Source organism: Ectothiorhodospira sp. BSL-9 (genome assembly GCF_001632845.1).
GTDB lineage: Bacteria > Pseudomonadota > Gammaproteobacteria > Ectothiorhodospirales > Ectothiorhodospiraceae > Ectothiorhodospira.
Map to the genome: position 1 here is coordinate 505,535 of NZ_CP011994.1, position 225,239 is coordinate 730,773.

At 63.3% G+C, this 225,239-nt stretch carries 222 protein-coding genes and 7 pseudogenes (2 of these 229 running past the window's edge); 113 read left to right on the forward strand and 116 right to left on the reverse strand.

The window, feature by feature from the left end:
• A protein-coding gene (gene rimO / locus ECTOBSL9_RS02535; protein WP_082830027.1) for a 30S ribosomal protein S12 methylthiotransferase RimO crosses the window boundary here: on the reverse strand, positions 1-766 show its 5' portion. The gene continues 533 nt to the left of window position 1, outside the view; the window shows 766 of its 1,299 coding nt (coding positions 1-766); its start codon is at positions 764-766; the stop codon falls past the left edge of the window.
• A gap of 475 nt (positions 767-1,241) precedes the next feature.
• On the opposite strand from rimO, the gene rpmE reads away from it, so the two are divergent.
• Positions 1,242-1,445, forward strand: coding sequence for a 50S ribosomal protein L31 (gene rpmE, locus ECTOBSL9_RS02540; RefSeq protein ID WP_025282842.1), 204 nt, complete (start codon positions 1,242-1,244; stop codon positions 1,443-1,445).
• Positions 1,446-1,462: 17 nt separating this feature from the next.
• On the forward strand, positions 1,463-2,263 hold the full coding sequence (locus tag ECTOBSL9_RS02545) for a thermonuclease family protein (protein ID WP_063465964.1): 801 nt from the start codon (positions 1,463-1,465) through the stop codon (positions 2,261-2,263).
• 132 nt (positions 2,264-2,395) lie between these two features.
• Here ECTOBSL9_RS02545 and ECTOBSL9_RS02550 read toward each other — a convergent pair whose 3' ends face one another.
• Together ECTOBSL9_RS02550 and ECTOBSL9_RS02555 are read right to left on the reverse strand one after the other, a co-directional pair.
• Positions 2,396-3,376 (reverse strand): malate dehydrogenase, encoded by a 981-nt coding sequence (locus ECTOBSL9_RS02550; protein WP_063463742.1) that lies wholly within the window; start codon positions 3,374-3,376, stop codon positions 2,396-2,398.
• Positions 3,377-3,553: 177 nt separating this feature from the next.
• The gene (locus ECTOBSL9_RS02555) at positions 3,554-3,808 is read right to left on the reverse strand and encodes a DUF6489 family protein (protein WP_025282845.1); all 255 of its coding nucleotides are present in this window, start codon (positions 3,806-3,808) and stop codon (positions 3,554-3,556) included.
• Between the two features lie 170 nt (positions 3,809-3,978).
• Between ECTOBSL9_RS02555 and ECTOBSL9_RS02560 the strand changes: the two genes are divergently transcribed.
• The 6 genes from ECTOBSL9_RS02560 (at position 3,979) to ECTOBSL9_RS02585 (ending at position 10,369) form a co-directional block, all read left to right on the forward strand.
• The gene (locus tag ECTOBSL9_RS02560) at positions 3,979-4,857 is read left to right on the forward strand and encodes a 5'-3' exonuclease H3TH domain-containing protein (protein WP_063463743.1); all 879 of its coding nucleotides are present in this window, start codon (positions 3,979-3,981) and stop codon (positions 4,855-4,857) included.
• 57 nt (positions 4,858-4,914) lie between these two features.
• Positions 4,915-5,601: a DUF1007 family protein gene (locus ECTOBSL9_RS02565; protein WP_063463744.1), complete on the forward strand. Its 687-nt coding sequence runs from the start codon at positions 4,915-4,917 to the stop codon at positions 5,599-5,601.
• On the forward strand, positions 5,589-6,695 hold the full coding sequence (locus ECTOBSL9_RS02570; protein WP_063463745.1) for a nickel/cobalt transporter: 1,107 nt from the start codon (positions 5,589-5,591) through the stop codon (positions 6,693-6,695). The genes ECTOBSL9_RS02565 and ECTOBSL9_RS02570 overlap by 13 nt, the downstream gene beginning before the upstream one ends.
• Before the next feature lie 2 nt (positions 6,696-6,697).
• Positions 6,698-7,279 (forward strand): rRNA large subunit pseudouridine synthase E, encoded by a 582-nt coding sequence (locus ECTOBSL9_RS02575; protein ID WP_063463746.1) that lies wholly within the window; start codon positions 6,698-6,700, stop codon positions 7,277-7,279.
• A 154-nt stretch (positions 7,280-7,433) separates the two neighbouring features.
• Positions 7,434-9,476, forward strand: a complete 2,043-nt coding sequence (locus tag ECTOBSL9_RS02580; protein WP_063463747.1) for a transglycosylase SLT domain-containing protein — start codon at positions 7,434-7,436, stop codon at positions 9,474-9,476.
• 8 nt (positions 9,477-9,484) lie between these two features.
• Complete coding sequence (locus tag ECTOBSL9_RS02585) at positions 9,485-10,369, forward strand: fructosamine kinase family protein (protein ID WP_063463748.1); 885 nt, start codon at positions 9,485-9,487, stop codon at positions 10,367-10,369.
• Here the strand turns inward: ECTOBSL9_RS02585 and rsmD are convergent.
• From rsmD to ECTOBSL9_RS02600, 3 genes are all read right to left on the reverse strand, one after another.
• A complete protein-coding gene (rsmD, locus tag ECTOBSL9_RS02590) occupies positions 10,359-10,934 on the reverse strand; it encodes a 16S rRNA (guanine(966)-N(2))-methyltransferase RsmD (protein ID WP_240481035.1) in 576 nt (191 codons plus the stop codon). The two genes, ECTOBSL9_RS02585 and rsmD, sit on opposite strands and share 11 nt — an antisense overlap.
• A complete protein-coding gene (locus tag ECTOBSL9_RS02595) occupies positions 10,931-12,226 on the reverse strand; it encodes a pitrilysin family protein (protein WP_063465966.1) in 1,296 nt (431 codons plus the stop codon). Before ECTOBSL9_RS02595 ends, rsmD begins: the two co-directional genes overlap by 4 nt.
• Before the next feature lie 95 nt (positions 12,227-12,321).
• The gene (locus ECTOBSL9_RS02600; RefSeq protein WP_063463749.1) at positions 12,322-13,698 is read right to left on the reverse strand and encodes a pitrilysin family protein; all 1,377 of its coding nucleotides are present in this window, start codon (positions 13,696-13,698) and stop codon (positions 12,322-12,324) included.
• A gap of 367 nt (positions 13,699-14,065) precedes the next feature.
• On the opposite strand from ECTOBSL9_RS02600, the gene ftsY reads away from it, so the two are divergent.
• The 4 genes from ftsY to rpoH all read left to right on the forward strand — a co-directional run bounded on the left by ftsY (position 14,066) and on the right by rpoH (position 18,018).
• Positions 14,066-15,337, forward strand: coding sequence for a signal recognition particle-docking protein FtsY (gene ftsY / locus ECTOBSL9_RS02610; RefSeq protein ID WP_082829693.1), 1,272 nt, complete (start codon positions 14,066-14,068; stop codon positions 15,335-15,337).
• Between the two features lie 27 nt (positions 15,338-15,364).
• Entirely contained in the window at positions 15,365-16,039 is a 675-nt protein-coding gene (gene ftsE, locus ECTOBSL9_RS02615) for a cell division ATP-binding protein FtsE (RefSeq protein ID WP_063463751.1), read from the forward strand.
• Positions 16,036-16,995: a permease-like cell division protein FtsX gene (ftsX, locus tag ECTOBSL9_RS02620; RefSeq protein WP_063463752.1), complete on the forward strand. Its 960-nt coding sequence runs from the start codon at positions 16,036-16,038 to the stop codon at positions 16,993-16,995. The genes ftsE and ftsX overlap by 4 nt, the downstream gene beginning before the upstream one ends.
• A gap of 165 nt (positions 16,996-17,160) precedes the next feature.
• Complete coding sequence (rpoH, locus tag ECTOBSL9_RS02625) at positions 17,161-18,018, forward strand: RNA polymerase sigma factor RpoH (RefSeq protein WP_063463753.1); 858 nt, start codon at positions 17,161-17,163, stop codon at positions 18,016-18,018.
• Positions 18,019-18,121: 103 nt separating this feature from the next.
• Here the strand turns inward: rpoH and ECTOBSL9_RS16800 are convergent, their stop codons facing one another.
• The 11 genes from ECTOBSL9_RS16800 to bioH all read right to left on the reverse strand — a co-directional run bounded on the left by ECTOBSL9_RS16800 (position 18,122) and on the right by bioH (position 28,445).
• Complete coding sequence (locus tag ECTOBSL9_RS16800) at positions 18,122-18,277, reverse strand: hypothetical protein (protein ID WP_156500019.1); 156 nt, start codon at positions 18,275-18,277, stop codon at positions 18,122-18,124.
• The gene (gene ccoS, locus ECTOBSL9_RS16805; RefSeq protein ID WP_063463754.1) at positions 18,277-18,474 is read right to left on the reverse strand and encodes a cbb3-type cytochrome oxidase assembly protein CcoS; all 198 of its coding nucleotides are present in this window, start codon (positions 18,472-18,474) and stop codon (positions 18,277-18,279) included. The genes ECTOBSL9_RS16800 and ccoS overlap by 1 nt, the downstream gene beginning before the upstream one ends.
• Complete coding sequence (locus tag ECTOBSL9_RS02635; RefSeq protein WP_063463755.1) at positions 18,471-20,966, reverse strand: heavy metal translocating P-type ATPase; 2,496 nt, start codon at positions 20,964-20,966, stop codon at positions 18,471-18,473. Before ECTOBSL9_RS02635 ends, ccoS begins: the two co-directional genes overlap by 4 nt.
• A complete protein-coding gene (locus ECTOBSL9_RS02640; RefSeq protein WP_063463756.1) occupies positions 20,963-21,787 on the reverse strand; it encodes a FixH family protein in 825 nt (274 codons plus the stop codon). The genes ECTOBSL9_RS02635 and ECTOBSL9_RS02640 overlap by 4 nt, the downstream gene beginning before the upstream one ends.
• A gap of 28 nt (positions 21,788-21,815) precedes the next feature.
• Complete coding sequence (gene ccoG / locus ECTOBSL9_RS02645) at positions 21,816-23,210, reverse strand: cytochrome c oxidase accessory protein CcoG (RefSeq protein WP_063463757.1); 1,395 nt, start codon at positions 23,208-23,210, stop codon at positions 21,816-21,818.
• A 5-nt stretch (positions 23,211-23,215) separates the two neighbouring features.
• Complete coding sequence (gene ccoP / locus ECTOBSL9_RS02650; protein WP_063463758.1) at positions 23,216-24,151, reverse strand: cytochrome-c oxidase, cbb3-type subunit III; 936 nt, start codon at positions 24,149-24,151, stop codon at positions 23,216-23,218.
• Positions 24,148-24,354: a cbb3-type cytochrome c oxidase subunit 3 gene (locus ECTOBSL9_RS02655; protein WP_063463759.1), complete on the reverse strand. Its 207-nt coding sequence runs from the start codon at positions 24,352-24,354 to the stop codon at positions 24,148-24,150. The genes ccoP and ECTOBSL9_RS02655 overlap by 4 nt, the downstream gene beginning before the upstream one ends.
• 12 nt (positions 24,355-24,366) lie before the next feature.
• Entirely contained in the window at positions 24,367-25,101 is a 735-nt protein-coding gene (gene ccoO, locus ECTOBSL9_RS02660; RefSeq protein WP_063465967.1) for a cytochrome-c oxidase, cbb3-type subunit II, read from the reverse strand.
• Between the two features lie 26 nt (positions 25,102-25,127).
• Positions 25,128-26,621, reverse strand: coding sequence for a cytochrome-c oxidase, cbb3-type subunit I (gene ccoN / locus ECTOBSL9_RS02665; protein WP_063463760.1), 1,494 nt, complete (start codon positions 26,619-26,621; stop codon positions 25,128-25,130).
• A 227-nt stretch (positions 26,622-26,848) separates the two neighbouring features.
• Positions 26,849-27,709, reverse strand: a complete 861-nt coding sequence (gene bioC / locus ECTOBSL9_RS02670) for a malonyl-ACP O-methyltransferase BioC (RefSeq protein ID WP_063463761.1) — start codon at positions 27,707-27,709, stop codon at positions 26,849-26,851.
• Positions 27,702-28,445, reverse strand: a complete 744-nt coding sequence (bioH, locus tag ECTOBSL9_RS02675) for a pimeloyl-ACP methyl ester esterase BioH (RefSeq protein ID WP_063465968.1) — start codon at positions 28,443-28,445, stop codon at positions 27,702-27,704. The genes bioC and bioH overlap by 8 nt, the downstream gene beginning before the upstream one ends.
• Positions 28,446-28,602: 157 nt before the next feature.
• Between bioH and plsY the strand changes: the two genes are divergently transcribed.
• Positions 28,603-29,193 (forward strand): glycerol-3-phosphate 1-O-acyltransferase PlsY, encoded by a 591-nt coding sequence (gene plsY, locus ECTOBSL9_RS02680; protein ID WP_063463762.1) that lies wholly within the window; start codon positions 28,603-28,605, stop codon positions 29,191-29,193.
• A gap of 60 nt (positions 29,194-29,253) precedes the next feature.
• Here the strand turns inward: plsY and tsaD are convergent, their stop codons facing one another.
• Positions 29,254-30,297, reverse strand: a complete 1,044-nt coding sequence (tsaD, locus tag ECTOBSL9_RS02685) for a tRNA (adenosine(37)-N6)-threonylcarbamoyltransferase complex transferase subunit TsaD (RefSeq protein WP_063463763.1) — start codon at positions 30,295-30,297, stop codon at positions 29,254-29,256.
• Positions 30,298-30,418: 121 nt separating this feature from the next.
• Between tsaD and rpsU the strand changes: the two genes are divergently transcribed.
• The 3 genes from rpsU (at position 30,419) to hemE (ending at position 32,508) form a co-directional block, all read left to right on the forward strand.
• Entirely contained in the window at positions 30,419-30,634 is a 216-nt protein-coding gene (gene rpsU, locus ECTOBSL9_RS02690; protein ID WP_025282869.1) for a 30S ribosomal protein S21, read from the forward strand.
• Positions 30,635-30,797: 163 nt separating this feature from the next.
• A complete protein-coding gene (locus ECTOBSL9_RS02695; RefSeq protein WP_063463764.1) occupies positions 30,798-31,253 on the forward strand; it encodes a GatB/YqeY domain-containing protein in 456 nt (151 codons plus the stop codon).
• A gap of 190 nt (positions 31,254-31,443) precedes the next feature.
• Positions 31,444-32,508: a uroporphyrinogen decarboxylase gene (gene hemE, locus ECTOBSL9_RS02700; protein WP_063463765.1), complete on the forward strand. Its 1,065-nt coding sequence runs from the start codon at positions 31,444-31,446 to the stop codon at positions 32,506-32,508.
• 77 nt (positions 32,509-32,585) lie between these two features.
• On the opposite strand, the gene ECTOBSL9_RS02705 is transcribed toward hemE, so the two are convergent.
• Positions 32,586-33,182, reverse strand: a complete 597-nt coding sequence (locus ECTOBSL9_RS02705; RefSeq protein WP_063463766.1) for a hypothetical protein — start codon at positions 33,180-33,182, stop codon at positions 32,586-32,588.
• A 94-nt stretch (positions 33,183-33,276) separates the two neighbouring features.
• Positions 33,277-35,721: a penicillin-binding protein 1A gene (locus ECTOBSL9_RS02710; RefSeq protein WP_063463767.1), complete on the reverse strand. Its 2,445-nt coding sequence runs from the start codon at positions 35,719-35,721 to the stop codon at positions 33,277-33,279.
• A gap of 186 nt (positions 35,722-35,907) precedes the next feature.
• Here ECTOBSL9_RS02710 and ECTOBSL9_RS02715 point away from each other — a divergent pair, with 186 nt between their 5' ends.
• The 6 genes and pseudogenes from ECTOBSL9_RS02715 to ECTOBSL9_RS02740 all read left to right on the forward strand — a co-directional run bounded on the left by ECTOBSL9_RS02715 (position 35,908) and on the right by ECTOBSL9_RS02740 (position 42,954).
• Positions 35,908-36,969 (forward strand): pilus assembly protein PilM, encoded by a 1,062-nt coding sequence (locus tag ECTOBSL9_RS02715; RefSeq protein ID WP_063463768.1) that lies wholly within the window; start codon positions 35,908-35,910, stop codon positions 36,967-36,969.
• On the forward strand, positions 36,969-37,541 hold the full coding sequence (locus ECTOBSL9_RS02720) for a PilN domain-containing protein (protein ID WP_063463769.1): 573 nt from the start codon (positions 36,969-36,971) through the stop codon (positions 37,539-37,541). The genes ECTOBSL9_RS02715 and ECTOBSL9_RS02720 overlap by 1 nt, the downstream gene beginning before the upstream one ends.
• Entirely contained in the window at positions 37,538-38,149 is a 612-nt protein-coding gene (locus ECTOBSL9_RS02725) for a type 4a pilus biogenesis protein PilO (protein ID WP_063463770.1), read from the forward strand. Before ECTOBSL9_RS02720 ends, ECTOBSL9_RS02725 begins: the two co-directional genes overlap by 4 nt.
• An 85-nt stretch (positions 38,150-38,234) precedes the next feature.
• A pseudogene (locus tag ECTOBSL9_RS02730) lies at positions 38,235-38,707 on the forward strand (pilus assembly protein PilP).
• A gap of 19 nt (positions 38,708-38,726) precedes the next feature.
• Positions 38,727-40,850, forward strand: coding sequence for a type IV pilus secretin PilQ (gene pilQ, locus ECTOBSL9_RS02735; protein WP_063463771.1), 2,124 nt, complete (start codon positions 38,727-38,729; stop codon positions 40,848-40,850).
• A gap of 88 nt (positions 40,851-40,938) precedes the next feature.
• On the forward strand, positions 40,939-42,954 hold the full coding sequence (locus tag ECTOBSL9_RS02740; protein WP_156500020.1) for a hypothetical protein: 2,016 nt from the start codon (positions 40,939-40,941) through the stop codon (positions 42,952-42,954).
• Positions 42,955-43,220: 266 nt separating this feature from the next.
• On the opposite strand, the gene ECTOBSL9_RS16810 is transcribed toward ECTOBSL9_RS02740, so the two are convergent.
• The 11 genes from ECTOBSL9_RS16810 to pilV (ECTOBSL9_RS02790) form a co-directional block, all read right to left on the reverse strand.
• The gene (locus tag ECTOBSL9_RS16810; protein WP_156500021.1) at positions 43,221-43,529 is read right to left on the reverse strand and encodes a hypothetical protein; all 309 of its coding nucleotides are present in this window, start codon (positions 43,527-43,529) and stop codon (positions 43,221-43,223) included.
• 33 nt (positions 43,530-43,562) lie between these two features.
• Entirely contained in the window at positions 43,563-43,946 is a 384-nt protein-coding gene (locus ECTOBSL9_RS02745) for a type IV pilin protein (RefSeq protein WP_063463773.1), read from the reverse strand.
• A 71-nt stretch (positions 43,947-44,017) separates the two neighbouring features.
• Positions 44,018-47,581, reverse strand: a complete 3,564-nt coding sequence (locus tag ECTOBSL9_RS02750; RefSeq protein ID WP_063463774.1) for a pilus assembly protein — start codon at positions 47,579-47,581, stop codon at positions 44,018-44,020.
• Between the two features lie 67 nt (positions 47,582-47,648).
• A complete protein-coding gene (locus ECTOBSL9_RS02755; RefSeq protein WP_063463775.1) occupies positions 47,649-48,143 on the reverse strand; it encodes a PilX N-terminal domain-containing pilus assembly protein in 495 nt (164 codons plus the stop codon).
• 10 nt (positions 48,144-48,153) lie between these two features.
• A complete protein-coding gene (locus ECTOBSL9_RS02760) occupies positions 48,154-49,212 on the reverse strand; it encodes a PilW family protein (RefSeq protein ID WP_082829696.1) in 1,059 nt (352 codons plus the stop codon).
• 27 nt (positions 49,213-49,239) lie between these two features.
• Complete coding sequence (pilV, locus tag ECTOBSL9_RS02765) at positions 49,240-49,635, reverse strand: type IV pilus modification protein PilV (protein WP_063463777.1); 396 nt, start codon at positions 49,633-49,635, stop codon at positions 49,240-49,242.
• The gene (locus ECTOBSL9_RS02770; protein WP_063463778.1) at positions 49,635-50,117 is read right to left on the reverse strand and encodes a GspH/FimT family pseudopilin; all 483 of its coding nucleotides are present in this window, start codon (positions 50,115-50,117) and stop codon (positions 49,635-49,637) included. The genes pilV (ECTOBSL9_RS02765) and ECTOBSL9_RS02770 overlap by 1 nt, the downstream gene beginning before the upstream one ends.
• A 292-nt stretch (positions 50,118-50,409) precedes the next feature.
• Positions 50,410-50,874, reverse strand: coding sequence for a tetratricopeptide repeat protein (locus tag ECTOBSL9_RS02775; protein ID WP_063463779.1), 465 nt, complete (start codon positions 50,872-50,874; stop codon positions 50,410-50,412).
• A 4-nt stretch (positions 50,875-50,878) separates the two neighbouring features.
• Positions 50,879-52,090 (reverse strand): PilX N-terminal domain-containing pilus assembly protein, encoded by a 1,212-nt coding sequence (locus ECTOBSL9_RS02780; protein WP_063463780.1) that lies wholly within the window; start codon positions 52,088-52,090, stop codon positions 50,879-50,881.
• A 38-nt stretch (positions 52,091-52,128) separates the two neighbouring features.
• Positions 52,129-52,692 carry a PilW family protein gene (locus ECTOBSL9_RS02785; protein ID WP_063463781.1) on the reverse strand — a complete coding sequence of 188 codons (564 nt, stop codon included), beginning with the start codon at positions 52,690-52,692 and terminating at the stop codon, positions 52,129-52,131.
• Positions 52,692-53,183, reverse strand: coding sequence for a type IV pilus modification protein PilV (gene pilV / locus ECTOBSL9_RS02790; protein WP_063463782.1), 492 nt, complete (start codon positions 53,181-53,183; stop codon positions 52,692-52,694). Before pilV (ECTOBSL9_RS02790) ends, ECTOBSL9_RS02785 begins: the two co-directional genes overlap by 1 nt.
• 470 nt (positions 53,184-53,653) lie before the next feature.
• On the opposite strand from pilV (ECTOBSL9_RS02790), the gene ECTOBSL9_RS16335 reads away from it, so the two are divergent.
• On the forward strand, positions 53,654-54,070 hold the full coding sequence (locus ECTOBSL9_RS16335) for a pilin (protein ID WP_082829697.1): 417 nt from the start codon (positions 53,654-53,656) through the stop codon (positions 54,068-54,070).
• Between the two features lie 358 nt (positions 54,071-54,428).
• On the opposite strand, the gene ECTOBSL9_RS02795 is transcribed toward ECTOBSL9_RS16335, so the two are convergent.
• The gene (locus ECTOBSL9_RS02795; RefSeq protein WP_063463783.1) at positions 54,429-55,139 is read right to left on the reverse strand and encodes a hypothetical protein; all 711 of its coding nucleotides are present in this window, start codon (positions 55,137-55,139) and stop codon (positions 54,429-54,431) included.
• A gap of 298 nt (positions 55,140-55,437) precedes the next feature.
• Positions 55,438-56,391, reverse strand: a complete 954-nt coding sequence (locus tag ECTOBSL9_RS02800; RefSeq protein WP_063463784.1) for a transposase — start codon at positions 56,389-56,391, stop codon at positions 55,438-55,440.
• Positions 56,392-56,530: 139 nt separating this feature from the next.
• On the opposite strand from ECTOBSL9_RS02800, the gene ECTOBSL9_RS17375 reads away from it, so the two are divergent.
• Positions 56,531-57,121: a BrnT family toxin gene (locus ECTOBSL9_RS17375; protein ID WP_240481037.1), complete on the forward strand. Its 591-nt coding sequence runs from the start codon at positions 56,531-56,533 to the stop codon at positions 57,119-57,121.
• 83 nt (positions 57,122-57,204) lie between these two features.
• Complete coding sequence (locus ECTOBSL9_RS02810; RefSeq protein ID WP_063463785.1) at positions 57,205-57,504, forward strand: hypothetical protein; 300 nt, start codon at positions 57,205-57,207, stop codon at positions 57,502-57,504.
• 954 nt (positions 57,505-58,458) lie between these two features.
• On the opposite strand, the gene ECTOBSL9_RS02815 is transcribed toward ECTOBSL9_RS02810, so the two are convergent.
• The gene (locus ECTOBSL9_RS02815) at positions 58,459-59,412 is read right to left on the reverse strand and encodes a transposase (RefSeq protein WP_063463786.1); all 954 of its coding nucleotides are present in this window, start codon (positions 59,410-59,412) and stop codon (positions 58,459-58,461) included.
• 139 nt (positions 59,413-59,551) lie between these two features.
• On the opposite strand from ECTOBSL9_RS02815, the gene ECTOBSL9_RS02820 reads away from it, so the two are divergent.
• Positions 59,552-59,833, forward strand: coding sequence for a BrnT family toxin (locus ECTOBSL9_RS02820; protein ID WP_063463787.1), 282 nt, complete (start codon positions 59,552-59,554; stop codon positions 59,831-59,833).
• A complete protein-coding gene (locus ECTOBSL9_RS02825) occupies positions 59,808-60,143 on the forward strand; it encodes a DNA-binding transcriptional regulator (protein ID WP_063463788.1) in 336 nt (111 codons plus the stop codon). Before ECTOBSL9_RS02820 ends, ECTOBSL9_RS02825 begins: the two co-directional genes overlap by 26 nt.
• A 194-nt stretch (positions 60,144-60,337) precedes the next feature.
• Here the strand turns inward: ECTOBSL9_RS02825 and ECTOBSL9_RS02830 are convergent, their stop codons facing one another.
• On the reverse strand, positions 60,338-61,297 hold the full coding sequence (locus ECTOBSL9_RS02830; protein WP_063463789.1) for an Rpn family recombination-promoting nuclease/putative transposase: 960 nt from the start codon (positions 61,295-61,297) through the stop codon (positions 60,338-60,340).
• Between the two features lie 776 nt (positions 61,298-62,073).
• On the opposite strand from ECTOBSL9_RS02830, the gene ECTOBSL9_RS17385 reads away from it, so the two are divergent.
• The 4 genes from ECTOBSL9_RS17385 to ECTOBSL9_RS02855 all read left to right on the forward strand — a co-directional run bounded on the left by ECTOBSL9_RS17385 (position 62,074) and on the right by ECTOBSL9_RS02855 (position 64,416).
• Entirely contained in the window at positions 62,074-62,664 is a 591-nt protein-coding gene (locus tag ECTOBSL9_RS17385; RefSeq protein WP_240481037.1) for a BrnT family toxin, read from the forward strand.
• A gap of 83 nt (positions 62,665-62,747) precedes the next feature.
• Entirely contained in the window at positions 62,748-63,047 is a 300-nt protein-coding gene (locus tag ECTOBSL9_RS02845; protein ID WP_063463785.1) for a hypothetical protein, read from the forward strand.
• A 317-nt stretch (positions 63,048-63,364) separates the two neighbouring features.
• Complete coding sequence (locus tag ECTOBSL9_RS02850) at positions 63,365-63,562, forward strand: hypothetical protein (RefSeq protein WP_063463791.1); 198 nt, start codon at positions 63,365-63,367, stop codon at positions 63,560-63,562.
• Positions 63,559-64,416, forward strand: coding sequence for an Rpn family recombination-promoting nuclease/putative transposase (locus tag ECTOBSL9_RS02855; RefSeq protein ID WP_082829698.1), 858 nt, complete (start codon positions 63,559-63,561; stop codon positions 64,414-64,416). The genes ECTOBSL9_RS02850 and ECTOBSL9_RS02855 overlap by 4 nt, the downstream gene beginning before the upstream one ends.
• A 294-nt stretch (positions 64,417-64,710) precedes the next feature.
• On the opposite strand, the gene ECTOBSL9_RS02860 is transcribed toward ECTOBSL9_RS02855, so the two are convergent.
• The 4 genes from ECTOBSL9_RS02860 to ECTOBSL9_RS17790 all read right to left on the reverse strand — a co-directional run bounded on the left by ECTOBSL9_RS02860 (position 64,711) and on the right by ECTOBSL9_RS17790 (position 66,753).
• On the reverse strand, positions 64,711-65,664 hold the full coding sequence (locus tag ECTOBSL9_RS02860) for a transposase (protein ID WP_063463792.1): 954 nt from the start codon (positions 65,662-65,664) through the stop codon (positions 64,711-64,713).
• Between the two features lie 46 nt (positions 65,665-65,710).
• Complete coding sequence (locus ECTOBSL9_RS02865; protein ID WP_063463793.1) at positions 65,711-66,100, reverse strand: type II toxin-antitoxin system VapC family toxin; 390 nt, start codon at positions 66,098-66,100, stop codon at positions 65,711-65,713.
• The gene (locus tag ECTOBSL9_RS02870; protein ID WP_063463794.1) at positions 66,100-66,339 is read right to left on the reverse strand and encodes a hypothetical protein; all 240 of its coding nucleotides are present in this window, start codon (positions 66,337-66,339) and stop codon (positions 66,100-66,102) included. The genes ECTOBSL9_RS02865 and ECTOBSL9_RS02870 overlap by 1 nt, the downstream gene beginning before the upstream one ends.
• Positions 66,340-66,471: 132 nt before the next feature.
• Positions 66,472-66,753: a hypothetical protein gene (locus tag ECTOBSL9_RS17790; RefSeq protein ID WP_063463795.1), complete on the reverse strand. Its 282-nt coding sequence runs from the start codon at positions 66,751-66,753 to the stop codon at positions 66,472-66,474.
• Between the two features lie 691 nt (positions 66,754-67,444).
• On the opposite strand from ECTOBSL9_RS17790, the gene ECTOBSL9_RS02880 reads away from it, so the two are divergent.
• The 8 genes from ECTOBSL9_RS02880 to ECTOBSL9_RS02915 all read left to right on the forward strand — a co-directional run bounded on the left by ECTOBSL9_RS02880 (position 67,445) and on the right by ECTOBSL9_RS02915 (position 72,488).
• Positions 67,445-67,702 (forward strand): type II toxin-antitoxin system HicA family toxin, encoded by a 258-nt coding sequence (locus tag ECTOBSL9_RS02880; protein WP_063463796.1) that lies wholly within the window; start codon positions 67,445-67,447, stop codon positions 67,700-67,702.
• Positions 67,699-68,052, forward strand: a complete 354-nt coding sequence (locus ECTOBSL9_RS02885; protein WP_063463797.1) for a type II toxin-antitoxin system HicB family antitoxin — start codon at positions 67,699-67,701, stop codon at positions 68,050-68,052. The genes ECTOBSL9_RS02880 and ECTOBSL9_RS02885 overlap by 4 nt, the downstream gene beginning before the upstream one ends.
• A 120-nt stretch (positions 68,053-68,172) precedes the next feature.
• Positions 68,173-68,796, forward strand: a complete 624-nt coding sequence (locus ECTOBSL9_RS02890) for an IS607 family transposase (protein ID WP_063465969.1) — start codon at positions 68,173-68,175, stop codon at positions 68,794-68,796.
• The gene (locus ECTOBSL9_RS02895) at positions 68,793-69,986 is read left to right on the forward strand and encodes an RNA-guided endonuclease TnpB family protein (RefSeq protein ID WP_063463798.1); all 1,194 of its coding nucleotides are present in this window, start codon (positions 68,793-68,795) and stop codon (positions 69,984-69,986) included. The genes ECTOBSL9_RS02890 and ECTOBSL9_RS02895 overlap by 4 nt, the downstream gene beginning before the upstream one ends.
• Positions 69,987-70,445: 459 nt before the next feature.
• Entirely contained in the window at positions 70,446-70,745 is a 300-nt protein-coding gene (locus ECTOBSL9_RS02900; protein ID WP_063463799.1) for a BrnT family toxin, read from the forward strand.
• Positions 70,711-71,046, forward strand: coding sequence for a BrnA antitoxin family protein (locus ECTOBSL9_RS02905; protein WP_082829699.1), 336 nt, complete (start codon positions 70,711-70,713; stop codon positions 71,044-71,046). Before ECTOBSL9_RS02900 ends, ECTOBSL9_RS02905 begins: the two co-directional genes overlap by 35 nt.
• Positions 71,047-71,403: 357 nt before the next feature.
• A complete protein-coding gene (locus tag ECTOBSL9_RS02910) occupies positions 71,404-71,601 on the forward strand; it encodes a hypothetical protein (protein ID WP_063463791.1) in 198 nt (65 codons plus the stop codon).
• On the forward strand, positions 71,598-72,488 hold the full coding sequence (locus tag ECTOBSL9_RS02915) for an Rpn family recombination-promoting nuclease/putative transposase (protein WP_063463801.1): 891 nt from the start codon (positions 71,598-71,600) through the stop codon (positions 72,486-72,488). The genes ECTOBSL9_RS02910 and ECTOBSL9_RS02915 overlap by 4 nt, the downstream gene beginning before the upstream one ends.
• A 159-nt stretch (positions 72,489-72,647) precedes the next feature.
• Here ECTOBSL9_RS02915 and ECTOBSL9_RS17395 read toward each other — a convergent pair.
• Positions 72,648-73,022: pseudogene (locus ECTOBSL9_RS17395) on the reverse strand (hypothetical protein); the annotation flags it as partial.
• A 162-nt stretch (positions 73,023-73,184) separates the two neighbouring features.
• Here ECTOBSL9_RS17395 and ECTOBSL9_RS02925 point away from each other — a divergent pair.
• From ECTOBSL9_RS02925 to ECTOBSL9_RS02940, 4 genes are all read left to right on the forward strand, one after another.
• Positions 73,185-73,475 carry a type II toxin-antitoxin system Phd/YefM family antitoxin gene (locus tag ECTOBSL9_RS02925; RefSeq protein WP_063463803.1) on the forward strand — a complete coding sequence of 97 codons (291 nt, stop codon included), beginning with the start codon at positions 73,185-73,187 and terminating at the stop codon, positions 73,473-73,475.
• Between the two features lie 3 nt (positions 73,476-73,478).
• Entirely contained in the window at positions 73,479-73,766 is a 288-nt protein-coding gene (locus ECTOBSL9_RS02930) for a type II toxin-antitoxin system RelE/ParE family toxin (RefSeq protein WP_063463804.1), read from the forward strand.
• Between the two features lie 137 nt (positions 73,767-73,903).
• Entirely contained in the window at positions 73,904-75,127 is a 1,224-nt protein-coding gene (locus tag ECTOBSL9_RS02935) for a diguanylate cyclase (RefSeq protein ID WP_063463805.1), read from the forward strand.
• A gap of 131 nt (positions 75,128-75,258) precedes the next feature.
• Positions 75,259-75,777, forward strand: a complete 519-nt coding sequence (locus tag ECTOBSL9_RS02940; protein WP_063463806.1) for a TIGR02281 family clan AA aspartic protease — start codon at positions 75,259-75,261, stop codon at positions 75,775-75,777.
• 50 nt (positions 75,778-75,827) lie between these two features.
• Here the strand turns inward: ECTOBSL9_RS02940 and ECTOBSL9_RS02945 are convergent, their stop codons facing one another.
• A complete protein-coding gene (locus tag ECTOBSL9_RS02945; protein ID WP_082829700.1) occupies positions 75,828-77,138 on the reverse strand; it encodes a PilX N-terminal domain-containing pilus assembly protein in 1,311 nt (436 codons plus the stop codon).
• Between the two features lie 186 nt (positions 77,139-77,324).
• Here ECTOBSL9_RS02945 and rph point away from each other — a divergent pair, with 186 nt between their 5' ends.
• From rph to ECTOBSL9_RS02965, 4 genes are read left to right on the forward strand one after another with little or no spacing between them, the layout of a single operon-like run.
• Positions 77,325-78,041: a ribonuclease PH gene (gene rph, locus ECTOBSL9_RS02950; RefSeq protein WP_063463808.1), complete on the forward strand. Its 717-nt coding sequence runs from the start codon at positions 77,325-77,327 to the stop codon at positions 78,039-78,041.
• Positions 78,042-78,073: 32 nt separating this feature from the next.
• Positions 78,074-78,664, forward strand: a complete 591-nt coding sequence (gene rdgB / locus ECTOBSL9_RS02955; protein ID WP_063463809.1) for an RdgB/HAM1 family non-canonical purine NTP pyrophosphatase — start codon at positions 78,074-78,076, stop codon at positions 78,662-78,664.
• Between the two features lie 25 nt (positions 78,665-78,689).
• Positions 78,690-79,856 (forward strand): radical SAM family heme chaperone HemW, encoded by a 1,167-nt coding sequence (gene hemW, locus ECTOBSL9_RS02960; RefSeq protein ID WP_063463810.1) that lies wholly within the window; start codon positions 78,690-78,692, stop codon positions 79,854-79,856.
• Entirely contained in the window at positions 79,853-80,047 is a 195-nt protein-coding gene (locus tag ECTOBSL9_RS02965) for a CPXCG motif-containing cysteine-rich protein (protein WP_063463811.1), read from the forward strand. The genes hemW and ECTOBSL9_RS02965 overlap by 4 nt, the downstream gene beginning before the upstream one ends.
• A gap of 3 nt (positions 80,048-80,050) precedes the next feature.
• Here the strand turns inward: ECTOBSL9_RS02965 and ECTOBSL9_RS02970 are convergent, their stop codons facing one another.
• From ECTOBSL9_RS02970 to ECTOBSL9_RS17795, 8 genes and pseudogenes are all read right to left on the reverse strand, one after another.
• On the reverse strand, positions 80,051-81,622 hold the full coding sequence (locus ECTOBSL9_RS02970) for a DUF116 domain-containing protein (protein WP_063463812.1): 1,572 nt from the start codon (positions 81,620-81,622) through the stop codon (positions 80,051-80,053).
• Complete coding sequence (locus ECTOBSL9_RS02975; RefSeq protein ID WP_063463813.1) at positions 81,619-82,512, reverse strand: U32 family peptidase; 894 nt, start codon at positions 82,510-82,512, stop codon at positions 81,619-81,621. Before ECTOBSL9_RS02975 ends, ECTOBSL9_RS02970 begins: the two co-directional genes overlap by 4 nt.
• Positions 82,509-83,525 (reverse strand): peptidase U32 family protein, encoded by a 1,017-nt coding sequence (locus ECTOBSL9_RS02980; protein ID WP_063463814.1) that lies wholly within the window; start codon positions 83,523-83,525, stop codon positions 82,509-82,511. Before ECTOBSL9_RS02980 ends, ECTOBSL9_RS02975 begins: the two co-directional genes overlap by 4 nt.
• Positions 83,525-84,481, reverse strand: coding sequence for a TIGR01212 family radical SAM protein (locus ECTOBSL9_RS02985; protein WP_063463815.1), 957 nt, complete (start codon positions 84,479-84,481; stop codon positions 83,525-83,527). Before ECTOBSL9_RS02985 ends, ECTOBSL9_RS02980 begins: the two co-directional genes overlap by 1 nt.
• Positions 84,482-84,484: 3 nt before the next feature.
• Positions 84,485-85,114, reverse strand: coding sequence for a TatD family nuclease-associated radical SAM protein (locus ECTOBSL9_RS02990; RefSeq protein ID WP_063463816.1), 630 nt, complete (start codon positions 85,112-85,114; stop codon positions 84,485-84,487).
• A 166-nt stretch (positions 85,115-85,280) separates the two neighbouring features.
• Positions 85,281-85,847 (reverse strand): dCTP deaminase, encoded by a 567-nt coding sequence (dcd, locus tag ECTOBSL9_RS02995; RefSeq protein ID WP_063463817.1) that lies wholly within the window; start codon positions 85,845-85,847, stop codon positions 85,281-85,283.
• 3 nt (positions 85,848-85,850) lie between these two features.
• Positions 85,851-86,701, reverse strand: a pseudogene (gene apbC, locus ECTOBSL9_RS03000) (iron-sulfur cluster carrier protein ApbC); the annotation flags it as partial.
• A gap of 69 nt (positions 86,702-86,770) precedes the next feature.
• Positions 86,771-86,947: pseudogene (locus tag ECTOBSL9_RS17795) on the reverse strand (iron-sulfur cluster assembly protein); the annotation flags it as partial.
• 134 nt (positions 86,948-87,081) lie between these two features.
• Between ECTOBSL9_RS17795 and metG the strand changes: the two are divergent.
• Positions 87,082-89,109 carry a methionine--tRNA ligase gene (gene metG, locus ECTOBSL9_RS03005; RefSeq protein WP_063463818.1) on the forward strand — a complete coding sequence of 676 codons (2,028 nt, stop codon included), beginning with the start codon at positions 87,082-87,084 and terminating at the stop codon, positions 89,107-89,109.
• Between the two features lie 17 nt (positions 89,110-89,126).
• Here the strand turns inward: metG and ECTOBSL9_RS03010 are convergent, their stop codons facing one another.
• Positions 89,127-89,339: a hypothetical protein gene (locus ECTOBSL9_RS03010; RefSeq protein ID WP_063463819.1), complete on the reverse strand. Its 213-nt coding sequence runs from the start codon at positions 89,337-89,339 to the stop codon at positions 89,127-89,129.
• A gap of 177 nt (positions 89,340-89,516) precedes the next feature.
• Between ECTOBSL9_RS03010 and cysB the strand changes: the two genes are divergently transcribed.
• The 12 genes from cysB to ECTOBSL9_RS03070 all read left to right on the forward strand — a co-directional run bounded on the left by cysB (position 89,517) and on the right by ECTOBSL9_RS03070 (position 101,554).
• Positions 89,517-90,491, forward strand: coding sequence for an HTH-type transcriptional regulator CysB (cysB, locus tag ECTOBSL9_RS03015; protein WP_063463820.1), 975 nt, complete (start codon positions 89,517-89,519; stop codon positions 90,489-90,491).
• 106 nt (positions 90,492-90,597) lie between these two features.
• The gene (locus ECTOBSL9_RS03020; RefSeq protein WP_063463821.1) at positions 90,598-91,587 is read left to right on the forward strand and encodes a LysR substrate-binding domain-containing protein; all 990 of its coding nucleotides are present in this window, start codon (positions 90,598-90,600) and stop codon (positions 91,585-91,587) included.
• A 71-nt stretch (positions 91,588-91,658) separates the two neighbouring features.
• A complete protein-coding gene (locus ECTOBSL9_RS03025) occupies positions 91,659-92,285 on the forward strand; it encodes a methylthioribulose 1-phosphate dehydratase (RefSeq protein WP_063463822.1) in 627 nt (208 codons plus the stop codon).
• Positions 92,282-93,004 carry an acireductone synthase gene (gene mtnC / locus ECTOBSL9_RS03030; RefSeq protein WP_063463823.1) on the forward strand — a complete coding sequence of 241 codons (723 nt, stop codon included), beginning with the start codon at positions 92,282-92,284 and terminating at the stop codon, positions 93,002-93,004. The genes ECTOBSL9_RS03025 and mtnC overlap by 4 nt, the downstream gene beginning before the upstream one ends.
• Before the next feature lie 24 nt (positions 93,005-93,028).
• Positions 93,029-93,607 carry an electron transport complex subunit RsxA gene (rsxA, locus tag ECTOBSL9_RS03035; protein ID WP_025282454.1) on the forward strand — a complete coding sequence of 193 codons (579 nt, stop codon included), beginning with the start codon at positions 93,029-93,031 and terminating at the stop codon, positions 93,605-93,607.
• Positions 93,608-93,644: 37 nt separating this feature from the next.
• Entirely contained in the window at positions 93,645-94,226 is a 582-nt protein-coding gene (gene rsxB, locus ECTOBSL9_RS03040) for an electron transport complex subunit RsxB (protein WP_063463824.1), read from the forward strand.
• Positions 94,227-94,265: 39 nt separating this feature from the next.
• The gene (gene rsxC, locus ECTOBSL9_RS03045) at positions 94,266-95,900 is read left to right on the forward strand and encodes an electron transport complex subunit RsxC (protein ID WP_063463825.1); all 1,635 of its coding nucleotides are present in this window, start codon (positions 94,266-94,268) and stop codon (positions 95,898-95,900) included.
• A gap of 85 nt (positions 95,901-95,985) precedes the next feature.
• Complete coding sequence (gene rsxD / locus ECTOBSL9_RS03050; RefSeq protein WP_063463826.1) at positions 95,986-97,032, forward strand: electron transport complex subunit RsxD; 1,047 nt, start codon at positions 95,986-95,988, stop codon at positions 97,030-97,032.
• 4 nt (positions 97,033-97,036) lie between these two features.
• A complete protein-coding gene (gene rsxG / locus ECTOBSL9_RS03055; protein ID WP_082829701.1) occupies positions 97,037-97,771 on the forward strand; it encodes an electron transport complex subunit RsxG in 735 nt (244 codons plus the stop codon).
• Positions 97,764-98,456, forward strand: a complete 693-nt coding sequence (locus tag ECTOBSL9_RS03060) for an electron transport complex subunit E (RefSeq protein ID WP_063463827.1) — start codon at positions 97,764-97,766, stop codon at positions 98,454-98,456. Before rsxG ends, ECTOBSL9_RS03060 begins: the two co-directional genes overlap by 8 nt.
• A gap of 25 nt (positions 98,457-98,481) precedes the next feature.
• Positions 98,482-99,114, forward strand: a complete 633-nt coding sequence (nth, locus tag ECTOBSL9_RS03065) for an endonuclease III (RefSeq protein WP_063463828.1) — start codon at positions 98,482-98,484, stop codon at positions 99,112-99,114.
• A gap of 145 nt (positions 99,115-99,259) precedes the next feature.
• On the forward strand, positions 99,260-101,554 hold the full coding sequence (locus ECTOBSL9_RS03070; RefSeq protein ID WP_082829702.1) for a bifunctional diguanylate cyclase/phosphodiesterase: 2,295 nt from the start codon (positions 99,260-99,262) through the stop codon (positions 101,552-101,554).
• Positions 101,555-101,560: 6 nt separating this feature from the next.
• Here the strand turns inward: ECTOBSL9_RS03070 and ECTOBSL9_RS03075 are convergent, their stop codons facing one another.
• Entirely contained in the window at positions 101,561-102,286 is a 726-nt protein-coding gene (locus ECTOBSL9_RS03075; protein WP_063463830.1) for a flagellar brake protein, read from the reverse strand.
• 196 nt (positions 102,287-102,482) lie between these two features.
• Between ECTOBSL9_RS03075 and ECTOBSL9_RS03080 the strand changes: the two genes are divergently transcribed.
• Positions 102,483-105,239 (forward strand): EAL domain-containing protein, encoded by a 2,757-nt coding sequence (locus ECTOBSL9_RS03080; protein ID WP_063463831.1) that lies wholly within the window; start codon positions 102,483-102,485, stop codon positions 105,237-105,239.
• On the opposite strand, the gene ECTOBSL9_RS03085 is transcribed toward ECTOBSL9_RS03080, so the two are convergent.
• Positions 105,211-106,944 (reverse strand): SulP family inorganic anion transporter, encoded by a 1,734-nt coding sequence (locus ECTOBSL9_RS03085; RefSeq protein WP_063463832.1) that lies wholly within the window; start codon positions 106,942-106,944, stop codon positions 105,211-105,213. The genes ECTOBSL9_RS03080 and ECTOBSL9_RS03085 overlap by 29 nt on opposite strands.
• Positions 106,945-107,178: 234 nt before the next feature.
• Between ECTOBSL9_RS03085 and ECTOBSL9_RS03090 the strand changes: the two genes are divergently transcribed.
• From ECTOBSL9_RS03090 to ECTOBSL9_RS03150, 13 genes are all read left to right on the forward strand, one after another.
• Entirely contained in the window at positions 107,179-108,591 is a 1,413-nt protein-coding gene (locus ECTOBSL9_RS03090) for a form I ribulose bisphosphate carboxylase large subunit (RefSeq protein ID WP_063463833.1), read from the forward strand.
• A 51-nt stretch (positions 108,592-108,642) separates the two neighbouring features.
• Positions 108,643-108,987, forward strand: coding sequence for a ribulose bisphosphate carboxylase small subunit (locus ECTOBSL9_RS03095; protein ID WP_025282466.1), 345 nt, complete (start codon positions 108,643-108,645; stop codon positions 108,985-108,987).
• A 29-nt stretch (positions 108,988-109,016) separates the two neighbouring features.
• Positions 109,017-111,317, forward strand: coding sequence for a CsoS2 family carboxysome shell protein (locus tag ECTOBSL9_RS03100; RefSeq protein ID WP_063463834.1), 2,301 nt, complete (start codon positions 109,017-109,019; stop codon positions 111,315-111,317).
• Between the two features lie 35 nt (positions 111,318-111,352).
• Positions 111,353-113,005: a carboxysome shell carbonic anhydrase gene (locus ECTOBSL9_RS03105; protein ID WP_082829704.1), complete on the forward strand. Its 1,653-nt coding sequence runs from the start codon at positions 111,353-111,355 to the stop codon at positions 113,003-113,005.
• Positions 113,005-113,274, forward strand: coding sequence for a carboxysome peptide A (locus ECTOBSL9_RS03110; protein ID WP_063463835.1), 270 nt, complete (start codon positions 113,005-113,007; stop codon positions 113,272-113,274). Before ECTOBSL9_RS03105 ends, ECTOBSL9_RS03110 begins: the two co-directional genes overlap by 1 nt.
• A 10-nt stretch (positions 113,275-113,284) precedes the next feature.
• The gene (locus tag ECTOBSL9_RS03115) at positions 113,285-113,536 is read left to right on the forward strand and encodes a carboxysome peptide B (protein ID WP_063463836.1); all 252 of its coding nucleotides are present in this window, start codon (positions 113,285-113,287) and stop codon (positions 113,534-113,536) included.
• Between the two features lie 152 nt (positions 113,537-113,688).
• Positions 113,689-113,991: a BMC domain-containing protein gene (locus tag ECTOBSL9_RS03120; RefSeq protein WP_063463837.1), complete on the forward strand. Its 303-nt coding sequence runs from the start codon at positions 113,689-113,691 to the stop codon at positions 113,989-113,991.
• Positions 113,992-114,046: 55 nt separating this feature from the next.
• A complete protein-coding gene (locus ECTOBSL9_RS03125; RefSeq protein ID WP_063463838.1) occupies positions 114,047-114,523 on the forward strand; it encodes a bacterioferritin in 477 nt (158 codons plus the stop codon).
• 15 nt (positions 114,524-114,538) lie between these two features.
• Positions 114,539-114,802, forward strand: coding sequence for a 4a-hydroxytetrahydrobiopterin dehydratase (locus ECTOBSL9_RS03130; protein ID WP_063463839.1), 264 nt, complete (start codon positions 114,539-114,541; stop codon positions 114,800-114,802).
• Between the two features lie 310 nt (positions 114,803-115,112).
• Complete coding sequence (locus ECTOBSL9_RS03135; RefSeq protein WP_082829705.1) at positions 115,113-116,186, forward strand: LysR family transcriptional regulator; 1,074 nt, start codon at positions 115,113-115,115, stop codon at positions 116,184-116,186.
• A gap of 161 nt (positions 116,187-116,347) precedes the next feature.
• Positions 116,348-117,355: a carboxysome shell carbonic anhydrase domain-containg protein gene (locus tag ECTOBSL9_RS03140; RefSeq protein ID WP_063463840.1), complete on the forward strand. Its 1,008-nt coding sequence runs from the start codon at positions 116,348-116,350 to the stop codon at positions 117,353-117,355.
• Between the two features lie 189 nt (positions 117,356-117,544).
• Complete coding sequence (locus tag ECTOBSL9_RS03145) at positions 117,545-118,684, forward strand: glycosyltransferase family 1 protein (RefSeq protein ID WP_063465973.1); 1,140 nt, start codon at positions 117,545-117,547, stop codon at positions 118,682-118,684.
• 10 nt (positions 118,685-118,694) lie between these two features.
• Positions 118,695-119,213: a phosphatase PAP2 family protein gene (locus ECTOBSL9_RS03150; RefSeq protein ID WP_063465972.1), complete on the forward strand. Its 519-nt coding sequence runs from the start codon at positions 118,695-118,697 to the stop codon at positions 119,211-119,213.
• Positions 119,214-119,226: 13 nt separating this feature from the next.
• On the opposite strand, the gene ECTOBSL9_RS03155 is transcribed toward ECTOBSL9_RS03150, so the two are convergent.
• Positions 119,227-121,179, reverse strand: a complete 1,953-nt coding sequence (locus tag ECTOBSL9_RS03155) for a pyruvate kinase (RefSeq protein ID WP_082829706.1) — start codon at positions 121,177-121,179, stop codon at positions 119,227-119,229.
• 214 nt (positions 121,180-121,393) lie between these two features.
• On the opposite strand from ECTOBSL9_RS03155, the gene ECTOBSL9_RS03160 reads away from it, so the two are divergent.
• Positions 121,394-121,822, forward strand: coding sequence for a hypothetical protein (locus ECTOBSL9_RS03160; protein ID WP_063463842.1), 429 nt, complete (start codon positions 121,394-121,396; stop codon positions 121,820-121,822).
• Here the strand turns inward: ECTOBSL9_RS03160 and ECTOBSL9_RS03165 are convergent.
• Both ECTOBSL9_RS03165 and ECTOBSL9_RS03170 read right to left on the reverse strand, forming a co-directional pair.
• Positions 121,800-122,171 carry a type II toxin-antitoxin system HigA family antitoxin gene (locus tag ECTOBSL9_RS03165; protein ID WP_063463843.1) on the reverse strand — a complete coding sequence of 124 codons (372 nt, stop codon included), beginning with the start codon at positions 122,169-122,171 and terminating at the stop codon, positions 121,800-121,802. The two genes, ECTOBSL9_RS03160 and ECTOBSL9_RS03165, sit on opposite strands and share 23 nt — an antisense overlap.
• A gap of 3 nt (positions 122,172-122,174) precedes the next feature.
• Positions 122,175-122,519 (reverse strand): type II toxin-antitoxin system HigB family toxin, encoded by a 345-nt coding sequence (locus tag ECTOBSL9_RS03170; RefSeq protein WP_240481038.1) that lies wholly within the window; start codon positions 122,517-122,519, stop codon positions 122,175-122,177.
• Positions 122,520-122,670: 151 nt separating this feature from the next.
• Here ECTOBSL9_RS03170 and ECTOBSL9_RS03175 point away from each other — a divergent pair, with 151 nt between their 5' ends.
• Together ECTOBSL9_RS03175 and ECTOBSL9_RS03180 are read left to right on the forward strand one after the other, a co-directional pair.
• Positions 122,671-123,765: a porin gene (locus tag ECTOBSL9_RS03175; protein WP_063463845.1), complete on the forward strand. Its 1,095-nt coding sequence runs from the start codon at positions 122,671-122,673 to the stop codon at positions 123,763-123,765.
• Positions 123,766-124,118: 353 nt separating this feature from the next.
• Positions 124,119-124,964, forward strand: coding sequence for a UDP-2,3-diacylglucosamine diphosphatase (locus tag ECTOBSL9_RS03180; RefSeq protein ID WP_063463846.1), 846 nt, complete (start codon positions 124,119-124,121; stop codon positions 124,962-124,964).
• On the opposite strand, the gene ECTOBSL9_RS03185 is transcribed toward ECTOBSL9_RS03180, so the two are convergent.
• The 10 genes from ECTOBSL9_RS03185 to ECTOBSL9_RS03230 all read right to left on the reverse strand — a co-directional run bounded on the left by ECTOBSL9_RS03185 (position 124,937) and on the right by ECTOBSL9_RS03230 (position 135,216).
• Complete coding sequence (locus tag ECTOBSL9_RS03185) at positions 124,937-125,284, reverse strand: nucleotidyltransferase domain-containing protein (RefSeq protein WP_063465974.1); 348 nt, start codon at positions 125,282-125,284, stop codon at positions 124,937-124,939. The two genes, ECTOBSL9_RS03180 and ECTOBSL9_RS03185, sit on opposite strands and share 28 nt — an antisense overlap.
• A 174-nt stretch (positions 125,285-125,458) precedes the next feature.
• Entirely contained in the window at positions 125,459-126,196 is a 738-nt protein-coding gene (gene phoU, locus ECTOBSL9_RS03190) for a phosphate signaling complex protein PhoU (RefSeq protein ID WP_063463847.1), read from the reverse strand.
• A 53-nt stretch (positions 126,197-126,249) separates the two neighbouring features.
• On the reverse strand, positions 126,250-127,113 hold the full coding sequence (gene pstB / locus ECTOBSL9_RS03195) for a phosphate ABC transporter ATP-binding protein PstB (RefSeq protein ID WP_063463848.1): 864 nt from the start codon (positions 127,111-127,113) through the stop codon (positions 126,250-126,252).
• Between the two features lie 38 nt (positions 127,114-127,151).
• Positions 127,152-128,831 carry a phosphate ABC transporter permease PstA gene (gene pstA, locus ECTOBSL9_RS03200; protein ID WP_063463849.1) on the reverse strand — a complete coding sequence of 560 codons (1,680 nt, stop codon included), beginning with the start codon at positions 128,829-128,831 and terminating at the stop codon, positions 127,152-127,154.
• A 17-nt stretch (positions 128,832-128,848) separates the two neighbouring features.
• Positions 128,849-131,149, reverse strand: a complete 2,301-nt coding sequence (locus ECTOBSL9_RS03205; protein ID WP_082829707.1) for an ABC transporter permease subunit — start codon at positions 131,147-131,149, stop codon at positions 128,849-128,851.
• Between the two features lie 196 nt (positions 131,150-131,345).
• Complete coding sequence (locus ECTOBSL9_RS03210; protein ID WP_063463850.1) at positions 131,346-132,323, reverse strand: PstS family phosphate ABC transporter substrate-binding protein; 978 nt, start codon at positions 132,321-132,323, stop codon at positions 131,346-131,348.
• A 141-nt stretch (positions 132,324-132,464) separates the two neighbouring features.
• Positions 132,465-132,812, reverse strand: a complete 348-nt coding sequence (locus ECTOBSL9_RS03215) for an alpha/beta hydrolase (protein ID WP_063463851.1) — start codon at positions 132,810-132,812, stop codon at positions 132,465-132,467.
• Positions 132,813-132,997: 185 nt separating this feature from the next.
• On the reverse strand, positions 132,998-133,378 hold the full coding sequence (locus ECTOBSL9_RS03220; protein ID WP_063463852.1) for a type II toxin-antitoxin system VapC family toxin: 381 nt from the start codon (positions 133,376-133,378) through the stop codon (positions 132,998-133,000).
• Positions 133,375-133,581 (reverse strand): AbrB/MazE/SpoVT family DNA-binding domain-containing protein, encoded by a 207-nt coding sequence (locus ECTOBSL9_RS03225; protein WP_063463853.1) that lies wholly within the window; start codon positions 133,579-133,581, stop codon positions 133,375-133,377. The genes ECTOBSL9_RS03220 and ECTOBSL9_RS03225 overlap by 4 nt, the downstream gene beginning before the upstream one ends.
• A gap of 285 nt (positions 133,582-133,866) precedes the next feature.
• A complete protein-coding gene (locus ECTOBSL9_RS03230; protein ID WP_063463854.1) occupies positions 133,867-135,216 on the reverse strand; it encodes a YhjD/YihY/BrkB family envelope integrity protein in 1,350 nt (449 codons plus the stop codon).
• Positions 135,217-135,356: 140 nt separating this feature from the next.
• On the opposite strand from ECTOBSL9_RS03230, the gene ECTOBSL9_RS03235 reads away from it, so the two are divergent.
• On the forward strand, positions 135,357-135,857 hold the full coding sequence (locus ECTOBSL9_RS03235) for a peroxiredoxin (RefSeq protein ID WP_063463855.1): 501 nt from the start codon (positions 135,357-135,359) through the stop codon (positions 135,855-135,857).
• Between the two features lie 242 nt (positions 135,858-136,099).
• Here ECTOBSL9_RS03235 and ECTOBSL9_RS03240 read toward each other — a convergent pair whose 3' ends face one another.
• The 11 genes and pseudogenes from ECTOBSL9_RS03240 to ECTOBSL9_RS03295 form a co-directional block, all read right to left on the reverse strand.
• Positions 136,100-137,815: a complex I subunit 5 family protein gene (locus ECTOBSL9_RS03240; RefSeq protein WP_063463856.1), complete on the reverse strand. Its 1,716-nt coding sequence runs from the start codon at positions 137,813-137,815 to the stop codon at positions 136,100-136,102.
• Positions 137,812-139,335 carry a complex I subunit 5 family protein gene (locus tag ECTOBSL9_RS03245; RefSeq protein ID WP_063465976.1) on the reverse strand — a complete coding sequence of 508 codons (1,524 nt, stop codon included), beginning with the start codon at positions 139,333-139,335 and terminating at the stop codon, positions 137,812-137,814. Before ECTOBSL9_RS03245 ends, ECTOBSL9_RS03240 begins: the two co-directional genes overlap by 4 nt.
• Before the next feature lie 19 nt (positions 139,336-139,354).
• Positions 139,355-140,812, reverse strand: a complete 1,458-nt coding sequence (locus tag ECTOBSL9_RS03250; protein ID WP_063463857.1) for a complex I subunit 5 family protein — start codon at positions 140,810-140,812, stop codon at positions 139,355-139,357.
• A 1-nt stretch (position 140,813) separates the two neighbouring features.
• Entirely contained in the window at positions 140,814-141,131 is a 318-nt protein-coding gene (locus ECTOBSL9_RS03255; protein ID WP_063463858.1) for an NADH-quinone oxidoreductase subunit K, read from the reverse strand.
• Positions 141,121-142,079, reverse strand: a pseudogene (gene mbhE / locus ECTOBSL9_RS03260) (hydrogen gas-evolving membrane-bound hydrogenase subunit E). The gene ECTOBSL9_RS03255 and the pseudogene mbhE overlap by 11 nt, the downstream one beginning before the upstream one ends.
• Positions 142,076-142,405 (reverse strand): monovalent cation/H(+) antiporter subunit G, encoded by a 330-nt coding sequence (gene mnhG, locus ECTOBSL9_RS03270; protein WP_371259013.1) that lies wholly within the window; start codon positions 142,403-142,405, stop codon positions 142,076-142,078. The pseudogene mbhE and the gene mnhG overlap by 4 nt, the downstream one beginning before the upstream one ends.
• Positions 142,406-142,419: 14 nt before the next feature.
• Positions 142,420-142,695: a monovalent cation/H+ antiporter complex subunit F gene (locus ECTOBSL9_RS03275; protein WP_063463861.1), complete on the reverse strand. Its 276-nt coding sequence runs from the start codon at positions 142,693-142,695 to the stop codon at positions 142,420-142,422.
• Complete coding sequence (locus ECTOBSL9_RS03280) at positions 142,692-143,204, reverse strand: Na+/H+ antiporter subunit E (RefSeq protein WP_063463862.1); 513 nt, start codon at positions 143,202-143,204, stop codon at positions 142,692-142,694. Before ECTOBSL9_RS03280 ends, ECTOBSL9_RS03275 begins: the two co-directional genes overlap by 4 nt.
• A complete protein-coding gene (locus ECTOBSL9_RS03285; RefSeq protein ID WP_063463863.1) occupies positions 143,176-143,805 on the reverse strand; it encodes a YdbL family protein in 630 nt (209 codons plus the stop codon). Before ECTOBSL9_RS03285 ends, ECTOBSL9_RS03280 begins: the two co-directional genes overlap by 29 nt.
• A 61-nt stretch (positions 143,806-143,866) precedes the next feature.
• The gene (gene yegQ, locus ECTOBSL9_RS03290; RefSeq protein WP_063463864.1) at positions 143,867-145,195 is read right to left on the reverse strand and encodes a tRNA 5-hydroxyuridine modification protein YegQ; all 1,329 of its coding nucleotides are present in this window, start codon (positions 145,193-145,195) and stop codon (positions 143,867-143,869) included.
• Between the two features lie 26 nt (positions 145,196-145,221).
• Positions 145,222-147,297: a hypothetical protein gene (locus tag ECTOBSL9_RS03295; RefSeq protein ID WP_082829709.1), complete on the reverse strand. Its 2,076-nt coding sequence runs from the start codon at positions 147,295-147,297 to the stop codon at positions 145,222-145,224.
• A gap of 453 nt (positions 147,298-147,750) precedes the next feature.
• Between ECTOBSL9_RS03295 and mtgA the strand changes: the two genes are divergently transcribed.
• The gene (gene mtgA, locus ECTOBSL9_RS17225; RefSeq protein WP_063463865.1) at positions 147,751-149,127 is read left to right on the forward strand and encodes a monofunctional biosynthetic peptidoglycan transglycosylase; all 1,377 of its coding nucleotides are present in this window, start codon (positions 147,751-147,753) and stop codon (positions 149,125-149,127) included.
• Between the two features lie 29 nt (positions 149,128-149,156).
• Here mtgA and ECTOBSL9_RS03305 read toward each other — a convergent pair whose 3' ends face one another.
• Complete coding sequence (locus ECTOBSL9_RS03305; RefSeq protein ID WP_156500167.1) at positions 149,157-150,149, reverse strand: phospholipase A; 993 nt, start codon at positions 150,147-150,149, stop codon at positions 149,157-149,159.
• Between the two features lie 494 nt (positions 150,150-150,643).
• Positions 150,644-151,600 (reverse strand): choline ABC transporter substrate-binding protein, encoded by a 957-nt coding sequence (choX, locus tag ECTOBSL9_RS03310; protein ID WP_082830029.1) that lies wholly within the window; start codon positions 151,598-151,600, stop codon positions 150,644-150,646.
• A gap of 119 nt (positions 151,601-151,719) precedes the next feature.
• Here choX and betI point away from each other — a divergent pair, with 119 nt between their 5' ends.
• The 3 genes from betI (at position 151,720) to betA (ending at position 155,573) form a co-directional block, all read left to right on the forward strand.
• Entirely contained in the window at positions 151,720-152,310 is a 591-nt protein-coding gene (gene betI / locus ECTOBSL9_RS03315) for a transcriptional regulator BetI (RefSeq protein WP_063463866.1), read from the forward strand.
• A 25-nt stretch (positions 152,311-152,335) separates the two neighbouring features.
• Positions 152,336-153,814, forward strand: a complete 1,479-nt coding sequence (betB, locus tag ECTOBSL9_RS03320) for a betaine-aldehyde dehydrogenase (protein WP_063463867.1) — start codon at positions 152,336-152,338, stop codon at positions 153,812-153,814.
• Positions 153,815-153,878: 64 nt separating this feature from the next.
• The gene (gene betA, locus ECTOBSL9_RS03325; RefSeq protein WP_063463868.1) at positions 153,879-155,573 is read left to right on the forward strand and encodes a choline dehydrogenase; all 1,695 of its coding nucleotides are present in this window, start codon (positions 153,879-153,881) and stop codon (positions 155,571-155,573) included.
• 37 nt (positions 155,574-155,610) lie between these two features.
• Here betA and fba read toward each other — a convergent pair whose 3' ends face one another.
• From fba to tkt, 5 genes are all read right to left on the reverse strand, one after another.
• Positions 155,611-156,675 carry a class II fructose-bisphosphate aldolase gene (gene fba, locus ECTOBSL9_RS03330; RefSeq protein WP_063463869.1) on the reverse strand — a complete coding sequence of 355 codons (1,065 nt, stop codon included), beginning with the start codon at positions 156,673-156,675 and terminating at the stop codon, positions 155,611-155,613.
• 112 nt (positions 156,676-156,787) lie between these two features.
• Positions 156,788-158,230 (reverse strand): pyruvate kinase, encoded by a 1,443-nt coding sequence (gene pyk / locus ECTOBSL9_RS03335; RefSeq protein ID WP_063463870.1) that lies wholly within the window; start codon positions 158,228-158,230, stop codon positions 156,788-156,790.
• Between the two features lie 153 nt (positions 158,231-158,383).
• A complete protein-coding gene (locus ECTOBSL9_RS03340; protein ID WP_063463871.1) occupies positions 158,384-159,562 on the reverse strand; it encodes a phosphoglycerate kinase in 1,179 nt (392 codons plus the stop codon).
• Positions 159,563-159,759: 197 nt separating this feature from the next.
• Complete coding sequence (gene gap, locus ECTOBSL9_RS03345; protein ID WP_063463872.1) at positions 159,760-160,755, reverse strand: type I glyceraldehyde-3-phosphate dehydrogenase; 996 nt, start codon at positions 160,753-160,755, stop codon at positions 159,760-159,762.
• Positions 160,756-160,832: 77 nt separating this feature from the next.
• Entirely contained in the window at positions 160,833-162,827 is a 1,995-nt protein-coding gene (gene tkt, locus ECTOBSL9_RS03350) for a transketolase (RefSeq protein ID WP_063463873.1), read from the reverse strand.
• 453 nt (positions 162,828-163,280) lie between these two features.
• On the opposite strand from tkt, the gene ECTOBSL9_RS03355 reads away from it, so the two are divergent.
• The 4 genes from ECTOBSL9_RS03355 to ECTOBSL9_RS03370 all read left to right on the forward strand — a co-directional run bounded on the left by ECTOBSL9_RS03355 (position 163,281) and on the right by ECTOBSL9_RS03370 (position 166,176).
• Complete coding sequence (locus ECTOBSL9_RS03355) at positions 163,281-163,763, forward strand: alpha/beta fold hydrolase (RefSeq protein ID WP_371258996.1); 483 nt, start codon at positions 163,281-163,283, stop codon at positions 163,761-163,763.
• Positions 163,760-164,344, forward strand: coding sequence for a class I SAM-dependent methyltransferase (locus tag ECTOBSL9_RS03360; RefSeq protein WP_063463874.1), 585 nt, complete (start codon positions 163,760-163,762; stop codon positions 164,342-164,344). Before ECTOBSL9_RS03355 ends, ECTOBSL9_RS03360 begins: the two co-directional genes overlap by 4 nt.
• Positions 164,345-164,464: 120 nt before the next feature.
• The gene (locus tag ECTOBSL9_RS03365) at positions 164,465-165,751 is read left to right on the forward strand and encodes an Nramp family divalent metal transporter (RefSeq protein WP_063463875.1); all 1,287 of its coding nucleotides are present in this window, start codon (positions 164,465-164,467) and stop codon (positions 165,749-165,751) included.
• Between the two features lie 59 nt (positions 165,752-165,810).
• On the forward strand, positions 165,811-166,176 hold the full coding sequence (locus ECTOBSL9_RS03370) for an acyl-CoA thioesterase (protein WP_063463876.1): 366 nt from the start codon (positions 165,811-165,813) through the stop codon (positions 166,174-166,176).
• 46 nt (positions 166,177-166,222) lie between these two features.
• Here the strand turns inward: ECTOBSL9_RS03370 and ECTOBSL9_RS03375 are convergent, their stop codons facing one another.
• From ECTOBSL9_RS03375 to ECTOBSL9_RS03390, 4 genes are all read right to left on the reverse strand, one after another.
• Positions 166,223-167,149: a recombination-associated protein RdgC gene (locus ECTOBSL9_RS03375; protein WP_063463877.1), complete on the reverse strand. Its 927-nt coding sequence runs from the start codon at positions 167,147-167,149 to the stop codon at positions 166,223-166,225.
• A 64-nt stretch (positions 167,150-167,213) separates the two neighbouring features.
• A complete protein-coding gene (locus ECTOBSL9_RS03380) occupies positions 167,214-167,930 on the reverse strand; it encodes a GAF domain-containing protein (RefSeq protein WP_063463878.1) in 717 nt (238 codons plus the stop codon).
• 9 nt (positions 167,931-167,939) lie between these two features.
• Positions 167,940-168,638 (reverse strand): sensor histidine kinase KdpD, encoded by a 699-nt coding sequence (locus ECTOBSL9_RS03385; RefSeq protein ID WP_156500026.1) that lies wholly within the window; start codon positions 168,636-168,638, stop codon positions 167,940-167,942.
• A gap of 57 nt (positions 168,639-168,695) precedes the next feature.
• Entirely contained in the window at positions 168,696-169,913 is a 1,218-nt protein-coding gene (locus ECTOBSL9_RS03390) for a response regulator (RefSeq protein WP_063463879.1), read from the reverse strand.
• 148 nt (positions 169,914-170,061) lie between these two features.
• Between ECTOBSL9_RS03390 and ECTOBSL9_RS03395 the strand changes: the two genes are divergently transcribed.
• The gene (locus ECTOBSL9_RS03395) at positions 170,062-170,538 is read left to right on the forward strand and encodes a NapC/NirT family cytochrome c (RefSeq protein ID WP_063463880.1); all 477 of its coding nucleotides are present in this window, start codon (positions 170,062-170,064) and stop codon (positions 170,536-170,538) included.
• A gap of 19 nt (positions 170,539-170,557) precedes the next feature.
• Here ECTOBSL9_RS03395 and ccmD read toward each other — a convergent pair whose 3' ends face one another.
• Genes ccmD through ECTOBSL9_RS03420 form a run of 5 tightly spaced genes read right to left on the reverse strand, consistent with a single transcriptional unit; the run spans position 170,558 to position 173,771 of the window.
• Complete coding sequence (gene ccmD / locus ECTOBSL9_RS03400) at positions 170,558-170,725, reverse strand: heme exporter protein CcmD (protein ID WP_063463881.1); 168 nt, start codon at positions 170,723-170,725, stop codon at positions 170,558-170,560.
• Positions 170,722-171,471, reverse strand: a complete 750-nt coding sequence (ccmC, locus tag ECTOBSL9_RS03405) for a heme ABC transporter permease CcmC (protein WP_063463882.1) — start codon at positions 171,469-171,471, stop codon at positions 170,722-170,724. Before ccmC ends, ccmD begins: the two co-directional genes overlap by 4 nt.
• A gap of 13 nt (positions 171,472-171,484) precedes the next feature.
• The gene (ccmB, locus tag ECTOBSL9_RS03410) at positions 171,485-172,162 is read right to left on the reverse strand and encodes a heme exporter protein CcmB (RefSeq protein ID WP_063463883.1); all 678 of its coding nucleotides are present in this window, start codon (positions 172,160-172,162) and stop codon (positions 171,485-171,487) included.
• The gene (ccmA, locus tag ECTOBSL9_RS03415) at positions 172,159-172,848 is read right to left on the reverse strand and encodes a cytochrome c biogenesis heme-transporting ATPase CcmA (protein WP_082830030.1); all 690 of its coding nucleotides are present in this window, start codon (positions 172,846-172,848) and stop codon (positions 172,159-172,161) included. Before ccmA ends, ccmB begins: the two co-directional genes overlap by 4 nt.
• Positions 172,845-173,771 carry a chemotaxis protein gene (locus ECTOBSL9_RS03420; RefSeq protein ID WP_063463884.1) on the reverse strand — a complete coding sequence of 309 codons (927 nt, stop codon included), beginning with the start codon at positions 173,769-173,771 and terminating at the stop codon, positions 172,845-172,847. Before ECTOBSL9_RS03420 ends, ccmA begins: the two co-directional genes overlap by 4 nt.
• A 348-nt stretch (positions 173,772-174,119) precedes the next feature.
• On the opposite strand from ECTOBSL9_RS03420, the gene ccmE reads away from it, so the two are divergent.
• The 6 genes from ccmE (at position 174,120) to ECTOBSL9_RS03450 (ending at position 180,214) form a co-directional block, all read left to right on the forward strand.
• Entirely contained in the window at positions 174,120-174,575 is a 456-nt protein-coding gene (ccmE, locus tag ECTOBSL9_RS03425) for a cytochrome c maturation protein CcmE (protein ID WP_063463885.1), read from the forward strand.
• Positions 174,576-174,577: 2 nt separating this feature from the next.
• Complete coding sequence (locus tag ECTOBSL9_RS03430) at positions 174,578-176,611, forward strand: heme lyase CcmF/NrfE family subunit (protein ID WP_063463886.1); 2,034 nt, start codon at positions 174,578-174,580, stop codon at positions 176,609-176,611.
• Entirely contained in the window at positions 176,608-177,147 is a 540-nt protein-coding gene (locus ECTOBSL9_RS03435) for a DsbE family thiol:disulfide interchange protein (RefSeq protein ID WP_063463887.1), read from the forward strand. Before ECTOBSL9_RS03430 ends, ECTOBSL9_RS03435 begins: the two co-directional genes overlap by 4 nt.
• Positions 177,144-177,620, forward strand: coding sequence for a cytochrome c-type biogenesis protein (locus ECTOBSL9_RS03440; RefSeq protein ID WP_063463888.1), 477 nt, complete (start codon positions 177,144-177,146; stop codon positions 177,618-177,620). The genes ECTOBSL9_RS03435 and ECTOBSL9_RS03440 overlap by 4 nt, the downstream gene beginning before the upstream one ends.
• Complete coding sequence (gene ccmI / locus ECTOBSL9_RS03445; protein ID WP_063463889.1) at positions 177,617-178,906, forward strand: c-type cytochrome biogenesis protein CcmI; 1,290 nt, start codon at positions 177,617-177,619, stop codon at positions 178,904-178,906. Before ECTOBSL9_RS03440 ends, ccmI begins: the two co-directional genes overlap by 4 nt.
• A gap of 93 nt (positions 178,907-178,999) precedes the next feature.
• Positions 179,000-180,214 (forward strand): Coenzyme F420 hydrogenase/dehydrogenase, beta subunit C-terminal domain, encoded by a 1,215-nt coding sequence (locus tag ECTOBSL9_RS03450; protein ID WP_063463890.1) that lies wholly within the window; start codon positions 179,000-179,002, stop codon positions 180,212-180,214.
• Positions 180,215-180,217: 3 nt separating this feature from the next.
• On the opposite strand, the gene ECTOBSL9_RS03455 is transcribed toward ECTOBSL9_RS03450, so the two are convergent.
• A complete protein-coding gene (locus ECTOBSL9_RS03455; protein WP_063463891.1) occupies positions 180,218-181,132 on the reverse strand; it encodes a patatin-like phospholipase family protein in 915 nt (304 codons plus the stop codon).
• A 103-nt stretch (positions 181,133-181,235) separates the two neighbouring features.
• On the opposite strand from ECTOBSL9_RS03455, the gene ECTOBSL9_RS03460 reads away from it, so the two are divergent.
• The 8 genes from ECTOBSL9_RS03460 (at position 181,236) to ECTOBSL9_RS03495 (ending at position 195,789) form a co-directional block, all read left to right on the forward strand.
• Positions 181,236-184,628: a mechanosensitive ion channel domain-containing protein gene (locus tag ECTOBSL9_RS03460; RefSeq protein ID WP_063463892.1), complete on the forward strand. Its 3,393-nt coding sequence runs from the start codon at positions 181,236-181,238 to the stop codon at positions 184,626-184,628.
• Positions 184,629-184,863: 235 nt separating this feature from the next.
• Positions 184,864-189,537 (forward strand): glutamate synthase large subunit, encoded by a 4,674-nt coding sequence (gltB, locus tag ECTOBSL9_RS03465; RefSeq protein WP_063463893.1) that lies wholly within the window; start codon positions 184,864-184,866, stop codon positions 189,535-189,537.
• Complete coding sequence (locus ECTOBSL9_RS03470; protein ID WP_063463894.1) at positions 189,530-190,996, forward strand: glutamate synthase subunit beta; 1,467 nt, start codon at positions 189,530-189,532, stop codon at positions 190,994-190,996. Before gltB ends, ECTOBSL9_RS03470 begins: the two co-directional genes overlap by 8 nt.
• Before the next feature lie 146 nt (positions 190,997-191,142).
• Entirely contained in the window at positions 191,143-191,634 is a 492-nt protein-coding gene (locus tag ECTOBSL9_RS03475; RefSeq protein ID WP_063463895.1) for a glutathione peroxidase, read from the forward strand.
• A 5-nt stretch (positions 191,635-191,639) separates the two neighbouring features.
• Positions 191,640-192,506 carry an SDR family NAD(P)-dependent oxidoreductase gene (locus ECTOBSL9_RS03480; RefSeq protein WP_063463896.1) on the forward strand — a complete coding sequence of 289 codons (867 nt, stop codon included), beginning with the start codon at positions 191,640-191,642 and terminating at the stop codon, positions 192,504-192,506.
• A 225-nt stretch (positions 192,507-192,731) separates the two neighbouring features.
• Positions 192,732-193,850 (forward strand): TRAP transporter substrate-binding protein, encoded by a 1,119-nt coding sequence (locus ECTOBSL9_RS03485; RefSeq protein WP_063463897.1) that lies wholly within the window; start codon positions 192,732-192,734, stop codon positions 193,848-193,850.
• 66 nt (positions 193,851-193,916) lie between these two features.
• A complete protein-coding gene (locus ECTOBSL9_RS03490) occupies positions 193,917-194,474 on the forward strand; it encodes a TRAP transporter small permease subunit (protein ID WP_063463898.1) in 558 nt (185 codons plus the stop codon).
• Positions 194,464-195,789 carry a TRAP transporter large permease subunit gene (locus ECTOBSL9_RS03495; RefSeq protein ID WP_063463899.1) on the forward strand — a complete coding sequence of 442 codons (1,326 nt, stop codon included), beginning with the start codon at positions 194,464-194,466 and terminating at the stop codon, positions 195,787-195,789. Before ECTOBSL9_RS03490 ends, ECTOBSL9_RS03495 begins: the two co-directional genes overlap by 11 nt.
• A gap of 47 nt (positions 195,790-195,836) precedes the next feature.
• Here the strand turns inward: ECTOBSL9_RS03495 and ECTOBSL9_RS03500 are convergent, their stop codons facing one another.
• The 3 genes from ECTOBSL9_RS03500 to ECTOBSL9_RS03505 are packed head-to-tail and all read right to left on the reverse strand — an operon-like array spanning position 195,837 to position 197,060.
• On the reverse strand, positions 195,837-196,046 hold the full coding sequence (locus ECTOBSL9_RS03500; RefSeq protein ID WP_063463900.1) for a type II toxin-antitoxin system HicB family antitoxin: 210 nt from the start codon (positions 196,044-196,046) through the stop codon (positions 195,837-195,839).
• An 8-nt stretch (positions 196,047-196,054) separates the two neighbouring features.
• On the reverse strand, positions 196,055-196,240 hold the full coding sequence (locus tag ECTOBSL9_RS16360; RefSeq protein ID WP_082829711.1) for a type II toxin-antitoxin system HicA family toxin: 186 nt from the start codon (positions 196,238-196,240) through the stop codon (positions 196,055-196,057).
• 43 nt (positions 196,241-196,283) lie between these two features.
• The gene (locus ECTOBSL9_RS03505) at positions 196,284-197,060 is read right to left on the reverse strand and encodes a sulfite exporter TauE/SafE family protein (RefSeq protein ID WP_205631989.1); all 777 of its coding nucleotides are present in this window, start codon (positions 197,058-197,060) and stop codon (positions 196,284-196,286) included.
• Between the two features lie 356 nt (positions 197,061-197,416).
• On the opposite strand from ECTOBSL9_RS03505, the gene ECTOBSL9_RS03510 reads away from it, so the two are divergent.
• The 4 genes and pseudogenes from ECTOBSL9_RS03510 to ECTOBSL9_RS16365 all read left to right on the forward strand — a co-directional run bounded on the left by ECTOBSL9_RS03510 (position 197,417) and on the right by ECTOBSL9_RS16365 (position 200,748).
• A complete protein-coding gene (locus ECTOBSL9_RS03510) occupies positions 197,417-198,670 on the forward strand; it encodes an IS256 family transposase (protein ID WP_063465985.1) in 1,254 nt (417 codons plus the stop codon).
• Between the two features lie 155 nt (positions 198,671-198,825).
• Positions 198,826-200,267, forward strand: a protein-coding gene (locus tag ECTOBSL9_RS03520) for an IS3 family transposase (protein WP_371259014.1) whose coding sequence is annotated in 2 segments (ribosomal slippage) — positions 198,826-199,174 and positions 199,174-200,267 — 1,443 coding nt in all. Because the reading frame shifts where the segments join, the coding sequence is not laid out codon by codon here.
• 36 nt (positions 200,268-200,303) lie between these two features.
• Positions 200,304-200,497, forward strand: a pseudogene (locus ECTOBSL9_RS03525) (type II toxin-antitoxin system Phd/YefM family antitoxin); the annotation flags it as partial.
• Positions 200,494-200,748, forward strand: a pseudogene (locus ECTOBSL9_RS16365) (Txe/YoeB family addiction module toxin). The pseudogenes ECTOBSL9_RS03525 and ECTOBSL9_RS16365, both read left to right, overlap by 4 nt.
• 66 nt (positions 200,749-200,814) lie before the next feature.
• Here the strand turns inward: ECTOBSL9_RS16365 and ECTOBSL9_RS16370 are convergent.
• From ECTOBSL9_RS16370 to ECTOBSL9_RS03585, 15 genes are all read right to left on the reverse strand, one after another.
• Positions 200,815-201,114, reverse strand: coding sequence for a type II toxin-antitoxin system RelE/ParE family toxin (locus ECTOBSL9_RS16370; protein WP_082829712.1), 300 nt, complete (start codon positions 201,112-201,114; stop codon positions 200,815-200,817).
• Positions 201,111-201,350, reverse strand: a complete 240-nt coding sequence (locus tag ECTOBSL9_RS16375) for an addiction module protein (protein ID WP_082829713.1) — start codon at positions 201,348-201,350, stop codon at positions 201,111-201,113. Before ECTOBSL9_RS16375 ends, ECTOBSL9_RS16370 begins: the two co-directional genes overlap by 4 nt.
• 776 nt (positions 201,351-202,126) lie before the next feature.
• Positions 202,127-202,816 (reverse strand): endonuclease/exonuclease/phosphatase family protein, encoded by a 690-nt coding sequence (locus ECTOBSL9_RS03530; RefSeq protein ID WP_240481040.1) that lies wholly within the window; start codon positions 202,814-202,816, stop codon positions 202,127-202,129.
• 88 nt (positions 202,817-202,904) lie between these two features.
• A complete protein-coding gene (gene brnA / locus ECTOBSL9_RS03535) occupies positions 202,905-203,162 on the reverse strand; it encodes a type II toxin-antitoxin system BrnA family antitoxin (protein WP_063463902.1) in 258 nt (85 codons plus the stop codon).
• A complete protein-coding gene (locus ECTOBSL9_RS16380; RefSeq protein ID WP_371258997.1) occupies positions 203,152-203,247 on the reverse strand; it encodes a hypothetical protein in 96 nt (31 codons plus the stop codon). Before ECTOBSL9_RS16380 ends, brnA begins: the two co-directional genes overlap by 11 nt.
• Before the next feature lie 76 nt (positions 203,248-203,323).
• Positions 203,324-204,882 (reverse strand): IS3 family transposase gene (locus tag ECTOBSL9_RS03540; RefSeq protein ID WP_240481041.1). Its coding sequence is split into 2 segments (ribosomal slippage): positions 203,324-204,417 and positions 204,417-204,882, totalling 1,560 coding nucleotides; the frame shifts between segments, so codons are not numbered across the junction.
• 119 nt (positions 204,883-205,001) lie between these two features.
• Positions 205,002-206,261: a group II intron reverse transcriptase/maturase gene (gene ltrA, locus ECTOBSL9_RS03550; protein ID WP_063463905.1), complete on the reverse strand. Its 1,260-nt coding sequence runs from the start codon at positions 206,259-206,261 to the stop codon at positions 205,002-205,004.
• Positions 206,262-206,828: 567 nt separating this feature from the next.
• Positions 206,829-206,981 carry a BrnT family toxin gene (locus tag ECTOBSL9_RS03555; RefSeq protein WP_082829716.1) on the reverse strand — a complete coding sequence of 51 codons (153 nt, stop codon included), beginning with the start codon at positions 206,979-206,981 and terminating at the stop codon, positions 206,829-206,831.
• 349 nt (positions 206,982-207,330) lie between these two features.
• A complete protein-coding gene (locus ECTOBSL9_RS03560) occupies positions 207,331-208,017 on the reverse strand; it encodes a hypothetical protein (protein ID WP_156500028.1) in 687 nt (228 codons plus the stop codon).
• A gap of 87 nt (positions 208,018-208,104) precedes the next feature.
• Positions 208,105-208,551, reverse strand: coding sequence for a hypothetical protein (locus ECTOBSL9_RS16830; RefSeq protein ID WP_156500029.1), 447 nt, complete (start codon positions 208,549-208,551; stop codon positions 208,105-208,107).
• Between the two features lie 551 nt (positions 208,552-209,102).
• Positions 209,103-209,330, reverse strand: a complete 228-nt coding sequence (locus ECTOBSL9_RS03565) for a hypothetical protein (RefSeq protein ID WP_063463907.1) — start codon at positions 209,328-209,330, stop codon at positions 209,103-209,105.
• A gap of 16 nt (positions 209,331-209,346) precedes the next feature.
• On the reverse strand, positions 209,347-210,192 hold the full coding sequence (locus tag ECTOBSL9_RS03570; protein WP_063463908.1) for an ExeA family protein: 846 nt from the start codon (positions 210,190-210,192) through the stop codon (positions 209,347-209,349).
• Complete coding sequence (locus tag ECTOBSL9_RS03575) at positions 210,189-211,634, reverse strand: DDE-type integrase/transposase/recombinase (RefSeq protein ID WP_063463909.1); 1,446 nt, start codon at positions 211,632-211,634, stop codon at positions 210,189-210,191. Before ECTOBSL9_RS03575 ends, ECTOBSL9_RS03570 begins: the two co-directional genes overlap by 4 nt.
• Positions 211,635-211,732: 98 nt before the next feature.
• A complete protein-coding gene (locus ECTOBSL9_RS17235) occupies positions 211,733-212,275 on the reverse strand; it encodes a hypothetical protein (RefSeq protein WP_205632059.1) in 543 nt (180 codons plus the stop codon).
• Positions 212,276-212,409: 134 nt separating this feature from the next.
• Entirely contained in the window at positions 212,410-213,084 is a 675-nt protein-coding gene (locus tag ECTOBSL9_RS03585; RefSeq protein WP_063463911.1) for a reverse transcriptase domain-containing protein, read from the reverse strand.
• A gap of 599 nt (positions 213,085-213,683) precedes the next feature.
• Between ECTOBSL9_RS03585 and ECTOBSL9_RS17240 the strand changes: the two genes are divergently transcribed.
• From ECTOBSL9_RS17240 to ECTOBSL9_RS03605, 4 genes are all read left to right on the forward strand, one after another.
• The gene (locus ECTOBSL9_RS17240) at positions 213,684-214,226 is read left to right on the forward strand and encodes a hypothetical protein (protein ID WP_205632059.1); all 543 of its coding nucleotides are present in this window, start codon (positions 213,684-213,686) and stop codon (positions 214,224-214,226) included.
• A gap of 98 nt (positions 214,227-214,324) precedes the next feature.
• Positions 214,325-215,770: a DDE-type integrase/transposase/recombinase gene (locus tag ECTOBSL9_RS03595; protein ID WP_063463909.1), complete on the forward strand. Its 1,446-nt coding sequence runs from the start codon at positions 214,325-214,327 to the stop codon at positions 215,768-215,770.
• On the forward strand, positions 215,767-216,612 hold the full coding sequence (locus tag ECTOBSL9_RS03600; RefSeq protein ID WP_063463908.1) for an ExeA family protein: 846 nt from the start codon (positions 215,767-215,769) through the stop codon (positions 216,610-216,612). The genes ECTOBSL9_RS03595 and ECTOBSL9_RS03600 overlap by 4 nt, the downstream gene beginning before the upstream one ends.
• 16 nt (positions 216,613-216,628) lie before the next feature.
• On the forward strand, positions 216,629-216,856 hold the full coding sequence (locus ECTOBSL9_RS03605; RefSeq protein WP_063463907.1) for a hypothetical protein: 228 nt from the start codon (positions 216,629-216,631) through the stop codon (positions 216,854-216,856).
• 718 nt (positions 216,857-217,574) lie between these two features.
• Here ECTOBSL9_RS03605 and ECTOBSL9_RS03610 read toward each other — a convergent pair.
• The 3 genes from ECTOBSL9_RS03610 to ECTOBSL9_RS03620 all read right to left on the reverse strand — a co-directional run bounded on the left by ECTOBSL9_RS03610 (position 217,575) and on the right by ECTOBSL9_RS03620 (position 219,825).
• Positions 217,575-218,165: a hypothetical protein gene (locus ECTOBSL9_RS03610; RefSeq protein WP_063465988.1), complete on the reverse strand. Its 591-nt coding sequence runs from the start codon at positions 218,163-218,165 to the stop codon at positions 217,575-217,577.
• 126 nt (positions 218,166-218,291) lie between these two features.
• Entirely contained in the window at positions 218,292-218,996 is a 705-nt protein-coding gene (locus ECTOBSL9_RS16845; protein WP_156500030.1) for a hypothetical protein, read from the reverse strand.
• A 496-nt stretch (positions 218,997-219,492) separates the two neighbouring features.
• Positions 219,493-219,825: a transposase gene (locus ECTOBSL9_RS03620; protein ID WP_168161526.1), complete on the reverse strand. Its 333-nt coding sequence runs from the start codon at positions 219,823-219,825 to the stop codon at positions 219,493-219,495.
• A gap of 222 nt (positions 219,826-220,047) precedes the next feature.
• On the opposite strand from ECTOBSL9_RS03620, the gene ECTOBSL9_RS03625 reads away from it, so the two are divergent.
• Positions 220,048-220,287: an addiction module protein gene (locus tag ECTOBSL9_RS03625; protein WP_063463914.1), complete on the forward strand. Its 240-nt coding sequence runs from the start codon at positions 220,048-220,050 to the stop codon at positions 220,285-220,287.
• 341 nt (positions 220,288-220,628) lie between these two features.
• Here the strand turns inward: ECTOBSL9_RS03625 and ECTOBSL9_RS03630 are convergent, their stop codons facing one another.
• A complete protein-coding gene (locus tag ECTOBSL9_RS03630; RefSeq protein ID WP_063463915.1) occupies positions 220,629-221,537 on the reverse strand; it encodes an alpha/beta hydrolase in 909 nt (302 codons plus the stop codon).
• Positions 221,538-221,614: 77 nt separating this feature from the next.
• Here ECTOBSL9_RS03630 and ECTOBSL9_RS17135 point away from each other — a divergent pair, with 77 nt between their 5' ends.
• The 3 genes from ECTOBSL9_RS17135 to ECTOBSL9_RS03640 all read left to right on the forward strand — a co-directional run bounded on the left by ECTOBSL9_RS17135 (position 221,615) and on the right by ECTOBSL9_RS03640 (position 223,159).
• On the forward strand, positions 221,615-221,758 hold the full coding sequence (locus tag ECTOBSL9_RS17135; protein WP_168161527.1) for a hypothetical protein: 144 nt from the start codon (positions 221,615-221,617) through the stop codon (positions 221,756-221,758).
• Positions 221,759-222,102: 344 nt separating this feature from the next.
• The gene (locus tag ECTOBSL9_RS03635; protein ID WP_063463916.1) at positions 222,103-222,741 is read left to right on the forward strand and encodes a thiol:disulfide interchange protein DsbA/DsbL; all 639 of its coding nucleotides are present in this window, start codon (positions 222,103-222,105) and stop codon (positions 222,739-222,741) included.
• A 115-nt stretch (positions 222,742-222,856) separates the two neighbouring features.
• Positions 222,857-223,159 (forward strand): hypothetical protein, encoded by a 303-nt coding sequence (locus ECTOBSL9_RS03640; protein ID WP_063463917.1) that lies wholly within the window; start codon positions 222,857-222,859, stop codon positions 223,157-223,159.
• Positions 223,160-223,180: 21 nt separating this feature from the next.
• On the opposite strand, the gene spoT is transcribed toward ECTOBSL9_RS03640, so the two are convergent.
• On the reverse strand, positions 223,181-225,239 hold the 3' portion of the coding sequence (spoT, locus tag ECTOBSL9_RS03645) for a bifunctional GTP diphosphokinase/guanosine-3',5'-bis pyrophosphate 3'-pyrophosphohydrolase (RefSeq protein WP_063463918.1). It continues 131 nt past the right edge of the window; only the last 2,059 of its 2,190 coding nucleotides appear in the window; its start codon lies beyond the right edge, outside the window; the stop codon is at positions 223,181-223,183.

Here is a 225,239-nt window from a genome sequence, read left to right on the forward strand (position 1 = left end):
GCTGCAGGGGCACATCCAGATAGGGCAGGATGCGACCCTCGGCCATCAGCGGGATCAGATCATCCACGTGGGGATAGGGATACACATAGTGCAGGCGTACCCACACCCCCAGGCTGCCCAGAGCCTCGGCCAGGTTCTGCACATGGGTACGCAACGGCTTGCCGCCCCAGAAGCCCGTACGGTATTTCACATCCACCCCATAGGCACTGGTGTCCTGGGAGATGACCAGCAACTCGCGCACACCGGCCTCCACCAAGCGCTCGGCCTCGGCCATCACCTCGCCCACGGGACGACTCACCAGATCGCCGCGAAAATGCGGAATCACGCAGAAACTGCAGCGGTGGTTGCAGCCTTCGGAGATCTTCAGATAGGCGTAGTGGCGCGGAGTCAGACGCACGCCCTGCGGCGGCACCAGGCTCTGATAGGGGTCGTGCGGCGCCGGCAGGTGCTCGTGCACCGCCCCCATCACCGCCTCGAAGGCATGGGGCCCGGAGACCGCCAGCACCCCCGGGTGTGCAGCGCGCACCTTGTCCGCATCCGCCCCCAGGCAGCCGGTGACGATCACCCGCCCATTCTCCACCATGGCCTCGCCAATGGCCTCCAGAGACTCGGTCACCGCCGCATCAATGAAGCCGCAGGTGTTCACCACCACCAGGTCGGCGTCCTGATACGTGCCGGTGATGCCATAGCCCTCCGCCCGCAATCGGGTGAGGATGTGCTCGGAGTCCGACAGCGCCTTGGGGCAGCCCAGGCTGACGAAACCCACCTGGGGCACCACCTCCTGCGGGCCGCTCAAGAGGCACTCCGCGTGCGGATGTCCGCCGGAAAGCGCGGGTATTTATGCACACCGGGGATCATGGGCACCGCGGTGCATACACGCTTATCTCCCAGACCGCAACAGGTCGTGTTGAACAAATTTAACTCCAATAAAAACAGGTGGTTAAAAACATGTACAAAAAATGACCGATTTGACTCGAGCCTTGTTGGCACGCGCCCTGGAGGCACTTTACCCCAATTCATCCACATAGTTATCCACAGCTTTTGTGGAAAAGCGGAGAAAATGAAGTGCCAGGGAGGATTTAGCGGCAAAGGCTCAAGCCCCGTTTGGAAAAAAACGGGTAAACTCAAGTAACAGATCTTCCGGGCTCATCGAGTGGCCTGGACCGGGCCTTGCTACCCGAAGCGGGGTCCAGTATATTACTCGTCTTTTTTCAGCGCTACAGGCTTTCGAGGGTGCTTGCATGAAGCCGGAAATCCATCCTGATTACCATGAAGTGAACGTGACCTGCAGTTGCGGGAATGCGTTCCAGACCCGCTCGACTCACAAAGGCGACGCCCTGAACGTGGAAGTCTGCTCTGCATGCCATCCGTTCTACACCGGCAAGCAGAAGATTCTCGACACGGCCGGGCAGGTGGACAAGTTCCGCCGCCGCTACGGTATGTAATGCCGGGGGCACGCCCCATGGCAAGAAAGTTCGAATGGGGCACAAGGGCGCCGTGGGTCGGCGCCCTTGTTGCGTTGTGCCTGGGCACAGCCCAGGCGGCCGACCTGCCCGACAGCTGTGGTGGACCGCAGGGTCGCACCAGCCAGGGGCAGGTGGACCACGTCTTTGACGGCGACACCGTACGCCTGACCGATGGCACCCGGGTGCGCCTTATCGGCCTGGACACGCCCGAGATCTTCTGGCGCGAGCGGACCGCCGAGCCTTACGGCCACGAGGCCCGGGATGCTCTTGAGGCGTTACTGAGGGAGCACGATAACCAGGTGCTCCTGGTGCACGATGCGGAACGCAAGGACCGCTATCAACGCACCCTGGCCCACCTGTTCACACCCGACGGCCAGCCCATCACCGCCCTGTTGCTGCGCCAGGGCCTGGCCACGGCCCTGACCATCCCCCCCAACGACTGGCATGTGGACTGCTACCGGGACACCGAGGCGCTCGCCCGCGCCGAGGCCCTGAAGATCTGGTCGCTGGAACATCTGGAGGCCTTCGAGGCAGAGGAACTGCCCCGCGATGCCGAGGGGTTCCGGATCGTCACGGGGGAAGTGGTGCGCATCGGGCAAAGCCAGCGCGCCCACTGGATCAATCTTGAAGGCAATGTCGCCTTTCGCATCGACCGGGAAGACATGCAGTACTTCCCCGACCTGGATATAGACGCCCTGCGCGGCGAACAAGTGGAAGGCCGCGGCTTCGTCTACACCCATCGGGGCCAGCCCCGAATCCGCATCCGCCACCCGGCGGATCTGCGCATCATCGACTAACCAAAAAGGGGACAGACACCTTTTCCGTGCGCGCCGCTGGCGCGCGGAAAAGGTGTCTGTCCCCTTTTTGGTCCCGGCTCCCACGAAAGTGCTTTTCCATGGGAGCCGGCCTGCCGGCGAACGGCTTGCCTATCAGGGCAGCAGGTGCGCCACGCCGTCACGCTCCTCGCGCAACTCCTGCTCCGTGACCTGCATGCGCTCGCGACTGAAATCATCGATCTCCAGCCCCTGCACGATGCTGTAGTCCCCGCCCTTGCAGGTGACCGGGAAGGAGTAGATCAGACCCTTCTCGATACCATAGCTGCCATCGGAAGGCACAGCCATGCTCACCCAGTCACCGTCCGGCGTACCCATCACCCAGTCGCGGATGTGATCCACGGCGGAGCTGCCGGCAGAGGCTGCACTGGAAGCACCACGGGCCTTGATGATGGCGGCGCCACGCTGCTGCACGGTGGGAATGAAGTCCGACTCGTACCAGTCCCGCGGCACCAGACCAGAGGCGGCATCGCCCTTCACCATGGCCTGACTGATATCCGGATACTGGGTGGCAGAGTGGTTACCCCAGATGATCATTTTCTTGATGTCCGTGGTGGAAGCACCGGTCTTGCCCGCCAGCTGCGCCAGGGCACGGTTGTGATCCAGACGGGTCATGGCAGTGAAATTGCGCGGGTTCAGGTCCGGGGCATTGCGCTGGGCGATCAGGGAATTGGTATTGGCGGGGTTACCCACCACCAGCACCTTCACGTCACGACTGGCCACAGCGTTCAGCGCCTTGCCCTGCTCGGAGAAGATGGCCGCATTGGCCTCCAGCAGGTCCTTGCGCTCCATCCCCGGGCCACGTGGGCGAGCACCCACCAGCAGGGCCACGTCTGCCTTGTCAAAGGCCACTTCCGGCTTGTCGGAGGTGGTGATCCCCGCCACCAGCGGGAACGCGCAGTCTTCCAGTTCCATGACCACACCGCGCAGCGCGTCCATGGCCGGAGTGATTTCCAGCAACTGCAGGATCACCGGCTGGTCCTTGCCCAGCATGTCGCCCGAGGCGATGCGGAACAGCAGGCTGTAGGAGATCTGGCCAGCAGCGCCGGTAACGGCGACGCGCATGGGGTTCTTCATGAAGCTACCTCCAGTAAGGTCTTTAATCCAGTAAGGTCATTAACATGGTGTCAATGCTCGGTTCCGGGCGCCGCACCCAGGGTCCAGCGGCTCGGAAACGGACAAAGGATACACCTCCACCCCTTGGTTTTCCGCATGACCCACGATCGTGGGTCATGCCCGGCCCATCGATGGGGCCTATTTTTTGTTGTCGTCCTTGCTGCCACTCTGGGTAAAGGCCTGCCAGAACAGCTTCTGCATGGCATCCATGTTAGCCACGCCGCTCTGCATCAGCGGCTGCATCATGGCCAGGGACTCATAACCCTGCTGCCCCTCACGCATGCGCTTGGCCACGTCCTCCATCATTTCCTTCTGAAGAGGGGCCACATCGGGCAGGCCTAGAAAGGCTCGGATTTCTTCGGGGGTGGCATCCACCTCCACATTGATCTTCATGGGAACTCCTTCGCCTGTCAGTTGTTGCAATGCTGTGACCGGGGAGGACAAAAGTAAAGCCACAGTGTGCCTTACCCCACCCCATGAACACACGTTACCAAAACCAGCCCGACCGCGCAGGTGTGCCGTCGGGATGGCCCTGCTGCATCGCGGCAGGTAGACTGCCACCGGTGAACACACCCACCTACCTGATTGACTCCAGCATCTTCGTCTTTCGCGCCTGGTTCGCCCTGCCCGAGACCATCACCTGCCGCGATGGCCACCCGGCCAACGCCGCCCACGGCTTCGTGCGCTTCGTGCACACCCTGCTGCAAAGCGAACGACCGGCCCGCATCGCCTTTGCATTCGATGAAAGCCGGGGCACCTCCTATCGCCATGCCCTCTACCCCGCCTACAAGGCCAACCGCCCACCGGCCCCCGAAGAACTCAAGCGCCAGTTCGGCTGGTGCCGGGAATTCGTGAGCGCCCTGGGCCTGGCCCACCTCTCCAGCCCCACCTTCGAAGCCGATGACCTCATTGGCACACTGGCCGCAAGGGAACGCCAGGAAGGTCGCGCGGTCGTACTGGTCACCGGCGACAAGGACCTCTCCCAGCTCGTCCATGAGGGCGACCTGTGGTGGGACCCGCACCGCAGTCAGCGGCTCGATCCCCGGGGCATTGAAAAGCGCCTGGGAGTGCGCCCCGACCAGGTGGCGGACCAACTGGCCCTGGCCGGAGACAAGGTGGACAACATCCCGGGCATCCCCGGCGTGGGCATGGCCACGGCGGCCCGCCTGCTGCGCCGCACCGACACCCTGGAGGCCCTGCTGGAGGACATCCCGGCCATTGCCCACATGCCCATCCGGGGCGCCAAACGCCTCATGGGCCTGGTGGACACCCACCGCGACACGGTGCGACTGGCCCGTCAGCTCACGGGCATCCACTGCGAGGCCGGTCTGCCGGCAGGCCTGGACCTGGGGCGCGGGCGTCCGGATGGGGCTCGACTGGGGGATCTGATGGACCAACTGGCCCTGCCTCCGTCCCGGCGATTTGACTGGGACAGGATCTAGACAGGCGCCCCTCGAGTTTTGGCAGAATACAGAGCCTCGTCGTCACGCGTGGAGACCATGGACCTACACACCCATACCGCCAGCACCGGACAATGCACACGCCCCCTTCGCCGGGCAGTGGTGCTCGCCCTGCTGCTCACCCTGCTCTGGGCGGCCCCGGCCCACAGCCACCCCCATGCCTGGATCGACCTGCAGGTCAGCGCCGTCTTCAATGAGGATGGCCACATCACCCAGCTGCGCCAGGCCTGGCTCATGGACCCCTTCTACAGCACCTTCCTGCTGGACGACATGGCCCAGGACGCCAGCGGCGACACCCAGGAAGAACAGCTGGACAGCATCGCCCGGCAGATCATCAAGAACCTGAGCGATTATCATTACTTCACCGAGATCCACCATGGCGACACCGCCATCCAGGACGCCAGGGCGGAAGATCCCCGACTGGTTCAGAAACAGCGTCGCCTGGAACTGAGCTTCACGCTCCGCTTCGAGCAACCGCTGGACCCCGCCGATGCCCCCCTGAAGTATGCGGTGTTCGACCCCACCTACTTCATCGAGATCCTGCATGCCGAGAGTGGCGGCATCCACCTGGAGGGCGGCTCCGAGCGCTGCGACATGGACCTGCGCGTCCCCCGCCCCGACCCCGCCATGGTGGCCCGGGCCGCCATGCTGGACTACGACCAGCAGGGCGACCCCAACATGGGTAAACATTTTGCTGAACGGGTGACCATCGAATGTTCCCGCTGATCATCCTCCTCATCGCCACCCTGCTCATCCCCGGACCTGCCACAGCCTCCCCACTCACCGGCGGCGCCCCGGCCCAGGAAAGCCAGCAGAGCCAGGAAACCCCGGCAGAGGCCACCCAGGCCGACAGCCTCCTGGACCGCTTCGTTGCCTGGACCATCACCCAGCAACGAGCCCTGCATCGCCAGCTGGCCGACGGCATGGAGACCCTGCAGGAAGCCCCCACTGCGGCCAATGCCGGCGCGCTGATCCTCATCAGCTTTCTCTACGGCATCTTTCACGCCGCCGGCCCCGGGCATGGCAAGGCGGTGATCACCACCTATCTGCTCACCCACCGACAGCACCTGCGACGCGCACTCACGCTGTCCTTCGCCGCCGCCCTGATGCAGGGGCTTACCGCGGTGATCGCCGTGGCCACCGTCCTGTTCATCGTCGGGCGCACAGCGCGGGATGCCATGGGCCAGGCACCGGCGCTGGAACAGGCCAGTTTCGCCCTGGTGGCCCTGCTGGGGGCCTGGCTCATGTTGCGGGCAGTCCGGCAGTTGATCCGCATCGCCCGGGAGCGACGCCGTCACCCCGTGCCCACACTTTCCCCCGCAGTAGGCGCCGCGCCGGTGTTCACGGCGGCGCCGTCTCAGCAGGGGGCGCCCGCCCCCCTCGCACCGTCCATGAACGGCCATGCAGCCCATCACGAACACGGCGCCCATTGCGGCTGCGCCCATCACGTGGACCCGGGCCAGGCTGCCCGCGCCGACAGCGTCTGGGCCATGGTGGCCACAGTGGCGGCCGTGGGTATCCGTCCCTGTACCGGGGCCATCCTGGTCCTGGTCGTGGCCCATATCATGGGCCTGTGGACCGCCGGCATCGCCGCCGTGATGGCCATGTCCGTGGGCACGGCCATTACCGTGTCCATCCTGGCCATCATGGCCGTGCAGGCCCGTACCCTGGCCACGCGACTCTCCGGCGGCCTGGGCATCAAAACGCAACTCGCCGCCCACGGTGTGGGCCTGCTGGGCGGGATGCTCATCCTGGGCATGGGACTGATCCTGTTCCTGGGCAGCTTCACCACCCGCGTGCCACACCCCATGGGACTCTAGCCATGACCCGCTCCCGCAACCCCAGGGACTCGGGCAAGGAGCCGGCGCGTGTCATCCTGTTCAACAAGCCCTTCGACGTGCTCACCCAGTTCACCGACAAGGAGGGCCGCAAGACCCTGGCCGACTTCATCCCCGTGCCCGGGGTGTATGCCGCTGGCCGCCTGGATCGGGACAGCGAGGGTCTGGTGGTGCTCACCGACAACGGCCAGCTTCAGGCGCGCATCAGCCACCCGGATCACGCCATGAGCAAGACCTACTGGGCCCAGGTGGAGGGCATCCCGGACGAGACCGCCCTGCGGGCCCTGTGCGACGGGGTAGAGTTGCGTGACGGCCTCACCCAACCCGCCCGCGCCCGGCTGATGGACGAACCCGCCAGTCTCTGGCCCCGTGACCCACCCATCCGCGAGCGCCGTCACATCCCCACCGCCTGGGTGGAACTCACCCTCTCGGAGGGCCGCAACCGCCAGGTGCGACGCATGACCGCCGCCGTCGGTCACCCCACCCTGCGACTGATCCGTTACCGTGTGGGGTCATGGACGCTGGATGGCCTGGAGCCGGGGGCATGGTATGCCCTGTACCTTTGATCCGGCATCACCCGTGGTATCGCAGGCATCCCAAGACACCGCCATTCGCGGCCAAGGGCCGCTTCCACAGTGATCTCTGTTGCAGGAACTTGCATCACGGTCTTAAAGTCAGTCATTGAAGTGAACCGGGCACCTACCCGGGAGGGATTTATTGATGTCATCGATCCGACTGGCCGGCCTGCTTATTCCGGTCCTGCTCTTGCTGCCGGGAATGGCAACGGCCCTCACCTCCGGGACCACCGCCGAGCGCGCCGCCTTCGAGCGCGCCGAATCGGCCCTGAACCGCGGCGACCGCCAGGCCTTCCAGAGTGGCGTCAAGGCTCTCCAGGATTACCCCCTGCTGCCCTACCTGCTGCATGCTGATCTGAACAAACGTTTCTCGCAGCTTCGCCCCGACGAAGTGGAACAGTTCCTGGAGCGCTGGGGCGACACCCCTCCGGGGCGCCGTCTGCAGATCCGCTGGCTCACGCAACTGGCCCGGGATGAAGACTGGACAACCTATCGGGAACACTACCGTGAGGGGCTGGGCACCACCCTCACCTGCCACCATCACACGGCCCTGCTCAGGACAGGGCAGCGCCAACGCGCCCTGGAAGGCGTGGAAGACCTCTGGCTGGTGGGGCGATCACAGCCCGACGCCTGCGACCCCATCTTCAACGCCTGGCGCGACGCCGACCGCCTCACCCCTGAACTTGCCTGGGGCCGCTTCAGCCTGGCCATGGAAGCCGGCCAGCCCGGTCTGGCCCGGTATCTGCGCCGCTATATGCCGGAAGAAGACCGCACCTGGGCCAACCGCTGGATCTCCCTGCACGAGGACCCCAAACGCATCAGGGACATTGAGTGGCGGGCCGACACCCATCCCCGCGCCAGCGAAATCATCACCCACGCCTTCAATCGTCTGACCCGCCGTGATCCTCGAGAAGCGCTGGAAGTCTGGGAAAGCTCGGATTCCGACTGGGGACTGAGCCGCCAGGACGCCCTGGACACCCAGCGCTTCATCGCCCTGCGGCTGGCCGTGCGGGAACGTCAGGATGCCCTGCCCCATCTGGCTTCCCTTTCCCATGCCGTGTTTGACGACACACTCCGGCAATGGCAGGCCCGCGCCGCCCTGGCGGGTCAGGACTGGGAGACCGTGGCCCGGACCATCACCCACATGTCGCCCGAGAGCCGGGACGAGGACGTATGGCGCTACTGGCATGCCCGTGCGCTGGAACAGATGGGCGACGACAGGAGTGCCCGCGCCCTGTACACGCAGGTGGCCGAGAGCCGCAACTTCTATGGCTTTCTCGCCGCCGACCGCATCAATGCCCCGTATCGCATCGGCCACCGCCCGCTGGACGTGGAATCCGGTCGTCTGCAGGACATCGCCCGGAACGACACCCTGCGTCGCGCCATGGAACTGCGCGCCCTGGGGCGCCATATCGACGCTCGCCGGGAGTGGTTCCACCTGCAGAACCAACTGGAAGGCGACGACCTGGCCGCCGCCGCCATCCTGGCCCGGGGCGAGGGCTGGCACGACCGGGCCATCTTTGCCGCGGCCCGGGCCCAGCGCTTTGACGACATCGACCTGCGCTTCCCCCTGGTGCACACCCGGCTGATCACCGAAAAGGCCTCGGAGCAGGGCATCAACCCCGCCTGGGCCATGGCCGTGGCCCGCCAGGAAAGCGCCTTCATGGAAGATGCCCGCTCCCACGCCGGGGCCCTGGGCCTGATGCAGATCATGCCCGCCACCGGTCGCTCCATGGCCCCCAATGTGGGCCTGAGCATCGACCACAGCCTGCAACTACTGGATCCCGGCATCAACGTGAGCATTGGCACCTACTACCTCAAGCGCAATCTTGAAGGGTTTGGTGGTCACCCCATGCTCTCCACCGCCGCCTACAACGCGGGTGCCGGCCGGGTGCGCAGCTGGTTGCCCGAAGAAGCCCTGCCCGCCGATGTGTGGGCCGAACTGATCCCCTTCCATGAGACCCGCGACTATGTGCGCCGGGTACTGGCCTATCAGGTGATCTACGAGGTGCGCATGGGCCTCAACCCCACCACACTGAGCAGCCTGCTGCCCCCGGTGACCCCCCGCTCGCAATTGAGTGAGTCCCAGATCCTGCACCAGACCCGCTGGTCCGGTAGCGACAACCTGAGCCAGCCGCTCACGGAGATCTGTGATGCGCCGGGGTACACCGAAAACCCCTGTTTGTGAGGATACAAATGACCCTCTGGCAGAACCTATCCAACCAGATCACTCAAGCCAGCGGCGAGAGCTTCACCCTCAAGAACTACCGCGGGGCCGGCGGCGGCTGCATCAACGAGGCGGCCGTGCTGGAAGGCAAGGACGGGCGCAGCTTCTTCGTCAAGCTCAACCGCCCGGAACTGGAGGACATGTTCGCCGCCGAGGCCGAAGGCCTGCACGCCCTGGGAGAACCCGGAGAGATCCGCGTCCCCACGCCCGTGTGCCATGGCATCACTGACGGACGCAGCTATCTCATCATGGAACACATCCCCCTGGGCGGGCCGCGCAACTCCCAGGCCTTCGGGGAGCAACTGGCCCGGTTGCACCAGCATATCCAGCCCCGCCATGGATGGCACCGGGACAACACCATCGGCAGCACCCCGCAGATCAACACCTGGAGCGACGACTGGGTGCATTTCTGGCGTGAGCACCGCCTGGGCTATCAGTTGGGCCGTGCGCGCGACCAGGGCGCCGGTCGGACCCTGCTGGAAGCCGTGGAACAGTTGATGGCATCCCTGCCGGCCTTCTTCACGGACTATCGGCCACAAGCCTCGGTGCTGCACGGTGACCTGTGGGGCGGCAATCACGACTCGGACGCCCAGGGGAACCCGGTGATCTTCGATCCCGCGGTGTACTACGGGGACCGGGAGACGGACGTGGCCATGACGGAGTTATTCGGCGGTTGCGACCGGGATTTCTACGCAGCCTATGACGCCACGTGGCAACGGGACGCGGGCTATGGGGTGAGGAAGGATCTGTACAACCTGTACCACCTGCTGAACCACTTCAATCTGTTCGGTGGGGGCTATGCGGGTCAGTCGGAGCGCTTGGCACGGCGGCTACTGGCGGAGGTTAAGGGATAAGAACCAACACCCCCCTGACCTCCCCTGCCCGGGTCTCCCGCAGCACCTCCCAGCCAACGGGCAACACCAACTCCGACACATCCGACTCGTGCTCCAGATACACCCGCGCACCCGGGCGCAATAGCCCAGGGCGCTCCAGGGCCTCGATGGACTCCACCAACAGCCCCGTGCGATAGGGAGGATCCAGAAACACCAGATCAAACCCCTCATCGCACTGCCTGAGATACCCCAGCCCATCCCGCGCCTGCACCTGGATCTGCTCCGCGCCCAGGGTAGCCACCTGCTCACGCAGATGGGCCGCCAGCCGGGCATCCCGCTCCACCATCACCACCCGGGCGGCCCCTCGCGAGGCCGCCTCAAAGCCCAGGGCCCCTGAGCCGGCAAACAGATCCAGGCAACGGGCCCCGGGCAATATCGGTTGCAGCCAGTTGAACAGGGTCTCGCGCACCCGGTCCGGCGTGGGCCTCAGACCGGGGGCATGGGGCACCGGCAGGCGGCGGCTGCGCCACTGCCCGCCGATGATCCGCAGCCGCCCGGGGGCCCCCCGGCGCGGCGCACCCCTCAACCCTCGCCTCCAACAATCACCGTGACCAGGCGCTCCGGGTCCACCCGACGGGCAAAGGCCTCGTTCACCTGCTCGGGCGTCAGGGCCTCCACCTCATCGGTGAACGTGTCCAGAAAATCCAGGGGCAGACCATAGAACCCCATCATGGCCACATGATCCAGGATGCCGGAGTTACTGGCCGTACGGAGCGGGAACCCGCCCACGATATTGCGCACGCTGGCGTTCAGCTCATCCTCATCCAGGCCCTCGGCCACGAAGTCTTCCAGGGTGTCGCGTATCACGCCAATGGCCTCGTCCGCCTGGTCCACCTGGGTCTGCACACCCATGATGAAGGGCCCTGCCTGGGACATGGGCGAGAAGTGGCTGAACACGCTATAGGCCAGGCCCCGCTGGGTGCGCACCTCATCCACAAGGCGCGAGGTGAACCCGCTGCCACCCAGACGGTGGTTGCCCACATAGAGCGGGAAATAGTCCGCATCCCCCCGGGCCATCCCGGGTTGCCCCATGAACACATGCACCTGTTCGGAGGGGAAGGACACCCGCACCGTCTCGGCGGACTCCAGGGGCTCCACCTCCGGCAGGGCCGGGGCCGGTTCACCCTCGGGCAGGGCCGCGGCTACCCGCTCGGCCACCGCCTCGGCCTGTTCCCGATCCAGCCCCCCCACCAGGGCCAGCACGCCATTGCGGGCCACGTAGTAGCGCTCATGGAAGGCCTTCAGGTCATCCGTGGTCACGGACTCAAGCCCTTCCTGGGTGCCGATGGGCATGCCTGCATAGGGATGATCGCCGTACACCGTCTCGAAGAAGGTGCGCCGGGCAATCGCCCCCGGGTTCTGCTCCTGAGCCTGCAGGGCCACCAGGGCCTGACGCCGGGCCCGGTCCAGCCCGCGCTGCTCGAAACGGGGCTGACTCACGGTGGTCACGAAGGTCTCCACCGCCGTCTCCATCCAGTCTGCCTCGGTCAGGGTGCGCAGCGAGGCCGTGGCCATGTCCCGCTGCGAGTCGCTGCTGAACTGGGCACCCACGCCCTCGAAACGCTCAGCGATGGCATCCGCATCCCAGTCCGCAGCCCCATCGGAAAGCAGGCTGTTAGTGAGCCGCGCCAGGCCGGGTTGATCTCCATCCCGCGCACTTCCCCCATGGAACACCAGGCGCATATCCACCATGGGCAGGGCCGGCGCGGGCACGAAATACACCTTCAACCCGTTGTCGGTCTCCCAGTGCTGGATGTCACTCTCACCCGCCACGGCCCCCGCCGGGAGCCCAAGCACCAGTGCCAAGGCCACCACCATGCCTTTCCACTCGTGGGAGCGGCCCTCGGCCGCGAATGTCGAAGCCACAATCGATTCCCCCTTCACCATCAACAATCCAGTCATCATCTTCCACCTCACCGCAGATGCCCTTCGAAGTAGCCCGGCGGATCATCCGGATCGATGGGCTGTGGGTCCAGCCAGGCCACGGTGCGTTGATCCGGGTCGAAATAGCGCTGCGCCACCTCCTGTACCTGCTCGGCCGTGACCGCCCTCACCCGCTCGGCGAAACGCTCACCCTCCTCCCAGGACAACCCCACGCTCTCCAGCATGCCCAGTTGCATGGCCTGACCCTGGATGGAATCCCGGCGGTACACATCCCTTGCCACCACCTGGGCCTTCACCCGCTCCAGTTCCGACTCGCTGATGGGTTCGTCCTTGAGTCGCTCCAGGGCCTCGATCAGGGCCTGCTCCACCTCGTCCCGATCCGCATCGGCAGAGGGCGTGGCACGCACGGTGAACAGGTTGTCCAGACGCGAGAACGGCGTGTAGCTCACCCCGGCAGAGGCCACCAGTTCCCGCTCCCGCTCCAGTTCCCTGGGAATGCGGGCACTCTCGCCGCCATCCAGCACGCCGGCGGCCACCAGCAGGGCATAGGGCTCCCAGGACTCTTCAGCCGTGAGCAGTACCGGCACCTTGTAACCCATGAGCAACTGCGGCACCCGGGCCGGGGCCTTCACGGTAATGCGCCGCTCACCCAACTGGCGGGTCTCGGTGCGGGATTTCACCTGGGGCAGGTCCCGGGCGGGGATGTCGCCGAAACGGGCCTTGGCCATCTCGTGCACCCGGTCGGGTTCCACATCCCCCACCACCACGAGGATGGCGTTATTGGGGGCATACCAACGGTCATACCAGTCGCGCAGGTCGGCCACGGTGTATTCGTCGATATCCACCATCCAGCCGATCACTGGAATGCCATAGGGGCTGTTGAGCCAGGCGGTGGCATTGAAGTGCTCCCGGGTCAGGGCATTGGGGTTGTCCTCGGTGCGCAGCCGGCGCTCCTCGCGCACCACCCGCATCTCCTGGATGAACTCATCCTCGGGCAGGGCCAGGTTCTGCATCCGGTCCGCCTCCAGTTCCAGGGCCCGGTCCAGGTGGTCGGCCGCAAGTTGCTGAAAGTAGGCGGTGTAGTCGCGACTGGTGAAGGCATTCTCGCGCCCCCCCAGTTCGGCGATGATGCGGGAGAACTCCCCGGCGGGGTAGTCCTCGGTGCCCTTGAACATCATGTGCTCCAGGGCGTGGGAGATCCCGGTGATGCCTCCATGTTCATGACTCGAACCCACCCGATACCAGACCATGGATGACACCACGGGCGCCCGGGTGTCGGGGCGCACCAGCACCTTCATGCCGTTGTCCAGCTCATATTCAAAGACGTCGCTCCCTGACTCGGCCAGCGCGGGGCCATTGCCGAACAGGAGCAGTGCAAAGCAAAGCAGCAGGGCCTTCTGTTTCATTTCGGCAGACGTTCCTCAGTGGTAGGATGTGGCAACTCGATCACCATAGACCTTCTCAACCCATGTTCGGTTTCCGAAAAAAGAAAAAGCCCGCAGAGCCCACCCAGGCTCCGAAGCCTTCCGAGGCCCCCAAGCCTTCCGAGGCAGGCGAGAGCTTCGAGGCCCTGGAGATCATCGAGGCCCCCGAGAGTATCAGGTCTCCCAGACGGGACAAGGCCGGTCCGGGAGCTAAGGATGCGCCCAGGCCGGAGCCGGAGTCCGCGAAGGCCGCCAAGCCCGAGGCCCAGCCACCCCAGCCCACAAAGGCTGCGGAAACCAGGCCGTCGACCGCGAAGGCCGAAGCCCCATCGTCCTCTGGTGCCTCTCCATTCGCGGCCAAGGGCCGCTCCCACACGTCCCCACCCGACACCCCCCGGGAGCAACTCCCGCCCGCGAAGCCGGAACCCAACAAGGCCGCCGCACCCCAGTCCCAGCCCGCCAAGCCCCCCGAAGCGCCGCGGGAGCAGCCCCCGGCCACGAAGCCGGAGCCCAGCAAGGCCGCCACAGCCCAGGCCCAGCCCGCCCCCCCCCCGAAGCACGGCGGGAGCAGCCCCCGGCCGCGAAGCCGGAACTCAACAAGACTGCCTCCCCCCAGGCCCAGCCTCCTCAGCCCTCAAAGACCGAGGAAGCCAAGCCCGCCACCGGGGAAGAAGTCCCCACCAGCAAGTCCGGCCTCTTCTCTCGCCTGCGCAAGGGGCTGTCCAAGACATCCTCCACCCTCACCGAGGGCATGGCCGGACTGGTCATGGGCAAGAAGGCCATCGACGATGAACTACTGGAGGAACTGGAAACCCGCCTGCTGATGGCCGACGTGGGCATCGAGGCCACCGAAGAGATCCTGGACAACCTCACCACCCGGGTGGCCCGCAAGGAACTCAAAGATGCCGAGGCCCTGGTCAAGGCCCTTGAAGCCGCCATGGTGGACGTGCTCGAGCCGGTACAGGCGCCCCTGAAGATCGACCGTGACCACAAGCCCTACGTCATCCTGGTGCTGGGCATCAACGGCTCCGGCAAGACCACCACCATCGGCAAGCTTACCCACCGCCTGCGGTCCCAGGGCCTGTCGGTGATGCTGGCCGCTGGCGACACCTTCCGTGCCGCCGCCGTGGAACAGCTGCAGACCTGGGGCGAACGCAATCAGGCCCCGGTGATCTCCCAGGGCAAGGGCGCCGACTCCGCCTCGGTGATCTACGATGGCGTGCAGGCCGCCAAGGCCCGCGGCATGGACGTGCTCATCGCCGACACCGCCGGTCGGCTGCACACCCAGACCAATCTCATGGACGAACTCAAGAAGGTCAAACGGGTCATCCAGCGCCTGGAACCGGAAGCCCCCCACGAGATCCTGCTGGTGGTGGACGGCGGCACCGGCCAGAACGCCCTCAACCAGGCCCAGGACTTCGACCTGGCCATGGGTGTGACCGGCATTGCCGTCACCAAGCTGGACGGCACCGCCAAGGGCGGCATCCTGTTTGCCATGGCCCAGAAGGTGGGCATCCCGGTGCGCTTCATCGGCGTGGGGGAAAGCATCGAGGATCTGCGCGAGTTCGACGCCAAGGACTTTGCCCGGGCATTGCTGTCGGATGGCGCTCAGAAGGAGTGACGGCGCCCCCGGCGCCACCCCCAATCCATGATCCACCTGAAGAACGTCACCAAGCGTTATCCCACCGGCCATGAGGCCCTGTCCCGCATCAATCTCAAGCTGGACAAGGGCGCCATGGCCTTTCTCACCGGCCACTCCGGAGCCGGCAAGAGCACCCTGCTCAAGCTGATCGCCCTGATCGAGCGGCCCACCCGCGGCCGGCTCATCGTCAACGATCAGGACCTGGCCGACCTCGCTCCCCGGCAGGTGCCGTACTTCCGTCGCCAGATCGGCATCATTTTCCAGGATCACCACCTGCTGCACGATCGCAGCGTCTTCGACAACGTGGCCCTGCCGCTGGTGATCCAGGGCTACCGACAGCACGAGATCGCCCGCCGCGCCCGGGCCGCCCTGGACCGGGTTGGCCTGCTGCACAAGGAAGGCGCCGCGCCCATCACCCTCTCCAGCGGAGAGCAGCAGCGGGTGGGCATCGCCCGGGCCGTGGTGCATAAACCGGCCATCCTGCTGGCCGACGAACCCACCGGCAATCTGGACCCGGACCTGTCCCGGGAGATCATGGAGCTGTTCATCCGCTTCAACCAGGTGGGCACCACGGTGATGATCGCCAGCCACGACCTGGAACTCATCTCCAGCCTGGGCAAGCCCATGGTGAGACTGCATGAGGGGCGTTTGCAGCTGCAGCGCCAGCCGGAGCCCGCATGAGGTCGCGCCGTCGTCTCAGCCGGCCCACCATGCATGCCCGCTTCCAGGCCTACGGCATCAATCATCTGCGGGCCTTGGTGTTCAGCCTGGGCAAGCTCTACCGGGCCCCGTTCTCCAGCCTGCTCACCCTGATGGTGATCGCCATTGCGCTCACCCTGCCCAGCATCCTGTATCTCATCCTGGCCAACCTGCAGCAGGTCACCCCCCAGTGGGATCGCAGCGCGCAGATCTCCGTGTTCCTGGAGTCATCCGTGGCGGATGAGGACGTCCCGGCCCTGGCCACCCGTCTGGCCCAGCGATCCGACGTGGCCGCCACCGAAGGCATCACCCGCGATCAGGCCCTGGAGGAATTCCGCGCCCACTCCGGTTTTGGCGACGCCGTGGATGCCCTGGGGGAGAATCCGCTGCCGGCCGTCATCCTGATCACTCCGGCCCTGGACACCCAATCCCCGGCCAATCTGGAAGCCCTGGTGGCATCCCTGAACGAACTGGCCGAGGTGGACAGCGCCAGCCTGGACATGCAGTGGGTGCAGCGCCTGTACGCCATCATGGAAACCCTGGAACGCACCACCCTCATCCTGGCCCTGCTGCTGGGCCTGGGGGTGATCCTGGTGGTGGGCAACACCATCCGTCTGGACATCCAGAGCCGTCGCGAGGAGATCGAGGTAGCCAAACTGGTGGGCGCCACCGACGCCTTCATCCGCCGCCCGTTCCTGTACGGCGGCCTCTGGCTGGGCCTGGGCGGCGCCCTCACCGCCCTGCTCATCGTTGCCATCACCCGCCTCCTCCTCACCCCCCCGGTCCAGGACCTGGCCGCCCTCTACGGCGGTCAGTTCGGCATCCGCGGCCTCACCGCCCCCGACACCCTCACCCTCCTCGCCACCGGCGCCATCCTCGGCCTGGCCGGCTCCTGGGTCACCGTAGGCCGCCACCTCCGCGACATCGAGCCCTCCTGAAGGGACACAAAAAAGGGGACGGACACCTTTTCTGTGCGCGCCACTGGCGCGCGGAAAAGGTGTCCGTCCCCTTTTTTGCGTCAGGAACTCCACTCCCCCTTAGCACTCCAACGAGCAGACTGCTAAAATCACGACATTCCAGCAGGAATGGGGAGGACGCCAACGATGAACACCGCGCTAGTCGCCACAAAAGACAATCTGGCCGTACCGGTCGGCAACCTGGAAAGCTACATTCAGGCGGTCGGCCAGTTGCACGTTCTGGAGGCCGATGACGAGAAGGCCCTGGCCCGTCGCCTGCGCGACCACCAGGACCTGGAGGCTGCGCGTACCCTTGTGATGCACAACCTTCGGTTCGTGGTGCATATCGCGCGGGGCTATTCCGGTTACGGATTGGGCCTGGGCGATCTGATTCAGGAGGGCAACATCGGCCTCATGAAGGCGGTGAAGCGCTTTGATCCGGAGATGAACGTGCGCCTGATCTCCTTCGCCGTGCACTGGATCCGGGCCGAGATCCATGAATTCGTGCTGCGCAACTGGCGCATCGTCAAGGTGGCCACCACCAAGGCGCAGCGCAAGTTGTTCTTCAACCTGCGCAGCGCCAAGCAGCGCCTGGGCTGGTTCAATCAGAGTGAAGTGGAAACCGTGGCCCGGGACCTGGGCGTCACCCCCCGCGAGGTCATGGAGATGGAATCGCGCATGGCCGGCCAGGACATGAGCTTCGACCCGGAACCCCGGGACGAAGACACCCCCTACCTGCCCCCTTCGGAGTCCCTGACCGACCAGACCGACGATCCGGCCCAGGCTTTGGAACGCAGCGACTGGGACAGCTACCACCACACCCGCCTGCAGCAGGCCATGGAGGCCCTGGACGACCGCAGCCGCCAGATCCTGGCCCGCCGCTGGCTGGCCGAAGACAAGGCCACCCTGCACGAACTGGCCGCCGAATACAGCGTATCCGCCGAACGCATCCGGCAGCTGGAAAACAACGCCATCGGCAAGCTACGCAAGGCGATGGCCGCGTAAAGGCACAAAAAGGGGAGCAAAAAGGGGACAGACACCTTTTCCAGGCGCGCCATCGGCGCGCGGAAAAGGTGTCTGTCCCCTTTTTGCTGTCCCCTTTTTGCTCCTATCCCAGCAGGATCACCGAGAAAAAGCTGAGCCAGGCCAGGATGACCAGGGCTACCACAAAGGTCATGGCGCCGTTCTCGAAACTGAACATGGGGTGCCGGAGCACCGGTAGTCGGCGAACCGCCGCGATCCACTCATTCAACCTGTCGATCATCACCTGTCCTCCTCGTGCTGTTCTCGCGATGCCGGATCCCGACGCGGGATCCTGGGATCATCGTCATCCATGAGGATCCGGTGGGCCGGACCCTCCATGTCGTCGTACTGCCCGGCGCGCACCGTCCACAGGAAGGCTGCCAGGATCACTGCCATGAAGATGATCCCCAAGGGGATCAGCAGATACAGAATGTTCATGTGCCGTCACTCCCGCCCGTCAGGCCCTGGTCACGCAACCGCAGGGCATTCACCACCACCAGCAGCGAACTCAGGGACATCCCCAGCGCCGCAATCCAGGGGGTGATCAGCCCCACCGCTGCCACGGGCAATGCAATGGAATTGTAGCCAATGGCCCAGCCGATGTTCTGGCGGATCACCCTGCTCGTCTCCCGGGCCTTGTCCAGGCCCGCCGGCAGGACCGCCAGCTGATCCCGGTAGAGGATCATGTCGGCACTGGCCTGTGCCAGCTGCGTGCCCCCGGCCATAGCCACCGATACCGTGGCCCGGGAGAGCACCGGCGCGTCATTGACCCCGTCACCCACCATGGCCACACGGGCACCCTCCGCCTCCAGGGCCTCCAGCGCTTCCAGCTTGTCGGCGGGCGTGAGCCCCCCCCGAGCATCGTCGATACCCAGTTCCCGGGCCAGACGTCTCACGGTAACCGGGTCATCACCCGAGAAGACATGCAGATTCAGGCCGCGTTCCTTCAGGGCCTGCACGGTGAACAAGGCATCCGGGCGCAGCCGGTCCTCCAGGGTGAACAGGGCCAGGGGGCCGGACTCGTCACCCAGGGCGATGACGGTGCCGTGGTGGGCGTGTTGGCGGGCCATGTCAAGAAGGTGGCCCCCTGCCTCGCCGCTGACCAGTTCGGCCACAAAGCGGGGACTGCCAAGGCGGACCCGTCTGCCATGGACCCAGCCCTCCACACCCAGACCCGGGAACGTCCGGGGCCCATCATCCTCCGGTGCCTCCCCCTTCGCGGCCAGGGGCCGCTCCCACGCACGTTCGCCTTCCGCCGCTTCCACCAACGCCCGCGCCACCGGATGTCCCGACCCCACCTCCAGCGCCGCCGCCATTTGCACACAACCGCTGCGATCCAACGACCCCAGCACCTCCACATCCCGAACACTCAGCCGCCCCTCGGTCAGGGTGCCCGTCTTGTCGAACACCATGTCGGTCACACTGGCCAGCCCCTCCAGGGCCTCACCCCGGGCCGTCAGCAACCCCCGACCAGTCAACGCCCCTGTCGCCGCCGTGATCGCTGCCGGCGTGGCCAGGGCCAGGGCGCAGGGGCAGCTCACCACCAGCATGGCCACCATCACCCAGAAGGCCCGGGCCGGGTCGATCCACCACCACCACACCAGGCCCACCAGGGCCGTCAGCACCAGCACCGTCCCCACGAACCAGCCCGTGCCCCGCTCGGCCATCACCGCCAGGCGGGGCTTCTGGGTCTGGGCGCGGTCCAGCAGGCGCTGGATGGCCGAGAGCACCGTGTCGGCGCCCACCTGCTCCACCCGCATCACCAGTGGGCTTTCCACATTCACCGTGCCCCCGGTCAACCCATCACCCCTGCCCCGCGCCCGGGGCAGGCTCTCCCCCGTCAGCAGGGATTCATCCACGCTGGAACGCCCGGACTCCACCACCCCATCGGCGGGCACCGGCTCCCCGGGGCGTATGCGCACCCGATCCCCCGGAGAGAGCTCCGTCACCGGCACCTGCTCCTCGCCCGTGTCGGTCAGGCGCGTGGCCACCGCCGGCAACAACCGCCCCAGGGCCTCCGTGGCCTGACCGGCCCGCTGGCGCGCCGCCATCTCCAGGTAACGCCCGGTGAGCAGGAAGAAGACAAACATGGTCACCGACTCGAAATACACATGCTCATGGCTGCCGGTGACCGTGGCCCACACACTGGCCAGATAGGTGGAACCGATGGCCAGGGCCACCGGCACATCCATCCCCAAGCGACGCTGGCGCACATCCCGCCAGGCCGAGGTGAAGAAGCCGGCGCCGGCATACACCACCACCGGCGTGGCAATGAACAGGGCCACCCAGCGCAGGAAGTGCATCATGTCTTCCTGACCCGCCGCGCCATGCCCCAGCCACAGGGCCACGGCGATCATCATCACCTGCATCATGCCCAGCCCCGCCACCGCCAGGCGCCTCAGGGCCCGGTCCCGCTCCCGCTTGAACGAGGCCTCCTGACGCCCCGGGTCAAAGGGATGGGCCCGGTAACCGATCTCATGGACGGCCTGAAGGATTCGGCTAAGCTGAACCCGGCTGGTGTCCCAGCGCACCCGCGCCCGATGCGTGGAATAGTTCACCGAGAAGTCCAGCACCCCGGGCAGGGCCTTCACGTGGCGCTCGCTCAACCACACACAGGCGGCACAGGTAATGCCCTCCAGCATCAGCGAGGCTTCGCGCACATCTCCCTCGGCCACATGCACAAAGCTGCGCTGCACCTGCTCGGTGTCGTAAAGATCCAGACCGGCCAGGGGCGCCAGCGGGTCCGGCGGGCCGTCGGGGGTCTCGGTGCGATGCCGGTAATAATCCTCCAGACCGGCCTCGACGATGGCCCCGGCCACCGCCAGGCAACCCGGACAACAAAAGGCCCGCTCCTCCCCCAGCACCACCCGACGAAATGCGCTGCCCCGGGGGACCGGCAGGCCGCAGTGGTAACAAGCTTCCCGGGTCACCCTTCCCTCACGGAAGTGACGCCCCGCTGCTCATGCAGCTCCTCACCACGGTACACCTGCAGGAGTAGATCCCAGCGACCCGGGGCCGGGAAGCGCAACTGCGTCTGATACAGGCCCGGCCCCACCTCATGCATCTCGAACACCTGATCCATGCGCTCATCGGATGGCCGCATGAACTCCCCCACGATCTGCGCCCGGCGCACCGGCTCACCCTCCCGGTCGGTCACCTTCACCTGGAAGGTGCTGGCCTCATCCAGCCGGGGTGCCTCCAGCCAACCCTGACGCACCTGCCAGCCCCGCTCGGCCTGCACCTTGGCCTGCTGCATGTATTCCTGAGCCAGGGCCTGGTTCTTGTGGGAGATATGGGCAGCGGTCCCCGGGAAGAAGGAGGTCACGTGCTCAGCGCCGCTGCGCGGCTCCGGCAGGATGCGCCCCACCAGGTTACTGGGCATCCCCTGGTGGGCCACGGTCACCAGGATGCCGTTGACCGTGGCGATGACCAGGAAAAAGCCGATGATGGTCGCCGGCGCCCAGTGCACCTGCAGTCGCCCCACCTTCTCACCCCGACCCGCCTGGCCCTCGATCTGGTTCATGATGATGCCCAGGCCGTAGGGGGTGATCACATAGAAGGCCAGATGGATGGCAAACACATCCGCCCCGGGCCAGAAGACCACCGAGATGGGGATGAACACCAGCATGGTGAACACCAGCACCGTCAGGGATGTCTGGTAGGCCCGCAGTCGGGTAAAGCGGTAGAGCACGAAGAACAGGATGATCCCGGCGAGTACGCCCAGGCCAAGAGTGAGAACGAGTGGATCCATGATGGCGTTTACCTGCAGAAAAGTTGTTTCATCTCAAAATGAACTGCGACTCCACCCGCACCACATCCATCCCCTCCGGCTCCACCGGCACCAGCTCGAACGCAACCCCCTGCTGGCGTGGCGCTCCTGCCGGCACGTCGTAACGCACCCTGGCCAGCAACGTGGTGCGCTGCTCCGGCATCAGGCTGAGCTGATCGATGCGGCCCGTATCCAGCTCCGCCCCGTCCAGCCCGGTGAGCCTCAACTCCAGCACCACCGGATGCTGGGCCTTGTTGTGCACCCGAATCTCATAACTGTTCTGGATGGAGCCATCCGATAGCTGCACGAACAGCGGCTGGCGCACCTGGCTCACCGAGGCATCCAGCGGCGTCTGATGCGCGATGCCCCACACCAGCAACACCGTGATCAATACCAGCGGCGCTGCATATCCGAGGGTCTTGGGCTTGAAGTACCGGGTGCGCCGCCCCTCAAGGGCATTCTCCGAGGTATAGCGCACCAGCCCCCGGGGCCATTTCATACCATCCATCACCGTGTCGCAGGCATCCACGCACAGGGCACAGTGGATGCACTGGTACTGCAGCCCGTCACGGATATCGATGCCCACCGGGCACACCTGCACGCAATAGCCACAATCGATGCAGTCACCCACCCCCTTGACCTCACGCTCATCGCGCGTGCGCAGGCCCCGCACCGGCCTGGACCGACCCTGAGCCCCCTCCCCCCGGTCGGCATCGTAGGACACGATCAGGGTGTCCTTATCAAACATCACACTCTGAAAGCGGGCATACGGGCACATGTAAGTGCACACCTGCTCGCGCAGCAGGCCGGCCAGCAGGTAGGTGGTGACGGTGAGAAACCCAGTGGTGGCATAGGCCGCAAACGCCGCCTGCCCGGTGAAGAAGGCCACCACCAGGTCCGGGGCATTGGCCCAGTACAAGGTAAAGGTGAGCCCGGTGGCAAAGGCCACCAACAGCCACAGCCCATGGGTGGCCCCCTTGAGCGCCGTGGCCCGGGGGCCGCCCTGTTCGGCCAGTCGCATGCGCGCCGCCCGATCCCCCTGCAGCCAGCGCTCGATGAGCATGAACACGTCGGTCCACAGGGTCTGAAAGCAGAAATAGCCGCAGAACACCCGTCCCGCGATGCCCGTCACCATGAACAGCAGCAAGGCCAGGATGATCAGCAGTGCCGCCAGCCAGAAGATGTCCTGGGGGTGCACCAGCAGGTCAAAGAGGTAGAAACGGCGTCCGGGAATATCGAACAGCACCGCCTGGTTGGCCGCGTGCTCACGCTCCCAGCGCAGCCAGGGGAGCAGGAAGTACACCCCGTAGGCCAGGGCGAGCACGCCCCATTTCAGGTTGCGGAAACGCCCCTTGACGGCCCGGGGGTAGATGGGAATACGGGCCTGGTACTGACTATCGGGCATGCGCGCTACTGACCACCCCCGAACTGGTGCACATAGGTGGCCAGCACCTTGATCTCGGCATCGGAGAGACGATCACCAAAGGCCGGCATCTCCTGGCGCACCCCCTCGTAAACCAACTGACTGATCAGGGCACGGCGGGCCGCATCATCCTCGGCGCCACGCACATCAATGTTCTGCCAGATATCGTTGGTCAGATCCGGCGCGCCCTGGGAGCGCAAGCCGGTGCCATCGGGCCGATGGCAGGCGTGGCAGCCCCCCTCGTGGCCCTGGTAGATCTCCCCGCCCCGGGCGATCTTCTCGGCATCCCCCTCATACCCCGCCAGACTCAGCACATAGGCCGCCACAGCGTCCCGCTGCTGCTCATCCAGCGTGTCCCGGTAATCGGGCATGAACCCCAGTCGCCCGTGGGAAATCGTCTGGGCAATGGTTTCCACATCCCCGCCCCAGTGCCAGTTATCGTCGGCCAGGTTGGGATACACACCCATGAGCCCCGCCCCGCCGGTCTGATGGCAGGCGGCGCAAAAGTCACCGAACATCCCCCGGCCATAGGAGTTCACGAAGGCCAGCTTGTTGGTATCGCCGAGCACCTCGTCCAGGGTGCTATCGTCAATCACCTGCAAGAACTCACGCTGGCGCACCGCAGAATCACTGGTCTGCATGTCCCGCACCAGCAGGGCACGGCTGTTCCAGTGGGTGCTTCGCTCCTCGCCGTCCACCTCAAAGGTGATCGTGCTCAATCCCTTGGTAAAGGTGTCGGCCACCGGCCAGGCCGGATACAGCAGCCAGTAGATCAGGGAGAACACCACCGTGGCGTAAAAGCCCCACAGCCACCAGCGGGGCAACGGGTTGTCGTACTCGCGCAGGTCGTCGTCCCAGGTGTGGCCGGTGGTCGGCACGCCCTGGCCGGGGCGGTCTTCAGGTTTTTGTCCGGATTCGCTCATGGCCGGTCCTTCCTGTCCTGGTCGGGTTCTTGAGGCGTGTCCTCATCGTCAAGGGGAATGTAACGATAGGATTCAAGACGCTCCGAACGACTGCGACTGGAAAACAGATAGATGAGGATGCCCACGAAGGTGCTGAAGAACAGCAACAGCGCCACAATCTTGCTGTTGCCCAGGTCCGTGATCCAAAGCCAGAGATCCGCCACGTCAACACCCCATCATCGAAATTCGACGAAGTAACCCTCGTCGTACTGACTGAAATCCACCAACGTGCCCAGCATCTGCAGATAGGCCACCATGGCATCCATCTCCGTGATCCGCGACGGATCGCCATCATAGTTGCCCCGGCGCGCCTGGGCCTCCAGGTTCTCCCGGGCATCATCAATGTGCAGCATGCGCGCGGTCTGTTCGCCAAAGCGCTCCACGTTGGCCTCGAATTCCTCCTCATTGATGGAATACGGCACGCCCACGCGCCTCAGGGCCCGCATGCGCTGCTCGATGTCGTCGTAGGCCAGGTCCCGACGGGCCAGCCAGGGATAACCCGGCATGATGGACTCGGGCACCACCGATTTCGGGTCGATCAGGTGGCGCACATGCCACTCGTTGGAATACTTGCCGCCCACCCGGGCCAGGTCCGGCCCCGTACGCTTGGAACCCCACTGGAAGGGATGGTCATACATGGACTCCGCCGCCAGGGAATAGTGCCCATAACGCAGCATTTCGTCCCGGAAGGGCCGCACCATCTGGGAATGGCAGTTGTAGCACCCCTCGCGCACATAGATATCCCGCCCCCGCTGCTCCAGCGGCGTGTAGGGGCGCACCCCGTCCACCTCCTCCACCGTGTCGTCGATGTAAAACAGGGGGACGATTTCCACCAGGCCGCCGATACTGATCACGATCAGGGTGAGGATGACCAGCAGGCCTGCATTGGTCTCGATGGTTTCGTGCTTCATCTTCATGGCTGCTTATGGCTCCCTGATCAGGCTCGGGCAGTGGCTGCAGCGCCACCCGCAGTCCGTGACTCCGCTGCCTTCAACGCGCGATGCGCGGGCATGACGGTCTTGTAGATGTTGAAGGCCATCAGCAACATCCCGGCCAGGAACAAGCCACCGCCCATGGCACGCACCACATAGGGCTGATGCAGGAACACCACCGTCTCGATAAAGGTGTAGGACAGGTTGCCGAACTCATCAAAGGCCCGCAGCATCAGGCCCTGACCGATACCCGCCACCCACATGGCGACGATGTAGAGCACGATGCCGATGGTGGCCAGGAAGAAGTGCACATACACCAGGCGAATGCTGTAGAGCTTGGTGTCCCACAGGCGCGGGATCAGGTGATACAGGGAGCCGAAGGTGATCATGGCCACCCAGCCCAGGGCCCCGGAATGCACATGCCCCACCGTCCAGTCTGTGTAATGGGACAGGGCATTCACGCTCTTGAGGGACATCATCGGCCCCTCGAAGGTGGCCATGCCATAAAAGGACAGGGAGGTGATCATGAACAGCATGATCGGGTCGGTGCGCAGCTTGTCCCACGCCCCCGAGAGGGTCATCACCCCGTTGATCATGCCGCCCCAGGAGGGCAGCAGCAACAGGATGGAGAAGGTGGCCGACAGGGTGGTCACCCAGTCCGGCAGGGCCGTCCAGTGCAGATGGTGCGCCCCCACCCACATGTACAGGAACACCAGCGCCCAGAAGTGCACGATGGACAGCCGGTAGGAATAGATGGGCCGACCCGCCTGCTTGGGCACGAAGTAATACATCATCCCCAGGAAGGCCGCAGTGAGGAAGAAGCCCACGGCGTTATGGCCGTACCACCACTGGGTCATGGCGTCCTGCACCCCCGAGAACAGGGAGTAGGACTCCAGGCTGAACAGGCTCACCGGCACTGCCAGGTTATTGAAGATATGCAGGATGGCCGTGGCCAGGATGAAGGCCATGAAGAACCAGTTGGCCACATAGATATGCGGCTGGGTGCGGCGCAGCAGGGTCATCAGGTAGACCAGGAAATAGGCCACCCAGACCACGGTGATGAGGATGTCGATCTGCCAGGTGAACTCGGCGTATTCCCGCCCCTGGGTGAAGCCCGCCATGTAGGTGATCGCCCCCAGGAACACCGCCGCATTCCATCCCCAGAAGGTGAACTCCGCCAATCGGGTACCGAACAGTCGCGTCTGGCAGGTGCGTTGCACCACGTAATACGAGGTGGCAAACAGGGCGTTGCCGCCAAAACCGAAGATCACCAGGGTGGTATGCACCGGCCGGAAGCGCCCGAAACTGATCTGGGCGATATCGAAGTTCAGGAACGGGAACGCCAGCTGCGCGGCGATATACACCCCCACGCCCATCCCCAGCACGCCCCAGACCAGCGACATGATGGCGAACTTCTTGACGATGGCGTAGTTGTACTGCTCGGAGGGGGCAACCGGCGCGCTTGGCCGTGCTGCATCTGCGGTGCTCGACTGGGCCATGATCTGGTCTCTTATGAATTCCCTTGGAAAAGGTATAGACCTTTCCGTGGAAAATTGCGACCGCTCAAGGCCGCCGGCAAAACCTGACTTTAATCCAAGGAATTAATGAAAGCGAACAAGCGGAATTGATGGGGGTAAAAGCTGAGGTGATGCACAAAAAAGGGGACAGACACCTTTTCCGGGCGCGCCGTTGGCGCGCGGAAAAGGTGTCTGTCCCCTTTTTTGCCTCACCCCGCCCGAATCGGAATCATCCCCTCCGGCAATCCGCTCGGCGCTGGCGCATCCGGCACCCAGGCATGGCCGTACACCACCTCATAACTGGCCGGCAACAGCCCCTCCTGCCGGTATTCCTCATAGGCCTTCTCCAGCGCCCGCAACCGGCCCGGCGAGGTCAGCCCCCGCCCTCGCCCCGACAACGCATTGGTCGCCCCGATCGCCTTCAGATCCCGCATCAAGCCCCGCACATCCGGATACGTCACCGTCATCCGCTCCACATCCATCACCGGATCGGCAAAACCCGCCCGCACCAGGGCATCGCCAATATCGTGCATGTCCATGAAGGCATTCACGTGAGCGCGACCATCCACCGCCTCCCAGGCCCGACGCAGCTCCACCAGCGTGTCCGGCCCCAACGTGGTGAACATCAACAGCCCCTGGGGCGAGAGCACGCGCCGACACTCCGCCAGGGCCCGATCCAGATCATTGCACCACTGCACCGTCAGGCTGGAGAAGATCAGGTCAAAACTGGCATCCGCGAAGGGCAGGGATTCCACATCGGCACACACCAGCCCCGGCCTGCGCCACCAGCCGGCCCCCTTGGCCGTGAGTCGCAACATGGCCGGCGACAGATCCAGGGCCACCACCCGACTGCCCTTGTACAACCGCCGCAACCCGTGCGCCCCCTGTCCGGTCCCCGCCCCGGCATCCAGCACCCGCAACGGATTCAGCTTCACCCACTGCAAACGCTCCAGCAGCCGCGAACACACTTCCCGCTGCAGCACCGCCGCCTCGTCATACGAGGCCGCCGCCTGGTCGAAGGTGGCACGCACCCGCCGTTTGTCCAGGCGATAGGGTGAGGCATCAGTCATGCAAAAGGCTCCGCAGGGTCTCTTCAAAGGCTTGGGGCCGGGACAGGAACGGCGCATGTCCGGCCCGCTCGATCACGGGGGTCTTCATTCCGGGCCGCAGGGCCCGCAGCTGCTCACCCACGCCCGAGGGCACCAGGGTGTCATATTCGCCCAGGATGGCATGCACCGGGCAGTCCAGGGCCGCCAGCTCGTCGCGCAGATCGCACCGACGCAGCCACTCCAGTCCCTCGTGAAGCGCCTGCTCCGCTGGCGGGCTGTCCAGCAACCGGGCGCGCAGACCCCGCAGGGCGTCCTGGGCATTATCCAGCCCATGAAACTGCAGGGCCAGAAAGCGGTTCAACGTGGAGCGGTAGTTGGCCGCCAGCCCCTGGGCAAAGGCATCCAGCACTGGCGCCCGCATGGCATGGGGCCAACCCTCACCCTGCACAAACCGGGGCGTGCCGGCCACCAGAATGACCTTTCCCACCCGGTCGGGATGACGCGTCGCCGCGCGAATGGCCACCAGGGCGCCCAGGGACCAGCCGATCAAGGTGAGAGCGCCGGAATCGTGGGAATCCGTCAACGGGGCTGTCGTGGCCACCACCCGATCGGCCACATCATCCAGCTCTCCAAGACATCCCTCCCCGGCCAATCGCCCATGCCCGGGCAGGTCCACCGCCAGCACCTGAGCATCGCCCTCCAGCGCCGGCACCAGATCATCCCACACCCCGGCGTTAAGCCCCCAGCCATGGATCAGCGTAAAAAGGGGACAGACACCTTTTCCAGGCGCGCCATCGGCGCGCGGAAAAGGTGTCTGTCCCCTTTTTCCTTTTAGAACTCCCGCCTGCATCGGTTATGATCCCCCCACATCCAGATCGCCCACCGGATCCCGGCCGCAAGGATACCGTTTCATCATGATCATCCAGATTATCCTGATCATCGCCGCCTACCTGATCGGCTCATTATCAACTGCCATCATCACCTGCAAGCTCCTGGGCCTGCCCGACCCCCGCACCCAGGGCTCGGGCAACCCCGGCGCCACCAACGTGCTGCGCTCCGGCGGCAAAAAGGCCGCCATCATCACCCTGACGGGCGATCTGCTCAAGGGCTTGATACCGGTACTGATCGCCCAGGCATTCGGCCTATCCGGTCTGGCGCTGGCCCTTGTGGCCCTGGCCGCCTTCCTGGGGCACCTGTTCCCGGCCTACCACGGCTTCAAGGGCGGCAAGGGTGTGGCCACCGGCCTGGGCGTGCTGCTGGGCCTGCACTGGGCCGTAGGCGTCGCAGCCCTGGTCACCTGGCTGCTCGCCGCCGGCATCAGCCGCATCTCCTCCATGGGCGCCCTGGTAGCCGCCACCCTCACCCCCATCTGGATCGCCATCATCCTGGGAGACTTCTGGCTCACCATGACCGGCTGCATCATGATGATCCTGCTGTACTGGCGTCACTGGAGCAACATCCAGCGCATCCTGGCAGGGACGGAGCCAAAAATCGGGCAGAAGTAGCGTAAAAAGGCCGCCGTAAAAAGGGGACAGACACCTTTTTACGGCGGCGGGCACTCTCCTTCAACGCAGCTCCTCGATCGACCATCTCGCCCGGGCCTCGATCTCCGGCCCGGCGGACTCCCCCGCGGCCAGCCGCAAGGCACCCGCCAGGGCGATCATGGCGCCGTTATCGGTGCAGAACTCGATGCGCGGATAAAACACCGCTCCGCCTTCCGCCTCGGCCATCGAAGCCAACGCCGCCCGCAACCGCCGGTTGGCGCCCACGCCGCCGGCCACCACCAGACGACGCACCCCCGTCTCCCGCAGCGCGCGCCGACACTTGATCATCAGCGTATCCACCACCGCATCCTCGAAGGCACGGGACACATCCGCCGCCAGGGCATCGTCCGGCGGTGTATCCCGGAACGTGGTCAAGGCATGCGTCTTCAACCCGGAGAAACTGAAATCCAGCCCCGGCCGATCCGTCATGGGTCGCGGGAACCGGAACCGACCCGGATCCCCCTGCTGCGCCAGTCGCGCCAGCGCCGGGCCGCCGGGATAGCCCAGACCCAGCAGCTTGGCCGTCTTGTCGAAGGCCTCGCCGGCGGCATCGTCCAGGCTCTCCCCCAGGATGCGATACCGCCCCACCCCCTGCACATCCACCAGCATCGTATGGCCGCCGGACACCAGCAGCGCCACGAACGGAAACTCAGGCGCCGGATCCTCCAGCAGCGGCGCCAGCAGATGCCCCTCCATATGATGCACCCCCACCGCCGGCACGCCCCAGGCCCAGGCCAGACTGCGCCCCACCGACGCCCCCACCAGCAACGCCCCCAACAACCCCGGCCCAGCGGTGTAGGCCACCCCGTCCACCTGGGACGCGCTCACCCCCGCCTCGTCCATCACCTGACGCAGCAACGGCAGCACCCGCCGCACGTGATCCCGCGATGCCAGCTCCGGCACCACGCCGCCATACTCGGCATGCATGGCCACCTGACTGTGCAGCGCATGGGCCAAAAGCCCCCGACGGGTATGGAACAAGGCCACCCCGGTTTCGTCGCAGGAGGTCTCGATGCCCAGCACGCAAAGATCCCGGGCGGGGGCGGATTCGGTGGATAAAATCATTTTATTGTTAAGGGCTTTGGATTTTGACGGGAAGGCCACTATAATGCTGGATTCTCCGCCGGAGGTGGAGAGGCTTTGCCCTGAACCCGATACTGGAACCGAACAACGGTAATGTGACCCTATGCCTCATGTACGAGTAAAAGAGAACGAACCCTTTGAGGTGGCCCTGCGCCGCTTCAAGCGTACCTGCGAAAAAGCCGGCGTGCTCACGGAAGTCCGTCGCCGCGAGTTTTACGAAAAACCGACCGAAGTGCGCAAGCGCAAGGCTGCTGCCGCGGTCAAGCGTCAGATGAAGCGTCTGTCCAAGGAAATCGGTCGTCGCGAACGCCTGTACTAAGGCCATCCGCACAGATTCCAGCCCCGCGCCCGCCTCCCGTTGGCGCGGGGTGCCATGACCTGGTCAATGCATCCCTCAGTAGGGCCTCGCCCCTGACCTATTCCCGGTCGTGCGGTCGCCAGCCGGCGAACAGGTCCAGCGCCGGCCCAGGTAACCGACACCCATGACCCAAGCCGCCCCCCTCAAGACCCGCCTCACCGAAGACACCAAGGCCGCCATGCGCAGCGGCGACAAGCCCCGTCTGGGCACCTTGCGACTCATCCAGGCCGCCATCAAGCAACTGGAAGTGGACACCCGCGCGGAACTGGACGACGCCCAGATCCTGGCCGCCCTGGACAAGATGGTGAAGCAGCGCCGCGAATCCATCAGCCAGTACCAGAACGCCAACCGGGAAGACCTGGCCGCAAAGGAACAGGCCGAACTGGACATCATCCAGACCTACCTGCCTCAGCAACTCTCCGAAGACGAGATCCGCGACCACATCGAAGCCGCCATCGCCGACACCGGCGCCGAGTCCCCACGGGACATGGGCAAGGTGATGGGCGTGCTCAAGCCCAAGCTGCAAGGGCGCGCCGACATGGGGGCCGTGAGTGGACTGGTGAAGGCCAGGCTTTCCTGAGCCCGAGTAAAAGGGGACAGACACCTTTTATGAGCGCGCCGTTGGCGCGCGGAAAAGGTGTCTGTCCCCTTTTACCGCTTTTACCGCCCTACCGCCCTTGACCCACGTCGTCATTCAGTCCCGCATCCATATACTCATGCGGCCAACCCTTCGTATAATCGGAGGTTTAACCCCACTGCATTGAGAACTCATGAGCCAACTGAAAAACGACCGCTTCCTCCGGGCCCTGATGCGCCAGCCGGTGGACACCACCCCCATCTGGATCATGCGCCAGGCGGGCCGCTACCTGCCGGAATACCGCGAAACCCGCGCCCGCGCCGGTAGCTTCATGGACCTGTGCCAAAACCCGGAGCTGGCCTGCGAAGTGACCATGCAGCCGCTGGATCGCTTCCCGCTGGATGCCGCCATCCTGTTCTCCGACATCCTCACCATCCCCGACGCCATGGGCCTGGGCCTGTACTTCGCCGAAGGCGAAGGCCCGCGCTTCGAGCGGCCGGTGCAGGACGCCAAGGCCATCCGCGCCCTGGGCGTGCCCGACCCGGAAGACAAGCTGCGCTATGTGATGGACGCCGTGCGCCTGATCCGCAAGGAACTGGACGGCCGCGTGCCGCTCATCGGCTTCTCCGGCAGCCCCTGGACCCTGGCCACCTACATGGTGGAAGGCAGCTCCTCCAAGGACTTCGCCCTCCTCAAGGGCATGCTGTTCGACGACCCGGACACCCTGCACCACCTGCTGGGCGTGCTGGCCGATACCGTCATTGAATACCTGAACGCCCAGATCGCCGCTGGCGCCCAGGCCGTGATGGTCTTCGACACCTGGGGCGGCGCCCTCAGCCCCGAGAACTACCGCAAGTTCTCCCTGCAGTACATGCAGCGCATCGTCAACGGCCTCACCCGTGAAGCCGACGGCCGCCGCGTGCCCGTGGTGCTGTTCACCAAGGGCGGTGCTCAATGGCTGGAAGACATGGCCGACACCGGCTGCGACGCCCTGGGCCTGGACTGGACAGTGGAAATCAGCGAAGCCCGCCAGCGCGTCGGCGACCGCGTGGCCCTGCAGGGCAACATGGACCCGTCCGTGCTGTACGCCTCCCCCGACAAGGTTCGGGAAGAAACCAAGAAGATCCTGGCTGGTTTCGGCAAGGGCAGTGGCCACGTGTTCAACCTGGGCCACGGCATCCATCCCAAGATCAACCCCGAGCACGTTGCCGCCATGGTGGAAACGGTGCATGAGGAAGGTCGGAAGTACCACGACTAAATAATTATCGTGGCGGGGACGGATTTTTGGCTTAATGGGGACGGATTTTAATCCGTCCCCATTAAGCCGCGTCCTCATCAGGCTTCACCCAACAACCGCTCCACCTCCCTCACCCCAGCCCGCCGCATGGGGCGCCCATCCACCGGGCTCGGTGGCGGCTGACGAATGCCGTCCACGGGGAACACCACCGCATCCACATCCACCCCCTCGGCACCAAACTCGATGCACGGGTAGAACACATGCCCCTGCGCACCCCGCAGCCGACGCTCGTCACTTCGCCAGGTGACCCCTCTATCCTGTAGATAAAAGATCACCTCCTCCACGCTGTCGGCAAACACATGCAGCGTGAGTTCGTCGCGCCCGTTCACAATCCCCGCCAGCACCGGCCCCACCAGGCGCGGATTGAAAGGCTCCAGCAACTGCATGGCCTGCACGGCCATCCGCCGCAGGTGCGTGAGCCGCTGCCGGGACTCATCATCCTCAAACAACCGCTGACGCTCGAACACCGCCTCCTCGATCTCGGTGTTACGGGGCAGATTGCGGGTTTGCCCGGCGCCCAGACGGTCGGCCGCCTTGCGCTTGGCCAGACGGTAATCCACCACGCCCTCATCCAGGATGATGCGCGCAGCCTCTTCGGCGATCATCTGCCGTACACGGATATCGTTGATGGACATCGTCGGGCCTCCTGGAGTCCGGAAAAGGGGACAGACACCTTTTCCGCCAAAGGCGAAAAAGGTGTCTGTCCCCTTTTCCGGTCCCCTTTTCCGCTCAAAAAATCTGATCCGGCGTCATATCATCCCGCCTTGGCGTGGAGCCCGAACGCTCCTCCACCCCAAGATGAGGCAACTGATCCTGGGTGAAGGTTTCAAAGATCGCCCGCTGCGTGCGATGGTCAACCCGCTTCCCGGTGTCCGCATCAATACGCACCGTGACCATGCCCCGAGGCTCCTCCGGCAACCGCTCCGGGCGCCCCTCCAGGGCCTTGCCCATGAAATCCACCCACACCGGCAGGGCCGCAGAAGCCCCCGTCTCCCGACGCCCCAGGGAGGAATAGTCATCAAACCCCACCCACACCGACGTGACCAGATCGCCGTTGAAGCCACTGAACCAGGCATCCCGCAGATCATTCGTCGTGCCCGTCTTGCCCGCCAGATCATCCCGACCCAGGGCCGTGGCCCGGCGACCCGTGCCGCTGGTGATCACATCCTGCAGCATGCTCACCATCTGATAGGCATTGGTGGCCGACAGCGTACGCTCGGCCGGCACGAACTCGGGCGTTCCGGAGGCCGACCCATCCAGGGCCGCCCCCTCCACCGCCACCAGATCCCCATCCGGATGCGCCGGCACCTGGCAAGGCGGCGGGCACACCCGGCGCGGCACCGTGCGGAACACCACCTCACCATAGGGATCCTCGATACGATCCAGGAACCACGGGTCCACCCGATACCCGCCATTGGCAAACACCGCAAAGCCCCGGGTCAGCTCCAGCGGCGTCACCGAACCACTGCCCAGGGCCAGGGATAACCCCGACGGATGCCGCGAGCGCTCAAACCCGAAATGCCCCAGGAAATCCAGCGTAGGCTCCACCCCCACCTCGTCCAGCAACCGGACGGACACCAGGTTACGGGAGTGGGCCAGGGCCTCCCGCAAGCGCGTGGGGCCATAGAACCGCCCTGAGTAATTCCGTGGGCGCCAGTCCCCATCCAGGGAAATGTCAGCCACCACCACCGGCGCATCATTAAACACCGAGGCCGGCGAATGCCCATGGGCCAGACCCGCCGAATAGATGAACGGCTTGAAGGCCGACCCCGGCTGACGCTCGGCCCGCACCGCCCGATTGAAGTTGCTGCGGAAAAAGTCGTAACCACCCACCAGGGCACGCACCGCCCCATCTTCCGGGTCCAGGGCCACAATGGCCCCCTCCACCGCCGGCACCTGGGCCAGCGACCAGCCCTCGCCGCCTTCGCCCCGCATCACCCGGATCACATGCCCCGGGCTCACCACCTGCGACACCCGCTGCGGCGCATTGCCCACCCGCGAGGCATCGATATAGGGCCGCGCCCACTCCATGGCCGCCAGGTTCAGCTCGATCTCCTCACCCTGCCCCATGTACACCGTGGCGCTGTCGCTGCTCACCTGGGTGACCAAACCAGCCCAGAGCCCACCCCCGGCACGAGGATAGCCGGCCAGCAGGCGGTCCCGGGCAGCCTCATCCGGGTAGTCATCCAGATCCACCTCGGCCTCAGGCCCCCGATAACCATGGCGCCGATCATAGGTCAGCAAGCCCATCCGCAGCGCCCGGATGGCCTCCTCCTGCATGTCCCGATCCAGGGTGGTGTACACCCGATAACCGTCCTCATAGGCCGACTCCCCGTACCGGGCCACCATCTCCATGCGCACCATCTCGGCCACGTGCCCCGCGCTCACCTCCACCACCGCCGAATGCAACCGGGCAGTGATGGGCGCCTCCCGGGCCACCTGGAAGTCCTCGGTGGAGATATAGCCCAGATCATGCATGCGCCCCAGCACATAATTGCGCCGAGCCATGGCACGACGCGGATTGGTCACGGGATTGGCCGCCGAAGGCGCCTGGGGCAGGCCCGCGATCATGGCGATCTGCGGCAGCGTGAGCTCATCCAGCGTCTTGCCGTAATAGATCTGCGCGGCAGCGCCCACACCATAAGCCCGCTGCCCCATGAAGATCTTGTTCAGATAAAGCTCCAGGATCTCATCCTTGGAAAGCTCCCGCTCGATGCGCATGGCCACGAAGATCTCCGTGATCTTGCGCGTGTAAGTCTTGTCCCTATCAAGGAAAAAGTTGCGCGCCACCTGCATGGTGATGGTGCTGCCACCCTGGGTTTTCTCCCGGGTGGAGATCAGGTTCACGGCAGCCCGGGTCAGGCCGACCACATCCACCCCCGGGTGCTCCTCAAAGCGCTCATCCTCAGCGGCCAGAAAGGCCAGACGCATGAGCTCCGGCACCTCATCCACCGCCACCGGCTCGCGGCGCTGCTCGCCGTACTCGGCCATCAGCTCGCCATCACGGGTGAACACCCGCAGCGGCACCTGCAACTGCACATCCCGCAGGCTATCCACCTCCGGCATCTGGGGTGCCACATAAAGATACGCCCCCGCCACCACGAACACGCCCAGGGTGAGCGCAGCCAGGGCAGCGGAGAGAAAAACGCGCAGGGATACAAGGAAAAATTTCATGAAAAAGGTCCGTCATTGGCATCGGACGGCAGGTCATCCGCCTAAAACCACCGCCCCTCGGGCACTTACCGAAGGGGGTCGCGTTTTGCAGAAGACTACGGTAGTAATTACCGGGAGTTGGGACTAGTATTTATGAAAAAATATAAGCTATCCAACCCTCGAGCCGCAATGAGATAAGGGGTTACCGTGTTAGGACTCGGCCGCAAAACCCCCGCGCTGATAGGCATCGACATCAGCTCCACCTCCGTGAAACTGGTGGAACTGGCGGGCTCGCCCGGCAAGCTCCGGGTGGAAGCCTACGCCGTGGAACCACTCCCCGGCAGCGCGGTGGTGGAAAAGAACATACAGGAAGTGGAAGCCGTAGGCGAAGCCATCCGCAAGGCCTACAAGCGAACCGGCAGCAAGACGCGCCTTTGCGCGCTGGCCGTGCCGTCATCCGCCGTGATCACCAAAACCATCAACATGCCGGCCAACCTCAAGCCGGATGAGATGGAAGGCCAGATCCAGATCGAGGCCGACCAGTACATCCCCTACGCCCTGGAAGAAGTGAACCTGGATTTCGAGGTCATCGGCCCCACCCCCAAGAACCCCGAAACCGTCGAGGTGCTGCTCTCCGCCTCCCGCAGCGAAAACGTGGACATGCGTGTCACTGCCGCCGAGATCGGTGGCCTCACCCCCAAGGTGATGGACGTGGAAGCCTACGCCATCGAGCACAGCTACCCGCTGGTCACCGAGCAGATCCCCGACCTGGACACCGAACTCCCCGTGGCCGTGGTGGATGTGGGCGCCACCATGACATCCATCAACATCTTCCTCAATGACAGGCTCATCTACACCCGTGAGCAGTCCTTCGGCGGCAAGCAACTCACCGAAGAGATCATGCGCCGCTACGGCCTCTCCTACGAAGAGGCCGGCCAGGCCAAGAAGGAAGGCGGCCTGCCCGACAACTACGTACCCGAGGTCCTGGAACCCTTCAAGGAAACCATGGCCCAGCAGGTGAACCGCTTCCTGCAGTTCTTCTTCGCCGCCAGCCCCCATGATCGGGTCTCGCACATCCTGCTGGCCGGTGGCTGTGCCGCCATCCCCGGGGTGGACGAAGTCATCGAAGGCCGGGTGAACACCCCCACCAGCATTGCCAACCCCTTCGGACGCATGGCGCTGCACACCCGCATCAACCCGCAACGCCTGGGCAACGACGCCCCCGCCCTCATGATCGCCGCCGGGCTCGCCTTGAGGAGCTTCGACTGATGTCCCACATCAACCTACTCCCCTGGCGCGAGCAACGGCGCAGCGAGCAGCAAAAGGAATTCACCGTCATCGCCGCCCTGGTGGCCCTGGGTTGCCTGATCATCGTCTTTGTCACCCACGTGGCCATCAACGGTCAGATCCAGGCCCAGGAACAGCGCAACAACTTCCTGCAAAACGAGATTCGCATCCTGGACCGACAGATCCGCGAGATTCAGGAACTGGAATCCACCCGTCAGGCCCTGGTGGACCGCATGGAAATCATCCAGGAACTCCAGGCCAGCCGCCCCCTGGCCGTGCGCCTGTTCGACGAACTGGTGAACACCCTGCCCCAGGGCATTTACCTCACCGGCATCACCCAGCGCGACATGGCCCTGGAAATCACCGGCCGGGCCGAATCCAACGCCCGGGTATCCGCCTTCATGCGCAACCTGGAAGGCTCCCCCTGGTTCAACGACCCCGTGCTCCAGGTCATCGAAACCCGTGAACAGAACGGTGTACGCCTGAGCGACTTCCGCCTCACCGTGAGCCAGCGCGACCCCGGCCCGGACAATGACGAGGAGGCCTCGCAATGAAACTGGGCAGCCTGGATCTCAAGGACCTCAACGAACTCAACAATGTCGACCTGAAAACCGTAGGCACCGCGCCCCTGGCGGTGCGCGTATTCCTGCTGGTGATCGTGGCCGCCGCCATCCTGGGCCTGGGCTACTGGTTCGACACCAAAAACCAGCTGGAGCGACTGGAACGCGTCCAGGCGCAGGAGAGCCAGCTGCGACAACAGTTCGAGACCCGCCAGCGCCGCGCCGCCCTGCTGGACGATTACCGGGCGCAGCTGGAGGAGATGCAACGCAGCTTCGGCACCATGCTGCGGCAGCTGCCCAGCCGCACCGAGATCCCCAACCTCCTGGTGGACGTCTCCCAGACCGGCCTCTCCGCCGGCCTGGAGATCGACCTGTTCCGTCCCGAGAACGAACGCCGCCGTGGCTTTTACGCCGAGAAACCCATCCGGCTGCGCATGAAGGGCGATTATGAACAGGTGGCCGAGTTCACCAGCGGCGTCGCGGCCCTGCCCCGGATCGTGACCATCCACGACATCACGCTGCGCCCGGATGGAGACACCTCACGGCTGACCATGGAAGCCACCGCCAAGACCTACCGGTACCTGGATGATGTCGATAACTGATCCCGCACACCGCACGCCCGACCACCCCCGGGCCAGGCGCCTTCGCCCGGGCTGGCTGCTTGCTGCCCTGGCAACCGCCCTGTTGATGGCCGGCTGCGGCGGCGACATCTCCGACCTGGAACGCTACGTGGAGCGCACCAAACAGCGCCCCGGCGGCGAGATCGAACCCATCCCGGAAATCCCCCCCAGGAAACCTTCATCTACCCGGGCCACGAGCGTGATCCCTTCGACCGCTCCGTGATCGCCGTCCGGGTAACCGAGGACGTGGGCCCGGAAAGCGATGTCACCATCGACCCCGACCGCCCCCCGGAATTCCTGGAACAGTACCCCCTGGACAGCCTGCGCATGGTGGGCACCATGGAGCAGGACAACGTGCAATGGGCCCTGATCCGCACCCCGGAACGCAACATCCAGCGCGTGCGTGAAGGCAACTACATGGGCCAGAATCACGGACGCATCGACCAGATCACGGACACGCGCATCGCAATCACCGAGATCGTGCCCGACGGCTTCGGCGGCTACCAGGAGCGGGAAAGCTCCGTCGCGCTCACAGAATAAGGTAACGAGGACACACCCCATGACACTGGCGACCCAGCGACGCTCCATGCCCCGGATATCCGGCGCCGGGACTCTCCACCGGCGCATCACGGCCTTCCTGGCCCTGTGCCTGCTCATCCTGTGGGGGCACGCGGCCGCCGCCAGCCCCGACCGCGCGCTGGAGGAGATCATCTACAACGCCCTGCCCGGCGACCGCCTGCAGGTGATCATGCGCTTCTCCGAACCGCCGCCGGCCCCCGAGAGCTTCACCATCGACAACCCGGCCCGTCTGGCCCTGGACTTCCCCAACACCCGCTCCGCCCTGCCGGAACGCCGCCAGGAGATCAACGTGGGCCTCACCCAGTCGGTGAACACCGTCGAGGCCCGGGACCGCACCCGCGTGGTCTTCAACCTGGTACGCATGATGGGTTACGACACCCGGGTGGACGGCAACAACCTGGTGGTCACCCTCACCCCCGCCGCTACCCAGGCCGCCGCCCCCTCCCAACCCAGGCCGCTCAGCGCCGAACAGCGCCGCGCCGCGCCCCCCAGTGACCGGGAAATCGCCAACGTGGACTTCCGCCGCGGCCCCGAAGGTGAAGGCCGGGTGATCATCCGCCTTACCGACCCCCGCACCCCTGTGGATGTACGTCAGCGCGATGGCCGTATCGAACTGAGTTTCGCCCGCACCGCCCTGCCCGAGGAACTGGAACGCCGCCTGGACGTGACCGACTTCGCCACCCCGGTGCAAACCATCGACGCCGTGGGCGAGAGCGACCGGGTACGCATCACCGTGGCTGCCCATGGTGAATACGACGCCATGTCCTACCAGACCGACAGCGAGTTCACCCTGGAGGTCAAACCCCTCTCCCGCGAAGAGCGCGAAGCCCTGGAGCGGGAGCGCTTCCAGTACACCGGTGAGCGCCTGTCGCTGAACTTCCAGGACATCGAAGTGCGCTCCGTGCTGCAGCTCATTGCCGACTTCACCGACCTGAACGTGGTAGTGAGCGACACCGTGGGCGGCAACATCACCCTGCGCCTGCGCAACGTGCCCTGGGACCAGGCCCTGGACATCATCCTGCAAACCCGCGGCCTGGACATGCGCGAGAGCGGTAATGTGCTGTATGTGGCCCCGGCAGACGAGATCGCCGCCCGCGAACGCCAGCAGATGGAAGCCCAGCGCCAAACCGCCGAACTGGCACCGCTACGGGCCGAGTTCATCCAGGTGAACTACGCACGGGCTGAGGATGTGGCCAACATCATCCGCAGTGATGGGATCAGCTTCCTCTCCGAGCGGGGCAGCCTCAAGGTGGACTCACGCACCAACACCCTGCTGGTACAGGACACCGCCGCCAAGTTGCAGGAGATCCGCGGCCTGATCACCAGCCTCGATGTGCCCGTGCAGCAGGTACTGATCGAAACCCGCATCGTGGTCGCCACGGATGACTTCGCCCGGGACCTGGGCGTGCGCTTCGGTGTAACCGGTCGTGACACGACAGGGCGCACCCAAACAGGTGTGAGCGGCAACCTCTCCGGTGCTGCCGATGCCCGCGCAGGCACCATCCCCACCCTCACCGACCGCCTGAACGTCAACCTCCCCATCACTTCTACCGGGGCTGGCAGCATCGGCGTGTCGATCCTGCGGCCCGACGTGCTGCTCGACCTGGAACTCACCGCCCTGCAGGTGGAAGGCCGGGGTGAAATCATCTCGACCCCGCGCGTGATCACCGCCAACGGCCAGACCGCCATCATCAAGCAGGGCGAGAGCATCCCCTACCAGGAGGCCACCGCATCCGGCGCCACCAGCGTGCAGTTTGTGGACGCCGTGCTCTCCACGGAAGTCACCCCACAGATCACGCCCAACGGCAACATCATCCTGAACATCAAGGTGAACCGCGACAACCCAGGCGCCCGAGAGGTGCTCGGCACGCCCTCCATCGAGACCCGCGAAGTGGAAACCCAGGTGTTCGTGCGCAATGGCGAAACCGTGGTGCTCGGCGGCATCTACGAGATCAGCACCCTGGAGCAGCTCATCAAGACCCCGTTCCTGGGCGACCTGCCCATCATCGGGGCCCTGTTCAGACAACGCTCCCACACGGAAACCAAGGCGGAACTGCTGGTGTTTGTGACGCCGAAGATTGTGGAAGAGGCGGTGATGAACTGATGCAATTCGACACGGCAATTCCCCGGTCACTGATCGAACAGTATTTGCAAAGGCATAAGACATCCCCCTTTTGGAAGGGATACATCAAATGAAACGACTTTCATTATTCCAGGCAACGTGTTCAGCCGCTTTGCTTGCGTCCTTACTGACCATCGCCGGATGCGGCGGTGATGACAATGGCTTCACCTCCAATGGCGACACGACCGACCCGGGCGATGACCCGGTAGCCGTGGCAGAGGCCCACAGCATCCAGGCATTCGCCGACAAGATCGAAGTCAATGCCGATGGCTCGGATGTGGCCAACATTGAGGTTCTCGTTAAGGACAGGGGTAATAGAGGCCTCGGTGGCGTACCCGTCACCCTGAGTGTCGAGCCGGACGGCTCCGATGGGTCTGATGGCTACAACCTGATTGTGGATGGATCCGAAACCAACCAGTCGGGGGAACTGACGGCCCGACTGGGTAGCGGTCAGACCATTCGCGCAGGTAACGCCATCGTGACCGCCACTGTGGATGGGCGCGACCTCAGCAGCACATTGGGCTTCACGTTCGTGGGCCCTACCATTGAAACCAACCCCACGAGCGTCTCCATCAACCAGGACGAGACGGAGACCATTGTGGTCACCGCCCTCTCCGGTACTAACCCGGCCAATAACCAGCCCATCTGCATTGAGGCCCCTGATTTCGTTGAAGTGATCGAAAACAATCAGATCACCAGCAGACCCGGTTGTCCTACATCGGTAACCACCGACGGCGATGGAAAGGCCGAATTCACTATTCGGATCTCCGAACCCGGCGAGGGTCTGATCCGTCTTTCCGGGCTGGGCCTAACCCGCGATATCCCGGTGGAAGGCGTATTTTCCGGGATCCGTTTCCTGGAACCCGATTCAGACACCCTGGTGAGGCTCGGGGAGTCAGTGACTGCGCGCGTGGAGACACCGGACTTTAGCGGCAACGTCTTGCTGGCTACCACGTCGGGCAGGTTTGCCAACGGGCAATCCACCACCACCCTGACGGCAGGCCAGGCAGAAAATGGCGTTGTACTCAGCGAATTTCAGACAGGCCGGGTTACCCTGTCCGCCACCAAGGCCGGCAGCAACGAGCGTGATACCACCAGCTTCCTTGTGTTTGATGATTCTGCTCTGGACGCCGAGAAAACGAACATCTCCCTGCAAGCCACTCCCGCAACCCTGAGCGTCGGTGACGACAATCACGCCACACTCACTGCCACCCTGACCCGCGAAGGCTCTGGCGATGGCAACAACCTCCCCATTCCTAATGAGCTCGTGAGCTTCACCATCGTGGGTGACAGCTTGGGGGCTTCCCTCTCAGCACCGGCCTCCTTCACCGGAGAGGAAGGCACCACCAGCACACGATTCGTCGCCGGTGGAACTCCGTCGTCGGCAGGTGGCGTTTCCGTGAGGGCGTGCATTGCCTCCATCAACTTGTGCGATGAGGCTCAAGTGACGATCACGGACAAACCGGGCTCCATCAGCATCGGTCTGGCCAACGTGATTGGTACCACCAATGATGATACGGCGTATCAACTTCCGATCTCTGTCATCGCTACCGATGTGAATGGCGGGGCGCTGAGCAACGTCACCATCTCTCTGCGGGTGTGGCCAGTGCGCTATCGTACGGGGTTCCGGAGTATTGATGGCGGTCTGATTCCCGTTGACGTTATCCCAAATGAAGACGTCAACCGAAACGTGACCCGCGACCTGGGAGACCGGTGGTCGAACCCCCCTCGGAACAACATCGAAAACGGCTTGGCGCCGATTCGGCAAAAATGTGAACCATCCACTGGTAGTGAGCCCGGCGATACAATCCAGAACTCCACTGAAGCCTTCAACGCAGGCTGCAAGTTGCTCCCGGAGTCCACTGCCGCCGGATCGGTTCCCGCAACGGTCACCACGGATGAAAACGGCCTCGCGACCTTCAACCTAACCTATCTGAAAGATCGTGCGAACGTCATCGAAGCGGAAATCATCGCGACGGCCCAGGTCCAAAGTACCGAGATCCAGAGCTCTCGCACCTTCTTCCTACCTAGAGAAGAAGAGGATGACAACCTGCCTCACTCCCCATATAACGTGTATTTCGAATAAGGCAAGAGTGTTTGGGTGACCAACACGTGAGGGTGAACCGAGGTTCCCCCTCACGTGAATGGTCGAGGGCAAGCCTCGATGTAGAGATGAGTTAGCGGAAAAGGTGCAGTAAGACGGGAGCGCCGAGCAAGCGTGGTGGTCAGTGAATATTCCACTCAATACACACGCGCGTCGGTGATGGGAAAAGCTAAGGTGGGATTAGTGGCGAGACAGCTAACAGGGCTGGGCAACACGGGCGGGGCCAATGGCGAGTAAAAACCCCGGCCTCACGATCCATTCTCACGAGGCACTATGCTGTACACCTCTTCCCCCACAAACTGCAGCGTGACTTGGCTTCCAACCAGTCCGGCCGTCTCTCCCCTATCACTGCTGGGAGTGAGCACACTTTCCATCGTGACGTAGCGCCGCCCATCCACAATCACGTAATGATGACGCGCGTCCCAGGCATCCAGCGTGCCGGAAATCTCGCGTTCTATCGGAACTGCGGCACCACTTGGCAAGCTCCATAAGGTGGCCAAAACTGCCGACACGATCCCTACCCGAATTCTGCTGCTAAAGGCTGTTGCAACTCTCATGGTCTTACTCGCGAATAGGTGAGTCAGGACCCGCTACCAACATGCATCACCGGAAGGGGTTCGCTCACCTTGATGATTGATCGTCAGCGTGCTGCAACTACCTGATGTCACACGCCCTTTTTGGCCCGTCGCCGTCAACGTATAAGTGCTTGCATCGGCGTTAATGGCCAGTGTGTAGAAACCCTCGGGTGACTCACCCGGAAGGTTGGGACAGCCGTCATAGCTCAATTGAGCGGTATAGCATCGCTCCATTTGTTGCGCCAGCATGAGCAGGGCAGACTTGCCGTCGGATACCTGCGCGCGTTCCACATAGCGTGTATAGGCTGGATAAGCAATGCTGGCAAGAATACCGATAATCACCACCACGATCATTACCTCGATCAGGGTGAACCCTTTTGCGTCTCTAACTTTTTGCATCGAATGCTGTTCCTATTGGTTTCTGCCATAACCTTCGCCAGGACCAAGGGCTTCCCTGCCTCTTGCCGGACTCAACGAAGTTGCTGCCAGGATTGCCGGCCTGGCAGATCGTCTGCGGGTCCTCTTAACGGTTTTTCTTCCGGATCACCGGAATAAACCAACTCCGTAGCTCCGTCGAGTATCGTGGTGGTTGTTTCACCCGTACTGAATTCCACACCACTGGGCATCCAGTCGTGCCCCTCAAACAGGTCCTCACCATCCTCGTCAACGAATACGGGGTCGAGATAACGCCCCCCAGAAAATAGGTCAATATCCATCAGGAATCCTCTCCGACCCGTGCCGCAGGGGTCATCGTCAGGAATCATGGTGGTGAAGCGTATGCGGGTTTGCTGCACCGTGCGAGGGAAGGTAGGCCCACTGATGACGCGCTCTCCTGTCACCATGTTCAGGTCGATGTACCAACCCCGGTGGTTATTGGCCAGCGTATAGTCAGAGAGCTTGCGAAGCGTGTAGGACTGCCCATCCAAAGTGTAGCCACCCTGTTCTTCGATAACCTGCTGCCTCAACTGGCTCCGACCAGAGACGTTGGATCCGGAATCAACGATGCCATAAAGCGTTTGCACCTGATTCCCGATGCTACCGCCATCTTCTTGGCGAAAGTAGCTGCCGGTTCCGAAGGCAACGATCAAATCGTCCCCATTTTCGGCAACAGCAATAGCAGGTGCCGATGTGATGGGTTGAGGGGTATTGCCACTATCCCTTGCTGTGAACAGTTTTCCGACAGACCACTTGCTAGAGTCGTCGTCGGAAATATCGAACCGCCACAGGTTGCCCAGTAGATCCCCGGCATACACATAGGACGCATTGACGTCCTGATCAGGCCAGTCAGTCCATCGCGGTGCGGCAAGCCCATTAGGACTGCCGCTACTGCCCTCACCGGTATCCATCTTCGCAATCAGGCTGCCATCGGCCAGGTCCACCACGAATAGCACGGCCTTATGACCGCTGCTATTGTAGCCATTGCCAAAAATCGCCGCCCAAGTGCCATCAGCAAGCCTGGTCACTTGTGGTTTACCGACATTGAAACCCAGATCATCATCGCTAAACTCCCAAAGCACCTTACCCGCGCCAAAGCTGCTGGGGTCCGTCACATCCAGCGCGAAGACCGTGCGACCACCAGCACCCATGGTGCCAACCAGCACCGAGCGCCATTGCCCCCCGATCTGTGCTTCTTCGATAACGGGTGTGCCGTCCACGAAATACCGATGACTGTAATCCGGATCCATCAGGCGCGATAAGGGTGCGAATGCGTTGCCGGGTTCCGGGTTGAGCAACTCTCCGGGGATGAAGGCGAAAACCTCTTCGCCGTCGTCGGCATTGAACGCATGCAGCATGCCGTCGTTGGCCCCCAGATAGATGATGCGATCTCGATCGCGATAGGACGGCGCGCCCAACAGTCTGGCAAACCCTTCATACCGCTCGCCCACAAACTGTGGATTGGAGTTAACTATATCCCCTAGCAGACGCGCACTCCCGGAGGCAGACCGACTCCTGAACGAGTCGTGGGCATCATCCTCTCCACGCAACCAGGCCACACGCTCGGAGCCCAGGCCATCTACACCCACGGGAGATCGGTTGAGGGCTGCTTGCTGGGTAGACGTGAGATTGGCGAAGCTGAAGCCAAACGCCGAGCCGGCGCCGTTCGTGGTCACGATATTCCGCGTTGCCGGACGACCGGGGGCACGAAGTTGCTCCTCTGCATCCCAGAATGGGATGCTGGCCGGTGTGCCATCCTCCTGAATATACCGTGCCTCCAGGCTGCCGGACCAATCACCTGACCGGAAACCGGTGTTGTACAGCAGCGTATCTTCCTGTAGCACTGCAGAGCTCGCCGCCGCCGAGGTGGCAGACTCCTCCACACGACCTACGATATCCTCCAGCACCTGGGCCAGTTCCTCGGCAAAGTCTTCCGCGTTATCCACGCTGAAGAAACCCCCGCGACTATTGACGGCGGCATGGAGCAGGTCGTCAATCCGTGGACCACAGGCCGAGGCATTGGGGCTATCACCGCAATTGAGATAGTTCCACTGAGGATCGGGCCAGTTGATTGGTTGAGGTGCTGGTTGAGTACCGTCGGGATTGTTGTACTTGTATTCTTGATACTGTCTGAGAGCCGCAAAGGCGTGTTCCGGGTCAATGGTACCCTGAACACCCAGCCCCACACCGTAGGTCACCATATGTTGCCAGAACGCCTCGTTACGGACCGACGTGGGCACCCGGTTTTCAAGGTCAGGTCTTAAATCGCGCTTCCAGTAATACATGGCCACATCGGCCAGGTTGTGGGAATGGTTATCCTGAAACGGGTCTTCAGGGTTGTAGGTATAGTCGGCTCCGTCGGGATTGGTGTTGGTGGTGTTGCCCGATGTGCTGCCATCGGTATTGGCGCGTCGCGCCGAACCGGCAGCCCCATACCCCAAACTGGCATGGTTACCAGTGGTATACCCATCGGTCATCAGGATGGTGAAGCTCTGCCGGCATGCCAAGTCAGCACCGCCCTGTGCACCCGGCGTGCTGCTCCATGGACCGCGGCTGTCAGTGCGCGAAAAGTATTCCCCAGCCCCCTCCAGCGCCCTGCGAAGCGGCGTGCCTTCGGTGGGGATGGCGCGATGATACAGTTCGTGGAAGAAATCATCCTTTTGGCTACCGGTGAAGTTTCGAACACCCCGGATCACGGTACGCCCAGCCACCCCATCCAGATTGGAAGTAGAGGTACGGTTGTGGTTGATGGACCCGTAGCCAACACGCATGCCCCCATCAAATTCGCTGAAGGCCCGGCCGATACCGGCACGGGAAGCAAAAATGCGATTGCGATGGTAGGTGTACCAGTTGGCAAAGTTCTGGATTTCCTCCTCGTAGGTGCAGGTACCCGCTGCGCAGTCCGAACGATCTTCCCGCCCCTCTCCGGTGAACGGGGCGTTGTCCGGGCGTATTTCAGTACGCTGGTAGCTGCTTTCCAGTTCGGGGTTTGTATCATCGACCAAGTAGTAGTAAGTCGCGGGGAAAAAAGTAACCGTTTCATTGGTTATGGTTCCATTGTCATTCCACCACCGGCCGGTCCAACTGTTGTCGACGGTCAGATTGCGTGTGCCGTATCCATCGAACAAGGGTCGGTTGGGTGCTGCTTCACGAGGTGCAGCAGCCATTTCCGAACCATCTGCATTCACCCAGGGCCTGTAGGTGACGGCAGGGTTGTAATACATGGGATTGATCTGATGGGAACGCGCTTGGGCAGCCAGATTACCCGTGAATCGTACTGTGCGCGGCGTGTTGTGATAGTCACCGCCACCATGCAGGTTGTTGATCCTCGGAAACACCCATTTCATCAATGAATTGATGCCTCCATTGAAAAATTTATAGGTAAACTCATCCGGTATCGTCTCCCACATCATCGAACCGGAGTCGTCGATGACGAAGAGGATATTGGGTTCCACGCTGGTGGTGACGAATAGCGGACTGTTGGCAATATTGACGCTGGCCATCACTGGTGTGGCGGAGAAAATCACCAGACTGAAGCCCAGCCATGCGGCCAATAGCCTGTGTCTCAGCGTGCGATATGACGGGTCCGGGAGTTTCATGACAGACTCCTTACGAAATCACGGGCATTGTTGGCTGGGTGACGCCCCCAGATGCGAAATACCGGGCTCATGGTCGACAGGGGAGCGCGCAGTGGCTTTGCAGCACAACCACAGCCGCCGCCGTTCCACCTTGGCCACGGCTGATGATGGGGTAAATGCCGCGAACCCCGGCACTTGGGTCCGCCGGATTGACCCGCACCAGTCGTGGAGCGGAGACGTGGAACACGGGATTTTCGGAAAGATCATCAGACAGCACCGCATTGCCTGTGGACGGGGGGCTTTCACCATCCCAATCGGCCGGGTTGGTCAGTGTTGCCGTGACATCCGCCGAGAGCACATTATTGCCATCATCCAGCCAGGCCTCACCCTCCCGGAGGGCAGCTTCCGCAGCTTCGAAGGCCAGGTAGCCATCACGCAGGTTGCCAGCCATGCGCTCCTGCATGGTCGTGCTTTGCATGGCAGTGACGCCGATCATGGTAACGAGCAGCAGAAAGACCAGCGCGATGATCAGGGCGCTGCCGGTCTGGGCGTTGGCCATGCCCTGACGGGGCGGGTATGTCATGACGAGTACCTCATGGCAGGCGGTTTCGTATGCCGACGGTAGTGGTGAACACCTGGTAGAAGCGTCTGTCACCTGGGGTGACATTGTTGCCATTGAAGGCAACCGTCATCGGCGCGTCGACCATGAAATCCCGGTTGCTTTGCAGTAGCAGACTCACTCGGATGGCCAGCACCCGTTGCCAGTTGGTGACCTGATTGGCCGTCTGGAATACGTTGATTTCACGGTTTCCGTTTGTGTCCACGCCATAAGTGATCTGCATGTCACGGACGCCTTCCACCAGCTCTTCAGTCTGAACCTGATCCAGCCCCTCGTGATGGCTCACCCTCATCAGTGCCGGTGCCCCTGTGGAACCCGTGCCGATGTAATAGAGGTGACTGCGTAGCAGGAAGATTTCCATGTCATCTTGATAAGAATCGCTGAAATGGTTTTGCCCCGGGTTCTTATTTCCAGGGTTGCCTGCAGCGCCTCTGGTTAGCGTGCTTGCATTCAAGTTCGCACGGTTCTGGAATATATCGCAGTTCGAGGCATTGGTAACAAAGACAATGGCGCCTTGAGGGACGGTACTGGATTGAGTCAGGTTGATGGTGTTGGCATGAGCTGGGGTATTTCCACTTGCTGTCACCCCGGAAATCCGTGCTGCATGTTTAATCAGAAGAACATCGGTGCCTGCTTGGTAGTCTGCCGGTGCCGGACCTGCAGTGTTGTTCCAGCCATTGATAGCGTTCTCCAGATCGAACAGCAAGTAATCGGCATCGTTGGGCTCAAGGTCCAGCAAATTGTTTACCTGCTGACGGCATCCACCGCGAAAGCCTGCCTGGCGTAGATCCCAAGTCAGTTGATCGATGGCAAATCTCCCATTTTCCTGTACTCGCGATGCCGCCTCATTGAGGCGGTAGGTCTGGCTGGAACCTGTGAAGATATGAATCATGCCCGCGGTCAGAATCAGGCTCAGGGTGATGGCCACCATCATTTCCACCAGCGTGAGGCCGCGCTGGTGGAAACATTGGGTAAGGTGAGCAGACGCTGGCTGATTCCTTCTCCGCTGAGATGACTGCTGAGCGTCTTGCATAGTTGATTTCACCGCAAGTTGATGGGGTTAGAATCGGGCGGTAAAGCTGAAACCCATGAGATCATCGCCGCACTCCGCCGGGACATTGGGGGCATTGGCCTCAAGCCTGCGCTCTTCCCAACAGATAACGACGGTGACAGTTCCATTGTTCAGGTTCACCGTGGGCTGGGCGTCGGCCGGGACGGGAAGCGCCTCGTTGACACGCTGGACCCAGTCATTCAAATCGGTCGCGTCAACTCCGCCGCGTGCCCGCACCGTATCGGACATTTCATAAGCAAGATGTGTGGCCTGGCTGCGTAAGTAGGCATTTTGATTGAGCTGGACGGACACCGCCTGTATCCCTGCCACCCCCAGCAGGCCAATGGAGATCACCAATATGGCGATCAACACCTCAATCAATGAAACACCGGTTTGATACTTCATCAGCAATCTCCCTGAGTGACGCTGACACGACCGGTATTGATGATTTCGAGCGTGCGACTACGGCCCGTGGTGCCGGCGGCACAGCCCGAGGGTTTGATGATTAGGGTCACCGTGCCAGCCGGCGATTCCTTGACACCCCGACCATTAAAGACGATCGGCTGACCACCTGAGACACCGACTGCCATATTCGACATGCCAGGATAAGCCCTCAGCCGATCATCACCATCACAGGCATTGCCCAGATGAACACACCAGCCGCTGGCGAAATCATCGCCAGTGGAGGCTGCGACGGTGACCGGCACTCCACGCCTGATGGCTTCGCTGCGTGCCAGATTGAAGGCTGACACCAGCTCATTGGTTTGTGTGACCACCCGGTTAGTCTGAATGAGGTTCATGAAACCGGGCACGGCAATGGTGGCCAGTATGGCCGCCACCGCTAGGGTGATCATCAATTCGACGAGTGTGAATCCGCGAGTCTTCATTCCTGGAGTCTAGACCTATGGATTGACCTGCGTCTTGTGTGACTGGATTAACGGGAGGTTTGGTGGAATAGTCGGTGAGGAGTGATAGGCCCCATATGGACCCGTAGGACACCCAAATTGAGGCGCAGCAAGCCGGGAGGCTCTCAGTGCCCGCTTTACCCTGCTCGGGCACAATCGAACAAGCCGGGACATCCCCCCCGAACCGCATGGAATCGCCTACTCAAGAAAGGCCATGCCCTCCAACCAACCCACCCTCATCCACCGTGAAAATGGGGACAGACACCTTTTCCCACTAACCCACTTCCCCCCCCAACACCTCCACCTGCCGCCGCGATATCACATGCCCCCGGGCCGCGGCCCGGGTGATCCATGACAGCCCCAGGGTTTCATCCACCTCCACACCCTCGCCCGCCACATGGCAACGCCCCAGCCAGTGCATGGCGTCCGGGTCTTCCCGGGTGGCGGCCTGTTCCAGCCAGTGGATGGCCCGTTCCGGCTGACCCGCCTGCAGGAGCATTAAACCCAACTCGCCTTGCGCCATGGGGTCGCCATTGTCCGCCCGGCGGATGAGGTCCATGTCCTCTTCATTCAGTGGGATACCGATATCATCCAGCAGACCTTCCAGGGGGACCTGGGTGCGGCCCAGGGGTTCGTCCTTGTTCTTCTTGGCGATGGCCCCTGCGGCGATGCGGCGCCACAGGGTGCGTCGGCTCAGGCCGGTGAGGAAGATGGCGGTTTTCAGGGTGACCAGGTGCATGGTGTCAGGTGTCCGTGTTCACGACCTCTTTCCAGGTTACCACCCTGGGGGCGGCCAGCGGACTGCCCCACAGGCCGTGTTCGCGCAGGTTTTCCAGGGCCTCGGAGCTGTACTTGAGGCTGAAGTTGCCGCCCAGGTCGGCATCCACGGCATCTTCATTACCGGTGAGGGAGATGATGGAGCCGAACACATTGGCCGTGCCCGACCCCGAGGACAGCCGCGCGCCATCGCGCAGGATGATCAGCCCCTCGAAGGTCATGGTGCCGTTGGCGGGGAATATCTCAATGTCACCGGAGACGATGAGCACACCGGCCCCGTGGGTGTTGCCGCTCAACCGGATGCTACCGGTGCCGGTCACATGGTTGACAGTTGGTGCACTGCGGCTCCCCAGAAACTGGGAGACGTCCACGGTGTTGCCGGTGTTCACGTCGATCTGGCCCGTATCCGACCGGGAGACGAGTGTATCGGCGTAGGCTTGCCAGTCTGATACGGTCACGCCGGCTTCTGAGGCGTTCTGGTCGGTTTGACGCACGGGCGGGTCGCCCTGGATCTGGTCGGGGCGGTTGTTGCCATCCTGGTTGCCGGTGCCTATCGCGTCTGAACCATCGTTGCCGATCAGGTAGATGCCGGCCTTGTCGCCATCCCGGTTGTCCACCATTTCACCATTGCAACCTGATCCGGAGCAGGAGGCGCTGCTGGGGAGCCGCCAGTCGCGGCCGTCGTAGTAAACCGTTTTTGATGCGTTGGAGCCGGTGCGTGTCTGGCAGCTGGGCCCGTAGCAGGTGTAGGCCGACTCCGGTGAAGGCCCGCCCAGCCCGCGATCCAGCGTGGCTTCCAGAACCCGTTCGGTCCCCGTGGCCGCCACCCAGCCACGCACCCGGACGGTGGCCGTGCCGCCGATATAGGTGAGGGATTCCAGTTGCCAGGCCACTTGCTGATCATTCCCCAGGTAGCGTTGCTGGGTGCCGATCGCTTCCAGGCTCTCGTTGCGCTGCCCCCAGTGGGCGAAAGTGGGATCGCGCAGATCCTGAATCACCTGGCTCAGACCGGTTTCAGCGGCCATGAAGGCCTCGGTGGTCTGCTTCTGGTTGCCGGCGATGCGTTCCTGGATGAAGCTGCCGTTCATGCCCACCACACCGATCAGGGTGGCCATGGACAGGATGATCAGGCTCACGATGAGGACGGTGCCGCGTTGGGTGTTCTTTGGGGCGTTCATGGAAGGCTCCTGGCCGCCGCTTCCGTGCGGCTGACCGGTTATGGGTTCGGCAGATTACTGAGGATGGGGCCGCGCAGGGCCACGTGGAATGTGAGGGAGTGGTGGCGCGGCGGGCCGCCTTCGCTGGCTTGGCTGGTGAAGGTGAGGGTGATTTTTGCGCCGATGGGGTTGGTGCCCGATGGAAGCGGGTCTGGTTGTGGATCAAATCGCAAGACCGAACCCGGCCTCATGCCTTGAACCAGGATCGGGTCCGTGTCGTCACCCGCCGGCCCACACCGCAGCGAATCGCCGTCCACGTGGTAGATCACTTCGCTGCCTGACCCGCTCACGCCGCAAACCGCGGCGTCGCGATGCCGGATTACGCTGATACCCTCGGGGCTGGTGGTCTCGGCGATGGCGTCGGCTCCGCGGATGTCCCTCACCATGAAATCAACGGCAAAGCCGATGTTGTCCTGCAATGCGCTGAAGCGCTGGGTTTCCCGGTAGGCGACCTGGTTGCCCAGGAATACATGGATCACCCCGGCGGTGAGGATCAGGCCGATGACCAGGGCCACCATGAGTTCGACGAGGGAGAGGCCTTTTTGTTGTTTGGCGTGTTTCATCAGGAATTCCCGTTCGTAATGTTCACGGGCAAGCGCACACGGTAGTCAAATCGGGTCTCATCCTCCTGGTTTTGACCCTGTTCCTGGAAACGCCCTTCTGCCCAGCGGACGCTGATCACGCACACATTGTCGTTTTCGCAGGTGATGTTGGCGTCGCTCATCCCGGGGAGAGACACGGCATGGTTGCCGTCCTCGTCCGTGCCGGCCTGATGCATCCAGTCGTCTCGCCAGTCATCCCTGACCGACTCCACATCGGCCTCGGTGAGTGCTCCGCCCTCCTCTGCCAGTTTGATCCACAGCCGCTCCCCCGCATCCGTGGCGATCACGCTGGCCACGGTGCGCTGATAGGCGGAGTGAGAGCTCTGCATCCCCAGCAACTGCAACCCGGCCAGCCCCAGCAGGCCTACAGACAGGACGAGCAGGGCAACCAGGGCCTCGATGAGGGAGAAGCCGGATTGGGGTGGTCGGGTTGTGTGGGGTGTGTCGGTCATGGCGTAGGCGTCCTCTCATTACTATGACCGATGATACGCCTCGGCATTACCAGTGGGCCGCCGGGTGGTGGGATTTGGGGGATGGATCACAGGGAGCAGTCATGTGTGCCAGGGGCGTGCTGGACGGGGGGAGCCTGGCGCTGCAACTCATCGGTAAAAGCCTACCGCTCACATTCACCTGGGCTCCCCTCTCCCGCGAGCGGGAGAGGGGCTGGGGGTGAGGGTGCGGCTTGGTGGGGGCGTTGGCACGGGGTTGGTCGGCTTCCTGGGCTGGTGGCATGGGTTTATCAGTGCCACCCCTTTGCTCAGCCTGTGCCAGTGGAGCCTGCTGGATCACGAAACACCCGCTCATCCCGGATAAGGAACCGCTTATGGGTTGGCCCGGGATCTGCAATATCTCTGGTGCGTAAGGCCGAAGTAGCTGGCCTTGGACCGATGGAATGACTTTTTTATAGACGAGGTGTTTCGTGATGCAGAGACAACAAGGTTTTACTTTGATTGAACTGATGATCGTGGTGGCGATTATTGGGATTTTGGCGGCGATTGCGCTGCCGGCTTATCAAAACTATACGGTTCGCGCTCAAGTCTCCGAGATCATTCTTGCGGCTTCCGCAGGACGAACTGATATTTCCGAATATGTATCAGTGGAAGGCGAACTTCCACCGGCCACCTACACAGTGGAAACACAGCAATCGACAAAGGTGGCAAGCTCAACATGGGATGGTACTGATGTAATTGTTACCGCGGCTACTGGCATACATGACGACGTAGACGGGGAAACAATTAACTTGCGTCCTAACGTAACGGGCAATACTGCGAACTGGACCTGTGGTGGCTCAATCCCCGCTAGATTCCGTCCAGCGAGCTGTAGAGACTTCGATATCTAGAAACGGCGGGTAAGGACAGGCACTTTTCTTGACCTGACTCTTGCCTAGACGGAAACACCCTGACCCCGGCCTCGTGCCGGGGTTTCTTTTTGGGACGATGGGGACGATGAGCTTTTAGGAGCAAGGAGCAAGGGAGAGCAAGGAGCAAGGGACAGGCACTTCTGACCATCCCAGTCAGCCTTTCGCCCCCTACCGCTTATGTTCAACGCCCACCCGCCCCATTGACCGTCATTTCCTCGCCTGGGAATCGCCCTCCGGCCTCGGGCTCCCCCGACATCTTCCTCAAAGCACGAACGGCACCCACAAGCCAGCCTCGGCACAGCACCGCAGCCTGTTAGAAACCGTTCAGCAAAGCCCCTCAGGCCGCTGATCGTCGTCGCTGCTGACGATACACGGCCTCAAACCGGGTGCTCTGGTCCAGCCAGTGGTCGGGGTTGATGCCCAGACGCTGCAAAATGGGCGGCTGCGTGCTGGCAATGGCGCCCTTTTTCCTTGGGTCGATGGCCCGCCCGGTGTAGTCCACCAGGGCCAGGTAATCCTCGAAGGCGAACGGAATGCCGGTCTGCTCCGCCTGCACGCACGCGCCCTCGAAATGCAGCAGCGGTTTCACCTTGCCGTCGAACCGCAGCAGGGCGTCCAGCTGCATCTGCTCGCGCACGGCCCTAGCCAGGTTGAACCGGGGCGTAATCCGTTCCCGGATGCTGGTGTGCTCCGAGTCCTCCGGAGTGGCCGCCATCCCGGCGCGCACCGGGTTGAGATCCACATAGGCCATGCAACTGAGCAGCGCCGCCTCGGTGCGCAGCGCCTGGGACTTGAAGCGCGCTTCCCAGAAATGCCCGGTGCAGCCATCCTCCCGGTTGGCCTGGCGGGCAATGGGCTCATTCAGGCACTTCATGAACCAGCTCAGGTCCGCCAGCCGCCGCCGGTAGCACTGGGAAAATTCCGCCACCTGGGCCAGCTCAAAGCTTTCCTGTGGGTCTCCGGCCAGATACCGCTGGACCGGCAGCGGCCCCTTGAACAGGCAGCTCCAGCGCCGCAGCACCTCGTCATCGGACCTGTTCGGAGGCAAGGGACAGGCACTCCCGACTCCCGATCTGAAGTGGTCCAATTGTAGCGGACACCCCGTTAAGCCTCGTCGTGAAGCAAGGCGTGAAGCAAGGGACAGGCACTCCCGACCATCCCGCTCAGCTTTTCGCCCCATACCGCTTATGTTCAACGCCCACCTGCCCCGTTGACCGCCATTTCCCCGCCTGGGAATCGCCCTCCGGCCTCGGGCTCCCCCGACATCTTCCTCAAAGCACGAACGGCACCCACAAGCCAGCCTCGGCACAGCACCGCAGCCTGTTAGAAACCGTTCAGCAAGCCCCTCAGGCCGCTGATCGTCGTCGCTGCTGACGATACACTGCCTCAAACCGGGTGCTCTGGTTCACCCACTGATCCGGGGTGATGCCCAGTCGCTCCAGGATGGGCGGCTGCGTGCTGGCAATGGCGCTCTTCTTCCTCGGATCGATGACCCGCCCGGTGTAGTCCACCAGGGCCAGGTAATCCTCGAAGGCGAACGGAATGCCGGTCTGCTCCTCCTGCACGCACGCGCCCTCAAAATGCAGCAGCGGTTTCACCTTGCCATCGAACCGCAGCAGGGCGTCCAGCTGCATCTGCTCGCGCACGGCCTGCCCCAGGTTGAACCGGGGCATGATCCGTTCCCGGATGCTGGTGTGCTGCGATTCCTCCGGGGTGGACGCCATGCCGGCCCGCACCGGATTGAGATCAACATAGGCCATGCAACTGAGCAGCGCCGCCTCGGTGCGCAGCGCCTGGGACTTGAATCGCGCCTCCCAGAAATGCCCGGTGCAGCCATCCTCCCGGTTGGCCTGGCGGGCAATGGGCTCATTCAGGCACTTCATGAACCAGCTCAGGTCCGCCAGCCGCCGCCGGTAGCACTGGGCAAATTCCGCCACCTGGGCCAGCTCAAAGCTTTCCTGCGGCGCTCCGGCCAGGTACCGCTGGACCAGCAGGGGCCCCTTGAACAGGCAGCTCCAGCGCCGCAGCACCTCGTCATCGGACCACCGCTCGGCGTGCGTCGGCTCCAGCTTGACCACCAGGTGATAATGATTGGACATGACCGCGTAGGCGGCGATGTCCACGGCGAACAGGGAGGCCAGCAGCCGGATACGGTCCTCGATCCATTGCCGGCGGTGTTCATAGCTCTTGCCAGTGGCGTGATCCTGGCCACACAGGAAGGTGCGCCGCACACAGCGCGAGACGACGTGGTAGTGAGGGGTGTCGGTGACCGATATCTGCTGGCAACGGGGGCGTGGCATGTGTCCCTCCTGGACGATGGTTCACCGGCCAGATCCATGGGCCGTGGAACAACAGCCTACCGCGAGGTAAGAGGCCAGGCCAAGGCCGGGAACCGCCATTGCGTTTGCCGGAGGTAGGCCAATGAACTACTCTTGACCCATGGATTTCGAATGGGATGAGGTCAAAAGCGAAGCATGCTTTTCCGGGCGGGGCTTTGATTTTGCCTACGTCGCCAGAGCCTTCTACGACCCAGACCGCGTAATTCAGGAGGATGCCCGCCATAGTTATGGTGAAGAGCGTTATCAACTGTTGGGCAAGATCGAACAGCGCGTGTTCGTGGTGATCTACACGCCCAGGCGTGGGCCATCCGCATCATCTCGGCACGCAAAGCCAACCAACGTGAGGTTAATCGCTATGAAAACAGTGCGCGTGAGGATTGATCCGGCAGTCCCGGAATCACTGACCTCCGGACGTATTGACACTGCCCGGGTGGATGCCACCACCGAAGCCGATATTGCCAGGCAAGCGGCCGCTGATGAAGCAGCTGCCATGCAGGACGCGGCCAAGTTCGTACGCCGCGTTCGCAAACGTCTAGGTTTGAGCCAGGCCGAGTTCTCAAAAAAAATTGACGTACCCTTGGAGAGCATTCGCAACTGGGAGCAAGGCAAACGCTGCCCCACGGGCGCTGCCAAATCGCTGCTCAAGGTGCTGGATAAAGCCCCTGAAGCAGCGCTCGCCGCACTGCACTGACGATGCGCAGCCACGCAGACACGCAGACAAGGCGGACAGACAGACAAGGGAGGCAAGGGACAGGCACTCCTGACCATCCCGCCATGGCCAAGCCCCATCTCGTGGAGGCACTCACCATGTCGCTGGCTCAGGAATGGATGGATCGGGGAGAAGCCAAGGGAATCCAAAAATGCATTCAGAAGGGAATCCAGAAGGGCGTCCATCAGGGCGAGGCCCAGATGCTCGTGTGGCTGCTGGAACAAAAGTTTGGTCAGCAGGCACTCAAGGCCTATCGGCAGTCCATCGAAACGGCAGACGCACACCAGATCAAGACCTGGTCTGCCCGACTGCTCAGCGTCGACAGCATTGAGGACGTCTTCAAGGACGATTTCCCCGTGCAGTGAGAGACTGGGTGTAAAGAAGACAGTGAACCAGCCTGCCCCCGTGGGAGCTGGCCTTGCCGGCGATGCGCTGCGCCAGCAGTGCCCGGGCCAGGCCATGTGCCCGCCGCCTTCGCGGGCGAGGCCCGCTCCCACAAGGTACTGGTCAACGAACCAGGCGGGTGCCGCGCCAAAGGGATGTGGGGCATCCACTGAGCCAGCAATACCCTGCCCCGACCGATCTGAATCCATCTCCCACCAGCCAAACAACCGCCCGTTGACGCCTCGACGGTCTTGTATTAATTTACTGAACGGGGAGAAGGGACAGGCACTCCTGACCATCCCGCTCACCCTTTCGCCCCCTACCGCTTACGCTGCCACAGGGAGGCAAGGGACAGGCACTCCTAGGGCAAGTAAGGGACAGGCACTCCTGACCATCCCAGTCAGCCTTTCGCCCCATACCGCTTATGTTCAACGCCCACCCGCCCCATTGACCGCCATTTCCTCGCCTGGGAATTAAAGGCGAGGCAAGGGACAGGCACTCCTGACCATCCCGCTCACCCTTTGGAGCTCGAAGTAAGAGACAGGCACTCCTGACCATTCCACTCAGCCTTTCGCCCCCTACCGCTTATGTTCAACGCCCACCCGCCTCGTTGACCGCCATTTCCTCGCCTGGGAATCGCCCTCCGGCCTCGGGCTCCCCCCGAGGCAAGGGACAGGCACTCCTGACCATCCCGCTCACCCTTTCGCCCCCTACCGCTGAAGTAAGAGACAGGCACTCCTGACCATTCCACTCAGCCTTTCGCCCCCTACCGCTTATGTTCAACGCCCACCCGCCTCGTTGACCGCCATTTCCTCGCCTGGGAATCGCCCTCCGGCCTCGGGCTCCCCCGAAATTCCCCTCAAAGCATGAACGGCGCCCACAAGCCAGCCTCGGCACAGCACCGCAGCCTGGTAGAAACCGTTCAGCAAAGCCCCTCAGGCCGCTGATCGTCGTCGCTGCTGACGATACACTGCCTCAAACCGGGTGCTCTGGTTCATCCACTGATCCGGGGTGATGCCCAGTCGCTGCAGGATGGGCGGCTGCGTGCTGGCAATGGCGCCCTTTTTCCTTGGGCCGATGGCCCGCCCGGTGTAGTCCACCAGGGCCAGGTAATCCTCGAAGGCGAACGGAATGCCGGGCTGCTCCGCCTGCACGCACGCGCCCTCAAAATGCAGCAGCGGTTTCACCTTGCCATCGAACCGCAGCAGGGCGTCCAGCTGCATCTGCTCGCGCACGGCCTGAGCCAGATTGAACCGGGGCGTAATCCGTTCCCGGATGCTGGTGTGCTCCGAGTCCTCCGGAGTGGCCGCCATCCCGGCCCGCACCGGGTTGAGATCCACATAGGCCATGCAACTGAGCAGCGCCGCCTCGGTACGCAGCGCCTGGGATTTGAATCGCGCCTCCCAGAAATGCCCGGTGCAGCCATCCTCCCGGTTGGCCTGGCGGGCAATGGGCTCATTCAGGCACTTCATGAACCAGCTCAGGTCCGCCAGCCGCCGCCGGTAGCACTGGGCAAATTCCGTCACTTGGGCCAGCTCAAAGCTTTCCTGTGGGGCCCCGGTCAGATACCTCTGGACCAGTAGTGGCCCCTTGAAAAGGCAGCTCCAGCGCCGCAGCACCTCGTCATCGGACCAGCGTTCAGCTTGGGTCGGCTCCAGTTTGACCACCAGGTGATAATGATTGGACATGACCGCGTAGGCGGCGATGTCCACGGCGAACAGGGAGGCCAGCAGCCGGATCCGATCTTCGATCCATTGCCGGCGGTGTTCATAGCTCTTGCCAGTGGCGTGATCCTGGCCACACAGGAAGGTGCGCCGCACACAGCGCGAGACGACGTGGTAGTCAGGGGTGTCGGTCACCGATATCTGCTGGCAACGGGGGCGTGGCATGTGTCCCTCCTGGACGATGGTTCACCGGCCAGATCCATGGGCCGTGGAACAACAGCCTACCGCGAGGTAAGAGGCCAGGCCAAGGCCGGGAACCGCCATTGCGCTTGCCGGAGGTAGGCCAATGAACTACTCTTGACCCATGGATTTCGAATGGGATGAGGTCAAAAGCGAAGCATGCTTTTCCGGGCGGGGCTTTGATTTTGCCTATGTCGCCAGAGCCTTCTACGACCCAGACCGCGTAATTCAGGAGGATGCCCGCCATAGTTATGGTGAAGAGCGTTATCAACTGTTGGGCAAGATCGAACAGCGCGTGTTCGTGGTGATCTACACGCCCAGGCGTGGCGCCATCCGCATCATCTCGGCACGCAAAGCCAACCAACGTGAGGTTAATCGCTATGAAAACAGTGCGCGTGAGGATTGATCCGGCAGTCCCGGAATCACTGACCTCCGGACGTATTGACACTGCCCGGGTGGATGCCACCACCGAAGCCGATATTGCCAGGCAAGCGGCCGCTGATGAAGCAGCTGCCATGCAGGACGCGGCCAAGTTCGTACGCCGCGTTCGCAAACGTCTAGGTTTGAGCCAGGCCGAGTTCTCAAAAAAAATTGACGTACCCTTGGAGAGCATTCGCAACTGGGAGCAAGGCAAACGCTGCCCCACGGGCGCTGCCAAATCGCTGCTCAAGGTGCTGGATAAAGCCCCTGAAGCAGCGCTCGCCGCACTGCACTGACGATGCGCAGCCACGCAGACACGCAGACAAGGCGGACAGACAGACAAGGGAGGCAAGGGACAGGCACTCCTGACCATCCCGCCATGGCCAAGCCCCATCTCGTGGAGGCACTCACCATGTCGCTGGCTCAGGAATGGATGGATTGCCCAGCGGGTGCACCATCTCGCCACGCCGGACGAAGAGGCCCCTTTCCGTCAATGCGACGGGTTGTTTTGCAGCGCCCTCACCTCGGCCAGGGGCAGGCCCGTTGTCTGAGCGATCTGCTCATCGGTGAGTATCCCGAGCTTGAGCAGGTTGATGGCTGTTTCACGGGCATTCTCCTGCCGACCCTCCTGCCGCCCCTCCTGCCGCCCCTCCTGCCGACCCTTCTGTCGCTCCTTCTCAGCCCATGTCTCAAGATTCTCCGCAAGCATCGCCTTGTCCTCCACCAAACTGTTGATCCGGTCCAGCTCCACCTCGGCCTCCAGGCGCTTGAGGTGACGCTTCAGCCAGCGGGTGATCACCTCATCCAGGCGCGCCTTCTCGGGATGCGCCTGGATACTCGCCACCAGGCGGTCCACCGCTACCTGCAGGGCCTGCAGATCCTTCGAGGCATTCTCCACACTGAAAACCCCGCTCAGGGGCGTATCACGCTGGGCCAACTCTTCATCGGTGAACCGGGATTCATTCACCAGATAATAGCGCAGGTGCGGCTGGTAGACGCGTAGAAACCCCGGCGGTTCCGGCTTGATCATCCGGTAGATGTCCTCCCGGGCTGTCCATCGCTTGGAGCCGTTGTAGAGCACCACCGGGAAGATCGGCGGCATGCCCTTCCTGGCCGTCGTCACCTGGGTCTTGATCAGGTGGTCGTAGAAGCACGCCACATAGTGCAGCATCCTGATCGGCAGGCGGTGGTCCACCGTGGACTGGAACTCCAGCAGCAGGTACACGAACACGCGCTGCCTGACGCCGTCCCAGGTCACCTCCACCGACCAGACCTTGTCCTCGAACTTTTCCTTGAACAGCGGGGTGACATAGTTCCCGCTGTGGTCCGTGAGGGTGGAGAAATCCATCATCGACGACACCTCCGGCGGCGCAAAGCCCTCCATGAGCTGCCGAACCAGCTCCGGGTAGCTGAACAGCTCCTTGTAGCCGGTGTCGTGGTGGTTGCCCATGGCGCCTCCTGGTGAGAGTTGGCCCGTAGTTTGACACATGATCCCAGAGCCGAACGCCGAAAGGACACCCACATTCACTGAGATCCACATAGGCCATGCAACTGAGCAGCGCCGCCTCGGTGCGCAGCGCCTGGGATTTGAAGCGGGCCTCCCAGAAGTGCCCGGTACAGCCATCCTCCCGGTTGGCCTGTCGAGCGATGGGCTCGTTCAGGCACTTCATGAACCAGCTCAGGTCCGCCAGCCGCCGCCGGTAGCACTGGGCAAATTCCGCCACTTGGGCCAGCTCAAAGCTTTCCTGCGGCGCTCCGGCCAGGTACCGCTGGACCAGCAGGGGCCCCTTGAACAGGCAGCTCCAGCGCCGCAGCACCTCGTCATCGGACCACCGCTCGGCGTGCGTCGGCTCCAGCTTGACCACCAGGTGATAATGATTGGACATGACTGCGTAGGCGGCGATGTCCACGGCGAACAGGGAGGCCAGCAGCCGGATACGGTCCTCGATCCATTGCCGGCGGTGTTCAAAGCTCTTGCCGGTGGCATGATCCTGGCCACACAGGAAGGTACGCCGCACACAGCGCGAGACGACGTGGTAGTAAGGGGTGTCGGTCACCGATATCTGCTGGCAACGGGGGCGTGGCATGTGTCCCTCCTGGACGATGGTTCACCGGCCAGATCCATGGGCCGTGGAACAACAGCCTACCGCGAGGTAAGAGGCCAGGCCAAGGCCGGGAACCGCCATTGCGTTTGCCGGAGGTAGGCCAATGAACTACTCTTGACCCATGGATTTCGAATGGGATGAGGTCAAAAGCGAAGCATGCTTTTCCGGGCGGGGCTTTGATTTTGCCTACGTCGCCAGAGCCTTCTACGACCCAGACCGCGTAATTCAGGAGGATGCCCGCCATAGTTATGGTGAAGAGCGTTATCAACTGTTGGGCAAGATCGAACAGCGCGTGTTCGTGGTGATCTACACGCCCAGGCGTGGGCCATCCGCATCATCTCGGCACGCAAAGCCAACCAACGTGAGGTTAATCGCTATGAAAACAGTGCGCGTGAGGATTGATCCGGCAGTCCCGGAATCACTGACCTCCGGACGTATTGACACTGCCCGGGTGGATGCCACCACCGAAGCCGATATTGCCAGGCAAGCGGCCGCTGATGAAGCAGCTGCCATGCAGGACGCGGCCAAGTTCGTACGCCGCGTTCGCAAACGTCTAGGTTTGAGCCAGGCCGAGTTCTCAAAAAAAATTGACGTACCCTTGGAGAGCATTCGCAACTGGGAGCAAGGCAAACGCTGCCCCACGGGCGCTGCCAAATCGCTGCTCAAGGTGCTGGATAAAGCCCCTGAAGCAGCGCTCGCCGCACTGCACTGACGATGCGCAGCCACGCAGACACGCAGACAAGGCGGACAGACAGACAAGGGAGGCAAGGGACAGGCACTCCTGACCATCCCGCCATGGCCAAGCCCCATCTCGTGGAGGCACTCACCATGTCGCTGGCTCAGGAATGGATGGATCGGGGAGAAGCCAAGGGAATCCAAAAATGCATTCAGAAGGGAATCCAGAAGGGCGTCCATCAGGGCGAGGCCCAGATGCTCGTGTGGCTGCTGGAACAAAAGTTTGGTCAGCAGGCACTCAAGGCCTATCGGCAGTCCATCGAAACGGCAGACGCACACCAGATCAAGACCTGGTCTGCCCGACTGCTCAGCGTCGACAGCATTGAGGACGTCTTCAAGGACGATTTCCCCGTGCAGTGAGAGACTGGGTGTAAAGAAGACAGTGAACCAGCCTGCCCCCGTGGGAGCTGGCCTTGCCGGCGATGCGCTGCGCCAGCAGTGCCCGGGCCAGGCCATGTGCCCGCCGCCTTCGCGGGCGAGGCCCGCTCCCACAAGGCACTGGTCAACGAACCAGGCGGGTGCCGCGCCAAAGGGATGTGGGGCATCCACTGAGCCAGCAACACCCTGCCCCGACCGATCTGAATCCATCTCCCACCAGCCAAACAACCGCCCGTTGACGCCTCGACGGTCTTGTATTAATTTACAGCTTCCCGCGACCCGACAGGACGGGCACCCCCATGACCCTGCCCCGCTCGACCCTCGTCTGCCTGGACGAGACGCCCTGGTTCCACGTGATCTCGCGCTGGGTACGTCGCGCCCTTCTCTGCGCTCAGGATCACTTCACCGGCAACCGCGACGCGCATCGTCGCGGCAGGATTGAGGACTGCATCCTGGAACGGGCCTCGGTGTTTGCCATTGAGGGAAAGGCCACATGAGCCAGTTGCTCGACCCCACGAATGATTATGTCTTCAAGCGCCTGTTGACCACCGCCCCGGATCTGCTGGTGGCCCTGATCAATGATCTGCGCCCCGACCTGCCAAACATCACTTCTGCAGAGGTACTCAACCCCAGCATCGAACCCAGTGAACTCACCGGCAAGTACATCATCCTTGATGTGCTGGCCCGCGATGGGCAAGGCCACTGCTACAATGTGGAGATACAGGTGCGCCGCTATGGGGCCTGGCACAAGCGGGGATTGTTCTATCTGGCTCGCACACTGGGCAACCAACTGGGCGCGGGCGAGGACTATGAGCAATTGCGCGCCTCGGTGGGCTTGCATCTGCTGGACTTCGATCTATTCACCCACACGGAGGCAGAGCGCCGGCAGGCCGTGTGGCGCTTTGAGATGCGCGATGAAACCCAGCCCGAGGTCACGCTGGGGAACATCCTGCAGATGAACCTGATCGAACTGAAAAAGGCCGACATCCTGTGCCTGCCGCCCGGGCCGTTGTCGGACTGGATCACCTTCTTCAAGCACTGGCGAGAGGAATTGACCATGGCCAAGATCGCCCACGAGCCGGTCCAGCAGGCGGTGAGCCGCCTCAAGGAATTGAGCGCTGACGAGGAAGCCCGCCGCCTGGCCTTCGTGCGCGAGCGCGCCCTGAGGGACGAGGTGTCGCTGCTGAATGATGCCAAGCGGGAAGGGCGTGAAGAAGGGCGTGAGGAAGGGCGCGAGGAAGGGCGTCATGAGGGCTTTGAAGGATTGCTGCGCGCCCAACTGGTGTTCAATTCGGTGAACTTCCCGGTTGGGTGGATGAGCGCTTATCAACGGCATCCGATGAACAATTGAATTCCTGGGGCACCCGGCTGCTGACGGCCAACAGCCTGAACGAGCTATTCGGGTAGCACAGGAAAGGGACAGGCACTCCCGACCCTCCCGACCACTCCTGACCATTCCACTCAGCCTTTCGCCCCCTACCGCTTATGTTCAACGCCCACCTGCCCCGTTGACCGCCATTTCCTCGCCTGGGAATCGCCCTCCGGCCTCGGGTTGTCCCGACATCGTCCTCAAAGCATGAACGGCACCCACAAGCCAGCCTCGGCACAGCACCGCAGCCTGGTGGAAACCGTCCAGCAAAGCCCCTCAGGCCGCTGATCGTCGTCGCTGCTGACGATACACTGCCTCAAACCGGGTGCTCTGGTTCATCCACTGATCCGGGGTGATGCCCAGTCGCTGCAGGATGGGCGGCTGCGTGCTGGCAATGGCGCCCTTTTTCCTTGGGTCGATGGCCCGCCCGGTGTAGTCCACCAGGGCCAGGTAATCCTCGAAGGCGAACGGAATGCCGGTCTGCTCCGCCTGCACGCACGCGCCCTCGAAATGCAGCAGCGGTTTCACCTTGCCGTCGAACCGCAGCAGGGCGTCCAGCTGCATCTGCTCGCGCACGGCCCTAGCCAGGTTGAACCGGGGCGTAATCCGTTCCCGGATGCTGGTGTGCTCCGAGTCCTCCGGAGTGGCCGCCATCCCGGCGCGCACCGGGTTGAGATCCACATAGGCCATGCAACTGAGCAGCGCCGCCTCGGTGCGCAGCGCCTGGGACTTGAAGCGCGCTTCCCAGAAATGCCCGGTGCAGCCATCCTCCCGGTTGGCCTGGCGGGCAATGGGCTCGTTCAGGCACTTCATGAACCAGCTCAGGTCCGCCAGCCGCCGCCGGTAGCACTGGGCAAATTCCGCCACCTGGGCCAGCTCAAAGCTTTCCTGTGGGTCTCCGGCCAGATACCGCTGGACCAGCAGCGGCCCCTTGAACAGGCAGCTCCAGCGCCGCAGCACCTCGTCATCAGTCCACCGCTCGGCGTGCGTCGGCTCCAGCTTGACCACCAGATGATAATGGTTGGACATGACCGCGTAGGCGGCGATGTCCACGGCGAACAGGGAGGCCAGCAGCCGGATACGGTCCTCGATCCATTGCCGGCGGTGTTCATAGCTCTTGCCGGTGGAGTGATCCTGCCCACACAGGAAGGTACGCCGCACACAGCGCGAGACGACGTGGTAGTAAGGAGTGTCGGTGACCGATATCTGCTGGCAACGGGGGCGTGGCATGTGTCCCTCCTGGACGGTTTTTTCCCGGTCGAATCATGGCCAATGCTCAACGCACCAATAGTCCTTCCAATTCCTGATAACACTTAAACTTCGAATCAGCAGACAACAGATGCGCCTGATGCACCAAAGCAGTCGCGATGATGATGCGATCCTGCGGATCGCTATGATGTTCGGGCAGGGTGACGGCACGCTCCGCAATCGCTGGTGTAATGGGCAATAGCCCAATCTCAGAGGCGTCGAGGGCTTGCTCAAACCACTGCTCTAGCGGCAAACCCAGGTTAATTCGGTTATGCTCGACCAACCAGGCCACTTCGAAAAGGCTGATAGCGCTAACGCCTATACTCGTGTCTGTTTCGATCGCATCACGCCACACCGGGTTTAGCCGCTGATCATTTGCCATCCACCAGAGCCAGACGTGCGTATCCAGCACTTGCATCAATTTAAATTCCAGCTGGAATCCGGCACGGTGTCGATGACGTCACCCTTGAAAATGATAGGAGGCACCTTGGCCGGGCGCCGCCGGGGCGATGAGGTTTGAGCCTTCCCTGCCTGAACATTCTCGGGTGGATCCTCCATCAATACGATCACCTTCACGTGGCGATTTTTCAGCTTCTCAAACTGCGGAATACGGATGAACTCGCTTTTGATATCCGTCTCGAACTCTACCGCGTACATATGGCACCTCCAGCAAGCAAGGGATAACCAACCCCCACGAGGATAGCACGACCACCTGCCCCGGGACCGCGTATGCAACCAGGCGAAAACAGCAGAATGGGCGACTGCGCGTTGGCAATGGCACCCTTCTTCCTAGGGTCGATGGCCCGCCCGGTGTAGTCCACCAGGGCCAGGTAATCCTCGAAGGCGAACTGAATGCCGGTCTGCTCGGCCTGCACGCAGCCCCCCCTCAAAATGCAGCAGCGGTTTCACCTTGCCGTCGAACCGCAGCAGGGCATCCATCTGCATCTGCTCGCGCACGGCCTGAGCCAGGTTGAACCGGGGCGTGATCCGTCCCTGGATGCTGGTGTGCTGCGATTCCTCCGGGGTGGCCGCCATCCCGGCCCGCACCGGGTTGAGATCCACATAGGCCATGCAACTGAGCAGCGCCGCAGCACCTCGTCATCAGTCCACCGCTCGGCGTGCGTCGGCTCCAGTTTGATCACCAGGTGGTAATGGTTGGACATGACCGCGTAGGCGGCGATGTCCACGGCGAACAGGGATGCCAGCAGCCGGATCCGATCTTCGATCCATTGCCGGCGGTGTTCATAGCTCTTGCCAGTGGCATGATCCTGTCCACACAGGAAGGTACGCCGCACACAGCGCGAGACGACGTGGTAGTAAGGGGTGTCGGTCACCGATATCTGCTGGCAACGGGGAGGCAAGGGACAGGCACTTTTGACCATTTCGGTCGGTTGTTCGCCCCCTACCGATGATGTCAACGACCACCCTCCCCCATTTCCCGGTCTTGAACCGCTCGCTGTCAGCACCCGATTTCCCCCGATCTCTTCCCCGACACCTGAACGGCGCCCAGGGGCCATCCTCGGCACATCACCGCAGCATGGGGAGTCGTTCGGGGAAGCCCGTCAGGCCGCTGATCGTCGTCGCTGATGCCGGCAAACGGTCTCAAACCGAGTGCTCTGAACCAGCCATTGCTCCGGGTTGAGTCCCAGCCGCTGCAGGATCGGAGGCAGTGTGCTGGCAATGGCACCCTTCTTTTTCGGATCAATGGCCCGCCCGGTGTAGTCCATTGCCGAGTGATATCACTCCAAGCTATCATGGCAGGATGAAAACCAAGCACCGCAAGACCCTGGCGGCTGTCTACCGCCATCCCACAGCCAGCGGGATCGTGTTTGCGGAGATTGAGGCGCTTGTGGTTGCCCTAGGCGGCGAGGTGCGCGAAGGCGATGGGTCACGCGTTGCCTTCGAGTTGGGCGACGGCGGCCGCCTCTACCTGCACCGACCGCACCCCGGCAAGGAGGCAAAAAAATATCAGGTCGAGGACGTGCGCGCCTGGCTGGACGAGAGAGGAATCAAGCCATGACCAATGTGCTCAAGTATCAGGGCTACACCGCCCGCATCGAGTTCGACGCCGAGGACGAGGTGTTCGTCGGCCATGTGCTCGGGATCGCCGACCGGATCAGCTTCCACGGCGAGAGTGTCGCCGAGCTGACCGATGCCTTCCATGTGGCCGTCGATCACTACCTGGAGGATTGCCGCGCTGCCGGTCGCGAACCGCTCAAGCCGGCATCCGGCCGTGTGCTGCTGCGCATTCCACCCGAAGTGCATGCTGCGGCCAGCATCGCCGCACAGGCATCCGGCAAAAGCCTGAACCAGTGGGCCGCCGATGCCATCGCCCGCGCCGCCGAGACCGGATCACACCCAAGCCACTGATGCGCACCGAATGACAGAGCTGGCTCGAGAAACAGGGCTTTCCTAAGGGTAGTAAGTGGGTAGTAAGGGGCTTGAGCAGTTCACTTGAAACCTTCTCATAGCTTATCTATGCTTTCCAATATGAAAAGATTGGTAAGCATCGGCGAGGCCGCCAAGGCGCTGGGCGTGTCCATTACGACCCTGCGCCGCTGGGAAGCATCGGGGAGGTTGGTGCCTGAGCACACAGCGGGCGGCCATCGCCGTTACGACCTGGCGAAACTCCGGCCCGAGATGTTCCGGGCCGAGGAAGATGCAGGGCGGCGCACCGTGGCCTATGCTCGCGTGTCCAGCCATGATCAGAAGGAGGATCTGGAGCGGCAGAAACAGGTGCTGGAACTTTACTGCGCTCAGCAGGGATGGACGTTCGAGTTGATTTCCGACCTTGGTTCAGGGATGAACTATCACAAGAAAGGTTTGAAGCGACTGCTTGATGCCATCATCGATGGGGAAGTCGGGCGACTGGTGATCACCCATAAGGATCGGCTTTTGCGCTTCGGGGCCGAGTTGGTCTTTGCCATCTGCGAAGCCCGGGAGGTCGAGGTGGTGATTCTCAACCAGGGTGAAGATGCGACCTTTGAAGAGGACCTGGCGAAGGATGTGCTGGAGATCATCACCGTGTTCAGCGCCCGACTCTACGGCAGCCGCTCGCGCAAGAACCAGAGGCTGCTGGACGGCGTGAAGAAGGCCGTGGAGGACGCGACATGATCCGTGCCCACAGGATTGCGCTTGCGCCCAACAACAGGCAGGCGACCTATTTTGCCCGCGCGGCAGGCACGGCACGTTTTGCCTACAACTGGGCGTTGGCCGAATGGCAGTGCCAGTACGCGGCCTGGAAGCAGGACAGCAGTCTGCCCAAACCCTCGCAGGCGGCGCTTCGTCGCCAGTTGAACGCTGTCAAGCGCGAGCAGTTTCCATGGATGCTGGAGGTCACCAAAACGGCACCGCAGATGGCGATCATCCAATTGGGTGAAGCCTTCAAGCACTTCTTTGCCGGTCGGGCCAGGTATCCGAAGTTCCGCAAAAAAGGCGTTCATGACCGATTCACACTCACCAACGACCAGTTCCGCGTCGAAGGCTCCCGCATCCGCATCCCCAACCTTGGCTGGGTGCGGATGCGGGAGTCGTTGCGCTTTACCGGCAAAATCATGTCCGCGACGATCTCCCGCGTCGCCGACCGCTGGTTTGTCAGCATCACCGTAGACACCGAAGACCCACCCAGGCGACCGGCTGAAAACCAAGGCTCGGTCGGGGTGGATCTGGGGGTCTTGGCACTGGCCACGCTCTCGACGGGAGACACCATGACGGGCCCCAAGGCGCATACCGCCGTGCTCAAGCGACTCCGTCGGCTATCACGCAGCCTGTCGCGCAAGCAAAAAGGCTCCAGCAACCGGAACAAGGCCAAGGCGAAACTGGCACGGCTGCATACCCGCATTGCCAACATTCGCCAAGATGCCTTGCACAAACTCACGTCGGATCTGACCCGGCGGTTTCATACCATCGGCATCGAGGATCTGAATGTGCGCGGCATGATGGCGAACCGGCATCTGGCCCGATCCATTGCCGACATGAGCTTTCATGAGTTCCGGCGGCAACTGGCGTACAAGGCAGATCAGCGGGGTGGGCAGGTGGTGGTGGCCGACCGCTGGTTCCCCAGCAGCAAAATGTGTTCGGTTTGTGGATCGGTGCAGAAGGTCATGCCACTATCCACGCGGCAGTGGATTTGCCCGGACTGTGGCGTACACCACAACCGGGATGTGAATGCGGCAAGAAATCTTGCCCATTACGCCGTGAGTTCCACGGTGTCAGCCTGTGGAGAGGAAGGCGCTGGCTCAGGTCGCAAGACCGGAGTGAAACCGGCCTCTGTGAAGCAGGAAATCAGCACTGAACCTGTTTAGATGCTTATGAGCAGGTTTGGGTAGGTATGATGGAACGGTAGTAAGGGACAGGCAGTCTTGACCCTTGACCATCCCGGTCTAGAGAGACAAGGGACAGGCACTCCCGACCATCCGCGCTGGGAGAGGCAAGGGACAGGCACTCCTGACCATCCCGCCATGGCCAAGCCCCATCTCGTGGAGGCACTCACCATGTCGCTGGCTCAGGAATGGATGGATTGCCCAGCGGGTGCACCATCTCGCCACGCCGGACGAAGAGGCCCCTTTCCGTCAATGCGACGGGTTGTTTTGCAGCACCCTCACCTCGGCCAGGGGCAGGCCCGTTGTCTGAGCGATCGGCAGGAATGAGGGACAGGCACTCTTGAGTGGGCACTCTTGAGTGAGTGTAGAGGGCCTTGAGCTGAGCCTCCAGACCCGTTGCCTCAAGTTGCCTTGCGTAATTAACGCATCTACAATAATTTCATAAGTACGCGTTACTGCTGGGACGAAACCAAACGGCAGGCCAACCTTGAAAAGCACGGCCTTGACTTTGTCGATGCCGATTTGGTGTTGGCAAGCGAATATCGGCTGGATGTGCCCAGTGAGCGCAATGACGAGCAACGAGTGCAGTCTTTTGCCTACGTGTTTGAGGTGCTCACCGTGTTGACGGTGGTGTATCTGCCCGGAGTGGATGGCTTTCGTGTCATCAGCTTTCGCCGGGCCAATCGTTCGGAAAGAGGTGTCTACCATGAGTGGCTTGAAAACAACGACGCTGACGCTTGAGCAAATGCGTAGCCACCGGGCACAGGGCGAATCCAAGACCGACTGGGCGCGGTTGAAATGCGAGGTTGAGGCAGGTGTAGAACCTACCGATGACGAGGATTCACCCGATGCAACCCAGAAACTGCGTGAGGTGGTGGAAAAGCGCCAAGTGGGCAGGCCGGCAGGAAGTGGCACCAAGGAACAGGTGTCGATCCGCTTCGACCGGGACGTTCTGCGTGCCTTTCGCTCCGCTGGGCCTGGGTGGCAGACCCGAATGAACGAGGCGCTGAAGGATTGGCTCAAGACCCACTCCCCGCGCTGACACGAGTGAGGGCGGGACAGGCAGTGCGCCGCTTCTTCCTCGGATCAATGGCCCGCCCGAAACCGAGCCAAAGCCCCCCCGTGGGAGCTGGCCTTGCCGGCGATGCGCTGCGCCAGCAGTGCCCGGGCCAGGCCATGTGCCCGCCGCCTTCGCGGGCGAGGCCCGCTCCCACAAGGTACTGGTCAACGAACCAGGCGGGTGCCGCGCCAAAGGGATGTGGGGCATCCACTGAGCCAGCAATACCCTGCCCCGACCGATCTGAATCCATCTCCCACCAGCCAAACAACCGCCCGTTGACGCCTCGACGGTCTTGTATTAATTTACAGCTTCCCGCGACCCGACAGGACGGGCACCCCCATGACCCTGCCCCGCTCGACCCTCGTCTGCCTGGACGAGACGCCCTGGTTCCACGTGATCTCGCGCTGGGTACGTCGCGCCCTTCTCTGCGCTCAGGATCACTTCACCGGCAACCGCGACGCGCATCGTCGCGGCAGGATTGAGGACTGCATCCTGGAACGGGCCTCGGTGTTTGCCATTGAGGGAAAGGCCACATGAGCCAGTTGCTCGACCCCACGAATGATTATGTCTTCAAGCGCCTGTTGACCACCGCCCCGGATCTGCTGGTGGCCCTGATCAATGATCTGCGCCCCGACCTGCCAAACATCACTTCTGCAGAGGTACTCAACCCCAGCATCGAACCCAGTGAACTCACCGGCAAGTACATCATCCTTGATGTGCTGGCCCGCGATGGGCAAGGCCACTGCTACAATGTGGAGATACAGGTGCGCCGCTATGGGGCCTGGCACAAGCGGGGATTGTTCTATCTGGCTCGCACACTGGGCAACCAACTGGGCGCGGGCGAGGACTATGAGCAATTGCGCGCCTCGGTGGGCTTGCATCTGCTGGACTTCGATCTATTCACCCACACGGAGGCAGAGCGCCGGCAGGCCGTGTGGCGCTTTGAGATGCGCGATGAAACCCAGCCCGAGGTCACGCTGGGGAACATCCTGCAGATGAACCTGATCGAACTGAAAAAGGCCGACATCCTGTGCCTGCCGCCCGGGCCGTTGTCGGACTGGATCACCTTCTTCAAGCACTGGCGAGAGGAATTGACCATGGCCAAGATCGCCCACGAGCCGGTCCAGCAGGCGGTGAGCCGCCTCAAGGAATTGAGCGCTGACGAGGAAGCCCGCCGCCTGGCCTTCGTGCGCGAGCGCGCCCTGAGGGACGAGGTGTCGCTGCTGAATGATGCCAAGCGGGAAGGGCGTGAGGAAGGGCGTCATGAGGGCTTTGAAGGATTGCTGCGCGCCCAACTGGTGTTCAAGTTCGGTGAACTTCCCGGTTGGGTGGATGAGCGCTTATCAACGGCATCCGATGAACAATTGAATTCCTGGGGCACCCGGCTGCTGACGGCCAACAGCCTGAACGAGCTATTCGGGTAGCAGGCCATCGCACCGCCTAAATCGCCATCCAGCTTCGATTTTTCTGGCCAGGTCGTAGTGGACACAAATTAAGCAGCAACTGCTGAGCGAGGCTGCTGCCCCCCCTCCTCGCTTTGTCACCCCCCGTGGGAGCTGGCCTTGCCGGCGATGCGCTGCGCCAGCAGCGCCGAGGCCAAGCCACGTGCCCACCGCTTTCGCGGGCGGGGCCAAGTACCGCTGGACCAGCATCGGCCCCTTGAACAGGCAGCTCCAGCGCCGCAGCACCTCGTCATCGGACCAGCGACCGGCTTGGGTCGGCTCCAGCTTGACCACCAGGTGATAATGATTGGACATGACTGCGTAGGCGGCGATGTCCACGGCGAACAGGGAGGCCGGCAGCCGGATACGGTCCTCGATCCATTGCCGGCGGTGTTCAAAGCTCTTGCCAGTGGCATGATCCTGGCCACACAGGAAGGTGCGCCGCACACAGCGCGAGACGACGTGGTAGTACGGGGTGTCAGTGACCGATATCTGCTGGCAACGGGGGCGTGGCATGTGTCCCTCCTGGACGGTTTTTTCCCGGTCGAATCCTTGCTGATTCTAACGCACCAACAGCCCCGCCTCCTTCACCACCACACGTGGCGATGCACCAATATCATACGTATAATAAAACGTACTATATTACACCCCCCCCCCCCCCCCCCACGGAGGATCGTTATGGCATCCCTATTGGATCGTCCTGAAGATGCAGTCTCTGCGACATCCATGGCACGAGGTTTCAGCGCTCATCTCAAGGAAGTATCGGCCCGACAGACCGACAGGCTTGTCATCTTCAAGGATAATCAGCCCGTTGCGGTAATGATGAATGTGCAGGCGTATCAAGACCTTGTCGATGAACTGGAAGATCTGCGCATTGAGGCGGTGGCACGGGATCGGTTAACCACTTATCAGGTCGACCAAGCCGTCTCCCATGAAGATATGCGCTCCCTTTTCGAGCAAGGCGACTGACCCGTGACATGGAAGGTGATCTACCATCCGGGCGTCCGGCAAGACCTGGAGCGATTGGGTTCTGCTGCTGCCAAACGGGTTCTTGATGTCATTGAGGAGCGCATTCGTGATGGCGAACCCGAAAAGCTGGGAAGGCTGCTGCGTGGTGCCTTGGCCGATTGCCGACGAATCCGAACGGGTAATACCCGGATCGTGTACAGGGTGGATGGAGACGCCATACAGGTGCTGATCATTGCTGTGGGTGCGAGACGTGACAAGGAGGTCTACAAGCTCGCCGACCAGCGTGCCTGAACAATGGCCGGCATCCGGCACAAGGGACAGGCACTCTTGACCATCCGCATCATCTCGGCACGCCAAGGGACAGACACCTTTTACAAAGAAATGGGGACAGACACCTTTTGCCACTCCAGTCACATCTGAAAACCCTTATGTTTATCCTGCTCCCGCCCGTGATACTGGCTTTGGGCATGGGGGCAGCCATCCAGGGAAACTGGCTGCCGGAACTCCCCCAGGGGCTGGTGGAGGCACTGCCGTGGCTGATGGGCGGGCTGGCAGGGGTGCTGGCTTTTCTCTACGGCCGCACGCGCACGCTCATCTGCGTGGCTCTGGTGTTGATGGTCTATCTGGGCATCATGCTCCATATCCGGCCCATGGCCCTAGCGCCCGGTGCGGATCCACTGCCTGAACTGGGCTATGCGCTCATGACAATGCTGATCCCGATGGTGTTCATGGCCAATGCCTTCTGGTCCGAACGCTATCACCTGATGATGGATCTGCTGCTTCGCCTGGCCGCCTTCGGGGGGCTGGCGGGAATAGCCATCTTCCTCGCCATGAATGATCCGGACAGGATGGCTGACCTGCTGCTGACCATCTACCTGCCCGCGCTGCACTGGGATGCTTACGGCATGCCCCAGCTGTCGTTTTGGAGTCTGGTGCTGTGCCTGGGCATCATGGGGTTCTTCCTGATACGTCGGCCCAGCCCCCAATGGGCCGGGCAGTGGATCACCCTGGCGGGTATCGGCTGGATGCTGCCGCAACTGTTCCATGCCTACGCGGTGCACGTGTTCACCGCCACCCTGCTGCTGATCCTGGCCATCGCCGTGATTCATGAATCCTTCCAGATGGCTTTTCGGGATGATCTGACTGGCCTGCCCGGTCGTCGCGCGCTCAACGAACGACTGCAGCGCCTGGGACGTCGCTATACCATCGCCATGACCGACGTGGATCATTTCAAGAAATTCAACGACACCCACGGGCATGACCTGGGCGACCAGGTGCTGCGGGTGGTGGCAGCCCAACTCCGCAAGGTCAGCGGTGGAGGGCGCGCCTACCGCTACGGTGGCGAAGAGTTCACCATCGTCTTTCCCGGCAAGACGGTGGAACAGTGTGTTCCCCATCTGGAAGATGTCAGGGAGGCCATTGAGGCCTACGAGATCGCCGTTCGCGACGAATCATCCCGCCCGGGTAGCAAGCGGGAGGGCCGGGCAAGGCGTGGCCAAGGCAAGGCGAAAAAGGTGTCGGTCACCATCAGCATGGGCGTGGCTGAACGCAGCCAGGCGCATCCTGATCCAGAAACCGTCATCAAGGCGGCCGATCAGGCGCTGTATGCCGCCAAACAAGCCGGACGCAATCAGGTATGTGCGGCGGAGTAACATGCAAAAAGGGGACAGACACCTTTTAGTCCCAGCAGCGTAAAAAGGTGTCTGTCCCCTTTCTGATGGGAACATACAGGGACTGATCGGGCTCCAATGTTCATGTGTAGGATTAAACCTACGAGGCTCTGATGAACCAGGCACCCCCCGGCCGCAGGGCCGGATTGATCATGTTGATCCTGTTCTGGGTGCTGGCCCTGGGGACGGGTACGTGGGTGTATCAGGGGGTGCTGGATGGGCAGCGCAATCCCAACACGCATCTGGTGCACAGCCTCGGCGATGGGGATGGCAGCATTACGCTGGAGCGCAACCGGGCGGGGCATTTTGTGGCCACCGGCCGGATCAACGGGGAGCCCGTGGATTTCCTTCTGGATACCGGTGCCACTTATGTGGCCGTGCCTGCCCATCTGGCGGAGCGGCTTGGTCTGCCCCGGGAGCATCGGGCCACGTTCAACACGGCCAATGGGCGTGTTCAGGGGCATCTCACCACGCTGGATGATGTGAGACTGGGAGATCTCTCGGCCCGTGGCGTGCGCGGCGCCATCACGCCGGGGCTGGAGGGGGATTTTGCCTTGCTGGGGATGAGCTATCTGGGGCGCTTTGATATCCAGATCCGTGGTTCGACGATGGTGTTGCAGCCGCCTCAATAAAATGGGGACAGACACCTTTTCCGCGAGCGGAAAAGGTGTCTGTCCCCATTTTATAACTCCCGCCAGGCGGTGATCTGTGGATGCTCGAAGGCGGCGTCCCACAGCCCGCGTTCGCGCAGATTGTCCAGGGCTTCGGGGCTGTAGCGGATGTTGATGTTGCCTGAGAGGTCGTCGAATAAGTTGCCATCGCCACCGGCCAGGGAAATCACCGAGCCGAAGATGTTCACTGAGGCCTTGTCCGCATTCAAGTGCGCGCCTTCGAGCAGGATCACCAGACCCTCGAAGGTAATCGACATACCCTCGCCTGGGTGGAGTGTGACCTGATCGGAGATCACCAGGATGCCCGCCCCATGCACATCCCCGCTCACACCGACGCTGCCCCCGCCTTCCACATGGTGGATACGCGGAGAGTCGCGTTTGCCGATGAAGTCTTGAACGTACACAGAACCGACCGAATTACCGCTTTGGTCTGCGAGCGGCTGGCCATTGATCAACGGCCCCCCATCAGCATCAAGCTGTACATGCTTTCGCTCTGGATGCGTGACGAGTTGCTCCACGTAATCCTTCCAGTCGCTTGCGCTTGTGCCGGAAGGGTTGCCGCCCCCCGTGCTGACCCCCTCACTCACCATGATGGGAGCGGGTTCGCCATGGATCCGCTCCAACATGGTTTCGACTGAACGCGGCCCTTCCGCAGTGCTGCCCGCGTCTCCCAGCACCAGGTAGAGCCCTGCAAGAGAAGGCGCCTCGGCTAACGCCTCTGGCAAGTTTTCGGGGGGATTGTCGGGGCATGTGCCCGAGGTGCAGACATAGCCATCATCACTGCTTGGCAGCGGCCAGACCCGGCCGTCAAAGAGCAAGTCGAAGCTGTCGCTCTGGACATCGACATCGTCGTCCAAAGCACACGCAGCACCAAAACAATGATAGGCCCCTTCAGGATGAGGCCCTCCAAGGCCGGCATTCAGGGTGATCTGAAGGGTGCGCTGAGCGGCGGTGTTACCCACACCACCCACTACCTTCACGGTCATTGCGCTGCCATGGGTTTCGGGAGTCTCGGCGATCCACCACTGGGCCGGATGCTCGCCAGAGACATCATGAGGACCCATGCCGTCAAGATCTTCAATCAATACGTCGGGATCCAGCCGGTTCGAGTCTTCGTAACCGAGCCTGGCCTGGGCGAGGACCCTGGCCACCCCCGTCTCAGCCGCCATGAACGCATCGGTGCCCTGCTTCTGATTACCGGCGATGCGCTCCTGAAGGTGGGCTGAGGTCATCCCGCTCACGCCGATCAGCGTGGCCAGCGACAGCATCACCAATGAAACAATCAGGACCGCTCCCTGCTCCTTGACGGGTCTGTAGTGCATGAGGACCTCCTATCCCTGTATCGACGATGTATCTTCTGATTAAAGCGCCAATCCGGCCGACAAACAGCGCATTGGTTCAAATTTTCCGCAATCGGCACGACCCTCTGGGAAACACCCAGGCGGCGCCCCAACGTAAACTCATCAAGAGCGGTATACTCTCCCCCCATTTTCCAGAAGGAGCACCCTATGCGACCCAGCGGCCGCGCCCCGGATCAGTTGCGACCCATCCGTTTCACCCGGGGATTCACCTCCCATGCAGAAGGCTCGGTGCTGGTGGAGTATGGCAATACCCGGGTGATCTGCACCGCCTCGGTGAGCGATCGGGTGCCGCCCTTCCTCAAGGGCAAGGGGCGTGGCTGGGTAACGGCGGAATACGGGATGCTGCCCCGGGCCACCCATGATCGGGTGCCCCGCGAGGCGGCCCGGGGCAAGCAGGGAGGTCGCACGGTGGAGATCCAGCGCCTGATTGGTCGCAGCCTGCGGGCGGCCGTGAACCTGGAGGCCCTGGGTGAGCGTCAGATCACCGTGGACTGCGACGTGATCCAGGCCGATGGTGGCACCCGCACCGCCTCCATCAGCGGTGGTTACGTGGCCCTGGTGGACGCCATTGCTGCCCTCAAGGCCAAGGGCCAGATCAAGCGCAACCCGCTGTTTGGCAGCGTGGCCGCGGTGTCCGCCGGCATCTACAAGGGCACACCGGTGCTGGACCTGGATTACCCGGAGGACTCCGAAGCCGAGACCGACATGAATGTGGTGATGAACGAGGCCGGTGGTTTCATCGAGGTGCAGGGCACGGCCGAGGGCCATGCCTTCCGTCCGGAGGAATTGCAGGCCATGCTGGAACTGGCCCAGAAGGGCATCGGCGAGATCATCACCGCACAGCAGGCGGCGCTGGCGCTGTAAGCGTCGCCCGCCTTGATGATGGGAGACTGAAGATGAAGATCGTGCTGGCCACCGGCAACCAGGGCAAGGTTCGGGAATTCGCGCAACTCCTGGCCCAAAGCGGCCACGAGGTGGTGCCCCAGTCGGACTTTCAGGTGCCCGAGGCCGAGGAAACCGGCCTGAGCTTTGTGGAGAACGCCATCCTCAAGGCCCGCAACGCCGCCGCTCACACCGGCCTGCCCGCCATGGCCGATGACTCGGGCATCGAGGTGGACGCCCTGGACGGCGCCCCGGGCATCTATTCCGCCCGCTATGCCGGCCCCAATGCCTCGGCCGAGGACAACAACGTCAAGCTGCTCAAGGCCGTGCGGGAGATCCCCGCCTCGGGGCGCATTGCCCGTTTTCGCTGCGTGATCGCCTTTTTGCGGCACGCCGAGGACCCCTCGCCCATCATCGCCGAGGGCAGTTGGGAGGGCATGATCGCGCCGGGGCCCGCCGGTGATGGCGGGCATGGCTACGACCCCATCTTCCTGGATGCCGAACTGGGCATGACGGCGGCGCAGATGAGCAGTGACGAGAAGAATCGCCGCAGCCATCGGGGTCAGGCACTGCGGGCCTTCCTGGCACGGCTGGAGGCCGTGTAGGGCGCTGACCTGAGCGCATGCCCCGATGTTTGCCTCGCTGCCCGCCCCCCCGTTGTCCTTGTACATCCACCTGCCCTGGTGTGTGCGCAAATGCCCTTATTGCGACTTCAACTCCCATGCGGCGGACTCCACCCCCGAGGCCGACTACATCGATGCCCTGATCACCGACCTGGAGGCGGATCTGCCGCTGGTGTGGGGGCGGCGACTGGAGAGCATTTTCCTGGGGGGCGGCACCCCCAGCCTGTTCAGCCCCGAAGCCATTGACCGCCTGCTGAGCGCCATCCGCGCCCGACTCACCTGCCGGCCGGGGATCGAAATCACCATGGAGGCCAATCCTGGCACGGTGGAACAACACCGTTTTCAGGGCTATCGAGAAGCCGGGGTAAACCGGCTCTCCATCGGCGTGCAGAGCTTCGATGATGAACTGCTTCAGCGCCTGGAGCGGATTCATACGGGGGATGAGGCCCATGGCGCCGTGGCGGCGGCCCGTGCAGCGGGCTTTGACAACCTGAACCTGGACCTGATGTTCGGGCTGCCGGGGCAGGGCCTGGATCAGGCCCTGCAGGATCTGGACACGGCCCTGGCGCTGCGACCCGAGCACCTGAGCTGGTACGAACTGACCCTGGAGCCCAACACCCGCTTCGCGACCTATCCGCCGCCCACGTTGCCCGATGAAGACACCCAGTGGGACATGCAGCAGGCGGGGGATGAGCGACTCCAGGCGGCAGGTTACGCCCATTACGAGGTCTCGGCCCATGCCCTGCCCGGGCGGCAATGCATCCACAACCTGAACTACTGGCACTTTGGCGATTATCTGGGCATCGGCGCTGGCGCCCATGGCAAGCTCACCCTGCCTGGCGAGGGGCGCATCCTGCGCCGCTGGAAACAACGTCAGCCCCAGGCGTTCATGGACGAGGCCCGTGCGGGGTCGGCGGTGGCCGGGGAGCGCGCCCTCACGGTGGCAGATGCGGGCTTTGAATTCATGCTCAATGGGCTACGCTTGAGGAAAGGGGTGACGGTGGAGATGTTCACCGCCCACACCGGGCTCACACCGGAGGTGCTGCAGCCGGCCCGTGGCCGGGCGGTGGAGAGGGGGTTGCTGGCGGACCATGCTGATCGGCTGGTGGCCACAGAGTTGGGGCGGCGGTATCTCAACGATCTGGTGGGGATGTTTTTGGAGGATCAACCATGACCCATCCGCTGGAATTCATCACCACCCAATGCCCCCACTGCGGCGAGACATTCGAAACCCGCGTGGACATCCTGGAGCTGGGCGACAGCTACGTGGAGGACTGCCCCACTTGCTGCAGCCCCATCGAATTCCATATCCAGGAAGGTATGAACGGGGAACTGGACGTCACCGTGCGCCGCGAAAACGACTGATGCTCAGGGCTTGCCGGGCATCTTCGGCACCCACACCATCACCTTCTCCAGCAGTTCGCCATCCAGTTGCGCCTCGGCGGTGAAGCGGCCTGCGTAGGCCTCGTCCTCCTGCCCCAGTTCGTAGCAGTTGGAACCGCTGATATCCATGAGCACCGCCGGTATGCCCGCATTGCGAAAGGCATGGATGCGCTTGAGGTAGAAGTGGCTGCAGCACATGCCCACGTAAGCGGGCTCACCTCGGGCCTGCATCTGCTCCAGCACCTGGCACAGATGCTCAAAACGAGTGATGGTCACCACCTCCAGCCCCCGCTCCCGGGCCAGACGGTAGGCCTCGCCCACCTCGCAGGCCCCGCATTCCGGGCAGCCATCCTCGTGACGCCACCGGCACCAGGCCGGTTTGGCGCAATAGGGCACCAGCATCACCGTGGCCCGATCCAGGATCTGCCGGGCGGTCTCGTTGCCACTCACCCGATGCACCATCAACCGGTTGGCCTGCCAGCTGGACAGCCCCAGGGCCTGCTCGGAGCGACGCCCCAGGGCCAGGCGCAGCAGCAGCGACAACTCATCGGGCCCGAAACCGGGCGTCTGCCCCGCTTCGGCTCGAAGGCGCCGGATCAGGCGCACCTCGGCGGCATCCATGGGCGCACCCGTGATGGCATCGGCCAGGGAGTCGAACAGGTCGGGGGGTGAAACATGCACAGCACCGGCGAACACAGCCTGCTCGATCACGCTTCCCTGTGCATCGGGTGTGAGGCGCAGATGCAACACGCCGCCGGCGGTGGGCAGGAAGGCCTCCCAGCGATCCTGACGCTGATGGGACCAATCTTCCCGCAGGGCCGGATTCACGGAAGGCGGTGGCCTGCCCTGATCCAGCACCATCCAGCGATCAGGCGGCGCGGCCACTGGCTCCAGGGCCAGTTCCTTCATCAGTGCCTGGGATGCCGCCGCCTTGGCCACTTCCATGTCCGGGGCGTCGCCGGGGAGGTCCCCCAGGGTGATGAAGCGCTGACGGGCACTGAGGATGCCCTGGGTACTGAGCTTTTCCCGGGGCGCGCGCAGTACCTTGAGCAGCACTTCGGTGTCCAGGTCCTCCAGCAGGACCGCCTGGTAGAGCACCGACTCGGCATCCATGGCCAGAAAACCGGACCCCAGCTTGCGGCCATCCACTTCCAGGTCGTTGGGAAACGCCGTGCGCACGGGCACGCCCAGGCTTTGCAGGGCGCGGGCCAGGGCCCGGTTGAGGCGGGCCATGAGGGCAGTGAGGGTATCCCCCTCCCCCAGCCAGTGCCGGGGCAGGGTCAGGCTCAGGCAGCATTGTTCCGGGGCCAGGTACAAGGCCCCGCCGCCGGTGAGGCGACGCACCACGGGAATACCCACCTCGGCACAGTACGCCTCGCGCACCGCATGGCACCCGGCCTCGAAGCGGCCAAGGCTGGCGGTGGGCTGGTAGCGATGAAACCGCAGCCGCGCCTCATCTGCAGCCACGCACCCCTCCAGGTGGAGGCGGTCCCGCGCGGCCTGCACGGAACCCGGCGCGGCCGGCTCGCTCCACACCCGGCAGGGCCGGGTGCTCATGCCGATAAGCTCTCCTGCCAGTTCATGCCGGCCTCGCCCTTCCAGTAGCCGTTGGAGAACCGTGGGTACAGGCCCCTGATCTGCTCCATGGCCTGAGCGGAGGAGCGGGTGCCGTCAATGCAGTCGCGGAAGGCCTGGATCACCTGCTCGGTGCCCTCGGGCTCGGGGGAGATGCGCAGCACCTCCACGCCCATGTCCAGCAACTCCGGCACGGCCTCGATGAGGTTGCAGGGGTCGGCGGACTGCAATTCGATGCCATTGATGGTGAGAAAGCCCTTGCCGTCCTGAGTGGACATGGACAGACCGCCGGGGTAGTCGATGCAGGCCAGCTCGCAGCTGTCCTTGGGCAGGTTGCGGGCCCGGGCGGTGAAGCAGCGAGCGGAGAAGGCCAGGGGCAGACGCCCGAAACCCCACACCTCGGTCTCCAGCCCCTCGGGCCGGGCCGCGTGCATGGCTGCCAGGATGTCCCGGGACAGCTCCACCGGCATCACCCAGCGCACGGCGCCCACGTCGGCCAGCTCCTTGAGGGTGCCAGCGTTATAGGTGTTGATGTGAGGGCCGGCCACGAAGGGCTTGCCCATGGAGAGGCCCAGGCCGGTGGCATCGTTGGCCTCGATCATGTAGCGGCCGTTGTTCACCAGACGCTCCAGGGCCAGCTGCTCGGATTCTGCCTCCATGAGGGCCAGGGTGGACATGACCACCGTCTTGCCAGACTCGCTCAGGCGATCGGCCAGCTCCAGCCAGTCAGCGGCACGCAACTCGCGGCGCTTGGAGCACACCGTCTCGCCCAGATAGACGATATCCACCGGGGCGGTTTCGATGGCCTTGTAGAAGTCCATGACCCGTTCGCGGGGCCAGTAGTATGGAATCGGTCCCAGAGAAAGTTTCATTGCCAGGCTCTATGCAAGGCACCCAGGGTCTGGGTGCGTCCTTCGGACATGCCGGCGAGCTGCTCGGCCCATTCCGGCTTCGGCTTGTAGTTGTCGGGGTTGGCGTGCACCGCATCCAGGGCCTGACGCATCACCTGCGTGGCCTTGCCCACGTAGGCGGGGCTGCGCTGGCGACCTTCCAGCTTGATGGCCTTGACGCCCGCTTTCAGCAGATCGGGCAGGATGTCCAGGGTGCTCAGGCTGGTGGGTTCCTCGATGGCATACACGGTGTCCTGGCCGTCACCCACGTGATAGCGGCCCTTGCAGATCACCGGGTAACCGGCACTCTCGCCTTCCCGGAAGGTGTCGATGAGCACGCCGTTGAGGCGGGCCTCGCGGCCCCGGTCGGTCTCGATCCAGCGCACCGAGTGGGCCGGGGAGCAGGCACCCTTGGTGTTGGGGGAGTCGCCGGTGGCATAGGAGGACAGCATGCAGCGCCCTTCCACCATCACGCACAGGCTGCCAAAACCGAATACCTCGATGTCCACCTTGGTGCGCTCGATCACCTGGGCCACCTGGGACAGGGACAGCACCCGGGGTAGCACGGCACGGCGCACGCCATAGCGGTCGTGATAGAAGTTGAGGGCCTCGGCGGTGGTGGCCGAGCCCTGCACGGACAGGTGCAGGGTGAGATCGGGATGATTGTCGGCGGCATGGCGCATCAGGCCCAGGTCCGCCAGGATGACGGCATCCACGCCCTCGACAGCAGCGGCGTCCACCGCCTCGGTGGCGGCCTTCCAGATATCCGGCTGGGGATAGGTATTCAGGGCCATGTACACCTTGGTGCCCTTGCCATGGGCATAGGCGATGCCCTTGGCCAGGGCCTTGCGATCGAAGTTCAGGCCCGGAAAGTTACGGGCATTGGTCTCGCCGCGCAGGCTCAGGTAGACGGCGTCGGCGCCGTGGTCCACCGCCGTGCGCAGCGCGGGCAGGCCGCCGGCAGGGCAGACCAGCTCCATACGTTGTGGGTTCATCAACAACTCTCCTGGGTTCCGGGAAGGTGACTGTCTGGGTAGGGATGGCGCGCACCCTGGCGGGTGCCCCGGCGCATGAGTTCCTGTTCGATGCCGTTGATCGCGTTCCACTTGCTGGCACACCAGTCGGGGGCCAGCAGCAGGGGTTCGCGGGCAGTGGCGGTCAGGCGGTGGAACACCACCTCGGGCGGGGTCATCTCGATGAGGTCAACGGCGGTGTTCACGTATTCATTCAGGGTCCAGGGTCGGTATTCCCCGGCGCGCCATTGTCGGGCCAGCTGGGTGCCACGCACCACATGCAGGGGATGAAGCTTGAGGCCGTCGGTGCCCTCGCTGAGCACGCGGCTTAAGGTCTCGCGCTGATGCCAGGGGGTCTCGCCGGGCAGGCCGTGGATCAGGTGGGTGCACACCAGCAGGCCCCGACGGCGGGCGCGGTTCACGGCGTCCTTGTATTCGCCAAAGCCATGGCCGCGATTCACGCGGTTGAGGGTCTCGTCGAAGGCCGTCTGCAGGCCCAGCTCCAGCCAGATGAGATAGCCCTGATCCTGATAGGCGCACAGCAGGTCCAGCACCTTGTCAGGCACGCAGTCAGGGCGGGTGCCAATGGCCAGGCCCACCACGCCGGGTTGCTCCAGGGCGGCATCGTAGAGGTGCTTGAGGCGATCCACCTCGGCATAGGTGTTGGTGTAGGCCTGGAAATAGGCCAGGTAAAGACTGGCGCCGTTGCGCCGGACGATGACCTCACGCCCCTCGCGCAACTGACGGGCCACTTCGCCGCCATCCTGGCCCTGGGGGGCGAAGCTGTCGTTGTTGCAGAAGGTGCAGCCGCCGCGCCCGCGGGTGCCATCCATATTGGGGCAGACGAAACCGGCGCTCACGGTGAGCTTGTGCACCCGCTGGCCGAAACGGGCCTTGAGGTCGCGGCCCAGGGTATTCACGCGGTCACTCAGTCCCACGGGTCAGCCCACCTGGTCCAGCACGCGCCGACGGAACCCCACGCCCAGATCTCGGGCGATGGCTTCGCAGGCAGGGATATCCACACCGGCCAGGCCGTCCACGGCGGTGAGGGTCACCTCGGGCACATGGGCCCGGGCCTTGCGGGTGAAGTCCAGCAGGGCGGCATGGGCGCCGGGGAGTTTGGGGCGGCAGTGGCGCTCGTAGGTGAATTCGTCCTGAGCGTTCAGGGAGATGGACAGGGCATCGATGCAGCCGGCCATTTCAGGGGTCACATCGCGGCCATGCACCAGGCTGGCCAGGCCGTCGGTATTGATGCGCACGCAGCGGGCGCCCCGCGCCTTGACGTCACGGGCCACTGCCAGGATGTCATCCAGCCGCAGGGTGGGCTCGCCCAGGCCGCAGAAGACCACCGCCTCCCACTGGGCCGGGTCGCCCACCGCCTCGATCATCTCGGCCACGGTGGGGTCGGCGTGCATGCGCAGGCCATAGCCCTGCACGTCCCAGGTCTTGTTGAACTTGGGGCAGAAGGCGCAACGCAGGGTGCAGCGGTTGGTCACATTCAGGTAACGGCGCCCGTGTAGCGTGTAGCCCACCACGCGCTCGGTGTCGTGGTGGTTGGCCGTTTGTTGCATGTCGTATAGAACCTCTGTGGCATGCGGTCCGGGCGGCTGAAAACCCGCCCCGCCGACCGCGGCGCGAGTGTGCCGGGAAAGCCTACATTAAACCTCAAGTATGGGGGCGCTGTCATGCCCCGTGCCCACCCTGCCGTCTCCCCTTCTCCCGCCAGCGGGAGAGGGCTCAGGTCTTGGGCAAGGTCACTCCCCGCTGCCCCTGATACTTACCTCCCCGATCCTTGTAGGACACATCGCACAACTCATCCGACTCCAGGAACAGCATCTGCGCCACGCCTTCGTTGGCATAAATCCGCGCCGGCAGCGGCGTGGTATTGGAAAACTCCAGCGTCACATGGCCCTCCCACTCCGGCTCCAGGGGCGTTACATTGACGATCAACCCGCATCTTGCGTAGGTGCTTTTTCCGAGACAAATAGTCAGGATTGATCGTGGAATACGAAAGTATTCAAGGGTATGCGCCAGCGCAAAGGAGTTGGGGGGGATGATGCAGACATCCGACTTCACGTCCACGAAGCTGCGCTCGTCGAAGTGCTTGGGGTCGACGATGGTGGAGTTGATGTTGGTGAATACCTTGAATTCGTCCGCGCAGCGCACGTCGTAGCCGTAGCTGGAGGTGCCGTAGGAGATGATGCGCTCATCCCCGGCGTAGCGCACCTGGCCTGGCTCGAAGGGCTCGATCATGCCGTGTTCTTCCGCCATGCGGCGGATCCAGTGGTCGGATTTGATGGCCATGGGTCAGCTGTTCTGGATGACGATGTTGGGGAACTTGGAGCTGAAGTCCTTGGCCTGGGTGGCCAGGCGCGCAGCGGAGCGGCGGGCGATCTCCCGGTAGATCTCGGCCACGCGACCGTCGGGATCGGCCACCACGGTGGGGTTGCCGCTATCCACCTGCTCGCGGATATGCATGTCCAGCGGCAGGGCACCCAGGAAGTCGGCGCCATACTCCTCGGCCATGCGCTCACCGCCGCCCTGCCCGAAGATGTACTCCTCGTGACCGCAGTTGGAGCAGATGTGGATGCTCATGTTCTCCACCACACCCAGCACCGGCACTTCCACCTTTTCGAACATCTTCAGGCCCTTGCGGGCATCCAGCAGGGCGATGTCCTGGGGGTGGTGACGATGATGGCACCGCTCACCGGGATCTTCTGGGCCAGGGTGAGCTGGGTATCGCCGGTGCCCGGAGGCAGGTCAATGATCAGGTAATCCAGTTCCGACCAGTTGGTGTCGCGCAGCAACTGTTCCAGGGCCTGGGTGACCATGGGGCCACGCCAGATCATGGGGGTGTCCTCTTCGATGAGGAAGCCGATGGACATGGCCTGCAGACCATGATTTTCCATGGGCTCCATGGTCTTGCCGTCCTTGGTCTCCGGCTTGCCGGAGATGCCCAGCATGCGCGGCTGGCTGGGGCCGTAGATGTCGGCGTCCAGGATGCCCACCGTGGCGCCTTCGGCCTTCAGGGCCAGGGCCAGGTTGACGGCGGTGGTGGACTTGCCCACGCCGCCCTTGCCGGAGGCCACGGCGATGATGTTCTTGATGCCCTCCAGGGGCTTGAGGGTGCGCTGCACCGCATGGGCGACGATGCGGGTGGCAATGTTCACCGTCACCTGATCAACGCCGTCGATGGCCTTGAGCTTGTCCTCCACCATGCGGGTGAGCTCGCCATGCCAGCCAGCCGCCGGGTAACCCAGGCTCAGCTGCACGGTCACCGTGGCGCCATCCATCTGGATGTCCTTCACCTCATTGGCGGACACAAGGTCCTTGTCCAGGTAGGGGTCCTGGATCTCCTTGAGGGCCGTTTCAATCTTGAGCCGAGACACTTCCGCCATGTTCATCACTCCGCAATCTTGCAATTCCCGCGATTCTACACGATGGCGCCCTGACCCCAACCCCTGTGCCCGCCATGTCTTGCTGGCCCGTCCACCATTAAACTGTTAACTTCAACGGTTTTCCCCGTAGCGTCCCGATCATGACATCCGACACCCGCAACATCCTCGTCACCAGCGCCCTGCCCTATGCCAACGGCCCCATCCACCTGGGGCATCTGGTGGAATACATCCAGACGGACATATGGGTGCGCTTTCAGAAGACCCGCGGCCATCGCTGCCTGTACGTGTGCGCCGACGACGCCCACGGCACGCCCATCATGCTCAAGGCCCGCAGCGAGAACATCACCCCGGATGAACTCATCGAACGCATCGGCCAGGAACACCGCCAGGACTTTGCCGGTTTTCTGGTGGATTTTGACAACTACCACAGCACCCACTCCCCCGAGAACCGGCATTTTGCCGAGCTTATCTACGGTCGCCTGAAGGAAAAGGGCCACATCGCCCAGCGCACCATCCGCCAGGCCTACGACCCGGAGGCGGGCATGTTCCTGCCCGACCGCTTCATCAAGGGCGAATGCCCCCGCTGCGGCGCCGCCGACCAGTACGGCGACTCCTGCGAGGCCTGCGGTGCCACCTACACCCCCACGGACCTGAAGAACCCGGTGTCGGCCATCTCCGGCGCCACCCCGGTGGAGAGGGAATCCGAGCACTACTTCTTCCAGCTGGCCGACTTCCACAAGATGCTGCGGGACTGGACCGGCTCCGGCAGCCTGCAGGGGGAAATCCGCAACAAGCTGCGGGAGTGGTTCGAGGCGGGCCTGAACGACTGGGACATCTCCCGGGACGCCCCCTACTGGGGCTTCGAGATCCCCGATGCCCCGGGCAAGTTCTTCTATGTATGGCTGGACGCCCCCATCGGTTACATGGCCAGCTTCCAGAACTACTGTGATCAGCACGGCCTGGACTTCAACGCCTGGTGGAACCCGGACAGCGACACGGAACTGCACCACTTCATTGGCAAGGACATCGCCTACTTCCACACCCTGTTCTGGCCGGCCATGCTGCATGGCGCCGGTTTCCGCGCCCCCACGGCAGTGCACTGCCATGGCTTTCTCACCGTCAACGGCCAGAAGATGTCCAAGTCCCGGGGCACCTTCATCAAGGCCAGCACCTACCTGGAGCACCTGCAGCCGGAATATCTGCGCTATTACTTTGCCGCCAAGCTGGGCCCCGGCGTGGACGACATCGACCTGTCCCTGGACGACTTCATCGCCCGGGTGAACAGCGACCTGGTGGGCAAGGTGGTGAACATTGCCTCCCGCTGCGCCGGGTTCATTCACAAGCGCTTCGAGGGGCGGCTGGCCGACGAGTTGCCCGATGCGGACCTGTACGACCGCTTCCGTCGCGCCGGTGACGAAATCGCCGGCCTGTATGAGCGCCGCGAATTCGGCCAGGCCATGCGGGTGATCATGTCCCTGGCGGACACCGCCAACCAGTACGTGGATGAGCAAAAGCCCTGGGTGCTGGCCAAGCAGGAGGACACCCTGCCCCAGGTGCAGGGCATCTGCACCCAGGGAATCAACCTGTTCCGGGTGCTGATGACCTACCTCAAGCCGGTGCTGCCGGCCATGGCTGAACGGGCCGAGTCCTTCCTGAATGGGGAACCGCTGACCTGGGATGCGGTGGCCAGGCCCCTGACCGGCGCGCGCATCAACCCCTACGAGCCGCTGATGACCCGGGTGGACCCGGAGGCGGTCAAGGCCCTGCTGGAAGCCTCCAGGGAGAGTCTGGAACCCACGACCTCAAAACCGGCCGGCCCGCTGGCGAAGGATCCGATCCGCGATGAGATCAGCTTTGATGATTTTGCCAAGGTGGATCTGCGCATCGCCCGCATCGCTCAGGCAGAGCATGTGGAGGGGGCGGACAAGCTGCTGCGCCTCACCCTGGACCTGGGTGGCGAGACGCGCCAGGTGTTTGCCGGCATCAAGTCGGCCTATGAACCGGCGGCCCTGGAAGGCCGGTTGACAGTCATGGTGGCCAACCTGGCGCCGCGCAAGATGAAGTTTGGTGTTTCCGAGGGGATGGTGCTGGCCGCCGGGCCCGGCGGCAAGGACCTGTTCATCCTGTCGCCGGACGAGGGGGCCGAGCCGGGGATGCGGGTGAAGTGAGGTGGCGGGTTCGCCCCTCACCCTGCAGCCACCGGCAGCGGATGATCAAAACGAGGCTGCGACGGGAACGCCGCGCCGGCCCCTTGCCGGGAACGGGACTGGCGAACGCCGTCCAGTTCGGCCTCCACCTTCTTGAGCTCCCGCTCCAGACTGACCATCCGCCGGCGCAGGGCCGCTTCGCGTTGGGTGTTGCTGTATGCCTGCCCGGATACTGGGTTTGCATGGCTCATGACGGGTCACCTCTTGCGTTTTATCAATAATGATGACTCAAACCTAGCAGTCCGCTAGACTCCTTTGAAAGAATATTAAATTCTTCATCAATCACCCCAGGGCATAACCCCCCCCCCCGGATAAGCCAGCGCCCAGGTGACGGACCCGACGCCATCGGTACCCACGAGCACCCGCCCATGAAACTCCAGCAATTCCGCTACCTGCAGGCCATCGTCGAGAATAATCTCAACGTCACCGAGGCGGCCGAAAGGCTGTTCACCTCCCAGCCCGGGGTGAGCAAGCAGGTCAAACTGCTGGAAGAGGAACTGGGGCTGGAGATCTTTCATCGCAGCGGCAAGCATTTCAGCCACGTCACGCCGGCGGGTCAGAAGATCCTGGCCAGGGCGGAGAATATCCTTCGGGAGGTGGAGAACATCCGCGCCATCGCCGAAGAGTTTGGTGACGAGACGCGGGGCAGCCTGAGTATTGCCACCACGCACACCCAGGCCCGTTACTTCCTGCCACCGCTGATCAAGCGTTTTCGCGAGCGTTACCCCCAGGTGCACCTGCTGATTCACCAGGGCAACCCGGAACAGATTGCCCAGATGGCCGCCTCGGGTCAGGTGGATTTCGCCATCGCCACCGAGGCCATCGCCCTGCACCGGGAACTGATCATGGTGCCGGCATACCGCTGGCTTCATGGCGTGGTGGTGACGCCGGAGCACCCCCTGACGAAGATGAAGTCGCTCACCCTGAAGGCGGTGGCGGAGCATCCCATCGTCACCTATGTGCACGGCTTTACCGGTCGCGGCCAGTTGGAGCAGGACTTCCAGAAACAGGGGCTCACCCCGGAGGTCGTCCTGAGCGCGGCGGACTCGGACGTGATCAAGACCTATGTGCGTCTGGGGCTGGGGGCAGGCATCATCGCCCACATGGCCTTCGAGGAGGAAACCGACACGGACCTGGTGTATCTGCCGGCGGATGGGCTGTTCAGCGAGCACGTCACCCGGGTAGGCTTCCGGCGCGGCATGTATCTGCGCAGTTATATGGGATACTTCATGTCGCTGATCGCGCCACACCTGGACCAGCCAAGCCTGGAAAAGGCCCTGTCGGCCCGGAATCAGGAGGACGTGGACGCCCTGTTCGCAGGCGTGACCCTGCCGGTGCATTGATGCCACGCCAACGGCGCGCCATAACACAAAATTATTTGCATATGTATAATTGCAGAATCATGCATTCCGCACGACCCGCATCACGGCGTCACAGGATCCCACTTTCATGAAACTCCAGCAACTCCGCTATCTGCAGGCCATCGCCCGTTACAACCTCAACATCTCCGAGGCGGCGGACCGGCTGATGACCTCTCAGCCGGGCATCAGCAAGCAGATCCGCCTGCTGGAGGAGGAACTGGGCGTGCCGCTTTTCCAGCGCAACGGCAAGCACCTGTCGGGGATGACCCCGGTGGGGCGACGCATCCTGGCCTACAGCGACACCATCCTGCGTGAGGTGGAAAACATCCGCAGCGCCGCCGAAGAGGCCCGGGACGAACAGGCCGGGGATTTACGCATTGCCACCACCCATGCCCAGGCCCGCTACATCCTCCCCCCCATCGTGGACGCCTTCAAGCACCGCTTCCCCAAGGTGCGGGTGCAGATCCACCAGGGCACGCCCCGCCAGATCGCCGAGATGCTCAGTCACGATGAGGTGGACTTCATCATCGGCACCGAGCCGCTGATCCCCTCCGGTCAGGTGATCATGCTGCCCGCCTATCGCTGGAGCCATTGCGTGGTGGTGCCCGCCGGACATGAACTGGCCAGTGAAAAGGCCATCCCCCTGGAGCGTTTGGCAGACTACCCCATCGTCACCTACCTGGACGGCTTCAGCGGCCGCACCAAGATGGATGCGGACTTCCGTCGCGCCGGCCTGACACCGGACATCGTCCTCACTGCCGCCGACGCGGATGTCATCAAGACCTACGTGCGCCACGGCATGGGGGTGGGCATCATCGCCCGCATCGCCCTGGAAGCAGGCAATGACGATGATCTGGTGCCCCTGGAGACGCAACCGGCCTTTTCCGAGAACATTACCCGCATCGGCTTTCGCCGCGGCGCCTGGATGCGCAGCTACATGTTCGACTTCATCACCCTGCTGGCCCCGCACCTCACCCATGAGCAGGTGGCCAGTGCCGTTCAGGCGCTGGACCCGGAGGGCGTGGAGCGCCTGTTCGCCAACACCGACCTCCCCACCGGACAACCGGCCTGGTCCTGACCCCGTGGGATGGACGCGGGTGTCACCCTCGCGTACATTAGCCGGCTGCTTTTCCCTATGATCCCACAGGTATGGACGAACTTAACGAGCACCACGGTGACACGGCAGACGCATTGATCTCGGCGGCCCGGTTCTTCTATGAACGGGGCTGGATGCCAGCCACTGCCGGCAACCTCTCGGCCCGCCTGGACGATGATCGCATGCTGATCACCGAATCCGGCCAACACAAGGGCCGACTGGATCCGGACGGCCTGATGCTGGTGGACCTGGAGGGCAATGTATTGTCCCCCGACAAGCAGCCTTCAGCCGAGACCTTCCTGCACATCATCCTTTATCGCCGCTGGCCGCGGATCGGAGCCGTGATGCACACCCACTCGGTCAACGCCACCGTGCTCTCCCGACTCGCCCAGGGGTCACAGATCCATCTGCGGGACTACGAGATCCTCACGGCCCTGCCGGAGGTGACCTCCCATGATGCCGAAGTGATTGTGCCGGTCTTCGGCAACGAGCAGGATATACCGCAACTGGCCGCCCGGGTGGATGAGCACATGACCCAGCACCCGGAACTGCTGGGCTACCTGATCGAAGGCCACGGCTTTTACACCTGGGGCGAGGATGTGGCCCAGGCCCGGCATCATGTGGAGGCCTTCGAATTCCTGTTTGAGTGTGAACTGAACATGCGCAGACTGACCCCATGACCCAGGCCATCCTCACCGATATCGAGGGGACGCTGTCCAGCCGCGCCTTCATCCGCGACGAGCTGTTCCCCTACGCGGCGCGCCGACTGCCCGGGTTCGTGCGTGAACACAGCCGCGAGCCCGGGGTCAAACGCCTGCTGGCGGATGTACGCGCCTATGCTGGCCGCTCGCTGAACGACGAGGCCCTGATCGAACGCATGCTGGCCTGGATGGAAGTGGATCAGAAGATCACACCACTCCAGGCTCTGCAGGGGCTGGTGTGGGAAGAAGGCTTTCAGCGCGGCGACTTCGCCGGCCATGTTTACGGCGATGCCGTGGAGTGCCTTCGCGGCTGGCATGATCAGGGCTTTGCCCTTTACGTCTTCTCCTCCGGCTCCGTGCACAGCCAGCAGATGCTCCTGGGGCACAGCCAGGCCGGCGACCTGCGCCCCCTGTTCACCGAACACTTTGATACCCGAATGGGCGGCAAGAAGCAGATTGCCGCCTACAAGGTCATTGCCGAGCGCATCGGCGTGCCACCGGGGCAGATCCTCTTCCTGTCGGACACGGTGGACGAACTGGATGCCGCCGGGTCCGCCGGCCTGCGCACCACCTGCATCCGCCGCGCCGGCGATATGCGCGATGCCGGCGGGCACCCCCTTGCCGCCGACTTCCATGGGGTGAGCGTGAACGGTGACCCCAGTATCCGCCCGGTTGAAGCCAACCATGCCGGTGATTGATACTCGCCAAACGGTGGGAGATCCATGTCCGAGTTAGCACTCATTCTGGTCAGCACGGTACTGGTCAACAACTTCGTCCTGGTGAAGTTCCTGGGCCTGTGCCCGTTCATGGGCGTCTCCCGCAAGGTGGAGACCGCCGCCGGCATGGGGTTGGCCACCACCTTCGTGCTCACCCTGTCGTCCGTGGTGAGTTTCCTGGTGAACGAGTACCTGCTGGCGCCGTTCGGCCTGGAATACCTGCGTACCATCGCCTTCATCCTGGTGATCGCGGCGGTGGTGCAGTTCACCGAGATGGTGGTGCACAAGACCAGCCCCCTGCTTTATAACGTGTTGGGGATCTTTCTGCCCCTGATCACCACTAACTGTGCAGTATTGGGCGTGGCGCTCCTGAACGTGCAGGAAATGCACGGCTTTGTGGATTCGGTGGTCTACGGCCTGGGTGCCGCCATCGGCTTCTCGGTGGTGCTGGTGCTGTTCGCGGCCATGCGGGAACGCATCGCCGCCGCCGACGTACCCAAGCCGTTCAAGGGCAGCGCCATCGCCCTGGTGACCGCCGGACTCATGTCCCTGGCCTTCATGGGATTCATCGGTCTGGCCCCCTGAGGCGCTCGCCGCGCCCCTTCAAGACAGGTAACCGCCTATGCTAGCCGCCGTTCTTGTCATCAGTTCGTTGTCTGCCGTCTTCGGACTCATCCTGGGTTATTCCGCCGTGCGGTTTCGCGTGGAGAGCGATCCGGTGATCGAGCAGATCGACAACATGCTGCCGCAAACCCAGTGCGGTCAATGCGGCTTTCCCGGCTGCCGACCCTATGCCGAGGCCATCGCCGAGGGCTCGGCGGACATCAATCTGTGCCCGCCCGGGGGCAACAATACCGTGCTGGCCCTGGCCGACCTGCTGGGCCGGGATGCCAAACCCGTGGAAGGCGACGTGAAGGAAAAGGCGCGGGCGGTGATCGACGAGAACACCTGCATCGGCTGCACCCTGTGCCTGCAGGCCTGTCCGGTGGACGCCATCGTGGGCGCACCCAAGCAACTGCACACGGTGGTGGCGGCACAGTGCACCGGCTGTGAGCTGTGCATCAGCCCCTGCCCGGTGGACTGCATCCAGATGGAGCCCATCCCCAAGGATCTGAGCAGCTGGAAGTGGCCCCTGCCCCTGGAGCGTCCCGACGGGCGTGTTCGCCTGGCGGATCTGGCTCAACAGTCGGCGCCCGGCGCCTGAACCCGGACCGATGCCCCGTTTCGGTTACAATCGCACCCGATGACATCAACCCCGCACAAACTCTGGCGTTTCAACGGCGGCCTCAAACTGCCCGACCACAAGGCCGAGAGCACGCAAGAAACCGTGTTCAAGGCGCCGCTGGCCGAATACCTGACCCTGCCCCTGCGTCAGCACATCGGCGAGATGGCGCAACCGGTGGTGAAGGCCGGCGACAAGGTCTACAAGGGCCAGATCATCGCCCGATGCGACACCTATGTGGGCGCCCACATCCACGCCCCCACCTCCGGTCGCGTGCGCGGTATCGAGGAACACCCGGTGCCGCACCCCTCCGGCCTCACGGCGCCCTGCGTGGTGATCGAGGTGGACGGCGACGAGGATTGGGGCGAGCACCGCATGCCCCCCATCGAGGACCTGCAAAACCTGGATCCGGCGCGCCTGCGTCACCGGGTGCGCGAGGGCGGCCTGGTGGGCATGGGCGGCGCCGCCTTCCCCTCGGCGGTGAAGCTCAATCCCCGCCCGCAGCAGGCCATCGACACCCTGGTGGTCAACGGCGCCGAGTGCGAGCCCTACATCACCTGCGACGACATGCTCATGCGCACCCGCGCCGACGCGGTGATCCAGGGCTTGCTGCTGGTCAAGCGCACCCTGCAGCCCCGTCAGTGCCTGATCGGCATCGAGGACAACAAGCCCGAGGCGCTGCGCGCCATGACCGAGGCCCTGGGGGGCGAGGAAAACGACAACATCCGTATCGTCGCGCTACCCAGCATCTACCCGGCCGGTGGCGAACGCCAGCTGATCCGGGTGCTCACCGGTCGCGAGGTGCCCAGCGAGGGTCTGCCAGCGGACGTGGGTGTGGTGTGTCACAACGTGGGCACCCTGGCCAACATCTATCGAGCAGTGATCCGCGGCGAGCCCCTGATCTCCCGCATCGTCACCGTCACCGGCAGCGGCGTGAAGCGCCCCCGCAATCTGCGGGTGCCCTTTGGCACCCCCATCAGCCATCTGGTGGCCCATGCCGGCGGCTACAGTGACGACGTGGAGCGGCTCATCATGGGCGGCCCCATGATGGGTTTTGCCCTGGCCAGCGACCAGGTGCCCATCGTCAAGGGCACCAACTGCATCCTGGCGGCCAGAGGCGAAGAGGTGGACCCGCCCGGGCCCGTCATGCCCTGCATCCGCTGCGGCGAGTGCGTGCGGGTGTGCCCCGCCAACCTGCTGCCCCAGCAGCTTTACTGGTTCACCCGGGCGCGGGATTTCGACAAGGCCCAGGACTACAGCCTGTTCGACTGCATCGAGTGCGGCTGCTGCGCCCATGTGTGCCCCAGCAACATCCCCCTGGTACAGTTCTACCGCTTCGCCAAGAACGAGATCTGGTCCCAGGAGCGGGAAAAGCAGGAGGCGGATGCCGCCCGCGTGCGTCACGAGATGCGGCAGGAGCGCCTGGCCCGGGAAAAACGGGAAAAGGCCGAACGCATGAACCGCAAGAAGCAGGCCCTGAACGACAAGCCCGCCGAAGACAAGGCTGCGGATACGGGCAACGACCCCAAGAAGGCAGCCATCCAGGCCGCTCTGGAGCGGGCTCAGGCGAAAAAGGCGGCCCAGGGTGCCGACACCACCCCGCCCGACCAGGGCAAGCCTCCCTCAGACACCAGGACACAGGAAAAAACCCGGTGAACCGCGGCCCGGTCACCCCGGTGTCCCGCGCCTTGGTGCGGGCCGACGGGTGACCGGGCCGCCTCATTGAACAAGACGGCCACTGATGCGCTTCAAGACCTTTACATCCCCCCACATGAGCCCGGCCCGCAGCGTCAACCGGGTCATGCGACAGGTACTGTATGCCCTGGTGCCCGGCACCGTGGCCATGGCCTGGTTCTTTGGCTGGGGGGTGCTGGTCAATGTGCTGCTGGCGGTCACCGTGGCCCTGGCCGCCGAGGCGCTGATGCTGATGGCACGTCGGCGGCCGGTAAAACCGTTCGTGACGGACCTGTCGGCCGTGGTGGCCGGCTGGCTGTTCGCCCTGGCCGTGCCACCACTCACCCCCTGGTGGATCACCCTGATCGGCGTGGGCTTCGCCATTGTCGTGGCCAAGCACCTGTATGGCGGCCTGGGTTACAACCCCTTCAATCCCGCCATGGTGGGTTACGTGGCGGTGGTGATCTCCTTCCCCCGGGAGATGACCCTGTGGTTGCCGCCGGGCACCCTGGCGGACATGGCGTTCACCCTGCCCCAGACCCTGCAGGTGATCTTCCTGGGCCAGCTGCCCCCGGGCCTCACCTGGGACATGATCACCGGCGCCACGCCACTGGATCGTATCCAGACGGAGCTGGCCATGGACCGCAGCCTCAGCGACATCCAGGCCTCACCCTTTTTCGGGGCCGTGGCCGGCCGTGGATGGGAATGGATCAACCTGTTCTTCCTGCTGGGCGGCCTGTGGCTGATCCAGCGGCGGGTGATCACCTGGCATGTACCGGTGGCCATGCTGGGGTCGCTGGCGCTGATCTCCGGCCTGTTCTGGCTGATCAACCCGGAGGTGTATGCCTCACCCCTGTTCCATCTGTTCAGTGGCGCGGCCATCCTGGGTGCCTTCTTCATCGCCACCGACCCGGTCTCGGGCAGCACCACCCCCATGGGACGACTGGTGTTCGGCGCCGGGGTGGGCATCCTGGCCTACGTGATCCGCGCCTGGGGCGGCTATGCCGAAGGGGTGGCCTTCGCCATCCTGCTCATGAACATGATGGCGCCGACCATTGATCACTACACCCAGCCCCGGGTCTTCGGCAAGACCCCGGCTCGCAAGGAGGGCTGAGGAGATGTCGCGCAACATCATCATCTCCACGGTCCTGCTGGCCCTGTTCGGCCTGGTGGGCACCGCCCTGGTGGCTCTGGTCTTCGAGGGCACACGGGAGCGCATCGACGCCAACATCGAGGCGGCCACCCTGGCCAGTCTCAACGAGATTCTGCCGGCGGACCGCTATGACAACGCCATCCTGGAGGACACCATCAAGCTCTCCGATCCCCTGCTGGGCGGGGACGACCGACTGGTTTACCGGGCCCGCCGGGAGGGCGAACCGGTGGCGGCGGTGTTCACGGTGGTGGCACGGGATGGTTATTCCGGCAATATCCACATCCTGGTGGGCGTGCAGGCCGATGGCGAAGTGGCCGGCGTGCGCGTGGTCAGTCACCGGGAAACACCAGGCCTGGGGGATGACATCGAGGCGGCACGTTCCGACTGGATCCTGGACTTCGACGGTCGCTCACTGGAGAGCCCGCCCAGGGAAGACTGGGCGGTGAAGCGTGATGGGGGTATCTTCGACCAGTTCACCGGTGCCACCGTGACCCCCCGGGCCGTGGTGCGGGCGGTACGCAATGCCCTGATCTATTTCGAGGACCATCGCGAACAGGTCTTCGAACCCTTGCCGGAGGCGCAACTGGCCCCCGACGACGAAGACGAAGACGAAGACGAAGACGAAGACGCCGCGGTCGACGACAGTGCCGACAACGACGAACCACACACTGATGCAGCTGGGGCCGAGATCGATGAGTGATACTTCCTATCGCCAGATCATTGCCGATGGCTTCTGGTACAACAACCCGGGGCTGGTGCAGTTGCTGGGACTCTGCCCATTGCTGGCCATCTCCGGCACCGTGGTCAACTCCCTGGGCCTGGGCCTGGCCACCACACTGACCCTGGTGGCCTCCAATCTCGCGGTATCCACCATCCGTAACTGGGTGCGCCCCGAGATCCGTATCCCGGTCTATGTGCTCATCATCGCCTCGGTGGTCACCGCCATCGAGCTGTCCATGAACGCATACTTCCATGAGCTGTACCTGATCCTGGGGATTTTCATCCCCCTGATCGTCACCAACTGCGCCATCATCGGTCGTGCCGAGGCCTTTGCCTCCAAGAACACCCTGCCCCGGGCCTTTGTGGACGGCCTCACCATGGGCCTGGGTTTCACGGCGGTGCTGGTGGCCCTGGGGGCCATGCGCGAGGCCCTGGGCCACGGCACCCTGTTCGATCAGGCCCATCTGATGTTCGGTGAGGCCGCGCGCGGCCTGACCATCACCCTGGTGGAGGATTACCGGGGCTTTCTGCTGGCCATCCTGCCGCCGGGCGCCTTCATCGGCCTGGGATTGCTGCTGGCACTGAAGAACTGGATCGACGACCGGCTGGAGCGCCGCGAGGCCCGGCGCCGCGAGGCGGTCACCCTGAAGGAGGCCGAGGCATAGGCCCCTGCAGCATGTACAAGCCCGCATGAACAACCAGAAACGCCGGGAGATCTTCACCCGCTGGCGCAGCGCCAACCCCGAGCCCACCACCGAACTGAAGTACACCACCCCCTTCGAGCTGCTCATCGCCGTGATTCTCTCGGCGCAGGCCACCGACAAGGGGGTGAACAAGGCCACGGCCCGGCTCTTCCCGGTGGCCAACACCCCGGAGGCCATCCTGGCACTGGGGCTGGAGGGGCTGAAGGCCCATATCCGCACCATTGGCCTGTACAACGCCAAGGCGGAGAACATCCTCAAGACCTGCCGCATCCTGGTGGAGCAGCACAACAGTGAGGTGCCCCGGGAACGCGCCGCCCTGGAGGCCCTGCCGGGTGTGGGCCGCAAGACCGCCAACGTCATCCTCAACACTGCCTTCGGCGAACCCACCATTGCCGTGGACACCCATATCTTCCGGGTGGCCAATCGCACCGGCATGGCGCCGGGCAAGACGCCGCTGGCGGTGGAACAGCGCCTGCTCAAGGTGGTGCCCGCGGAGTTCCGCCGCAATGCCCATCACTGGCTCATCCTCCATGGCCGCTACACCTGCACCGCCCGCGCTCCCCGCTGTGCTGACTGCCTGATCTCGGATCTTTGTGACTTCAAGGGGAAGACCCTGTAAGGGCTCCTCAACCCGCCCAGCGGTCGTGACCACACATGGAGAAGTGCGGTGCTTTGTGCCACACTCCGTGAGTCAGATTTTGGTCAGGACTCTCCAGGATGCGAGATTCAAGGGATAGACACCCACACCCCACGGTGGCGATGGCATGAGTACCATCGACCCCATGGCGGAGCGCACGCGTTTTCTCTACAACGGGCTGACCGCCTCGCTGCCCATCAGTCTGTTGGCGGGTGTGGTGCTGGCCTGGGTGCATTGGGGCCTGGTCTCCCCGGCATTGATCCTGGGCTGGCTCAGCCTCCTGGCGGGTGCCACGGCGCTGCGCGCCACCCAGCTGCTGTCTTTCCGACGCGCCGAACGCCAAGGCCAGGGTCATGGCCGGGTCTGGCTCAGCCGTTTTCGAGGCGGTGCCCTGACCATGGGACTGGCCTGGGCAGTGGGCGCCGGGGTCCTCAGCCAATCCGGCGACACACAGGCCCAGTTCTTCCTCGCCTTTGCCATGGCGGGCATCAGCGCCGGGGTCATGATCGCCCTGGCCACCGACCGCGTCTCGGCCCTGTTGATCGTTGGCCCCATGCTGCTCATCCTCGGGCTCGCCCTGGTGCTGCCGGGCGATGGACTGACCCCCATGGCTGGCGCCATCGTGCTGCTGTTCCTGCTCTTCATTACCCTCATGAGCGGGCGCATCCAGACCAGTTTCGAGGACAATTTCCGGCTGCGTCAACAGGCCGAGTCCCAGCGCGGCGTGATCCGCAACAACGAACTTCGCTGGCGTTTTGCCCTGGAGGGCAGCGGTCAGGGGCTGTGGGACTGGGACATGATCAGCGGCCAGGTGTACTACGCTCCCCGATGGGCCCGGATGCTGGGCCACGAATCCGCGGAGCTGGAACCGGTGCTGCGCAGCCGCGAGGAACGCATTCACCCCGATGACAGGATGCGGGTGCATGCCACTCTTAACGCTCACCTGCGTGATGAAACCTCCCTCTTCGAGGCGGAATACCGCATGCGCCATCGGGACGGGCACCATGTATGGGTCCATGACCGGGGCCAGGTGATTGAGCGCACCTCCAGCGGCAAGCCCATCCGTCTGATCGGCATCCAGGAAGACATCTCCGATCGCAAAAGGGTGGAACACTCGCTCCACGAGGAGCGCCAGTTGTTTGCCACAGGCCCGGTGGCCCTGTTCATCTGGGAATCAGTGGACGACGGTCGGGTACTCTACGCCTCGGAAAACGTCCAGGACCTGCTGGGCTACACCCGCGAGGAGCTGACCTCGCCAGAGTTCAACTATGCGGACCTGATCCATCCCGAGGACGTGGCAAGGGTGCTGAACGAACACCATGATCACGCCCTGAGCAAGGTGCGACAGTTCGAGCAGTCCTACCGGCTGCGTCACAGGGGCGGTCATTATCGCTGGTTCTACGACATCACCCGACCTGAGCGGGATGAGGCCGGCCGGATCCGACGCATCCGCGGGTACCTGTTCGACCAGACCCGCCTCAAGGAAACGGAAGACGCCCTGTTGCAGAGTGAGCGACAGAACCGCGCCCTGCTGGAGGCCATGCCCGACCTGGTGCTGCGATTCAACAGCGAGGGCCGTTACCTGGACTGGCACTCCGGCAACACCGCCCTGCTGTACGCGCAACCGGACCGCTTCATTGGCAAGACCCTCAGCCAGGTGCTGCCGGATCAGGCGGCCTGGACGATCTATGAAGGCATCCATTCCGTGCTGCTCCACGGGCGGATGCGACGGGTGGAATACTCCCTGGACATCGGCTCCGCCACCCATTACTTCGAGGCCCGACTGGTCAAGCTCAACGACAGCGAGGTGGTGGCGGTGGTGCGTGACGTCACCACCCAGAAACAGGCGGCCGAGCGCATCAATCAACTGGCCTACTGCGATGCCCTCACACAGCTACCCAACCGTCGCCTGCTGATGGAGAACATTCGCCATGCCATGGCATCGGGTCAGCGTTCGGGACAACACGGTGCCCTGCTGTTCCTGGACCTGGATCACTTCAAGGCCTTGAACGACACCTATGGGCACGCCGTCGGCGACCTGTTGCTTCAACAGGTCGCCGGGCGGTTACGCGAGGCAGTGCGGGAAGCGGATACGGTGGCCCGCCTCGGCGGGGATGAATTCGTGGTGATGCTGGAAGACCTGGAACTGGTCGAGGAAGAGGCCCTGCAGCAGGCCCGGCAGGTGGGCCAGAAGATCCTGGACGCCCTGGGTCAGCCCTATGACCTGGACGGCATGGAATACCACTGCACCCCCAGTATCGGCATCAGCCTCTTCCATGGTCGACGGCTGGACGTGGAGGAACTGATGCGCCGGGCAGATCAGGCCATGTACCAGGTGAAGAAGACGGGGCGCAATGGCATGCATGTCTTCCACGCCAGCACCACCCGACTGTTGCAGTTCCCCACCCAGGACAGGCATTAGCCAGTCTCAGGTGCGCTTGGCCGCCTCGCACTGCAGGTCCATGATGAAGCGGTTGAGCATCCGCTCTGCACTCAGACTCAGAAAACCGAACTCCAATCCCACCCGGTAGAGGTCATCCCGCCCTGTGTGGCGCTGCGCGTTGCGCAGCACGGCATCGATATCCCGCCAGCGATGGGGGCCGATCGCCAGGGACTGGATCACCACGGCACTGCCCACCACCGGCACCGGCTGCTCGTCCGGCTCCCAGTCCAACCCGATGCCCTGGATGGACAGATCCATCGGTCTTCCCTCGTGGAGAAATTCCTCGCCCGTTTCGTCATCGCGCTGCGCCCATATCACGCGTGCCTCCATGCTCAGGGGGATGTTCATGCGAAAGGCACCCCGGCGCTGGCGGTAATCCACCTCCTCGGGCCACTGACACACGAGGGCCTGCAGATCTCCATCCTGGATCAAGCGCTCAAGAATCACCTCAAAATATACCGGCACGCCACGCAGCGAGCCACGCACCCGCAGCGGCATGCCTGGTGCGAGCAACTTGACCAGATCTTCGTTGTTGGGGGCCTCCAGGGCCAGCTTGCCGCTTTCCAGGTCGGTTTCCAGTATCTGGGTCACCCCCTGTAGACGCCTTGGCGTGCCCGTGAGCGTGAGCAGGGAACGGCCCTTGATCAGTTCCCGAAACAGGGAATGCTGGCGACGGTGATTGCGAATCAGGGTGGAGGCGGGATCAGACATGAAAAATTTGCCTGCTGGCAAAAGAAGAGGGGCGCTCATGATAACATTCGGTACCTGATTCGGCCGCCCTGGGAAGACGCGCCATCCTCCCCGTGACAGGAGTCGACCCACAAGGGGCAACCCGCTGGGCAGCGCACATGCCTGCACAGTGCTCCAGACCCAGCCATTCAGGCCCTTCTCCTGGATATTATCGCCGATGCAACTATGGCATGAACATTTTCAGCAGATCGTCGAGGAGGCCTCCGATGCCATCCTTCTGCTGGACACCAATGACACCATCCGTTACGCGAACCCCGCCGCAGCCCGATTGTTCGAGCAGACCCGGGATCAACTGGAGGGTTATGAATTCGGTTTCGTGGTCGTGCCCGACGAACCCACCGAGATCGAGATCCCCCATCGACGCCGTGGCGTGATTTCCGTGGATGTGCGCACCGTGCCCATGCAGATGGGTGCGGATACGGTCTCGGCCGTATATTTGCGGGATGTGACGGATCGCAAGCGGGCCGAACAGGCGGCCCGGGAAAAGGACGCCATCTTCGAGAACCTGCTGGAAAAAGTGCCGGACATCGCCATCCAGGGCTATTGCATGGATGGCAGCGTGTTCTACTGGAACAAGGCCAGCGAAATCATGTACGGCTACACCGCCCAGGAGGCGATGAGCAGCAACCTGCTGAACCTGATCATCCCCGAGTCCATGCAGGCACAGGTACGCAAGGACCTGAAGGTGGTCAAGTCCGGCGGACCCACGCCCCCTTCCTGCCCGCTCACCCTCAGGCGCAAGGACGGTCACCCGGTGCAGGTCTATTCGGTGCACACCACGCTGGAATATGGCACGAATGATGTGCGGATGTTCTGCATGGATGTGGACCTGACCCAGAAGAATCGTGACCAGTTGCGCCTGCAGGAGGCCATTCAGGCCGGCAACATCGGTCTTTTTGACTGGGACCTCCACACCCATAAGGTGTTCTACTCACGCGAGTGGAAGCAGCAACTGGGCCATGAAGACCAGGAGATTGGCAATAGCTACGAGGAGTGGAGCAGTCGCCTGCACCCGGAAGACAGACAAGCCTCCGAGCAACGTGTGCGCGAGTTCCTGGCCAACCCCCGTGGCCGCCTCGTCCACGAGTCACGCATGCGTCACAAGGATGGTTCCTACCGCTGGATTCTCGCGCAGGCCTCGTTGATTCGGGGTGCCGACGGCCAGCCGGCCCGCATGGTGGGTTCCCACCTGGACATCACCGAACGTCACGCCACGGAGGAGAGCCTGCAGCGCCTGGCCTTTGCGGTGGACCAGAGTCCGAGCATCGTGGTGATCACCGATACTCAAGGGGATATCCAGTACGTCAACCAACAATTCTGCAACATCACGGGGTTTGGTCTGGATGACGTCGCGGGCCTGTCCGCCGAAGAACTGGGCAGCACCGAGACACCGGAGGGTGGCGAGAGCGGGGTGTTGCCCGCGCTCGCAGAAAACGACCTGTGGGAAGGGCAGTTCCGCAACATCAAGAAAAACGGAGAGATCTACTGGGAACAGGCCCGCATCTATCCCATCCGCAATAATCAGGGGCAAGTCACACACTACATCAAGCTGGCCGAGGACATCACCGACAAGAAGCAGCTCAGCGAACGCCTGGATTTTCTCGCCTTTCACGACCCACTCACCGGCCTGCCCAACCGGGAACTGCTGATGGATCGGCTCACCCAGGCCATGGCCATGGCCCGCCGGGACCACCATGCCCTGGCAGTGGCCTTCCTGGACCTGGATGACTTCAAGGTGATCAACGATTCCCTGGGCCACGAACAGGGTGATGAGTTACTGGTACAGGTTTCCCGGCGACTGCGCGAGCACCTGCGGGAGGGGGACACGGTGGCGCGGTTCGGCGGCGATGAATTCCTGCTGCTACTGGGGCATCTGCACAAGGCTCAGGATGTCATCCCGGTGGTGGAACACCTGCAGCAGGCCTTCTCCCAGCCCTTCACCCTGGGGGATACGCCAGTGGTGATCAGCTTCAGCATCGGCATGGCCGTGTTCCCCCATGATAGTGAACGCCCGGAGGAATTGATTCGCCATGCCGACGCCGCCATGCACCGGGCCAAGACCCAGGGCCGGCGCTCCTATAACTTTTACACACAGGAGCTGGATCAGCAGCTTCAGGACCGCATGCAACTGGAACAGGCCATGCGCCAGGGCCTGGAGAGCCAGGAGTTCTATCTCTGCTATCAGCCCCGTGTGGAGCTGAGCACCGGCCGCATCATGAGCCTGGAAGCCCTGGTACGCTGGAACCACCCCCAGTGGGGGCCGGTATCCCCAGGGCGCTTCATCCCCCTGGCCGAGGAAACCGGCTTCATCCTGGCCCTGGGCCCGGAGGTGCTGCGTCTGGCCTGCCTGCAGATACGGCAGTGGGATGAGCAAGGCATGCCCGCCGTGCCGGTGGCCGTCAACCTGTCAGCCCGGGAGTTCCACCAGCCGGACATTCTGGAACGCACCCTGACCATATTGGAACAGACGGGTGTCGAACCGGCACGCATCGAGTTTGAAATCACTGAAAGCGCGGCCATGAGCTCCGTGGAAAGCACCATCGAGACCCTGGCCCGGATGAATGCCCAGGGCTTTCGCTTCTCCATCGATGATTTCGGCACCGCCTATTCCTCGCTGAACTATCTCAAGCGCCTGCCGGTACAGGCCGTCAAGATCGATCAGTCCTTCGTACTGGACCTGGAGGACAACCCCGAACTGCATCCGGAGGATTCCGCCATTATCCGGGCCATCATCGGCCTGGGGCACACCCTGGGCCTTGAGGTGATTGCCGAGGGTGTCGAAACCCCGGCCCAGCGCGACTTCCTGATCCAGCACGATTGCCAGGTTGGCCAGGGCTTTCTGTTCAGCCCAGCCGTGCCCGGGGAGCAGATCCGTTCCATGATGCTCAGGCAGGTGGCACAGGGCCTGGAATAGACTGCGGTCCAGCACCTGGTTCACCTGAGCCGGATGACCCGCCCCCGTTGATCGCCGCCAGTGCCTTTTCCAGGGCTCGCTTGCGCTCATCGACCCACCCGTCGGCGCCCACCAGCTCGCCAAAGCCCAGCTTCTCCAGCCGCTCCCTGGGCTGGCCCTGGGCACCCGCCACATACAGGGGCACATTCCGTTTCAATACGCCCATCAGGGCGGCATCCAGTGCCACCGAGGTGGTCACCCCCAGGTGCGGCACGCGACTCAGATCCACCACCACCGCCTGTGCCGCTTCCAGCTTGTGCTCCTGTCGCCGGATGGACGCCGCAGCCCCGAACACCAGTGGCCCGCTCAGGTGCAGCATCTTGACGCGACCGCCGCCCAGGGCCAGCAGGGCTCGTTCCTCGGTGGTGATGTCACTGCCACTGGCATCGTCATCCCCGTCGCGGCTGGGCGGCAGGGTGCACACCCACTCCGCCTGCACATCCGCCAGACGGCGGATGGTGAGGATGTTGGCCACGAACAGGCCGATGGCCACCGCCATGATCAAATCCACGAACACGGTCACGACGATCACGCCATAGAGGATGAAGGCCCCCTTGAGCGAGACCCGGTGGGCACGGCGCAGGAAACGCCAGTCGATGATGTCCACCCCTACCTTGACGGCGATCCCCGCCAGCACCGCCAGGGGGATGCTGGCGGTCAGGTCCGCCGCCCAGATCACCACCACCGCCAGCAGCGCCGCCCGCACCAGGCCCGACAGCGCGGTGCGACCGCCCGATTGGATATTGACCACCGTGCCCATGGTGGCACCCGCCCCGGGCAGGCCACCGAACAGACCGGAGGCCATGTTGCCCAGGCCCTGCCCCACCAGTTCCTTGTCGGAGTTGCTGTTCTTGCGAGTGAGGTTGGAGGCGATCACGGAGGTGAGCAGGGCATCCACCGAACCCAGGAGTGCCAGCACCAGGGCGTCCACCACAATGATCTGCCACTGGGCGGCGCTGAACACCGGCAACTGCAATTGCGGCAGTCCCGTGGGGATCTCGCCAATCACCCTCAGATCCTGGTGACCCAGCCAATACACCGCCACCGCCGTGCCCACCACCAGGGCCACCAGCGGGGCCGGCAGAAAGCGCTTGATCCGGGCTGGCATGAGAAACAGCACCGCCAGGGTCAGACCGGCCAGAAGGAGTTCCCAGGGGTCGATGGCCATCACCAATCCCGGCAGCGCAGCCAGACTGCCGAGCACGCCGCCCTCGGGGGTGGCATGGCCCAGCAACCCCGGAAACTGAAGGATGATCAATATGATGCCGATGCCGGACATGAATCCGGACACCACCGTATAGGGCATCATGGTGACATAGCGCCCCAGCCGCATGGCGCCAAAGGCGATCTGGAAAACCCCGGTCAGCATCACCACCGTGAAGGCCATGGCCAGCCCCTGCTCCGGGTCGGCGGCGATCAGCGAGGCGATGACGGCAGTGAAGACCACCGTCATGGGGCCGGTGGGTTCGGAAATCAGGGTGGGCGTGCCACCGAACAGGGCCGCGAACAGGCCAATGAGCACTGCACCATAAAGACCTGCCTCCGCACCCGCGCCTGAAGCAACACCAAAGGCCAGCGCCATGGGCAGCGCCACCACGGCCGCCGTCACGCCGCCAAACAGATCGCCACGCAGGTTGTTGAGGCGGATCTCGTTGAATACTCGCATCGCGGACTCCGCGTCGGGGATGGCTTTTATTATCGACGCGCAATGACTACGGCAATAATCGAAGTTTCCTAGGGAAGGTATCGACGGGAGTCTATAGGTAACCCATAGACTCCCGTCGATGGATCCGATCGAAACAAATGATTTATTTCAATCTCCCTATCTGGTGTAGCTTCTTGTGGAAAACGTATCTCCCGCCCTGCACGGCGGACAGGGCACACACCACAGGAGCCGACCATGAGCAAGACGTACGACGCGGGCGTTAAAGAATACCGAGACATGTACTGGACGCCGGATTATGTCCCCCTGGACACGGACCTGCTGGCCTGTTTCAAGGTGACCGGTCAGCCCGGCGTGCCGCGGGAGGAAGTGGCGGCCGCGGTGGCGGCAGAGTCCTCCACCGGCACCTGGAGTACCGTGTGGTCAGAACTGCTCACCGATCTGGAATATTACAAGGGTCGCGCCTACCGCATTGAGGACGTGCCCGGTGACAAGGAGTCCTTCTATACCTTCATCGCCTATCCCATCGATCTGTTCGAGGAAGGCTCCATCGTCAACGTGCTGACCTCCCTGGTGGGTAACGTGTTCGGCTTCAAGGCCCTGCGTCACCTGCGACTGGAGGACATCCGCTTCCCCATCGCCTACGTCAAGACCTGCATGGGCCCACCCAGTGGCATCCAGGTGGAGCGGGACAAGCTCAACAAGTATGGCCGACCGCTGCTGGGCTGCACCATCAAGCCCAAGCTTGGGCTCTCCGCCAAGAACTACGGCCGCGCCGTTTACGAGTGCCTGCGCGGCGGCCTGGACTTCACCAAGGACGACGAAAACGTGAACTCCCAGCCTTTCATGCGCTGGCAGAACCGTTTCGAGTTCGTGGCCGAGGCGGTGGCCGCCTCTCAGCAGGAAACCGGCGAGCGCAAGGGGCACTACCTGAACGTGACCGCCCCCGACCCGGAGGAGATGTACGCCCGGGCCGAGTTCGCCAAGGAACTGGGGCAGCCCATCATCATGCATGACTACATCACCGGCGGCTTCTGCGCCAACACCGGCCTGGCCAAGTGGTGCCGCAAGAACGGCATGCTGCTGCACATTCACCGGGCCATGCACGCGGTCATCGACCGTCATCCCAAGCACGGCATCCACTTCCGCGTACTGGCCAAGTGCCTGCGCCTCTCCGGCGGCGACCACCTGCATACCGGCACCGTGGTGGGCAAGCTGGAAGGCGACCGGGGCTCCACCCTGGGCTTCGTGGACCTGCTGCGCGAGTCCTTCATCCCCGAGGACCGGTCCCGCGGCATCTTCTTCGATCAGGACTGGGGCTCCATGCCCGGGGTGTTCGCCGTGGCATCCGGCGGCATCCATGTGTGGCACATGCCGGCCCTGGTCACCATCTTCGGCGACGACTCGGTGCTGCAGTTCGGTGGTGGCACGCAGGGTCACCCCTGGGGCAACGCCGCCGGTGCTGCTGCCAACCGTGTGGCGCTGGAGGCCTGCGTCAAGGCCCGCAACGAGGGTCGGGAGATCGAGAAGGAGGCCCGCGACGTGCTGACCGAGGCGGCCCGCCACAGCCCGGAACTGGCCATCGCCATGGAAACCTGGAAAGAGATCAAGTTCGAGTTCGAGACCGTGGACAAGCTTGACCAGGGCTGATCCGCCCGGCTTTCACCGCAACCGGCCCAGACGCAACGAGGAACCTAGACCATGCCATTCCAGAACACCATGGGTGACTACCAGACCCGCCAGACCCTGGAGACCTTCGGTTTCCTGCCTGCCCTCACTCAGGAGGAGATCTTCGACCAGATCGCCTACGTCATCGCCCAGGGCTGGACCCCCAGCATCGAGCACATCCATCCCAGTCAGGCCATGAACCACTACTGGCCCATGTGGAAGCTGCCCTTCTTCGGCAGTGTGGACCTGCAGCAGGTGGTCAACGAGCTGGAGGCCTGCCACCGGGCCTACCCGGATCACCACGTCCGTTTCACCGGCTACGACAACTACACCCAGAGCCAGGGCTCGGCGTTTGTGGTGTTCGAGGGTCGTCGCTAAGACGCGGGTCACAAGGCAGGGGGGTCATCATGCCATATCATGAGCAGCAGACACTGACCGGACGGGCGGCATCGCAAGCCCGCCGCCGGGCACAGGCCGCCGGAGGCAAGGCGGCCCTGAGCACATCGCGGACCGATGGGCACACCCGTGCGTCGGCGACTGCCGCTGCGCCCCAGGCACCGCAGCAGCCTGCGGTGTCGGCTGCGCCCCGGCCAGAGCCTCCCCCTGGCCGAAGCACCGCTCCGGCGTCACCGTCCCGGCGCACCCGGGCAGGTGCTCAAGCCCCTGCCTCCGATACCCGCGCCAAGGCGCAGGCGCGCCGCCAGGCACTGGCCAGCGCGGGCAAGCGGGCCGATCGCTCTGCCGACCGCACTCGCCAGGACGTGGCGCCTTCCATGACGCGTCCGGCGGGGGCTGCTGCGAAGCAGGAACCCGAACAGGGCGAGTGTCGCTGCGGCGGCGCCTGTCGGGGTGAAAACCGCGAAACCAAGCACATGGGACAGGACCTGTCCCGGTCAACGCACGTGTCGGAGTCCGGCCAGTCCAGGCGAGCCTCGGCAAGCTCCATGGGCAGGAGCGATTCCAACGGTACGCGGCGTGGCAACAGTCGGCGGCGACCCACCGTGAATCAGTCTCAGGGCCGCCTTCAGGCCATGGCCCGCCGCCAGGCGCAGGCGGGACGTGGCAAGGCCGCCGCACATTCGCCGCCCTCGGCAGCCAGTCTCGCCCGCCAGGCCAACCCCCGGCTCTCGGGCCGTGAACTGGCCCAGGCAGTGCGTGATCAGCGCAGCCGCGCCGGTGGCGTGGGCACCCGCAAATCCGCCCCCACGGGGCGTCAGCGCCCGGCACCCTCCGGCGCGCAGGATCAGCCCTGGAAGGTGGGTGTGATGGAAACCGCCCATGGCCAGCACCTCACCGGCACCCGGGTGGGCCGCAGCCAGTCCGTCACCGGCGACGAGGCAAGCACCTGCCGAGCCGTCACCGGCACCGAGTACCTGGGTGCCGAAATCTTTCGCGAGTTCTGCCAGACCGACGCCCCACGGGGACCCGTGAAGGTGGGACTCAGCAGCACCGGCGCCGGCTCCACGATCACCGGCAGCCGCACCGGCCGCTCGGAACGGGTGACCGGTAATGAATCCGGTAGCTGCACTGCCGTGACAGGCAACCAGTACCTATCGGCGGAGCACTTTGGCACCTTTTGCGCCCCAGCGTCCGGGAGTGCTGGCACAAAAGACCGCGGCCCAGCCAACGCACCACCCAAGGTGGGTCAGTCCGAGACGCTGCATGGTCAGCACGTGACCGGGGCCCAGGTGGGTCGCAGTTCCCGCGTCACCGGCGACGAGCCAGGCACCTGCCGGATGGTGACCGGGGATGAGTACCTGGGCAGTGAACAATACGAAACCTTCTGTGGCTCCAGACCGGAGCCCCTGGAACCGGAGCGTACCGGACAGTCCACCACCCTGGGCGGGCAGCGGGTGTCGGGCACCCGCTCCGATCGGTCAAACCGCGTCACCGGCAACGAGCCCGGCACCTGCAAGAGCGTGACCGGCACACCCTACGCGGGCCTGGAACAGTCAGCGGCCTTCTGTGCCCCCGAGGAGCGGGAACGTATCACCGAGCGGGTGCATCCACGCGCTTCGACCCCTGGTCCACGTGCCACGGGTATCCAGCCGGGCATCGGTGGCGACGTCACCGGAGATGACCGGGGTGCCTGCGAGGCCATCTCGGGTACACCCTACCTGGGCGTGGACCAGTTCGCCGAGGCCTGTGATACGGCAGCCCTGCCCGGGCAACCGGACTTTCCCCAGGCCCTGGATGGCGCACCCTGGCAGCACTTCAGTGTGGCCTCCCCGGCCCGCCAGGCCGATCAGACGCGCAGGAAAGACGGTGTAACGGGCACGGCCTACGAACAGGGCGGGCGCATTACCGGCCCCTTCGGCATGGCCGGCGGCAAGATCACCGGCACCGAGGAAGCCCGCTTCGATCGCCGTACCCAGTTCGAGCCTGTCGCTCCGGCAGCCGGTGTTGAGAACCTGGAGGAACAGCCCTCCGTCGCCGCCGGGATGCGATCCCGGGTCACCGGTGAGGGTCAGTCCACCGGCACCCGCATCACTGGAGATGACTGGGAGCGTGGCGAACGCGTCACCGGCACGGAGGGCAGTTCCGCCCGCCGCCGCAATCCCACGCGAGTCGGGTCCGTGAGCGCCATGCCCAGTGTGGAACGCAAGCGCAATGAAGACACGCCGCCGCCCGTCAGCCGGGTGACCGGCGGCAGCGGCAACACCGACCGCGGCTCGCTGGTCACCTACTCCGGCGGCGCCCGCGGCTAACACAGAACCAGGAACAGAGACAGAGAACCCACGACATGATTCGACGCCACGCACATCGCGATAACCTGATCTGGGCCTCGGGGGCCGGCGCCGCGCCGACCCCGGCGGCCACGGTCGGGGATGCGCGCCAGGCGTCACCCCGCAAGCCCGGGGGGTGGGAGCCTGAGCCCGCAGCCCCCCATGCCGGGGACACGGTCAGTCGCCCTTCCCTGCAGGACACCGCCCCCTTGGCGCCGAGTGTGGAGCGTCGTTTGCCGCACCGGGCACGACATCATGCGCCGGGTACGGCGGCCCAACCGCATCCACTGACCAATCGATCGGCCAACGATCAACTGCGGGCCTATGAGCAGAGCGTTCGAGCTGCCTTCGACCGGATCGTGCCTGCACTGAAACAGGTCTCCGCCCTGCACTGCGAGCCGGATTTCACCCACCGAGCCCAGCAACTGGCCCAGCGGGAACTGGGTTTTGAGTTGCCCACCGGCATCCTGGAGGACGCCTGGATCGCGGGCCTGGATCTGCGGCGCCTGTACGCCTGGTCGGTGTTCGAGACCTACCGGCGCATGGCCGATGACTTCTTTGCCCGCGACCCCCTGCGGGGCCGGGAGACGACGGCGTTTGACGAGTTCCTGCAGTCCTGCGGCTTTCACCTGATGGACATCACGCCCTGCGCCGATGGACGCCTGGCCCATGCCATCAGTTACGTGCTGCGCCTGCCCATCGGTGCGGTGCGCCGCAAGTCCTACGCCGGCACCCTGTTCGACGTGGAGGAGACGGTGGAGAAATGGGTGGAGGTGGAGCACCAGCGCTTCCGCGAGGGCCGGCCCAACACCGCCGACAGCTCCACCCGCTATCTCAAGGTGGTGATGTACCACTTCAGCAGCCTTGACCCGGAACATCAGGGCTGCGCCGCCCACGGCTCCGACGATGCCCTGGCGGCCCGGGCCGGCCTGGAGCGGCTGCACCATTTCCGCCAGGCCATCGAGAACAGTTTCTGTTGCGGCGCCTCCGTGGCCCTGCTGCTGATCGGACTGGATACGGACACCGACGCCATCCGCGTGCATCTGCCGGACGAGGGGGGCGAGATGGACCTGAACCAGTGGGTGGATGCGCAAGCGCTGTATGACCAGACCCACAACCTCACGCCCGAGGCCGCCCGGCAAGGCATCCTCGAGGCGGTTTGTGCCGCTGCGCCGGACACCGCCGATGAGGGCATGGTGCGCCTGGTGGCCCGCCTGGTGGAGAACAACCTGTCGCAGATCGAGTATGTGCGCACCCTGCAGGGGGGCGGCTACCCGGACGCGGGCCACGCTGAGCGTTTCATGGCCGTGGGCATCGGGTTCGAGGAGATTCAACTGCGCAACCTGACCTATTTCGCCTACCTGCACACGGTGGAGGAAGGCGCGCCGGACCTGGACGTGGGCTGTCGCATCTTCGACGGTCTCAACGTGAGCCACGGCCTGCCCATACCGGTGGTGGTGCGTTTCGACTACCACGGCCGCGTGCCGGGAGCCCGGGAGCGGGCCGTGGAGCGGGCACGCCGCCTGGATCGGGCGCTGGCGGATCGTTTCCGCCCTCGCGTCGAGCAAGGACTGTTGCACCGCATGCTGGTGGTGCGGGACTGCGATGCCGGGGCGGGGCTGGAGGTGGTGTCCACCTCCGTGGATCTGCAACCGGCAGGAGGACACTGATGAAGATCTGCCAGGTGGTGAGGCCGCTGGTGGCCACCAACCGTATCCCCGGCTTCGAACACAAGCATCTGCAGGTGGTGCGCGATGGTAGCGCACTGCAGGTGGCGGTGGACTCGGTGGGCTGCGTGCCCGGCGACTGGGTGATCTGCGTGGGCAGCTCCGCCGCCCGGGAGGCAGCGGGCAGCAAGGAGTTTCCCAGCGACCTGACCATCGTCGGCATCATCGATCACTGGCCGCCGCCGGAAGAAGCTTCCGGCAGCGAGGCCTAGGAGGCCAGTCATGGAGATTCAACAAGTGGAAGGGTCTTTGGTCTGCACACAGCGCGTCCCGGGCCTCCATCACGTGAATCTGCGGGTGCTGCGGGATGCCAGGGGCAAGCGCGTGGTGGCCACCGACCCGGTGGGCGCCAGCCCGGGTAACTGGGTGTTTGTGGTGAGCGGTTCTGCCGCCCGCTACGCCATGGGAGATGCCCGCATCCTCACCGATCTGACGGTGGGCGGGATCATCGATCACTGGGAACCGGACACATGAAAAATCGGGCCTTGAAATGGTTTAGAGCCCCCGCGGGCACCTTCGAGGCCGTTCGCAACCGCGGGGAATACCGGGCCGGGTAACCGCCCAATTGAATCACCAACAACAACCACTGAATCATCAACAACCACTGAGTCACTCGGAGAAGACAGATGGCCCATGAAAACTATGGTATTGCGCTGGGGATGATCGAAACCCGCGGACTGGTGCCCGCCATCGAGGCGGCAGATGCCATGACGAAAGCCGCCGAAGTGCGGCTGATCGGCCGCGAATTCGTCGGCGGCGGTTACGTGACCGTGCTGGTGCGGGGCGAGACCGGGGCGGTGAACGCCGCAGTTCGCGCCGGCGCCGATGCCTGCGAACGGGTGGGTGACGGCCTGGTGGCGGCACACATCATTGCCCGTCCGCACCGGGAAGTGGAGCCCATCCTGAGCAAGGGTGAGCCAGAAGCCTGAAACCCCTTTGCCTGAAACCTGAGCCGCCCGATGCGGGCGGCAGGGGTCATCAAGCATGAGACAAACACGAGTACATCCTCGTATTCTGGGTTACCTTGGGCGGGCGCTCAGTCTGGAGCTCTCGGCGGTGCAGCAGTACATGACCCAGGCCTCGCTGGTCGAGGCCTGGGGGCTGCCGGAAGCGGCCGCGCGTCTGCGGGAGGAAACCGTCGAGGAAATGCGTCACGCGGAGCTGATCACCCAACGGATGCTGTCCCTGGGGGCGGCCCCCAACGCCTCACAGTTGCGACCCGCGGGCGTGGGGCGAACCCTGGTTGACCTGCTGCGCCAGGACGCGATCCTGGAAGGTGAGATCATCGCCATTTACCAGGATGCCTTCACCTTCTGCCAAAGGGTGGGCGACGGCGACAATGGTGCCTTTTTCCAACGGCTGCACCAGGAGGAACTGGCGCATGCCCATGACATCGAACACTGGCTGGCCTCCCTGGGCGTGCCCCGGCGTGGCCCTGACAGTGACCGCATCTACTTCTGAAGAGGGAGAGCGCACATGAGCCCGGAATGGACCGAACGGCAAAAGCCGCCGCGACTGGAGCGCCGGCTTGCCTTTGAGGATTATGAGGGCACTCGCCACTTTCTGGAGAAGGCGGCGGAACTGTCCGAGCGCAGCGGTATCCACCCGGATCTGAGCTTCGGGCGGACCTATGTAAACATCACCCTGCACGCCGAGGAAGGGGCCCAGGCCCTGAGCGAGGCGCAGCGGGACTTCGCCCGCGACCTGGATGCACTGGCGCCAACAAAGGAGGATGCATGAGCGAATCACCCCCCCAGGAAAAACCGGAATCCCCCGGACCAGCGGCACAGTCAGCCGCTGCGAAGGAATCCGGCCCGAAAGAATCCGGTCAGGCATCGGCATCGAGCAGCCACACATCGCCGCCGGGAAAACCCTCATCCGGGACCACCACACCCCGTAAACCCGCCACAACCAAACGCCGCAGCGGCAACCGGAGTCACCCCCCGCGCTCGGCAACCCGCCGCGAGCAGGAGGAGGAGGAGGCACTCCCCGCCCTGCCCTCTCGCCCACGCGTCTGGCCCGACTGACCCGGGTCAGCCCAGGAACGCCGATGCCCCCTCGTGAAACGTCCAGCAAGGCGCGGTCCTCCAACGGCAACGATGACCGGGACCATCCCAGTGGTCCCTCCGGCACCGCCAGCCGCTTCATCCGCCACGCCACGCTGCGGCAGATGCAGTTGCTGGAAGCGATCGTCCGCCTGGGGAGCTTCACCCGGGCGGCCGAGGAGATGTTCCTCACCCAGCCCACGGTCTCCATGCAGATCAAGAAACTCTCCGACACCGTGGGCATGCCCCTGTTCGTCACCGTGGGCCGCCAGGTGGCGCCCACCGATGCCGGCCGTGAAGTGTATGCCGCCGTGCGGATCATCCTGCGCACCCTGAGCGATCTTGAGACCAAGGTGGCGGATCTCAAAGGTCTCAAGAGCGGTCGACTGCGACTGGCCGTGATCACGACCGCCAAGTACTTCGCTCCGGAAATTCTCGGTTCGTTCTGCGAAAAATTCCCGGGCATCGAGGTGTCGCTCAAGATCACCAATCGCGAGAGCATCATCGAGCGCATGGTGGCCAACGAGGATGATCTGTACATTTTCGGTGAGCCCAAGACTGCCGGTATGGAGGTGGAGGCCACCTACCTGGCACCCAACCCCCTGGTGATCGTCGCCCGCAATGATCACCCCCTGACCCAGGAAAAGCGCATCCCCCTGGAGCAACTGGCCGAAGAGAACTTCCTGCTCCGGGAGACGGGTTCAGGGATCCGCGATTCCCTGGTGCGACGCTTCCAGGAAAAGGGTCTGCGCCCGCGGGTACGCATGGAACTGGGCAGCAACGAGGCCATCAAGCATGCCATCGTGGCCGGCCTGGGCCTCTCGGCCCTGTCGCTGCATTCCCTGAATCTGGATTGGGGCGGCGGTCGCTTGGCCATGCTGGACGTGGAGGGCTTTCCGGTGGATCGTGCCTGGTATCTGGTGCATCCCAAGGGCCGGGAGCTGTCCACCCTGGCCCGCACCTTCCTGGCCTTTGCCATTGAACAGGAACCGGAGATCCGCGCCACCCTGAACAAGACTTACCAGGTCCTGCGTGCCGACAAGCAGGCGATCCTGCTCCCGGAGGAAGACGATCCATAGACGCGCATCGATGAACGTCACTCACTCCAGTGCTATGCTCTAGCCACCCGAACCCCGGCCACAGCCAAGGAAAAGCCCCTGGCCGGTCTATTTCACCCGGCAGGGCGAGTACGGCCATTCAGATCCACACCCGACCCATTGATGAACGTATCGGCTGGCTCATGTCGCTGGCCGAGGCCCACAGTGAGGACTTCTGCAGCCCGGCCACCACACTGGCGCGGCAAAGATACCTGGCGCGCCACCCCACCCGGGTGATGGTGTTGAAGTGCATGGATGGCCGCGTGCACATCCCCCATGCGACCCGCACCCCACTGGGCATCATTCAGCCCTTTCGCAGCCTGGGTGGGCGTTTTGACCTGGGCTGGCCTTACCTGGGAGAAGTGATCACCCACGCCGTGGAAAACGCCACGCGTGCTGGCCACGGCGTGCTGCTGCTGATCACCTATCATTACTCCCGGGGCGATCACGCCAGGGGCTGTGCGGGCTTTGACTGCGACACGGCCGCAGCCATGGAGCACACGCAGGAGATCTGCGCACAGGCGGAAGCGTTGTTCGGTGCCGACGGACAAAGCGTGTACCCACTGGTGTGCGGTTTCGAAACCGACAGCGATGCCCTGATCATTCATAACCGTCGTGGTGATGCCCTGGATATCTCATCACTTTCCCACGCCGATACGGACGATCTGCCCCGACGCCTTCAGGCCCTGTGCCCGGACATGCCCGCCGGCTTTCAGCGGGATCTTCTGCCGCTGCTGCTGGGCAACCTGGACCATGTGGACGCCCTGCGCGGGGCGGATCGGGAACTGGACATCCAGCACCGGGAATGGGCCATCTGCGTGGGGCGCGGATTCGACTTCCTGCATCTGCCCAATACGGCGCTGATCATCGGGCCCTACAACCCAGACCTGTCAGAGCCCATTCTCAAGGCCGCAAGCATCATCGCCGCCAACATGACCGCCGGCCGCATCCCGGATGATGGTTTTCTGTTACTGACCTCGTCCCCTTATGAACAGATGGGGGTGGATCGCGCCCGCGCCCGCTTGAAGTCGCGCTTTTTGTGCGAATTTGCGGCCCAGGTGATTGGCGAGGAGTTCCCGGACCTGGCCCGCCGCATGATTGCCCACACAGCCGTGGTGGACTGGCCTACACGGCGACTGGAGTTGTTGTAGGGCATTCACGCAAACGTCACGCCTTCTTCACCCGCCTGAAAACCAACGCGCCTAGCATCGGGGCAACCTGTCCACAGTGGAAGCCCCATGCAGACTGCCCAGAAGACCCGGGAACCGGATCCGACCGCGCCAAACCCGGCCTCGGAACTGAACGACCAACCGAACCTGACCGCGGTGCCCAGGCAGCGGCTGCGCATCGCCATGATCACGGAGACCTTCCCGCCCGAGATCAACGGCGTGGCCCACACCCTGCACCAGATGGTGCATAGCATGCTGGAACGGGGGCATGAGGTTCACCTGATCCGCCCACGCCAGGGCAAGGGTGACAACGGCACCCTGGCACCTCGGGAAGGGCTGCAGGAGCAGCTCACCCAGGGCCTGCCGATCCCCGGCTACCCCGGCCTGCATTTTGGCCTGCCGGCCCGTGGCGCCATCCGCAAGGCATGGAAGGCCAACCCGCCGGACGTGATCTACGTGGCCACCGAGGGCCTGCTGGGCGGCTCCGTGCTATCCGCTGCCCGGGCCATGGGTATCCCGGTGATCAGCGGCTTCCACACCAACTTCCATCGCTACAGCCAGTATTACGGCCTGGGGTTCCTGGCGCCGGCGATCAGCTGGTTCCTGCGTCGCTTCCATCACCGCACCCAGTGCACCCTGGTGCCCACCGACACCCTGGCTCAAGAGCTGCAGGAGCAGGGTTTTGGCACCTGCCGCGTGCTGGCCCGGGGCGTGGACACCCAGCTATTCAACCCCGCCCGTCGTCGACCTGACCTGCGCGCCCAATGGGGCCTGGAGCCCGATGACCCGGCGGTGATCTACGTGGGCCGCCTGGCAGCGGAAAAGAATCTGGACCTGGCCGTGGAGGCCTTTCGTGCCATGCAGGCCCGCCAGCCCAAGGCGCGATTCATCCTGGTGGGCGATGGCCCCGCCGCCGCTGAACTGAGTGCACAGCACCCCGACCTGATCCTGGCGGGCGTGCACATCGGCGAGGAGCTGGCGGGTTATTACGCCAGCGGCGACATCTTCCTGTTCCCGTCCACCTCGGACACCTTCGGTAACGTGGTCCTGGAGGCCATGGCCTCGGGTCTGGCGGTGGTGTCCTACGACTATGCCGCGGGACGCCAGCATCTGCGCCACGGCGAGAGCGGCATGCTGGCCCGCTTCGATGATGCCGAGCAATTCATGGAATTGGCCACCGAGCTGGTGGCCGAACCAGACACCTGGCGGCGCCTGGGTACCCAGGCCCGCGCCGAAGCCGAAACGGTGGACTGGCGCTGTGAGCACGACCGGCTGGAAGCCCTTTTCCTTGAGTACGCCCAAGCCAAGTGAGGTGTTCCCCATGCGCATGATGCAGCGAATGACCGAAGCCGAACTCCCCCTGTGCCTGGCCTTCAACCGGGCCAACCACCAGTGGCTCACCCACCGGACCTTTGCCGTGGTGAGCCGCCTGGGCAATGGGGTGTTCTGGTATGTGCTGATGCTGGCCCTGCCCGTCATCCATGGCCTGTGGGCCCTGCAGGTGAGCCTGCACATGGCGCTGGTGGGCCTGCTCTGCCTTCCCATCTACAAGCTCCTGAAACAGACCACGGTCCGCGACCGCCCCTACACCCAGAACCAGGACATCCTGCAGAACGTACCGGCCCTGGACCGTTTCAGTTTCCCCTCGGGTCACACCATGCACGCCGTGGCCTTCACTATCATCCTGGTGGCCTATCTACCCACCTGGGCCTGGCTGGTGGTGCCCTTCACGGTGATGATCGCCCTGTCCCGACTGGTGCTGGGCCTGCACTATCCCAGCGACGTGCTGGCGGGCGCCGGCATCGGCGCTCTGGTGGCCTGCGTCAGCCTGATGCTTTAAGACCTCGAACGCCTCAATCCGCGCACAACCGAAGGGCTCGCAACTGCGAGCTCTTCTTGCGTTGGTGGGACTGCATGCGCACCAGGATGTCGTTGAGGGTGTGCACCGCTTCAAGGATATAAGGCCCCTTGTTGAGCATGACACACTCGGCCCGTCCGGCCATGGCGGCATCGGTGAGTTCCGGACGGGAGATGGCCCCGCTCTTGGCCAGGGTCTCCAGCACCTGAGTGGCCCAGATCACCGGCACATGGGCCGCCTCGCACAGCCACAGGATCTCCTCCTGGATCTCCGCCAGCCGCTCGCCGCCGATCTCCACGGCCAGATCACCGCGAGCGATCATCACCCCCAGACGATGACGCCCCAGGGTGGCCAGGATGATCTCGGAGAGGTTTTCCAGGGCGCGGCGCGTCTCGATCTTGGCCACCACACCCAGACCGGTGCCACCACGGCGGGCCAGTTCATCCATAAGGGCCACCATGTCCTGGCGGCATTCCACGAACGAGTAACCCACCAGATCCGCGTGGGCGACCACGAAGTCCAGATCCTTGAGATCCTGCTCGCTGAGAGAGGGCAGGTTCAGCCGGGCGCCGGGGAAGTTGAGACCCTTGTCTGCCCGAAGGCGACTGCCCTGGGGACGGCAATGGGTGATGCGAACGGTCACGCCGCTCTCATCCACCGACTCCACCTGCCCGCCGATCTTGCCATCATCGATCCATACGGGCTGCCCCACCTCCAGCAACTGAAGTGCTTCCGGCGTGGAACAGGCGATGCGGGCGCAGCGTGTCACCTGGCCCCGGTCGTCCACCAGCGCCGGACGTCCCGGCACAGGATCACGGGTCAAATACAGCAGCGATCCCTTGTAAAGACGGATATTCACCGGCTCTCGCGCCAACCACCCCAGGCGCAGGGACTGGACGCGCATTCGCTGGCCGTTGGCATCCGGCCGTGTCAGGACGAACTCGGTCTCATCACTCACATAGGCCCCCTGGTTCAGGGTGGCCAGCCAGCCACCTCCCAGCAGGGGCTCCATCACTCTAAGCACCCGGGCCTTGCCACGGGTGTCGCAAAAACGCAGTTCATCCGCGGATTGAAGGCCATCCAGAGTGGCCTGGGGCAGCGAGAAGGCGTACTGACCCCGTGCCTGTACCGGATCCTGTCCCAAACCCTCTGGCAACAAGTGGACACGCGCGGGCTCGGTGACCCGGCCCAGGAGATTTCGCAGGGGTTTGATATGGGTGATGGCCGGCTTGAAGCCCAGCGGGCCGGTGCGCAACTTGTGGCCGGCCAGATCCATCAATACCGTGCAACGCCGCCCCAACTGCGCCTCAACGTCCCGAAGATGGCCGATCATGGCAGCCCAGGCCTGTGGATCGTCATGGGCGCAGTTGATGCGCGCGCAGTCCATCCCCTCCTCCATGAGCGCCCGCACCAGCTCGGGATTCACCGCCGCCGCGCTGGGCAGCGTGACCATGATGCGCACCTGACGGGGTCCGGAGGGGGCGCCAAAGAGTTGATCGGCATTATCCCTCAGGGTGGTCTCACCGGTGTCGTAGTCGATGGCGGGTTCGTCCTCCAGGCCGAGCACCTCACGACCCGTCAACTGCCCCAGCAAACCCGTCACCTGATTGATGCTGGCCAGCACATGGGCCTCGGTCCGCCCCAGGGACGACAGCCCCTGACGGGCCAGACCTCGCTGTATGGGGCGCAGATCCAGCGACCGGAAGGCCAGGTAATGGGCCAGATTCCGCGCGGAGAGGGGGATATCGCCGGGGTAGTCCCGGGAGAATCGGTCCAGGCGTCGATGCGCGCCCAGCAGCACCTCGGCGCGCAAGCTCAGCAACCCCTCCATCAACGCCTCCAGGGAGTCGGTGGGTGGCGTGACATCGCGACAAGGCGCGGGGCCGGTCTCATCGACCTCAAGGGGGGCAAAAGGTGTGTGAATGGTTTCGGAAGCAGGTTTTTGCATGGACGGGGACCACGTGGACCCGCCCCGCGAGGGGCGCGGATCGATTAGGGAATGAGACCCCATGGGATACCAGAACGGCATGACAAACGCGTGACAACACCTGCCCAGCCGGCCCAGGCCGCAGTCAAGAAAACGTCACAGTTCTGCCTTAGCATCGACAGGATCACATGAGCGCCTGATCCCGTCCCTTTCCACACCCGAGGAAGTCTGACCCATGAAATATGCACGCACCGCCCTGTTCACGGCCCTGGCTGCCACTCTTGTGGGGGCAGGCTGCCAAAGCACCCCATCCCATGATGCGACCACGATGGACGCCACCAGCGCCCAGCAGACCGCCCCCGAGGCCGCCTTCGCGAAACCCGGCTTCCGCGTGGAATTGGAGGATGGCCGGCTCTGGGTGCTCAAGCATGGCCAGGAGAAACCGGGCCGACCGGTGATCCTGATCGGTGCTGGCCCTCAGGGCATGACCCTGAAAGCCGTCGATCGCGAGACCGCTCTGGAATATGTGGCCGCCAAGCCCGACTTCGACGTCAGCGTTGAGGACGGGCGTCTGTGGGTGCTTCGGGAAGGTCAGGAGAAGCCACGCCCGCCCCGTGATGCTGATCGGTGCCGGTACCCCCTTATCGATGGGAAGGGGGCTTGATCAGGCTCTCTGCTGGAATACCGAACATCCGATGCAGATTCCAAACCATGGGAAGACTGAGTCCACGCTTGCCATTGAGGATTTCATAGACCCGATTTCTGCGACCAATAGCCGGTTCCAGGTCCTTGGCCGTCAAGCCACCCTGCTCCATGCGAAACTTGATGGCCTCAATGGGGTCAGGGAGATCCACGGGGTAATGCCTTGATTCGTAGGCCTCAATGAGGGTCATCAGAACCTCGAAACGATCGCCTTCCAAAGACCCCGGTTCGGGCTCGTTTTCAAAGTAGGCAGACACCTCTCTCAGAGCCGCCTTGTAGTCTGCTTCAGTGCGAATCGGACGAATATCCACGGGTCACTCCATCTCTATGGTTGCAGCATCCACCTTATCGTATTCCGCATGGGTACCGATGAACTTGACGTAAACCGCACCAAATCGGTAAGCCACCGCGACGATCAGCCGATAGTCGTTTCCCTTGATGTTGAACACCACGCGCTTGCCGCCGACCATGCTGGCATTCCGGTACTTGGCTTTGATCTCGTGCGCATCCTTCCAGTTCGCATGCTTCACTTCATCCACCCAAGCTTCCAGAGGCGCTTTTGCCTCAGGGCATCGCTCCCAGAAGTCACGCAGATTCTTGACAGCAATGATCCTCATTGCCGCCATCATATCCCATGATGGGATCAGGCGCGATGACATCCGGAATCGTTGCGCAAATGCAACACCTGTGGTGATTTCATCACAATTTCACGCTTTCTTCACGGTAGCTTAACCCTGCACCGCCATATTTCTCCCCGGTTCGACAGGCTTGGGACGGCCTTTCCTTTCATAGACTTGGGGAGTCATTCATATGCATCACAAGAAACTGATCGCGGCCATGGTCGCCGTGGGTATGTCCATGCCGGCCCTGGCCGTTGCCGACATGACGCTGTATGGGCGGGCCCATCTGTCTGCCGACATCCTGGATGACGGTGACAACTACAGCGAGTTCAACGTCTCCAGCAACTCCAGCCGCCTGGGCTTCAAGGGCGAGCGTCAGTTCGCCGATAACGTCACCGCCATCTTCCAGATCGAACAGCAGATCGATTTCGATGACTCCGGCACCGAATTCGCCACTCGCGACACCTTCGCCGGCCTGAAGGGCGACTGGGGCATGCTGCGCGTGGGCAAGTTCGACACCCCCTTCAAGCGCGCCCGGGGCCCGGCCAACTTCTTCGGTGATCAGGTGGGCGACATGCGCAACCTGACCCGCACCAATGACCATGGTCGTTTCGACGAGCGTTTCAGGAACAGCATCCATTACCGCACGCCTTCGCTGAACGGGCTGGTGTGGGATATCCAGTATTCGGCCGACAACTCCGGCCAGTCCACCGTCGAGGATGCCGAAAATCGCGCGGTGAGTACCTCCCTGGGCTTCCGTAATGGCCCCGTGAACGTGGTGGTGGCCTATGAAAATCAGAGTATCTATCGCGACGCCAACTCTGAATACGTTATCAATCAGAACACGGGAGACGTTGTCCTCAGATCAACGGGCGGCTTCGACTACAACGCCGAAGCCTGGCGCCTGGCCGGCTCCTACCAGATCACCCCGGAATTCCGCCTGGGCGCCCTGTACCAGGTGACCGAAAGCACCCGCGGTGTCGAGGATCAGGAAGGCAAGGTCTGGGGTTTCGGCGGCCAGTACAAGGCCAGCCCCAACGTCTACCTGAACGCCCACTGGTTCACCCTGGATTCCGACCTGGATGACAACGACGCCAACCTCTACGCCATCGGCCTGGAATATCGTCTGGACAGCGCCCTGCGTTTCTACGGCAACATTGCCGTCACCGATAACGACGACAATTCCAGCCTGACCTCCTGGAGCGCCGCCCGCACCGCCAGCCCCAGCGGCGCTGCGGGTGAGAAGGCCACCGCCTTCTCCCTGGGCATGCGTTACGACTTCTGATCACGGTCTGTGATCGGGGCAGGGACGCCCCCTCCTCTGCAAGCATGGCGATTTTGGCCCGGCCCTACCCGCCGGGCCTTTTTTATTGGAACTGCAACCGAACGATCACGACGGCTTCACCGACGTGAAAGATCATTCATTCAGCATGGGCGCTGAACCCTGGAAGAGCACCCCGGGTGGACGATTCAATGGGTGGTGACAGGGCGCCGCCCGCATGCCTTACCGGGCGGGAAAGCAGACGACATGCAAACAGCGATCCTCAACGACGGTCATCCCAATGCCATCCAGCCTTGATCCGACAGTCATGTCGGGCGGGGATAATCGGCGCAGATTCCAAACGGGACATCCTCATCATGGGTACCATCCACTGCCGCAGCATCTTCCTGTCCGACGTCCACCTGGGCACGCGTCAGTCCCGGGCCGATTACCTGCTGGATTTTCTCGAGTCCACCGAGTGCGAGTCCCTCTATCTGGTGGGTGATATCTTCGACCTGTGGAGCATGAGGCGCAGCGTTTACTGGAGTGCGGATCACAGCGCCGTGATCCAGAGCATTCTGGACAAGGCCCAGGCGGGTACGCGGGTGATCTATATCCCGGGCAACCATGACGAGGCCCTGCGGGCGTTCGTGGGCACGGTGTTCCAGGGGGTGAGCGTGCAGCGTCAGGCGGAGCATATGACCGCCGATGGGCGTCGCTTTCTGGTGAGTCACGGGGATGAGTTCGACACCCTGGTGAAGCACAACCGGCTGGCCAAGGCCCTGGGAGATGGGGCTTACAAGGTGCTGCTGCGCATCAACCAGGCCTATAACGCCTGGCGCATGCGCATGGGGCATCCCTACTGGTCGCTATCCGGCCATGTGAAAACACGCGTCGGCAAGGCCAGGGAGTATATCCGTCGATTCGAGGAAGCCGCTGCGGGACGGGCCTCGGAGCGGGCCTATGATGGGTATATCTGCGGCCATATCCACAAGGCAGGGATTGAGCGCATTGACGGGGTGCTGTACTGCAACGATGGTGACTGGGTGGAGCATTGCACGGCGCTGACGGAGGATTTTCAGGGTAATATCCGGCTGATGCACTGGTCGAATCACAGCCGCGAGGAGGCGCTGCACCCGGCGCCAGCCCTCACCCCTCTCCCGCAAGCAGGAGAGGGGTTGAAACCTGCCTTCCTTCAGTCCCGGGCGGGCTCGGGGCTGTAGGTCGGCCTCTGCTCTGCGCAAAACAGCGTCTGCCCCACGCGCTCGATATGGGCCTTCAGGTCGGCATGATCGATGTGCTCGTGCAGCGAGAGGTCGATCTTGTAGGGCAGCAGCAGGTCGTCAAGGTCCAGCTCCAGCTGATTGAAGGCCTGCCAATCCACGTCGCCCACGATGGTGAGGTCGATATCCGACCCAGGGCGATGGGTGCCCTTGGCGCGTGAGCCGTAAATGATGACCTCGCGCACCTGTGGATGACGCTCAAACACGTTGTACAGCTTTTCCAGATCATCTTCCGTCAGCCCAAATCGCCCCGCCGCCATGATCAATGGCCCCCGAGTTGGGACTTTTGGTCATGGGTCAATCAACTGCGCGTGTGCCTTGTTGAAGTTCGCAAACCGTTGCTGCCAGCGGATGTCCTGATCGTTCATCGTGCCTCCTTATCCAGGCCCTCCAAACTAGCAGAACCCGCCACCGGCGTCATTGTCAGCACTCGGCTACTGCGAGTCCCCCTCCGGCGCGTCACCCCGGGCGACTCGCTCCATCTCATCCAGGCTGATGTGCCGAACATCCTTGCCCTTGACCAGGTAGATCACGTATTCGCACATGTTGCGGGAATGATCGCCCACACGTTCCAGGGCGCGGATGGCCCAGACCACGTCCAGGGCCCGGGAGATGGTGCGCGGGTCTTCCATCATGAAGGTGATGTGCTGACGCATCACCGCCTCGTAGTCCCGATCCACATTGATGTCTTCCCGGGCCGTGGCCAGGGCGGCATCCACGTCCAGACGGGCAAAGGCATCCACGGCGTTGTGCACCAGCTGCGCCACCTTGTCACCCAGGGCCTTCACATCGGCATACTGGTTACGCGGCCGATCCTTCTCCGCCAGATGCAGCGCCATGCGGGCCACCTTTTCGGCCTGGTCGCCGATGCGCTCCAGGTCGGTGATGGTCTTGATGATGGCCAGGATAAAACGCAGGTCGCTGGCGGCGGGCTGATGCCGGGCCAGGATCTCGGAGCAATGCTCGTCGATGAGCACTTCCATGCTGTTCACCCGCACATCCTCCTGGATCACCTCGTCGGCCAGGGCGGTGTCTGCCGTGGCCAGGGCGTTGACGGCATTGGCCACCTGTTTCTCCACCAGCGTGCCCATACTGAGCACACGAAGACGCAGGGTCTCCAGCTCTTCATTGTATTTTTCCAGGTAGTGACCACCCAGACTGCTCTGATCCATCGCCGTGCACCTCTGTTGGGAATCTGTATCAAACGTCGCCTGCAAACCGGACATCACCCGTAGCGACCGGTGATATAGTCTTCCGTCGCCTTCTTGCGGGGGTTGGTGAACAGGGTCATGGTATCGCCATACTCCACCATCTCCCCCAGATACATATAGGCCGTGTAATCGGAGACACGGGCGGCCTGCTGCATGTTGTGGGTGACGATCAGAATGGTGTAATCCTTCTTGAGCTCGTAGATCAGCTCCTCGATCTTCGCCGTGGAGATGGGGTCCAGAGCCGAGGCCGGCTCATCCAGCAGGATCACCTCCGGCTCGATGGCAATGGCCCGGGCAATCACCAGGCGCTGCTGCTGACCGCCGGAGAGGCCGAAAGCGTTCTGGTTCAGGCGATCCTTCACTTCGTCCCAGAGGGCTGCCGAACGCAGCGACCGTTCCACCGCCTCTGCCAGCACCTGACGATTGTTGACGCCTTGCAGGCGAAGCCCGTAGGCCACATTCTCGAAGATGGACTTGGGGAATGGATTGGGCTTCTGAAACACCATGCCCACCCGGCGACGCAATTCGGCGACATCCACCTTGCGATCGTAGATATCCTTCCCTTCCAGGCGGATGGTCCCCTCAATACGGCAGGAGTCCACCAGGTCGTTCATGCGATTAAAGCACCGCAGCAGGGTGGACTTGCCACAACCGGAGGGGCCGATGAAGGCGGTGACCCGGTTGGCGGCCAGTTTGAAGGAAATGTTCTTGAGGGCCTGATCCTCGCCGTAGTAAAGGTTGAGTTTGTCCACTTCCAGCGCCATACGCTCATCGGAGAGCTTGAGGCGCTTGGCGTTCGGGTTCTCGAACAGGCTCGAGGCGATGCCGTGGCTCGAGGCCGGGGCACTGTTGTCAGTCTGTGTCATTGTGGCATCCATTGGAGTCACTCTTTCTGTATCTTGCCTGGGGCGGTGGATCAATCGGATTCACTGCGGTACTTCTCCCGCAGCCGGTTGCGGATGCTGATGGCCGTAAGGTTCAGCAACACAATCAGCACCACCAGGGTCATGGCCGTGGCATACACCAGCGGCTGGGCTGCCTCCACGTTGGGACTCTGGAAGCCCACGTCAAAGATGTGGAAGCCCAGGTGCATGATCTTGCGTTCCAGGTGGATGAAGGGGAAGTTCCCGTCGATGGGCAGGGTCGGGGCCAGCTTGACCACGCCCACCAGCATCAGCGGTGCCACCTCGCCCGCCGCTCGCGCAATGGCCAGGATCAGTCCGGTCATCATGGCCGGCGTGGCAAGAGGCACCACTACCTTCCACAGGGTTTCGGCCTTGGTGGCCCCCAGTGCCAGGCTACCCTGACGGATGGTGCTGGGGATACGCGCCAGCCCCTCCTCGGTGGCAACGATCACCACCGGCAGGGTCAGCAGTGCCAGGGTGAGCGAGGCCCACAGCAGACCCGGGGTTCCAAAGGTGGGTGATGGGAGTGCTTCCGGGAAGAACTGCTGGTCCACGGCCCCCCCCACGAAGTAGACGAAAAAGCCCAGACCGAACACCCCGAAGACGATGGACGGCACGCCTGCCAGGTTGTACACGGAGATGCGTATCGTTCGCAGCAACGGCCCCTGGCGGGCATATTCACGCAGGTAGATGGCTGCCAGCACCCCGAACGGCGACACAATGATGGACATGACGAACACCATGGTCACGGTGCCGAAGATGGCCGGCAGGATCCCACCTTCGGTGTTGGCCTCGCGGGGGTAACCGCTGATGAACTCCCAGAACTGCACCACATACAGCCCCGTCTTGGCGACCACGGACATGTCATTGGGCTGGATGGCGCGGATGATCTGGGCCAATGGCAGATCCACTTCCCGACCGTCCATGACCCGGGCCACCAGGGTGTCCCGGCGCACGTCCTGATAGAGTTCATCCAGGCGGTTTTGCAACACGCCATACTCTTCATTCAACTCCGCGCGACGGGCTTCCAGCTCCGCCATGGCCTCTTCCTGGGTGGCGCGATCAATGCGCCCCGCACGCCGATCCATTGCCAGGCGGCGTTCGTCCAGACGCACCCGCTCCATGCGCTGGTTGACCCGGCCGATCTCCCGGCGCTCGATACGGCGGATCTCGTCGAAGATGTCATTGGCGCGACCGATCCGCTGCTGGAGCTCCGGCCAGAGGTTCTCGCCCTCGGCCACCGTACGTCCCGCCTCCTTCACGCGCACAGGATAGCCGTAGAAGTCCCCCCATTCGCGTCGTTCCAGGCGCATGGCCTCCTTGGGAAAACGCCATTCCTCCATACCCGTTTCCGGATACCAGACAAAGTCGCGGCCCCAGACGTCCCGGTTGCCCTGCTTGATCAGGTGGCGCGTGACCAGGTTGATGTCGGCCGGGATGTTCACGCCCGCGTCCCGCATCACCTCGGCGGGCAGGGTCTGGGATCGGGACAGTTCGCCCATCACCTGGACCTGGCTGCCGTCGGGCTGGGTGACGGTGGTCTCCAGGATTGGCGTGGGCCAGAAATGTGAGAAGCCACGCACCAGGATCAGCGACAGCAACCCCACCACCATGATCATGCTGATGGCGATGGCGCCGGCATTGAGCCACACCCAGGGTGAACCGCTTTTAAACCATTGCTTGAGTGTCATCGTTGAAGATTCCGGGCCTACAGGTTGCTGTAACGCTGGCGCAGACGCTGGCGCACGATCTCGGCGGCGGTATTGAGCACGAAGGTGAGCACCAGCAGCACCAGGGCCGAGAGGAACAGGATGCGGTAATGGGTGCTGCCCACCGCCGTCTCGGTGAGTTCCACGGCGATATTGGCCGACAGGGTGCGCATGCCCTCAAAGATGTTGAAGTTGATGACCGGGGTGTTGCCCGTGGCCATGAGCACGATCATGGTTTCCCCCACGGCGCGTCCGAAGCCCATCATCACGGCGGCGAAGATGCCGGGGCTGGCGGTGGGCAGCACCACGCCGACCACCGTTTGCCAGGCCGTGGCTCCCAGAGCCAGCGATCCCTGTGTAAGGTGCCTGGGCACCGTGTAGACCGCATCCTCGGCGATGGAAAAGATGGTGGGGATCACCGCAAAGCCCATGGCAATGCCCACCACCAGGGCGTTGCGCTGGTCATACGTTATGCCCACGTCCGTGAGCCACTGGCGGGTGCTGCCATCGAAGAACCACACTTCCACCATGGGGCTCAACAGCACGCACACCCACGCCATGATCAGGATGGCGGGCACCAGGATGAGCATTTCCATGCCTGCCGGGATACGCATGCGAATCGATTCAGGCATGCGTGTCCATGCAAACCCCACCACCAGCATGAGCAGCGGCAGCAGGATGAAGATACTGAACACTGCCGGCAGGTGAGATTCGATGAAGGGCGCCAGCCACAGACCCGCGAGAAAGCCGAGGATCACCGTGGGCATGGCTTCCATCACCTCCACAGTGGGCTTGACGAGGCCCCGCAGGTGACGCTGCATGAAGTAGGCGGTGTAGATGGCCCCCATGATGGCCAGCGGCGTGGCAAACAGCATGGCGTAGAACGCCGCCTTGATGGTGCCCAGCGTGACCGGCACCAGGCTGAACTTGGGCTCGAAATCGTCCGTGGCGCCGGAGGACTGCCAGGTGTAGGTGGGCTCGTTGCGCCCTTCGTACCACACCTTGCCCCACAAGGCGCTCAGGGAGACCTCCGGATGCGGATTGCGCAGGCTCATGGGCATGATCCGTCCATCCGGATCCAGCACCAGCATGGCTCGGTTGACCGGTGACAGCCCGATGGCCTGAATGGGCCCGTCCAGGACGGTTTCCTGCATGAGGGTGCGATTGGAGGTGGCGAAGTGGATGCTCAGTCCACCGGCGGCATCCCCCACCACGAAGCCCTTGCGAGCCAGTTCCGGCGAGATGCTGGCAATGGGCGCCGGTTGCGACTCGAAACTGCGCACATGCATGAGACGGCGAACGTTGTCCTCATCCCGCGCCAGGAACCACTGGGACAGTGACCCGTCGGTACCGCCGACGATGATGGACTGTGTACCCACCAGGAACTCCATGGCGGTCACATCATGATCCTCACCCACCACGCGCACGGTCTCCACCAACCGGGCGTTGCGCGGGTTGGAGACATCGTAATAGTGGATCTGGGATTCATTGTCGGCCACGAACACGGCGCGATGATCCGCATCCACCAGCACCCGTCGGGTCACACCGGGAGGCGAAGGCAGTTCATAGGCGCTGTGCTCGATTTCGGTCTCGCCCGTGAACAGATTGGTGGAGGTGCGGTACAGGCTGAAGACCAGTCGGTTATCAGCAGTGAGACCAGCAATGGCAAATCCGCGACTCCCCTCCTGGATGCCCACCTGGATCAGGGGCTCCCCTTGCGGGTCCATGACCACCGGCTCTTCACCCAGTGGGAAGGTGAGCTTGGGCTCGATGTATCTCACACCGTCCGGATAAGTCAGATCGTACTCGTGCCGGGCCACCACGGCCGTGCCGTCGGACAACCCGTAGGCCACCAGGCGCTGGCGCGCCTCGGCAGCGGCAAAACTGGTGATGCTCGCTTCTGATGGAATGGGCAAGTCCACGGCGTTGCGGACCTGGCCATTGGGCGTCTCGAAAAAGGTGGCCACCCCATCATCCGAGAACCGCACCCCCAGTTCCTGGTAGCGCTCCAGGGCCAGAAACAGGGTTTGCGCGGCGGGTTCGCCAGGGATCTGGTAGCTCTCATGAGGCGTGACATCCGCCGGCATGAGCATGGGCACGACTTCATAGAAGAGATAGACGAAGATCAGTCCCAGGGCGACCACGACCCCGATGCCGCCGGCGCCCACGCCATAGCGGGAGACGCCATCCTTGAAATAGCGCCATTTCCTGAGCCGGGCGCGTTTGACGCCACTGGGCAGAAGGGCCGCATCCCGGGGGCTTTCGCCCCCCCTACCAATGGCCGGGTTGGTTGTGCTCATGGTGCTCGTCGTCTTGATGAAGGGAAAGACGGGGTGACGCCCCTTCGGGCTCCACCGTATCGGCGCTCACGCTAACCCACGAACGTGACAGTTTCGTGACGGCGTCATGAAGCGCAGAGATTGAAAAGACCAAGGCCCCGCGAGAGGCGGGGCCTTGGCCAGGGCGGCGGACCTGCCATGCCCGCCCTGCCCCACTTTAGTCGAGACCCAACTCGGCGCGCATGCGGCTCGCCACAGACTCGGGCAGCGGCACGAAGCCATCACGCGCGGTCACTTCCTGACCCTGCCTGGACAGCACCATTCTCAGGAACTCGCGCTCCAGCGGGGGCAGACCATCGTTGGGATGGGCATTCACATACAGCATCAGGGAGCGGGCCAGCGGGTAGTCGCCAGCCAGGGCATTTTCCGCAGTGGGCTCAAACAGCTGACCGTCTTCAGCACCCAGCTTGATGGCCCGAACGCCTGCAGTCTGGTAGCCGATACCGGAGTAACCCACGGCATTGACGGACTCGGTGACGCCCTGTACCACGGAAGCCGAACCCGGCTGCTCGTTCACGTCGTCACTGAAATCACCGCCGCACAAGGCATGCTGCCGGAAATAGCCATAGGTGCCGGACACAGCGTTGCGACCGAACAGGGCCACATCACGGTTTTCCCAGCCACCGGTCAGACCCAACTGACCCCAGCGGGTGACACGCTCATCCGCGCCACAACGGCGGGTTTCCGAGAACACGGAGTCCACCTGGGGAAGGCTCATGCCTTCGATGGGGTTGTCCTTGTTCACGAAGACAGCCAGCAGGTCGATGCCCACGGCCACCTCAGTGGGCGGATAACCATGACGCTCCTCGAAGGACTGCTTCTCGGAGGAGCGCATGGCGCGGCTCATGGGGCCGAAGTTGGCGGTGCCCTCGGTGATGGCCGGCGGCGCGGTGCCGGAGCCAGCGCCCTGGATCTGGATGTTGACGTTGGGGTAGAAGCGGTTGAACTCCTCGGCCCACAGGGTCATGAGGTTGTTCAGGGTGTCGGAACCGATGGAGGACAGGTTGCCGGAGATGCCCGAGACGCGCTCGTAGGTGGGCAGGTTCGGATCAACTTCGCTGGACTGGACGGGACCGGCCATCACCAGCGCGGCGGATACGCCGGCGGCGACAAAGGCTTTCTTGAGGTGCTTCATGACATTCCTCTTCTCGCGGGATGGATGGCAAGCCGGCCCCCACCCATGGCAAGCCAGGGCAGAAACCGGTTTTGACGAGAGAGAGTATGGGAAGCGCCGGTGTCTTCTTTGTGACGTAAAGATGACGATTTGATGACAGCGTTAGAACCCCTGCGCATTCAGAAACGCCAGCACATCCTCCAGCACCGGGTTCCGGATGCGATCCTCCTCCATGAGCAGCTCATGGCGGGCACCGGGATAACGGATCAGGGTGCAATGGGTCAGCCGATCGCAAAAGGCGGGGTGGCGGTCGGCGACCACGAGCCGGTCGGCGGGGGCGGAAAGCACAAGGACCGGCTGCTGGATGGCTTCGGCGGCCTTGCGCTTGATGTGACGCCGGGAGCCGAAGGCCTGGTGCAGCCATCCCCAGGTGACGCCGCCGAGCACCAGTTCCGGTTGGTCCCGGAAGTGGTCGTGGTGAACCGACCAGCGTGCCAGACTGCCCGTCACCGGGTTGCCCGCAAACCGATGCCTGTCCGGATGTAAGGTCCCTGGCCCAGAGCGTAGTGCTCACCCAGCCCAGAGACCTTGAACAGAGACTGACTTCGTTTACGTCGCCGACCGGCAACTGGCAGGCGAAATAGCGTGCTGCAGCGCGGCTGCGCGCCGTTTTTGGCGGTGCTTGCCTGTGATTGTCATGTGCTACTTTTGGGAATGTATCTAACATTCACCAAGCCCTCGAAGTCCCTGTCTTGAGTCCAGACTAAAGCAGAAAACTTCTGGGCAGTGGCGAAGATAATGCTATCGGCCAGCGGCAATTTATGGACAACACCAAATTTTGCGGCATCCTTAGCAAGCTCCGAACTCAGAGGAATCACCTTGCCCTGCTCCATATGAGCAGTGACAATCAGGGCAGCCTCTTCCCCTCGTTGACGCAATACGTTCTTGAAAACCTCAGTGATTGTGATGCTTGGCACCAGTAACTCTGGTAACGTTTCAATGGGTTCCGCAAATACCGCAGAATTGCCATCATTGGCGAAATACGACAACCAAGCTGACGAATCCACGACGTTCACAGCCGGTCTTCTTCTCTGAGAACGGTGGTATCAATTCCTTCCAGAAAGCCTCTCATCGCCTTCATGGGCTTGAGGGGAATCACCTCGATTCTCCCCTGATATGATGTAATCTGGACTTTCTGGCCAGATACAATCCCCATGGATTCACGAATTTCTTTAGGAATAACAATCTGATACTTGGGAGAAACGGTTACTGAAGTCATGACGCCACCTATCGATGAGTAGCCGGTATTACGATAGCTCTATCGACTCGAACGATCAAGGCACATAAACCAGCGGGCAATAGTGACGTGACGAAGCGCCGCTTTTGCGTGTCTGCGTCCATGGCGTTGTTGGATATCCCCCCTTCCTCCGCTCTGCCAGCAACTCATTCAACCTTCCCCGCTCATGCTCATGTTTTGAAAGGACCGGCCCATCACGACCGTTCATCCCGGCCAGGTCAACGCGTGTCGGATAAGCCCCCCCAGCCACCATCCCGTTGATGGGGCTCAACCTGCGGCGGCGCCCTCCTGCTTACCCGAGTTTTTCACCAGGTCACGTAGTGACTGGCTGGCAAGAACTCCCTCCAGGGCCTGTTCCATATCCCGACAGACCTGGGCCACCTGGTCATCCTCATTGGGGCCCTGGTCGCCGGGCAGGGAATTACCATACCCCCGTACAGCATCCAGGATATCCTTGAGGGCGATTTGCCCCAGGTCCCGGCCCGGTAGGTAGCGGGTGGGATACTTGGATGTGGCAACAACCAGGCCGGCCCTCTCCAGGGCCTGCAACACGCGATCCAGTGCCTCTTCGGGCAACCCCACGCGGCGCGCCAGATCTTCGCGGGGCATGGGCTCCCCACCCTCGTAGAAGCGCATCCCCAGGATCTGCATCAGGCGCAGCGCCAGGCGCTCCTGCAGGTTGCCCGAAAGACTGGCCGTTGCGCCTTCGGTGATCAGCAGGTAGGTGGGGTTCTGCAGATAGAAGGACACCTGAGAACCCACCAGCAGGATCAGCCAGTTCAGATACAGCCAGAACAGCAGCATGATCATGATGGCAAAGCCTGAATAGATGGCATCGTAGCGGGTGGAACCCGCCATCATGGACGCAAATCCCCAGCCCACACTCTGCCAGAGGATCGCGGCCAGCAGTGCTCCCAGCAGGGCTGGCAGCGGCCGCACCCGCGTATTGGGCACGAACACATAGATGAAGGTGAAGGCCAGGGTGATCAGGAAATACGGCACCAGCTTCGACAACACTTCCAGAGGCTTGCCGACGACCCCGTATTCCATGGCCTGCTGCACAACGTCCGTCGCCATCACCGTGCCGGTGATGCCCAGTGCCGAGAAGATCAGCACAGGACCTACCAGGATCACGCTCAGGTAGCTGGAAAACTTCTGCACGAAGTTGCGCGGCGTGTCCACGTGCCAGATGTAGTTGAAGGCCGCTTCCACCTTCTGGATCAGCCCCACCACCGTGAAGAACAGGAACACCAGGCCCACAAACCCCAGCACGCCCACGCGCATGTTCTCCACGAACTCCACGATGTTGGCGACGACCTCCTCACCCTGCTCCCCCAGGGGATCGAGCAGGGTGAGCAGAAAGGGCTCCACCGCATTGTGGGCGCCAAAGGCCTTGAGCACGGAAAACGACAGGGCCAGCAACGGCACCATGGACAGCAAACTGGTGTACACCAGACTCATGGCATGCAGATTCAACTGCCCACCGGACACCTCCCGACCGATGCCCATCATGGCCCGCACGGCGCTCACCGACCAAGCCTGGGAGCGGGGCATCTGCCGGATATCGCCCCGCTCCACCATGCGCTTGATCTGCAAAGACTGTTCCTTGATCTTCATGGAGCGGTATCTTTTCGGTGAGTGATGCTGTCAGGATACAAGCCTGGACACGATGGAACCACCAAGGCCTGGCCCCACTAGCCACCCATCACAAGCCGCCTCTAAAATACCGGCCTTCACAACCCCAGGAGGATCCTGCCATGACCATCCAGATCGGTGATCAGCTTCCCGAGGTCACGCTGCGGATCATGACCCCCGCGGGAGACCAGCCCGTGGCCACATCCGAGCTATTCACCGGCTTCAAGGTGGCCATGTTCGCCGTCCCCGGCGCCTTCACCCCCTCATGCTCCGGCATTCACCTGCCCGGTTTCATGGCTCGCCATGAAAAACTCAAGGCGGCGGGAATCGAGCGGGTGCTGTGCCTGGCGGTGAATGACATCTTCGTCATGAATGCCTGGGGGGAAATCCATGAGGTGGAAGACCGTATTCTCATGGTGGCCGACGGCAACGCCGACTTCACCCGGGCCGTCGGCCTGGACGTGGATGCCAGCGGCAGCGGCATGGGCATCCGCTCCCGGCGCTATGCCATGATCGTGGACAACGGCGAGGTGCAGTGGCTCGGTGTGGACAAGCCTCGGCAGGTGGAGGAAAGCTCCGCCGATGCGGTGCTCAGAGCCCTGGGTGCAAACGGCGGGTCCTGAGGGCTCCAGCCACCGATAGCCACCGATAGCCACCGATAGCCACCGATAGCCACCGATAGCCACCGATAGCCACCGATAGCCACCAACGCTGACCCACCTCAGCGGGGCCAGGTTCCTGGAGGCGGGTGTTCGCCGCATGGATGCGGCGGTCAAGCCTACAGGGACGTATTCACGGCGTCCCGCCGCAAGGAACCTGGCCTCGATGAGGTGACCACCCCAAAGTAAAACCCAGGCACAGCCAGTTAAACAGACAACGCCAGCACCAGAAACAGCCCCAGCACCAACGCCATGAACATCACCCCGATCACATCCCAACGACCCATCCAGCGCTCCCCCCAAAGCGACCACCCCAGCAGGGCCCGCCAGAACCGCTGAGCCCCCTCTCCCAAACGCCCCACCCCGGATTCCCAAGCAGCCTGAAGCCTCCCCGGCACATCCCCGAACACCTTCACCAACCCCGCCCCACCCCGCTCCAGGGGCACCCAAAGATCCCCTTCCGGAATCCAGCCCGGAACACCCCAGGCACGCCACCGCCACAAGGCCCACCCGGCCAGCCCCAGCACACCCCCCAGCACCATCGGCCACACAACCGACCCAAGCTTAGGGAGCGCCAACGACTCCAGGCCCACCTCAGGGCTCCAGCCCCAGGGCAGCAACACCCCCGACACCACCAGCACCAACCAGGGCATCGACATGGATAGAGGTAACGGCCGGGAAGGCCTCCGGTCCCGCAACATCACCACCACCAGACGCACCATCAACAAGGTCGTGCCCGCTGCCGCCAGCGTCAGCACCCATAACACCACAGTGAGATCCACCACCGGCGCCTCCATGGGCGCCTTCAGGGCCGTCTTGGCCACGGCCCCCGAGGTCAAGGGCAAACCCGCCAGCGCCAGGGCCGGCAAACCCACATAGGCCAGGATCCACGGCCCCCGCACCCGCGTTGCGATACCCACGCACAGGAACAAGGCCCCCTTGGCCAGGGCATGATGCATGGCGTATAGCCCCACCGCCGCAAGCAGCGCCGGCGCCAGGGCCGGTACCTGAATCGCCACCCCCAGACCCGCGATCATCAACCCCATCTGACTGATGCTTGAATACGCCAGGATCGTCTTGGGGCGCGACTGGAACAACCCGGCCACCACCCCGAACCAGGCACCCAAGAGCCCCAGCACCAGCAACACATCGCCGACCCAGAGCGTGGGCTCACCCAGGGGCAGCAGCCGCATCCAGCCCAGCAAGCCCGCCTTGATCATCACCCCGGAGAGCACCGCACTGGCCGGTGTCGGGGCCGCCGGATGGGCCAATGGCAACCACATATGCAAGGGCAGCAGGCCAGCCTTGATGCCCAGCCCGATGATCAGCAACCCCGCCGCGAGGGAGTTGGACGGCGCCTCCGAAGCCAACTCCGCCAGGGAATGCCCGCCGGCCCCATGCACCAGCAGTAGCAGCCCCGAGAACAGCGCCACCTCCCCCACCATGGCCATCCCCAGATACACCCAGCCCGCCCGCCAGGCCTCGCGGGTGCGCTCATGCACCACCAGGCCCACCGAGGACAGGCTCATCAGGGCAAAGAACAGATAGAAAACCATGGCATCGCCAGCCAGGATCAACCCCAGGTTGCCCGCCATGGCCAGCAGGAAGAAGACATGGAACCGCACCACAGCGGCGTCACCCCGCAGATATCCCTGGGCAAACACCGCTGCCGCCCCCCAGAGCAGCGCCGTCACCAGCAACAGCCCCCGGCCGATGGGATCCAGGGCCAGTTCCGCCCCCAGCAGCACAGCGGGATACTCCGCCCAGACCCCGATGGGCAACAGCAGCGCACCCGACAAGCCCGGCAAGGCAGCAAAAGGCGCCAGACGCCAGGCATACTCGCGCCCGGGAAAGGCCAGCAACAGGGCCAGCAGCAGAGGTGCCCCGGGAATCAGGGCCAGCCACAAGGCTTCCCCGGTCATGGATCACCCTCCTCGAACACGGCCCGCCAGATATGCTCGTAGCCGTACTCAAACTCGATGATGAAGGTCACCCAGTACAGGGGGCTGATGCTCAATGAGGCCAGTACCCCCATGCCCAATGCCATCAGCGCCACCGCCAGGGTCGGCAACAGCAGCATCCAGTGGGTTTCCAGCACACCGTCCCGGAAACGATCCTGGGACCAGTGATGCTGCGGTCGGCCAAACCACCCGGCCAGGATCGGCGGCAGGAAATACGCCGCGTTGAGCAGGCTGCTGACCAGCAGCACACCGATCACCCAACCCTGCCCCGCCTCCAGGGCCCCCAGCCCCAGATACCACTTGGTGATGAAACCCGCCATGGGCGGCGCACCGATCATGCCCAGCCCACCCAGGGTGAAGGCGGCCATGGTCCAGGGCATGCGCCGCCCTACACCACGCATTTCCTCGATGCGGTGGATGCCCAGGGTCTCGGCGAAATTCCCGGCACAGAAGAACAGGGTGATCTTCATCACCCCCTGGTGCACCAGGTGCACCAGCCCCCCCACTGCCCCCACCGGACCAGCCAGAGAGATGCCCAGCACGATGAAGGACACCTGGCTCACCGTGGAAAAGGCCAGCCGGCGCTTGAGATCCTGAGTGAACAGGGCCCGCACCGATCCATACAGAATGGTCACGATGGCCAGCGCCATCAGCGGCAGGGTCACCCCCATGTCCGAGGCCAGCTGGATGCCATACACATCATGCACCACGCGCACGATCCCGTAGGCCCCCGCCTTGACCACCGCCACTGCGTGCAGCAGGGCACTCACCGGCGCCGGCGCCACCATGGCACGGGGCAGCCAGCTGTGCAGGGGCAGCAGGGCCGCCTTGACCCCGAACCCCACCACGAACATGACGAACAGGACGGTCAGCGCCAGCTGATGCTCCGGGTAGAGGGAGCCCAGGTAACCGCCAGCGGCGAAGTCATGACTTCCCGCCAGCACCGACAGCCACACCACAGCCGCCAGCAGCACGGCACCACCAATCAGGGTATAGGCCAGGTAGATGCGCCCGGCACGAAACGAATCCGGCGTTCCCCGGTGCACCACCAGGGGCCAGGTGGCCAGGGTGAGGATCTCGTAAAAGATCAGCAGCGTGATCAGGTTGCCGGAGAAGGCAATCCCCACCGTGGCACTCACGCAGAGGCTGAAGAACCCGAAGAAACGGCTGCGCTTGGGGGAATGCTCCAGATAGCCGATGGCATAGACGGTGGTCACCAGCCAGAGCACCGCCGAGAGGGTGGCAAACAGCAGGGACAGGGCATCGGCCGCCAGCACCAGATCGATGCCCGGCAACAGGTTCAGGGTGAAGGTGTAGGTCTTGCCATCCCGGTACACACCCACCAGCAAACTGATGATCAGCATCAGCTTGAGCCCGGCGCCACCCAGGTTGAGGAAGGTGCGCAGGGCGAACTGCTGCTCGCGCAGGAAGAAGATGACCACCCCCGGCACCAGGGAGGTCATCAGGATGATCACCAGCATCAGGCCGCCCTGTTCCACGTCACAGCCCTCCCGGACCGGTCATGGTCGCGCCCAGCAACTCCAGCGAGGCCGCACCGGCAAAGCCCAGCAGGATGGACACCAGCGCCATGCCCAGAGTGGACCATTCCATGATCCCGGCGATCGGCCGACCGGGACTGCCCCGCCCCGCCAGAAAGGCCGGCCCGAGCAAACGGAATACATACGCACCCGCCAGCAGACCACCCACCACCACGACCACGGCCCAGGGCCAGACATCGCCGGCGATGGCGGTTTCCACCAGCAGCCATTTGGCGATGAACCCCCCGGTGAAGGGCAGACCCACCAGACTGGCACCGGCGATCCCCATGGCAAAGCTGGTGATCGGACGGCCCCGCATCACATCGGCCAGATCCGTCATCCGGTCGTGTCCCGCCGCTCTCTGCAAGGTGCCGGCGGCCATGAACACCGTGGCCTTGGCACAGGCATGGGCGGCGGCAAAGAACACCACCGCCCGCCAGCCGCCCGGCACCGCCAGCATGAACGGGAAGAACAGGGACAGGTATCCCACCTGGGCCACGGTGGAATAGGCCACAAAAAGCTTGAGCCGATCCGCGGCCATGGCCATGACACCCCCCCAGATCACGGCGACGCCGCCCAGCGCCCCCATGAGCATGCCCAGCAAGGGTGTGGCCAGGTCCGGGAACAGGGTCAGCCACAGACGCAGCATCAGATAGAACGAGACCTTCACCACCAGGGCCGACAGAATCGCGCTGGCAGGCGCCGGGGCGCTGCCATGCCCCGGCGCCAACCAGCCGTGCAGCGGGAAGAGTGCGGTCTTGGCCATCAGGCCCACGGTCATCAGGGCCGCCACCAACATCAGCAGGTACGTGGGCGTCACCTGCATGGCCAGCGAGGCAAGATCCAGCACCCCATGGGCCGCGTACAACAGGGCCACCCCCATGAGATAGGCCAACGACCCCAGCAGGCTCAGCAGCAGATAACGCATGGAGGCCACCAGGGCGGGGCCACCGGTGGCCAGCGCCACCAGGGCCACCGAGGCCAGAACCACCAGTTCCAGGGCGACATAGAGGTTGAAGACATCACCGGAGAGATACAGGGCGTTCATGGCCGCCCAGAGCCAGAGCCACAGAACCCAGAAGCGCCCGGCCCGCTCCTGCCCGCCCACGTAGCCCATGGCATACAGGGTGACAAACAGCCCCACCACCGCCGTCAGCAGCAGCATGAAGGCCGCCAGACCATCCAGGACCAGAGCGATCCCCAGGGGGGCATCCCAACCACCCAGAGCATGGATGGCCGGGCCCTGGAACCACACGTGGAGGGCACCACCCAGGGTCGTCCCCAGGGTGAGCAGGGCCACGAGCAGCGCCACCCAGCCGCCGGCACGGGGCCACAACCCTGCCAGCAGAGCCCCGAACAGGGGCACGATCACGATCCAGGCTGCCCAGGACAGCCCGATTGTCAGGCCAGCGACGGGCATCTCAGTCCTCGGGCGGATCCGCCGGCAGATGAGCCCGACCAGTGGCAGCCCGGACCTTGAGCATCAGCGTCAGGGCCACGGCGCTGGCACACACGGCGACGACGATCCCGGTGATGACCAGGGCATGGGGTACGGGATCCGTGACAGCAGGCCCCCTGGCAGCGGTCAGCAAGACCATGAAGACCCCGGAGCCCATGATATTGATGGCCAACACCTTCACCAGCAGATGAGGCCGCACCACCAGAGCATGCAGGCCCAGCATGAAAAGCAGGGCTCCGCACACCAGATAGACTTCACCAACAAGGTTCTCAGCGACCATCATTATCTCCCTGAACGCGCCCCCCCAGGAACAACAGCACAAGCCCCAGTCCGATGGACACGGCAGCCGCCAGCTCCACGGTGAGGATCAGGCCATAGGCCCATTCCGGGTGATACCCCATGAACCCGTGCCCCCCCAACAGGCCGGCCACACCACTGGCCAGAAAGACCATGACCCCCAGCGCAATGCCGAATCGCAACCAGGGCCTAGGCACCCCGGGCAGGGACCGGGGCCGGGACAGCACCAGGATCACGCCCGCTGCACCCAGCACCGCACCGCCCTGAAAGGCCCCCCCAGTGGCACTCGCACCTGCCCAGACCAGATAACCGCCGGTGAGCACGGCCACCGGAAGCAGGTGCCGCAGGGTACCGCGCATCACGGGGCCCCGCACCGAACGGACAGGCACCGGATCATGGCGGCCCAGGGACCACACCACCCAGACCGCCAGCACCAGCACCGCCAGTTCCAGGAAAGTGTCGTAGCCCCGGAAGTTCAGCAGCACGGCCGTCACATCGTGACCCACGCCGGAACGGTCCATGGCCTGAGCCACAGGTTCGGACAAGCCCGAGTGGTCCGGCAGATCCAGCAGGATCAACACCAGGACCACCGACAGCACCCCAGTCAGCAGGGACGCCAGGACATGGGACAGTCGCCAACGGCTCAAGATCCGTCCTCCTCATTCGCCACGGACTCCATGCGTCTGAGTCGCCCGAGGGCCACCAGCAGCAGGGCTCCGGTCACCCCCGCGCCGATGGCCGCCTCGGCCAGGGCCACGTCCGGGGCCTGCAATCGTACCCAGGCCAGGGAGAGCAGCAGGCCAAAGGCAATGAACAGCACCACCGAGCGAAACAGATCCTGTCCCCGAAGCAACTGCCAGGCCACGCCCAGCAGGGTGAGGACCAGCGTCAGATCAAAGGCCAGCAGCAGACCCGCCTGCCAGGTGTTCATGACCTCTCCTCGGGGCGCGTCGAGCCACCCCGCGAAGCCGGCCTGTTCTCAGGCTCTGCTTCGCCTTGCGTCAGCGCCCGTTGCGCTACCAGGTGACAGGCGGCGGCACCACTGAACAGCACCAGAAACCAGATCAGCAACAACTTGAGCACCAGCGGCAGGCTGCCCGCCTGCAGGGTCAGGCCCAGGATGACCAGCCCCAGACCCAGGTTGTCGGCCTTGGTGAGGGCATGCAGGCGGGTGTACACATCGGGAAAGCGCAGCATCCCCAGGCTGCCGGCGGCGAAGAACACCAGCCCCGCAACCACCAGGGCCAGACTGACCATGTCCGCGAGGCTCATCATGGCGCTTCACCTCCGCCCCGGGGTAATCCCCGCTGACGCACGAAGGCCACCGTGGCCACCGCCGACAACAGGGCGAATACCAGGGCCACATCCACCAGGGCCGGCATCTCCAGCCCCCAGGCCAGCAGCAGGAGTATGGCGACACCGGCAGTACCGAAGAGCTGTGCCGCCAGCATGCGGTCCCCAGGGCGGGGCCCCATCAGCACCCGCACCATCCCGGCCGCCACGGTGAGCAACAGAAACAGGGCTGCGGCAATCCAGATCGCGCTCATGCTGCCTCCCGTTGGGTGATGGGCAATGCGAACAGGCGTGCCACCCGGCGCTCAAGATCCGCAAGCGAGCCCTGAACGTCCAGCCCCAGATCCAGCACATGCACGTGCACACAGTCCCGATGCAGTCCCACGCTCAAGGTACCTGGCAGCAGGCTGATCACGATCATGAAGAAGGTCAGGGCCGGGCCCCGGGGCAGGGTGACGGGATAATCGATGAACCCCGGGCGCAGCGGCAGTCGGGGGGAGAAGGCACGCCGCGACACATCCAGCCCGCCCACCAGGGACTGCCAGAAGAAGTTCAGGCCAAAGGGCACCACCTGCCGCCAGGCGATCCGGTAGGGCCGCCCGGCAGGCAGGGCGAACACCGACAGGGCCGCCAGCACGGCCAGCGGCACCCCAAGCGTCCAGGACCCCGGATCACCCTCAGTGAGCACCCACCACAGGAACAGGCAGGCCCCCAGGGTGACCAGAAAGCGGTGGCTATTTTTGCTGCCAGCGGCCGCGGTCATCCTGGTACCAGTAGCCGGAGGGGGCTTCCTCCACCCAGACCCGGGCGAAGGTCTTGCGGATATCCGATTCCCATTCCGGTCGGTCGTTGGCGCGGGCGATCTCTCGATACAGGGCGCTGCGATCGGAGTTCTCCTCGGAGACGAGACGCTGCACCGTGGACCGATCCCGCAGGGGGACGGCATTGAGATCACGCACGGCCACCAGGCCATCGCTGGTGAAACCCACCGCTCCGGACTGGTAGTGGGGGCGCAGGGCCGAGGCACGCTGGCGCATGGAGGCACGCAGGGAATCGATGGCCGAGGAGCGGATATTGATGTCCGGCTGCTGGGCCTGGGCCGGGGAGATCACCCCGTTGAGCAGGGCCACCATGGCCCGGCTGCCCATCTCCCTGAGGGCCCCCTGATCCGAGGCACCGGACGCATCGGCCGGATCCCGGGCCGGCGGCTGCTCCGTCTCGCCCAGCACATCGCGCACAATGATGCGGGCTGCATCCTCTGCCGCTGCGGCAGGGAAGTAGATGTTGATGGTCACGCAGGCGGACAGCAGCAAGGCCAGGCCAAACCAGGCCAGCGGGCGTGCGCATCGGGCGATGGGGGTCATGGGTGATCTCCAGGTCGAGGAAGGTTCCTGCGCCATAGTCTCGGTCACCCCGGCGCCGGCATCAAGGGGAAGGCGGGGCGTCCGTGTGTCTGAGAATCAGCCCCAGGTGGTAATCCCCGGGCGGCAACGGGATGGACACCCGGTGACCGGCCCCGGGGGCCTGTTCCACCGGCAGACCCTCCCGGCCCGTGATGGCATCGAGCACCACCTCGCGGCTTCCGGTGGGGGTCATGATCTCCAGGCGGTCCCCGACGGAAAAGCGGTTCTTCACATCCACCCGGGCCATGCCCGAGGCCGGATCATAGGCCTGGATCTCCCCCACGAACAGCCGCCGGTCGGACTCGGAATGCCCGCGTGTGTAGTTCTGGGCGGTACGCTCCCGGGGGCGGGTGAGAAAGCCATCGGTATAACCCCGGTTGGCCAGCCCCTCCAGGGCATCCAGCAGGGTGGGGTCGAACGCGCGGCCCCCGGCGGCATCGTCGATGGCCCGGCGATACACCTGAGCCGTGCGCGCCGCGTAGTAATGGGACTTGGTGCGCCCCTCGATCTTCAGGGCATCCACACCAATGGCCACCAGACGCTGCACATGCTCCACGGCCCGCAGGTCCATGGAATTGAGGATATAGGTGCCGTGCTCGTCCTCCTCCATCGGCATGAGCTGCCCGGGGCGCTCGCCCTCCTCCAGCAGGAAGGGCTCGCCCGCCTGGGGATGACGGCTGGCGGTGCTGGTCTCTTCCCGGGGGATCAGATCGCCGCCCTCGTCCTGCTCGGCGGCATGCAGGCGATACTGCCAGCGACAGGCATTGGTACAGGCGCCCTGGTTGGCGTCGCGGTGGTTGAAATAGCCCGAGAGCAGACAGCGCCCGGAATAGGCGATGCACATGGCCCCGTGGACCATCACCTCCAGTTCCATGTCGGGGCAGGCCTGACGGATGGATTCGATCTCCCCCAGGGACAGCTCCCGGGAGAGGATCACCCGGGTCAGCCCCAGGCCCTGCCAGAAGCGCACGCTGGCAGCATTCACGGTATTGGCCTGCACGGAGAGGTGCACGGGCATATGGGGCCAGCGCTCGCGCACCTGCATGATGAGCCCGGGGTCGGACATGATCAGTGCGTCGGGGCCCAGTTCCACCACGGGGGCCATATCCTGGGCAAAGGTGGCCAGCTTGGGCTGATGGGCGCTGATGTTGGCAGCCAGGAAGAAGCGTCGACCGGCCTCATGGGTGAGCCGGATGCCTTCCGCCAGGGCCTCCAGGGAGGCGAATTCGTTATTGCGCACCCGCAGGGAGTAGCGGGGCATCCCGGCATAAACGGCATCGGCGCCGTAAGCCAGGGCGTAGCGGAGGTTCTTGAGGGTGCCGGCGGGGGCAAGCAGTTCGGGGGCGTTCATGGCGGGACGATAGCACAGGACTGTGACTATGGTGCCTGGCCCCCGGCTTCCATGGCCGCCTGCAGGCGCAGGATCAGGTCCCGCCAGGCCACCTGACGGGTATGGCCGATCACCTCCACCCGGGGCAGGCTGGCCCCCTGGATGATGTAATACCCCTCCCCGTCCGGTGCGGGCGCCACGCCATCCATCTCGCACACCTCCCCGCGCAACCGGCACGACAGCCCCAGTTGCCGGTAGGCGAAGGAGTCAAAGAAACGCAGGAACCCCGTACCCAGCATGCCGCCGACACCGCCCCCCAGGCTCACCAGGTTGTCCAGGGCCCGCTGACTGATCCGTCGCCGAAAACGCTGATCCAGGGGGGTGTAAAGGGCAGCATCGAAGCGCACCGGCTCCCAGTTCACCAGGATCATGTCACGCACATGGCCCTTGAGGCGCCCCTCGATCAGGCCGAACTCGAAGGTGTTGGTGATGGAGGACAGGTCCAGATCCTCCATCTCGATGTCTGCCCACAGCACTGGTGCCACACCGAAGGGGTCCCGCAGGCGCAGGTTGCCCACGCGGATCATGCCATCGAAGGCCTGAATCACCAGACGCCCGCCCACGGTGAGTTCACCGTCCTGGTAGCGCACCCGGGGGATGCTTCCCGCCAGGGTTCCGGTGAACAGGGGGCGCCCCACGGTGGCCGCCAGACGTTCCATGGAGATGGGCATGACGCTGGCCTCGAAGGTCACCACGGGGTCATCGCCGCCCAGGCCCAGGGCCTCCAGTCCATGGATGCGCAACTCACCATCCAGTATTGGAACCCGTGCTTCCTGAGTCAGCCGGACACCGTCCTGCTCAAGCTGCAGTGCCATGCGGGTCATGCCCAGGGGAATGCGGTACAGATGCCCGCCCTCCAGGGATACATGGCTGACGGGCGCCGCCCCATCAGACGTCCAGATCAATCGCCCATCCAGACCATAGAGGCCCAGGCGACCCTTGCGGTCGTCCGCATCCACGCCGGAAAGGGTGAGGGCTGCCTGCTGCGGGGCGCCCTCGCGGATTTTCAGGCGCCCGGAGATGAGGCCACCGGTCTCCAGGTCGTCCAGGACGGTGCCGTAGGCAAAGGGCTGCAGGAAGGCCTCGTAAACGGCCGGCAGCCTGGCCCGATCCACGTCCAGGGTGGCCTTCAAGCTACCGGGCAGGTGGGCCGTATCCAGGCTTGCCTGCCCTGCCAGACGCAGATCCTCCCCCCAGGCAAGCGCCAGATCCTTCGCGGACAGCCTGCCGTCATGCCACCCCAGCCGGGTGCTGACCCGGACCGGCTGTTCAGGCCCCACCTCCACGAAGATCGGATCCACGTACAGGGCGCCCTCATCCCAATCCAGGGTCACCCCGCCCTGCCAGGCCGGCCCCATCTGGCGCACATCCCATTGCAGGGCCATACCCAGACCCTCCCCCGCCAGGGTACCGTCCGCGCTGGCGAAGGCACCGTCGCCCAAGACCACTCGGCCTTGAGTGGCATGAATGCCATCCATCCCGCCCCGGCCCTTGAGGTCCAGCTCCAGATGGCCTTCCACCTGGAAGCCCTCGGGCAACAGATCCTCCAGCGGCACCCCCACCCTTTCTGCCAACCCGTGGACCTGCCGCCACGCCAGCCGCTGGCCCCGAGCCTGTAATCCCCACTGACCCGCGTCATGCGTGAAGGAGACGTCCATATGCCCATCCGCCAGGGGGAGTTGCTTCAGTGTCAGGTCCAGGCGGCCATCAAATCCCAGATCCAGTTGCCCGGGCACCTGGCTGACGGTCAGCCAGGGATGACGTCCAGAGAACCGGATGGCGGGGCACCTCAGTCGTGTGGGCTCCAGACGTCCCCCGGGGCAGCTCACCTCCACGGCCTTCATCGAGCCCACCGGGGCCGGCAAGTGCAGGTGATCCACATGCAAACGGATCGCGTCCGTCCCGGTCGGCCCGGGCGCCAGCGTCATCTCCAGCGTTACACCCGTCATGGACCAGCCATCGCCCTGCACATCGCCAATGTCCAGCATCCACTGCCCCGAGGCCGGCGATGCCATCAGCAGCAGGGTGATCAGCCACCAGGTTGGCGAGGCGAAACGGAGCAAGGTGGGCAGAATCCACACAGAAAATGGGCGATGGGGCCGCGGCCCACCAGTAAGCCCGGAAAACGGGTCAGGGCGGCGCCTGAACACTTGACATTATGCACAAGGAGGCAGCGACGGGCACACCATGCACGCTGATCCCGCCGCGTTTAGTCAGATTTGAGAACACTCAAAATAAACTCGCAATATCAAAAAGTTACGATATTGATTAAAAAGTGATCAGTTTGAGAACAGGCCCTGTGCCACGGGGGCTGGGAACAGTTTCCGACATACCATCCACAGAGTTATCCACAGCTTTTGTGGATAATGGGAAATTCCCCTGTGGTACGCAGCGTTTGCGTCGTCGAGGGCACCAAACACTTCAGCTCTGGTCCACAAGCCCCAGGTCCGGGTCCTCGCGACAAACGTGCCCAAACGGCCTTCCGCTGCCGCCATGAACTTGAGATATTACGCCCTGTGAGACGCCGCCATTATCACAGACCCCGACGCTGGTCATTCCGGCGCTTCCTGATCCGCCTGACGGTGGGAATCGTCCTGTTGCTGCTGGTCTCCACCACCCTGGTGGTGGGTGGACTGCGCTGGATTGATCCGCCCACCACGGCCTTCATGCTCCTGCACGAGAATTCCAACCGTGCCTCCGGGCACAAGGTGCCGGTGCGCCATGAATGGGTGCCCAGGGATCGCATCGCTCCCGAGGCGGCCTATGCGGTGATCGCCGCCGAGGATCAGAACTTCATGAACCATCGGGGCTTTGATTTCGGCTCCATCCGTGCGGCCCTTCGGGAATACCGGGAGGGAGGGCGGCTCAGGGGCGCCAGCACCATCAGCCAGCAGGCGGCCAAGAACGTGTTCCTGTGGCCGGAGCGCAGTTTCCTGCGCAAGGGGGTGGAGGCCTACCTGACCGTATTCATCGAAGCACTCTGGCCCAAGCAGCGTATCCTGGAGGTATATCTCAACGCCGCCCAGTTCGGGCCGAACATCTACGGGGTGGAGGCGGCCAGCCAGGCCTATTTCGACAAACCGGCCAGCGCCCTGACCCAGTCCGAGGCGGCGCGCCTGGCGGCCGTGCTGCCGGGCCCGGTGCGCCTGAGGGCCAATCGTCCATCGTCCTATGTGCTGGAGCGACAGGCCTGGATCGAGCGCCAGGTGCCGCAGCTGAAGAGGGCGGGTTATCTGGAGGGGGTATGGGCCTCGCCCACGGGTGGCCAGACCGGGCACCCTCCTCTTTTCCCGCAGGATGACCTGGCACTGAAACATCGCCTGAAGCCAGCTTCCGGTGATACGGTGCTTAAAGACTTGAGCAAACCCGGGTTCTTCTCGATCCAGGAGGGAATGATGACCACACTGATCGACCTGCATGCAGCCGATGAGTCAGCACGCTGGCATATCGTCAACGATGGTGTCATGGGGGGGCTGTCACGCAGCCGGTTCCAGATCAGCGAGGACGGTGTGGCCGTGTTCGCGGGGGAGATCTCCCTGGCCAACAACGGCGGCTTCGCCTCCGTGCGCCGGGCACCCGACACCCTGGAGATGGGCCAGGCCCGGGGCATCCAGTTGCGGGTCCGTGGTGACGGGCGCACCTACCAGTTGCGACTGCGCACCGACACCGGGGACGATGCCATGGCCTACCGCCAGCACTTTGATACCACGGCGGGTGAATGGCGGGAGGTGGAACTGCCCTTCGACGGCTTCGAACCCGTGTTCCGTGGTCGCATCCTCTCCGATGCACCGCCCCTGGAACCGGCCCAGGTGCGTCAACTGGGCTTCATGCTCGCCGACAAGGCCCCCGGCCCGTTCGTGCTGGAGATCGGGGCCATGGACCTCATGGAGTGAGCCTGATGGACTGAGCCTGCCCCGAGGCATCAGTCCACAACGTCGTTCAGGGTGACCCCAACCCCCACAGTATTCTGGTACCAGTTGTAATCGATCAGGCTCTCCCCGTAGCCGGAGAACACCTGCACGTAGCCGCGCAGCGGCCCGAGCACCGGTGGCGAAGTCCAACTGGCCGATAGCGCACCCCGACCCGTGGACGGATTGCCCCGCAGCATGGTGGTGAAACGGTGATCCCCATGGCGGTACGAGGCAGTCAGGTCTCCATAGCCGTAGTAGTCGGTGATGTCCGGATTATCGTCCCGGCGCTTGCCTTCCGGCAGGCGATACCACAGCCGCCCCATCAGGGCCAGATCGTCCCGCTCCAGCCCCACCCCCGCATACAACCGATCCCAACTACGGGAAAGGATCTCGGAACGACCATTGGAATGGTGCAGGAACCCCAGGTTGAGCAACTCCCAGTCGAAACCGGCCAGATGCAGGCCGGGGCGATAACTGAGGATCAACTCGGGCGAATAGTTGCTCTCCCGGAACGGACGTGAAACGTCCTCGTTATACACCTGCCACTGACTCTGCTGGGTATACCCGGCCCACAGGCCCCAGCGACGGTCATGGGTGGTCCACAGGCGCGCCTTGAAACTGAACTGAAACTTGGACTCCACCGAGTCCAGATCCTGGTCAGCGGCAGGATCAATGCCTGCCAGCGGCGCAAACGGCCGGTCGTTGGTGCGATCCGAGTATCGGGCCGGGAGGAAGTAATTGGGTTGATGCACCCGCAGCATGTGCGTATCGGAGTCGGGCGAGAATCCCCAGGTGCTGGCGAGCCGGGAACTGGAACGCCCCTGTGCCGGCTCACGGGCGGGCGCCTCGGCTGGCTCCGACTCGGGTAATTCGATGGCGGTAAGCCCTTCCGTGGCGGGGGCCGCATCCGTCCGCTCCCCGGCCAGGGCGTCGTAACAGGCCAGGCGTTCGTCATCCGCGTCGATCCGGGCGCAGTCCTCCCAGGTGGTCGCCACGGCCGACATCGGCCAGCAGGCGACGAACGCCAGCGTCAACGGGGAGAGCCTGCCGAAGCGACGGGGCGTCAGCTGGAGCTTTGCTAAGTGATTGGGGGGCATGAGGGGGGGTGTGGGGCTGGGGTCAGGCCACAGCATAGGTCAGCAAGCTATCCGGATGGAAGGCAGTCCCGCAGGGATCCACCCAAGGCAACCGACAGCCCGATGCCATCGCTGGCGCGAGCCCCGCCCCCGTGGGAGCGGCCCTCGGCCTCGCAGCCAGGCCAGAGATCGGGGTGGACCTCGGGGTGCCCGGATTCCTTACAGCGGGACGCCGTAAATACGTCCCTGTAGGCTCTGCAGCCGCTTCCTGCGGCTGAAGCCCGCTTACAGGAACCCGGACACCCCGAGGCCCGGACAGTCCGGAGTTTTTTTCGAAAAGCCCTTCGCGGCCAAGGGCCGCTCCCACCAGGCACCAGACACGAAGTGTTGTCCCTGGGGAAGTGGCTTTGGCGGCGCGAAGATCAGCCTCCCACGGCCTCTTTCACCACTTCCAGCGCGGGACGGCCCTGGCGGTCGGTGACGCCTTCGAGCCAGGGCTCCATCGCCTCGGGGTTATCCTGCAGCCACTGTCGGGCCGCCTGCATGGGATCCACGTCCTGGTTCATGATCTGATCCATGAGATGGTTTTCCATCTCCAGGGTGAAGCTCAACTGCTTGAGGAACTGGCCCACGTTGGGGCAACGGTCCACATAGCCGGTCTGCACATTGGTGTGCACCGTCGCGGCGCCGAAGTCCGGACCAAAGAAGTCCTCACCGCCCTCCAGATAGGCAATATCGAAACGGGTGTTCATGGGGTGGGGTTCCCAGGCCAGGAACACGATCCAGTCCCCGTTCCCGGTGCTGCGGCGCACCTCGCCCAGCATGCCCGCCTCGCTGGACTCCATCACCCGGAAGCGACCCAGGCCATAGGCATCCTGGTCGATCATGTCATGGATGATCTCGTTGCCGTCATTGCCCGACTCCAGGCCGTAGATCCGTCCACCGAACTCCCGGCGGTGATCGGCCAGGTCAGCAAAATGCGTCACACCCGCATCGTACACATACTGGGGAACCGCCAGGGTGTACTTGGCGCCCTCCAGATTGGTGGCAATGGTCTCCACCGTGCCTCGGGTCTCGTAGGGCTCGATGATGCTGGCCATGCTTGGCATCCAGTTGCCCAGAAAGACATCAAAATCATCATTGGCCAGACCACCGTAAGCAATGGGAACCGACACGGTGAGGCTGGTGGTGTCGTAGCCCATGGACTCAAGGACCACGCGGGCCGTGGCGGTGGTGGCCGTGATGTCTGTCCAGCCCACCTCGGCGAAGCGCACCTGGCCACAGGCCTCGGGTTCGTCGCTGCCTGCCAGGGTGGCAAACGGTGTGGCCAGCATGAAGACCGCCGCACCGGCGGTCAGGATTCGGGGTAATGAAGCCATGAAAAGGTTCTCTCCCATACAGTTGATCACATACTGATTGAACGTTCATTCAAACACAGATTGAACGATCATTCAATTTTCGTTAGAGTGAATGGCATTCTTACAGGTAGAGATGGATCATGCCTCATCACGAATCACTCAACGGACGCCGCGAACAACTCATCCGGGCCAACCTGACGGCCATCCACCAGTATGGACTGGCAGACGCCACCATTGCGCGCATTGCCCGACTGGCGGGGGTGTCCACCGGCATCATCAGCCATTACTTTGGCGGCAAGTCCGGACTGATGGAGGCCACCATGCGCCATCTGCTCACCGAACTGGGCCGGGCGGTTACCGAACGCCGCCAGGGGCTGGATGCCGATGACGTGGAAGGCCACGTGGACGCCATCATCGACGGCAATTTTGATTCCACCCAGACCAACCGGGCCGCCATGCGCACCTGGCTGGAGTTCTGGGCCTCCAGCATGCACCAGCCCAGCCTGCAGCGACTGCAGCGGGTGAACGAACGGCGCCTTTACTCGAACCTGTGCCACCTGCTTCGTAAACGGCTGCCGCCGGCACAGGCCAGGGATGCCGCCCGCTCGGTGGCCGGCCTGATCGACGGCCTGTGGCTGCGCGGCGCGCTGCACCCCGATGGCATCGATATCGATGGCTGCCGCCGCCTGGCGCGGGACAACGCCCGATTCTGGCTCGCGCAGGGCCGCTAAACCCACCCTCATTCCGGAGCCCCCCATGCCCCTCCCTCAGATCGACCCCCTTCAGGGCAGCTACATTCACGGCCGTCGGGTGACCGACCCCGACGGCAAGTCTTTCGACACCGTCAATCCGGCCACAGGGCAAACCCTCGCCCGGATGCAAGGCAGCACCCCGGAGCAGGTGGACGCCGCCGTTCGCTCGGCTCGCGAAGGTCAGCAGGCCTGGGCCGCCATGTCCCCCATGGTGCGCGGCCGCGTACTACGCCGGGCCGCCGATCTGCTGCGTGAGCGCAACGACATACTGGCCGCCCTGGAGACCCTGGACACCGGCAAGCCCATCAGCGAAACCACCTCCGTGGATATCCAGACAGGCGCGGACGCCCTGGAATACTTTGCCGGTGTGGCCATGGGGCTGGAAGGTGAACAGATCCCCCAGGGGGATCAGGCCTTCATCTACACCCGCCGCGAACCCCTGGGGGTCTGCGCGGGTATCGGCGCCTGGAACTACCCCCTGCAGATCGCCTGCTGGAAGGCAGCCCCCGCCCTGGCCGCCGGCAATGCCATGGTGTTCAAGCCCAGCGAGGTGACGCCGCTCTCGGCCCTGGTGCTGGCGGAGATCCTCACCGAAGCGGGCCTGCCAGATGGGGTATTCAACGTGGTCCAGGGGGATGCGGACACCGGGCGGGCCCTCACCCGTCACCCGGACATTGCCAAGGTCTCCTTCACCGGCGAGGTGGAAACGGGCAAGGCGGTCACCGCCGATTCGGCCAGCAGCAACCTCAAGCAGGTCACCATGGAACTGGGGGGTAAGTCACCGCTGATCATCTTTGCGGATGCGGACCTGGAACAGGCGGTAAGCGCCGCCCTGATGGCCAATTTTTACAGCAGCGGCCAGATCTGCACCAACGGCACCCGGGTGTTCGTGGAATCGTCCGTCCGCGAAGCGTTCGAGGCGCGCTTGCTGGAGCGCATCGGGCAGATCCGTGCCGGGGATCCCCTGGATCCCGAGACCAACCTGGGGCCGCTGGTCAGCCAGGCCCACCGGGATCAGGTGATGGACCATATCGACCGGGCTCGTGCCGATGGCCTGAAACTGCTCATTGGGGGCGAGACCCTGTCTCCCGGCTCGGCCCCGGATGGGGCCTTCGTGGCCCCCACCGTGTTTGCCGATTGCCCCGACGATCACCCCATCGTGCGCCAGGAGGTCTTCGGGCCGGTGATGGTGCTGCAATCCTTTGATTCCGAACGGGAGGTGATCGGGCGGGCCAATGACACCCGCTACGGCCTGGCGGCGGGGGTATTCAGCCGTGACCTGGCCCGGGCCCATCGGGTGATCCATCAGCTTGAGGCGGGCATCTGCTGGATCAACACCTACAACCTTTCGCCGGTGGAGATGCCGGTGGGAGGTTACAAGCAATCGGGGCTCGGGCGGGAGAACGGGCTGGCGGCGCTGGAGCATTACACCCAGCGCAAGTCGGTGTACGTGGAACTGGGAGAGGTGGAGAGCGTGTTTTAACGGCGGGGCCTCCGCGCCCCTCACCTGTCCACCCCTAATCCATTCAACCAAGGGGCATCACCCCATGACCACCAAAACTTACGATTACATCATCATCGGCGCCGGCTCCGCCGGAGCCGCGCTGGCGGCGCGCCTCACCGAAGACCCGGACACCCGCGTGCTGCTGCTGGAAGCCGGTGGCCGCGACTGGCGCCTGGACTTTCGTACCCAGATGCCCGCCGCCCTGGCCTACCCGCTGCAGGGTCGGCAGTACAACTGGGCCTTCCAGACGGAACCCGAACCTCATATGAACTGGCGACGCATGGACTGCGGCCGGGGCAAGGGGCTGGGCGGCTCCTCCCTGATCAACGGCATGTGCTACATCCGCGGCAACGCCCTGGACTACGACCACTGGGCCAGCGATTTTGGCCTGCCCGGCTGGGAATACGACCACTGCCTGCCCTATTTCCGCAAGGCCGAAACCCGGGACATCGGCGCCAATGAGTATCATGGCGACGATGGGCCGCTGTATGTCACCACCCCCAAATCGGACAACAACCCCCTGTTCGAAACCTTCATCCAGGCCGGTGAACAGGCCGGTTATCCCCGCACGGAGGACGTGAACGGCTACCAGCAGGAAGGTTTTGGTCCCATGGATCGCACCACCACGGCCCAGGGGCGTCGCGCCAGCACCTCACGGGGTTATCTGGATCAGGCCCGGCAGCGGCCCAATCTGGACATCCAGGTCCGCGCCCTCACCGACCACATCATCATGGAGGGCCGCACCGCCCGGGGCGTGAGTTACATCCAGCGGGGCCGCCGCCAGGAGGTTCGGGCCGAGCGGGAGGTGCTGATCTGCGCTGGCGCCATCCTCTCCCCTGCCATTCTGAAGCGCTCGGGGATCGGCCCCGCCCAGGAACTGGTCGACCTGGATATCCCCGTGGTCCATGAACTCCCCGGCGTGGGCGAGAATCTGCAGGATCACCTGGAAATCTATGTGCAGTACGAGTGCAAGGAACCCATCAGCCTGTATCCAGCGCTCAAGTGGTGGAACCAGCCCTGGATCGGCGCCCAGTGGCTGTTGGGGGGGCGCGGCATCGGGGCCAGCAATCAGTTCGAGGCGGCGGGGTTCATCCGCAGTGAAACCGGCTTCGACTGGCCCAACCTGCAGTACCACTTCCTGCCCATCGCCATCAATTACAACGGCACCCAGGCAGTGGAAGCCCACGGCTTTCAGGCCCATGTGGGTTCCATGCGCTCACCCAGCCGGGGCCATGTGCGCCTGGCCGCTGCAGACCCGAGACAGGCGCCGCGGATCAGCTTCAACTACATGAGCCATGAGCAGGACTGGCGGGAATTTCGGGACGCCATCCGCCTCACCCGGGAGATCATGGCCCAGCCGGCCCTGGACCGTTACCGGGGCCGCGAACTGGCCCCCGGGGCCCAGGCCACGTCGGACGTGGAGCTGGATGAGTTTGTGCGCAACCACGCCGAAACGGCCTATCACCCCTGCGGCTCCTGCCGCATGGGTACGGCCGATGATGACATGGCCGTGGTGGACGACCAGGGTCGGGTACATGGTGTGGAGGGGCTGCGGGTGGTGGATGCGTCCATCATGCCGCGCATCGTGACGGGCAATCTCAATGCCCCCACCATCATGATGGCGGAGAAGATCGCTGATCGAATTCGTGGTCGTCAGGCACTGGCCCCGTCGGAGGTGCCGGTGTATCGGGTGCTGTCAGGGAGCCCGACCCGGTTGAAGGGGCCGCGGGCAGCTTGAGTGAGGGGCCGGTCGGGCACCGGCCCCTGGTTCAGGCTTACTTCACCTTGGGGTCCAGTTCGCCGGACTTGTAGCGGGCGACCATGGCCTCCAGATTCATGGGACGGATCTTGGAGGCCATGCCGGCGCAGCCGAAGGCCTCGTAACGGGCCTTGCAGATGTCCTTCATGGCGGCGGTGGAGGCCTTCAGGAATTTGCGCGGATCGAACTCCTTGGGGTTCTCGGCCAGGAACTTGCGCACCGCGCCGGTGGAAGCCATGCGCAGGTCGGTGTCGATGTTGACCTTGCGCACACCGTGCTTGATGCCTTCCTGGATCTCCTCCACGGGCACACCATAGGTCTCGCCCATGTCGCCGCCGTACTGGTTGATGATCTTCAGCCACTCCTGGGGCACCGAGGAGGAACCGTGCATCACCAGATGGGTATCGGGGATGCGGGCGTGGATTTCCTTGATGCGCTGGATGGCCAGGATGTCACCGGTCGGCGGACGGGTGAACTTGTAGGCACCGTGGGAAGTGCCGATGGCGATGGCCAGGGCGTCCACGTGGGTCTTCTTCACGAAGTCGGCGGCCTCGTCCGGATCGGTGAGCAGCTGGTCGTGAGACAGGGTGCCCTCGGCACCGGAGCCGTCCTCTTCGCCGGCCTGGCCGGTTTCCAGGGAGCCCAGGCAACCCAACTCGCCTTCCACGGAGACCCCCACCCAGTGAGCCATGTCAGCCACCGTACGGGTGACCTCCACGTTGTACTCGTAGGTGGACGGGGTCTTCATGTCGGCCATCAGGGAGCCGTCCATCATCACCGAGGTAAAGCCGGACTGGATGGAGGCCTGGCACACGGCCGGCTCGCCGCCGTGGTCCTGGTGCAGCACCACGGGGATGTGAGGGTACTGTTCCACCGCGGCCACGATCAGGTGACGCAGGAAGGGCTCGCCAGCGTATTTGCGGGCACCGGCCGAGGCCTGGATGATCACCGGCGAGTCCACCTCGTCGGCGGCCTGCATGATGGACTGCACCTGCTCCAGGTTGTTGGCGTTGTAGGCGGGCATGCCGTAGCCGTGTTCGGCGGCATGGTCCAGCAGTTGTCGAAGGGAAATCAGGGCCATTGGGACCTCCTTTTGGTTTACTTGAGAAACAATCTATCGCAGGTTCGCTATCGTTATCATGACCTGACCGCCGCGGTCACACACCCGGACCGACAGCGGCGGTTTGCTGCATTCAGGTGACGCCATCCTGGAGCGCGCCCACCTGGACGATCTTCATGGCATTGGTACCGCCCATCACCCCGCTCAGATCCCCCTTGGTGATGATGACCAGGTCCTCGTCCCGCACCACGCCGGCCTCCCGCAGGATATCCACCACCTGGCGGTTATTCTCCGCGTGACTGCTGTTCTCGCTCACGAACAGTATCGGGTAAACACCGCGGTACAGGGCCATCTTGCGGCAGGAGCGCTCGTGGCGGGTCATGGCGAAGATGGGGATGCCGGAACTGATCCGGGACATCCACTGGGCCGTGGAGCCGGATTCCGTCATGGCGGCGATGGCGCGCACGTCCAGATGATTGGCCGTGTACATGGTGGCCATGGCGATGGCCTCGTCCACCCGCTGGAAATAGCTGTCCATGCGATGGGTGGACACACGGGCGCTACGCTGGCGCTCGGCGGCCTCACAGATGCGCCCCATGGCGGCCACGGCCTTGTCGGGATACCGACCGGTGGCCGTCTCACCCGAGAGCATCACGGCGTCGGTGCCATCGAGCACGGCGTTGGCCACATCGAACACCTCGGCCCGGGTGGGAATGGGGCTGGTGATCATGGACTCCATCATCTGGGTGGCCGTGATCACCACCTTGTTGCGGGTGCGGGCGTCATGGATGAGGCGCTTCTGCACGCCGGGCAATTCCGCATCGCCGATCTCCACGCCCAGATCGCCTCGGGCGATCATGATGGCATCGGTGGCATCCAGGATCGCGTCACTGGCGGTGACCGCCTCGGCCCGTTCGATCTTGGCGCAGATGGCGCCATCGCCACCGGCATCGCGCAATCGCTGTCTGGCCTGATGCACATCGTCGGCACAGCGGGGGAAGGAGATGGCCAGGTAATCCACCCCCAGTTCCGCCGCCAGGCGGATGTCGTTCACGTCCTTGTCGGTGAGCGCGGCAGCGGAGAGGCCGCCGCCCTGGCGATTGATACCCTTGTTGTTGGACAGGGTGCCACCCACCACCACATGGGTGTGGATGCGCGGGCCATCCACCCGCTGCACCTCCAGCACCAGACGGCCATCATCCAGCAACAGGACATCCCCGGCATTCACGTCCCCGGGCAAATCCTTGTAGGTGAGGCCGACCTTCTGAACATCTCCCTGCCCTGGATCCAGTTCGGCATCCAGCACGAAGGGATCGCCCTCATTCAGTTCGACACTGCCCTGGGCAAAACGGGCGATGCGTATCTTGGGGCCTTGCAGGTCCCCCAGCACGGCGATGATGCGGGAGGCCTCGGCGGCGGCTTCCCGCAACAGGTTGACGCGCTTGCGATGATCATCCGCCTCGCCATGGGAAAAATTGATGCGCACCACGTCGACGCCAGCGCGCACCAACGCCCGCATGGCTGCGGGTGAGTCCGTGGCCGGTCCCAGCGTGGCTACTATCTTGGTTCTACGCATGTTGGGCCTGTTCCTGTGTTCTGGGCACTTCGTTCGGGGCAGGGGCCGCATGCCCCCTGCCGGATCGTTCGTTCGCGGCCAGGGCCGCTCCCACCGGGCATCCGAGTACCCATGGCGGGAACGGCGACGGTCACGAACCGAACAGCACGGAACTCAGGCCTTGGCCCGGGCCTCCAGCATGGCTACCGCCGGGAGGGTCTTGCCTTCCAGGAACTCCAGGAAGGCGCCACCACCGGTGGAAATGTAGGAGATGCGCTCGGACAGGCCGTATTTGTCGATGGCCGCCAGGGTGTCACCGCCACCGGCGATGGAGAAGGCATCGCTCTCGGCGATGGCCTGGCCCATGGCCTGGGTGCCGGCGGCGAATTGATCGAACTCGAACACGCCCACCGGGCCGTTCCAGACAATGGTGCCAGCCTTTTTCATGAGTTCGGCATAGGTGGCAGCGGTCTCGGGACCCACGTCGAAGATCATGTCATCCTCGGCCACCTGGTCCACGGGGCGGTTGGTGGCCGCGGTGGTTTCGGAGAACTCCTTGCCCACGCACACGTCGGTGGGTACCGGGATCTCGCCGCCCTTGGCCTGGGCGGCCTCCATCAGGCGCTTGGCCTCGGCCACCAGATCCGCCTCGTACAGGGACTTGCCCACACCATGGCCCTGGGCGGCGATGAAGGTGTTGGCGATACCGCCACCGACGATGAGCTGATCCACCTTGGTGGACAGGGATTCGAGCACGGTGAGCTTGGTGGACACCTTGGAGCCGCCCACAATGGCCACCAGCGGCCGCTTGGGGTTGCCCAGGGCCTTGCCCAGGGCTTCCAGTTCGGCGGCCAGCAGCGGGCCGGCGCAGGCCACCGGGGCGAACTTGCCGGCGCCATGGGTGGAGGCCTGGGCCCGGTGGGCGGTGCCAAAGGCATCCATCACGTAGATGTCGCACAGGGCGGCATATTGCTTTGAGAGCGCCTCGTCGTCCTTCTTTTCGCCCTTGTTGAAGCGCACGTTCTCCAGCAGCACCACCTCGCCGTCCTGAACCTCCACGCCATCCAGGTAGTCGCGCACCAGCCTCACCTTCTGGCCCAGCAGACCGGAGAGGTGCTCGGCCACCGGTGCCAGGGAGTCCTCCTCGGAGAATGCCCCCTCTTCCGGCCGCCCCAGGTGGGACATGAGCATCACCTTGGCACCCGCCTTCATGGCGTGCTGGATGGTGGGCAGGCTGGCGCGGATCCGGGCGTCGGACGTCACCTTGCCGCCCTTGACGGGCACGTTCAGATCCTCCCGGATCAGTACCCGTTTACCCTTGAGATCCAGATCGGTCATCTTGATGACGGACATTGAAAAGACTCCTTTGGTGGTTTTGGCATTTTTTGTTTTAAGAACACTTTGGCAAACCCGGTGGGGGCTTGGCAAAGGATTCTTGGGGTGCCCTCCGTTTGCCCCTCATCCCCGGTCCTTCTCCCCACGGGGGAGAAGGGCGTCGGAGCCCCTCTCCCCTTGGGGAGAGGGGTTGGGGTGAGGGCGCCAAGCGCCCCTTAGCCCACGTGCTGCACCAGGCGCAGCATGTTGCAGGTGTAGCCGTACTCGTTGTCATACCAGGCCACCACCTTCACAAAGGTGGAATCCAGCTGGATACCGGCCTCGGCGTCAAAGATGGAGGGCATGCTCACGCCGCGGAAATCCGTGGCCACCACCTTGTCGCTGGTGTAACCCAGCACGCCCTTGAGCTCGCCCTCGGAGGCGGACTTCATGGCCTTGCAGATGTCGTCGTAGCTGGCGTCCTTGTCCAGTTCCACGGTCAGATCCACCACGGAGACATCGGAGGTGGGCACGCGGAAGGCCATGCCGGTGAGCTTGCCGTTCAGGCTGGGCAGCACCTTGCCCACGGCCTTGGCGGCACCGGTGGAGGACGGGATGATGTTCTCCAGAATGCCGCGCCCGCCGCGCCAGTCCTTCTGGGAGGGGCCGTCCACGGTCTTCTGGGTGGCCGTGGCCGCATGCACGGTGGTCATCAGGCCACGCTTGATGCCGAACTGATCGTTCAGCACCTTGGCCACCGGGGCCAGGGCGTTGGTGGTGCAGGAGGCGGCGGAGATGATGGCCTGATTGGCGTACTCCTTGTGGTTCACGCCGTACACGAACATGGGGGTGGCGTCCTTGGAGGGGGCGCTCTGCACCACCTTTTTGGCACCTGCGTCGATGTGTTTCTGACAGGTCTCTTCGGTGAGGAAGAAGCCGGTGGATTCGATCACCACGTCCACGCCCACATCGCCCCACTTGAGGTTGGCCGGATCCCGCTCGGCGGTCAGGCGGATCTTCTTGCCGTTGACCACCATGTGATCGCCTTCCACGGACACATCACCATTGAAGCGGCCATGCACGGAGTCGTAACGCAGCATGTAGGCCAGGTACTCGGGCTCGAGCAGGTCATTGATGGCCACCACTTCCAGTTCCGGGAAGTCCTGGGAGATGGCACGGAAAGCCATGCGGCCGATGCGGCCAAAACCATTGATACCGACTTTGATCGTCATAACGTTACTGTCTCCATCTTACGGGTCATCATTCTTGTAATGGTTGGCCGCTGCCGAAGCCGGCAGCGGCCGGTGGATCACAGGATGTCTTCCACTGCCTGCACCACGTTGTCCACCGTGAAGCCGAAGTAATCCATCAGGGCATCACCCGGGGCCGATTCGCCAAAGCCTTCCATGCCGACAACCTTGCCATCCAGGCCCACGTAGCGGAACCAGCCGCTGGTACCGGCGGCCTCAACGGCCACACGGGCGCGCACCGACGCAGGCAGCACCGACTCGCGGTAGCTGACATCCTGCGCCTCGAACAGGTCCGTGCAGGGCATGGATACCACGCGCACCTTGCGGCCCTTGTCCGCCAGTTTCGCGGCGGCATCCATGGCCAGGGCCACCTCGGAACCGGTGGCGATGAGGATGGCATCGGGGGTGCCGTCGGTGTCCTTGAGGACGTAACCACCGCGGGATACGTTGGACAGCTGCTGGGAATCACGCTGCTGGTGAGGCAATCCCTGACGGGACAGACTCAGGACGGTGGGGCCATCCTGGCGCTCGATGGCGCATTTCCAGGCCACGGCGGTTTCCACCGCATCGCAGGGGCGCCACACGGACATATTGGGGATCAGGCGCAGGCTGGGCACCTGCTCCACCGGCTGGTGGGTGGGGCCGTCTTCGCCCAGGCCGATGGAGTCGTGGGTGAGCACATAGATGGCGCGCTGCTTCATGAGGGCCGACATGCGCAGACCGTTGCGGGCATAGTCGCTGAAGATCAGGAAGGTGCCACCGTAGGGGATGAAGCCCCCATGCAGGGCAATCCCGTTCATGATCGCGGCCATGCCGAACTCGCGCACGCCGTAGTAGATGTAATTGCCATCGGCGTTCTCGCGGCTCACACCGCGGGCACCGCCCCAGAGGGTGAGGTTGGAGCCGGCCAGATCGGCGGAGCCGCCCATCAGTTCCGGCAGCGCCGGGGCATAGCCACCGATGGCCTGCTGGGAGGCCTTGCGGCTGGCCACCTTCTCGGCCTTGTCCACGGTGGCCTGGACGAAGGCGGCGGCCTTTTGCTGCCAGTCGGCGGGCAGGTCGCCCTTCATGCGGCGGGTGAATTCGGCGGCCAGTTCCGGATGGGCCTTCTTGTACTCATCAAAGCGGGCCTGCCAGGCCTGCTCGGCCTTGGCACCCTTGTCCCTGGCATTCCAGCCGGCATAGATGTCCTCGGGGATCACGAAGGGTTCGTGCTTCCAGCCCAGGGTCTCGCGCACCAGCTTGATCTCGTCATCACCCAGGGGGGCGCCATGGCATTCTTCCTTGCCCTGCTTGTTGGGGGAGCCCCAGCCGATGATGGTCTTGCAGCAGATGAGGGTGGGACGATCAGTGACGCCACGGGCCTCCTCGGTGGCCTTCTTCACGGCCTCGGCATCGTGGCCGTCCACGTTGCGCACCACGTGCCAGCCGTAGGCCTCGAAACGGGCGGGGGTGTCGTCGGTAAACCAGCCTTCCACTTCGCCGTCGATGGAGATGCCGTTGTCATCATAGAAGGCGATGAGCTTGCCCAGGCCCAGGGTGCCTGCCAGGGAACAGACCTCGTGGGAAATCCCCTCCATCAGGCAGCCGTCGCCCAGGAACACATAGGTGTGATGATCGACGATGTCATGACCGGGGCGGTTGAACTGACCGGCCATGGCCTTCTCGGCGATCGCCATGCCCACCGCATTGGCCAGGCCCTGACCCAGCGGGCCGGTGGTGGTCTCCACACCCGCGGTGTAACCATATTCCGGGTGCCCGGGGGTCTGGGAGTGCAACTGGCGGAACTGCTTGAGCTCGTCCATGGGCAGATCGTAGCCGGTGAGGTGCAGCAGGGAGTACACCAGCATGGAGCCGTGACCGTTGGACATGATGAAGCGGTCGCGATTCACCCAGTGAGGGTTGCCCGGGTTGTGGGTGAGAAAATCATTCCACAGCACTTCGGCGATATCGGCCATGCCCATGGGGGCGCCCGGGTGACCGGACTTGGCTTTCTGGACCGCGTCCATGGAAAGCGCGCGTACGGCGTTGGCTAGCTCTTTGCGAGACGGCATGCAGTTCTCCTCAAGTGATTTAAAACGACGAAAACAAGGGCAGCCGCGATGACACCTTTCGATGGTGTTCTTGTTCTTCTCGACGATATTCAACGATCGCGACAACCGGGAATCTGGCGTTGCAAGACCGGCCTGGAAAGGGATCTGGGCGCCTGACACATCTCGCTCTCAGCTACCTTGACATTGCGCATTCCATGGCCTGGTCACAACTTTGGAGCGGTGCATTTTCGCTGACAGAATGCTTCTGAGCAAGTCCGAGAGTTTCACACGGCTTTTTGCTGCAGTGCCTCATAAAACCTCAAAGAGACTCCCTGGTAACACTCTTGATGTTTTTAATACTCAAGCGGGTTTTACTTTCACGCGCTGCCGGCGGGTGATGGCCTCACCGGTATGAGGCTGATTACAATACGCCCCCTACCAGCCACAAACCCGCTTCAAGGGCGGTCATCCTGCATGCATCCAATCCGCATCCTCTTCCTGCACGGCTGGCAATCCAGCCCCGGGGGCCTCAAACCCACCCATCTGCTTCGTCACGGCCATGATGTGATCAATCCACCCCTGGACGATGATGACTTCGAGGCGGCCATGGACACCGCACAGGCCACCCTTCAGGCCCATCGACCCCAGGTCATCGTGGGGTCATCCCGGGGTGGCGCGGTGGCCATGAACCTGCACACGGGGGACATCCCCCTGGTCCTGCTGTGTCCCGCCTGGCGACACTGGGGCCAGGCTGACCGCGTCAAGCCGGGTACGCTGATCCTGCATTCCCGTGGGGACGAGACCATCCCCTTCGCCGATTCCCAGGAACTGCTGACGCGCAGCGGTCTGCCCGAAAGCTGCCTCATCGAAGTGGGAAGGGATCATCGCCTGGCCGACCCGGAACCCCTGCAGGCCATGCTGGAGGCCTGCGAGCGCCAGGCCCGACCCGGACCATGACGCCCGAAACCATCGCCACAATCGATGCCCTGCCATTGACCCGGCAGGCGCACCACTATCTGGAAAACTGCCTCGATGAAGGGGATCACGCGGTGGACGCCACCGCGGGGAACGGGCATGACAGCCTGTTCCTGGCACACCAGTCCGGGGCCACGGGGCATGTATGGGCGTTTGATATCCAGGCCCAGGCCCTGGAGGCCACCCGCGCGCGCCTGGAGGCCGAGGGCCTGGCATCACGGGTCACGCTGATCCACTCCGGGCATCAGCACCTGGCTCAATACCTGCCGGAAAACCTGCGTGGCAGGATCAAGGCTGTGATGTTCAACCTGGGTTATCTGCCCGGCGGGGACCATGGCATCGTCACCCATCCACGGCACACCCTCGCGGCCCTGGAGGCCTCGCTGGCCTGGCTGCACCCTGATGGAATGATCAGCCTGATGATGTATCGGGGCCACTCCGGTGGGCAGGAAGAACACGCCGCCATCGAGGCCTGGTTGCGGGAACGCCGGGATATCGTCTGCCACAGGACCCGGGAGCGTCCCTTCCCTTCTCCCGTATTGAAGTGTCTCAAGCGGGCCTGATGGGCCCTTGCCCGAGCACACCGGCATGGCATCGGGCGCACCAGGCTTCGTATAATCCGCGCCCATGTTGATTGTCGCCCCATACCACCGCGCCGGTCGGCCCACCCCGGAGGCCGCCCCATGAAGAACACACTCCGCCCGGGCCTGTTGCGCCACGCCATCGGCCCCGGGCTGCTCATGGCCGGGGCAGCCATCGGCGTGTCGCACCTGGTGCAATCCACCCGCGCCGGGGCCGAGTACGGCCTGCTGTTGCTGCCGGTGGTGCTGCTGGCCTGCCTCCTCAAATACCCCTTCCTGGAATTCGGACCCCGCTACGCGGCCGCCACCGGCGAGAACCTGCTGATCGGCTATCGGCGTCTGGGGCGCTGGGCGCTTGGGCTCTTTGCCCTGGTCACCCTGGGCACCATGTTCATCATCCAGGCGGTGGTGACCGTGGTAACGGCGGGACTGTTCGGGATGGTGTTCGGGATGGACGCCTCGCCGGCCACCCTGTCGGCCTGGATCATGGGGGGCTGCCTGCTACTGCTGGCCATCGGCAACTACCGGGGGGTGGACCTGGGCATGAAGCTGATCATGGGCGCCCTGACCATCTCCACCCTGGCCACCGTGGCCCTGGCCTTTGGCGAGTCGCCGGACTGGTCCACCCTCTCCGGCATTGCCCAGGCGCCACAGGTATGGACCGCCGCCGGCGTGGCCTTCCTGCTGGCCCTGCTGGGCTGGATGCCCATCCCCCTGGATGTGGCCGTGTGGCACTCCCTATGGACTCTTGAACGCTCCCGGGAGACCGGCACCCGTCCCAGCCTGGGCCAGGCACTCACGGATTTTCGCATCGGCTTCATGGCCGCCACCCTGCTGGCCCTGGCCTTCCTGCTATTGGGGGCGCTCACCCTGCATGGCACCGGGCAGGGCTTTGCCGACTCGGCGGTGGGCTTCTCGGCACAGTTGGTGGATCTGTACGCCGGCGCCCTGGGTGAGTGGAGCCGACCGCTCATCGCCGTGGCCGCCCTCACCACCATGTTCAGCACCACCCTGGCGGTGACGGACGCCTATCCGCGGGTGATCACTGCCCTGACCCGGGCAGCCCGGGCCGATGAGCGGGGTGTGGTGCTGGGCCCGCCGGAAGACCATCGCTGGCCCTATGTGCTCTCGCTGGTGGTTGTACTCAGCGGCGCCCTCACCCTGATTTACCTGGCTGGTGAGCGCTTCACCACGTTTGTGGATCTGGCCACCACCATTTCGTTCCTCTCGGCCCCGGTGCTGGCCTGGCTCACCCTGCGGGTGGTCACCGATGAACACATGCCCCCCGCGGCGCGACCGGGGCCCGTGCTCCTGGGGCTGGCCTGGGTGGGGCTGATTTTCCTGATCAGCTTCTCCCTGGTCTGGGCCGGCTGGCGCATTCTCGGGTAAGCCTCACGCTTTGGGGCATCGTGCCCCGTTGTCTCTCAACATGATGAAAGGAGTCCGACTTGGACACGTTCAAGCTGGTCAGACCGGAACACCTGAACCATTACGGTTATCTATTTGGTGGATTTTTGCTCAAATGGGTGGATGAGATCGCCTGGATTGCCGCCAGCCGTGACCACCCGGGTTGCCGGTTCGTGACGGTGGCCATGAATAGCGTGGAATTCCACAAGGGAGTGCATCAGGGGACCGTGCTGCGCTTCAACTCCCATGAGCACCAACGTGGCAGGACTTCCGTGCAATACGCGGTGAGCGCCTTTGCGGATGACCTGGAAAGCGGCCGGGAAGAGCCGATCTTTTCCACCTGCGTGACCTTTGTGAATCTGGATGATGAGGGGAACAAGACGGCGCTGCCAGAGGGTGCAGACTGAGGGGAGAGAGGGGGGAAGGCGGGCACGGGGCCATGCCCTGTACCCGCTACCAGGGCACTGCCTCGGATGACACCGGTTGCGGCAACTCGAAGACCGCCTCCAGTCGCTGGATCAGCCCCCGCATCTCATGACCCAGCAGGGTGAACTCGGCATCCATGCGGGCCACGGCGTCCTCCGCCTCGGCCACGCCGCCCTCTTCGATCAGCTCATCGGCCATGCGCAGGCGTTTGATGGACAGATCATCCGCCAGCACGAAGTTCAGACGCTCGTTCCAGTCCAGGGCCAGTTGAACCACCTGCTTGCCTGCCTCCAGATGCTTGGCGATCTCCTCGCCCGCGAGATCCTGCCCGCGACAACGAACCACTGACTGGGTGTCCTTGGGGTCACGCAGTTCACAGGCATCGCCCAGCTCAAAGCCCTCGTCACCGTGGCCCTGCGACACCCAGCGGGTCATCAGGGAGGCCGGGGGATTGGCCGGCTGCGGCAGGGCCGCGGGCAGGCTGCCCAGGGTCTCCCGCAGCAGGCTGACCAGGTCATCGGCCAGGCGTTCACTGGAGGCATCCACCACCAGCCAGCCGGCCACGGTATCCACATAGGCCATCAGCCGCCGCGAGCGGGTGAAGGCCTGGGGGAGCAGTTCGGCGGTGATGGCCTCGCGCAATTGCTTGCGTTCGGCACGACCCACACTGCGGGCCTCGCCAGCCTCGATCTCGGCCACCCGTTCCTCCAGCATCTCGGCCACGACCGAAGACGGCAGCAGCCGCTCCTGGCGACGGGCGCAGATCAGCAGGCAGCCTGCGGCACCGTGCACCAGGGCCTGGGTGTCGTTGCCCAGGGGCTCGGTCCAGCCCATGGTGGACAGGGTCAGAGGGCCGCAGGGTTTGAAGCGGTGCTCGGCAAGCTTGTCTTCGAGTTCGGAGGCGGAAAGACCCAGGGGGTCTCCCAGGCGAAAGAGTCTGGCGTTCTTGAACATGAAGTGACCGATGGTGGGAAAGGCGGAAGATTATACCCGCCGTGACCCGATCTTGCTCACTGGGTCAGGTCTTGCTCAGGGCATCGTGGACCTGTGACAGGATCTCGGTAGCCACCATCAGCACATGATCCCGGGCAAAGCCCGCGTCGATCATCTCGTCATAGAGGGTGTGGGCCATGAGGCGCGCCACCTTCTCAGGATCGTGGGTCATGCGGCCGGTGCGGCGGGCCTCGCGGGCCAGGGTGAGTTGCATGAAATGGGTCTTGAGCAGGCCCTGGAGACGGTGGATATGCACCGACTTGGACACCACCAGGGCCAGGATGCTGGCCAGGCGCAGATCCGCATCATCCAGGCGCTCCCGGCCAACGGGGCTGTCCACGTTGATCACGCCGATCACCTGATCCTCCAGGATCACCGGCACCGAGATCACGTCCACGGTGCCGGACTCGCCGCGACGGGCCAGGGGCGCATAGGGTGAATGATGCAGGTCCTGGATCAGCAGTGGCTCCCCGGAACTGGCCACCCGTCCCGCGATGCCATCCCCAAGCGGCTGAGCATGCTGGCGGGCCTCCTCCGGCAGGCGTCCACAATGGGCCTCCACCCTGAGATGCGGCAGCTCCTCGCCCTCGCTCCTGCTGACCAGCATGATGGAGCAGTGGTGGCAGGTCATGGCATGCGCCACCAGCGTGCTCAGTTGATCCAGCCCTGCCTCTAGGGATTGGGTGGTCTCCACGAAGCGGGACAGCTCAGTGAGTCGGTCAGTGAAGGACGCATCGTACATAACAGGCTCTCAGGTCAGTACTTCCGGAAGACGCAGGGTGAAACAGCCACCTCCCAGGTTGCCCCGGTTGGATAACTCCACATAACCCCGTCGCGTTTCATCCGCATGCATGTCGGCCACCAGGGCACAGAAATAAAGCCCCAGCCCGGTGCGTCCCTGCGTGGGATCGAAATCGCCCTGATCCTCCAGCGACCGGCGACCCAGCATGGAATCGGGGTAACCGGCGCCGTTATCGTCCACCTGCAGGACCAGCCACCCCCGCTCCTCACGGGCCCATATGGACAGCTTATCCTGAGTGTAGCGGATGGTATTGTTAATGACGTTTTCCAGCAGGCTGTTCACCAGGCCGCGATCCATCACCCAGATCAGATCCGGATCGCAATGGAGTTCGCAACTCACCTGACGGTGATCCATGAGGGGCTTGTTACTGAGCCAGTAATCCTCCAGCAGCTCCTGGATCATCACCGGGGCGAAACGGGGTGTGAAGCCGCCCGCGTTGTTCCGGTAGAGGGTCAGCAACTGGATCAGCGCATCATTGACACGGCGCGCCTCGTAGCGGAGCTGAGTGAGGCGGCCAGGATCGCACTGGATGGGGCCGCCTGTATGATCTTCCAACAGGGTGTCCAGTGAGTTGAGCACCATGTTGAGCGAGTTCTTCATGTCATGGATGCTGATGGCCAGCACCGCGCTGAAATCCAGTCGGCTCACATACTCCCCCGTTGGCTGCTTTCCATCATCCTAACCGTTTCACGGGGAGCAAGACCATCAAAGGCCCTCCTGGCGCAGCATCTCCGCCCGTTCCACTTCTCCCAGATGGGACAGGCCCTGGATCAATGCAGCCCGGACCAGGGCAGGCGGCTGCCCACGGGAAAGCTGCACATCCAGGGCGTCCAGGATGGCGTCCTTGTCCAGTGCCAGTTCGCTGCAGACCAGCAGTTGCCCCACCAGCTCCCACCAGGAAAACTCTTCATGCCCCCGCAGATCGATGCGCATCTGCTTGAGGCATGCCCCCGCCTCGCTGGACTCACCCTGCCTGGCCAGCGCCTGGGCGAGCCAGACAGCATCGGAGGGATGGCCCAGGCGTTGCGACTGGCCCAGTTGCACGGCTTGTTTCCAGGAGGCCACCGCCTGCTCCCAATCCTGAAGCGCCGTGGCCAGACGCCCCAGATGACGCTGACGCCCCAGGGATCGCCCCGAGCGTCTCACCGCTTCGACCAGAATGTTGAAGGCGTCTGCGGAACGCCCCTGGCGTTCCAGGGAGCCAGCCAATCGATCGTGGGCAGACATGAAGTGGGGCGTCACTTCCAGGGCCTTGCGATAACAGGCCTCCGCCTGGCCATCGTCACCGCGCATCTCTTGCGCCTGCCCCAGGGCCACATGGGCCCAGGCCACTTCCTGCTCCGCCAGGGCGGCGCGTGCTGCCACCTCCATGCCGTCGGCGTCGTTTTCCTCAAGGGCCAGGTCTGCCTGCAGACGCAACACATCGGCCCGCTGGCCGCGCCCCGATGTGAGCATGTCCTGCAGCAAATGGCGGGCACCAGGGAGATCCTTGCGCGAGAGCGCCTCGGCCACCGGCCTCAAGGGCAGACGACGGCGCAGCACCCGCTGTATCCGGACGGCCAGCAGGTCCTTGGTGATGGGTTTGGCCAGATAGGCATCGGGAGCACTCTCCAGTGCGGCCATGACCATCTCCGGGGTGTTCTCGGCGGTGATCATCAGGAAGGCGGTGCCCACACCCACCCGCCCCTCGCGGCGGGCTGTTTCCAGCAACTGCTGCCCGTCCATGCCAGCGCCCAGGTTGTAGTCGCATAGAACGATGTCGTAGCGCCTGGCGCGCAACTGGCCCAGTGCATCCTCGGCATTGGCCGCCACGTCCGGCTCCTGCCGCGCCCCCATGGACATCAGCATTCCTGAGAGATTGGAGCGCATGGTGTGGAAATCGTCGATGATCAGGACCGACAACCGCTCCAGCACATTCTCCATCAGTGTTTTGCCTCCCGTGGCAAGTGGGCACCCGATTCTGCCCCAAACGACACCCGGGGCATTCTGCTACATTCATTAAGGGAATCGTCTCGCGCGATTCGTCTCCTCAGTTTACAAACATCAACGTAACAACACCAAGGAGTCCGTCATGGGCAGGTTCTGGGTCATCCTGATCGTCGTCATCGTTCTGGCGCTGCTGGTGGGTGGGGGCGTGGGCGGCCACCACGTGTCCAAGCAGAACGATTTCTGCATCACCTGTCATGCCTACGAGAAGGTCTCCTGGGACCACGGCGATCATGCCTTCAGCAACTGCCTGGACTGCCATACCAAGGGCCTGGTCACCGACAAGGTGCAGGGGGCGCGCAAGGTCTACCTGATGTTCAGCGGTCAGAACAATCCCCACAACGACCCGCCGTCGCAACTCCACCCGGAAAAGACCAGTGCCAACTGCGCCGCCTGCCACATGACCAGCGAAGTGGAAGCGAATGATCCGGCATTCTTCGCCCAGCACACGGGCATGATGGAGAACTTCGATACCTGCCAGGCCTGCCACGACTATTCAGGGCATGACCCGGAATTGCAGGCCCTGCGCTTCGAGGCACCGCGCTTCGCGCAGGACGATTAGGCGCACCCGGCGAACCGGGCTATGACGGCGGGCTCTCCTGGAGCCTTGCCAGCCGGGCCAGCTGACGGCGCAACGCGATGCGCCGTCGGCGCAGCCAGATCATCTCCCCCACCAGCACCAGCAGGGCGGCCCCATAGGAGCCCCAGATAAACGGCCCGTGGCCGCCCATGGCGAGAAAATCCATCATGCCTTGCCCCCCATGCGTTCGAGCACCCACTTGGCGCGGCGTTCACGTTCCAGCAATTCCAGCCGTGCCCGCCACAGCACCACGGCAATGGCATACGTCCAGCAGGCGAAGGTCATCAGCATGAGCGCCGTGAACATGACCGTTTCCATGGTGGGCGCACTGGTCACGGTGATGGACGCCCCCTGGTGCAGGGTGTTCCACCAGACCACCGAGAAATAGATGATGGGCACGTTGACCACCCCGGCCAGGGCCAGCACGGCGCTGGCATTGGCGGCCCGTTGACGGTCCTCGATGGCACCGTGCAGCGCCATGTAGCCCAGATAGAGAAACAGCAGGATCAACTGGGAGGTCAGGCGTGCGTCCCACACCCAGTAGGTGCCCCAGGTGGGCTTGCCCCACAGGGCACCGGACCACAGGCACAGGAAGGCGAACAGCGCCCCGGTGGGGGCAATGGCCTTGGCCATCACCTCGGCGGTCTTCACCCGCCAGATCAGGCCGATGGCCGCATACACGGCCATGAGCACGTAGAGGAACATGGACATCCAGGCCGCCGGCACATGGATGAACATGATGCGGTAGCTGTCCCCTTGCTGGTAATCGGGTGGAGCCACCACGAAACCCACATATAGCCCCGCGACGAACAGGATCGCCGCCAGGCCTCCAAACCAGGGGATCAAGCGTCCCGACAGGTCGTAGAAATTCGGTGGTGAAGAGAACTTGAACCACTGCACACGCGGTTGAGCCACGGCCTTCCTCCAGTCAGTCCAGCATGATGCGCAGCGCCGCGGCGATCGCCCAGGGCGCCAACAACAGGGTAAAGATCAGCAGTGCGGCCAGCAGCGACAGGTGGGCATCGGGGCTGGACCCGTACATGACCGCATCCACGGCCCCTGCCCCCATGATCAGTGCCGGTACATACAGGGGCAGGATCAACAGCGAAATCAGCACACCCCCACCCCGCAGCCCCAGCGTGAGCCCCGCACCGATGGCTCCCACCAGGCTGAGAATCGGCGTACCCAGCAGCAGGGCCATCATCAGCACCGCGATTTCGGTGCCATCCAGGTTGAGCTGCATGCCCAGCAGGGGCGAAATCAGCACCAGGGGCAGGCCCGTGACCAGCCAGTGGGCAAGAATCTTCATCAGCACCAGCAGCGGCAGGGGCTGAGGCGTGAGCAACAGCTGCTCCAGCGAGCCGTCCCGGAAGTCATCGGCAAACAGACGCTCCAGGGAGAGCATGGTGGCCAGCAGGGCGGACACCCAGAGCACCCCGGGTGCCATGCTGCGCAGCAATTGTGGATCCGGCCCCACCCCGAGGGGAAACAGGGACACCACCACCACGAAGAAACCCAGCACCACCAGCGCATCCTGGCGACGACGCACCGCCAGCAGCAGATCCCGCCTCAACAGAGACAGCAGGGCGTTCAGCAGCGCTCTCATGCCCCATTCCCCAGGGTGAGTGTGCGCTGAGTGCCGCGCACGGGTACGGCCTGATGGGTGGTGAGAATGATCATTCCCCGGGCCGCCAGATGGGCCTCCAGTGCCTGTCTGAGCACTTCGATCACCTGCACATCCAGAGCGGCAAAGGGTTCATCAAGAATCCACAGGGGCCGTCGCAGCAGCAACAACCGGGCCAGGGCCACGCGCCGTTTCTGGCCTTGAGACAGCAGCTTCACCGGCAGGTCCGCATGTCCACCCAGACCCAGTTCCTCCAGCATGGAGAACACCCCTTCAGGTGTCTGCGGGCAGCCATGCAGTCGGCACTGGCTTTGGATGTTTTCCTCGGCGCTGAGTTCATCCTTGAGGGCGTTGTGATGCCCCAGATAGGCCAGGTGCCCCCCAGGGCCGTCATCCAGGCGACGCACCGGCACACCGTCCCAGGTCATTTCCCCCTCCATGGGACGGGTGAGCCCGCACAGCACCCGCAACAGGCTGGTCTTGCCGGCGCCGTTGCGACCGGCCACCTGCAGGAGTTCTCCGGCCTGCAGCGAGAACGTCAGACCATTGAAGAGCAGGCGCTCGCCGCGCTCCAGCACCAGGCCTTCCACCGCAAGACAATGCGCCGGAAAGGGCTGCGGGATTGGGGCATCCAGCGTGTCATCCGACACGGCTGCGGCATCGCTCATGGCCATTGCCCCAACTGCCGCATGCGCTCGCGCACGGCTTCGGCCAGGTCATCCGGATGGTATTTCTGCACGAACTTGTCCGCCCCGGTGCGACGCACCATGTCCACGTTGAAGACCCCACTGATGGAGGAATGCAGCAGGATGTAGAGATCCTTGAGGCGCTCGTCCTCGCGAACCCGCGTGGTGAGCTGATAACCGTCCACCTCCGGCATCTCGATGTCGGAGACCATCATGATGAATTCCCGGGCCACGTCCACACCGTCGGCCTGCATGCGCTCGATCAACTCGATGGCATGCTTGCCATCGGTCACCAGGGTGCACTGCACGCCGAGTTGTTCCAGGGCGGCGCGAATCTGATTACGGGCCACGGTGGAATCATCCACCACCAGGACCTTGCAGTCCTCGGCGCGAAAGCCATCACTGAAATCTGCCGACACCTGGGTGCTGGCATGCACCACCTGATCCAGCACCTTCTCCACATCCAGAATCTCCACAATGCGATCATCCAGCAGGGTAATGGCGGTGACGAAGGCATTGCGGCCCGTGGCCCGGGGCGGTGGCTGAACCTGTCCCCATTGGGTGTTCATGATCCGCTCCACACGGCGGATCAGGAAACCATGCACCGAGCGGTTGTACTCGGTGATGATGATGTAGCCGTCTTCCGGCGCCTTGAGGGGCGGGCCGCCGATGGCCAGGGAAAGGTCCATCACCGGCATGGTAATGCCCCGCAGGGTGGCGATCCCCTTCACCAGCGGATGGGAACCCGCCAGATGGGACAGGGGCTGATAGGGAATGACCTCCTGAACCTTGAAGATATTGATGCCATAGAGTTGCTGGCCCTGGAGCTGAAACAGCAGCAACTCGAGTCGGCTGCCGGCCACCCGATTGGATTCCAGGGATGACCCCCAGCGATCTTCGACCATGTCGACACTCCAGATGATCCATCTTCACCCCATGGTACCAGTGCGCCCAGAAGGGCACACGCTCGCACCCACTTTCCATCCCGGGGTTCATGCACCGTTTTCTGACCTGGATCATACTGATAAATCGCAACCATAGAACCTGACGCCATCCAGGTTGTCTTGATAACGGATGAACAGAACAAACGCCCAGGCCGGATGGCGCGAATGGGGACAACGGCCCGCTTGCGACCCCGTCTGTGATGGTGCTATGAATGGCCGGCGCCGCCCCGGGCGGCCAGGCCCACGGATGGAAATGCCCCATGGAAAGACCATGATCATTGGGTGGAAACACCCTGGCAGGAGAATGCAATGACGCCTCGACAGAAGAGACGAATGGCTGGCGTGGTGCTCGTCGTGCTGGCGGTTTCCACCGCCTCGGCCCTGGCCCTGAGCGCCTTCCGCGAGAACCTGATGTACTTCTATGGGCCCTCCCAGATAGCCCAGGGCGAGGCACCGGGCGAGCGCATCATCCGCCTGGGCGGGCTGGTGGAGAAAGGCTCCATCCAGCACAACGATACTGACCTGACCGTAAAGTTCAGCATCACCGACACAGCCCACAGCATCCCCGTGGAGTACGTGGGCCTGCTGCCCGATCTGTTCCGTGAGGGTCAGGGCGTGGTGACCCACGGTCGTCTGGGCAGCGACGGCATCTTCCGCGCCGAGCGGGTGCTGGCGCGACACGATGAGAACTACATGGCCCCCGAGGTGGCCGCAGCACTCAAGGCGGCGGGATATGAGGAACACCCCGGCGAGAAGGTCTACTGATCATGATCGCGGAAATCGGTCAGCTCGCCCTCATCCTTGCCCTCCTGATGGCCGCCGTACAGGGCATCATCCCCCTCATCGGCGCCCATCGGGGCACACCCGCCTGGATGGCCACCGCTCACACGGCCGTGGGCGGTCAGTTCCTGTTCCTGGTGATCGCCTACATCGCGCTCACCTATGCCTTCATCACCCATGATTTCTCGGTGGCCTACGTGGCCAACCACTCCAACTCCGAGCTGCCGTTGATGTATCGCATCTCCGGGGTCTGGGGCGGCCATGAGGGATCGTTGCTGCTCTGGGCGCTGATGCTGTGTGGCTGGTCGCTGGCGGTGTCCTGGCTCAGCAAGGGGCTGCCCACGGACATGGCGGCACGCACCGTGGCCGTCATGGGCCTGGTGAGTGTGGGCATCCTCTCCTTCACCCTGTTCACCTCCAACCCCTTTGAAACCCTCTTCCCGGTACCGGCCGACGGGCGCGATCTCAATCCGCTGCTGCAGGATCCGGGTCTGGTGATCCATCCCCCCATGCTGTACATGGGCTACGTGGGGCTGGCCGTACCCTTTGCCATTGCCGTCGCCGCACTGATCGGCGGAAGACTGGATGCGGCCTGGGCCCGCTGGACGCGGCCCTGGGCCACAGTGGCCTGGGCCTTCCTGGGAGCGGGCATTGCCCTGGGCAGCTGGTGGGCCTACTACACCCTGGGCTGGGGTGGATGGTGGTTCTGGGACCCGGTGGAAAACGCTTCCCTCATGCCCTGGCTGGCTGCCACGGCCCTGATCCACTCGCTGATCGTCACGGAAAAGCGGGGTGCCTTCCGCACCTGGACGGTGCTGCTGGCCATCATGGCCTTCTGCCTGAGCCTGCTGGGGACCTTCCTGGTTCGCTCAGGCGTGCTGGTTTCAGTGCATGCCTTCGCCACTGACCCCGCTCGAGGCGTGTACATCCTGGCGCTGCTGCTGGTGGTGACCGGTGCCTCGTTCGCCCTGTATGCCTGGCGCGCCCCCAACGTGCATAGCCATGCCGAATTCCAGCCCGTATCACGGGAGGGGGGCCTGCTGGCCAACAACATCATCTGGATGGTGGCGCTGGCAGCCGTCCTGCTGGGCACCCTGTATCCCCTGCTGCTGGATGCCCTGAACATGGGCAAGATCTCCGTGGGACCGCCTTACTTCAACGCGGTGTTCGCGCCGCTGATGCTGCCCTTGATCTTCCTGGTGGGCCTGGGGCCACTGCTGCGCTGGAAGAGCGCCTCCGCCCGTGAGATCAGCCTGCGCTTCTGGCACACCCTGCTGGCGGCCCTGGCGGTGGGCGTGGTCTTCCCGCTGGCCATGATGGGCAGCACGTCGCTGATGATCACCCTGGGCGTGGGTCTGGCGGTGTGGATCATCCTGGCGTCCGGGCGTGACCTTTACAGCCGGCTGCGCCAGCGCGGCACCCCCCTGACCACGCTGCGCAAGCTGCCCGCCAGCTACTGGGGCATGACCACCAGTCACCTGGGCTTTGCCATCCTGGTGATCGGCATCACCCTGCTCATGGCCTTCGAGCAGGAGCGTGATGTGCGCATGGGCCTGGGGCAGAGCCATGAGCTGGGCGGTTATACCTACGAGTTGCGGGATGTGTACAACGTGGCCGGACCCAACTGGGATGCCCTGGAGGCCCACGTGCATGTGACCCGCAACGGTGAACCGGTCACCGACCTGTACCCCCAGCGGCGGGTGTACCGGGTGCAGACCCAACCCATGGCCCAGGCGTCATACCAGTCCCGATTTACCCGTGACATCTTCGTGGCGCTGGGCGAGCCCATGTCCGGCAACACCTGGTCACTACGGCTCTATCACAACCCCTTCCAGATGTGGCTCTGGATCGGGGCCACGTTGATCGTGCTGGGGGGCTTCATTGCCGCCGCCGACCGCCGCTACCGTGTGTTCTCCCGGCGTCGGGCCACCGAGCCGGCCTCGCAACGCATCGACAACGCTGGCGGGATGGCTGATCAGGAAGCCGCCCCCCGTCCCGCCCAACGGAGCCCCTCGGCATGAAAAGACTGATGTATCTGCTGCCCATGGGACTGCTGCTCCTGCTGGGCCTGTTCCTGCTGATTGGTCTGGGTCTCAACCCGCGTCTGGTTCCCTCGCCCCTGGTGGACAAACCGGCGCCAACGTTCGAACTGCCGGCCCTGGAAGACGCCGAACGCATGGTGGGCTCGGCGGACTTCGAGGGCCAGGTGGTACTGCTCAATATCTGGGCCAGCTGGTGCGTGTCCTGTCGTCAGGAGCACCAATTGCTGGTGCGCATGGCCGATCGGTATGGCGTGCCCATTTACGGGCTCAATTACAAGGACGAACGCCGGGACGGCCTGGAGTATCTGCGAGCCTTTGGCAACCCCTACGTGTGGAACGCCCATGACCTGGAGGGTCGCGTCGGTATCGACTGGGGCGTGTACGGCACGCCGGAAACCTTTGTCATCGACGGCGAGGGCCGCATCCGCTACAAGCATGTGGGCCCTCTCACCTGGGACAAGGTTCAGAATGACATCCTGCCCCTGGTGGAGCGCCTGCGGAGTGAAACCCTATGAAGGCGTGGTTGCCCCTGATCCCGCTGCTGGCGCTGCTGGCCTTCTCCCCCATGGCCTCGGCCGGCGGGGTCGACCCGACCGATTTTGATGAACCGGGACTGGAGGAACGCTACCGCGCCCTGCTTCATGAACTGCGCTGCACCGTCTGCCAGAACCAGTCCCTGGCGGACTCGGATGCCGGCCTGGCCCGGGATCTGCGTCGGGAGTTGCGCACCCAGCTCAATGCCGGCTCCAGCGACGATGAGATCATCGATTACATGGTGTCGCGATACGGCAATTTCGTGCTCTACCGCCCCCCGTTCTCGCCCGCCACCTACCTGTTGTGGATAGGCCCCTTCGTGCTCCTGGGGCTGGGCTTCGTGGTGCTGTATCTCACCTCACGCGGTAGCCGTCAGGGCACCAAGACCACCGGCGTGGATAGCGCCGCACGCGAGCGGGCCCGGCGCCTGCTGGGTGAAGGAAAAGACGTATGACAATCGGTTTCTGGATCGCGGCCGTGCTGCTCCTGCTCACGGCCATGATAATGGTCATCTGGCCGTTCCTGAGGCATCGCACCGGGCCGCAGGTGGAGTCCCGGGGCCTCAACCTCACCATCTATCGGCAACGCATGGCCGAACTGGATCAGGAACTGGCCTCGGGACTCATGAACCGGGAGCAGTATGAGGCTGCGCGCCTGGAGCTGGAAGACAACCTGATCACGGACGTGGAGGACGACCCTGAGACGTCCGCGCCTGCGAGGACGGCCTCCCCTCACCGTCAGGGGGGGGTGGTGCTGCTGGCCACTGCCGCCCTGGTACCCATCCTGGCGCTGCTGATCCACTTCCAGCTGGATCATGGCGGGCCGGATCCACGCCAGACCATCGCCATGGGGCAGGCCCCCTCGGCCGGCGGGGGATCAGAGCAGGGTGCGACCCAGCATGATCTTGAGGAAGTGGAACGCATGATCGGCCAGCTCAGAGCCCGTCTGGAGCAGGAGCCGGATGATGCCGAGGGCTGGGTGGTGCTGGCCCGCACCTACCGCTTTCTGGAACGTTTCGGCGATGCCGCCCAGGCCTACGAGCGGGCCCATGACCTCATCGGCGATGACCCCATCCTGAACGTGGACTATGCCGAAACCCTGGTGGTGGCGCAGGATGGCCGTGTTTCCAGCCGGGCCGCCCGACTGCTGAACACGGCCCTGGAACAACAGCCGGACAACCAGAACGCCCTCTGGCTGGCGGCCATCGGCGCCTTCCAGGACGGTGACCTGAGCCGCTCTCAGGAGCATCTGGAACATCTTCAGACCCTGGTGGACTCTGACACCGGCTCGGCCCGTGCGGTGGAGGATGCACTTCGGGAGGTGAACGCGGCCATGGAGCAGGAACAGGCCGACAGCGCCCGGGCCCCGACTGACCCGCAAGGCGATGCCAAGGTTCTCGAGGTCACCATCGAGCTGGATGAGGCCCTGGCCGAGCGGCTCTCTGGGGATGAACACGTGATGGTATTCGCCCGCCCGGTGGACGGTCCGCGCATGCCCCTGGCGGTGGTCCGCACCGAGGCCCGCTTCCCGCTTCAGGTCACCCTGGAAGACGGCGGTGGCATGGGAATGGCCGCACAGAACTCCATGAGTCAGTACCAGTGGATCGAAGTGGTGGCCCGCATCAGCGAGGGCGGCATGGCCGAGGCAAGCAGCGGTGATCTGGAGGGGATCAGTGATCCCGTGGATCCGTCGGATCCGGAGGGCCGGGTAAATCTGCGCATCGACAGGGTGCTGCCGTAAGCATCCCGGCATCGTGGCTGGGATAAGCCCCTTGAAATGCAGTAAGCTCACGCCCTCACCGTTACCGCCCGGCACCGATCAGGAGCCTGCTCCATGCCCACCCAGCAGAACACGCCCACCGGCGAGGCACTCCCCCACCGGGACCTGTGCACCGATTGCGGCATCACCCGCACCCACGACCCACGCCGCTGCGGCCACGCTTGTCAGTTCATTCATCCCCGGTACCCAGAGATGGAGGCCCGGGTCCACGGGCGTGCCCGGGACCCGGAGCGGGACGATGAGCTCTTTTTCGGTCCCTATCAGTCAATGCATCAGGCCGCGCTGCAACCGCCCCGGGAGGGCGCCCAATGGACGGGGATCACCACTCGCCTGGCCGAGCGCCTGCTGGAAACCCACCAGGTGGACGCTGTACTCACCATGCAGGCGGCCGCCGATGATTTCTGGCGCCCGGAACCCGTGCTCGTCACCCGGGCCGAAGACATGGCCCGCTGCCGGGGCATGCGCATGGGCTATGCCCCACTGCTGGCACACCTGGAACCGGCGCTGGCTCAGGGCTACAAGCGACTGGCGGTGATCGGCCTGCCCTGCCAGGTGTATCCCCTGCGTGTGCTGCAGCAGGAACTGGAGATTGAATCACTCTACGTGATCGGCACACCCTGCTCCGACAACACCACCACTGAGCGCTTCCACGAATTCCTGGCATTGCTGGCGGATCAACCCGACACCGTCACCTACCTGGAGTTTCGCGCCGATTACCACGTGGAGCTGCGCTTCACCGACGGGCACGTCAAGACCATCCCCTTCCTCAAGCTGCCCATCTCCAGGCTGCCCAAGGATTTCTTCCCCCTGACCTGTCAGACCTGCGTGGATTACACCAACGTGCTGGCGGACATCACCGTGGGCTACATGGCCGGGCGTGGGGAGCAATGGCTGGTGGTACGCAATGACCGCGGGCGCGAGATGCTGGAGCTGCTCGGGGACGAGGTGACCCTCCAGGCACCCACCAGTGCCGGCAAGCGTCAGGGGCCGGTGACCGGTTTCATGAAGAACACCGAGCGGGCCGCCGGTGGCCTGCCGCTGCGCAGCATGCCCGACTGGGCCAGGCCCATCGCGGCCTTTTTCATGCCCCGCATCGGCCCCCGCGGCCTGGAATTCGCCCGCGCCCGTGTGGAGATGAAGGCGGTGGAGACGGTCCTGCACCTGCGTCGTGCCTTGCCCAAGCGCATGCACAACATGATTCCGGATCATGTGTGGCGCCTGGTGGAGCCTTATGGACTGGAGCCGAAAGAGGGGGAGCGGGGACGGTAGGCCTTATGCGCCAGGGCGGGCACTGGGCAGCGCTTCCCGGGCCAGTTTGCGCCCCAGGGCGATCACCGGCCCCGCCCGGTGAAACTCGTGGATCATGCACACGTTCTTGGGCACGCTGATCACCAGATCCGGTCGGAAGACCGCCAGGTGCTGCCGGGTGATGGCGGCCTGCATGGTATCCAGGGAGCGCATCAACACCTCGGACAAGGCCAGCCCTTCGGCGGCCGAGGGACTGGTGTCGTTGCCGAAGGACTCCACGTAGCCACGCATCCGCTGCAGCAGCCCATTCTTGTTGTGGTTCGCCCCCCGACCATCGGACTCCGGTTCGGACTCGGGGGCCGGGCCATTCACGTCCACCACAATGGTCAGGTCCGTCAGCGTGCGCAGCGTGGGCGCCACCGGCACCGGATTGAGCAGGCCACCATCCACCAGCGTGCGTCCCCGGTAGCGATGCGGCGTGAAGACCGCCGGGATGGCAATGGAGGCGCGGATGGCATCGAACAGCGAACCATCGCTCATCCATATCTCCCGGCCCCGATCGATGTCCACGGCCACGGCCGTGTAGCTGATGGGCAGATGCTCGATATCACTCTCCCCCACCAGTTCCTTGAGCTTCTTCATCAGCTTGTCGCCACGAATGATCCCTCCCCCGGAAAAACTCCAGTCCAGCAGACCCAGTACATCCGACTGGTCCAGACCCGTGACCCATTCCGCATAGGTATCCAGCTCCCCCAGGGCATAGATCCCCCCCACCAGCGCCCCCATGGAACTGCCGGCGATGGCACGGATCTCATAGCCCTGAGCCTCCAGCTCCTGGATCACCCCGATATGCGCCAGCCCGCGCGCCCCGCCAGACCCCAGCACCAGGGAAACCGTGCGAGCGGTGGAAGAAGCGGGCAGGGAGTCTGTTGCATTCATGCTGGATGGCACCGTCGAATTGTATAATCACAAGATAATTTAAATGGTGGCATTGCGGATACCCTTATAGCGCGATGCCCTCTTGCCCTCCTCCCGGAATACCATGTCCCGCATCCTCCTCAGCCTGCTGATCCTGTGTCTGACCCTATCATTGACATTCCCGCTGCAAGCCCAGGAGCACGGCCCTGCACCCATGGCGCAGATCTCCCAGGCGGAGGTGGAGGCACTGCTGGGCGAGATGGAGGCGGGCCAGGACCGCCTGGTCCCCCTGATCGATGCCATTGACACCGGCCCCGCCGAAGACTGGCTGGAGCAAAGCCCCGAACAACACCTGAGTCAGCGGGCTGGGGACGCGAGCCTTGCGAGCACGGAACAGGCGCTCTGGCAAAGTGCATTGGAGCGGGAGCAGTCCGCGGCGGATCGTGTGCGTGGCGCCCTGGATCGGGCCACCACGGCCCGTGCCACGCCAGAGCGGCTGAGTGAGTTCATGGACCGGATCAGGCAGGCGGTAGCCCCCCTGCGACCCGTTGAAGACGAGCGGACCATCAACGAAATCGATCAGGAACTGACCACCCTTGAGCGGCGTCGCCAGCAGGCCGCCCTGGAACTTGACCAGAAGCGGCTCACCCTGAGTCGTCTGGAGGAGCAGTCCCGCAACCAGGCCGAAACCCTGGAGCGCCTGAGTCGCGAGCGACAGGACACCATCGATCAGGCCCAGCCCCCTAATGATGTGGACATGCCCCAGGCACAGGAAGCCGCCTCCGAGGCACTGATCCGCCAGGCGGATGCCCGCATCATCGCCGCCCAGCTGGACGCCCAAACGTTATCTCCGCGCATGGAAACCCTGGCCCTGGAGGTCCGGGCCCTGGAACTGGAGTCCCGCTGGCTGGCCCTGCGGGCCACCCAGATGCAACGGGCACTGAATGAGCGCTCCACGGAAGAACTGCGCAGCCTGCGCGGCGACCTGCAGCGGCTGTTGAACCAGGAACCGGATGCCCGCACGCGCTTTGCCGATGAGATCCAGGCGCTGAATGCCCGTTTCGAGCACATCGCCCGCATCCAGAGCCGTATCCGGGAATTGCAGGCCGACCGAGAACGCTACACCCGCCTGGAGCAGGACCTGACTCAGACGCTGATCAATATCCGCGAACGCCTGGAGGTCAGCGGCCTCAACGAGGCCCTGGGTGGACTGTTTCTGGAGGAACAGCGACGGCTGCGAGACCTGGACGAGGTGCGCTTCACCCTGGCCACCATCGAACGGGAACTGTCTCAGGCACGCCTGCGCAGCATCAACCTGCGGGAACAGGCCTCGCGCCTGCCCTCCCGCCCGATCATCAGCACCGTCGACGATCCTGCCCAGGCGGAGATGGCCCGCATCCAGCAACAGGCCCTGACAGCGCACCTGCAGGCAGAGGAGGTGCTCACGGATCAATTGCGCCACGCGGACCTGCGGGCCCGGTCGGTAGTGGCACTGGTGGACGAACTGCAACAGATCCTCAGGGAAACCCTGCTGTGGTGGCCCAGCCACCTGCCGGTGAGCCTGGACTGGGCCATGGGGGCCCCCAGCGCCGTCACCAGCCTGGCGGACCCTGCCTCGTGGCGGGAGATCCGCTGGGCGCTCAGGGAAGTAACCATCGGCAGCCCACTGGCCATGTCGCTCACGCTGATGGTGGTGGGTCTGCTCTTCGCCTGGGGCCGGGGCACGCCGGCCCACCTCAAGGCACTGGCGGAAAAGACCCGCCACCGATTCACTGATCACATCAAGCTCACCGTGCAAGCCCTGTGGTGGAGCCTGGTCCGGGTGCTCCCCATCCCGCTGCTGCTCATGATCACCTCGCTGCGCCTGGAATGGATGCCGGAGATGGAATTCGGCGTGGAGGTACTGGCCACCATGCTCTTCAGTGCCTCCATCTGGTGGCTGGCGGGGCACCTGGTCCTGCTGTTCACCTCGGCCCATGGCGTCGCCCGTGCCCATTTTGGCTGGAACGAGCTGACCCTTCAGCGCCTGCGACGCCATCTCACCTGGTTCCTCCCGGTCCAGCTGGCCCTGATCCTGTTCCTGGCCCTCACCTTCGCGCACCCCAGTGAACTGGTGTTCGATATCTTCGGGCGTCTGGGCCTGCTGGCCGCCGTCATCATCACCGGCCTGCTGGGCTGGAACCTGCTGGCACCGCCTCCCGAGGACACACCCTTCCCACTGAAGGAACGGCGCCGACGCCTGCTGCGCATGACCCTGATGGCCGTTACCCTGACCCTGATGGTCCTGACCCTGGCCGGTTACCTGCTCACCGTGGGGGAACTGATGGCGCGCATCATCGACACCGCCATGGTGCTGGGTCTCGTATGGCTGGTCTACAGCCTCGCCGCCCGGGCGCTGATCCTCAGCGAAACCCGCCTGCTCCTGCGTCGCATGCGTGAGCAGCGGGCCAAGGCGGCGGCCGTGGAGAGCAGCAGTACCGTGGGTGCCGAGGGCGGCATGGATATCCCCGAGCGCCACCTGAGCCTGGAAGACGTGAACCAGCAGACCCGGACCCTGCTGCGCACCACCACCGGAGCGGGCATGATCCTGGCCCTGTTCTGGGCCTGGTCGGATGTGCTCCCGGCGCTGACCTGGCTGGATGGCATCACCCTCTGGTCACGCACCATCGCCGTGGGCGATACCGAGATACTGAGCAGGGTGAGCCTGCAGGACTTCCTGCTGGCGGGTTTTCTGGGGATTGTCTTCACCCTGGCGGCGCGCAACCTGCCGGGCCTGGTGGAGATCCTGCTGGCCCGCAGCACCACGCTGGACGCTGCCGGTCGCTATACCATCACCATGCTGCTGCGCTACGTGCTGGCCGTGGTCGCGGTGATCATCGTCTTTTCCCTGCTGGGCCTGCGCTGGAGCGAACTGCAGTGGATGGTGGCCGCCCTCACCCTGGGCCTGGGCTTTGGTCTGCAGGAGGTGGTGGCCAATTTCGTCTCGGGTCTGATCGTGCTGCTGGAACGCCCCATCCGCGTCGGCGACACCATTACCATCGGCGAATACAGCGGCACCGTGGCCCGCATCCGCACCCGTGCCACCACCATCGTGGACTGGGACAACCGGGAGATCGTCGTCCCCAACAAGAACTTCATCACCGAGCGCCTGATCAACTGGACCCTGTCCGACACCACCACCCGCCTGGTAATCCCGGTGGGCGTCAGCTACGACTCGGATGTGGACAAGGTACGGGAGATCCTGCTGGAAGTGGCCCGCGAAAACCCCCAGGTGCTGGACGACCCGGAACCCACCGTATTCTTCCTCAAGTTCGGCGACAGTGCCCTCACCTTCGAACTACGGGTATATGTCTGTCAGTTACGAGAGCGGCTGCTCACCATCAGTGAACTGCACACCACCATCATCAAGCGCTTCCGGCAGGAAGGCATTGAAATTGCTTATCCTCAGATGGACCTGCATATTCGGGATATGGCACCCCTGGCCCCCACCGGAGCCAACCTTCAAAGGGGTCAATAATGCCCCATAATGGCGCAGATGCGCACTTAAACAGTGCATATTGCTCAATTCCTTGCCCTTTTGGCGACAAACACTGGAACAATGAAAAGTTAAGCTTTACTCTCCCAAGCCCGCCGGTTGATGGCCTTCCGCGCGGGCCTGTAAGAGTGGGCCCTCCCCAGCCCTTGCAACGCCAGCCCCCTGCGTCAGATTGCCGCGGATGCCGACCAGCGACCAGATATCAGCGAGGTCAACGATGAGTTTTCACGCCTTACCGCCCGAACAGGGCCTGTATGATCCATCCCTGGAGCGCGATGCCTGTGGTGTCGGCTTTGTGTGCCACATCAGAAACGAGAAGAGCCATCGGATCGTCGCACAGGGGCTGGAGATCCTGGAACGCATCAATCACCGGGGTGCCGTCGGCGCCGACCCCAAGGCAGGTGATGGGGCCGGTATCCTGGTTCAGATTCCGGATGCCTTCTTCCGCTCCAAGGTAGGGTTCGATCTGCCCGAGGCCGGCCGCTACGGTGTGGGCATGATTTTCCTGCCCCAGGACGCCAGCCTGCGCGAGCAGATGCAGACGATCATCGAGACGCACATCCAGGAAGGCGGCCAGACCGTGCTGGGCTGGCGCGACGTCCCCGTGGACAACAGCGACCTGGGCGAGAGCGTGCTGCCCAGCGAACCGGTCGTGCGCCAGGTGTTCATCGGTCGGGGGGACAACTGCCCCGATCAGGACACCTTCGAGCGCAAAATGTTCGTGATCCGCAAGCGCATGGACAACGACATCCGCGATGCGGGGCACGGCGTGGACGCCTGCTACGTGTGTTCCATGTCCTCCCGCACGGTCAACTACAAGGGCATGCTGCTGGCCGGTCAGGTGGGCCACTACTACCTGGACCTGCAGGACGAAACCTTCGTCAGTGCCCTGGCGCTGGTGCACCAGCGCTTCTCCACCAACACCTTCCCCACCTGGGACCTGGCGCAGCCCTTCCGCATGGTCTGCCACAACGGCGAGATCAACACCCTGCGCGGCAACGTGAACTGGATGGCGGCCCGCCGCCACACCATGCGCTCCGAAGTGCTGGGCGATGATCTGGATACCATCTGGCCGCTGATCCCCGAGGGTCAGTCCGACTCCGCCTGCTTCGACAACGCCCTGGAACTGCTGGTGATGGGAGGCTACTCGCTGGCCCACGCCATGATGATCCTCATCCCCGAGGCCTGGTCGGGCAACACCCTCATGGACGAGAAGCGCCGCGCCTTCTACGAATATCACATGGCCCTGATGGAGCCCTGGGACGGCCCCGCCGCCATGTGCTTCACCGACGGCCGTCAGATCGGCGCCACCCTGGACCGCAACGGCCTGCGTCCGGCCCGCTACCTGGTCACCAACGACGACATGGTGATCCTGGGCTCGGAAATGGGCGTGCTGGACATCCCCGAGGAACGCATCGTCAAAAAGTGGCGCCTGCAACCCGGTCGCATGCTGCTGATCGACCTGGAAGAAGGCCGCATTATCAGTGATGACGAGGTCAAGGCCCAGCTGTCCGAGGCCCGCCCCTACGGCGAGTGGCTGAAGAAGACCCAGATCCGCCTGGAAGACCTGCCCACCGGCGTGGGCCCCATGGCCCCCGATGACGCCACCCTGCTGGACTACCAGCAGGCCTTTGGCTACACCCAGGAAGATCTCAAGTTCCTGCTCACCCCCATGGTGCTCACCGGCCAGGAGGCCGTGGGCTCCATGGGTGCGGACAACCCACCCTCGGTGCTCTCGACCCGGCCCAAGAACCTGTCCAACTACTTCAAGCAGAACTTTGCCCAGGTGACCAACCCGCCCATCGACCCGATCCGCGAGGAACTGGTCATGTCGCTGGTGTGCATGATTGGGCCGCGCCCCAACCTGCTGGGCATCAACGAAGCCGGTCAGCACTGGCGCCTGGAGACCCCGCAGCCGGTGCTCACCAATCAGGACCTGGAGCGCATCCGTCACATCGAGTACAACTCCAGCGGCGCCTTCCGCACCCGCACCCTGGATGTGTGCTACCCCGCATCCGAGGGGTCTGCGGGCATGGGGGCTGCCCTGGAAGCCCTGTGCGCCAAGGCGGAACAGGCGGTGCTGGATGGTTTCAACATCCTGATCCTGTCCGACCGCGACACCAACCAGGATCGCGTGCCGATCCCCATGCTGCTGGCCACCTCGGCCGTGCATCATCACCTGATCGACAAGGGCCTGCGCACCAGCTCCGGCATCGTCGTGGAGACCGGCGCGGCACTGGAGGTGCATCACTTCGCCACCCTGGAGGGCTATGGCGCCGAAGCCGTCAACCCCTACCTGGCCTTTGACACCATTCAGTCCATGCTGGACCGCCTGCCCGAGCGTCTGAGCTTTGAAGAGGCCCAGAAGCGCTATATCAAGGCGGTGGGCAAGGGCCTGCTCAAGGTGATGTCCAAGATGGGCATCTCCACCCTGGAGTCCTATTGCGGCGCGCAGATCTTCGACGCCGTGGGCCTGAACACGCCCTTCGTGGACAAGTACTTCTCCGGCACCCAGACCCGCGTGGAAGGCATCGGTCTGGCCCAGGTGGCCGAGGAGGCCGTGCGCTGGCACCAGCAGGCCTATGGTCATGCAGAGATCTACCGCGACCAGCTGGACGTGGGCGGCGACTACGCCTTCCGCCTGCGCGGCGAGAGCCACGTCTGGACGCCGGACACCATCGCCAAGCTGCAGCACGCCACCCGTGCCAACGACGCCGCCACCTACGATGAGTTCTCCCGCCTGATCAACGAGCAGACGGAGAACCTGCTCACCTTCCGTGGCCTGATGGACTTCCGTTTTGCCGACCGGGAGATCCCTCTGGACGAAGTGGAACCGGCCAAGGAGATCGTCAAGCGCTTTGCTACCGGGGCCATGTCCTTCGGCTCCATCTCCCACGAGGCCCATTCCACCCTGGCCAAGGCCATGAATGCCATCGGCGGCAAGTCCAACACCGGCGAGGGTGGCGAGGAGCCGGAGCGCTTCCTGCCCCTGGCGGATGGCACCATGAATCCGGAGCGTTCCGCCATCAAGCAGGTGGCCTCGGGCCGCTTCGGCGTGACCACCGAATATCTGGTGAACGCCGACGACATCCAGATCAAGGTGGCCCAGGGCGCCAAGCCCGGCGAGGGCGGCCAGCTGCCCGGCCACAAGGTGAATGCCCAGATTGCCCGGGTACGTCATTCCACCCCCGGGGTGGCTCTCATCTCGCCGCCGCCACACCACGACATCTATTCCATCGAGGACCTGGCCCAGCTGATCCACGACCTGAAGAACGTCAACCCGAAGGCCCGCGTCTCCGTGAAGCTGGTCTCCGAGGTGGGTGTGGGTACCGTGGCCGCGGGCGTTTCCAAGGCCCACGCGGATCACATCACCATCGCCGGCTACGACGGTGGCACGGGCGCCAGCCCGCTCACCTCCATCAAGCACGCCGGCAGTTCCTGGGAGATCGGCCTGGCCGAGACCCATCAGACCCTGGTGATGAACCGCCTGCGCGGGCGCGTTTCCCTGCAGGTGGACGGCGGTCTGCGGACCGGCCGTGACGTGGTCGTCGGCGCCCTGCTGGGGGCCGACGAGTTCGGCTTTGCCACCGCACCGCTGATCGTGGAAGGCTGCATCATGATGCGCAAATGCCATCTGAACACCTGCCCGGTGGGCGTGGCCACCCAGGATCCGGAGTTGCGCAAGCGCTTCACCGGCAAGCCCGAACACGTGATCAACTACTTCTTCTTCGTGGCCGAAGAGGTCCGCCGCCTGATGGCCAGGCTGGGCTTCCGCACCATGGACGAGATGATTGGTCAGGCAGACCGCCTGGAAATGCGTCGCGCCATCAATCACTGGAAGGCGGAGGGGCTGGACTACACCAGGCTCCTGACCCGCCCGGACGTGGGCCCGGACGTGGCCATCCGTCACTGCGAACTCCAGGATCACGGCCTGGACAAGGCCCTGGATCACGAACTGATCCAGCAGGCCGAGCCCGCCCTGAGCCAGGGCAAGCCGGTGACGATCCAGGCACAGATCCGCAACTACCACCGCACCGTGGGCACCATGCTCTCCGGCCGCGTGGCCGAGCGTTATGGCCATGCGGGGTTGCCGGACGACACCATCCACATCAAGGCCAAGGGCACTGGCGGCCAATCCTTCGGGGCCTGGCTGGCCAAGGGCGTGACCATCGACATGGAAGGCGAGGCCAACGACTACGTGGGCAAGGGCCTCTCCGGCGGTCGCATCATCATCTATCCGCCGGCCCATTCGGCCATCAATCCGGCCGAGGACAACATCATCGTGGGCAACACGGTGCTCTATGGCGCCATCAGCGGTGAGGTGTTCTTCCGCGGTGTGGCCGGTGAGCGGTTCTGTGTGCGCAACTCCGGCGCCACCGCGGTGGTGGAGGGCGTGGGCGACCACGGCTGCGAATACATGACCGGCGGTGTCGTGGTCTGCCTGGGCACCACCGGTCGCAACTTCGCTGCCGGCATGTCCGGGGGCATCGCCTATGTCCTGGACGAGGACGGCAGCTTTGCCGACCGCTGCAACCAGGCCATGGTGGAACTGGAGCCCATCGCCGATGAGGACGATGCCCTGGAGGCCTGGGATCACCAGGGCGGGGACCTGGAAACCCACGGCCGCGTGGATGTGAGCCGCGACATGACCCGCTTTGATGCCCAGCGCCTCAAGAGCCTGATCCAGCGTCATCTGGACTACACCGGCTCGACCCGCGCCAGGGCCATTCTGGACGATTGGGAGGCCTGGCTGCCCCGCTTCGTCAAGGTGATGCCGGTGGATTATCGCCGCGCACTGGAAGACCTCCAGGCCCAGAAGGCACGTCCGCCCGAGCCCAACAAACCGCCAAAGGCCAGCCAGACGCTTGAAGGGAGCGCCAACCATGGGTAAGCCAACCGGATTCATGGAATACGACCGTCGCGACCGGCACTACGAGCCGGCCGCCGACCGCATCGTGCACTACCGGGAATTCGTCATTCCCCTGAAGCCCGACCAGGTACGTGAACAGGGGGCTCGCTGCATGGACTGCGGCATCCCCTTCTGCCACCAGGGCTGTCCGGTGAACAACCTGATCCCCGACTGGAACGACCTGGTCTACCGGAACGACTGGGAACAGGCCATCAAGGTGCTGCATTCCACCAACAACTTCCCGGAGTTCACCGGGCGCATCTGTCCGGCGCCCTGCGAGACCTCCTGCACGCTCAACATCGACGACACGCCGGTGACCATCAAGACCATCGAGTGCGCCATTGTCGACCGGGCCTGGGAAGAGGGCTGGATCAAACCCCAGGTGGCCCATCGGCGCACCGGCAAGACCGTGGCCGTGGTGGGTTCCGGCCCGGCCGGTCTGGCCTGTGCCCAGCAACTGGCCCGGGCCGGTCATAACGTGGACGTGTTCGAAAAGGCCGACCGTATTGGTGGTCTGCTGCGCTATGGCATCCCGGACTTCAAGATGGACAAGCACCACATCGACCGGCGTATTGCCCAGATGCGTACCGAGGGCGTACGTTTCCATACCCTGTCCCATATCGGCGTGGACATCCCCGTGTCCCGGCTGCAGGACGATTACGATGCCCTGGTGCTGGCCGGTGGTTCCGAGAAGCCCCGTGACCTGCCGGTTCCCGGCCGGGAGCTCAACGGTGTGCACTTCGCCATGGACTTCCTCACCCGCAACAGCAAGCGGGTGCAGGGCGTGTTCGTGCCCGACGACGACTTCATCAGCGCCCAGGGCAAGCACGTGCTGGTCATCGGTGGCGGCGATACCGGCTCCGACTGCATCGGCACCTCCAACCGTCATGGCGCGGCCCACGTCACCCAGGTGGAGATCCTGGACAAGCCGCCGCAGAAGGAAGACAAGGGCCTCACCTGGCCCGACTGGCCCAACCGCATGCGCACCTCCAGCTCTCAGGAGGAAGGCTGTGACCGCATGTGGAATATCGCCACCAAGGGCTTCATCGACGACGGTCATGGCAATGTGAAGGCCGCCAAGGTGGTCACCGTGAAGTGGGAGAAGGACGCCGAGGGTCGTTTCCAGATGAGCGAGGTGCCCGGCACCGAGCAGGAGATCCGCTGCGATCTCGTGCTGCTGGCCATGGGCTTCGTGCATCCCGTGCAGGAAGGCATGCTGGCTGAGTTGAAGGACAAGGCCAATCTGGAACTGGATGCCCGCGGCAACGTGAAGGGCAGCACCGAGGGCGAGCAGGCCTACCACACCAGCGCCGAGGGCGTGTTCGCCGCCGGCGACATGCGTCGCGGCCAGTCCCTGGTGGTCTGGGCCATCCGCGAGGGACGCCAGTGCGCCCGCTCGGTGGATCAGTGGCTGATGGGCCGCACCGACCTGCCGCGGTAAGCCCACCACCCTCACCCCACCCCCTCTCCCGCTGGCGGGAGAGGGGCTTGTTACGGCTTTACCCCCACCCCCACATCGGGCACTCTCAAGGCATCACGACCCATCCCCTCGGGATGGCACGTACCACCGCCCAGGGAGCACAGCCCATGCCAGAGACCACCCCCTCCGTGTATGACTTCGAGGCCACCGACATCCAGGGCAACCCCCGCCCGCTGTCGGAATTTGCCGGAAGGGTCCTGCTGATCACCAACGTGGCCAGTCAATGCGGTTTCACGCGCCAGTACAGTGGCCTGCAGGCCCTGCAGGATCGTTTCCATGAGCGCGGTTTCGACGTCCTGGGCTTTCCCTGCAACCAGTTCGGCAATCAGGAACCCGGGGATGAATCCCAGATCGCCGAGTTCTGCAGTACACGGTTTCAGGCGAACTTTCCCATGTTTGCCAAGGTGGAGGTAAACGGCAACAACGCCCACCCCCTCTACCAGCACCTCAAGGCCCAGGCGCCGGGCCTGATGGGCTCACAGGCCGTCAAATGGAACTTCACCAAGTTCCTGGTGGACCGTGAGGGCTGGGTGACCCGGCGATATGCCCCCAACACGGACCCCAAGGACATCGCCAAGGACATCGAGCGGCTGCTGTGACACCCATGAATACCGCCTCCTCCGACCCCACTCAACAAACTGCCCTGATCACCGGCGCCAACTCCGGCCTGGGCAAGGCCATCGCCATGGACCTGGCGCGTCGGGGCATGACCCTGGTGATGGTCTGCCGCTCCCTGCCCCGCGGCGAACAGGCCCGCTGGGAGATCCGTGCCGAAACCGGCAATGAAGACATCTATCTGATCGCCGGCGATCTCACGGAACAGGCGGATGTGCGTCGTGTGGCCGCGCATTTCAAGCGCGACTTCAAGGCCCTGCACCTGCTCATCAACAATGCCGGCAGCGCCTTCCCGGAGCGACGCCTCACCCAGGATGGCATCGAAAAAGCCCTGGCCATCAACCATGTGGCCCCCCTGCTGCTCACCCGGTTGCTGCTACCCCGCCTCAAGGCCAGCGCTCCGGCACGGATCATCAACGTAGGCACCCGGTTCAACACAGCCATGGACCTGGACGACCTCAACTGGGAGAAGCGGCGCTACCGCATGATGCAGGCCTACGGACAATCCAAGCTGGGGATGCTGCACACCACCTTCGCACTGGCGCGCCAGCTGGAGGGCACCGGAGTCACCGTGAACTGCGTCTTCCCGGGGGTGTTCATGTCCAATCTGGGTGGCACCGATGGCGCCCAGAACGCCTTCTGGCGTGCCGTGGCTCGCTGGCTGGGATGGGCCATCCCTCCGGCAGAGCGCGCCGCACAGGGTGTGATCCACTACGCCACTGCGCCGGAGTGCGCCCAGCTGACCGGGCAGTATCTCTCCCGCAAGGGCCCCTTGAAGGCCCCGGCGCAGGCCAGGGATCCGGCGATGAACCAGCGGATTCTGGAGGCCACCGACGGCCTCATCACCCCGCCGTAACGCCCACTCCGCCCCGCAGACGGGCCCCTGCACGCGGGCACAGCCCAGAACATTCAAGGATCAGGGGCGCGACCCAATGCGCCCCCCCCCATCCCACCCTTCTCCTCCAGCACGCTGGCAAATCACGCCGTCTGGCATCTGCGACCCGGATGCGTCATATTTTCCCTGGCCCAAGAGCCGGTAAAACCGATGACAAGAATACAGACCACCGAGGAGACCACCCCCATGTCCATCAAACGTCGCGACTTTCTCAAGGCAGGCACGGCAGTCGCCACGGGCGCCGCCGTGCTGGGCGCGCCCGCCATCGTCAAGGCCCGCGATCGCTTCAACTGGCGCATGACCACCACATGGCCCAGTGGGCTGCCCTTCTTCCAGACCGGCCCGGGCAGTGCCACGGATTTCGCCCGGCGGGTGGAGGAAATGTCGGACGGGCGTATCCGCATCCGCGTCTATTCGGCCAACGAACTGGTACCCGCCTTCGAAGGCTTTGACGCCGCCTCCTCCGGCCGTCAGGTGCAGCTCAACCACGGCTGCGCCTATTACTGGGCCGGCAAGTCCTTCGCCGCCCAGTATTTCACCACCGTTCCCTTCGGCATGACCTTCCAGGGCCACAATGCCTGGCTGAACGAGGGCGGCGGTTACGAACTCTACCGGGAGGTGTACGAACCCTTTGACCTGATCCCCCTGGTGGTGGGCTGCACCGGGGTACAGCCCATGGGCTGGTTCCGTGAACCGGTGGAGAGCGTACGGGATTTCCGGGGACTGAACATCCGCATGCCGGGCCTGGCCGGGGACATCTACAACGCCATCGGCGCCAATGCGCGACTGCTGCCCGGTGGCGAATTGTTCGCTGCCCTGGAACGCGGCGCCATCGATGCCGCCGAGTGGGTGGGCCCCTATTCCGATCGGGAACTGGGCCTGCATCGGGCCGCCAAGTACTACTATTCCTCCGGCTGGCATGAGCCGGCCACCAGCACCGAGGTGGTGGTGAACCGTCGCGCCTGGGATTCCCTGCCCAAGGACCTGCAGGCGGTGATGCGCAACGCCGCCGCAGCCTGCAACATCACCTCCCATGCCTGGCTGGAGGCCCGCAACGCCGATGCCCTGGACGACCTGGTGAACAACCATGGGGTGCAGTTCGGCCCGGTGCCCGACGATGTAATCGAGGCCCTGCTGGAGGCCACCCGGGATATCCTCAGCGACCGCGCCGCGGACGATGAGCTCACCCGCAAGGTCCACGAGAGCTATTTCAGGTTCAAGGCCCGCCACGACCGCTGGCAGGCCAACTCGGAGACCATGTTCCAGACCCAGATCCGGGATCTGGGGCAAAAGATCCTGGGATAACCCGCTCTCACCCCAGCCCCTCTCCCCTTTGCGGGAGAGGGGCTTCATGCTGCCTGGGAGGCATTCATGTCCCGACTCCTGCTGCGCATCGAACGCGCCCTGAACCAGGTGACCCGCCTGGCTGGCTGGATAGCAGCCATCAGCATGGCGGCTCTGGTGCTGCTGGTCTTCGCCAACATGGCGGCCCGCTATGCCCTGGGCATGGGCAGTGTCTGGTCCCAGGAACTGGAATGGTATGTGCTGTCCCTCACGGTGATGACGGGCATCGCCTATGCCATGCGCTCCGATGAGCACGTGCGGGTGGATGTGTTCTCCCATCACCTCAGCCGCGTGGGCAAGCTCTGGCTGGATGGCATCACCATGCTGCTGGTGGCCATCCCCGTCTCCCTGCTGGTTCTTTACTACACCTGGCCTTTCGTGCAGATCTCCTACGTGCGCGGTGAAGGCTCACCCAATGCCGGCGGCATGCCCTGGCTGTTCCTGCCCAAGGCCATGATCCTGGTGGGCTTTGCGCTGATTCTCATCGAGTCATTGCGACAATTGCTGCGCATTGGTCGGCGCCTGGTCTTCCATTACCGCCATGCACGTCGTCACCACGCAGGGAGCGCCGATCATGCCGCTTGAGTACATCGCCCTGATGATGGTGGTCGCCTTCTTCGTCCTGGTGCTGACCGGGATACCGGTGGCTTTTGCCGTGGCGGCAGTGGGCTTCATCTTCGGCTTCATCGGCTTTGAAGGCTGGTTGTTCGAACTGCTGCCCGCCCGCATCTTCGGCACCATCACCAATTACACCCTGCTGGCCATCCCCTTATTCGTCTTCATGGGCGTGATGCTGGACAAGACCCGGGTGGCCGAGCGCATGCTGGAGGTGATCGGCCATGCCAGCGGTGCCCTGCCCGGTGGCATGGCCCTGGCGGTGATCATGGTGGGTGTACTCATGGGAGCGGCCACCGGCATCGTGGGGGCGGCCATTGTCACCCTCACCCTGATGGCCCTGCCCACGCTACTCAGGCGCGGCTACAAACCCACCGTGGCCTGCGGCACCATATGCGCCTCGGGCACCCTGGGTCAGATCATTCCTCCAAGCCTGGTGCTGCTGGTGCTGGCAGACACCATGAACCTCTCGGTGGGCAGCCTGTTTGCCGCGGCCCTGATCCCGGGGCTGCTGCTGGCCACCCTGTACGTGCTGTACCTGTTCGTGCTGGCCTGGTTCTATTCCGCCGACGTGCCGGCCCTGGATGCGGCCGAGCGGGCAGCCATGAGCACCCGTCAATTGATCCGGGACCTGTTCACCTCGGTACTGCCCCCGCTGGCCTTGGTGCTGGCGGTGCTGGGGGCCATCATCGGTGGCATCGCGGCCCCCACCGAGGCAGCTGCCGTGGGCGCGGTGGGTGCCGTGGTGGTGGCGGCGGTGATGGGGCGGTTGAGCCGACCGGTGATGTCCGAGACCCTGAAGGTCACGGTGCGCATCACCGCCATGGTGTTTTTCGTGCTGATCGCCTCGCAGGTGTTCGCCCTGGCCTTCCGGGGGCTGGATGGAGAGTTCCTGGTGGAGGCCATGTTTGACTGGGTGCCCGGCGGACCCTACGGCACGCTGCTGTTCATGCTGCTGCTGATCTTCCTGCTAGGGTTTTTCCTGGAGTGGATTCAGATCACCTACATCGTGGTGCCGCTGTTCATGCCCTTCCTGGCGGGCTACCCGGAGTTCTCCATGGTGTGGATCGCCATCCTGATCGCCATGAACCTGCAGACCTCGTTCCTCACGCCGCCGTTCGGATGGTCGCTGATCTTCATGAAGGGGGTGGCGCCCCGAGGCATCAAGACCACGGACATCTACAAGGGCGCCATCCCCTTCGTGATCATCCAGCTGGCCGCCCTGGGGCTGCTGGTGGCCTTCCCGCAGATCGCCCTGTGGCTGCCCGAGGCGATCGGGTGGTGATGGCTGGAGGCCGTTGGGCCTGCCAGCCAGAGCCACCCCCTGCGTGATCAGGCGACTTCGACGTACTCAACGTGGCTGCTCGGCGGTGGAATGGGCTCCCCGTCTTCTCGCATACCGTCAAGGTGAAACTCGATCGCCTCCCGAATCTGCTGCTCGACCTCTTCGATGCTTGCCCCGGTGGCAATACAGCCCGGCAAATCGGGCACATAGGCTGAGTAGTTTTTTTCTGCCTTTTCAATGACGATTGCGTACTTCATAGCAGCACCTATTTCCAGCCAGCCTGTTTGCAAATGCTGTCCACCGTTCCGACAGCCAAATCATCTCCGGGTTTTCCTGGCACTGTCACCCTGCCGGGTTTAGAGGGATGCTTGAATTGCCGGTGACTACCCCGTGTTGAGTGTTGGTACCACCCGTCTTCCTTCAATTTCCGGAGAATATCGCGTACTTTCATCCGTTCTAGATTATCCCATCCGTATGTCCTGGAGTAGCCTGAATTACGTAGGCCCGGACCGGTATACATCGACAAAAAAGATCACCGTGGTGATCGCCCCCACGAGAACAATGCCGTTGCGCAAGACATTCGGCGGCAGGCGCCGGCCGATGCGGGCGCCAGCGAAGCCGCCCAGGACGGCGGCCAGGGCCATGGGGGGCAGTTCCGGCCAGGAGATGGCGCCGCCAGCCACGAAGATGGCCACGGCAATCACGGTGAGCACGGCGGAGAGCAGGTTTTTCAGGCCGTTGGCCACGTTCAGGTCATGCACACCCAGCAGGCGGAACATGGCCAGCATGACGATGCCCATGCCACCGTTGAAATACCCGCCATAGCCGCACACGGCCAGCACCCCCACCCGACCCCAGAGGCCATGGCCACGCCCCGCACGCCGGGACAGAAACCCATGCAGACGCGGCCCGAAGGCGAACAACACCGTGGCAAACAGCAGCAGCCAGGGCACGATCACCCGGAAGGCCTGATCCGAGGTGGCCAGCAGCAGCAAGGCACCCGCAGCGCCCCCCACGGCACCGATGACCACCACCGCCAGCACCGACAACCCCGCCGGGGCCTTGATGAGATCCCGATAGGCCCAGGCACTGGCCAGATAGCCCGGCAGCAGAGCCGCCGTGCCAGTGGCATTGGCCGCCACCGGGGGCACACCGGTAAACACCAGAGCCGGCAGGGTAAGGAAACTGCCGCCACCGGCCAGGGCATTGATGATGCCAGCGAAGAAGGCCGCCGTGGCGATGATCAGGATGCTAAGCGGTTCCAGAGCCACGCGCGTGCTCCTCTGGGGGGGACGATCCTGAACATCGCTCCAGATGAAATCTGGCCATCTTCCTTTCTCCTTTTAAGTTTTTTCGCCTAACGTCCCGCTCACGCGCCGGTTTTGAGCGGTGAAGAGGCGGAAAATCGGTCGCTGTAAAGCCGCCAGAGCCAACCTAGCAAAAACTATGGAACAGGTCCCCCCCGTGCCAATATGACCTGCGACACCTACCCCCGAGAGATCAGTGAGCAAAGAGGTAGGTATGATGGAGTTAAGCTCAGATCTGGTGTATGGGGGAAGGAAGTGAAGGTGGCGTATCCTGTTGATTGATCACGACCAAGATCTCAATCAACAAAAGCGGATACGCCATGACCAAGTCTACCCTTCAAGCTGTTTCACAACCAGAACCGCAGGCCACGGATCCGCTGCACGAGCTGCTGCGCCAGGGTGCCCGCGACCTGATTGCCCAGGCGGTCGAGGCCGAACTGGCCACTTTCCTGGCGCAGCATGCCGAGCAGCGCCTCGACGATGGGCGCCAGGCGGTGGTTCGCAATGGCTACCTGCCCGAGCGCACGGTGCAGACCGGGATCGGTGATGTCAGCGTCCAGGTGCCCAAGGTGCGTGACCGCAGTGGCGGTGGCGCCTGCTTCAACAGCAGTCTGCTGCCGCCCTACCTGAAGCGGGCTCGCAGCGTTGAGGAGTTGATCCCCTGGCTCTACCTGAAGGGGGTCTCCACCGGGGACTACCAGGAGGCCCTGAGGGCATTGCTGGGTGAGAAGGCCAAGGGGCTCTCGGCCAACACGGTTTCACGGCTCAAGAAGCAGTGGGAGGATGAGCACACAGCGTGGCGGCAGCAGGACCTGTCAGACCGCCGCTACGTCTACTGGTGGGCTGACGGCATCTACAGCAAGGTGCGCATGGATGACCGCTTGTGCCTGCTGGTGATCATCGGGGTCACGGAGCATGGCCGCAAGGAGCTGGTGGCTGTCGAGGATGGCTTCCGTGAGTCGGCGGATAGCTGGGAGGCGCTGCTGACCCACTTGCGGGAGCGCGGCCTCACCACCGGCCCCAAGTTGGCTGTGGGCGACGGTGCCATGGGGTTCTGGGCAGCGCTGAGCAAGATCTATCCACAGACGGACCATCAGCGCTGCTGGGTCCACAAGACAGCGAATGTGCTCAACAAGCTGCCCAAGTCGGTGCAGCCCAAGGTCAAGTCCGATCTCCAGGAAATCTGGATGGCGCAGACCCGAGAAATGGCTCACCAGGCCTTTGATCGCACCCTGAAACGCTTCGAGGCCAAGTACCCCAAGGCGATGGCCTGCCTGGCAAAGGATCGGGATGAGCTGCTGGCATTTTACGATTACCCTGCGGAGCATTGGGTGCACATCCGAACCACCAACCCGGTGGAATCGACGTTCTCCACGGTTCGCCTGCGGACCAAGCGCAGCCGGAGCTGCGGATCCCGGGCGACGACATTGGCGATGGTATTCAAGCTGCTCCAGAGTGCCCAGAAGCGCTGGAGACGCATCAAGCATTTCCAGAAACTGGAACTGGTCGTCAACAACGTCAAGTTCCAGGACGGAGAGCAAGTAATCGATCAGTCAGACAGGAAGGCCGCCTGACCGCCGTACACCAGATTTGACAATAACTCGGTATGATGAAGATCAACCCGCAGTCGAAGGTACCCATGCACGCAGAGAACGTTCCTTCCGATCCGGGCGCATTGCAAGGAGCCCGTAGGGCGACTGAAGATGCGCCCGGATCGACACCGGCGCCGATCCCGCCCGGCAGCGATTCCGAGGTGGTGCCGCGTGCGCGCCGCCGCACCTTCACCAACGCCGACAAGCGCCGCATTCTACAGGCTGCTGACCGATGCACCCGGCCCGGAGAAATCGGTGCGCTGATGCGCCGCGAGGGCGTGTACTCATCGTCCCTGAGCACTTGGCGGCGCCAGCGTGAGGCCGCAGACCTGGCGGCACTGGCGCCCCAAAAACGCGGCCCCAAGGTGGACGCTGGCGCGCGCATTGATGCACAGCAGATTGCCCGGCTGACCCGTGAGCGCGACACGCTGCGCGTCGAACTCGACAAAGCGCGCCTGGTGATCGAGGTCCAAAAAAAAGTTACTGCGCTGCTGGATCTGCTGGCCACCACCGACAAGCACGGGAACACCTGATGGCCGCTGCGTTGGAACTCACCCCCTCGCTCGGCGTCGGCGCGGCATGTCGCGCCATGGGCCTTGGGCGTGGCGAACCTGCACGCCACAAAGTCCGCGTGCACCGGCGCACGGTCATGGGGCCGCCCCGGCCGCGGGCACCTCGGCCTCCGCCGCCTATGGCCCTGGATGCCAACGAACGGCAGACGGTCCTGGACACCCTGAACAGCGAACGCTTCGCCGATACCGCGCCGGCGGCCGTGCACGCCACGCTGCTCGACGAGGGCGTCTACGTTGGCTCAGTGCGCACCATGTACCGGCTACTGGCGGCCAACGGCGCCAGCGGCGAGCGGCGCAACCAGCTCACGCACCCGGTCTATGCCAAGCCCGAACTGCTGGCCACAGCGCCCAATCGCGTTTGGTCGTGGGATATCACGAAACTCAAGGGGCCCGCGAAGTGGACCTGCTTCCATCTCTACGTGATCCTGGACATCTACAGCCGCTTCGTCGTGGGCTGGCTCATCGCCCCCCGGGAGTCCTCTGAGCTCGCCCAGCAGCTCATCGCCGACACGGTGGCGCGGCACAACGTTGAGCCCGGCATGCTGACCCTGCACGCCGACCGGGGTGCGGCCATGCGCTCCAAGCCGGTCGCCAGCCTGCTGGTCGACCTCGATGTCGTCAAGAGCCACAGCCGACCTCACGTCTCGGACGACAACCCGTTCTCCGAGTCGCAGTTCAAAACCATGAAGTATCGGCCCGGATTCCCTCAGCGCTTCGGCTGCATCGAGGACGCACGAGCCCACTGCCAAACCTTCTTTGCCTGGTACAACGCCGAGCACCGCCATAGCGGCATCGGCTACATGACCCCGCACAGCGTCCACTACGGCTTGGCCGCCGACCTTCGGGTCATCCGCCAGGTCACGCTTGACGCCGCCTTCCTGGCCAACCCCAACCGGTTCAAGAGCATGCGGCCCCGACTGCCGCCGATGCCGACCGCTGTCTGGATCAACCCGCCACCTGAGGAGAAAACACCCCCCAGCGAACCCGTAGCCTGCACACTAAATTAACGTCCCCGGGTGTCGCAAAACCATTGACACGTTCCGGTCTGCGAAGACCATTCTCCGGTGATCATCACCCGGAGCAAGCCGGATCCGTGGTTATGATCTCTCTTGACGACTATGAGGCGTTGCAAGAGACCGCATATCTCCTGCGCGCCCCTAAGAACGCCCGTCGTTTGTTAGAGTCCGTTGTCGAGCTAGAGCAAGGCGGCGGCCAGGAAAAGGAACTTCTTGAATGAAACTCATCTTCTCCGAAAACGCCTGGGAAGATTATCTGTACTGGCAGTAAACGGACAAAAAGCTCCTGATCCGAATCAACAAGTTAATCAATGCGACGAAACGAGAGCCATTCGAGGGCGTGGGAAAGCCAGAACCACTCAAACACATTTTCGCTGGTTATTGGTCTCGCCGAATTAACGACGAGCACCGCATGGTCTACAAAGTCACTGATGACGCTTTGCTCCTCGCCCAGTTCCAGTACCACTACTGATTTAACGCACTGATTTAACGCCGCAAACAGCAGCCGAGCACCGCGAGGACCGACTGCTGTGCCTTGTTATGTGCGTGCCAATTCTCGCCACTTCCCTGGCGCTTGCTTTGGATGAAACACTGCAAGCACAAGAATGAATTCATCTTCATTGCGGTAGAGCACCCCATGAGGAAATGTTTCGAGAGGCCAACGCCGCACTTCATGCGCAAGAATTTGCATTGCTAACGGTTGGCTTGCGGCAGCTTCAACAGCGCTCTCTACCGCGTTTTGAAACTTTTGAGCTAACTCAGGGCTGATTTTGCGATAATAGCTTTTTTCCCGCTGAACATCTTCACGGGCGGATTCAACGAAACGAACGGGTTTCAACGATCATCTGCCTGTAGATCAGTAAATACGTCTTCAGCAGGGATAGCTTGCTCTTCACCGCGAAGATAGGCTTGATACCTCCGACTAGCCTCAGCCAGCCAAGCTTGCTCCACTTGTCGGGGGTCAGAACCGGGGCGCCCCTCAATGCTCTCTAACAGGTGTACTACCAAGCGAGTTCTATCCTCTCTGGGAAGAGAAAGTGCTTCTGCTTCAACAATTTCTGCGGAAATAGCCATAACTACCTCACTTAATATTTATTCGTTTACACTCTACTACGCTACGCTGTAGAAATGAAGCTAGAACATCTCTCAAAGCACATAACGCTTCAAACACCGGCGCAGCTATGCTGCGTCCGCGTGCTTTGATTTGTGTACGCCCGACATGGGCATGAACTGATGGGGTGAAAGTCCCCTGTAGGAGTACCTGAGATGTCCACACTTTGGACTCGAGCCAACACAAGGTGACGAAGCCCATCAGGTGCAGGGGATAGGGTAAATGCGGCGGTTGTGCACTGAAAGTTCATGTTCTTATTCGGGGAGATCTGTCTCACTTGCGGCCCGTGTCCCCTATGGGAGTCGAACTGAGGGCCGGCTCGAAAGGGCCGGAATGACCATCGAACCCTACCGGGACTGTGGTCGCCATGGGAGCCGGACTGTGGGCCAGCCCGAAAGGGCAGGAATCACCACCGGACCCTACCGCGACCCGGCCAGCGCGCCAACCGGTAACGCTTGGCGTGATGAGGCAGAAGTCAGCAAACGGCATAGTAGCCAAACGCTCACCGTAATGGGTGAGACACGGTGAAGGCCCGAACCCCCCGCAACGAGAGAGGCCAGCTAGTCTCAACGGCCGTAATGCGCCCGACCGGGTGAAACGGCCTTGGCGATTCGTTGGGTAACCAACGTTGAAGGTCTCCATGTTCGCATGGTCCTTTGAATTCCGGTGGAAACGCCCCGTGCGGACCCGCATGCGGGGTATTGTGGAGGCCGGGGGAGAAAAGACCCCGGCTATCCGATTAACTGTTGATGCTCAACGTCAATGGCACGTGGTCACTTATTGAAATCCACTCATCGTGCTGACCGACCTGCAAAGTACATTCTTCCGTAAAATCAGACGAAGTAAAAACGTAATCAATGTGGTACGCCTTCTCGCGGTTCCGCTGTAAGAAAAATGTTGGGCTGGTCTCGTTTCCCTGCTCTTCCTCGAAGACTCGGTGATACTGGCTCTTGAAACCCATCTCGTTAAGCTCAGCAACTACGTCCGAGTGATTCCACCAACGGTCAGGCTTATCCCAGCGCACATTGCTATTAAAATCGCCGAGAATGACTGTCTTTGGCCCGCTAAGGTCTTCACGGTGGATCTGAAGATACTTCCAGAATTGCCCCATGTAGCCAAATGCTTCGTCATTGCGCCCCTTCGTCCAGACGGCCAGCACAGTGAAATCTCCGTCGATGGTGAAAGGAAGAAAAAGCCTGAGATCTTCCGTGTTCCAATTCAGTTTTTCACTCTTGCTTAGCAGCCCAGGTACAGAAAAACTGCCGCTCCAATCTAACCTTTCAACTCGATGACCGTTTCGAGGAAAAATGCCGATACCACGATTTTTTGACTCGCCCAACCAGAGGTATGAGCCTGCCCAATCCCTATAGGCGGGAGTTGATAGCGCAGGGTCTTCGCATTCCTGAACCACCAAGACATCAGCTTGCAAGATCTCTGCTTCCGCGAGCTTTCGTCTCAGTGCCCCATTACAGTTCCAGGTTACTACTTTCATAGATAGAGAGAGTTAACGCCCGCATTCAGCGGCTTGTCCGCTGACATGCTTTGTTAGCAGCCGCTTCTTCTAAACGCTCGGCGAGCCATACCTTTATGATTGACTGCCTAGTAACACCTAAGCGACTCGCTTCACGGTCGAGCGACTCGATCATCCAAATGGGAAAGTCTACGTTAACCCGCTTCTGCACCTGATTCGGACGCTTTGCGGTTTTTAGATCAAGGTGTTCTAGTAGATCTTCTTCGTTATCGTCGAACCTTTTATCTAACTCTTCAGCTTTCATACAGTGCCACCTCTGATTTCCGCGCCCTTCTGACCGAGATGATGCGGATGGTGCCCTTCCGGTAGGTAATTATTGCCGACCACACCTTCGTTCCAATGGTGCCAATAACCAACGTCCGGGGCCGGCGGCTGTCAATGATGTTGTCGCCTGAGAGTGCATCGTTATGCAGCCATTCTCAGTGGCTGATCTTGAGCAACGCGCTCAGGATTCATGGTGACGGTATCGACATGCGACCAGTTGCGAGTCTTTCCAGTCCAGCGCTCCGGGCGAAGCTGTCGGGCTCTTTGGAACTGCTGATGACGGCGTACCAGGATCGCCTTATCCTCACCCCGGTGACGCTCAGCGGGCGTGACAAAGCGGATGGCGCTGTGACGGTGTTCGTGGTTGTACCAGCGGACGAAGCCATGCACCCACTCACGGGCCTTGTCGAGCGATTCCAGACCTTTGGCCGGATAGCCAGGGACGTACTTGCAGGTACGGAACAAGGCTTCAGCGTAGGCATTGTCGTTGCTCACCCGTGGCCGACTGAAGGAGGGGTCGATATTCATGTCCCGCAGCTTCTCCAGCAGCGTGGCGGCCTTGAAGGGGCTACCATTATCCGCGTGCAATACCAGAGGCTTTCGCACGATGTTCTCGGCCAACACGGCCCGCTGAATGACTTGCGTGGCGTTGTCCGCCGATTCCGACGAAAAGACCTCCCAGCCCACGACCTTGCGGCTGAAGACATCCAGGATCATGATCAGGTAGTAGAACGTCCCCCGGGCCGGGCCTGGCAGCCAGGTGCAGTCCCAGACCCAAAGCCGATTAGGTGCATGGGCCTGATGCGTGGTCGGTGGCTTGCTGCGGCGGGGGGCCTTGGCACGCCCCCGGTGAGCCACCTGGCCGTGACGGCGCAGCACCCGGTAGAACGTGGACACCGAGGCCAGATAGCGATCTTCCTCGTCCAGCAAGCGCACCAGGATCTGATCCGGTGGCAGGGACGCGTACTCGGGCCGATTGCATACGTCCAGGATCGCTTGCTCTTCCTCAGGACTCAGGGCATTGGCCGGCCTTGGCCGATCCGCGAAAGGGCGGCGATCCTCCCCCAGGTTGTCCTGCGCGGTCCAGCGTTGGTAGGTGCGGGCACAGATACCGGCCACCTCGCAGGCGGGTGTCAGCCTTGCCCCCTTGGCCCGGGCCTGATCGATCAGCTCAACGGTTTTGCGGCGATCTGCGGTGCTGATCATTTTTCCTCGTCCCCCCAGATCGCGGCGGCCTTTTTTGACAGTGTCAGCAGTGCCGCTGTCTCCGCCAACGCGGCCTCCTTGCGTCTGAGCTCCCGTTCAAGCTCACGAACGCGGGCCTTGTGGTCCTTGAGTTCCTGGGCTTCACGGCGGCGGTCCTGGCTCGCCAAGCCGGCTGCCTGTTCACAGTCGTGGCGCCACACCTGTAATTGCTCCGGATACAAACCCCGGGAACGGCAATACTCCGCCACCTCCTGGGCGTTCATCCCGGCTGTCTCCACCACTGCGGAGAACTTGTCCTTGGATGACCAGGCTTCAGTGCCGGCCCCCGTGGCCTGGGGAAGACAGCGGCCTTGTTCTCGGGCCTCCTTGCGCCACTTGTACACCGTGGCAATGGAAACCCCTTCCTGCTCCGCCACCTCCCGGGGCGAGAGGTTGTACGGGGTCAATAGCTTGGCTACTGCGGCTTCTCTGCGTTCGTCAGGATATCGCGGCATCTTGGGCGCTCCTCTCTCGCCCCCAGGGTGTTTTAAATACTCTATCAAACCGGACGGTCGAGTCGGCCGAGGGAACTGCCCCCTCGGCCGCTCACAGAACCCGGCGTGAGCCTCTCGACTCACCGGGCTCTTGTTGCTCCAACCACAAACTCGCCGCGGCCGCTCCAGTGAGCAAACAGCGATGGGGAGCGACGCTTCTGTCGATCCAGCCATGCGTAAGCGCGAGTTTTATGCCCTCGCAGGCGCTTGTATTTCCGCATTGCCCAGCGAACGATCAGGAAGTCAACGTAGTCGGCCAGGGTCTGGAACTCCGAACCCCGATAGCGGCAGTAGTACCGCATCCATCCACGCAGGCGAGGTGCCGTCCAGTCAGCCAGTGCTTGAAGATCATGGTGGCTGTACCGGAACACCCCACTGTCACGCAATCGTTGGCGCATCGCTTTCAGGGCCGTCCGGCTCACCGCCGGAGTAAAGCCCGTCTTCAACGTGCCATCGCGTAACCTGATCCGCCGCGGCCTGAACGTGTAGCCAAGGAAGTCAAACTGAATAACCGGATACGTTCCCGGTCGCTTGCTGTCCTTGCAGTAGACCACCCGGGTCTTGTCCGGGTGAAGTTCAAGCCCGCAGCTTTGCAGCCGAGACGACAGATGCTCGCGCATCTGAAGTGCCTCGGCCTCGCTGTGACAGTGCAAGATGCCATCATCGGCGTAGCGACAAAACTCGATCTCCGGATGATGCGCGGCCAACCAGTGATCCAGCGCATAGTGCAGGAACAGGTTGGCGAGCAACGGTGATAGCGGCCCACCCTGCGGTGTGCCGACCGTTCTCTCGATCACTGTTCCATCGGCACGCTGCATCGGCGCGGTCAGCCAACGCTCCACATGGAGGAGAATCCATCGCTCCTGACAATGATGACGAAGGGCCCGCAGTAGCAGTGCATGATCGATGTTGTCAAACAATCCGCGGATGTCGTACTCCAGCACCCAGTCACGGCGCCAGCAGCGCTGGCGAGTCACTGCGAGTGCATCATGGGCCGAGCGACTCGGCCGGTACCCATAGGAGTCCGGGTGAAACACCCGCTCCAGATCGGGTTCCAGGGCCAGGACGACGGCGGTCTGGGCGATCCGATCGCTGACGGTCGGCACACCCAGCATCCGCTCCCCACCGGACTTCTTGGGGATGGGGACCGCTTTGACCGCAGGCGGGAAATAACTGCCTGAGGACAACCGGTTCCAGATCCGGTAGAGATTGCCATTTCGGTTTTCATCAAACTGCTCGATGGAAACCGCATCGACCCCCGCTGCGCCGCGGTTGGCCTTCACGCGGTGATAGGCTTCCCATATCAGCCGCTTTGGAATCACAAACGGTTTTGTCGACATCAAGGGCTCATCCTCCAGAATCGGAGTTGACCATCGGGTCGACCAGAACAACCCGGCCCCTTCGCTCCGCAGCCATTACAGCCGCTTCATCGCTCATACGGGCCGGTCCGTCCTCAAGTCGTGCATCGGTACTCAGTGCCTTGCTTTGTGTCACTTGGCAGTCTCCCTTGGCATCACGACTTGAGTTCCCGCAGTTCCGCCGAAGCGCCCAGATCGAGATCACGCCACTTCTATGCCGGACACCACCCACCCAGTCAGCAGGCTTCCGGTGGATTTGTCCCGAGGGTAAAAGTCGCCCTCGGTTTTGATGTCGCCTAATCATTTTCGACACGTCAACAGTGATTCGTTTGCACTCGTCTTCTCGATCCATACCTGACACACCACGTGGATGTGCCTTCTCCCCCGACGCTCACGACAACGGTCTCCAACCAATGCCGCTCGAGGGTGGTTTGGAGCCGGTCCCTGCAGACAGACTCCGGCGGGTCGGTTCCGCCATCACTTCGGCAGCTTCTCATGCTGCCCGGTCAGCTCTCACCAACCGAAACCGCATTGCTGCGGCACACACACTTATCCTGACAGGGGGGGGGGCTCATCGATCGTTTTAGCGTCAATTTCTACAACATCCGGATCCTGCCAGAGCTCCTGAGCATCCTCAAAGTCGATGCCGTGCTTCTCCAGGTTAAGCTGACTCTTAAAAGGGTCATATTCGAATCGATTCATGGTATATAAATTATGCCTTTTCGGGAGGCTTTGCAATCAGTCAGGAATTGCCGATTGGAAGTGCTGCTAACGCCACCCATCAACCGCGCCGCTTTTTGGCGTCGGCTCAATGGGCTGGTTATTTTTCATCTGTACCCGTCCGGCAGACCCCGTATAGCATTCCATTCGGCATTTCCTGAAGATCTATAACGAGGATCCTAAGCCCTTCATCTGGCACAAAGATGCCGAAACCGTACTCCTGTATAGTTGCCGGACGGCGGAGTCGCTGGTGGGGCCCGGTTTATTCAGTTCGAACGTCTATGATAAGCGGCGCGGCCACGGTCCTAGCCCCGCTTTACCGGCCACCAATTTAGCCCGCGTCCGCTTGAGCATTTTGTTGGGCCATTGGCTTCCACTCTTGAACGCCGTAGCCCTGATCAGATAGTCTCTCAATACCTACTCTATACTTGCGAAGGAAATACAGCGTGGTCATGTTGGTTCCGGAGAGCTTATCGTGCTCCTGGCAATACTGACGTAGCGAATTTAGATAGATAGTGATTGTGCTGAAAGCTTCATAGCATATGACCAATGACTCGTTGCGACTTACCTGCCCGTTTGATGCGTGTAATCTATCTTTAACCTGTTTTTCGGAGGGGATTACGGCTCGCCACTCGAGAAAGGTTATATTCAGAAAGGCATCAGTTCCTGTAGCATTAACTTGCTCTTGTTTATAGGTGACGTTGATTGTCAGCTTATCAAGTTCAGCCTGAATATCTTTTTCTATTTTTTGGACGAAGCGCATCAGATCCAGCCTGTTGCTTTGCGACTGTAAACTTTTCATCTCAGCTTGATGCGCTCGTTCTCTCTGCAACAATGCGAATGCAGCGACCATTATGGTGATTGAAGTAAGCACTCCGCCAATAAAAGTCCCGTACGCCGCAAGCTGATTAGGCTCTATTGATGTAGGTAGGACCGAGTTATCAAATACCACTAGAGCAACAGAACCCAGAAAAATAACGAGTAGGAACCCAAGCAAAACGATTGTGAATGGTCTCATTTGCCCTCTGCCCAACGTTGCCAACACGCGAAGCTTTACAGTGAAGGCGAAGCCGCAACGAAAAAGCTGTCGCCGTGATTGGCCTTGTTAGGCGCCGCATATTCGTTGGTACAGACCGTCATCAAACCTCTCCACTAGTGCTGTATTAGTATTCTCGAGCACCTCACGCAGCAAATTAGTTACGGCATCATTGCGCGTTTTACATTCCTCGATACAATCAACGGTTGCCCTTGGCACAATTACGGCCTTCGTTGCATCACACAGGATTGCCCATTCGCTATCACTGAACCAAACCGCCGCAAAGATGGCCTCACCTCGTTCCGCATGCTGCTTCGCATTCACGTTACCCCCGACTTCTTGGAGCAATTGCTGTAGAGAATGCTTACTGCCATGCAAAGCGGATCGCAGACCCAAGAACTTAAACTTATCGGCCAATCTTCGATGCGGTCGCCACCCGCAACGCACATGATTGGCGCCAAACTCCATTCTTTCGTCGGGACGATCCTGAACATCGCTCCAGTTTAAATCGGCCATTTTGCTTTCTCCTATCAAGTTTTTCGCCGTCGCAGTAGGAACGCCGGTTACCCGACGCCCCCTGCACAGATCCCGGCGTGCGGTTTTCCCGCACCGGGCTCTTCAGTCATACTCACTCGCGCAGAAGGGCGTTCCCTCACGCAAGCCCCCGATTCCGTATCCCCTGCATCGCCTCAACTGGTGTCGGAAACGCGTAGGCCTCCAGCACCCGCCTGAGACCTTCCCAGGTCAAACTTCGCCTTTCACTGCGACGGTTCAGCCACTTGTAGAGCAATCGGATTGCCGCAGTGTGAAAACACCACAGTGAACTGATGTTACCGATGGCACGGAAGTAATTGTAGTGCCCCCGTACCTTGCGTTTCATCGTTGCCAACAGTACCGGCAGACGAAGATACCGGTGTGTTTTCAACCAGTCCTAGCAGGCCCGGTGAGTGTGATCACCCGAATTGATGTCCTCCTGATCACGTTCGTTAAGGGGCCTGATCAGCAAGACGCCGCCGGCGCCCGGGAGGGAGTTCGGCGGCGTCTTGGGCGTAGGTCTTGGGAGGACGTCAGAACGGAGGGTTGTCTGGGTCCTCGGTCGGGAGGGGGACGTCGGACAGTAAGCTGAGCTGGGTCATATTTTCCTGCGAGCGTTCGTCGTGGTAGCGGTGGATCTGCCCCAGGTAGTGGGATTCGAACAAGATCAGGAAGTCGTGGAGCAGGGCCTGCAACTCGACGACAGCGTCGTCGCTGAGTTCGGGCCAGGGCAGGGATTGCGGATGGAGGGTTGCGGGCATGAGGGTCTCCAGGGGTTCAACGGCTTGCGGCGGCACGGCGCGGAGTGGGTTTTTCTGCGGGGGCGAACACGTCGAGGTAGAGTTTCTCGTCGAGCTGCGGCAGATCGCGCTGGGCGGCCACGGCGAGCAGTTCGGCGGCCAGGGTGGTGAGCAGGCGGTAGTTGCCGATGGCGTGGTCACACAGGGTGTGCTGGAGCGTGGGCGTCATCAGGCTGGCGTTGCCGGCGGTGTTGAGCAGATGCTGCAGGCAAGCCAGGAGTTCCTCGCGGCTGGCCGCTTCGGTGACCAGACGGGTGCGGATGCGGGAGCCGAGCGGGATCAGTTCCTCGCGGCGCAGCTTCTCGGGCAGGCGGGCATCGCCGGCAAGGATCACGCACAAGAGCGTCTGTGAGTCGAAGCGGGCGCTGGCCATCAGGCGCAGTTCGGACAGGACCGCGGGACTCATTTCCTGGGCTTCGTCGATCAGGAGCACTGCGCGCCGGCGGGTGGTGTCCAGATGCGCGAACCAGTTCTCGCGCAAGGCCTTGAAGCCGCCCCAGCGGTTGTGTGGGCGCAGGGGGACGCCGAAGAGATCGCCCATCTCGCGGTAGAAGTCGGCCAACTGGCTCTGCGGATGATGGATGGCGACGACGGTGAGATCGGGCAGCCGTGCCAGGCGTTCCGCGATCAGGCGCAGAACCACGCTCTTGCCGGTGCCGGGGTCGCCGTTGATCATGGCGAAGCCGCCTTCGCGGACCAGGCCCTGTTCGATGCGCCAGTAGAAGTCCTCGACGCGTGCGGGCACATAGAGCGCCTCGACCGGGATTTCGGTGGCGAATGGGTTCCACTTCAGCCCATAGAGGGCCAGTAATTTCGAGTTCATGCGGAGTCCTCTTCGGGGTCTGGGGTGGGCAGGTAGGCGGGCGGCAGGCCGGTGGCGGCATAGTCGGCCAGCAACTGGCGCAACAGCGGCGCCATCCCCGAGGGTGGCAGTGGCGTGAGCGCGCGTGCCGCAGGTGGCCGGACGCGTCGTTGTGCGTTGGCGTTGGCGGATTTGTCGAGCGGCAGCACCGGGCACAGGACGGTGCCGGTGCGGGGATCGACCAAGTCGACGCGGGTGCGATCCCACCGCGCGTAGCGCAGCGACACCCGGTCGAGGTGCTGGTAGCGGGCGGGGATCTCGAAGCGCTGCCCCTCCAGAGACACCGTGCCATCGGAGCGTCGCTGGCGGCGGGTGACCTCAACACGGAAAGCATCGGCCAGTGCCGCGACCGGCGGGCAGTCCCGGCTGACGTTCGGCCCGGCCAGATAGCGTTTCAGCGGGGTGGTGTCGAGTTCACTGTGGCGGGTGCGGTGATACTCCTGCTCGGCCCAAGCCTGCGTGGTCTGGTTGAGCACATCGAGGGTGAGTGGGGTTTGTCCCTCCAGCATCGGCATCAGGCGACCTTCGATACGCCCCCAAAGGGACTCTTGCTTCCCGTTCTGGTAGGGAGAATACGGTAGCGTCGTCTGGTGCAGCACACCCAGGCGCTGCAATCCGGCAACGGTTTCCTCGGCGATCATCGCTGCACCGTTGTCCGTCATCAGGGCACGCGGCAACCCGCGCTTCATGAGTGCCTGGGACAGGCCGTGGACGAGGCTCTGCGCCGTCTCGTCCAGGTACCACTGCAGGTGGCAGATCAAGCGCGAGCGGTCATCCAGGATGCCGAGCAGGTACGGTTTGACCCAGGCGCCCTCTCGGGTCAGTACCTTGCGCGAACCGTGGTGGAAGTCCAGGTGCCAGAGCGCACAGACATGGTCCAGCTCGTAGCTGCGCACCTCCAGCGCTGCGAATCGGTCGCGGGCGAGGATCGCGCCGTCGGTTGCACACTTCGGCCGCGCCTGGCGGAACATCCCGTGCGCCTTCAGATAGCGCCGCACCGTGGGATACGAGGGCATGCAGACCTCGCTGTCGGCCAGGTCCACGCACAGGTTGTCGAAGTGCAACTGCACCGTCCAGCCCGGATGTTCCCGGTATTGCTGCACCAGGGCGGCGATCACGGCCGGCGTCATGGCGGTGAAGTGGCCATGCGGGCGGCGCTGGTTGCGCAGTGCCGCCACCGGGTCGGGGGCCGACCGTGCCGCGTAATACCAGCGCTCCAGTGTGGACACCCCGAAGCGCACCTCGGTGCCGGTGACGGGATGGCGCCAGACGCGCTCGGCCAACGCCGCCAGTGCCGCCCGCAATGCTCCCGGTTCCGGCGGTGCGGCGAACAAGGGACCAATGATCGAGAAGCGCAAGCGCGCCCATCGATCACGCAACAGAGGATCGTTCGGTGGATGCACGTTCGTCTCCCAATATGCGCGGTGCCGGCGGCACCACGACCGGGAGAGAAGGCTACGCAGCGGGAATCGGTTCGACCATTGGCATCCTCTGCGGGAACTCAGCGCCCCTCGGGCGCCGTGATCGTGAGTGGGGTGAGCAAGGCCAGCAGGCACCGCAGCGGTTCGTGTTCCTGGCCGGGCAACTGCTCCAGGAGACCGTTCGGCAACCGTGCCGCAGCCACCGGCAGCAGGAACCGCGCACCCAGCACCCGCCACAGCGAGGTCCGCACAAAGTCTTCGCGCCACCACCGCCGCCACCGTGCCAGGGTGCGCCAGGGAATCGATAACGCTTCACACAACGCAGCCGCCGCCGTGCCGTGCCCGGCCGGCCGGGTTGACCCCAGCACCACCACCCAGCTCAGCCATACGCGCCGCCCCAGAAAACGCACCGACTGGCTGGTCGTCCGACGTCGGCACTGGCTGCAGCAGAAACTCAGCCGCGTCGCGTATTCAGCGCGGAACGCAGGCGGGCAGCCGCGCGGCTTGCGTGGATAGTTGGCGCGGTGTAGCACGCCGCCACACGGGCACCCGGCCGCCTGCGCCTCGGCCGCCAATGCCTCATCGATGTGGATTAGAAACCGGAAAAACTGGGGATCGGACAACGGAACATGGCACACTGTGAGTGTCTCTTGGCTTGGTAACCAGAGACTCCCCCAAAGGGCGCGTTCGTTCAAGCTCCCCGAGGGGGATCCCCCTCAAACCTCACCCTGCGTGATCATTCCACCCGCAAACACCCTCAGTAAGGGTGATCGTACTCAGCCCGGATGCCACTGCGCAGCTTCTTGCGGCTGGTCCGCCGCCATACACGCGGCGTCCCCTTGCTATCCGCTTCCCAGTAAAATTCAAAACCAAGGAAGGTGAATCGCCGGGTCCGCGTCGGGTGAAAACGGCTGAAGCGGTGAATGCACGTTTTCTCCGAGGCAGCCTGGAGACCAAAGGCCTCCAGTCGCCTCGGCAAGGCTCGGTAGAACCGCCGTGCATCCGCCCGGTACTGGAAAGCACACACGAAATCATCCGCAAAGCGGATGATGTACGCCTGTCCGGCACAGCTCGGCTTGATCCGCTTCTCAAACCACACATCCAGCACATCGTGCAGATAGATGTTCGCCAGTATCGGCGAGATCACACCGCCCTGTGGGGTTCCCGTGTGCGGATGGAGTACCGATCCATCTCGCTCCAGGATTCCGGCCTTCAGCCAGCTGGCAATGAGACCAACGAATGGTTTATCGTCAATCCGTTCCGCCAGCATCCGTAGCAGCCAGTCATGGTCAATATTGTCGAAGAAGCCTTTAATGTCGGCTTCGACAACATAACCGTGGCGTCCAAACTGCAGCTCATAGGTGAGATCCTTGGCCGCCTGCTGTGCACCCCGCTTCGGCCGGTAGCCGTAGCTGGTGGGGAGAAAATCCATTTCGTAGATAGCCCCAGCAGCAGGCGTGCTGCCGCCTGAAGCAGTCGGTCTTCCACCACCGGAATTCCCAGCGGTCGTTCCTTGCCGTTTCCCTTCGGAATGTACCGGCGCCGGATCAACCGGCTTCGATACTCGTTACGTTTCAGGCGTTCTACCAGTTGTCTGATGTTTTCACTCAGGTTCCTGCCATATTCGGCCATGGTCACCTTGTCCACGCCCGGGGCTCCCCTTTAATTCAGGGTGCGCCAGGCATGGTGCAGTAGTGATTCATTCAAAAGGCCATAAAGGTTCTGGAATCGGTGGGCTTTCGCAGTGCCCGCCTTGATGGATATCGCCCGCAGGAAGGTTGGCTCGTCGTTCTCCGGCCCGACAGTGTCCGGCGCGAGTGGCCTTTGCGGACTGTGTATGACTGTCACCCCCTTCCCCATGTGATCGGCTCTACTGAGTACGATCACCCTTACTGAGGGTGTTTGCGGGTGGAATGATCACGCAGGGTGAGGTTTGAGGGGGGATCCCCCTCGGGGAGCTTGAACGAACGCGCCCTTTGGGGGAGTCTCTGGTTACCAAGCCAAGAGACACTCACAGTGTGCCATGTTCCGTTGTCCGATCCCCAGTTTTTCCGGTTTCTAATCCACATCGATGAGGCATTGGCGGCCGAGGCGCAGGCGGCCGGGTGCCCGTGTGGCGGCGTGCTACACCGCGCCAACTATCCACGCAAGCCGCGCGGCTGCCCGCCTGCGTTCCGCGCTGAATACGCGACGCGGCTGAGTTTCTGCTGCAGCCAGTGCCGACGTCGGACGACCAGCCAGTCGGTGCGTTTTCTGGGGCGGCGCGTATGGCTGAGCTGGGTGGTGGTGCTGGGGTCAACCCGGCCGGCCGGGCACGGCACGGCGGCGGCTGCGTTGTGTGAAGCGTTATCGATTCCCTGGCGCACCCTGGCACGGTGGCGGCGGTGGTGGCGCGAAGACTTTGTGCGGACCTCGCTGTGGCGGGTGCTGGGTGCGCGGTTCCTGCTGCCGGTGGCTGCGGCACGGTTGCCGAACGGTCTCCTGGAGCAGTTGCCCGGCCAGGAACACGAACCGCTGCGGTGCCTGCTGGCCTTGCTCACCCCACTCACGATCACGGCGCCCGAGGGGCGCTGAGTTCCCGCAGAGGATGCCAATGGTCGAACCGATTCCCGCTGCGTAGCCTTCTCTCCCGGTCGTGGTGCCGCCGGCACCGCGCATATTGGGAGACGAACGTGCATCCACCGAACGATCCTCTGTTGCGTGATCGATGGGCGCGCTTGCGCTTCTCGATCATTGGTCCCTTGTTCGCCGCACCGCCGGAACCGGGAGCATTGCGGGCGGCACTGGCGGCGTTGGCCGAGCGCGTCTGGCGCCATCCCGTCACCGGCACCGAGGTGCGCTTCGGGGTGTCCACACTGGAGCGCTGGTATTACGCGGCACGGTCGGCCCCCGACCCGGTGGCGGCACTGCGCAACCAGCGCCGCCCGCATGGCCACTTCACCGCCATGACGCCGGCCGTGATCGCCGCCCTGGTGCAGCAATACCGGGAACATCCGGGCTGGACGGTGCAGTTGCACTTCGACAACCTGTGCGTGGACCTGGCCGACAGCGAGGTCTGCATGCCCTCGTATCCCACGGTGCGGCGCTATCTGAAGGCGCACGGGATGTTCCGCCAGGCGCGGCCGAAGTGTGCAACCGACGGCGCGATCCTCGCCCGCGACCGATTCGCAGCGCTGGAGGTGCGCAGCTACGAGCTGGACCATGTCTGTGCGCTCTGGCACCTGGACTTCCACCACGGTTCGCGCAAGGTACTGACCCGAGAGGGCGCCTGGGTCAAACCGTACCTGCTCGGCATCCTGGATGACCGCTCGCGCTTGATCTGCCACCTGCAGTGGTACCTGGACGAGACGGCGCAGAGCCTCGTCCACGGCCTGTCCCAGGCACTCATGAAGCGCGGGTTGCCGCGTGCCCTGATGACGGACAACGGTGCAGCGATGATCGCCGAGGAAACCGTTGCCGGATTGCAGCGCCTGGGTGTGCTGCACCAGACGACGCTACCGTATTCTCCCTACCAGAACGGGAAGCAAGAGTCCCTTTGGGGGCGTATCGAAGGTCGCCTGATGCCGATGCTGGAGGGACAAACCCCACTCACCCTCGATGTGCTCAACCAGACCACGCAGGCTTGGGCCGAGCAGGAGTATCACCGCACCCGCCACAGTGAACTCGACACCACCCCGCTGAAACGCTATCTGGCCGGGCCGAACGTCAGCCGGGACTGCCCGCCGGTCGCGGCACTGGCCGATGCTTTCCGTGTTGAGGTCACCCGCCGCCAGCGACGCTCCGATGGCACGGTGTCTCTGGAGGGGCAGCGCTTCGAGATCCCCGCCCGCTACCAGCACCTCGACCGGGTGTCGCTGCGCTACGCGCGGTGGGATCGCACCCGCGTCGACTTGGTCGATCCCCGCACCGGCACCGTCCTGTGCCCGGTGCTGCCGCTCGACAAATCCGCCAACGCCAACGCACAACGACGCGTCCGGCCACCTGCGGCACGCGCGCTCACGCCACTGCCACCCTCGGGGATGGCGCCGCTGTTGCGCCAGTTGCTGGCCGACTATGCCGCCACCGGCCTGCCGCCCGCCTACCTGCCCACCCCAGACCCCGAAGAGGACTCCGCATGAACTCGAAATTACTGGCCCTCTATGGGCTGAAGTGGAACCCATTCGCCACCGAAATCCCGGTCGAGGCGCTCTATGTGCCCGCACGCGTCGAGGACTTCTACTGGCGCATCGAACAGGGCCTGGTCCGCGAAGGCGGCTTCGCCATGATCAACGGCGACCCCGGCACCGGCAAGAGCGTGGTTCTGCGCCTGATCGCGGAACGCCTGGCACGGCTGCCCGATCTCACCGTCGTCGCCATCCATCATCCGCAGAGCCAGTTGGCCGACTTCTACCGCGAGATGGGCGATCTCTTCGGCGTCCCCCTGCGCCCACACAACCGCTGGGGCGGCTTCAAGGCCTTGCGCGAGAACTGGTTCGCGCATCTGGACACCACCCGCCGGCGCGCAGTGCTCCTGATCGACGAAGCCCAGGAAATGAGTCCCGCGGTCCTGTCCGAACTGCGCCTGATGGCCAGCGCCCGCTTCGACTCACAGACGCTCTTGTGCGTGATCCTTGCCGGCGATGCCCGCCTGCCCGAGAAGCTGCGCCGCGAGGAACTGATCCCGCTCGGCTCCCGCATCCGCACCCGTCTGGTCACCGAAGCGGCCAGCCGCGAGGAACTCCTGGCTTGCCTGCAGCATCTGCTCAACACCGCCGGCAACGCCAGCCTGATGACGCCCACGCTCCAGCACACCCTGTGTGACCACGCCATCGGCAACTACCGCCTGCTCACCACCCTGGCCGCCGAACTGCTCGCCGTGGCCGCCCAGCGCGATCTGCCGCAGCTCGACGAGAAACTCTACCTCGACGTGTTCGCCCCCGCAGAAAAACCCACTCCGCGCCGTGCCGCCGCAAGCCGTTGAACCCCTGGAGACCCTCATGCCCGCAACCCTCCATCCGCAATCCCTGCCCTGGCCCGAACTCAGCGACGACGCTGTCGTCGAGTTGCAGGCCCTGCTCCACGACTTCCTGATCTTGTTCGAATCCCACTACCTGGGGCAGATCCACCGCTACCACGACGAACGCTCGCAGGAAAATATGACCCAGCTCAGCTTACTGTCCGACGTCCCCCTCCCGACCGAGGACCCAGACAACCCTCCGTTCTGACGTCCTCCCAAGACCTACGCCCAAGACGCCGCCGAACTCCCTCCCGGGCGCCGGCGGCGTCTTGCTGATCAGGCCCCTTAACGAACGTGATCAGGAGGACATCAATTCGGGTGATCACACTCACTCTACCGTCTCGGAGTACTATGAGGTGATCCGACTCCCCTGTGGCCGTCAGGTCACGTTCCCTTTCTCGGGGTCCGCTTTCCTTACCTGGACCGGGCCTTTCAGGCTCCCCCTGACTCCGGCCTAGCCCTGTATCCAGATTTCTCCTTCGTGCCTCAATAGCCATATGTCATGGTTTCCCAACGGTGTTCCGGTTCAGGAGCCACAAGGGCCTCCCGCGTTCACGACGCATCTCTCGTCACATACCGTAGCTTGAGAACTCCGCCGGCTCTCTCCAGGCTCACCAATGCGCCCGGTTCGTTTAGGCTTCACGCGCGTTACAACGCTGCCAATCCGGAACGGCTTTTCGAAGCGATTCCAGCTCAAAGGGGCTGCGTCCCCATCCGGTCTATGACGTACCCTGTGTACGCTTCACCTCTCTTGTTCGCGTGTAGCCTCAGTTCTCACCGAAGCCACCGCTCCGCCAGAGGCGCAACACTCGGTAATGGTGGGTGGTTAACCCTTTCCATGCCAGGACTTACACCCGGCCAGATGCGCCGCGCTTTGCGCGGCGCGCTAACGCCAAGCTCGGCTGCAGCGCCTCGTTAGCTGGCGTTCAGTACGGCGCGACATTTTGAATTTCCTGCCCGAGGTGGCGCAACTCTCCGGAGAGGGTTGTGTAGCGCCCCTGCGTCTTCAGCCATGAACCGGCGGAGCCGATGCGCTGCTGACCTGTGGCCTGTAGGACGGCGCGCTTTGACTGCGCGCTTTCGTGAGCCGCATAGTTCCGCAGTGCGGTAAGCCTCTCAAGTGGTTGGCGGTATCGCGCCTGCCGCACGATCGTGAGAAGGTAATGATTGTCAGGCACGTACTTTTTTAGCTGCTTTATCAGGCCGTCCCTGCCCTTGAAATCGAAATAGCCGCCCCCAAGAACGAGATACTCGCAGACTTCGTCCGTCAGGTGCTTAGGGAAATCTATTCCCGTGGAGTACGCGATCGTGGCAGTATCGTTATTGATCGCCCCAACAATCGCAGAGAGCATCATCTGCTCAAACTCTCTGTACAAGCGAATAATCGCATAATCGTGGCACCAGCTTTGTTCCTTATCGCTCAGCCCGGCAGCCGATGAGGCCAGGAATGCCTCCAACTCGTCCGCCTTCGCGACGAACTCACTCGCGCACCTCTTGATGCTCTTCTTTCGTGGCACGGTTGCTCCTTCTATAGCTATTAACTCGGTGACCATTCATGCTCGTCGTAGCTCCGTTAAGTCACTGATTTTGAAGCAAGTAAATGCAAAATAAAGTGATTTGTTTGATTGCCGGGTTAATAACGCCTAAATAAAAGGCGCTTTTTCAGCGTCCTTTTTGATTTTTTTGTTATGCGATGTTTCTGGGTAATACACATACTCTGAGCTTTGATTCTTTTTCATTCCAACCATTAAGAAAACGGCCATACAGAACAAGCCTACAAGAAAATTAATTGGCATAGCTATATACCATGGCTGGGCTTCCCAGAAGTCGAAGAAGTTCATAATTATTGGTTGGTTTCCATTATCTGAAAATAACCAGGCACCAAATGTAAATAAAATCATCCCTTGGGAACACAGTGACAATAAGTTTTTTGATTCAATGTCATGCTCATGCCTTTCGCAGAATCTCAGTAAAGCTGTATTTCCATCTTCGGCTGCTTTTCTAATTAATGACTCAATCCTTTCATGACCATCCCCAGGATAATCATTTAGTATTTTGTGATTTTTGGTGATGTAGGAAATACCTATGAGAAGAAGAGGCCAGATAATAAACCAAAATCCAGGTAACACGGCAGCAAAAATAAACGAGAAAAGACCAACCCCAAGCAGAATATCTTGAATATCAAGAGTGGTTTTAACCCATTCCCACGAGAGTATGGTCACTCCCTCGCCATACTGGATCATAAGGATGCAATCTAAAAATGTAATACCAGCAAGTAATACAAATAGCCATGACAGCTGCATTGATTTTTGAATCGCTGAAATTTTAACTTGCTTCCATAATTCCATTTTTACTCCTTGATCGCATAACATGGGGTAGACCCAACATATAAGCGTTTATCTGCCGTGCGCAGCATGGCCGATAAACGTCTGTTGGACGAAGCCGTGTGTGCACATACTCTATAATGGGAATTGTATTGGCCGCAGCGGGCCAGGGAGGGCATTTGCAGTCCTGTGATCAGCACGACAGGCCTTCATCGGTTCCTTCCAGACAATTTCACCCATTTCGGAGGCATCCCTGACAGTCGGTTCAGACTCAACATAGCCCGATTTCATGCTCGGTTTCAATGTCCTAGCCGCAGTCGAGCCCGACCTCTGCTAAGGCCATCTCAAAGCGGCTTATCGTCAGCGATGTTTCAGTGACTTAGCATCGTCGCTCCTGGAAAGGGAAGGGAGATACAGCCTTCGGGATTTCAGCAACCACATGCAACTGGCCGGCGCGGCATTTAGGACAAGGGTAGTGAGGCGGGTCCGCAGCCGGGGGGACTACCGGCGCTCTCGGGACCTAGTCCTTCAATGCCACCCTGATCAGGTCAAGTTTGCGCCGTCGGCAACGATTGGCAAGAAAACCGTAGTGCCTCACGCGCATGAGACCTTTCGGCAGGATGTGCTGCAGGAAGCGACGCACGAACTCTTGCCCGGTCAAGGTCATGACCTTGCGTTGCTCGCTCCGATAATCTTTGTAGGTAAACTGAACTCCATCATCATCCACTCCCAGTATCCGCCGGTTGGTGATGGCGATGCGATAGGTATATCCGAGAAACCACGCTGGCACATGGTGTCCAGCATCTGATGACGAAGGGGTGTCATGGCGATTCTCCTCTCGAACCTCGGCCAAGGAGGCGGCCCTGAAAGGAGTTTCGATGAATAATTGCTCTGCGGGGGCGAAGACGGGGAAAGCTGCCGCTAATGCGGCTTAGTTCAACGTTTGGGTTAGCCGGCCCCGCCACTGAGCCAGACCGGCTTTGCCACCGCCGAGCTTACCGGGGTCCGGCTGAACCCATTGTTAGGGGCGGCGATGGGCGCTACCATCTCCCTGGTAGCTATTTCTGGAGTTCCTATGACCGCTGAGCCGTTGCAGCGCCTACGCTCCGAAGCCCTGGCACTTTCCGAGGCTGAACGGGCGGAATTGGCCCATGATCTGATCCAAAGCCTTGATGCGCCCCGTGACAATGGGGTCGAAGATGCCTGGGAGCGTGAAATTTCCCGTCGAATCGGTGAGATCGATGCGGGACAGGCAGGATTGGTGGAGCGGTCTGAATTTCGTAGGCGTATGCGCGAAAGAATTGAGCGCGAATAGTGCCCCGGTTGCGAGTTCTCCGCCAGGCTGCCGACGAAGCGGAAGCGGCGGCGGCTTGGTATGAGCAAGGACGACCGGGCCTTGGGGCTGAGTTTTTTGAGGCCATTGAAGCTGGCCTTGATGTTATCGATATCGTTGTCGTCGATCGCGGCGATGAACGGCTCGTTGTAGCGTTTGCTCATCATTCTCGGAATCCTGGCTATTGGCGAGATCGTACTAGCCCCTAATAGCATTCCTGCAGAAATACCCGCTTCCCACAGACAAGGAACAGGCGCAAACGGTGCGCTCATTTCAGTCATGGTAGCCCCCTATGCATTCGATGCGGACGATAGTCCTCGATGCTAAGCGGTCCCGGAAACACGTTCCGCTCGCTCTTCGGGGTCAACACGGACCTGATGCCGCAGGTGGGGTCGCAGCCAGTCCAGGATGGGGTCCACGTGACGGGCGAATCCGTCGGGGTCGTTATGCTGCACATCGGGCAATTTGAGCAACGTGGCCTGGGGGTTCTCCTGGGCCAGACGGTGGGCGTGCCAGGGAGGCACCACCGTATCCTGGCAACCATGCACCAGCAGCAGCGGCGCCTTGATCTTCGCCACGGTGGTGCGCGGGGCGATGTCATCGAAGCGATGGCCGATGAGCCATTCCACGCTGCGATTGATGATCAGCCCCAACGGCCGGCGGGGGATGCCCCGCTCCTGGAGCCAGCCGTTCATCATGGGTTCGGGGTGGGAGAAGGCAGACAGACTGATCACCGCCCGGATCCCCGGGTTGCGCGAGGCGGTGAGCAGCACTGCCCCGGCCCCCACGGAATGCCCCAGCAGGATGAAATCCCCGTAGCCTCGCGCCCGTAATCCGGCCATGACGGCTTCGGCATCCTCGGCAAAGCGGGGCAGCGAGGCAAAGGTGTCATCATCGCTCTGGCCATGGCAACGGGCATCGAACACCGCCACGTTGAGCCCCTCACTCAGCAGCCTTGGCACCATGAACAGCAGATGCGAGCCATTGGCCCCCCAGCCATGCACCATGACCACCACCGGCGCGCCGGGGTGGCTCAGATACCAGGCGGCGGACAGGGTCCGCCCCCGGCGCGTGGGCACCCGGACCCGTTCGGCCGGGATGGCCAGGCTTTCAGGGTCATTCACCCAGCGCCGATCCCGGATGCGAAAGGCGCGCTGCAACCACAGGCGCAGGGAGAACAGGACCACGGTAATCAGCACCGTTGCCCCGATGAGGGATATCAAGATTGTCATGGCATCCAGGGGGCCGACCGGCCCCGATTCAAGTGATATTCCAGGGCACTTCCGCCCCGAGGCGTGTTCAAACAGGCATGGACATTCCACTACTGATCATCGGCGCCCTTCTGTTCGCCACCCTGACGGCCTTCGTGCTGGGTATACTGCCTTACCCGATAGGCTGGATCATTCTGACCATGGCTTTCATCGGGCGCCTGATGTTCATCAAGGCGCGTTGATGGCATTTAGCGGCCTTGGGCCAGTATAATAACCAACCATCGGCTCACCATTGATCACGGAGCCCACCTCCGGGCATGATCAGGGCAAATACCGAACGACGGGATGCGCAGCCCAAAGCTTTGGCCGCGCCCCTTGGCATGGCGCCAGGCGTGGAGTTGAATTCACGCAGGCCCCGGGGCATTAGGCCCCATTCCGAAAGGCTGTGATGACACCACCTTTCACTGGCGGCGGGCTGGTGCCCGTCTATGGCCGAATACCCGACCCTATACCCGATCTTGAAGTCATCCACCCAGGGTGGTCGGCCTGAAACCGAAGCAAATGATCCTGCCCCTGGAGCAAACTGATGCCGTTGACCCGACGTCGATTCAATCAATTCCTGATAGGAGGGCTGGGCCTGACCCTTGCCCCCGTCACCCTGGCCGAATTGCAGGAGGGCCGGGACTGGCGCGCCATCTCCCGCCCCCAGAGCGAGGCCCCTGAGGGCAAGATCGAGCTGCTCAAGTTCTTTTCCTACGGCTGCCCCTTCTGTGGCCAGCTCAATCAGGTGATGAAGCCCTGGCTTGAGGACTTACCGGAGGATGTGGTGTTCCGCCGTGTTCCGGTCTCCTTCAATCGCTCTGCCTGGGCCAATCTCTCCCGCCTTTACTTCGCCCTGGAGGCCACCGGGGAACTGGAACGACTGGACCAGGAGGTCTTCGATGCCATCGGCGAGCGCCGTGAACGGCTGTTCACCGAGCAGGCGATCATGGACTGGATGGACGACCGCGACGTGGATACCGAACGGTTTGCCGAAGCCTTCCATGCCTCCCGTACTCAAACCCTGGTGGCGCGCGGCGACCGGTTGCAGTCCCGATACCGCATCAACAGCGTCCCCACCCTGGTGGTGGATGGCCGCTACGTGGTGGTGGGCGAAGATGCCCGCACCTATCAGGACCTGCTGGATATCACCGAACAACTCATGGACAAGGCCCGTGCCACCTGATCCCTCGCCCACCCGCCTTGCAATCCCCTCATCCTTTCATGGAGACAAAGACCATGATGTCAGCCATTCACCTGTCATCCCGCCTACCCTGGCTCATCCACGCGACGACCTAGCCATGAACGATTCCCAACCCACCTCTCCGCGCCGTCGGCTGCAAAGCCTGCTGGCCATTCCCGATAGCCAGCGCACCGAAGAACAATGGGATGAGCTCATCGAGCTGGAAATCTCCCTGGCTCCGGTCAACCAGAAAAAACCCGGCGAACAAACCGCCGAACCGGCTGGCCGCGCACCACGCGGCGGCGGGCCCAAGCGCCCCCGTGCCGGCGGCAACGGCGGTGCACGCAAGAAGACCTTCAGCAACAAGAAGACCGCCTCGCAGGGCGGCCGCAGCGCCCCCCGGGGAGCCGTAAGCGAGTAGGACCGACCCGCGCCGGGGGCCTTATCCCCGTGCCCGGGAGATGCGCAGCACCTCGGGCACCCGGCGCAGGCGGCGCATCAGGTCCGCCAGGTGCTTGCGGCTGCGCACGCTCAGGGTGAATGTGATGGTCGAGGCATGACCATCACGTTCGTCGAACGAGACATTCTCGATATTCGAACCCATATCGGCGATCACCGAGGCCAGATTCGCCAGCACACCCCTTTTATTGGCGGTCTGTGCGCGGATGGCAGCGGCGTATTCCTGAGTCGAGTCCTCCGACCAGGCCACCGGTATCCACTTGTCCGGCTTGTTGCGATACTCCGCCACGTTGCGACATTGCTCGCGATGCACCACCAGCCCCCGGCCGGCACTCATCACGCCCACGATGGGGTCGCCGGGTATGGGGTGACAGCACTTGGCGAATGACAGCACCATGCCTTCGGTGCCCTTGACCGCCAGGGGCTTGCCCAAGGTGGCCGGCGAAGGCGCAGCCTCATCGGCTCCTGCGTCCGCATCATCGCTGCAAAGACGCCGCGCCACCAGGGTGGCCATGCGGTTGCCCAACCCCACGTCGCCCAGCAAGGCGTCCAGATTGGGGAGTTGCAGATCCTCCAGCAGGCCCTGCATCTGCTCCGGGGGGATCTCCTCCAGGCTCTTGCCGACGCCGATCAGGGCCTTGTCCAGCAAGCGACGGCCGAGGCTGACCGCCTCATCCTGCTGCAGGTTCTTGAGGTAATGTCGAATCGCGGCCCGGGCCTTGCCGGTGACCACAAAATTCAGCCAGGCGGGATTGGGGCGTGCGCCAGGGGCGGTGATCACCTCCACCGTGCGGCCACTCTCCAGCTTGGTGGACAGCGGCGCCAGGCGCCGGTCGATCTTGGCCGCCACGCAGGTGTTGCCCACATCCGAGTGCACTGCGTAGGCAAAGTCCACCGCCGTGGCTCCCTTGGGCAACTCCATGATCTCGCCCCGGGGCGTGAAGATGTAGACCTCTTCGGGGAACAGGTCCACCTTCACGTTTTCCAGGAACTCCATGGAGTTGCCAGCGGCCTGCTGGATCTCCAGCACGCCCTTGAGCCATTCCCGGGCCCGGGCCTGGGCAGAGGCGGACTGACGATCGCCAGCCTTGTAAAGCCAGTGGGCGGCGATGCCGCTTTCCGCCACCCGGTCCATCTCCTCGGTACGGATCTGTACCTCGATGGGGATGCCATGGGGGCCAAACAGGACGGTATGCAGGCTCTGGTAGCCGTTGGCCTTGGGGATGGCGATGTAGTCCTTGAAGCGACCAGGCACCGGCTTGTACAGGTTGTGGACCACGCCCAGGGCCCGATAACAGGCATCCACATCGGTGACCACGATGCGGATGGCAAAGACGTCGAAGACCTCTTCGAAGGACAGGCGTTTTTGCCGCATCTTGCGGTAGATGCTGTAGAGGTTCTTCTCCCGGCCGATGATGCGCGAGACAATCCCCGCCTCCTCCATGCGCGAGCAGATGGCCGTCTCGATCTTCTGCATGACCTCCTTGCGATGGCCACGGGATTTTTTCACCGCATCCTGGAGCACCTTGTAGCGCAGCGGGTTGTGGGAGGCGAACCCCAGCACTTCCAGTTCACGCCGGATGGCGTTCATGCCCAGGCGCTGTGCTATGGGGGCGTAGATCTCCAGGGTTTCCCGGGCGATGCGTCGCCCCTTGTCGGGCCGCATGACCCCCAGGGTGCGCATGTTGTGCAGGCGATCCGCCAGCTTGACCATGATCACCCGCAGGTCCCGGGTGATGGCCAGCATCATCTTGCGGAAGTTCTCGGCCTGCGCCTCGGCCTTGGAGCGGAACTTGAGATGGGTGAGTTTGGAGACGCCATCCACCAGTTCGGCTACATCCTCGCCAAACTCCTCGATGATGCGTTCCTTGCTGATGTGGGTGTCCTCCATGACGTCATGGAGGATGGCAGCGATGATGCTGCGGTGGTCCATCCGCATCTCGGCCATGGTCTTGGCCACGGCCAGGGGATGGACGATATAGGGGTCGCCGCTCAGGCGGGTCTGGCCCTCATGGGCCTCCGCGCCGAACAGATAGGCGCGA

Bases quoted from the DNA above. Each gene is read 5' to 3' on its own strand.
- rpmE (WP_025282842.1), top strand. From the start codon at position 1,242: ATGAAGCCGGAAATCCATCCTGATTACCATGAAGTGAACGTGACCTGC.
- ECTOBSL9_RS02545 (WP_063465964.1), top strand. From the start codon at position 1,463: ATGGCAAGAAAGTTCGAATGGGGCACAAGGGCGCCGTGGGTCGGCGCC.
- ECTOBSL9_RS02550 (WP_063463742.1), bottom strand. From the start codon at position 3,376: ATGAAGAACCCCATGCGCGTCGCCGTTACCGGCGCTGCTGGCCAGATC.
- ECTOBSL9_RS02555 (WP_025282845.1), bottom strand. From the start codon at position 3,808: ATGAAGATCAATGTGGAGGTGGATGCCACCCCCGAAGAAATCCGAGCC.
- ECTOBSL9_RS02565 (WP_063463744.1), top strand. From the start codon at position 4,915: ATGGACCTACACACCCATACCGCCAGCACCGGACAATGCACACGCCCC.
- ECTOBSL9_RS02570 (WP_063463745.1), top strand. From the start codon at position 5,589: ATGTTCCCGCTGATCATCCTCCTCATCGCCACCCTGCTCATCCCCGGA.
- ECTOBSL9_RS02575 (WP_063463746.1), top strand. From the start codon at position 6,698: ATGACCCGCTCCCGCAACCCCAGGGACTCGGGCAAGGAGCCGGCGCGT.
- ECTOBSL9_RS02580 (WP_063463747.1), top strand. From the start codon at position 7,434: ATGTCATCGATCCGACTGGCCGGCCTGCTTATTCCGGTCCTGCTCTTG.
- ECTOBSL9_RS02585 (WP_063463748.1), top strand. From the start codon at position 9,485: ATGACCCTCTGGCAGAACCTATCCAACCAGATCACTCAAGCCAGCGGC.
- ECTOBSL9_RS02595 (WP_063465966.1), bottom strand. From the start codon at position 12,226: ATGGTGGTGGCCTTGGCACTGGTGCTTGGGCTCCCGGCGGGGGCCGTG.
- ECTOBSL9_RS02600 (WP_063463749.1), bottom strand. From the start codon at position 13,698: ATGAAACAGAAGGCCCTGCTGCTTTGCTTTGCACTGCTCCTGTTCGGC.
- ftsE (WP_063463751.1), top strand. From the start codon at position 15,365: ATGATCCACCTGAAGAACGTCACCAAGCGTTATCCCACCGGCCATGAG.
- ftsX (WP_063463752.1), top strand. From the start codon at position 16,036: ATGAGGTCGCGCCGTCGTCTCAGCCGGCCCACCATGCATGCCCGCTTC.
- rpoH (WP_063463753.1), top strand. From the start codon at position 17,161: ATGAACACCGCGCTAGTCGCCACAAAAGACAATCTGGCCGTACCGGTC.
- ECTOBSL9_RS16800 (WP_156500019.1), bottom strand. From the start codon at position 18,277: ATGATCGACAGGTTGAATGAGTGGATCGCGGCGGTTCGCCGACTACCG.
- ccoS (WP_063463754.1), bottom strand. From the start codon at position 18,474: ATGAACATTCTGTATCTGCTGATCCCCTTGGGGATCATCTTCATGGCA.
- ECTOBSL9_RS02640 (WP_063463756.1), bottom strand. From the start codon at position 21,787: ATGGATCCACTCGTTCTCACTCTTGGCCTGGGCGTACTCGCCGGGATC.
- ccoG (WP_063463757.1), bottom strand. From the start codon at position 23,210: ATGCCCGATAGTCAGTACCAGGCCCGTATTCCCATCTACCCCCGGGCC.
- ccoP (WP_063463758.1), bottom strand. From the start codon at position 24,151: ATGAGCGAATCCGGACAAAAACCTGAAGACCGCCCCGGCCAGGGCGTG.
- ccoO (WP_063465967.1), bottom strand. From the start codon at position 25,101: ATGAAGCACGAAACCATCGAGACCAATGCAGGCCTGCTGGTCATCCTC.
- ccoN (WP_063463760.1), bottom strand. From the start codon at position 26,621: ATGGCCCAGTCGAGCACCGCAGATGCAGCACGGCCAAGCGCGCCGGTT.
- bioC (WP_063463761.1), bottom strand. From the start codon at position 27,709: ATGACTGATGCCTCACCCTATCGCCTGGACAAACGGCGGGTGCGTGCC.
- plsY (WP_063463762.1), top strand. From the start codon at position 28,603: ATGATCATCCAGATTATCCTGATCATCGCCGCCTACCTGATCGGCTCA.
- tsaD (WP_063463763.1), bottom strand. From the start codon at position 30,297: ATGATTTTATCCACCGAATCCGCCCCCGCCCGGGATCTTTGCGTGCTG.
- rpsU (WP_025282869.1), top strand. From the start codon at position 30,419: ATGCCTCATGTACGAGTAAAAGAGAACGAACCCTTTGAGGTGGCCCTG.
- ECTOBSL9_RS02695 (WP_063463764.1), top strand. From the start codon at position 30,798: ATGACCCAAGCCGCCCCCCTCAAGACCCGCCTCACCGAAGACACCAAG.
- hemE (WP_063463765.1), top strand. From the start codon at position 31,444: ATGAGCCAACTGAAAAACGACCGCTTCCTCCGGGCCCTGATGCGCCAG.
- ECTOBSL9_RS02705 (WP_063463766.1), bottom strand. From the start codon at position 33,182: ATGTCCATCAACGATATCCGTGTACGGCAGATGATCGCCGAAGAGGCT.
- ECTOBSL9_RS02710 (WP_063463767.1), bottom strand. From the start codon at position 35,721: ATGAAATTTTTCCTTGTATCCCTGCGCGTTTTTCTCTCCGCTGCCCTG.
- ECTOBSL9_RS02720 (WP_063463769.1), top strand. From the start codon at position 36,969: ATGTCCCACATCAACCTACTCCCCTGGCGCGAGCAACGGCGCAGCGAG.
- ECTOBSL9_RS02725 (WP_063463770.1), top strand. From the start codon at position 37,538: ATGAAACTGGGCAGCCTGGATCTCAAGGACCTCAACGAACTCAACAAT.
- pilQ (WP_063463771.1), top strand. From the start codon at position 38,727: ATGACACTGGCGACCCAGCGACGCTCCATGCCCCGGATATCCGGCGCC.
- ECTOBSL9_RS02740 (WP_156500020.1), top strand. From the start codon at position 40,939: ATGAAACGACTTTCATTATTCCAGGCAACGTGTTCAGCCGCTTTGCTT.
- ECTOBSL9_RS16810 (WP_156500021.1), bottom strand. From the start codon at position 43,529: ATGAGAGTTGCAACAGCCTTTAGCAGCAGAATTCGGGTAGGGATCGTG.
- ECTOBSL9_RS02745 (WP_063463773.1), bottom strand. From the start codon at position 43,946: ATGCAAAAAGTTAGAGACGCAAAAGGGTTCACCCTGATCGAGGTAATG.
- ECTOBSL9_RS02750 (WP_063463774.1), bottom strand. From the start codon at position 47,581: ATGAAACTCCCGGACCCGTCATATCGCACGCTGAGACACAGGCTATTG.
- ECTOBSL9_RS02755 (WP_063463775.1), bottom strand. From the start codon at position 48,143: ATGACATACCCGCCCCGTCAGGGCATGGCCAACGCCCAGACCGGCAGC.
- ECTOBSL9_RS02760 (WP_082829696.1), bottom strand. From the start codon at position 49,212: ATGCAAGACGCTCAGCAGTCATCTCAGCGGAGAAGGAATCAGCCAGCG.
- pilV (WP_063463777.1), bottom strand. From the start codon at position 49,635: ATGAAGTATCAAACCGGTGTTTCATTGATTGAGGTGTTGATCGCCATA.
- ECTOBSL9_RS02770 (WP_063463778.1), bottom strand. From the start codon at position 50,117: ATGAAGACTCGCGGATTCACACTCGTCGAATTGATGATCACCCTAGCG.
- ECTOBSL9_RS02775 (WP_063463779.1), bottom strand. From the start codon at position 50,874: ATGCACCTGGTCACCCTGAAAACCGCCATCTTCCTCACCGGCCTGAGC.
- ECTOBSL9_RS02780 (WP_063463780.1), bottom strand. From the start codon at position 52,090: ATGAACGCCCCAAAGAACACCCAACGCGGCACCGTCCTCATCGTGAGC.
- ECTOBSL9_RS02785 (WP_063463781.1), bottom strand. From the start codon at position 52,692: ATGAAACACGCCAAACAACAAAAAGGCCTCTCCCTCGTCGAACTCATG.
- pilV (WP_063463782.1), bottom strand. From the start codon at position 53,183: ATGACCGACACACCCCACACAACCCGACCACCCCAATCCGGCTTCTCC.
- ECTOBSL9_RS16335 (WP_082829697.1), top strand. From the start codon at position 53,654: ATGCAGAGACAACAAGGTTTTACTTTGATTGAACTGATGATCGTGGTG.
- ECTOBSL9_RS02800 (WP_063463784.1), bottom strand. From the start codon at position 56,391: ATGCCACGCCCCCGTTGCCAGCAGATATCGGTCACCGACACCCCTCAC.
- ECTOBSL9_RS17375 (WP_240481037.1), top strand. From the start codon at position 56,531: ATGGATTTCGAATGGGATGAGGTCAAAAGCGAAGCATGCTTTTCCGGG.
- ECTOBSL9_RS02810 (WP_063463785.1), top strand. From the start codon at position 57,205: ATGGCCAAGCCCCATCTCGTGGAGGCACTCACCATGTCGCTGGCTCAG.
- ECTOBSL9_RS02815 (WP_063463786.1), bottom strand. From the start codon at position 59,412: ATGCCACGCCCCCGTTGCCAGCAGATATCGGTGACCGACACCCCTGAC.
- ECTOBSL9_RS02820 (WP_063463787.1), top strand. From the start codon at position 59,552: ATGGATTTCGAATGGGATGAGGTCAAAAGCGAAGCATGCTTTTCCGGG.
- ECTOBSL9_RS02825 (WP_063463788.1), top strand. From the start codon at position 59,808: ATGAAAACAGTGCGCGTGAGGATTGATCCGGCAGTCCCGGAATCACTG.
- ECTOBSL9_RS02830 (WP_063463789.1), bottom strand. From the start codon at position 61,297: ATGGGCAACCACCACGACACCGGCTACAAGGAGCTGTTCAGCTACCCG.
- ECTOBSL9_RS17385 (WP_240481037.1), top strand. From the start codon at position 62,074: ATGGATTTCGAATGGGATGAGGTCAAAAGCGAAGCATGCTTTTCCGGG.
- ECTOBSL9_RS02845 (WP_063463785.1), top strand. From the start codon at position 62,748: ATGGCCAAGCCCCATCTCGTGGAGGCACTCACCATGTCGCTGGCTCAG.
- ECTOBSL9_RS02850 (WP_063463791.1), top strand. From the start codon at position 63,365: ATGACCCTGCCCCGCTCGACCCTCGTCTGCCTGGACGAGACGCCCTGG.
- ECTOBSL9_RS02855 (WP_082829698.1), top strand. From the start codon at position 63,559: ATGAGCCAGTTGCTCGACCCCACGAATGATTATGTCTTCAAGCGCCTG.
- ECTOBSL9_RS02860 (WP_063463792.1), bottom strand. From the start codon at position 65,664: ATGCCACGCCCCCGTTGCCAGCAGATATCGGTCACCGACACTCCTTAC.
- ECTOBSL9_RS02865 (WP_063463793.1), bottom strand. From the start codon at position 66,100: ATGCAAGTGCTGGATACGCACGTCTGGCTCTGGTGGATGGCAAATGAT.
- ECTOBSL9_RS02870 (WP_063463794.1), bottom strand. From the start codon at position 66,339: ATGTACGCGGTAGAGTTCGAGACGGATATCAAAAGCGAGTTCATCCGT.
- ECTOBSL9_RS17790 (WP_063463795.1), bottom strand. From the start codon at position 66,753: ATGGCCTATGTGGATCTCAACCCGGTGCGGGCCGGGATGGCGGCCACC.
- ECTOBSL9_RS02880 (WP_063463796.1), top strand. From the start codon at position 67,445: ATGAAAACCAAGCACCGCAAGACCCTGGCGGCTGTCTACCGCCATCCC.
- ECTOBSL9_RS02885 (WP_063463797.1), top strand. From the start codon at position 67,699: ATGACCAATGTGCTCAAGTATCAGGGCTACACCGCCCGCATCGAGTTC.
- ECTOBSL9_RS02890 (WP_063465969.1), top strand. From the start codon at position 68,173: ATGAAAAGATTGGTAAGCATCGGCGAGGCCGCCAAGGCGCTGGGCGTG.
- ECTOBSL9_RS02895 (WP_063463798.1), top strand. From the start codon at position 68,793: ATGATCCGTGCCCACAGGATTGCGCTTGCGCCCAACAACAGGCAGGCG.
- ECTOBSL9_RS02905 (WP_082829699.1), top strand. From the start codon at position 70,711: ATGAGTGGCTTGAAAACAACGACGCTGACGCTTGAGCAAATGCGTAGC.
- ECTOBSL9_RS02910 (WP_063463791.1), top strand. From the start codon at position 71,404: ATGACCCTGCCCCGCTCGACCCTCGTCTGCCTGGACGAGACGCCCTGG.
- ECTOBSL9_RS02915 (WP_063463801.1), top strand. From the start codon at position 71,598: ATGAGCCAGTTGCTCGACCCCACGAATGATTATGTCTTCAAGCGCCTG.
- ECTOBSL9_RS02925 (WP_063463803.1), top strand. From the start codon at position 73,185: ATGGCATCCCTATTGGATCGTCCTGAAGATGCAGTCTCTGCGACATCC.
- ECTOBSL9_RS02935 (WP_063463805.1), top strand. From the start codon at position 73,904: ATGTTTATCCTGCTCCCGCCCGTGATACTGGCTTTGGGCATGGGGGCA.
- ECTOBSL9_RS02940 (WP_063463806.1), top strand. From the start codon at position 75,259: ATGAACCAGGCACCCCCCGGCCGCAGGGCCGGATTGATCATGTTGATC.
- ECTOBSL9_RS02945 (WP_082829700.1), bottom strand. From the start codon at position 77,138: ATGCACTACAGACCCGTCAAGGAGCAGGGAGCGGTCCTGATTGTTTCA.
- rph (WP_063463808.1), top strand. From the start codon at position 77,325: ATGCGACCCAGCGGCCGCGCCCCGGATCAGTTGCGACCCATCCGTTTC.
- rdgB (WP_063463809.1), top strand. From the start codon at position 78,074: ATGAAGATCGTGCTGGCCACCGGCAACCAGGGCAAGGTTCGGGAATTC.
- hemW (WP_063463810.1), top strand. From the start codon at position 78,690: ATGTTTGCCTCGCTGCCCGCCCCCCCGTTGTCCTTGTACATCCACCTG.
- ECTOBSL9_RS02965 (WP_063463811.1), top strand. From the start codon at position 79,853: ATGACCCATCCGCTGGAATTCATCACCACCCAATGCCCCCACTGCGGC.
- ECTOBSL9_RS02970 (WP_063463812.1), bottom strand. From the start codon at position 81,622: ATGAGCACCCGGCCCTGCCGGGTGTGGAGCGAGCCGGCCGCGCCGGGT.
- ECTOBSL9_RS02975 (WP_063463813.1), bottom strand. From the start codon at position 82,512: ATGAAACTTTCTCTGGGACCGATTCCATACTACTGGCCCCGCGAACGG.
- ECTOBSL9_RS02980 (WP_063463814.1), bottom strand. From the start codon at position 83,525: ATGAACCCACAACGTATGGAGCTGGTCTGCCCTGCCGGCGGCCTGCCC.
- ECTOBSL9_RS02990 (WP_063463816.1), bottom strand. From the start codon at position 85,114: ATGCAACAAACGGCCAACCACCACGACACCGAGCGCGTGGTGGGCTAC.
- dcd (WP_063463817.1), bottom strand. From the start codon at position 85,847: ATGGCCATCAAATCCGACCACTGGATCCGCCGCATGGCGGAAGAACAC.
- metG (WP_063463818.1), top strand. From the start codon at position 87,082: ATGACATCCGACACCCGCAACATCCTCGTCACCAGCGCCCTGCCCTAT.
- ECTOBSL9_RS03010 (WP_063463819.1), bottom strand. From the start codon at position 89,339: ATGAGCCATGCAAACCCAGTATCCGGGCAGGCATACAGCAACACCCAA.
- cysB (WP_063463820.1), top strand. From the start codon at position 89,517: ATGAAACTCCAGCAATTCCGCTACCTGCAGGCCATCGTCGAGAATAAT.
- ECTOBSL9_RS03020 (WP_063463821.1), top strand. From the start codon at position 90,598: ATGAAACTCCAGCAACTCCGCTATCTGCAGGCCATCGCCCGTTACAAC.
- ECTOBSL9_RS03025 (WP_063463822.1), top strand. From the start codon at position 91,659: ATGGACGAACTTAACGAGCACCACGGTGACACGGCAGACGCATTGATC.
- mtnC (WP_063463823.1), top strand. From the start codon at position 92,282: ATGACCCAGGCCATCCTCACCGATATCGAGGGGACGCTGTCCAGCCGC.
- rsxA (WP_025282454.1), top strand. From the start codon at position 93,029: ATGTCCGAGTTAGCACTCATTCTGGTCAGCACGGTACTGGTCAACAAC.
- rsxB (WP_063463824.1), top strand. From the start codon at position 93,645: ATGCTAGCCGCCGTTCTTGTCATCAGTTCGTTGTCTGCCGTCTTCGGA.
- rsxC (WP_063463825.1), top strand. From the start codon at position 94,266: ATGACATCAACCCCGCACAAACTCTGGCGTTTCAACGGCGGCCTCAAA.
- rsxD (WP_063463826.1), top strand. From the start codon at position 95,986: ATGCGCTTCAAGACCTTTACATCCCCCCACATGAGCCCGGCCCGCAGC.
- rsxG (WP_082829701.1), top strand. From the start codon at position 97,037: ATGTCGCGCAACATCATCATCTCCACGGTCCTGCTGGCCCTGTTCGGC.
- ECTOBSL9_RS03060 (WP_063463827.1), top strand. From the start codon at position 97,764: ATGAGTGATACTTCCTATCGCCAGATCATTGCCGATGGCTTCTGGTAC.
- nth (WP_063463828.1), top strand. From the start codon at position 98,482: ATGAACAACCAGAAACGCCGGGAGATCTTCACCCGCTGGCGCAGCGCC.
- ECTOBSL9_RS03070 (WP_082829702.1), top strand. From the start codon at position 99,260: ATGAGTACCATCGACCCCATGGCGGAGCGCACGCGTTTTCTCTACAAC.
- ECTOBSL9_RS03075 (WP_063463830.1), bottom strand. From the start codon at position 102,286: ATGTCTGATCCCGCCTCCACCCTGATTCGCAATCACCGTCGCCAGCAT.
- ECTOBSL9_RS03080 (WP_063463831.1), top strand. From the start codon at position 102,483: ATGCAACTATGGCATGAACATTTTCAGCAGATCGTCGAGGAGGCCTCC.
- ECTOBSL9_RS03085 (WP_063463832.1), bottom strand. From the start codon at position 106,944: ATGCGAGTATTCAACGAGATCCGCCTCAACAACCTGCGTGGCGATCTG.
- ECTOBSL9_RS03090 (WP_063463833.1), top strand. From the start codon at position 107,179: ATGAGCAAGACGTACGACGCGGGCGTTAAAGAATACCGAGACATGTAC.
- ECTOBSL9_RS03095 (WP_025282466.1), top strand. From the start codon at position 108,643: ATGCCATTCCAGAACACCATGGGTGACTACCAGACCCGCCAGACCCTG.
- ECTOBSL9_RS03100 (WP_063463834.1), top strand. From the start codon at position 109,017: ATGCCATATCATGAGCAGCAGACACTGACCGGACGGGCGGCATCGCAA.
- ECTOBSL9_RS03105 (WP_082829704.1), top strand. From the start codon at position 111,353: ATGATTCGACGCCACGCACATCGCGATAACCTGATCTGGGCCTCGGGG.
- ECTOBSL9_RS03110 (WP_063463835.1), top strand. From the start codon at position 113,005: ATGAAGATCTGCCAGGTGGTGAGGCCGCTGGTGGCCACCAACCGTATC.
- ECTOBSL9_RS03115 (WP_063463836.1), top strand. From the start codon at position 113,285: ATGGAGATTCAACAAGTGGAAGGGTCTTTGGTCTGCACACAGCGCGTC.
- ECTOBSL9_RS03120 (WP_063463837.1), top strand. From the start codon at position 113,689: ATGGCCCATGAAAACTATGGTATTGCGCTGGGGATGATCGAAACCCGC.
- ECTOBSL9_RS03125 (WP_063463838.1), top strand. From the start codon at position 114,047: ATGAGACAAACACGAGTACATCCTCGTATTCTGGGTTACCTTGGGCGG.
- ECTOBSL9_RS03130 (WP_063463839.1), top strand. From the start codon at position 114,539: ATGAGCCCGGAATGGACCGAACGGCAAAAGCCGCCGCGACTGGAGCGC.
- ECTOBSL9_RS03135 (WP_082829705.1), top strand. From the start codon at position 115,113: ATGCCCCCTCGTGAAACGTCCAGCAAGGCGCGGTCCTCCAACGGCAAC.
- ECTOBSL9_RS03140 (WP_063463840.1), top strand. From the start codon at position 116,348: ATGTCGCTGGCCGAGGCCCACAGTGAGGACTTCTGCAGCCCGGCCACC.
- ECTOBSL9_RS03150 (WP_063465972.1), top strand. From the start codon at position 118,695: ATGCGCATGATGCAGCGAATGACCGAAGCCGAACTCCCCCTGTGCCTG.
- ECTOBSL9_RS03155 (WP_082829706.1), bottom strand. From the start codon at position 121,179: ATGCAAAAACCTGCTTCCGAAACCATTCACACACCTTTTGCCCCCCTT.
- ECTOBSL9_RS03160 (WP_063463842.1), top strand. From the start codon at position 121,394: ATGAAATATGCACGCACCGCCCTGTTCACGGCCCTGGCTGCCACTCTT.
- ECTOBSL9_RS03170 (WP_240481038.1), bottom strand. From the start codon at position 122,519: ATGTCATCGCGCCTGATCCCATCATGGGATATGATGGCGGCAATGAGG.
- ECTOBSL9_RS03175 (WP_063463845.1), top strand. From the start codon at position 122,671: ATGCATCACAAGAAACTGATCGCGGCCATGGTCGCCGTGGGTATGTCC.
- ECTOBSL9_RS03180 (WP_063463846.1), top strand. From the start codon at position 124,119: ATGGGTACCATCCACTGCCGCAGCATCTTCCTGTCCGACGTCCACCTG.
- ECTOBSL9_RS03185 (WP_063465974.1), bottom strand. From the start codon at position 125,284: ATGGCGGCGGGGCGATTTGGGCTGACGGAAGATGATCTGGAAAAGCTG.
- phoU (WP_063463847.1), bottom strand. From the start codon at position 126,196: ATGGATCAGAGCAGTCTGGGTGGTCACTACCTGGAAAAATACAATGAA.
- pstB (WP_063463848.1), bottom strand. From the start codon at position 127,113: ATGGATGCCACAATGACACAGACTGACAACAGTGCCCCGGCCTCGAGC.
- pstA (WP_063463849.1), bottom strand. From the start codon at position 128,831: ATGACACTCAAGCAATGGTTTAAAAGCGGTTCACCCTGGGTGTGGCTC.
- ECTOBSL9_RS03205 (WP_082829707.1), bottom strand. From the start codon at position 131,149: ATGAGCACAACCAACCCGGCCATTGGTAGGGGGGGCGAAAGCCCCCGG.
- ECTOBSL9_RS03210 (WP_063463850.1), bottom strand. From the start codon at position 132,323: ATGAAGCACCTCAAGAAAGCCTTTGTCGCCGCCGGCGTATCCGCCGCG.
- ECTOBSL9_RS03225 (WP_063463853.1), bottom strand. From the start codon at position 133,581: ATGACTTCAGTAACCGTTTCTCCCAAGTATCAGATTGTTATTCCTAAA.
- ECTOBSL9_RS03230 (WP_063463854.1), bottom strand. From the start codon at position 135,216: ATGAAGATCAAGGAACAGTCTTTGCAGATCAAGCGCATGGTGGAGCGG.
- ECTOBSL9_RS03235 (WP_063463855.1), top strand. From the start codon at position 135,357: ATGACCATCCAGATCGGTGATCAGCTTCCCGAGGTCACGCTGCGGATC.
- ECTOBSL9_RS03240 (WP_063463856.1), bottom strand. From the start codon at position 137,815: ATGACCGGGGAAGCCTTGTGGCTGGCCCTGATTCCCGGGGCACCTCTG.
- ECTOBSL9_RS03245 (WP_063465976.1), bottom strand. From the start codon at position 139,335: ATGCTGGTGATCATCCTGATGACCTCCCTGGTGCCGGGGGTGGTCATC.
- ECTOBSL9_RS03250 (WP_063463857.1), bottom strand. From the start codon at position 140,812: ATGCCCGTCGCTGGCCTGACAATCGGGCTGTCCTGGGCAGCCTGGATC.
- ECTOBSL9_RS03255 (WP_063463858.1), bottom strand. From the start codon at position 141,131: ATGGTCGCTGAGAACCTTGTTGGTGAAGTCTATCTGGTGTGCGGAGCC.
- mnhG (WP_371259013.1), bottom strand. From the start codon at position 142,405: ATGGTCAGTCTGGCCCTGGTGGTTGCGGGGCTGGTGTTCTTCGCCGCC.
- ECTOBSL9_RS03275 (WP_063463861.1), bottom strand. From the start codon at position 142,695: ATGAGCGCGATCTGGATTGCCGCAGCCCTGTTTCTGTTGCTCACCGTG.
- ECTOBSL9_RS03280 (WP_063463862.1), bottom strand. From the start codon at position 143,204: ATGACCGCGGCCGCTGGCAGCAAAAATAGCCACCGCTTTCTGGTCACC.
- ECTOBSL9_RS03285 (WP_063463863.1), bottom strand. From the start codon at position 143,805: ATGACCCCCATCGCCCGATGCGCACGCCCGCTGGCCTGGTTTGGCCTG.
- yegQ (WP_063463864.1), bottom strand. From the start codon at position 145,195: ATGAACGCCCCCGAACTGCTTGCCCCCGCCGGCACCCTCAAGAACCTC.
- ECTOBSL9_RS03305 (WP_156500167.1), bottom strand. From the start codon at position 150,149: ATGTCGGCCGTGGCGACCACCTGGGAGGACTGCGCCCGGATCGACGCG.
- choX (WP_082830029.1), bottom strand. From the start codon at position 151,600: ATGGCTTCATTACCCCGAATCCTGACCGCCGGTGCGGCGGTCTTCATG.
- betI (WP_063463866.1), top strand. From the start codon at position 151,720: ATGCCTCATCACGAATCACTCAACGGACGCCGCGAACAACTCATCCGG.
- betB (WP_063463867.1), top strand. From the start codon at position 152,336: ATGCCCCTCCCTCAGATCGACCCCCTTCAGGGCAGCTACATTCACGGC.
- betA (WP_063463868.1), top strand. From the start codon at position 153,879: ATGACCACCAAAACTTACGATTACATCATCATCGGCGCCGGCTCCGCC.
- fba (WP_063463869.1), bottom strand. From the start codon at position 156,675: ATGGCCCTGATTTCCCTTCGACAACTGCTGGACCATGCCGCCGAACAC.
- pyk (WP_063463870.1), bottom strand. From the start codon at position 158,230: ATGCGTAGAACCAAGATAGTAGCCACGCTGGGACCGGCCACGGACTCA.
- ECTOBSL9_RS03340 (WP_063463871.1), bottom strand. From the start codon at position 159,562: ATGTCCGTCATCAAGATGACCGATCTGGATCTCAAGGGTAAACGGGTA.
- gap (WP_063463872.1), bottom strand. From the start codon at position 160,755: ATGACGATCAAAGTCGGTATCAATGGTTTTGGCCGCATCGGCCGCATG.
- tkt (WP_063463873.1), bottom strand. From the start codon at position 162,827: ATGCCGTCTCGCAAAGAGCTAGCCAACGCCGTACGCGCGCTTTCCATG.
- ECTOBSL9_RS03355 (WP_371258996.1), top strand. From the start codon at position 163,281: ATGCATCCAATCCGCATCCTCTTCCTGCACGGCTGGCAATCCAGCCCC.
- ECTOBSL9_RS03360 (WP_063463874.1), top strand. From the start codon at position 163,760: ATGACGCCCGAAACCATCGCCACAATCGATGCCCTGCCATTGACCCGG.
- ECTOBSL9_RS03365 (WP_063463875.1), top strand. From the start codon at position 164,465: ATGAAGAACACACTCCGCCCGGGCCTGTTGCGCCACGCCATCGGCCCC.
- ECTOBSL9_RS03375 (WP_063463877.1), bottom strand. From the start codon at position 167,149: ATGTTCAAGAACGCCAGACTCTTTCGCCTGGGAGACCCCCTGGGTCTT.
- ECTOBSL9_RS03380 (WP_063463878.1), bottom strand. From the start codon at position 167,930: ATGTACGATGCGTCCTTCACTGACCGACTCACTGAGCTGTCCCGCTTC.
- ECTOBSL9_RS03390 (WP_063463879.1), bottom strand. From the start codon at position 169,913: ATGGAGAATGTGCTGGAGCGGTTGTCGGTCCTGATCATCGACGATTTC.
- ECTOBSL9_RS03395 (WP_063463880.1), top strand. From the start codon at position 170,062: ATGGGCAGGTTCTGGGTCATCCTGATCGTCGTCATCGTTCTGGCGCTG.
- ccmD (WP_063463881.1), bottom strand. From the start codon at position 170,725: ATGATGGATTTTCTCGCCATGGGCGGCCACGGGCCGTTTATCTGGGGC.
- ccmB (WP_063463883.1), bottom strand. From the start codon at position 172,162: ATGAGAGCGCTGCTGAACGCCCTGCTGTCTCTGTTGAGGCGGGATCTG.
- ccmA (WP_082830030.1), bottom strand. From the start codon at position 172,848: ATGAGCGATGCCGCAGCCGTGTCGGATGACACGCTGGATGCCCCAATC.
- ECTOBSL9_RS03420 (WP_063463884.1), bottom strand. From the start codon at position 173,771: ATGGTCGAAGATCGCTGGGGGTCATCCCTGGAATCCAATCGGGTGGCC.
- ccmE (WP_063463885.1), top strand. From the start codon at position 174,120: ATGACGCCTCGACAGAAGAGACGAATGGCTGGCGTGGTGCTCGTCGTG.
- ECTOBSL9_RS03430 (WP_063463886.1), top strand. From the start codon at position 174,578: ATGATCGCGGAAATCGGTCAGCTCGCCCTCATCCTTGCCCTCCTGATG.
- ECTOBSL9_RS03435 (WP_063463887.1), top strand. From the start codon at position 176,608: ATGAAAAGACTGATGTATCTGCTGCCCATGGGACTGCTGCTCCTGCTG.
- ECTOBSL9_RS03440 (WP_063463888.1), top strand. From the start codon at position 177,144: ATGAAGGCGTGGTTGCCCCTGATCCCGCTGCTGGCGCTGCTGGCCTTC.
- ccmI (WP_063463889.1), top strand. From the start codon at position 177,617: ATGACAATCGGTTTCTGGATCGCGGCCGTGCTGCTCCTGCTCACGGCC.
- ECTOBSL9_RS03450 (WP_063463890.1), top strand. From the start codon at position 179,000: ATGCCCACCCAGCAGAACACGCCCACCGGCGAGGCACTCCCCCACCGG.
- ECTOBSL9_RS03455 (WP_063463891.1), bottom strand. From the start codon at position 181,132: ATGAATGCAACAGACTCCCTGCCCGCTTCTTCCACCGCTCGCACGGTT.
- ECTOBSL9_RS03460 (WP_063463892.1), top strand. From the start codon at position 181,236: ATGTCCCGCATCCTCCTCAGCCTGCTGATCCTGTGTCTGACCCTATCA.
- gltB (WP_063463893.1), top strand. From the start codon at position 184,864: ATGAGTTTTCACGCCTTACCGCCCGAACAGGGCCTGTATGATCCATCC.
- ECTOBSL9_RS03470 (WP_063463894.1), top strand. From the start codon at position 189,530: ATGGGTAAGCCAACCGGATTCATGGAATACGACCGTCGCGACCGGCAC.
- ECTOBSL9_RS03475 (WP_063463895.1), top strand. From the start codon at position 191,143: ATGCCAGAGACCACCCCCTCCGTGTATGACTTCGAGGCCACCGACATC.
- ECTOBSL9_RS03480 (WP_063463896.1), top strand. From the start codon at position 191,640: ATGAATACCGCCTCCTCCGACCCCACTCAACAAACTGCCCTGATCACC.
- ECTOBSL9_RS03485 (WP_063463897.1), top strand. From the start codon at position 192,732: ATGTCCATCAAACGTCGCGACTTTCTCAAGGCAGGCACGGCAGTCGCC.
- ECTOBSL9_RS03490 (WP_063463898.1), top strand. From the start codon at position 193,917: ATGTCCCGACTCCTGCTGCGCATCGAACGCGCCCTGAACCAGGTGACC.
- ECTOBSL9_RS03495 (WP_063463899.1), top strand. From the start codon at position 194,464: ATGCCGCTTGAGTACATCGCCCTGATGATGGTGGTCGCCTTCTTCGTC.
- ECTOBSL9_RS03500 (WP_063463900.1), bottom strand. From the start codon at position 196,046: ATGAAGTACGCAATCGTCATTGAAAAGGCAGAAAAAAACTACTCAGCC.
- ECTOBSL9_RS16360 (WP_082829711.1), bottom strand. From the start codon at position 196,240: ATGAAAGTACGCGATATTCTCCGGAAATTGAAGGAAGACGGGTGGTAC.
- ECTOBSL9_RS03510 (WP_063465985.1), top strand. From the start codon at position 197,417: ATGACCAAGTCTACCCTTCAAGCTGTTTCACAACCAGAACCGCAGGCC.
- ECTOBSL9_RS16375 (WP_082829713.1), bottom strand. From the start codon at position 201,350: ATGGCTATTTCCGCAGAAATTGTTGAAGCAGAAGCACTTTCTCTTCCC.
- brnA (WP_063463902.1), bottom strand. From the start codon at position 203,162: ATGAAAGCTGAAGAGTTAGATAAAAGGTTCGACGATAACGAAGAAGAT.
- ltrA (WP_063463905.1), bottom strand. From the start codon at position 206,261: ATGTCGACAAAACCGTTTGTGATTCCAAAGCGGCTGATATGGGAAGCC.
- ECTOBSL9_RS03555 (WP_082829716.1), bottom strand. From the start codon at position 206,981: ATGAATCGATTCGAATATGACCCTTTTAAGAGTCAGCTTAACCTGGAG.
- ECTOBSL9_RS03560 (WP_156500028.1), bottom strand. From the start codon at position 208,017: ATGAGACCATTCACAATCGTTTTGCTTGGGTTCCTACTCGTTATTTTT.
- ECTOBSL9_RS16830 (WP_156500029.1), bottom strand. From the start codon at position 208,551: ATGGCCGATTTAAACTGGAGCGATGTTCAGGATCGTCCCGACGAAAGA.
- ECTOBSL9_RS03565 (WP_063463907.1), bottom strand. From the start codon at position 209,330: ATGCCCGCAACCCTCCATCCGCAATCCCTGCCCTGGCCCGAACTCAGC.
- ECTOBSL9_RS03570 (WP_063463908.1), bottom strand. From the start codon at position 210,192: ATGAACTCGAAATTACTGGCCCTCTATGGGCTGAAGTGGAACCCATTC.
- ECTOBSL9_RS03585 (WP_063463911.1), bottom strand. From the start codon at position 213,084: ATGGATTTTCTCCCCACCAGCTACGGCTACCGGCCGAAGCGGGGTGCA.
- ECTOBSL9_RS03600 (WP_063463908.1), top strand. From the start codon at position 215,767: ATGAACTCGAAATTACTGGCCCTCTATGGGCTGAAGTGGAACCCATTC.
- ECTOBSL9_RS03605 (WP_063463907.1), top strand. From the start codon at position 216,629: ATGCCCGCAACCCTCCATCCGCAATCCCTGCCCTGGCCCGAACTCAGC.
- ECTOBSL9_RS16845 (WP_156500030.1), bottom strand. From the start codon at position 218,996: ATGGAATTATGGAAGCAAGTTAAAATTTCAGCGATTCAAAAATCAATG.
- ECTOBSL9_RS03625 (WP_063463914.1), top strand. From the start codon at position 220,048: ATGACCGCTGAGCCGTTGCAGCGCCTACGCTCCGAAGCCCTGGCACTT.
- ECTOBSL9_RS03630 (WP_063463915.1), bottom strand. From the start codon at position 221,537: ATGACAATCTTGATATCCCTCATCGGGGCAACGGTGCTGATTACCGTG.
- ECTOBSL9_RS17135 (WP_168161527.1), top strand. From the start codon at position 221,615: ATGGACATTCCACTACTGATCATCGGCGCCCTTCTGTTCGCCACCCTG.
- ECTOBSL9_RS03635 (WP_063463916.1), top strand. From the start codon at position 222,103: ATGCCGTTGACCCGACGTCGATTCAATCAATTCCTGATAGGAGGGCTG.
- ECTOBSL9_RS03640 (WP_063463917.1), top strand. From the start codon at position 222,857: ATGAACGATTCCCAACCCACCTCTCCGCGCCGTCGGCTGCAAAGCCTG.